Annotated in this window: 200 protein-coding genes, 3 tRNA genes, 1 other RNA gene and 10 pseudogenes (2 of these 214 only partly in view); 96 read left to right on the top strand and 118 right to left on the bottom strand. The window is 65.8% G+C overall.

The window, feature by feature from the left end; all coding sequences use genetic code 11:
* Window positions 1-623, top strand: the 3' portion of a protein-coding gene (gene cobT, locus MSP7336_RS15520; RefSeq protein WP_113964085.1) for a nicotinate-nucleotide--dimethylbenzimidazole phosphoribosyltransferase. It extends 424 nt beyond the left edge of the window; the window shows 623 of its 1,047 coding nt (coding positions 425-1,047); its start codon lies off the left edge, out of view; the stop codon is at window positions 621-623.
* Complete coding sequence (locus tag MSP7336_RS15515; protein ID WP_069396278.1) at window positions 620-1,351, top strand: adenosylcobinamide-GDP ribazoletransferase; 732 nt, start codon at window positions 620-622, stop codon at window positions 1,349-1,351. The genes cobT and MSP7336_RS15515 overlap by 4 nt, the downstream gene beginning before the upstream one ends.
* Here the strand turns inward: MSP7336_RS15515 and MSP7336_RS15510 are convergent.
* The 3 genes from MSP7336_RS15510 to gcvT all read right to left on the bottom strand — a co-directional run bounded on the left by MSP7336_RS15510 (window position 1,341) and on the right by gcvT (window position 5,449).
* On the bottom strand, window positions 1,341-3,110 hold the full coding sequence (locus tag MSP7336_RS15510; RefSeq protein ID WP_113964084.1) for a hypothetical protein: 1,770 nt from the start codon (window positions 3,108-3,110) through the stop codon (window positions 1,341-1,343). The two genes, MSP7336_RS15515 and MSP7336_RS15510, sit on opposite strands and share 11 nt — an antisense overlap.
* Window positions 3,111-3,225: 115 nt before the next feature.
* Entirely contained in the window at window positions 3,226-4,332 is a 1,107-nt protein-coding gene (locus MSP7336_RS15505) for a branched-chain amino acid aminotransferase (RefSeq protein WP_113964083.1), read from the bottom strand.
* Window positions 4,333-4,354: 22 nt separating this feature from the next.
* Window positions 4,355-5,449 (bottom strand): glycine cleavage system aminomethyltransferase GcvT, encoded by a 1,095-nt coding sequence (gene gcvT / locus MSP7336_RS15500; RefSeq protein WP_069396313.1) that lies wholly within the window; start codon window positions 5,447-5,449, stop codon window positions 4,355-4,357.
* A 72-nt stretch (window positions 5,450-5,521) separates the two neighbouring features.
* Between gcvT and MSP7336_RS15495 the strand changes: the two genes are divergently transcribed.
* The gene (locus MSP7336_RS15495; protein WP_415858489.1) at window positions 5,522-6,613 is read left to right on the top strand and encodes an adenylate/guanylate cyclase domain-containing protein; all 1,092 of its coding nucleotides are present in this window, start codon (window positions 5,522-5,524) and stop codon (window positions 6,611-6,613) included.
* A gap of 11 nt (window positions 6,614-6,624) precedes the next feature.
* Window positions 6,625-8,157, top strand: coding sequence for a leucyl aminopeptidase (locus MSP7336_RS15490; protein ID WP_113964082.1), 1,533 nt, complete (start codon window positions 6,625-6,627; stop codon window positions 8,155-8,157).
* 17 nt (window positions 8,158-8,174) lie between these two features.
* Here MSP7336_RS15490 and MSP7336_RS15485 read toward each other — a convergent pair whose 3' ends face one another.
* The 3 genes from MSP7336_RS15485 to MSP7336_RS15475 are packed head-to-tail and all read right to left on the bottom strand — an operon-like array spanning window position 8,175 to window position 11,894.
* Window positions 8,175-9,593, bottom strand: a complete 1,419-nt coding sequence (locus MSP7336_RS15485) for a phytoene desaturase family protein (protein ID WP_113964081.1) — start codon at window positions 9,591-9,593, stop codon at window positions 8,175-8,177.
* A gap of 18 nt (window positions 9,594-9,611) precedes the next feature.
* Window positions 9,612-10,088, bottom strand: a complete 477-nt coding sequence (locus tag MSP7336_RS15480) for an SRPBCC family protein (protein ID WP_113964080.1) — start codon at window positions 10,086-10,088, stop codon at window positions 9,612-9,614.
* Between the two features lie 42 nt (window positions 10,089-10,130).
* Entirely contained in the window at window positions 10,131-11,894 is a 1,764-nt protein-coding gene (locus MSP7336_RS15475; protein ID WP_113964079.1) for an SDR family oxidoreductase, read from the bottom strand.
* A gap of 210 nt (window positions 11,895-12,104) precedes the next feature.
* Between MSP7336_RS15475 and sucB the strand changes: the two are divergent.
* The 5 genes and pseudogenes from sucB to MSP7336_RS15450 all read left to right on the top strand — a co-directional run bounded on the left by sucB (window position 12,105) and on the right by MSP7336_RS15450 (window position 16,915).
* Window positions 12,105-13,584 (top strand): annotated as a pseudogene (gene sucB / locus MSP7336_RS15470) (2-oxoglutarate dehydrogenase, E2 component, dihydrolipoamide succinyltransferase).
* A 15-nt stretch (window positions 13,585-13,599) separates the two neighbouring features.
* Window positions 13,600-14,511: a TIGR01777 family oxidoreductase gene (locus MSP7336_RS15465; RefSeq protein ID WP_069396270.1), complete on the top strand. Its 912-nt coding sequence runs from the start codon at window positions 13,600-13,602 to the stop codon at window positions 14,509-14,511.
* Window positions 14,512-14,529: 18 nt separating this feature from the next.
* The gene (gene lipB, locus MSP7336_RS15460) at window positions 14,530-15,228 is read left to right on the top strand and encodes a lipoyl(octanoyl) transferase LipB (RefSeq protein WP_069396269.1); all 699 of its coding nucleotides are present in this window, start codon (window positions 14,530-14,532) and stop codon (window positions 15,226-15,228) included.
* Window positions 15,225-16,163 (top strand): lipoyl synthase, encoded by a 939-nt coding sequence (gene lipA, locus MSP7336_RS15455; RefSeq protein WP_069396268.1) that lies wholly within the window; start codon window positions 15,225-15,227, stop codon window positions 16,161-16,163. Before lipB ends, lipA begins: the two co-directional genes overlap by 4 nt.
* Window positions 16,163-16,915, top strand: a complete 753-nt coding sequence (locus MSP7336_RS15450) for a DUF4191 domain-containing protein (protein ID WP_069396267.1) — start codon at window positions 16,163-16,165, stop codon at window positions 16,913-16,915. The genes lipA and MSP7336_RS15450 overlap by 1 nt, the downstream gene beginning before the upstream one ends.
* A 3-nt stretch (window positions 16,916-16,918) precedes the next feature.
* On the opposite strand, the gene MSP7336_RS15445 is transcribed toward MSP7336_RS15450, so the two are convergent.
* Window positions 16,919-17,350, bottom strand: coding sequence for an RDD family protein (locus MSP7336_RS15445; RefSeq protein WP_069396266.1), 432 nt, complete (start codon window positions 17,348-17,350; stop codon window positions 16,919-16,921).
* A 205-nt stretch (window positions 17,351-17,555) separates the two neighbouring features.
* Between MSP7336_RS15445 and glnA (MSP7336_RS15440) the strand changes: the two genes are divergently transcribed.
* Window positions 17,556-18,992 (top strand): type I glutamate--ammonia ligase, encoded by a 1,437-nt coding sequence (gene glnA, locus MSP7336_RS15440; protein ID WP_069396265.1) that lies wholly within the window; start codon window positions 17,556-17,558, stop codon window positions 18,990-18,992.
* A 3-nt stretch (window positions 18,993-18,995) separates the two neighbouring features.
* Here the strand turns inward: glnA (MSP7336_RS15440) and MSP7336_RS15435 are convergent, their stop codons facing one another.
* Complete coding sequence (locus tag MSP7336_RS15435; protein WP_069396264.1) at window positions 18,996-19,304, bottom strand: hypothetical protein; 309 nt, start codon at window positions 19,302-19,304, stop codon at window positions 18,996-18,998.
* Window positions 19,305-19,388: 84 nt separating this feature from the next.
* Between MSP7336_RS15435 and MSP7336_RS15430 the strand changes: the two genes are divergently transcribed.
* On the top strand, window positions 19,389-19,838 hold the full coding sequence (locus MSP7336_RS15430; protein ID WP_069396263.1) for a DoxX family protein: 450 nt from the start codon (window positions 19,389-19,391) through the stop codon (window positions 19,836-19,838).
* Window positions 19,839-19,857: 19 nt separating this feature from the next.
* Here the strand turns inward: MSP7336_RS15430 and mddA are convergent, their stop codons facing one another.
* The 13 genes from mddA to MSP7336_RS15365 form a co-directional block, all read right to left on the bottom strand.
* Window positions 19,858-20,625: a methanethiol S-methyltransferase gene (gene mddA, locus MSP7336_RS15425; protein ID WP_113964947.1), complete on the bottom strand. Its 768-nt coding sequence runs from the start codon at window positions 20,623-20,625 to the stop codon at window positions 19,858-19,860.
* Between the two features lie 184 nt (window positions 20,626-20,809).
* Entirely contained in the window at window positions 20,810-21,934 is a 1,125-nt protein-coding gene (locus tag MSP7336_RS15420) for an epoxide hydrolase family protein (RefSeq protein WP_069396261.1), read from the bottom strand.
* Entirely contained in the window at window positions 21,931-22,164 is a 234-nt protein-coding gene (locus MSP7336_RS15415) for a hypothetical protein (protein WP_113964077.1), read from the bottom strand. The genes MSP7336_RS15420 and MSP7336_RS15415 overlap by 4 nt, the downstream gene beginning before the upstream one ends.
* A gap of 41 nt (window positions 22,165-22,205) precedes the next feature.
* Window positions 22,206-23,111 carry an NAD-dependent epimerase/dehydratase family protein gene (locus MSP7336_RS15410; protein WP_113964076.1) on the bottom strand — a complete coding sequence of 302 codons (906 nt, stop codon included), beginning with the start codon at window positions 23,109-23,111 and terminating at the stop codon, window positions 22,206-22,208.
* Window positions 23,112-23,132: 21 nt separating this feature from the next.
* On the bottom strand, window positions 23,133-24,509 hold the full coding sequence (locus MSP7336_RS15405) for an HNH endonuclease signature motif containing protein (RefSeq protein WP_069396311.1): 1,377 nt from the start codon (window positions 24,507-24,509) through the stop codon (window positions 23,133-23,135).
* Window positions 24,510-24,805: 296 nt separating this feature from the next.
* Window positions 24,806-25,045 carry a hypothetical protein gene (locus MSP7336_RS23850; RefSeq protein WP_113964075.1) on the bottom strand — a complete coding sequence of 80 codons (240 nt, stop codon included), beginning with the start codon at window positions 25,043-25,045 and terminating at the stop codon, window positions 24,806-24,808.
* 16 nt (window positions 25,046-25,061) lie between these two features.
* Window positions 25,062-25,925 carry a TIGR03619 family F420-dependent LLM class oxidoreductase gene (locus tag MSP7336_RS15395; RefSeq protein WP_113964074.1) on the bottom strand — a complete coding sequence of 288 codons (864 nt, stop codon included), beginning with the start codon at window positions 25,923-25,925 and terminating at the stop codon, window positions 25,062-25,064.
* Window positions 25,922-26,554 carry a PaaI family thioesterase gene (locus MSP7336_RS15390; protein WP_069396257.1) on the bottom strand — a complete coding sequence of 211 codons (633 nt, stop codon included), beginning with the start codon at window positions 26,552-26,554 and terminating at the stop codon, window positions 25,922-25,924. The genes MSP7336_RS15395 and MSP7336_RS15390 overlap by 4 nt, the downstream gene beginning before the upstream one ends.
* Before the next feature lie 48 nt (window positions 26,555-26,602).
* Complete coding sequence (locus tag MSP7336_RS15385; protein WP_425325749.1) at window positions 26,603-29,566, bottom strand: bifunctional [glutamine synthetase] adenylyltransferase/[glutamine synthetase]-adenylyl-L-tyrosine phosphorylase; 2,964 nt, start codon at window positions 29,564-29,566, stop codon at window positions 26,603-26,605.
* 2 nt (window positions 29,567-29,568) lie between these two features.
* Window positions 29,569-30,909 (bottom strand): type I glutamate--ammonia ligase, encoded by a 1,341-nt coding sequence (gene glnA, locus MSP7336_RS15380; RefSeq protein ID WP_069396255.1) that lies wholly within the window; start codon window positions 30,907-30,909, stop codon window positions 29,569-29,571.
* Between the two features lie 21 nt (window positions 30,910-30,930).
* Window positions 30,931-32,478 carry an alpha/beta hydrolase gene (locus tag MSP7336_RS15375; protein WP_069396254.1) on the bottom strand — a complete coding sequence of 516 codons (1,548 nt, stop codon included), beginning with the start codon at window positions 32,476-32,478 and terminating at the stop codon, window positions 30,931-30,933.
* A gap of 96 nt (window positions 32,479-32,574) precedes the next feature.
* Window positions 32,575-34,140, bottom strand: a complete 1,566-nt coding sequence (locus MSP7336_RS15370) for an alpha/beta hydrolase (RefSeq protein ID WP_113964072.1) — start codon at window positions 34,138-34,140, stop codon at window positions 32,575-32,577.
* Between the two features lie 52 nt (window positions 34,141-34,192).
* Window positions 34,193-35,584: a WS/DGAT/MGAT family O-acyltransferase gene (locus MSP7336_RS15365; protein ID WP_069396252.1), complete on the bottom strand. Its 1,392-nt coding sequence runs from the start codon at window positions 35,582-35,584 to the stop codon at window positions 34,193-34,195.
* A gap of 184 nt (window positions 35,585-35,768) precedes the next feature.
* On the opposite strand from MSP7336_RS15365, the gene panB reads away from it, so the two are divergent.
* Window positions 35,769-36,605: a 3-methyl-2-oxobutanoate hydroxymethyltransferase gene (gene panB, locus MSP7336_RS15360; RefSeq protein WP_069396251.1), complete on the top strand. Its 837-nt coding sequence runs from the start codon at window positions 35,769-35,771 to the stop codon at window positions 36,603-36,605.
* A 31-nt stretch (window positions 36,606-36,636) separates the two neighbouring features.
* On the top strand, window positions 36,637-38,133 hold the full coding sequence (locus MSP7336_RS15355; RefSeq protein ID WP_113964946.1) for a CYTH and CHAD domain-containing protein: 1,497 nt from the start codon (window positions 36,637-36,639) through the stop codon (window positions 38,131-38,133).
* An 11-nt stretch (window positions 38,134-38,144) separates the two neighbouring features.
* On the opposite strand, the gene rnpB is transcribed toward MSP7336_RS15355, so the two are convergent.
* An RNA gene (rnpB, locus tag MSP7336_RS15350) (RNase P RNA component class A) lies at window positions 38,145-38,540 on the bottom strand.
* Window positions 38,541-38,607: 67 nt separating this feature from the next.
* On the opposite strand from rnpB, the gene MSP7336_RS15345 reads away from it, so the two are divergent.
* Window positions 38,608-39,324: a 2OG-Fe(II) oxygenase gene (locus MSP7336_RS15345; RefSeq protein WP_181786774.1), complete on the top strand. Its 717-nt coding sequence runs from the start codon at window positions 38,608-38,610 to the stop codon at window positions 39,322-39,324.
* Between the two features lie 32 nt (window positions 39,325-39,356).
* Here MSP7336_RS15345 and MSP7336_RS15340 read toward each other — a convergent pair whose 3' ends face one another.
* The 4 genes from MSP7336_RS15340 to cobC are packed head-to-tail and all read right to left on the bottom strand — an operon-like array spanning window position 39,357 to window position 43,334.
* A complete protein-coding gene (locus MSP7336_RS15340; RefSeq protein WP_069396308.1) occupies window positions 39,357-40,442 on the bottom strand; it encodes a bifunctional RNase H/acid phosphatase in 1,086 nt (361 codons plus the stop codon).
* 5 nt (window positions 40,443-40,447) lie between these two features.
* Complete coding sequence (locus MSP7336_RS15335; RefSeq protein ID WP_069396250.1) at window positions 40,448-41,182, bottom strand: zinc ribbon domain-containing protein; 735 nt, start codon at window positions 41,180-41,182, stop codon at window positions 40,448-40,450.
* On the bottom strand, window positions 41,182-42,306 hold the full coding sequence (locus MSP7336_RS15330) for a Nif3-like dinuclear metal center hexameric protein (RefSeq protein ID WP_181786772.1): 1,125 nt from the start codon (window positions 42,304-42,306) through the stop codon (window positions 41,182-41,184). The genes MSP7336_RS15335 and MSP7336_RS15330 overlap by 1 nt, the downstream gene beginning before the upstream one ends.
* On the bottom strand, window positions 42,303-43,334 hold the full coding sequence (cobC, locus tag MSP7336_RS15325; RefSeq protein WP_244917471.1) for an Rv2231c family histidinol phosphate aminotransferase CobC: 1,032 nt from the start codon (window positions 43,332-43,334) through the stop codon (window positions 42,303-42,305). The genes MSP7336_RS15330 and cobC overlap by 4 nt, the downstream gene beginning before the upstream one ends.
* A gap of 56 nt (window positions 43,335-43,390) precedes the next feature.
* On the opposite strand from cobC, the gene MSP7336_RS15320 reads away from it, so the two are divergent.
* Genes MSP7336_RS15320 through MSP7336_RS15310 form a run of 3 tightly spaced genes read left to right on the top strand, consistent with a single transcriptional unit; the run spans window position 43,391 to window position 45,364 of the window.
* Complete coding sequence (locus tag MSP7336_RS15320) at window positions 43,391-44,059, top strand: HAD-IA family hydrolase (RefSeq protein WP_069396247.1); 669 nt, start codon at window positions 43,391-43,393, stop codon at window positions 44,057-44,059.
* A gap of 4 nt (window positions 44,060-44,063) precedes the next feature.
* Complete coding sequence (locus MSP7336_RS15315) at window positions 44,064-44,558, top strand: low molecular weight protein-tyrosine-phosphatase (RefSeq protein WP_113964945.1); 495 nt, start codon at window positions 44,064-44,066, stop codon at window positions 44,556-44,558.
* On the top strand, window positions 44,558-45,364 hold the full coding sequence (locus MSP7336_RS15310) for an SURF1 family cytochrome oxidase biogenesis protein (RefSeq protein WP_069396246.1): 807 nt from the start codon (window positions 44,558-44,560) through the stop codon (window positions 45,362-45,364). The genes MSP7336_RS15315 and MSP7336_RS15310 overlap by 1 nt, the downstream gene beginning before the upstream one ends.
* Here MSP7336_RS15310 and MSP7336_RS15305 read toward each other — a convergent pair.
* A complete protein-coding gene (locus tag MSP7336_RS15305) occupies window positions 45,336-46,286 on the bottom strand; it encodes a cobalamin biosynthesis protein (RefSeq protein ID WP_244917470.1) in 951 nt (316 codons plus the stop codon). The two genes, MSP7336_RS15310 and MSP7336_RS15305, sit on opposite strands and share 29 nt — an antisense overlap.
* 35 nt (window positions 46,287-46,321) lie before the next feature.
* Here MSP7336_RS15305 and MSP7336_RS15300 point away from each other — a divergent pair, with 35 nt between their 5' ends.
* Window positions 46,322-47,137, top strand: a complete 816-nt coding sequence (locus MSP7336_RS15300; protein WP_181786763.1) for an oxygenase MpaB family protein — start codon at window positions 46,322-46,324, stop codon at window positions 47,135-47,137.
* Between the two features lie 3 nt (window positions 47,138-47,140).
* On the opposite strand, the gene MSP7336_RS23845 is transcribed toward MSP7336_RS15300, so the two are convergent.
* A complete protein-coding gene (locus tag MSP7336_RS23845; RefSeq protein WP_157123581.1) occupies window positions 47,141-47,284 on the bottom strand; it encodes a hypothetical protein in 144 nt (47 codons plus the stop codon).
* A 146-nt stretch (window positions 47,285-47,430) separates the two neighbouring features.
* On the opposite strand from MSP7336_RS23845, the gene MSP7336_RS15295 reads away from it, so the two are divergent.
* Genes MSP7336_RS15295 through MSP7336_RS15285 form a run of 3 tightly spaced genes read left to right on the top strand, consistent with a single transcriptional unit; the run spans window position 47,431 to window position 49,227 of the window.
* Window positions 47,431-48,072 carry an adenosylcobinamide amidohydrolase gene (locus MSP7336_RS15295; RefSeq protein WP_113964070.1) on the top strand — a complete coding sequence of 214 codons (642 nt, stop codon included), beginning with the start codon at window positions 47,431-47,433 and terminating at the stop codon, window positions 48,070-48,072.
* A complete protein-coding gene (locus MSP7336_RS15290; RefSeq protein WP_113964069.1) occupies window positions 48,069-48,479 on the top strand; it encodes a VOC family protein in 411 nt (136 codons plus the stop codon). The genes MSP7336_RS15295 and MSP7336_RS15290 overlap by 4 nt, the downstream gene beginning before the upstream one ends.
* Before the next feature lie 55 nt (window positions 48,480-48,534).
* Window positions 48,535-49,227: a cutinase family protein gene (locus MSP7336_RS15285; protein WP_113964068.1), complete on the top strand. Its 693-nt coding sequence runs from the start codon at window positions 48,535-48,537 to the stop codon at window positions 49,225-49,227.
* A gap of 21 nt (window positions 49,228-49,248) precedes the next feature.
* Here the strand turns inward: MSP7336_RS15285 and MSP7336_RS15280 are convergent.
* The 4 genes from MSP7336_RS15280 to MSP7336_RS15265 all read right to left on the bottom strand — a co-directional run bounded on the left by MSP7336_RS15280 (window position 49,249) and on the right by MSP7336_RS15265 (window position 50,989).
* Window positions 49,249-49,320, bottom strand: a tRNA-Val gene (locus MSP7336_RS15280).
* A gap of 75 nt (window positions 49,321-49,395) precedes the next feature.
* Window positions 49,396-49,866, bottom strand: a complete 471-nt coding sequence (locus tag MSP7336_RS15275; protein WP_113964067.1) for a peroxiredoxin — start codon at window positions 49,864-49,866, stop codon at window positions 49,396-49,398.
* A complete protein-coding gene (locus tag MSP7336_RS15270; RefSeq protein ID WP_069396241.1) occupies window positions 49,866-50,288 on the bottom strand; it encodes a DUF3052 domain-containing protein in 423 nt (140 codons plus the stop codon). The genes MSP7336_RS15275 and MSP7336_RS15270 overlap by 1 nt, the downstream gene beginning before the upstream one ends.
* An 89-nt stretch (window positions 50,289-50,377) precedes the next feature.
* The gene (locus tag MSP7336_RS15265; RefSeq protein ID WP_425325748.1) at window positions 50,378-50,989 is read right to left on the bottom strand and encodes a hypothetical protein; all 612 of its coding nucleotides are present in this window, start codon (window positions 50,987-50,989) and stop codon (window positions 50,378-50,380) included.
* Between the two features lie 171 nt (window positions 50,990-51,160).
* Here MSP7336_RS15265 and aceE point away from each other — a divergent pair, with 171 nt between their 5' ends.
* The 7 genes from aceE (at window position 51,161) to MSP7336_RS15230 (ending at window position 60,846) form a co-directional block, all read left to right on the top strand.
* A complete protein-coding gene (gene aceE / locus MSP7336_RS15260) occupies window positions 51,161-53,965 on the top strand; it encodes a pyruvate dehydrogenase (acetyl-transferring), homodimeric type (protein ID WP_069396240.1) in 2,805 nt (934 codons plus the stop codon).
* Window positions 53,966-54,016: 51 nt separating this feature from the next.
* Window positions 54,017-55,339, top strand: a complete 1,323-nt coding sequence (locus MSP7336_RS15255) for a PucR family transcriptional regulator (protein WP_069396239.1) — start codon at window positions 54,017-54,019, stop codon at window positions 55,337-55,339.
* Between the two features lie 126 nt (window positions 55,340-55,465).
* Complete coding sequence (locus tag MSP7336_RS15250; protein WP_069396238.1) at window positions 55,466-56,374, top strand: ACP S-malonyltransferase; 909 nt, start codon at window positions 55,466-55,468, stop codon at window positions 56,372-56,374.
* A 72-nt stretch (window positions 56,375-56,446) separates the two neighbouring features.
* Window positions 56,447-56,794, top strand: a complete 348-nt coding sequence (acpM, locus tag MSP7336_RS15245) for a meromycolate extension acyl carrier protein AcpM (RefSeq protein ID WP_069396237.1) — start codon at window positions 56,447-56,449, stop codon at window positions 56,792-56,794.
* Entirely contained in the window at window positions 56,791-58,050 is a 1,260-nt protein-coding gene (kasA, locus tag MSP7336_RS15240) for a 3-oxoacyl-ACP synthase KasA (RefSeq protein ID WP_069396236.1), read from the top strand. Before acpM ends, kasA begins: the two co-directional genes overlap by 4 nt.
* Before the next feature lie 80 nt (window positions 58,051-58,130).
* Window positions 58,131-59,390, top strand: a complete 1,260-nt coding sequence (gene kasB / locus MSP7336_RS15235; RefSeq protein ID WP_113964065.1) for a 3-oxoacyl-ACP synthase KasB — start codon at window positions 58,131-58,133, stop codon at window positions 59,388-59,390.
* A gap of 34 nt (window positions 59,391-59,424) precedes the next feature.
* Window positions 59,425-60,846, top strand: a complete 1,422-nt coding sequence (locus MSP7336_RS15230; RefSeq protein ID WP_113964064.1) for an acyl-CoA carboxylase subunit beta — start codon at window positions 59,425-59,427, stop codon at window positions 60,844-60,846.
* A 20-nt stretch (window positions 60,847-60,866) separates the two neighbouring features.
* Here MSP7336_RS15230 and MSP7336_RS15225 read toward each other — a convergent pair whose 3' ends face one another.
* Together MSP7336_RS15225 and MSP7336_RS15220 are read right to left on the bottom strand one after the other, a co-directional pair.
* Window positions 60,867-62,390, bottom strand: coding sequence for a glycerol-3-phosphate dehydrogenase/oxidase (locus tag MSP7336_RS15225; RefSeq protein WP_425325770.1), 1,524 nt, complete (start codon window positions 62,388-62,390; stop codon window positions 60,867-60,869).
* A complete protein-coding gene (locus tag MSP7336_RS15220; protein ID WP_113964062.1) occupies window positions 62,390-62,959 on the bottom strand; it encodes a TetR/AcrR family transcriptional regulator in 570 nt (189 codons plus the stop codon). The genes MSP7336_RS15225 and MSP7336_RS15220 overlap by 1 nt, the downstream gene beginning before the upstream one ends.
* Window positions 62,960-63,006: 47 nt before the next feature.
* Here MSP7336_RS15220 and MSP7336_RS15215 point away from each other — a divergent pair, with 47 nt between their 5' ends.
* The 3 genes from MSP7336_RS15215 to MSP7336_RS15205 all read left to right on the top strand — a co-directional run bounded on the left by MSP7336_RS15215 (window position 63,007) and on the right by MSP7336_RS15205 (window position 66,092).
* Window positions 63,007-64,587 (top strand): FAD-binding oxidoreductase, encoded by a 1,581-nt coding sequence (locus tag MSP7336_RS15215; protein WP_342353158.1) that lies wholly within the window; start codon window positions 63,007-63,009, stop codon window positions 64,585-64,587.
* Window positions 64,588-64,631: 44 nt separating this feature from the next.
* Window positions 64,632-65,552, top strand: a complete 921-nt coding sequence (locus MSP7336_RS15210; protein WP_113964942.1) for a diacylglycerol kinase — start codon at window positions 64,632-64,634, stop codon at window positions 65,550-65,552.
* Window positions 65,553-65,648: 96 nt separating this feature from the next.
* Window positions 65,649-66,092 carry a DUF6632 domain-containing protein gene (locus MSP7336_RS15205; protein WP_113964060.1) on the top strand — a complete coding sequence of 148 codons (444 nt, stop codon included), beginning with the start codon at window positions 65,649-65,651 and terminating at the stop codon, window positions 66,090-66,092.
* Between the two features lie 73 nt (window positions 66,093-66,165).
* On the opposite strand, the gene MSP7336_RS15200 is transcribed toward MSP7336_RS15205, so the two are convergent.
* Window positions 66,166-66,678 (bottom strand): DUF3145 domain-containing protein, encoded by a 513-nt coding sequence (locus tag MSP7336_RS15200; protein WP_113964941.1) that lies wholly within the window; start codon window positions 66,676-66,678, stop codon window positions 66,166-66,168.
* A gap of 132 nt (window positions 66,679-66,810) precedes the next feature.
* Window positions 66,811-67,635 carry a serine hydrolase domain-containing protein gene (locus MSP7336_RS15195; RefSeq protein WP_113964059.1) on the bottom strand — a complete coding sequence of 275 codons (825 nt, stop codon included), beginning with the start codon at window positions 67,633-67,635 and terminating at the stop codon, window positions 66,811-66,813.
* 192 nt (window positions 67,636-67,827) lie between these two features.
* Here MSP7336_RS15195 and MSP7336_RS15185 point away from each other — a divergent pair, with 192 nt between their 5' ends.
* Together MSP7336_RS15185 and MSP7336_RS15180 are read left to right on the top strand one after the other, a co-directional pair.
* Entirely contained in the window at window positions 67,828-68,913 is a 1,086-nt protein-coding gene (locus MSP7336_RS15185; protein WP_069396229.1) for an S-(hydroxymethyl)mycothiol dehydrogenase, read from the top strand.
* Entirely contained in the window at window positions 68,910-69,527 is a 618-nt protein-coding gene (locus MSP7336_RS15180; protein WP_113964058.1) for an MBL fold metallo-hydrolase, read from the top strand. Before MSP7336_RS15185 ends, MSP7336_RS15180 begins: the two co-directional genes overlap by 4 nt.
* Window positions 69,528-69,542: 15 nt before the next feature.
* On the opposite strand, the gene MSP7336_RS15175 is transcribed toward MSP7336_RS15180, so the two are convergent.
* The gene (locus MSP7336_RS15175; protein WP_069396227.1) at window positions 69,543-70,271 is read right to left on the bottom strand and encodes an SHOCT domain-containing protein; all 729 of its coding nucleotides are present in this window, start codon (window positions 70,269-70,271) and stop codon (window positions 69,543-69,545) included.
* A 103-nt stretch (window positions 70,272-70,374) separates the two neighbouring features.
* Between MSP7336_RS15175 and MSP7336_RS15170 the strand changes: the two genes are divergently transcribed.
* Entirely contained in the window at window positions 70,375-71,328 is a 954-nt protein-coding gene (locus MSP7336_RS15170) for an SDR family oxidoreductase (protein ID WP_113964057.1), read from the top strand.
* A 103-nt stretch (window positions 71,329-71,431) separates the two neighbouring features.
* Window positions 71,432-71,701, top strand: a complete 270-nt coding sequence (locus MSP7336_RS15165) for a hypothetical protein (RefSeq protein WP_113964056.1) — start codon at window positions 71,432-71,434, stop codon at window positions 71,699-71,701.
* Here MSP7336_RS15165 and MSP7336_RS15160 read toward each other — a convergent pair whose 3' ends face one another.
* Together MSP7336_RS15160 and MSP7336_RS15155 are read right to left on the bottom strand one after the other, a co-directional pair.
* Window positions 71,702-73,501, bottom strand: a complete 1,800-nt coding sequence (locus MSP7336_RS15160) for an Hsp70 family protein (RefSeq protein ID WP_113964055.1) — start codon at window positions 73,499-73,501, stop codon at window positions 71,702-71,704. It lies immediately after the preceding gene.
* A 28-nt stretch (window positions 73,502-73,529) separates the two neighbouring features.
* A complete protein-coding gene (locus tag MSP7336_RS15155; RefSeq protein ID WP_069396224.1) occupies window positions 73,530-74,603 on the bottom strand; it encodes an NAD(P)H-dependent amine dehydrogenase family protein in 1,074 nt (357 codons plus the stop codon).
* A 254-nt stretch (window positions 74,604-74,857) separates the two neighbouring features.
* On the opposite strand from MSP7336_RS15155, the gene MSP7336_RS15150 reads away from it, so the two are divergent.
* Together MSP7336_RS15150 and MSP7336_RS15145 are read left to right on the top strand one after the other, a co-directional pair.
* Window positions 74,858-75,208: an MmpS family transport accessory protein gene (locus MSP7336_RS15150; protein ID WP_069396300.1), complete on the top strand. Its 351-nt coding sequence runs from the start codon at window positions 74,858-74,860 to the stop codon at window positions 75,206-75,208.
* Between the two features lie 69 nt (window positions 75,209-75,277).
* Window positions 75,278-76,561, top strand: coding sequence for a cytochrome P450 (locus MSP7336_RS15145; protein ID WP_113964054.1), 1,284 nt, complete (start codon window positions 75,278-75,280; stop codon window positions 76,559-76,561).
* On the opposite strand, the gene MSP7336_RS15140 is transcribed toward MSP7336_RS15145, so the two are convergent.
* On the bottom strand, window positions 76,524-76,862 hold the full coding sequence (locus MSP7336_RS15140; RefSeq protein WP_113964053.1) for a hypothetical protein: 339 nt from the start codon (window positions 76,860-76,862) through the stop codon (window positions 76,524-76,526). The genes MSP7336_RS15145 and MSP7336_RS15140 overlap by 38 nt on opposite strands.
* Before the next feature lie 176 nt (window positions 76,863-77,038).
* Between MSP7336_RS15140 and MSP7336_RS15135 the strand changes: the two are divergent.
* The 4 genes and pseudogenes from MSP7336_RS15135 (at window position 77,039) to MSP7336_RS15120 (ending at window position 81,597) form a co-directional block, all read left to right on the top strand.
* Window positions 77,039-77,801, top strand: a pseudogene (locus MSP7336_RS15135) (cutinase family protein).
* A 199-nt stretch (window positions 77,802-78,000) separates the two neighbouring features.
* Window positions 78,001-79,839 carry a serine/threonine-protein kinase PknD gene (locus MSP7336_RS15130; RefSeq protein WP_113964940.1) on the top strand — a complete coding sequence of 613 codons (1,839 nt, stop codon included), beginning with the start codon at window positions 78,001-78,003 and terminating at the stop codon, window positions 79,837-79,839.
* Between the two features lie 113 nt (window positions 79,840-79,952).
* On the top strand, window positions 79,953-81,209 hold the full coding sequence (locus MSP7336_RS15125; protein WP_113964052.1) for a cytochrome P450: 1,257 nt from the start codon (window positions 79,953-79,955) through the stop codon (window positions 81,207-81,209).
* On the top strand, window positions 81,202-81,597 hold the full coding sequence (locus MSP7336_RS15120) for a nuclear transport factor 2 family protein (protein WP_113964051.1): 396 nt from the start codon (window positions 81,202-81,204) through the stop codon (window positions 81,595-81,597). The genes MSP7336_RS15125 and MSP7336_RS15120 overlap by 8 nt, the downstream gene beginning before the upstream one ends.
* Here the strand turns inward: MSP7336_RS15120 and MSP7336_RS15115 are convergent, their stop codons facing one another.
* Both MSP7336_RS15115 and MSP7336_RS15110 read right to left on the bottom strand, forming a co-directional pair.
* The gene (locus MSP7336_RS15115) at window positions 81,598-82,356 is read right to left on the bottom strand and encodes a class II aldolase/adducin family protein (RefSeq protein ID WP_220178575.1); all 759 of its coding nucleotides are present in this window, start codon (window positions 82,354-82,356) and stop codon (window positions 81,598-81,600) included.
* 2 nt (window positions 82,357-82,358) lie between these two features.
* Window positions 82,359-83,465, bottom strand: a complete 1,107-nt coding sequence (locus MSP7336_RS15110; RefSeq protein ID WP_142706798.1) for an amidohydrolase family protein — start codon at window positions 83,463-83,465, stop codon at window positions 82,359-82,361.
* A 101-nt stretch (window positions 83,466-83,566) separates the two neighbouring features.
* On the opposite strand from MSP7336_RS15110, the gene MSP7336_RS15105 reads away from it, so the two are divergent.
* A complete protein-coding gene (locus MSP7336_RS15105) occupies window positions 83,567-85,159 on the top strand; it encodes a Na+/H+ antiporter (RefSeq protein WP_069396298.1) in 1,593 nt (530 codons plus the stop codon).
* Window positions 85,160-85,197: 38 nt separating this feature from the next.
* Window positions 85,198-85,806 carry a hypothetical protein gene (locus MSP7336_RS15100; RefSeq protein ID WP_069396217.1) on the top strand — a complete coding sequence of 203 codons (609 nt, stop codon included), beginning with the start codon at window positions 85,198-85,200 and terminating at the stop codon, window positions 85,804-85,806.
* Between the two features lie 4 nt (window positions 85,807-85,810).
* Here the strand turns inward: MSP7336_RS15100 and MSP7336_RS15095 are convergent, their stop codons facing one another.
* The 7 genes and pseudogenes from MSP7336_RS15095 to MSP7336_RS15065 all read right to left on the bottom strand — a co-directional run bounded on the left by MSP7336_RS15095 (window position 85,811) and on the right by MSP7336_RS15065 (window position 92,183).
* Window positions 85,811-86,455, bottom strand: coding sequence for a sensor domain-containing protein (locus MSP7336_RS15095; RefSeq protein WP_244917468.1), 645 nt, complete (start codon window positions 86,453-86,455; stop codon window positions 85,811-85,813).
* 52 nt (window positions 86,456-86,507) lie between these two features.
* Complete coding sequence (gene ngg, locus MSP7336_RS15090) at window positions 86,508-88,301, bottom strand: N-acetylglutaminylglutamine synthetase (protein WP_069396215.1); 1,794 nt, start codon at window positions 88,299-88,301, stop codon at window positions 86,508-86,510.
* An 89-nt stretch (window positions 88,302-88,390) separates the two neighbouring features.
* Window positions 88,391-89,574, bottom strand: a pseudogene (locus tag MSP7336_RS15085) (acyl-CoA dehydrogenase family protein).
* A gap of 6 nt (window positions 89,575-89,580) precedes the next feature.
* Complete coding sequence (locus MSP7336_RS15080; protein ID WP_069396213.1) at window positions 89,581-90,015, bottom strand: SRPBCC family protein; 435 nt, start codon at window positions 90,013-90,015, stop codon at window positions 89,581-89,583.
* 16 nt (window positions 90,016-90,031) lie between these two features.
* On the bottom strand, window positions 90,032-90,763 hold the full coding sequence (locus MSP7336_RS15075; RefSeq protein ID WP_113964047.1) for a DUF2652 domain-containing protein: 732 nt from the start codon (window positions 90,761-90,763) through the stop codon (window positions 90,032-90,034).
* A 21-nt stretch (window positions 90,764-90,784) separates the two neighbouring features.
* The gene (locus MSP7336_RS15070) at window positions 90,785-91,564 is read right to left on the bottom strand and encodes an SDR family oxidoreductase (RefSeq protein ID WP_069396212.1); all 780 of its coding nucleotides are present in this window, start codon (window positions 91,562-91,564) and stop codon (window positions 90,785-90,787) included.
* Between the two features lie 76 nt (window positions 91,565-91,640).
* Window positions 91,641-92,183, bottom strand: a complete 543-nt coding sequence (locus tag MSP7336_RS15065; protein WP_069396211.1) for an anti-apoptotic protein — start codon at window positions 92,181-92,183, stop codon at window positions 91,641-91,643.
* Between the two features lie 134 nt (window positions 92,184-92,317).
* Here MSP7336_RS15065 and MSP7336_RS15060 point away from each other — a divergent pair, with 134 nt between their 5' ends.
* On the top strand, window positions 92,318-93,160 hold the full coding sequence (locus MSP7336_RS15060) for a sulfurtransferase (RefSeq protein ID WP_113964046.1): 843 nt from the start codon (window positions 92,318-92,320) through the stop codon (window positions 93,158-93,160).
* A 26-nt stretch (window positions 93,161-93,186) separates the two neighbouring features.
* Here MSP7336_RS15060 and MSP7336_RS15055 read toward each other — a convergent pair whose 3' ends face one another.
* Complete coding sequence (locus MSP7336_RS15055) at window positions 93,187-94,401, bottom strand: cytochrome P450 (protein WP_113964045.1); 1,215 nt, start codon at window positions 94,399-94,401, stop codon at window positions 93,187-93,189.
* 206 nt (window positions 94,402-94,607) lie between these two features.
* On the opposite strand from MSP7336_RS15055, the gene MSP7336_RS15050 reads away from it, so the two are divergent.
* Window positions 94,608-95,153 carry a TetR/AcrR family transcriptional regulator gene (locus MSP7336_RS15050; RefSeq protein ID WP_113964938.1) on the top strand — a complete coding sequence of 182 codons (546 nt, stop codon included), beginning with the start codon at window positions 94,608-94,610 and terminating at the stop codon, window positions 95,151-95,153.
* Between the two features lie 9 nt (window positions 95,154-95,162).
* On the opposite strand, the gene MSP7336_RS15045 is transcribed toward MSP7336_RS15050, so the two are convergent.
* Window positions 95,163-95,732, bottom strand: coding sequence for a thioredoxin family protein (locus MSP7336_RS15045; protein WP_113964044.1), 570 nt, complete (start codon window positions 95,730-95,732; stop codon window positions 95,163-95,165).
* Between the two features lie 92 nt (window positions 95,733-95,824).
* Between MSP7336_RS15045 and htpG the strand changes: the two genes are divergently transcribed.
* Entirely contained in the window at window positions 95,825-97,747 is a 1,923-nt protein-coding gene (gene htpG, locus MSP7336_RS15040) for a molecular chaperone HtpG (RefSeq protein WP_113964043.1), read from the top strand.
* Window positions 97,748-98,234: 487 nt separating this feature from the next.
* Complete coding sequence (locus MSP7336_RS15035; protein WP_113964937.1) at window positions 98,235-105,749, top strand: BTAD domain-containing putative transcriptional regulator; 7,515 nt, start codon at window positions 98,235-98,237, stop codon at window positions 105,747-105,749.
* Here MSP7336_RS15035 and MSP7336_RS15030 read toward each other — a convergent pair.
* The 5 genes from MSP7336_RS15030 to MSP7336_RS15010 form a co-directional block, all read right to left on the bottom strand.
* Window positions 105,746-106,669: an NADP-dependent oxidoreductase gene (locus MSP7336_RS15030; protein ID WP_113964936.1), complete on the bottom strand. Its 924-nt coding sequence runs from the start codon at window positions 106,667-106,669 to the stop codon at window positions 105,746-105,748. The two genes, MSP7336_RS15035 and MSP7336_RS15030, sit on opposite strands and share 4 nt — an antisense overlap.
* A gap of 8 nt (window positions 106,670-106,677) precedes the next feature.
* Window positions 106,678-107,367: a nitroreductase family protein gene (locus MSP7336_RS15025; protein ID WP_113964042.1), complete on the bottom strand. Its 690-nt coding sequence runs from the start codon at window positions 107,365-107,367 to the stop codon at window positions 106,678-106,680.
* Window positions 107,331-108,296, bottom strand: coding sequence for an aldo/keto reductase (locus MSP7336_RS15020; RefSeq protein ID WP_232321027.1), 966 nt, complete (start codon window positions 108,294-108,296; stop codon window positions 107,331-107,333). The genes MSP7336_RS15025 and MSP7336_RS15020 overlap by 37 nt, the downstream gene beginning before the upstream one ends.
* Window positions 108,293-108,718, bottom strand: coding sequence for a nitroreductase family deazaflavin-dependent oxidoreductase (locus tag MSP7336_RS15015; RefSeq protein ID WP_198167744.1), 426 nt, complete (start codon window positions 108,716-108,718; stop codon window positions 108,293-108,295). Before MSP7336_RS15015 ends, MSP7336_RS15020 begins: the two co-directional genes overlap by 4 nt.
* 201 nt (window positions 108,719-108,919) lie before the next feature.
* The gene (locus MSP7336_RS15010; protein WP_084226450.1) at window positions 108,920-110,698 is read right to left on the bottom strand and encodes a phospholipase C; all 1,779 of its coding nucleotides are present in this window, start codon (window positions 110,696-110,698) and stop codon (window positions 108,920-108,922) included.
* A 283-nt stretch (window positions 110,699-110,981) separates the two neighbouring features.
* Here MSP7336_RS15010 and MSP7336_RS15005 point away from each other — a divergent pair, with 283 nt between their 5' ends.
* Together MSP7336_RS15005 and MSP7336_RS15000 are read left to right on the top strand one after the other, a co-directional pair.
* Window positions 110,982-111,593: a TetR/AcrR family transcriptional regulator gene (locus tag MSP7336_RS15005; RefSeq protein ID WP_113964040.1), complete on the top strand. Its 612-nt coding sequence runs from the start codon at window positions 110,982-110,984 to the stop codon at window positions 111,591-111,593.
* Window positions 111,590-112,414, top strand: a complete 825-nt coding sequence (locus tag MSP7336_RS15000) for a hypothetical protein (protein WP_113964039.1) — start codon at window positions 111,590-111,592, stop codon at window positions 112,412-112,414. Before MSP7336_RS15005 ends, MSP7336_RS15000 begins: the two co-directional genes overlap by 4 nt.
* A 13-nt stretch (window positions 112,415-112,427) precedes the next feature.
* Here MSP7336_RS15000 and MSP7336_RS14995 read toward each other — a convergent pair whose 3' ends face one another.
* Window positions 112,428-114,080: an ABC transporter ATP-binding protein/permease gene (locus MSP7336_RS14995; RefSeq protein WP_244917467.1), complete on the bottom strand. Its 1,653-nt coding sequence runs from the start codon at window positions 114,078-114,080 to the stop codon at window positions 112,428-112,430.
* 58 nt (window positions 114,081-114,138) lie between these two features.
* Window positions 114,139-115,641, bottom strand: coding sequence for an HD domain-containing phosphohydrolase (locus MSP7336_RS14990; RefSeq protein ID WP_244917466.1), 1,503 nt, complete (start codon window positions 115,639-115,641; stop codon window positions 114,139-114,141).
* 73 nt (window positions 115,642-115,714) lie between these two features.
* Between MSP7336_RS14990 and MSP7336_RS14985 the strand changes: the two genes are divergently transcribed.
* On the top strand, window positions 115,715-116,479 hold the full coding sequence (locus MSP7336_RS14985) for an adenylate/guanylate cyclase domain-containing protein (protein WP_113964036.1): 765 nt from the start codon (window positions 115,715-115,717) through the stop codon (window positions 116,477-116,479).
* A 205-nt stretch (window positions 116,480-116,684) separates the two neighbouring features.
* On the opposite strand, the gene MSP7336_RS14980 is transcribed toward MSP7336_RS14985, so the two are convergent.
* The 4 genes from MSP7336_RS14980 to MSP7336_RS14965 all read right to left on the bottom strand — a co-directional run bounded on the left by MSP7336_RS14980 (window position 116,685) and on the right by MSP7336_RS14965 (window position 121,975).
* A complete protein-coding gene (locus tag MSP7336_RS14980; RefSeq protein ID WP_113964035.1) occupies window positions 116,685-117,857 on the bottom strand; it encodes a CaiB/BaiF CoA transferase family protein in 1,173 nt (390 codons plus the stop codon).
* A gap of 68 nt (window positions 117,858-117,925) precedes the next feature.
* Window positions 117,926-119,449, bottom strand: a complete 1,524-nt coding sequence (locus MSP7336_RS14975) for an aldehyde dehydrogenase family protein (RefSeq protein WP_113964034.1) — start codon at window positions 119,447-119,449, stop codon at window positions 117,926-117,928.
* 23 nt (window positions 119,450-119,472) lie between these two features.
* Window positions 119,473-120,678 carry an amidohydrolase family protein gene (locus MSP7336_RS14970; protein ID WP_113964033.1) on the bottom strand — a complete coding sequence of 402 codons (1,206 nt, stop codon included), beginning with the start codon at window positions 120,676-120,678 and terminating at the stop codon, window positions 119,473-119,475.
* A gap of 70 nt (window positions 120,679-120,748) precedes the next feature.
* Window positions 120,749-121,975 (bottom strand): cytochrome P450, encoded by a 1,227-nt coding sequence (locus MSP7336_RS14965; RefSeq protein ID WP_181786761.1) that lies wholly within the window; start codon window positions 121,973-121,975, stop codon window positions 120,749-120,751.
* A 323-nt stretch (window positions 121,976-122,298) separates the two neighbouring features.
* Between MSP7336_RS14965 and MSP7336_RS14960 the strand changes: the two genes are divergently transcribed.
* The 6 genes from MSP7336_RS14960 (at window position 122,299) to MSP7336_RS14935 (ending at window position 127,787) form a co-directional block, all read left to right on the top strand.
* Entirely contained in the window at window positions 122,299-122,988 is a 690-nt protein-coding gene (locus tag MSP7336_RS14960) for a TetR/AcrR family transcriptional regulator (protein ID WP_113964032.1), read from the top strand.
* Window positions 122,989-123,193: 205 nt separating this feature from the next.
* Window positions 123,194-125,542, top strand: a complete 2,349-nt coding sequence (locus tag MSP7336_RS14955; RefSeq protein WP_113964031.1) for a CaiB/BaiF CoA transferase family protein — start codon at window positions 123,194-123,196, stop codon at window positions 125,540-125,542.
* 3 nt (window positions 125,543-125,545) lie between these two features.
* On the top strand, window positions 125,546-125,746 hold the full coding sequence (locus MSP7336_RS14950) for a ferredoxin (RefSeq protein WP_113964030.1): 201 nt from the start codon (window positions 125,546-125,548) through the stop codon (window positions 125,744-125,746).
* Complete coding sequence (locus MSP7336_RS14945; protein WP_113964029.1) at window positions 125,743-126,858, top strand: NDMA-dependent alcohol dehydrogenase; 1,116 nt, start codon at window positions 125,743-125,745, stop codon at window positions 126,856-126,858. The genes MSP7336_RS14950 and MSP7336_RS14945 overlap by 4 nt, the downstream gene beginning before the upstream one ends.
* Window positions 126,859-126,934: 76 nt before the next feature.
* A complete protein-coding gene (locus MSP7336_RS14940) occupies window positions 126,935-127,348 on the top strand; it encodes a limonene-1,2-epoxide hydrolase family protein (RefSeq protein WP_113964028.1) in 414 nt (137 codons plus the stop codon).
* 43 nt (window positions 127,349-127,391) lie between these two features.
* The gene (locus tag MSP7336_RS14935; protein WP_113964027.1) at window positions 127,392-127,787 is read left to right on the top strand and encodes a nitroreductase family deazaflavin-dependent oxidoreductase; all 396 of its coding nucleotides are present in this window, start codon (window positions 127,392-127,394) and stop codon (window positions 127,785-127,787) included.
* A gap of 194 nt (window positions 127,788-127,981) precedes the next feature.
* Here MSP7336_RS14935 and MSP7336_RS14930 read toward each other — a convergent pair.
* The 6 genes and pseudogenes from MSP7336_RS14930 to MSP7336_RS24695 form a co-directional block, all read right to left on the bottom strand.
* Window positions 127,982-128,055, bottom strand: a tRNA-Ile gene (locus tag MSP7336_RS14930).
* 5 nt (window positions 128,056-128,060) lie between these two features.
* On the bottom strand, window positions 128,061-129,287 hold the full coding sequence (locus MSP7336_RS14925; RefSeq protein WP_113964026.1) for a tyrosine-type recombinase/integrase: 1,227 nt from the start codon (window positions 129,285-129,287) through the stop codon (window positions 128,061-128,063).
* A gap of 40 nt (window positions 129,288-129,327) precedes the next feature.
* On the bottom strand, window positions 129,328-129,540 hold the full coding sequence (locus tag MSP7336_RS14920; protein WP_113964025.1) for a helix-turn-helix transcriptional regulator: 213 nt from the start codon (window positions 129,538-129,540) through the stop codon (window positions 129,328-129,330).
* Window positions 129,537-131,069 (bottom strand): annotated as a pseudogene (locus MSP7336_RS24590) (replication initiator). The gene MSP7336_RS14920 and the pseudogene MSP7336_RS24590 overlap by 4 nt, the downstream one beginning before the upstream one ends.
* A 2-nt stretch (window positions 131,070-131,071) precedes the next feature.
* Window positions 131,072-132,484 carry an FtsK/SpoIIIE domain-containing protein gene (locus tag MSP7336_RS14905; RefSeq protein WP_113964022.1) on the bottom strand — a complete coding sequence of 471 codons (1,413 nt, stop codon included), beginning with the start codon at window positions 132,482-132,484 and terminating at the stop codon, window positions 131,072-131,074.
* A 149-nt stretch (window positions 132,485-132,633) separates the two neighbouring features.
* Window positions 132,634-132,828, bottom strand: a complete 195-nt coding sequence (locus MSP7336_RS24695; RefSeq protein ID WP_425325747.1) for a hypothetical protein — start codon at window positions 132,826-132,828, stop codon at window positions 132,634-132,636.
* Between the two features lie 341 nt (window positions 132,829-133,169).
* Here MSP7336_RS24695 and MSP7336_RS14895 point away from each other — a divergent pair, with 341 nt between their 5' ends.
* Complete coding sequence (locus tag MSP7336_RS14895) at window positions 133,170-133,703, top strand: helix-turn-helix domain-containing protein (RefSeq protein WP_113964021.1); 534 nt, start codon at window positions 133,170-133,172, stop codon at window positions 133,701-133,703.
* A 264-nt stretch (window positions 133,704-133,967) separates the two neighbouring features.
* Window positions 133,968-134,438, top strand: a complete 471-nt coding sequence (locus tag MSP7336_RS14885) for an NUDIX hydrolase (RefSeq protein WP_113964019.1) — start codon at window positions 133,968-133,970, stop codon at window positions 134,436-134,438.
* Between the two features lie 4 nt (window positions 134,439-134,442).
* Here the strand turns inward: MSP7336_RS14885 and MSP7336_RS14880 are convergent.
* Window positions 134,443-134,987: pseudogene (locus MSP7336_RS14880) on the bottom strand (HD domain-containing protein).
* A 396-nt stretch (window positions 134,988-135,383) separates the two neighbouring features.
* Here MSP7336_RS14880 and MSP7336_RS14875 point away from each other — a divergent pair.
* The 5 genes from MSP7336_RS14875 to MSP7336_RS14855 all read left to right on the top strand — a co-directional run bounded on the left by MSP7336_RS14875 (window position 135,384) and on the right by MSP7336_RS14855 (window position 139,204).
* Window positions 135,384-135,683 carry a WXG100 family type VII secretion target gene (locus tag MSP7336_RS14875; RefSeq protein ID WP_142706794.1) on the top strand — a complete coding sequence of 100 codons (300 nt, stop codon included), beginning with the start codon at window positions 135,384-135,386 and terminating at the stop codon, window positions 135,681-135,683.
* A gap of 212 nt (window positions 135,684-135,895) precedes the next feature.
* Window positions 135,896-137,332: an alpha/beta hydrolase gene (locus tag MSP7336_RS14870; RefSeq protein ID WP_181786759.1), complete on the top strand. Its 1,437-nt coding sequence runs from the start codon at window positions 135,896-135,898 to the stop codon at window positions 137,330-137,332.
* A 149-nt stretch (window positions 137,333-137,481) separates the two neighbouring features.
* Window positions 137,482-137,976: a hypothetical protein gene (locus tag MSP7336_RS14865; RefSeq protein ID WP_181786757.1), complete on the top strand. Its 495-nt coding sequence runs from the start codon at window positions 137,482-137,484 to the stop codon at window positions 137,974-137,976.
* A gap of 159 nt (window positions 137,977-138,135) precedes the next feature.
* The gene (locus MSP7336_RS14860; protein ID WP_113964016.1) at window positions 138,136-138,858 is read left to right on the top strand and encodes a hypothetical protein; all 723 of its coding nucleotides are present in this window, start codon (window positions 138,136-138,138) and stop codon (window positions 138,856-138,858) included.
* Between the two features lie 163 nt (window positions 138,859-139,021).
* Window positions 139,022-139,204, top strand: a complete 183-nt coding sequence (locus MSP7336_RS14855; RefSeq protein WP_113964015.1) for a hypothetical protein — start codon at window positions 139,022-139,024, stop codon at window positions 139,202-139,204.
* 103 nt (window positions 139,205-139,307) lie between these two features.
* Here MSP7336_RS14855 and MSP7336_RS14850 read toward each other — a convergent pair whose 3' ends face one another.
* From MSP7336_RS14850 to MSP7336_RS14840, 3 genes are read right to left on the bottom strand one after another with little or no spacing between them, the layout of a single operon-like run.
* Window positions 139,308-140,144 (bottom strand): carboxymuconolactone decarboxylase family protein, encoded by an 837-nt coding sequence (locus tag MSP7336_RS14850; RefSeq protein WP_113964014.1) that lies wholly within the window; start codon window positions 140,142-140,144, stop codon window positions 139,308-139,310.
* 37 nt (window positions 140,145-140,181) lie between these two features.
* Window positions 140,182-141,543 carry a metallopeptidase TldD-related protein gene (locus tag MSP7336_RS14845; protein WP_113964013.1) on the bottom strand — a complete coding sequence of 454 codons (1,362 nt, stop codon included), beginning with the start codon at window positions 141,541-141,543 and terminating at the stop codon, window positions 140,182-140,184.
* Complete coding sequence (locus MSP7336_RS14840) at window positions 141,540-143,057, bottom strand: TldD/PmbA family protein (RefSeq protein WP_069397039.1); 1,518 nt, start codon at window positions 143,055-143,057, stop codon at window positions 141,540-141,542. The genes MSP7336_RS14845 and MSP7336_RS14840 overlap by 4 nt, the downstream gene beginning before the upstream one ends.
* Window positions 143,058-143,090: 33 nt before the next feature.
* On the opposite strand from MSP7336_RS14840, the gene MSP7336_RS14835 reads away from it, so the two are divergent.
* The 4 genes from MSP7336_RS14835 (at window position 143,091) to MSP7336_RS14820 (ending at window position 146,978) form a co-directional block, all read left to right on the top strand.
* On the top strand, window positions 143,091-143,957 hold the full coding sequence (locus MSP7336_RS14835) for a carbohydrate ABC transporter permease (RefSeq protein WP_069397040.1): 867 nt from the start codon (window positions 143,091-143,093) through the stop codon (window positions 143,955-143,957).
* Window positions 143,944-144,759: a carbohydrate ABC transporter permease gene (locus MSP7336_RS14830; RefSeq protein WP_069397041.1), complete on the top strand. Its 816-nt coding sequence runs from the start codon at window positions 143,944-143,946 to the stop codon at window positions 144,757-144,759. The genes MSP7336_RS14835 and MSP7336_RS14830 overlap by 14 nt, the downstream gene beginning before the upstream one ends.
* 70 nt (window positions 144,760-144,829) lie before the next feature.
* Window positions 144,830-146,149: an ABC transporter substrate-binding protein gene (locus MSP7336_RS14825; protein WP_069397042.1), complete on the top strand. Its 1,320-nt coding sequence runs from the start codon at window positions 144,830-144,832 to the stop codon at window positions 146,147-146,149.
* A gap of 64 nt (window positions 146,150-146,213) precedes the next feature.
* The gene (locus MSP7336_RS14820; RefSeq protein ID WP_181786753.1) at window positions 146,214-146,978 is read left to right on the top strand and encodes a PE-PPE domain-containing protein; all 765 of its coding nucleotides are present in this window, start codon (window positions 146,214-146,216) and stop codon (window positions 146,976-146,978) included.
* 12 nt (window positions 146,979-146,990) lie between these two features.
* Here MSP7336_RS14820 and MSP7336_RS14815 read toward each other — a convergent pair whose 3' ends face one another.
* Window positions 146,991-147,833 (bottom strand): CbiQ family ECF transporter T component, encoded by an 843-nt coding sequence (locus MSP7336_RS14815; protein WP_069397044.1) that lies wholly within the window; start codon window positions 147,831-147,833, stop codon window positions 146,991-146,993.
* Window positions 147,830-149,863, bottom strand: coding sequence for a DUF2232 domain-containing protein (locus MSP7336_RS14810; RefSeq protein WP_181786751.1), 2,034 nt, complete (start codon window positions 149,861-149,863; stop codon window positions 147,830-147,832). Before MSP7336_RS14810 ends, MSP7336_RS14815 begins: the two co-directional genes overlap by 4 nt.
* A gap of 115 nt (window positions 149,864-149,978) precedes the next feature.
* Between MSP7336_RS14810 and MSP7336_RS14805 the strand changes: the two genes are divergently transcribed.
* The 8 genes and pseudogenes from MSP7336_RS14805 to MSP7336_RS14780 all read left to right on the top strand — a co-directional run bounded on the left by MSP7336_RS14805 (window position 149,979) and on the right by MSP7336_RS14780 (window position 159,752).
* Window positions 149,979-150,470 carry a MarR family winged helix-turn-helix transcriptional regulator gene (locus MSP7336_RS14805; protein WP_069397045.1) on the top strand — a complete coding sequence of 164 codons (492 nt, stop codon included), beginning with the start codon at window positions 149,979-149,981 and terminating at the stop codon, window positions 150,468-150,470.
* A gap of 86 nt (window positions 150,471-150,556) precedes the next feature.
* Window positions 150,557-151,219, top strand: a complete 663-nt coding sequence (locus tag MSP7336_RS24690) for an FHA domain-containing protein (RefSeq protein WP_425325746.1) — start codon at window positions 150,557-150,559, stop codon at window positions 151,217-151,219.
* Window positions 151,117-153,030 carry an ABC transporter permease gene (locus tag MSP7336_RS14795; RefSeq protein WP_113964011.1) on the top strand — a complete coding sequence of 638 codons (1,914 nt, stop codon included), beginning with the start codon at window positions 151,117-151,119 and terminating at the stop codon, window positions 153,028-153,030. Before MSP7336_RS24690 ends, MSP7336_RS14795 begins: the two co-directional genes overlap by 103 nt.
* A complete protein-coding gene (locus MSP7336_RS14790) occupies window positions 153,027-154,940 on the top strand; it encodes an acyl-CoA dehydrogenase family protein (RefSeq protein ID WP_069397047.1) in 1,914 nt (637 codons plus the stop codon). The genes MSP7336_RS14795 and MSP7336_RS14790 overlap by 4 nt, the downstream gene beginning before the upstream one ends.
* Before the next feature lie 115 nt (window positions 154,941-155,055).
* Window positions 155,056-155,286: pseudogene (locus MSP7336_RS24505) on the top strand (hypothetical protein); the annotation flags it as partial.
* Between the two features lie 33 nt (window positions 155,287-155,319).
* Window positions 155,320-156,588, top strand: a pseudogene (locus tag MSP7336_RS24290) (molybdopterin-dependent oxidoreductase); the annotation flags it as partial.
* 18 nt (window positions 156,589-156,606) lie between these two features.
* Window positions 156,607-159,267, top strand: coding sequence for a bifunctional nitrate reductase/sulfite reductase flavoprotein subunit alpha (locus MSP7336_RS24285; RefSeq protein WP_308207462.1), 2,661 nt, complete (start codon window positions 156,607-156,609; stop codon window positions 159,265-159,267).
* A gap of 80 nt (window positions 159,268-159,347) precedes the next feature.
* Entirely contained in the window at window positions 159,348-159,752 is a 405-nt protein-coding gene (locus MSP7336_RS14780; RefSeq protein WP_069397049.1) for a hypothetical protein, read from the top strand.
* Window positions 159,753-159,760: 8 nt separating this feature from the next.
* Here the strand turns inward: MSP7336_RS14780 and MSP7336_RS14775 are convergent.
* A tRNA-Asn gene (locus tag MSP7336_RS14775) sits at window positions 159,761-159,836 on the bottom strand.
* Window positions 159,837-159,985: 149 nt separating this feature from the next.
* Between MSP7336_RS14775 and MSP7336_RS14770 the strand changes: the two genes are divergently transcribed.
* Window positions 159,986-160,234 carry a hypothetical protein gene (locus tag MSP7336_RS14770; protein ID WP_069397050.1) on the top strand — a complete coding sequence of 83 codons (249 nt, stop codon included), beginning with the start codon at window positions 159,986-159,988 and terminating at the stop codon, window positions 160,232-160,234.
* Window positions 160,235-160,239: 5 nt separating this feature from the next.
* On the opposite strand, the gene dnaG is transcribed toward MSP7336_RS14770, so the two are convergent.
* Both dnaG and MSP7336_RS14760 read right to left on the bottom strand, forming a co-directional pair.
* Complete coding sequence (dnaG, locus tag MSP7336_RS14765; protein ID WP_069397051.1) at window positions 160,240-162,135, bottom strand: DNA primase; 1,896 nt, start codon at window positions 162,133-162,135, stop codon at window positions 160,240-160,242.
* Window positions 162,136-162,243: 108 nt separating this feature from the next.
* Window positions 162,244-163,488: a deoxyguanosinetriphosphate triphosphohydrolase gene (locus tag MSP7336_RS14760; RefSeq protein WP_069397052.1), complete on the bottom strand. Its 1,245-nt coding sequence runs from the start codon at window positions 163,486-163,488 to the stop codon at window positions 162,244-162,246.
* A gap of 49 nt (window positions 163,489-163,537) precedes the next feature.
* On the opposite strand from MSP7336_RS14760, the gene MSP7336_RS14755 reads away from it, so the two are divergent.
* On the top strand, window positions 163,538-165,526 hold the full coding sequence (locus MSP7336_RS14755; protein ID WP_113964010.1) for a TPM domain-containing protein: 1,989 nt from the start codon (window positions 163,538-163,540) through the stop codon (window positions 165,524-165,526).
* Between the two features lie 7 nt (window positions 165,527-165,533).
* On the opposite strand, the gene MSP7336_RS14750 is transcribed toward MSP7336_RS14755, so the two are convergent.
* On the bottom strand, window positions 165,534-166,916 hold the full coding sequence (locus MSP7336_RS14750; protein ID WP_069397054.1) for a glycine--tRNA ligase: 1,383 nt from the start codon (window positions 166,914-166,916) through the stop codon (window positions 165,534-165,536).
* A gap of 120 nt (window positions 166,917-167,036) precedes the next feature.
* Here MSP7336_RS14750 and MSP7336_RS14745 point away from each other — a divergent pair, with 120 nt between their 5' ends.
* A complete protein-coding gene (locus tag MSP7336_RS14745; protein ID WP_069397055.1) occupies window positions 167,037-167,414 on the top strand; it encodes an ArsR/SmtB family transcription factor in 378 nt (125 codons plus the stop codon).
* A complete protein-coding gene (locus MSP7336_RS14740) occupies window positions 167,411-167,803 on the top strand; it encodes a Fur family transcriptional regulator (RefSeq protein ID WP_069397056.1) in 393 nt (130 codons plus the stop codon). Before MSP7336_RS14745 ends, MSP7336_RS14740 begins: the two co-directional genes overlap by 4 nt.
* Window positions 167,804-167,891: 88 nt before the next feature.
* On the opposite strand, the gene MSP7336_RS14735 is transcribed toward MSP7336_RS14740, so the two are convergent.
* The 3 genes from MSP7336_RS14735 to recO are packed head-to-tail and all read right to left on the bottom strand — an operon-like array spanning window position 167,892 to window position 169,991.
* Window positions 167,892-168,308, bottom strand: a complete 417-nt coding sequence (locus tag MSP7336_RS14735) for a hypothetical protein (RefSeq protein WP_069397057.1) — start codon at window positions 168,306-168,308, stop codon at window positions 167,892-167,894.
* Complete coding sequence (locus MSP7336_RS14730; protein WP_113964009.1) at window positions 168,308-169,189, bottom strand: decaprenyl diphosphate synthase; 882 nt, start codon at window positions 169,187-169,189, stop codon at window positions 168,308-168,310. The genes MSP7336_RS14735 and MSP7336_RS14730 overlap by 1 nt, the downstream gene beginning before the upstream one ends.
* Window positions 169,164-169,991: a DNA repair protein RecO gene (recO, locus tag MSP7336_RS14725; RefSeq protein WP_113964008.1), complete on the bottom strand. Its 828-nt coding sequence runs from the start codon at window positions 169,989-169,991 to the stop codon at window positions 169,164-169,166. The genes MSP7336_RS14730 and recO overlap by 26 nt, the downstream gene beginning before the upstream one ends.
* 52 nt (window positions 169,992-170,043) lie before the next feature.
* Between recO and MSP7336_RS14720 the strand changes: the two genes are divergently transcribed.
* On the top strand, window positions 170,044-171,513 hold the full coding sequence (locus tag MSP7336_RS14720; protein ID WP_113964007.1) for an amidase: 1,470 nt from the start codon (window positions 170,044-170,046) through the stop codon (window positions 171,511-171,513).
* A gap of 16 nt (window positions 171,514-171,529) precedes the next feature.
* Here MSP7336_RS14720 and era read toward each other — a convergent pair whose 3' ends face one another.
* The 10 genes and pseudogenes from era to hrcA form a co-directional block, all read right to left on the bottom strand.
* Entirely contained in the window at window positions 171,530-172,441 is a 912-nt protein-coding gene (gene era, locus MSP7336_RS14715) for a GTPase Era (RefSeq protein ID WP_113964006.1), read from the bottom strand.
* Window positions 172,438-172,761, bottom strand: a complete 324-nt coding sequence (locus MSP7336_RS14710) for a cytidine/deoxycytidylate deaminase family protein (RefSeq protein ID WP_113964005.1) — start codon at window positions 172,759-172,761, stop codon at window positions 172,438-172,440. Before MSP7336_RS14710 ends, era begins: the two co-directional genes overlap by 4 nt.
* A gap of 81 nt (window positions 172,762-172,842) precedes the next feature.
* Window positions 172,843-174,156: a hemolysin family protein gene (locus MSP7336_RS14705; protein WP_113964004.1), complete on the bottom strand. Its 1,314-nt coding sequence runs from the start codon at window positions 174,154-174,156 to the stop codon at window positions 172,843-172,845.
* Window positions 174,153-174,689 carry an rRNA maturation RNase YbeY gene (ybeY, locus tag MSP7336_RS14700; protein ID WP_069397064.1) on the bottom strand — a complete coding sequence of 179 codons (537 nt, stop codon included), beginning with the start codon at window positions 174,687-174,689 and terminating at the stop codon, window positions 174,153-174,155. The genes MSP7336_RS14705 and ybeY overlap by 4 nt, the downstream gene beginning before the upstream one ends.
* A pseudogene (locus MSP7336_RS24280) lies at window positions 174,686-174,760 on the bottom strand (16S rRNA (guanine(966)-N(2))-methyltransferase RsmD); the annotation flags it as partial. The pseudogene MSP7336_RS24280 and the gene ybeY, both read right to left, overlap by 4 nt.
* Window positions 174,761-174,770: 10 nt before the next feature.
* Window positions 174,771-175,826, bottom strand: a complete 1,056-nt coding sequence (locus tag MSP7336_RS14695; RefSeq protein ID WP_113964003.1) for a PhoH family protein — start codon at window positions 175,824-175,826, stop codon at window positions 174,771-174,773.
* A 48-nt stretch (window positions 175,827-175,874) separates the two neighbouring features.
* Window positions 175,875-176,426, bottom strand: a complete 552-nt coding sequence (locus MSP7336_RS14690; protein WP_069397066.1) for an ester cyclase — start codon at window positions 176,424-176,426, stop codon at window positions 175,875-175,877.
* A gap of 84 nt (window positions 176,427-176,510) precedes the next feature.
* The gene (locus tag MSP7336_RS14685; RefSeq protein WP_113964002.1) at window positions 176,511-177,254 is read right to left on the bottom strand and encodes a 16S rRNA (uracil(1498)-N(3))-methyltransferase; all 744 of its coding nucleotides are present in this window, start codon (window positions 177,252-177,254) and stop codon (window positions 176,511-176,513) included.
* 6 nt (window positions 177,255-177,260) lie between these two features.
* Window positions 177,261-178,412 (bottom strand): molecular chaperone DnaJ, encoded by a 1,152-nt coding sequence (gene dnaJ, locus MSP7336_RS14680; protein WP_113964001.1) that lies wholly within the window; start codon window positions 178,410-178,412, stop codon window positions 177,261-177,263.
* Between the two features lie 57 nt (window positions 178,413-178,469).
* Window positions 178,470-179,510, bottom strand: a complete 1,041-nt coding sequence (gene hrcA / locus MSP7336_RS14675; RefSeq protein ID WP_069397069.1) for a heat-inducible transcriptional repressor HrcA — start codon at window positions 179,508-179,510, stop codon at window positions 178,470-178,472.
* A 113-nt stretch (window positions 179,511-179,623) separates the two neighbouring features.
* Between hrcA and MSP7336_RS14670 the strand changes: the two genes are divergently transcribed.
* The 3 genes from MSP7336_RS14670 (at window position 179,624) to MSP7336_RS14660 (ending at window position 181,557) form a co-directional block, all read left to right on the top strand.
* On the top strand, window positions 179,624-179,935 hold the full coding sequence (locus tag MSP7336_RS14670; protein ID WP_069397070.1) for a type II toxin-antitoxin system VapB family antitoxin: 312 nt from the start codon (window positions 179,624-179,626) through the stop codon (window positions 179,933-179,935).
* 156 nt (window positions 179,936-180,091) lie between these two features.
* Window positions 180,092-180,685: a carboxymuconolactone decarboxylase family protein gene (locus MSP7336_RS14665; RefSeq protein ID WP_069397071.1), complete on the top strand. Its 594-nt coding sequence runs from the start codon at window positions 180,092-180,094 to the stop codon at window positions 180,683-180,685.
* Entirely contained in the window at window positions 180,682-181,557 is an 876-nt protein-coding gene (locus tag MSP7336_RS14660; RefSeq protein ID WP_113964932.1) for a sigma-70 family RNA polymerase sigma factor, read from the top strand. The genes MSP7336_RS14665 and MSP7336_RS14660 overlap by 4 nt, the downstream gene beginning before the upstream one ends.
* On the opposite strand, the gene MSP7336_RS14655 is transcribed toward MSP7336_RS14660, so the two are convergent.
* From MSP7336_RS14655 to MSP7336_RS14615, 9 genes are read right to left on the bottom strand one after another with little or no spacing between them, the layout of a single operon-like run.
* Window positions 181,554-182,072 (bottom strand): MTB12 family secreted protein, encoded by a 519-nt coding sequence (locus MSP7336_RS14655; RefSeq protein WP_069397072.1) that lies wholly within the window; start codon window positions 182,070-182,072, stop codon window positions 181,554-181,556. The genes MSP7336_RS14660 and MSP7336_RS14655 overlap by 4 nt on opposite strands.
* Before the next feature lie 56 nt (window positions 182,073-182,128).
* Entirely contained in the window at window positions 182,129-182,356 is a 228-nt protein-coding gene (locus MSP7336_RS14650) for an MbtH family protein (RefSeq protein WP_069397073.1), read from the bottom strand.
* The gene (gene mbtG / locus MSP7336_RS14645; protein ID WP_069397074.1) at window positions 182,334-183,617 is read right to left on the bottom strand and encodes an NADPH-dependent L-lysine N(6)-monooxygenase MbtG; all 1,284 of its coding nucleotides are present in this window, start codon (window positions 183,615-183,617) and stop codon (window positions 182,334-182,336) included. Before mbtG ends, MSP7336_RS14650 begins: the two co-directional genes overlap by 23 nt.
* A complete protein-coding gene (locus tag MSP7336_RS14640) occupies window positions 183,614-187,957 on the bottom strand; it encodes a non-ribosomal peptide synthetase (RefSeq protein ID WP_113964931.1) in 4,344 nt (1,447 codons plus the stop codon). Before MSP7336_RS14640 ends, mbtG begins: the two co-directional genes overlap by 4 nt.
* Window positions 187,958-188,004: 47 nt before the next feature.
* Window positions 188,005-194,499: a non-ribosomal peptide synthetase gene (locus MSP7336_RS14635; RefSeq protein ID WP_113964000.1), complete on the bottom strand. Its 6,495-nt coding sequence runs from the start codon at window positions 194,497-194,499 to the stop codon at window positions 188,005-188,007.
* On the bottom strand, window positions 194,496-197,501 hold the full coding sequence (gene mbtD, locus MSP7336_RS14630; RefSeq protein ID WP_113963999.1) for a mycobactin polyketide synthase MbtD: 3,006 nt from the start codon (window positions 197,499-197,501) through the stop codon (window positions 194,496-194,498). The genes MSP7336_RS14635 and mbtD overlap by 4 nt, the downstream gene beginning before the upstream one ends.
* Complete coding sequence (locus MSP7336_RS14625; RefSeq protein ID WP_113964930.1) at window positions 197,498-198,844, bottom strand: beta-ketoacyl [acyl carrier protein] synthase domain-containing protein; 1,347 nt, start codon at window positions 198,842-198,844, stop codon at window positions 197,498-197,500. The genes mbtD and MSP7336_RS14625 overlap by 4 nt, the downstream gene beginning before the upstream one ends.
* Entirely contained in the window at window positions 198,834-199,598 is a 765-nt protein-coding gene (locus MSP7336_RS14620) for a thioesterase II family protein (RefSeq protein WP_244917465.1), read from the bottom strand. The genes MSP7336_RS14625 and MSP7336_RS14620 overlap by 11 nt, the downstream gene beginning before the upstream one ends.
* Window positions 199,595-203,092, bottom strand: coding sequence for a non-ribosomal peptide synthetase (locus MSP7336_RS14615; RefSeq protein WP_113963998.1), 3,498 nt, complete (start codon window positions 203,090-203,092; stop codon window positions 199,595-199,597). The genes MSP7336_RS14620 and MSP7336_RS14615 overlap by 4 nt, the downstream gene beginning before the upstream one ends.
* Window positions 203,093-203,170: 78 nt before the next feature.
* Here MSP7336_RS14615 and MSP7336_RS14610 point away from each other — a divergent pair, with 78 nt between their 5' ends.
* The 5 genes from MSP7336_RS14610 to MSP7336_RS14590 all read left to right on the top strand — a co-directional run bounded on the left by MSP7336_RS14610 (window position 203,171) and on the right by MSP7336_RS14590 (window position 209,119).
* A complete protein-coding gene (locus MSP7336_RS14610) occupies window positions 203,171-204,811 on the top strand; it encodes a (2,3-dihydroxybenzoyl)adenylate synthase (RefSeq protein ID WP_113963997.1) in 1,641 nt (546 codons plus the stop codon).
* A gap of 91 nt (window positions 204,812-204,902) precedes the next feature.
* On the top strand, window positions 204,903-205,772 hold the full coding sequence (locus MSP7336_RS14605; RefSeq protein WP_113964928.1) for an SDR family NAD(P)-dependent oxidoreductase: 870 nt from the start codon (window positions 204,903-204,905) through the stop codon (window positions 205,770-205,772).
* Window positions 205,769-206,689 (top strand): reductase, encoded by a 921-nt coding sequence (locus tag MSP7336_RS14600; RefSeq protein ID WP_069397082.1) that lies wholly within the window; start codon window positions 205,769-205,771, stop codon window positions 206,687-206,689. Before MSP7336_RS14605 ends, MSP7336_RS14600 begins: the two co-directional genes overlap by 4 nt.
* A gap of 3 nt (window positions 206,690-206,692) precedes the next feature.
* Window positions 206,693-208,189: a flavin-containing monooxygenase gene (locus MSP7336_RS14595; RefSeq protein ID WP_113963996.1), complete on the top strand. Its 1,497-nt coding sequence runs from the start codon at window positions 206,693-206,695 to the stop codon at window positions 208,187-208,189.
* A gap of 3 nt (window positions 208,190-208,192) precedes the next feature.
* On the top strand, window positions 208,193-209,119 hold the full coding sequence (locus MSP7336_RS14590) for a MerR family transcriptional regulator (protein WP_113964927.1): 927 nt from the start codon (window positions 208,193-208,195) through the stop codon (window positions 209,117-209,119).
* Here MSP7336_RS14590 and MSP7336_RS14585 read toward each other — a convergent pair.
* A complete protein-coding gene (locus MSP7336_RS14585) occupies window positions 209,116-210,468 on the bottom strand; it encodes a salicylate synthase (protein WP_113963995.1) in 1,353 nt (450 codons plus the stop codon). The two genes, MSP7336_RS14590 and MSP7336_RS14585, sit on opposite strands and share 4 nt — an antisense overlap.
* 233 nt (window positions 210,469-210,701) lie before the next feature.
* Here MSP7336_RS14585 and MSP7336_RS14580 point away from each other — a divergent pair, with 233 nt between their 5' ends.
* A complete protein-coding gene (locus tag MSP7336_RS14580) occupies window positions 210,702-210,902 on the top strand; it encodes a hypothetical protein (RefSeq protein ID WP_069397085.1) in 201 nt (66 codons plus the stop codon).
* Between the two features lie 33 nt (window positions 210,903-210,935).
* The gene (locus MSP7336_RS14575) at window positions 210,936-211,175 is read left to right on the top strand and encodes a DUF167 domain-containing protein (RefSeq protein ID WP_069397086.1); all 240 of its coding nucleotides are present in this window, start codon (window positions 210,936-210,938) and stop codon (window positions 211,173-211,175) included.
* Window positions 211,176-211,184: 9 nt separating this feature from the next.
* Here the strand turns inward: MSP7336_RS14575 and MSP7336_RS14570 are convergent, their stop codons facing one another.
* The 4 genes from MSP7336_RS14570 to MSP7336_RS14555 all read right to left on the bottom strand — a co-directional run bounded on the left by MSP7336_RS14570 (window position 211,185) and on the right by MSP7336_RS14555 (window position 216,839).
* Window positions 211,185-212,390, bottom strand: coding sequence for a cytochrome P450 (locus MSP7336_RS14570; protein ID WP_113963994.1), 1,206 nt, complete (start codon window positions 212,388-212,390; stop codon window positions 211,185-211,187).
* A complete protein-coding gene (locus MSP7336_RS14565) occupies window positions 212,387-214,126 on the bottom strand; it encodes an N-acyl-D-amino-acid deacylase family protein (protein ID WP_244917464.1) in 1,740 nt (579 codons plus the stop codon). The genes MSP7336_RS14570 and MSP7336_RS14565 overlap by 4 nt, the downstream gene beginning before the upstream one ends.
* The gene (locus tag MSP7336_RS14560) at window positions 214,111-215,298 is read right to left on the bottom strand and encodes an amidohydrolase family protein (protein ID WP_069397088.1); all 1,188 of its coding nucleotides are present in this window, start codon (window positions 215,296-215,298) and stop codon (window positions 214,111-214,113) included. The genes MSP7336_RS14565 and MSP7336_RS14560 overlap by 16 nt, the downstream gene beginning before the upstream one ends.
* Before the next feature lie 68 nt (window positions 215,299-215,366).
* On the bottom strand, window positions 215,367-216,839 hold the full coding sequence (locus tag MSP7336_RS14555) for an aldehyde dehydrogenase family protein (protein ID WP_113963993.1): 1,473 nt from the start codon (window positions 216,837-216,839) through the stop codon (window positions 215,367-215,369).
* A gap of 48 nt (window positions 216,840-216,887) precedes the next feature.
* Here MSP7336_RS14555 and MSP7336_RS14550 point away from each other — a divergent pair, with 48 nt between their 5' ends.
* Genes MSP7336_RS14550 through MSP7336_RS14540 form a run of 3 tightly spaced genes read left to right on the top strand, consistent with a single transcriptional unit; the run spans window position 216,888 to window position 219,401 of the window.
* Window positions 216,888-217,973 (top strand): Zn-dependent alcohol dehydrogenase, encoded by a 1,086-nt coding sequence (locus tag MSP7336_RS14550; protein ID WP_069397090.1) that lies wholly within the window; start codon window positions 216,888-216,890, stop codon window positions 217,971-217,973.
* Between the two features lie 52 nt (window positions 217,974-218,025).
* On the top strand, window positions 218,026-219,204 hold the full coding sequence (locus tag MSP7336_RS14545; protein WP_069397091.1) for a cytochrome P450: 1,179 nt from the start codon (window positions 218,026-218,028) through the stop codon (window positions 219,202-219,204).
* Complete coding sequence (locus MSP7336_RS14540; RefSeq protein ID WP_069397092.1) at window positions 219,201-219,401, top strand: ferredoxin; 201 nt, start codon at window positions 219,201-219,203, stop codon at window positions 219,399-219,401. Before MSP7336_RS14545 ends, MSP7336_RS14540 begins: the two co-directional genes overlap by 4 nt.
* On the opposite strand, the gene MSP7336_RS14535 is transcribed toward MSP7336_RS14540, so the two are convergent.
* The 3 genes from MSP7336_RS14535 to MSP7336_RS14525 are packed head-to-tail and all read right to left on the bottom strand — an operon-like array spanning window position 219,398 to window position 221,014.
* Window positions 219,398-219,892 carry an SRPBCC family protein gene (locus tag MSP7336_RS14535; RefSeq protein WP_069397093.1) on the bottom strand — a complete coding sequence of 165 codons (495 nt, stop codon included), beginning with the start codon at window positions 219,890-219,892 and terminating at the stop codon, window positions 219,398-219,400. The two genes, MSP7336_RS14540 and MSP7336_RS14535, sit on opposite strands and share 4 nt — an antisense overlap.
* A complete protein-coding gene (locus tag MSP7336_RS14530) occupies window positions 219,892-220,524 on the bottom strand; it encodes a nitroreductase family protein (RefSeq protein ID WP_069397094.1) in 633 nt (210 codons plus the stop codon). Before MSP7336_RS14530 ends, MSP7336_RS14535 begins: the two co-directional genes overlap by 1 nt.
* Window positions 220,525-220,531: 7 nt before the next feature.
* Window positions 220,532-221,014 (bottom strand): carboxymuconolactone decarboxylase family protein, encoded by a 483-nt coding sequence (locus tag MSP7336_RS14525; RefSeq protein WP_069397095.1) that lies wholly within the window; start codon window positions 221,012-221,014, stop codon window positions 220,532-220,534.
* Window positions 221,015-221,331: 317 nt separating this feature from the next.
* On the opposite strand from MSP7336_RS14525, the gene MSP7336_RS14520 reads away from it, so the two are divergent.
* Window positions 221,332-221,763 carry a PPOX class F420-dependent oxidoreductase gene (locus MSP7336_RS14520; protein ID WP_113964925.1) on the top strand — a complete coding sequence of 144 codons (432 nt, stop codon included), beginning with the start codon at window positions 221,332-221,334 and terminating at the stop codon, window positions 221,761-221,763.
* A 185-nt stretch (window positions 221,764-221,948) separates the two neighbouring features.
* Here MSP7336_RS14520 and MSP7336_RS24275 read toward each other — a convergent pair.
* The 10 genes and pseudogenes from MSP7336_RS24275 to MSP7336_RS14470 all read right to left on the bottom strand — a co-directional run.
* Window positions 221,949-222,236: pseudogene (locus tag MSP7336_RS24275) on the bottom strand (HNH endonuclease signature motif containing protein); the annotation flags it as partial.
* A gap of 294 nt (window positions 222,237-222,530) precedes the next feature.
* On the bottom strand, window positions 222,531-223,334 hold the full coding sequence (locus MSP7336_RS14510; RefSeq protein WP_113963002.1) for an ATP-binding protein: 804 nt from the start codon (window positions 223,332-223,334) through the stop codon (window positions 222,531-222,533).
* Window positions 223,331-224,884, bottom strand: coding sequence for an IS21 family transposase (istA, locus tag MSP7336_RS14505; RefSeq protein ID WP_113963393.1), 1,554 nt, complete (start codon window positions 224,882-224,884; stop codon window positions 223,331-223,333). The genes MSP7336_RS14510 and istA overlap by 4 nt, the downstream gene beginning before the upstream one ends.
* Before the next feature lie 115 nt (window positions 224,885-224,999).
* Window positions 225,000-225,191 (bottom strand): GIY-YIG nuclease family protein, encoded by a 192-nt coding sequence (locus tag MSP7336_RS24585; protein WP_342353155.1) that lies wholly within the window; start codon window positions 225,189-225,191, stop codon window positions 225,000-225,002.
* A 78-nt stretch (window positions 225,192-225,269) separates the two neighbouring features.
* Window positions 225,270-225,791 (bottom strand): FRG domain-containing protein, encoded by a 522-nt coding sequence (locus MSP7336_RS14495; protein ID WP_181786708.1) that lies wholly within the window; start codon window positions 225,789-225,791, stop codon window positions 225,270-225,272.
* A complete protein-coding gene (locus MSP7336_RS14490; RefSeq protein ID WP_113963749.1) occupies window positions 225,788-226,096 on the bottom strand; it encodes a hypothetical protein in 309 nt (102 codons plus the stop codon). Before MSP7336_RS14490 ends, MSP7336_RS14495 begins: the two co-directional genes overlap by 4 nt.
* Window positions 226,097-226,224: 128 nt before the next feature.
* Window positions 226,225-226,419 (bottom strand): hypothetical protein, encoded by a 195-nt coding sequence (locus MSP7336_RS14485; RefSeq protein ID WP_113963750.1) that lies wholly within the window; start codon window positions 226,417-226,419, stop codon window positions 226,225-226,227.
* 412 nt (window positions 226,420-226,831) lie between these two features.
* Window positions 226,832-227,619 (bottom strand): annotated as a pseudogene (locus MSP7336_RS14480) (DUF222 domain-containing protein); the annotation flags it as partial.
* Window positions 227,620-227,657: 38 nt separating this feature from the next.
* Window positions 227,658-229,103 carry a flavin-containing monooxygenase gene (locus MSP7336_RS14475; protein WP_069394620.1) on the bottom strand — a complete coding sequence of 482 codons (1,446 nt, stop codon included), beginning with the start codon at window positions 229,101-229,103 and terminating at the stop codon, window positions 227,658-227,660.
* Window positions 229,094-229,591: a VOC family protein gene (locus tag MSP7336_RS14470; protein ID WP_232320932.1), complete on the bottom strand. Its 498-nt coding sequence runs from the start codon at window positions 229,589-229,591 to the stop codon at window positions 229,094-229,096. Before MSP7336_RS14470 ends, MSP7336_RS14475 begins: the two co-directional genes overlap by 10 nt.
* A 34-nt stretch (window positions 229,592-229,625) precedes the next feature.
* On the opposite strand from MSP7336_RS14470, the gene MSP7336_RS14465 reads away from it, so the two are divergent.
* Entirely contained in the window at window positions 229,626-230,324 is a 699-nt protein-coding gene (locus MSP7336_RS14465) for a hypothetical protein (protein ID WP_069394678.1), read from the top strand.
* Window positions 230,325-230,330: 6 nt separating this feature from the next.
* Window positions 230,331-230,686: the beginning of a class I adenylate-forming enzyme family protein gene (locus tag MSP7336_RS14460; RefSeq protein ID WP_113963992.1), read on the top strand. 1,096 nt of this gene lie beyond the right edge of the window; the window shows 356 of its 1,452 coding nt (coding positions 1-356); the start codon lies at window positions 230,331-230,333; its stop codon lies off the right edge, out of view.

Here is a 230,686-nt window from a genome sequence, read left to right as displayed (position 1 = left end):
AGGAGACCTCCGCCGCAATCGACGCCGGCCGGCGGATCGCCGATGAGGAGGTCGACGCTGGAGCCGATCTGCTGATCGCCGGAGATATGGGTATCGGAAATACCACTGCGGCAACGACTTTGGTCGCGGCGCTGACGGACACCGAACCGGCTGTGATCGTGGGGCACGGGACCGGCATCGACGATGCGGGCTGGATGCGTAAGACCGCGGCGGTGCGTGACGCGCTGTACCGTGCCCGGTCGGTGACCTCGGATCCGATCGGCTTGCTGCGTTGCTGCGGCGGCGCGGATCTGGCGGCGATGGCCGCGTTCTGCGCGCAGGCCGCTGTTCGGCGGACCCCGATGCTGCTCGATGGTGTGGCGGTGACGGCCGCGGCGCTGCTGGCCGAGCGGTTGGCGCCCGGGGCCCGGCAATGGTGGCAGGCCGGTCATCGCTCCCCCGAACCTGCGCACCAGCTGGCCTTGGCCGCATTGGAGCTCGACCCGATTCTGGACCTGCGGATGCGGCTCGGTGAGGGCACCGGGGCGGCCTTGGCGGTGCCGGTACTGCGGGCCGCGGTGGCCGCGCTGTCGTCGATGTCGACCTTCTCCGCGGCGGGCGTGTCCAATCGGGATGATCAGTGATCCGCTCGCTGGCAACAGCTTTCGGGTTCGGTACGGTACTGCCCTTGCACGGCGCGGCGAACCGCCCGCTCAGCGGCGGTGTAGTGACCGCGCTGCCGGTGGTCGGTGCGGCGCTGGGCGCCCTGGCCGCCGCGGTGGTGTGGGCCGCTGCGCTGGCATTCGGCGCAGGCAATCCGCTGACCGGACTGCTGGCCGTGGCCGCGCTGTTGCTGGCGACGCGTGGGCTGCACATCGACGGTGTGGCCGACACCGCCGACGGGCTGGGCTGCTACGGCCCGCCTGAACGCGCGCGGCAGGTGATGCGCGACGGTGCGACCGGACCGTTCGGCGTGGCCGCAATCGTGTTGGTGATCATGCTGCAGGGGTTGGCATTCGCGGCGCTGGGTGCGGTGGCGATCGTCGTCGCCGTCTGTGCGGGCCGGGTTGCGGCGGTCGTGGCGTGTCGCCGGTCGGTGCCCGCGGCCGAAGGCAGTGTCCTGGGCGCCCGGGTGGCCGGCACGCAGCCGGTGTCGGTGGTTGCGGCCTGGGTCATTGCGCTGGCCGCGGTGTCGCTGACGGCCACTTCGCGGCTATGGCAGGGTCCGGTCGCGGTCCTGGTGGGACTCAGCTGCGGCGCGGTGCTGGTCGGCCACTGCGTGCGCCGGTTCGGCGGCGTCAGCGGTGACGTGCTCGGCGCAGCAATCGAACTGACGACGACGGTGGTGGCGGTCGGGCTGGCTATCGGCTAGCCGATCCGGGCCGCATCTTTTCGACGATTTCCTGCACCGCGCGCCACTGCTCATCGAGTTGGGCGCGTCCGGCCGCGGCCCGCTCCTGCAGCCGCCGCTTGGCCGCGTCTGGGCTGTCGACGGCCGATGGCATGCCTTCCACTGCTCGCAACCTCTCCTCGAGCCGAGCACGCCCGGCCTCAGCCTGCTCCTGCAGCCATCGCCTGCCTTCCTCCAGCCGGCCGGACAGGTCCTTAACCTCCGCCGCGTCCGTGGCGTCCAGGTCGGAAACCAACCGCTCGGCGCGATCTCGGAGTTCCTCGGGCAGAACTTCCGCGAGGCGGGCCGTGGGGCCCGGATGGATTGCGACCGCTTTCTTGCCGAACAGCTCGGGGTGCAGGTAGCGGCCTCGCTCGCCGTCGGGCTTCTCTTGCTCCACCGCAATCCGGTTGGCTTCGGCCCAGGCGTCCTTGCGGACACCGGTGACTTGCCAGCACACCTTCACCTTGCCGGCGTCTGTTCGGATGGTGAATCCGTTGTTCTTGATTTCCTCGGAGACGACGGCGCGAGCGAAGTCTCCGATAACGGTGAGCTGATAGCGGAAGTCACGGTTGAGCGCTTCGAAATACGACGGCAACTCGACACGCGCCGTCCCGTCCTTATCGGTCGTGACGGTGCCGCTATAGACGTTGAGCATCTCCGGCGATTCGACGAACGAATGCGAAAGGTATTTGTTGTCCGGATCGGTCGGGTGATCGACGGTGAACCCGCCGCCACTCTTGCTCAGGTGACCGGCCACGCGCACTTGGCCCACAAACAATCCGGCGTACCCGTTGGCGCTTTGCCCGCGCACCGCCGCGACATCGCTGTTCTGCCGGATGCTGGCATAGGTAAACCCCTCGACACCGTTGCCGATGACACTCAGCCCCGAGACCCCGCCACCGGGTTGGGCCGAAAAATGTACGGCTGAAACGCCGTGACCGGAACCGAATGTGAGGGCTTCGCTGCCGTTTGTGGGCCCGCTGACCGCACGAACGCCGACGGCGACGTCGCTATGGCCATGCACACCGGGTCCAGCCCCGCCGCCACCACCGCCACCCAGGCTTTCGCCGATGACGCCGGTGCCCGTCGTGCTGATCCCCGTGACACCGCCTCCCGGATCGTCGGAGAAATGCGCGCCATAGACCCCGAAGCCCTCACCGATGGTGACGCCTCTGCTGCCATCGGTGGAGTTGCTGAACCCCAGCACACCGACCGATACCGGGCTGTTGCCCCACACGCCGGGGCCCGCCAGCCCGTCGTCACCGAAGCTTTCACCGATCACGCCGGTGCCGGTGCCGGTTATGCCGTGTACGCCGGTGCCGCGGATACTGTTGCCGATCACGCCGGTCGTGCCGCCCACGAAGCCAGTAACCCCGTTTCCACCGGTGGTGCTCGAGCCGAAGACGCCGTGCGCATCGTCGGTCGGGCTGAATGTCACCCCCAGCAGGCCGGAGGCGGAGCTGCGGGCCAGCACGCCCGGCGCGTCTTGACTTTCCCCCACCACCCCGCTTGCTGTGATGCTGCGACCGACCACGCCCGGCCGGTCCGCGCTGTGCCCTTCGACCCCGGCCGGCGGATCGATGGGAATGGATACGCCGCTCGGCAACGGTCCGCTGGTACCGAAGACTCCGCCGCCGGTGCTGGAATCCCCCCATACCCCGACGGGCACAGGGTTTTCGTTGACATCGACCGGCTGCTGTCCGCTGTTGGCCGGGTCGAATCCCGATACGAGTGCCACGTTGAAGCTCCTCTCGATCGCTTACACAGGGCACCCAATTCTGGCTCGCCAGACGACGGAGGCGCGGGAAAACCGCGAAACCACAAGGATTTACAAAACCCCAGCGCCCGCTGGCTCAGTCCAGCCGCGACATCCAGCCGTGGGTGTCGGCGAAGGTGCCGCGCTGGATTCCGGTCAAGGTGTCGCGCAGCGCCATCGTCACTTCACCGGGTTCGCCGTCGGCAACGGTGAATTCCGCATCGCCGTACTTCACGTGCGCGATCGGTGTGATGACGGCGGCGGTACCGCAGGCGAACACCTCGGTGATCTCGCCGGCAGCGGTCTTCTTCTGCCACTCGTCGATATCGATCTTGCGCTCCTCGACGGCGAATCCAGCGTCGGTCGCCAACTGCAGCAACGAGTCTCGGGTGATGCCGGGCAGCAGTGAGCCGGACAGCTCGGGGGTGACCAGCCGCGCCGACCCGCCGCTGCCGAAGACGAAGAAGATGTTCATTCCGCCCATCTCTTCGATGTAGCGCCGCTCGCTGGCATCCAGCCAAACCACCTGTTCGCAACCGTTTTGGGCGGCTTGAGCCTGGGCCACCAGCGACGCGGCGTAATTACCACCGAACTTGGCGGCACCGGTGCCGCCCGGACTGGCCCGCACGTACTCCGTCGACACCCACACCGTCACCGGCTTGATGCCGCGTGGGAAGTACGCGCCCGCCGGCGACGCCAGCACCAGATACCGATATTGGTTGGCCGGGCGCACCCCGAGCCCCGGCTCGGTGGCGAACACGAACGGCCGCAGATACAACGACTCCTCGCCTCCCGCCGGCGGCACCCATGCCTTGTCGACGGCGATCAGCTGTCGCAACGACTCGATGAACAGCTCCTCGGGCAGCTCGGGGATCGCGATTCGCCGTGCCGAGGACCGCATCCTGGCGGCGTTTGCCTCGGCCCGGAACGCCACGATCGACCCATCCGCCCAGCGGTACGCCTTGAGCCCTTCGAACACTCCCTGCGCGTAGTGCAGCACGATCGCCGAGGGGTCCAGTTCGATGGGGCCGTAGCCGATCACCCTGGCGTTATGCCACCCCTGGTCGGCGGTGTAGTCGATCGACACCATGTGGTCGGTGAAGTATCTGCCGAAGCCGGGGTCGGCCAGGATCGCTTCGCGCTCCTCGTCGCTCGCCGGCTTTGCGGCGCGCGAAACCCGGAACTCGAGGAGGCCGCTGGGCATGGGGCGATTGTATAACCGCACGCTAGCGAGTTTTCGGTTCGACGAATGGCGGTCGCACCACTTCACATTCCAGCGCCCGGCCCCGGACGTCCACGGTGACGTGCTGACCGTCCTCGACGTGGGCGTCGGTGTCGACCAGCGCCAACGCGATGCCGACCTGCAGTGTCGGCGAGAACGTTCCCGACGTGGTGACCCCGACCTTGGTGTCCCCGTCGAGCACAGTCAGCCCGGCCCGCAGAACACCACGGGCCAGCGCTCGCAATCCGCGCAGCGTTCGCCGCGGCCCCGCGGCCTTCTCGGCCAGCAGCGCGTCGCGGCCGAAAAACGCCTCTTTCTTCCAGCCGATCGCCCAGCCACAGCGGGCCTGCAGCGGAGAGATTTCAGCCGAGAGTTCATGGCCATGCAGGGGATAGCCCATTTCGGTGCGCAACGTGTCGCGGGCGCCAAGACCGGCCAGCTGCCCGCCGACCTGCTTCACCGCGGCCACCAGCGCGTCGAACACCACAGCCGACGAATCCCAGGGCGGCAACAGCTCGTACCCGTGCTCACCGGTGTATCCGCTGCGGCACACCCGCACCGGCACCCCGGAGAACGAGGCGTCGGCGTATTCCATATAGTCCATGCCGGTCGGCAGGCCCAGCTCCGCGAGCACCTCGACTGATCGAGGGCCCTGCACCGCGAGCACCGCGAACGACCGGTGTTGGTTGGTGATCGTGATGCCCGGCGGCGCCGCGGCCTGCAGCGCGGCAACCACGGCGGCGGTGTTGGCGGCGTTGGGCACCAGGAAGATCTCGTCGTCGGCGACGTAATAGGCGATCAGGTCGTCGATGACGCCGCCGGATTCGGTGCAGCACAACGTGTATTGCGCTTTGCCGGGGCCGATGCGGTTCAGGTCATTGGTCAGCGTGGAGTTGACGAACTCCGCGGCGCCCGGCCCGCGCACGATCGCCTTGCCCAGATGGCTGACATCGAACAGGCCGACGGTGTTGCGGGTCGCGGTGTGCTCGCTGACGGTTCCCGCATACGACACCGGCATCAGCCAGCCGCTGAATTCGGCGAAGGTGGCGCCCAGCTCGCGGTGGCGATCTTCGAGCGGTCCGTGTTGGGGCTGAGGCATCAAGCGCCGCTCCTCCTCATCGCTTCGCTCTGCATCGTCGACGGCTCGGTCACGATGCTCCACACTAATCAGGTGGTCGATTTCGAGGCCCTGCAAGGTGCGGGGATCGCCAACGCGCGCGAGCGGGCACCGCTGATCGAGTATCTGGACAGTCTCGGGTTCACCGCGGAGCAGATGGTCGACGCCGAGCGCCGCGGCCGCCTGTTCGGACTCGCCGGCGATGCCCTGCAGTGGTCGGGGCCGCCGATTCACACCTTGTCCAGCGCCGCCGAGGCACTGGGCGTGCCGGTCGAGGACGTCGCGCACTTCTGGGCCTTGCTCGGTCTGGCCGCGCCGGACGCCGATACCCCCACGTTGAGCCAGGCCGACGTCGACGCCTTGGCGACCTGCATGGCGCTGAATGAGCAGTTCAGCGAGGAGGCCGTGTCCGGCACGCTGCGGGTCCTGGGCGCCGCCATGGCCCGGCTTGCCGACGCCGAGTCGGCCATGATCCGATTCGGTCAACCGGAGGTGTGGATCGGACACACCAACGATGAACTCGCCACGGCTCAGGCCTTCCGCAAGGTCGCGGCGTTTGTTCCGAGGATCGGGGCGCTGATGGACGCCGTCCACCGCCACCACCTCACCAGCACCCGAACCTTCATCGAGGGCATCACGAGGGGCCCGTCGGCGGGCCTGATGTGCGGCGTAGGTTTCGTGGACCTGTCCGGCTTCACCGCGCTGACTCAGTTGCTCACGCCCGCGGAATTGTCGAACTTGCTCAAGGGTTTTTCCGCCACCGTCTCCGACGTGGTGCAAGCCGACCGTGGAAGGGTGGTCAAATTCATCGGCGACGCGGTGATGTGGGTGAGTCCGAGCGCCGAACAGCTGGCCAAGGCGGCGGTCGATCTCGTCGACCATCCACGTGCGCGGGAAGCCGGATTGCAGGTGCGCGCCGGTTTGGGTTACGGCGAGATGCTGGCCATCAACGGCGACTACTTCGGCAATCCGGTGAATCTGGCGGCCCGGCTCGTCGCCGCCGCGTCGCCGGGGCAGATCCTCGTTGCCGAGCAGGTGCACAATGAGTTGCCCGACTGGCCCGCAACTGTGCAGGATCCGTTGACACTCAAGGGTTTCGACGAACCAGTGACAGCGTACGCATTGAGCCTGACCGCTCATCGTTAGGGTGGTGCCCTGTGAGCACCGAACCCGGCTACCAGCCCCCCGCCGTCACCGTCGCCTCTGCGCTACCCCGTCGGGGCACCGCCAAGGCAGTCCTGATCGTGCCCGTCGTCTCAACCGATGACGAGAACGAGCCCGGCGCGGTCGCCGTCGCCGACCCATTTTTGGCCGCGGATGCGGTCGCCGAGATCGAGGCCGGGCTGCGGGCACTGAACGCGACCGGCGCCAAAGAACAGGTCCATCGGCTGGTGGTGTCCTCGCTGCCGGTAGCCAGCGTGCTGACCGTCGGTCTGGGCACACCGCGCGATCCCTGGCCCACCGATGTGATCCGTCGGGCCGCCGGCGCGGCGGCCCGCGCGGCGAACGGCGCCGAAGCCGTCATCACCACACTGAGCCACCTGGACACCGCCGCCACGGTCGAGGGGCTGGCGCTGGGCAGCTATCGGTTTACCGAGTTCCGCACCGATAAGACCGCACCCAAAGATCCCGGTCTGGCCAAGATCACAGCGCTTTCTACGGCCAGAGATGCCAAAGGCGACGCCGAACACGCCGCCGCGGTTGCAGCCGCGGTAGCCTGCGCGCGCGACCTGGTCAACACCCCGCCGAGTCACCTGTTTCCGGCGGAATTCGCCCAGCGGGCAAAGGCTTTGGGTGAAGCGGCCGGCCTCGAAGTGGAAGTGCTCGACGATAAGGCGCTGCAAAAGGCCGGCTTCGGCGGTGTGATCGGGGTGGGCAAGGGCTCGTCGCGGCCGCCGCGGCTGGTCCGGCTGACCCATCGCGGATCACGGCTGGCCAAAAAACCCGGGCAGGCCAAGAAGGTGGCCTTGGTCGGTAAGGGCATCACCTTCGACACCGGCGGTATTTCGATCAAACCGGCGGCGTCCATGCACCACATGACCTCGGATATGGGCGGGGCCGCGGCGGTCATCGCGACCGTGACACTGGCCGCGCGACAAAAGCTGCCAATCGACGTCGTCGCGACCGTGCCGATGGCCGAGAACATGCCCTCGGCGACCGCGCAACGCCCCGGTGACGTACTCACCCAGTACGGCGGCACGACGGTCGAGGTGCTCAACACCGACGCCGAGGGCCGACTCATCCTGGCCGACGCCATCGTGCGGGCCTGCGAAGACAACCCCGACTACCTGATCGAGACGTCGACGTTGACCGGCGCGCAGACAGTTGCGCTCGGTGCGCGCACGCCGGGAGTGATGGGCAGCGACGAGTTCCGGGATCGGGTGGCTGCCATCTCGCAGCGGGTGGGCGAAAACGCGTGGCCGATGCCGCTGCCCGACGAACTCAAGGACGATCTGAAGTCGACGGTGGCCGACCTGGCCAATGTCAGCGGACAGCGGTTCGCCGGGATGCTGGTCGCCGGGGTTTTCCTGCGCGAATTCGTCGGCGACGGAGTGGCCTGGGCGCACATCGACGTTGCCGGGCCGGCGTACAACACCGGGAGCCCCTGGGGCTACACCCCCAAGGGCGGCACCGGCGTGCCGACTCGCACCATGTTCGCCGTCTTGGAGGACATCGCCGAAAACGGCTAGACCCGCGCCGAGTCCGATCAGCGCAGCTCTTTACGCAGGGCGCTGCGGGCGGCCAGGTAGCCGGGCATGCCGTGAACCCCTGGGCCGGGCGGGGTGAACGACGAGCAGAGGTAGGCACCGCGGGCCGGCAGCTTGTACGGCCACAGTCCCGCGGCCAGATTCGCAACGTATCGAAGCGGGTCGTGGAATCCACCGTCGATCACTCCGCCGCACATATTCGGGTTGTGGGCTTCTGCTTCTTTTGCGGTCACCGTCGCTTTCTTGACGACGCGGTCGGTGAAGCCGGGAGCAAACCGCTCGATCTGCTTTTCGATCGCGTCCGACATGTCCACGCCGGAGCCGTTGGGAACATGGCAATACGTCCACACCGTTTCCCCGCCGTTCGGGCTGCGGGTTGGATCGAACCGGCTCTGCTGAGCGAGCAGCACAAACGGCTTCTCCGGATGATCGCCGTGGGTCACCGCCGCCTCGCCCCCGGCGACCTCGCCGAGGGTGCCGCCGAGGTGGACGGTGCCGGCGCGCCGGCACTCTTCGGCGCGCCACGGAATGGGGCCGTCAAGCAGGTAGTCGACTTTGCAAAGCCCCGGGCCGTATTTGTAGTTCGTGAATCGTCGGCGATGCCGCTTCGACAAGCAGTCACCGAGAATTCCTGGCACCTGGGTGGGCGACACGTCCAGCAGCAACGCGCGGCATGCCGGCACATCCGACGGCCTCCGCACCCAGTGGCCGAGCCGGATTTCGCCCCCAAGGTGCCCGAAGTAGGCCAGCAGCGCATCGGCGATCTGTTGCGAGCCGCCCCGCGCCATCGGCCAACCGGTGCGGTGCGCACTGACCGCAAACATCAGTGCGACCGCGCTGGTGCCCATACGTGTGAGCGGCATGAATGAGTGCGCGGCCATCCCGGCCAGCAAAGCGGGTGCCATGTCGCCTGTGAAGTGTCGCTTGGAAAAGCCTGCGATAGAAGGAATCCCGAGACGGACGAAGTTCGCGAGTGTCAGCGGATGCCTGGGTGGAAACGGATCGAGGATGCTGTCGAACAGGTTGATACCGCGTGATACCAACGGGTTCAGCAGATCCGCGTATGCCGCGCGGTCGCGCTCGAGTCCGGCGGCGGTTTCGTCGACATCACGATGGAGTGCGGCGGCACGGTCACCGTCGAGCGCGTGGGCAACCTCTATCGGCGCGAAGATCCATTCCAGCCCATAGTCGGCCAGCGGCCAACGCCGGAAGGCCGGCGAAGCCATCGCGAGTGGATGGATTGCCGAGCAGATGTCGTGAATCGAGTCGTCGCCGGTGACGTTTCCGGACCGCGCTCCCCCACCCGGGGTGTCTGCGCCTTCCAGGATGAGAACGCTTCGGCCCGCTTCGGCCAAGGTGACCGCGGCGGCGAGTCCGTTCGGACCGGAGCCCACCACCACAGCATCGAATTGGCTCACGCCCAGCGCACCTATCGGTCACTTCACCTGACTTGGCTCGAGCCGTTCGGCGAGAGCGGCCAGCCGCAGAATGCACTCGCGATTGCGCGGATGAATCGCAAGCAGTGTCAACCGGTCCGGGATAAGTCTGACCGGTCCCTCGGCAGGCACCTCGAACATCTCCACTCGGCAGCCCTCCGGGATCTCGGTCAGGCGCATGGTGATTCGTGCTGCGCCGAGTGGCCCTAGGCCCGCTCGCAGCACCAGCTCGTGCAAAGGCACACAGCTTTCGACGGAGGTCTGGTCGTTGATAACCAGCGGCCACACGCCGATCGAGTGCCGGATGGCGGCACCGGGCTCCGGCCAGTCCGGGTCGACCGCCCGGGTGCGGCTGTTGCCGACCACCCACTGACTGTAGGTCCACCCGTTGGCGAGTACCTCCCATACGCGCTGACAGGAGGCGTGGAGGTCGCGCGTCGCCGACAGTGTTCGTGTCGCAGTTCGTGTCGCAGCCATGCCTGCGAGTACCCGCGGCGGGTGCGAATTAAGCGTGGCCGCCTACACCAACCGCTGGCGGGCGATACTGCGCAGCGCCTGCGGCAGCACCCGGGCCAGCCCGTAGCCCAGGTAGGCTTCCGGTGCCACCGGCCGAATCGCCTTGTTCTTCTTCACCGAGGACACAATGGCCGCGGCGACCTTGTCCGGCCCGTAATGCCGTGCAGCGAACAGCTTTTCCAGCTGACCACGTCGCTTGTCAGCTCGCTCTTCGGCTCCCGGTGGCGCGTCGAACTCGGTGGTGTGCACGATGTTGGTGTCGATGATGCCGGGGCAGATCGTGGTCAACCCGACCCCGGCGGCGTCGAGTTCGGCCCGCAGGCAGTCGGAGAACATGTACACCGCAGCTTTGGACGTGCAGTACGCGTTCAGTGCCTGCGACGGCAGGTAGGCCGCCATCGAGGCGACATTGACGATATGGCCGCCGGTGCCGCGCTCGACGAGCCGGCGTCCGAATGCCCGGCAGCCGTTGACCACACCGCCGAAGTTGACGTCGATCACGTGGTCGAACCGCTCGGGCGGGGTGTCCAAGAACCGGCCCGCCTGCCCGATACCGGCGTTGTTGACGACCACGTCGGGGACGCCATGCGCAGCGCAGACCTGCGCAGCGAACGCCTCCACCGCCTCGGCGTCGGCGACGTCGAGAACATACGGGTGTGCGACGCCGCCGGCCGCCACGATCTGAGCGGCGGTTTCCTTGACGGTGGCTTCGTCGATGTCGCTGACCACCAGCTCGGCGCCTTCACGCGCGAATGCCAACGCGGTTGCGCGGCCAATCCCGCTGCCGGCGCCGCTCACCGACACCAAAGTGTCGGTGAAGTACGCGCGCCGACCACCCACCTGCGCACGCCGCATCGCCCGGCTGGGCTCCTTCCCTTCGGTAAGGTCGACGAACTCGTGCACGGCGTCCGCCAACGCCTGCGGGTGCGACATCGGCGACCAGTGACCGGCTTTGATGTCGCGGCGCCACAGCCGCGGCGCCCAGCGAACGGTGCCGTCGTAGCTTGATGGCCGCACGTATGGGTCCTCGGTATTGACGACAAGTTGCACCGGCACGTCCACGTAATGGTCACGCCGGGGACGCACCAGCGAACGAAAGTAGTTGGCGGAATACACCTTTATTGAGTTAGCCGCGTCGCTGGCGATGTGATCGGAGTGGTGAATGCGCGCGACGGGGACGCCGTCGACCATGCGGCGCCGACTTTTCGCGCTGGACAGTGCTGCCCGGATGACCAGCGGGGCCAGCACAGGTATCGAGAAGAACGCCATATAGCTGAGCCGGACCGCTTGGCTGAGCGCCCGGACGAATGTCGGCAGCCGGTAGGGACGCCGCAGTGCCGCCCGGATGTAGTTCGCCAGATGATGCTGGCTCGGCCCCGACACCGAGGTGAACGACGCGACCCGGTCACCGGCGCCGGCCCGGCCGAGGTACTCCCACACCGCTACCGAGCCCCAGTCGTGACCCAGCACATGCACCGGCCGGCCCGGACTGCACTCTTCGATGACCGCCGCGAAGTCATCGGCGAAACGCTCCATGGTGTACGCCGAAACCGGCTTGGGCACCGAGGAGCCGCCGACCCCGCGGTTGTCGTAGCGGATGATCCGGAACCGGTCGGCCAGCAGCGGAACAATGCCGTCCCACAACACGTGGGAATCCGGCCAACCGTGTACCAGCACCACGGTGGGACCGTCCGCGTTGCCCTCTTCGTACACCGCGAGGCGGACGTCGTCGGCGCTGTAGACGAACCGCGGAGCAACCGTCGCCATGAAACCCTCCCGACCCGCTGAGACTTACTGTGACGGCCAGTAGCCCATACCCTTGGTAGCAAGCGAAATTCGACACTGCCCCGGCCTTGCGTGGGTGTCAAGGGTCCGCTCTGCCCTGGGTGTATGCCGTTCGCGCAGCAATGGAAGGATGCTGTGGTAAGCCAGAGGTCGAACCCTCCTGACCGACCGACGATCGAGGAGTCAACAGAGATGGCCTTCTCCGTCCAGATGCCGGCACTCGGCGAAAGCGTCACCGAGGGGACGGTCACCCGCTGGCTCAAGCAAGAAGGCGACACAGTCGAGGTTGACGAGCCGCTGCTGGAGGTCTCCACCGACAAGGTCGACACCGAAATCCCCTCGCCGGCCGCCGGCGTGCTGACCAAGATCATCGCCAAAGAAGACGACACCGTCGAGGTCGGCGGTGAACTCGCCATCATCGGTGAAGCCGGCGAGCAACCCGCGGCCACGCCCACACCCGAACCCGAGCAGCAACCAGAGCCGCAAGCGCAACCGGAGCCGCAAGCCCAGGCCGAGCCGCAAGCCCCGCCCGAGCCGGCGCCGGCTCGGGCGGGGCTTGCGGCTCGGCCTGGGCTTGCGGCTCCGGTTGCGCTTGCGGCTCTGGTTGCTGCTNCTCCGTCGCCGCCGCCGGCTGTGTACAAGAGCCCGGCCTGCCCCCCCCCCGGCACCCACCCCCACCCCAGCGCCCGCCGCGCCGCCGCCCGCGGCAGCGCCCCCGGACGGTGCATCAGGCACGCCCTACGTCACCCCGCTGGTCCGAAAGCTGGCTGCTGAAAACAACATTGACCTCACCCAGGTGCGCGGCACCGGCGTGGGCGGGCGCATCCGCAAGCAAGATGTGCTGGCGGCGGCCGAGGCCAAGAAGGCTCCGCCACCGGCTGCGGCGCCGCAAGCCCCGGCCGCTGCCGCCAAACCAGCCGCTGCGACACCGGCACCCGCGCTGGCCCACCTGCGCGGCACCACCCAAAAGGCCAGCCGGATTCGCCAGATCACCGCCAACAAGACCCGCGAGTCTCTGCTGGCCACGGCGCAGCTGACTCAGACCCATGAAGTCGACATGACCAAGATCGTCGCGCTGCGGGCCCGGGCCAAGGCGGCGTTCGCCGAACGGGAAGGGGTGAACCTCACCTTCCTGCCGTTCATCGCCCGCGCCGTGATCGATGCGCTCAAGGTGCACCCCAACATCAACGCCAGCTACAACGAAGAGACCAAAGAGATCACCTACTACGACGCCGAGCATCTCGGGTTCGCCGTCGACACCGAGCAGGGGCTGCTCTCTCCGGTCATCCACAACGCCGGCGACCTGTCGCTGGCCGGTCTGGCACGCGCCATCGCCGACATCGCCGCGCGGGCACGCTCGGGCGACCTCAAGCCCGACGAGCTGTCCGGGGGCACCTTCACCATCACCAACATCGGCAGCCAAGGGGCGCTGCTGGACACCCCGATCCTGGTACCGCCTCAAGCCGCCATGCTGGGCACCGGGGCCATCGTCAAGCGACCACGGGTCGTGGTCGACGAGAACGGCAACGAGTCCATCGGAGTGCGGTCGGTGTGCTATCTGCCGCTGACCTATGACCATCGGCTGATCGACGGTGCCGATGCCGGACGTTTTCTGACTACCATCAGGCATCGACTCGAAGAAGGTGCTTTCGAGGCCGATTTGGGTTTGTAGGAAGGCTTTCCAGTCGTGGCCAAAGCCGTCATCGCGGTCGCCGGGTCCTCCGGGCTGATCGGCTCGGCTTTGGTGTCCGCGCTGCGCGCCGCCGACCATCGGGTGGTGCGAATCGTGCGCCGCACACCGGCAAACGGCAACGAGGTGCACTGGAACCCGGCAAGCGCCGAACTGGACGCGTCGGCGTTGAGCGGAGTCGACGCCGTGGTCAACCTCTGCGGGATCAATGTCGGGCAGCGACGCTGGTCGGGTGCGTTCAAACAGAACCTGCGGGACAGCCGTATCACCCCGACCGAAGTGCTGTCGGCAGCCGCTGCCGAAGCCGGAGTTTCAGTACTCGTCAACGCCAGCGCCGTCGGCTACTACGGCAACACCAAAGACCGGGTCGCGGACGAAAACGCTTCGGCAGGAACAGGTTTCCTGGCGCAGCTGTGTGAGGACTGGGAGGCGGCCACCGCACCCGCCCAAGAAGCGGGCGTTCGAGTGGTCCTGGCTCGCACCGGAGTGGTGCTGGCCCCGTCGGGCGGCGCGCTGAGCCGGATGCGTCCGTTGTTCTCGGTGTGCCTGGGCGCCCGGCTCGGCAACGGACGTCAATACCTGTCGTGGATCAGCCTCGAAGACGAGATACGGGCGCTGCAGTTCGCGCTCAGCCATCGTGGCCTGTCCGGTCCGGTGAACATGACCGGACCGGCACCGGTGACAAACGGCGAATTCACCGCAGCGCTCGGCCGCGCGCTGAACCGGCCCACCCCGCTGGTGATGCCCAGATTCGCGGTGCGCGCCGCAATCGGCGAGTTCGCCGATGAGGGTTTGCTGTGTGGCCAGCGCGCCATCCCGGCCGCGCTGGAGCGCGCCGGATTCCAGTTCCACCACAACACCATCGGCGAGGCGCTGGCCTACGCCACCGCCCGACCCGTCTTCGCGTAACGTGGCCGTTGTGAGGCCATTGTGAGCTCTATCCGCTCGAGCGCGAATCCCGTCGAAGTCCGTCAACTCGGCACGATCGACTACCAGGCCGCGTGGCGCCTGCAACGCGAACTGGCCGACACCCGGGTGGCCGGCGGCCCCGACACCCTGCTGCTTTTGGAGCACCCGTCGGTCTATACCGCCGGGCGGCGCACCATGCCGCACGAACGGCCGGTTGACGGCACGCCCGTCGTCGACACCGACCGCGGCGGCAAGATCACCTGGCACGGACCAGGCCAACTCGTCGGCTATCCGATCATCGGGCTGACGGAGCCGCTTGATGTGGTCAATTACGTTCGCCGCCTTGAGGAATCGCTGATCAAGGTTTGCACGGACCTGGGCCTGGACGTGGGCCGCGTCCAAGGCCGCTCCGGGGTGTGGGTGCCCACCGGTGCGGGTCGGCCCGCCCGCAAGGTCGCCGCTATCGGGGTTCGGGTGTCGCGGGCGACGACGCTGCACGGCTTTGCGCTCAACTGTGATTGCGACCTGGACGCGTTCGGACGGATCGTGCCGTGCGGCATCACCGATGCCGGAGTGACGTCGTTGACCGCCGAACTGGGTCACCGCGTCGGTGTCGACGATGTTCGCTGCGCCGTTGCCGACGCCGTGTGTGACGCGCTCGACGGGGCGCTCGCGGTGCTGGAGCAGGCATCCGCCCGCGTAGCATCGACTACGTGACTGTCGCTCCGGAGGGTCGGAAACTGCTGCGCCTGGAGGTGCGCAACGCGGCGACCCCCATCGAGCGCAAGCCGCCGTGGATCAAGACGCGGATGCGGATGGGTCCGCAGTACACCGAGCTGAAGAGTCTGGTCCGGCGCGAGGGGCTGCACACGGTCTGCGAGGAAGCCGGCTGCCCGAACATCTACGAGTGCTGGGAAGACCGCGAGGCCACCTTCTTGATCGGCGGCGATCAGTGCACCCGCCGTTGCGACTTCTGCCAGATCGACACCGGCAAGCCCGCCGCCCTGGACCGTGACGAGCCTCGCCGGGTCGCCGAGAGTGTGCAGGCGATGGGCCTGCGATACGCCACGGTGACCGGGGTGGCCCGCGACGACCTGCCCGACGGCGGGGCGTGGCTGTACGCCGAGACGGTGCGCGCCATCAAGGCGCTCAACCCATCGACCGGGGTCGAACTGCTGATCCCCGACTTCAACGGCGTTCCCGGCCGGCTTCGCGAGGTGTTCGAGTCTCGCCCGGAAGTGTTGGCGCACAACGTCGAAACGGTGCCGCGCATTTTCAAGCGGATCCGGCCCGCATTCACCTACCAGGGCAGCCTCGACGTGATCACCGCGGCGCGCGAGTTCGGGCTGGTCACCAAGAGCAACTTGATCCTCGGATTGGGCGAGACTCCCGACGAAGTGCGTGCCGCGCTGCGGGACTTGCATTCCGCCGGCTGCGACCTCGTCACGATCACCCAATACCTGCGACCGTCCGTGCGGCACCACCCGGTCGAGCGGTGGGTCCGCCCGGAAGAGTTCGTCGAGTACTCGCGCTACGCCGAGGAACTCGGGTTTGCCGGGGTGCTGGCGGGTCCGCTGGTGCGTTCCTCCTACCGGGCCGGGCGGCTCTACCAGCAGGCCGTGCAGGGCCGGCCCGACCGTATCCTGAACTAATGGCGAAAACCCGTAGTGCCGCGGCGAACAAGGCCGCCAGAGCTGAGGCGAAGGCAGCCCGAAAGGCCGCCGCCAAAGAACGGCGCATTCAGCTGTGGCAGGCCTTCAACATCCAACGCAAAGAAGACAAGCGGTTGCTGCCCTACATGATCGGCGCGTTTGTGCTGATCGTGGGGATATCGGTGGCCGTGGCGTTGCCCGCCGGCGGCCTCAGCGCTTTCATGATGATCCCGCTGGGTGTGGTGCTGGGCGCCTTGGTGGCGTTCATCATCTTCGGCCGGCGCGCGCAGCGTTCGGTGTACCGGAAGGCCGAAGGACAGACCGGCGCGGCGGCGTGGGTACTGGACAACCTGCGCGGCAAGTGGCGCGTCACCCCAGGTGTGGCGGCGACCGGCAACTTCGACGCGGTGCACCGGGTGCTGGGGCGGCCCGGCGTCATCCTGGTGGCGGAGGGGTCGCCGGCCCGGGTCAAGCCGCTGCTGGCCCAGGAGAAGAAGCGCACCGCACGGCTTGTCGGGGACGTGCCGATCTACGACATCGTCGTCGGCAACGGTGAGGGCGAGATTCCGCTGGCCAAGCTGGAGCGCCACCTGACTCGGCTGCCGGCCAACATCAACGTCAAGCAATTGGACTCGCTGGAGTCCCGGCTGGCCGCGCTGGGTTCGCGTGCCAGCGGGCCCGCCATGCCCAAGGGACCGCTGCCCGGCGCCGCAAAGATGCGCGGAGTGCAGCGCACCGTGCGTCGGCGCTAGCCGCTATCTCCGCACGACCGCGGTGCCGGTCACCCGGTCCTGCAGGCCGCGCCCGTCGGCGTCGACGAACAACGCCGGAATCACCAACGCGATCAGCACCCCGCGCAGCGCGGCGCGCCCGAGCCCCACGTGCAGGCGACCGTCGATCGAGGCCACCCGCAACCCGAGCGCGAACTGGCCCGGCGTGAACTCGAACAACCGAACCGCGACTATGCCGAGCACCAGCCACACGACCAGCACCGCCGTCGCCAGCGCGCTGCGCGGGACCAGCCCGAGCGTCGCGCCCAGCCCGGCCAGCCCGTATGCCACTAACCAGTCGACCAGCAGCGCGGTGAACCGGCGGCCGATCCCGGCTAGCGAACCCGGTCCGGACTCCGGCAACTCGAGCGTCTCGCCGGGCGGACCAGAAAGCCAGGATCCGATGCTGCGGGGCATGGCCCCAGGATAAAGTGCACACACCCGGCCTAACCCCGACCTAACCCTGGCCAACCGGGTCGCGTAACGTCAGCGCAACACGCGGTTGACTGCCGGGCAACATCACATCCCTACGGTCTGATCGGGTCACCGATACGGCCAGTAAAGGAGAGAGCGCCTCATGACCGCATTAGACTCGATGCCCTCAGTAAAGGAGAGCGCCTCGGTGTCCGAGAAGACGGCCGACGACATCTTCAAACTCATCAAAGACAACAAGGTCGAGTTCGTCGACGTTCGCTTCTGCGATCTGCCGGGTGTGATGCAACACTTCACGATTCCGGCGTCAGGGTTCGACGAGAGCGTCTTCGAAGACGGGCTGGCATTCGACGGATCGTCGATCCGCGGCTTCCAGTCGATCCACGAGTCGGACATGATCTTGCTGCCCGACCCGCAGACCGTTCAGATCGATCCCTTCCGCGAAGCTAAAACGCTGAACCTGAACTTCTTCGTGCACGACCCGTTCACCCGCGAGGCCTACTCACGCGACCCGCGCAATGTCGCCCGCAAGGCGGAGAACTACCTCAAGAGCACCGGAATCGCCGACACGGCCTACTTCGGCGCCGAGGCTGAGTTCTACATCTTCGACTCGGTTTCGTTCGATTCGACGACCAACAGCTCGTTCTACAAAGTGGATGCCATCTCCGGCTGGTGGAACACCGGCGCGGCGACCGAGGCCGACGGCCTCCCCAACCGCGGCTACAAGGTCCGCCCCAAGGGTGGCTACTTCCCCGTCGCACCCAACGACCAGTACGTCGACCTCCGCGACAAGATGCTGACCAACTTGATCAACGCCGGTTTCGTGCTCGAGAAGGGGCACCACGAGGTGGGCTCCGGCGGCCAGGCCGAAATCAACTACAAATTCAACACTTTGCTGCATGCCGCCGACGACTTGATGCTGTTCAAGTACATCGTCAAGAACACGGCCTGGCAGCACGGCAGGACGGTCACGTTCATGCCCAAGCCGCTGTTCGGCGACAACGGCTCGGGGATGCACACCCACCAGTCACTTTGGAAGGACGGCGGGCCGCTGTTCTACGACGAGGTCGGCTACGCCGGCCTGTCCGACATCGCGCGCCACTACATCGGCGGCATTTTGCACCACGCGCCGTCGCTGCTGGCATTCACCAACCCGACGGTCAACTCCTACAAGCGGCTGGTGCCCGGTTTCGAAGCGCCGATCAACCTGGTGTACAGCCAGCGCAACCGCTCGGCATGCGTGCGTATCCCGATCACCGGTAACAACCCGAAGGCCAAGCGGCTGGAGTTCCGCTGCCCGGACTCCTCGGGTAACCCCTACCTGGCGTTCTCAGCGATGATGATGGCCGGCATCGACGGGATCAAGAAAAAGATCGAGCCGCAGGCTCCGGTCGACAAGGACCTCTACGAGCTGCCGCCGGAAGAGGCCGCCAACATTCCGCAGGCCCCGACCTCGCTGGCCGCGGTGATCGACCGTCTCGAAGCGGACCACGAATACCTCACGGAGGGCGGCGTTTTCACGTCCGACCTGATCGAGACGTGGATCGCTTACAAGCGCGAAGTCGAGATCGGGCCGATCAACGTGCGGCCGCATCCGTACGAGTTCGCGCTGTACTTCGACGTTTAAGGATCAGATCCCGATCCAGACCCACTGCTGGTGGGCTTGATCCCACACCGGGTGGACCGGCCACGGCGACGGCGGCGGGTCTGTCGGGGGCGGCGGCACCGACTGCGGCGCATAGATCGGCGCGTACGGTGGCGGGGGTGTCCACCATTCCGGCGGTGGCGGTGGCGGTTTGCACTCGCCGGTCGCCACAATGTACGACCAGTTGGGATCACACTCAGCGTTGCTGACGCCCGGCGTCGCGACCGTCACCACCGCGATCGAAGCCAACGCCGCTAAAGCACCGACGGCCATCCGGAGCACGAACCTCGTCATCGCGGCCTCCCTGGGGACCTGTACCCGATGTTGGGTGGCTTTAGATTATGCCCAGTGGTGCGGGCAAGCGGCTATGGTCGGCGCATGACGCGCAATTTGGAGGCCCGGCTTGCGGCGCGCTCGTCGTCGGCCATTGCCGTGTTTCGAGTCGTGTTCGGATTTTTGTTTTTATCCCATGGCCTGTCCAAGCTGATCGGCTGGCCACAAGGACCCGTGGTCCCGGCCGGCCAATGGCCCGCGTACCACGCGGGCTGGATTGAGCTGATCACTGGCGCGCTCATCGCGATCGGGCTGTTCACCCGAGCGGCGGCCTTCGTGGCATCCGGCGAGATGGCAGTTGCCTATTTCTGGCAGCACTTCCCGCACGGATTTTGGCCGATGGTCAACCGCGGTGAGCTCGCGGTGTTGTACTGCTTCGGGTTCCTGCTGTTGGTCTTCGTCGGCGGCGGTGCGTTTGCGCTGGATTCGCGCCGCAGGCACCGCCGCTCGACACGTGGGCCGCTGTCGCCGAGTCGGTGGTCCGACCGTCGGTAAACGCTGATCCGCTACCTCGCTACGAAGACTCGGCCACCGTGGACGGCGGATGGTTGCGCTGTCGGCGCGGTAACGGCACCAGCATCCGCACCTCGCGGCGGTACTCGAGGTATTGCTCACCGAGCGTGGCCGCCAGATCACGCTCCTCCAGCTGTACGGCGACGAGAATGTATGCGGTGCTGGCTGCTGCAAACAGCAGACGCCCCACCGTCATCGTCGGCGCGGCCCAAAACGCGAGGATGAAGCCGAGCATCAACGGGTGACGGACCACCCGATAGAGCAGTGTTGTGCGAAAACCAAGGTCGCTCAACGGGTTTCCTCGCCAGAAGGCGTATACCTGCCGCAGCCCGAACAAGTCGAAGTGATTGATCATAAATGATCCAGCGAACACGGTGACCCAGCCAACCCAGAACAGCACCCACAACGCGACCCGGCCGACCTGGTAGCCGACATGCCACACCTCGTCCGGGAGCGTTCGCCACTGCCAATACAGCAGGAACAGCACCAAATCCGACAGCAACACGTAGGTGCTGCGTTCAATAGGTTCAGGTATGACGCGTGTCCACCATCGTTTGAACGCCGGACGCGCCATCACGCTGTGCTGGATGGCGAACAGTCCCAGCAGGATGATGTCCACCGCGAATGCCTTCCCGGTCGGTGCCGCTATCGCGTGATCGACGCTGCGCGGTACCCAGAGGTTGCCGACGAAGCCGATTGCGTACAGAAAAGCCACCACGAAAAGCAGGTAAGCGACCGCGCCGTAGCTGATCGCCAGGAAACGCTTGATCGTCGTCATGATGTGAGGTTCCTTTGGTGTGAGAGGTTTGTCTATGAGGCGATTGCCTCAATCACTGGCCGTGGGGGCGCTCGGACACGTGTCCGGCAGCGTGCAGCTCGGCGCGGTTGGGCGATTCCGGCGTCGGTACGCCGGAATGGCCGTTGGGGGCCATTCACTGATTGTGCGGCTTAACTCAGCGCAGCGTGGCGAAAAAAGCACGCACGTCGTCCACGAATAGCGACGGCTGCTCGAAAGCCGCGAAGTGCCCGCCTCGCGGCATGTCCGTCCAGTGGGTGATGTTGTAGACGGCCTCACACCACCTTCGCGGTGCGCGCAGGATTTCCTTGGGGAACGACGCGATGCCCGTCGGCAGTTCGACTCGGCTGGCGTCGCCGAGGGCATTGAAGCTCTCCCAGTACAGCCGCGCGGACGAGGCGCCGGTACCGGGCGCCCAGTACAGCATCACGTTGTCGAGGAGTTCGTCGCGGCTGAGCACATTTTCGGGATGCCCGTCGCAGTCCGTCCACGCCCAGAACTTCTCCACGATCCACGCCAGTTGTGCTGCCGGGGAATCAACCAGCCCATACCCCAACGTCTGCGGCCGGGTCGCCTGCTGCGTGGAATAGCCTGTGCCCCAACGGCGATGGTGCGCGGCTGCGGCAAAAGCGCGTTTTTCGTCCTCGGTGGGTTCGGCCTTCGCGTCGGCCGGCGGCCGGGCGATCGGCATGTTCAGGTGGATCCCGATGCACCGGCCCCGGTTGCGACCTATCTGTGTACTGATCGCAGCGCCCCAGTCGCCGCCCTGCGCGCCGTATCGGTCATACCCGAGGCGCCCCATCAAGGTCTCCCAGGCCTGTGCGATCTTCTCCACGCCCCAGCCAGTGCGGGAGGGCTTGCCGGAGAACCCATACCCGGGAAGCGACGGACATACGACGTGAAAAGCGTCTTCGGGACGTTCGGGGTTCACCAGCGGCTCGATCACTTTGTGGAACTCCACGATCGAGCCGGGCCAGCCGTGGGTGATCAACAGCGGCAGCGCATCCTTGTGCGGGGACCGTTGATGGATGAAGTGAATGTCGAGGCCGTCAATCTCGGTGACAAACTGATCGAACCGGTTCAGCGCGGCTTCGCGCGCCCGCCAGTCGTAGCCGTCGGCCCAGTAATCAGCCAGGTCACGGGTGTAGGCGAGCGGGATGCCTTGACTCCAGTCGTCGACACATTCGGCTTCGGGCCATCGGGTGCGCGCTAGCCGCGCGCGCAGATCATCCAGAACCTCATCCGCAACGTCGATGCGGTAGGGCTTGACTTCCGGGGTCACAGGATGCGCCGCGGGGACCTGCCCATGTGGTAGCCGGTGGGAAAGGACATCTCGATTACTCGAAGCCGGTCGTTTGCCTTCGACTCGAGTTCCAGGACGACGCAGCCGTCGCCGATCGACTTGGATTCGAGAACCGTGTAGTGCTGACCGCCACCTTGAACATCGGTGATCGGGTCACCAGAGCGCAACGCCTCGACAGGCACAAGTTCGGGGGTTCCGTGTGACTCCACCCTCGCAACGTTAAAACAAACGCAGGCGGGAGGGAATGCTTTCAGCGGCCGGTCAGCAGCTCGGGGTGGACGGTGGCGGCCATGCGGCGCATTCCGTCGCGCCAGTCGACCGTCGTGGCGCCGACAAGCTCGCGCATCCGGGTCGCATCGGTGGGATTGCCGCGTAACGCCTGGTCACTCTCTTGAAAGACCGGCTCCTTGTCGACCAGCGAGCCGAGGAAGCTGCACCACTCCTGCAGGCTGACGGTCTGATCGCCGCACCAATTGACGGTGGTCGCCGGGACCGACGCCACCTCGAGGAGCTTGGGGATGGTGGCGAGGATGTCATCCTCGTGGATCGGGTTATAGCGGGCCGGGCCGCCCGGCGGGACCGGAATCGGGATGCCGGCGAGGATCATCTCCATGTGGTAGTACGGCCACCCGCCGTTGTCGCCGTACGGGACGTTGAGGCGGGCGATGGTGGTGGGCACGCCGAGCACCCGCGCGATCGAGCGGGCGACGACTTCGCCGGCGATCTTGGAGATGGAGTAGGTGGGAAACAAGAACTTGTGGTTGTCGCCAAGGGCGGCACGCTCGGTGCGCGGCTCGTCGTCCGGCGGGTCGTAGACGGCCGCAGACGAGCAGTGCAGGAAAGCTTTTGCCCCGCGGCAGTGAGCCATCAGCAGACCAACCGACTCCGCGTTGGCGCCCAGATCCGTGTCCCACTTGCCACTCTTGGCCACCGCGAGGTTGAGGACGTAATCAAAATCGGACGGCAAGCCGGTGAAATCGCCTGCGGCCAGGTTGACCGTCTGGCACCGAACTCCGGCCTGCTCGAGACGTTCCCGGGCCGCGGCGTCGGCGAACCGAGCGATCCCCCAGATGTCGTTGTCGGCGGCCAGGGCTCGGGCGATCGGGAAGGCGACCTGGCCGGTCGGACCGGTGATCAGGATTTTGGCACCGCGCATGAGCTGATGGTAGGCATGCCGTCACGGATCCTCGTCGTCATCGTCTTCTTTGTCTTTGTCTTGCAGGAGTTTCTCGGGGTGGTGGAACCGGTTGACGCGCGGTTGGCCATAGTCCAGGTGCGGCGGCGGAATCCATTCCGTCTCACCGTCCGCGTTTTTGCGAGTGGTCCAGCCTTGTTCAGTCAGCGGATGGTCGCCGCCGCATGCAAGCGTCAGGTCGTTGACGTCGGTGGTGCGGCACTTGGCGTAGGGCGTGCAGTGGTGGACTTCGGTGAAGTAACCGGCCACGTCGCAGGCGGGGCGCGAACAACCGCGGTCCTTGGCGTAGAGCACTATTCGCTGTCCCGGCGAGGCTAAGCGTCTTGTGTGGTAAAGCGCGATCGCCCGCCCTTTGTCGAAGATGGCCAGGTAGTTGTGGGCGTGGCGGGCCAGTCTGATCACATCTTTCATGGGCAGCAGTGTGCCGCCTCCGGTAAGTGCTTTCCCACAACCGGATTCGAGTTCCTGCAACGTGGTGGACACGATGATGCTGGCCGGCAATCCGTTGTGCTGGCCCAACTCTCCGCTGGCGAGTAAGGCGCGCGACGCCGCATGGAGGGCATCGTGGTTTCGTTGCGCCGGGGTGCGTTTGTCGTTGTCAATCGCCCGCTCCGACGGCGTGCCATCGAGCACCGGGTTTTCGTCATAGGGGTTGGCCATGCCCGGCGCGGCCAGCTTGGCGAACACGGCCTCCACCGCGGCGCGCGCAGCCGGCGTCAGATACCCGCGGATCGCCGACATGCCGTCGCGCTCCTGCTTGCCCAACGTCAGGCCGCGCCGACGAGCCCGATCCTCGTCGCTGAAGTCGCCATCCGGGTTGAGGACGTCGGCGAGTTTGTCGGCCAGCTTGGCGAGCAACTCGGGGCGATACTGGGTGGCGAACTCGGCGAGCTGTGCTTCGGCGCGTTGGCGCGTGTCAGCGTCGATCCAACAGGGCAGGTCCCGCAGGAAGCCCCGGATCACCGACACGTGGGCACCACCGATGTCCCCCGCGCGCTGGCCGGCGGCAGTCGCCGATAGATGCGGCGGCAGCGGTTCACCGGCCAGTGACTGGCGCGTGCCCAGCTCTTGGGCTTCCTCGATGCGACGCTTGGCGTCGCCACGGGTGATGCGCAATCGGTCGGCGAGCACATGGGGCAATTTGCCGCCGATTTCGGCCGGGGTGGCCTGCTGGCGCAGCCCGTTGATCAATTCGTGGCGCGGAACCGGCAACCGACGAGTGTCGTCCTCGAAGCGCTCCAGCAACGCCAAACGATCGGGGGTAGTCAACGCATCGAAAGTCAGCTCACCCAGCCGAGTAACCGAGTCATGAAACGCATCGAACGCCTCGATGATCTCTTCCCGGCTACTCGAACGCATGTTCGAATCATATCTGCGCCCACTGACATTCATGGCCTCGCGTGCGGCACCCTGTGGACAAACAGCAGACTGTGGATAAGAACTGAAGACGCATAAGATTGTGTACAGCTTATATCGGCAGAACGGTTGGCTCCGAAGTCATTTCGACGACGATATGATCCTGGGTGCCGGTCTTGTCAAAACGCCCATACAAATAACGACCGGGGATGAGGTATACCTCTACGGATATTTCCGCCTCACCAGGAAATGAAGCCGCGCGCCCGACCAGTTGCCACGACTAAAGCACACCGCTCCCGTCACCGGATCTTGTGTAGCTCAATACCTCTTGAATAGACGAGGGGGACACTCCGACCGGTTATGGCGTAGATCAGCGGGGTCAATAGCGGCTGCTTCTCGTAGTAATAATGGATGTACCCATCATCGTCGGGGGCTGTGGCGCAGACTTTACCTTGGCCCCCGCACAACTCCTTGACCGGAAGAGCGAGCAGACCAAGAAACCCCAAGACCACGACCGCGACAACGACCTTTTTCGTCACCCTCAGTCCTCCGCCACTACTCCACGTCCAACACCAAATCCTCGCGGAACCGCCGCATGCCGTCGATCTTTTCCGACAATGTGGCATCGGCGCCGGCGTAGAACCTCCACGGCATCGTCAAGATGCCAGTGATCCCGGCGTCCGCAGCACGCTGATAGTCCGCGGCAGAGAACGCGTCAACCAATGGCGTGAGAATGGTGAAACCGTCCATGGACAAACCATTTTCGGCACGCAGCGCGCGCAGCCTGGTGACTGCCTCGATGGCCTGGTCGAGCCGGATCAGATCACCGATCCAGCCGTCGTGGCGAGCCGCGCGCCGCAATGCGGTCTCGCTGAGCCCGCCGACGTAGATCGGGATGCGGGGCGGCGTCGGCTCCATCTCCAGCCGCGGCGCTTGGTAGAACTGCCCTTCGAATTCTGTCCAGCCGGGACTCCATAGCGCGGCCAGCAGTTCGAGCATCTCGTCGGTGCGCTTGCCCCGGTTCTCGAATCGCTGCTCCATCAACGCGAACTCGCCGGCGCACCAGCCGACACCAACTCCGAGCTCGACGCGCCCCTCAGCCAAACACGCTGCGGTGCCAATGGCTTTGGCCGCCGAATAGGGATTGCGCATCGCCGGGATGTAGACGGTGGTGACAAAACGCAGCCGGGTGGTCACCTGCGCCAGCGCGCCCACCAGCACCCATGGGTCGGGCCAATCGGTGAACGGCGGCCAGCGCCGCTCCCCGTCTTTGGTATACGGATACGGCGTGCTCAGCGTCTCCAGATTGACAATGTGGTCCGGGATACCGATTCCGTCATAACCTAATTCGTCTGCAGCCCTGGCGATTTCGATGATCTCGCCGGTTTTCAAAAACCCGCTGCTGACGTAGAACTTCATCCGGCGTCCCGCGCCCACGCCGGCTCAATGAAGACGCCTTCGGCTTCGGCGGTGATGCCCTCCGCGTCGGCGATAAAGCCGCGGACGAAAGTCTTGACGCCTTCCACCCGTTCGATCCCGGCTTCGGCACGAAGCTCGCCCAACGGCGTGGCACGTAGATACTTCACGCTGATCGTGCCGGTGAACCGTGGTTTGGTGAGACCCTCGCTGGCCACTTCGCCGAGTAAATGGTCCAGCACCAGGGCGCACACGCCGCCGTGCACCCGACCCGGCGGTCCCTCATACGGCGCGCCCAGCGAAAACTCACTCCAGCACCGAGTGGCGTCAGCGTTGTGGTGGATGGTCAGCGGTGGCGCGATCGGGTTGCGGACACCGATCACCGCGTTGGCCCATGCCACCGGCCGCCCACTTTCGGCTACCCGTAGCGTGCGATAACCGTCGTGCCGGGTGCTTTCCAGCGTTTGCGTCACTGACTCGATGGCGCTCTGCGCATCGCGGATGGTCTGTTCGTCGACCCCGGTGTGGATGCTGGCGTCGATGAGGCCGCGCACTGCCCGGGCCAGTGGCTCGTAGAGCGCCACTAACTGGTCATGCTGGTCGGCGCTGATGACGTCGAACGCGAAGTCCATCCAAACTTACTAGCACTACTAGATATCGCGGTCCGCCCCGGGGCGCTTTTAGGCCCCGAAGACCTTGCGCACCACCGCTTTCGCACGCCGCGTCACCCGCAGATAGTTGTCCAAAAATTCGCCCCCGTCGCCGTTGGCCCAGCCGGCGGCGACCGCGACGGCGTTGAGTGCACGCCCGGGTCCGGGCAGCTGATCGGTGGGCTTGCCGCGCACCAGAACCAAGGCGTTGCGCGCCCGGGTGGCCGTGAGCCAGGCCTGCCGCAACAATTCCACCTCTTCGGCCGGTATCAGCTCGGCGGCGGCGATCGCGTCGAGGGTTTCCAACGTCGAGGTGTTGTGCAGCGCCGGAATCGCGTGTGCGTGCCGCAGCTGCAGCAACTGCACCGTCCATTCGATATCGGCCAGCCCGCCGCGCCCCAGCTTGGTGTGGGTGTTGGGGTCGGCGCCGCGCGGCAGCCGCTCGGCGTCGATGCGGGCCTTCATCCGTCGGATCTCCCGTACGGCGTCGGCCGATACTCCCCCATCGGGATAGCGCGTCTTGTCAGCCATCAATAGGAAGCGCTGCCCGAGGTCTTCGTCACCGGCTACCGCGTTCGCACGCAGCAGGGCCTGCACCTCCCACGGCTGCGCCCATTGTTCGTAGTAGCTGGCGTAGGAGGCCAGCGTCCGGACCAGCGGGCCACTGCGTCCTTCCGGGCGCAGGTCGGCGTCGACGTCCAGCGGCGGGTCGACGCTGGGCGTGCCCAGCAGGGTCCGGATCTGCTCGGCTACCGACACCGACCAGCGCACCGCCTGCGAATCCTCGACGCCGTTGGTCGGCTCGCAGACGAACATCACGTCGGCATCGGAACCGTAGCCCAGTTCGCGCCCACCCAGCCGCCCCATCCCGATCACCGCGATGCGCGCCGGCGCACGACCATTCTCGGGGAGATTCGCCCTGGTCACTGCCTCCAGCGCGGCCTTGAGCACCGCGACCCACACCGAGCTGAGCGCGTGGCACACCTCGGTGACCTCGAGCATGCCGAGCAGGTCCGCCGAGGCGACCCGGGCCAGCTCGCGTCGGCGCAGACTGCGAGCGGCGGCGATGGCACGGACTGGGTCCGCGTGCCGGCCCGCCGAGGCCACCAGAGCGCCCGCCACCGCGTCGGGGTCGGTTTCCACCAGTTTTGGGCCCGACGGCCCATCGCCGTACTGCTGAATGACCTCGGGCGCGCGCATCAGCAGATCCGGTACATACGCCGAGGTGCCCAGCACATGCATCAGGCGCTTGGCCACCGCGCTGCTGTCGCGCAGTGTGGACAGATACCACCGTTGCGCCGCCATCGCCTCGGAGATTCGGCGGTAAGCCAGCAATCCGGCGTCGGGGTCGGGGGTGTTCGACAACCAGTCCAGCAATCTGGGCAGCAGTACCGACTGCACCCGACCGCGGCGTCCGCTCTGGTTGATCAGTGCCGACAGATGGCTCAGTGCGTTCTGCGGGCTCTTGTAGCCCAGGGCGGCCAATTGGCGCTCGGCGGCTTCCGGCGTCATGCCCTGCGCGAACTCCAGTCCGGCCGGACTGACCGATTCCAGTAGCGGTTGGTAGAAGAGTTTGGCGTGCAGCCGTGACACCCGGACGTTTTGGCGCTTGAGTTCCTCGCGCAGTACGCCCAGCGCGTCGTTACGCCCGTCGGGCAGGATGTGTGCCGCGCGCGCCAGCCAGCGCAGCGCTTCCTCGTCGTCGGGCTCCGGCAGCAGGTGGGTGCGTTTGAGTCGCTGCAGCTGCAGCCGGTGCTCGAGCAGCCGCAGGAATTCGTAGGACGCAGTCAGGTTGGCGGCGTCGTCGCGCCCGATGTAGCCGCCGCGACCCAGCGCGGCCAGCGCATCCACTGTGGAGGCCACATGCAGCGACTCGTCGTTGCGGCCATGCACCAGCTGCAGCAGCTGCACCGCGAACTCCACATCACGCAGGCCGCCGGGACCTAATTTGATCTCGCGGTTGCGCACATCGGCGGGCACCAGCTGCTCCACCCGCCGTCGCATCGCCTGCACCTCGTCGACGAAATCCTCACGCTCGCAAGCCCTCCACACCATCGGCATCACCGCGGCGATGTATCGCTGGCCCAGTTCGGGGTCACCGGCGGCGGGGCGGGCCTTGAGCAGTGCCTGAAACTCCCAGGTCTTGGCCCAGCGCTGGTAGTAGGCGATGTGTGAGTCGAGGGTGCGGACCAGCTCGCCGTGCCGGCCCTCCGGCCGCAGCCCGGTGTCGATTTCGAAGAAGGCCTCCGACGCCACCCGCATCATCTCGCGGGCGACCCGGGTGCTGATCGGGTCGGCATGTTCGGAGACGAAGATCACGTCGACGTCGCTGACGTAATTCAGTTCGCGTGCACCGCATTTGCCCATCGCGATTACCGCTAAGCGAGGTCGCGTGCCATCACCGCAGACGGTCGATTCAGCCACGGCCAACGCCGCCGCCAACGCGGCGTCTGCGATGTCGGCCAAATGAGCGCCAACCGCGGTGAATGGCAGCACCGGCTCGTCCTCCACCGCCGGCGCCAGATCAATGGCGGCCAGCAACAGCAGCTGGTCGCGGTACAACGCACGCAGATGGTCGACGCCTGCGCCAGCCGGCATTTCAGCGACGGCCTGGGCGAATGCTTGGTGCAGCTGTTCGGATGACGGCAATATCGGCTCGCCGGCCAGCAGCCGCCACGACCGTGGATGGGCGACCAGGTGGTCTCCCAGTGCCAGCGAGGACCCGAGCACCGCGAACAGCCGACCGCGCAGCCCGCGGTCGGTCAGCAGCGCGGCACTCAATTCATCCCATGCGGCCTCGGGCTTCTCGGACAACCGGACCAGCGCGCTCAGGGCGGCATCGGCGTTGGGTGCCCGCGACAGCGACCACAACAAATCGACGTGGTCTTCGGTGTCCCAGCCCAGTCGCGCCAAGTAGTCACTTGCCCGCGGGTCGACTAGGCCGAGCCGACCGACGCTGGGTATTTTCGGTCGCTGCGTGGCGGGTTGGCTCACGGTTACAGCGAGAGATATGTCTTCAGTTCGTAGGGCGTGACGTGGCTACGGTAGTTGGCCCATTCCCTGCGCTTGTTCCGCAGGAAGAAGTCAAATACGTGCTCCCCCAACGTTTCCGCTACAAGCTCGGACTTTTCCATCTCCCGCAGAGCGTGATCCAGGCTGGCCGGCAGCTCGCGATAGCCCATCGCACGACGCTCCTCGGGCGTCAGATCCCACACGTTGTCTTCGGCCTGCGGGCCCAGCGCATAACCCTTCTCCACCCCGCGCAACCCGGCCGCCAACAGCACCGCGAACGTCAGGTACGGGTTGCATGCCGAGTCCGGGCTGCGTATTTCGATGCGGCGCGACGACGTCTTGTGCGGACTGTACATCGGAATCCGCACCAACGCGGAGCGGTTGGCCGCGCCCCACGACGCCGCCGTGGGTGCCTCGCCGCCGTGCACCAACCGCTTGTAGGAATTCACCCACTGATTGGTGACCGCGCTGATTTCGCTGGCGTGCTCCAGGATCCCGGCGATGAACGACTTGGCGACATCAGAAAGCTGCAGCGGATCGTCGGGGCTGTGGAACGCGTTGACCTCACCCTCGAACAAGCTCATATGCGTGTGCATGGCTGAGCCCGGGTATTGCCCAAAAGGCTTGGGCATGAAGCTAGCTCGCGCGCCTTCCTCCAGGGCAATTTCTTTGATGACGTAGCGGAAGGTCATGACGTTGTCGGCCATCGACAGCGCGTCGGCGAAGCGCAGATCGATCTCCTGCTGTCCCGGAGCGCCCTCGTGATGGCTGAATTCCACCGAAATGCCCATGAATTCCAGCGCTTCGATCGCCCGGCGGCGGAAATTGGACGCCGAGTCGTGCACCGCCTGATCGAAATAGCCGGCATCGTCGAGCGGAATCGGCGGGGATCCGTCATCCCCGCCCGGTTCCAGCAGGAAGAACTCGATTTCGGGGTGCACATAGCAGGAAAAGCCGAGATCGTTGGCTTTGCTCAGCTGACGGCGCAGCACATGGCGCGGGTCCGCCCAGGAGGGTGAACCGTCCGGCATCGTGATGTCGCAGAACATGCGCGCCGAATGGTGATGCCCCGTACTGGTGAGCCACGGCAGCACCTGGAAGGTCGACGGGTCGGGATTGGCGACGGTGTCGGCCTCCGAAACCCGGGCGAACCCCTCGATCGAGGAGCCGTCGAACCCGATGCCTTCCTCAAAGGCACCCTCGAGCTCAGCCGGCGCGATCGCGACCGACTTGAGGTAGCCCAGCACGTCGGTGAACCACAGCCGCACAAAACGGATGTCCCGTTCCTCCAGCGTGCGGAGCACGAATTCCTTCTGTCGGTCCATGATGGAAAAGCGTATCGCGTCTCAGCACTGCAAGTTGCCTGGAGCCACACCGGTGACGAAATAACGCACGACTGCGGTGTCGACGCAGCGGTCGCCGTTGAACACCGCGGTGTGTTGGGTCCCCTCATAGGTGATCAACGGGGCGCCGAGTTGGCGCGCCAGCGCCACGCCGGCCTGGTACGGGGTGGCGGGATCGTGCGTGGTGGAGACGACGACGACCTTGCCCGGCGCGACCGGCGCCGCCGGGTGCGGCGATGAGCTCGCGGGTACCGGCCACAACGCGCACACGTCGCGGGGCGCGAACCCGGTGAACTGGCCGTAGGACAAAAACGGTGCGACTTGGCGAATCTTGCGGTCGGCGGCGACCCAGGTCGCCGAATCCGTGGGCGACGGCGCGTCGACGCAGCGCACCGCCTCGAAGGCGTCCTGGGAATTGTCGTAGTGGCCATGCTCGTCGCGCCCGTTGTAATCGTCGGCCAGTTTCAGCAGGTCAACGGCATCAGTGCCGCGTTTGAGGCCCAGGAGTCCGCTGGTCAGGAATTTCCAGTACTGCGGGGTGTACAGCGCATTGACGGTGCCGGTGATCGCGTCGGCGTAGCTCAGTCCACGCGGGTCCGACACCTGCGCGGGTTTGTCGACCAAGGGGTCCACCAGCTCGTGGTAGCGGCTGACCCATTTGGTGGGGTCGGTTCCCAGCGGGCAGTCCGACGAGCGAGCGCAGTCGGCCGCGTAGTCGTTGAACACCGTCTGGAAGCCGGCTTGCTGCTGGATGCTTTCCTCGACCGGACCGACGCTGGGGTCGATCGCGCCGTCAAGCACCATCGCGCGTACGTGGTCACCGAACCGCTCGACATAGGCGGTGCCCAGCTCGGTGCCGTAGCTGAAGCCCAGATAGTTGATCTGCTCCTCACCAAGCGCTTGCCGGACCACATCCATATCCTGCGCGACCGACGCGGTGCCGACGTTCGCCAAGAACGTCGGGCCCATCTTGTCTGCACATTCGCGGGCAAACTGCCGGTAGATCTGCTCGATGTGGGCGACGCCGGCCTGGCTGTAGTCGACCATCGGTTCGCGCCGGTAGGCGTCGAATTCGGCGTCGGTGCGGCAGCGCAGTGCCGGGGTGGAATGACCGACGCCGCGAGGGTCGAACCCGACCAGGTCGAACTGACGGGTGATCTCACTGTCGGCCAGCGCTGCTGCCATCTGAGCGGCGGCCTCGACCGCTGACGCGCCCGGGCCGCCCGGGTTGACCAACAGGGACCCTAGCCGCGGGCCGGTGGCGGGGATCCGAATCACCGCGAGCTGAAGTGTGGCGCCCGCGGGGTCGTTGTAGTCGACCGGAACCGGGACGGTTGTGCACAGTGCGGTGGGGATGTCGCGGGTGTCCTCGACGAAGCTGTCGCAATGCCCCCAAGTCGGCGGCGCGACGCTGGCCGGCTTTGGCACGGCCGAACTCGGGCCGGCATCGGATTCCGGCGTGCCCCGGGCAGGTTCGGGGTAACTCAGCGCCACCGATATCGGCAAGGCGAATGATAGCAGCGCAGAGCTCAGCAGTCTCATGCGCCACATGGATGTCAATCGTGGCATGTCCCAGCTACGGAAGCTGCCCGCAGAAGGTCACACGTTGGTCTCGTTATCTGGAAGGTTCGTTACCTGCCGGCGGAGCTAACACTTGGCGCCCTTTGCCGGCACCTTCCCGCTGATCAGGTACTCCGTGGCGTAGTCGTCGACACAGCTGTTGCCCTGGAAGACCACGGTGTGCTGGGTTCCGTCGAAAGTGAGCAGGGCGCCCTGCAGTTGTTTGGCGAGATCCACCCCAGCCTGGTACGGGGTCGCGGGGTCGTGGGTGGTCGACACGACCAGGGTTGGGACCAGGCCGGGCGCGGAGATGGCGTGCGGCTTGCTGGTGGGCGGTACCGGCCAAAACGCGCAGGCTCCCAGCGGGGCGTGGCCGGTGAATTTGCCATAGCTCATGAACGGCGCGATCTCACGGGATCGTCGATCTTCCTCGACGACCTTGGCCCGATCCTTGACCGGAGGTTGGTCGACGCAATTGATTGCGACCCGGGCATCGCTGGCATTGCTGTAGTGGCCGTGTGCATCGCGGCGCATGTACATGTCGGCCAGCGCCAGCAGGGTGTCGCCGCGGTCGCTTTTCAGCTCGGTCAGTCCGGCGGTCAGGTGATGCCACAGCGTGGGCGAATACAACGCCATGATGGTGCCGACGATGGCGTCGCTATAACTCAGCCCGCGTGGATCTTTGGTGTGTGCGGGTCTGCCCTTCCTCGGGTTGTCGGGATCGACCAGTGGATTCACCAAGCTCTGGTAGACGTCAACCGCCTTGGCCGGGTCGGTGCCCAGCGGGCAGGTCGGAGCCTTGGCGCATTCAGCCGCATAGTCGTTGAACGCGTCCTGGAATCCCTTGGCCTGCCGCAGGTCTGCCTCTATCGGGTCGGCATTGGGGTCGACGGCCCCGTCGAGAATCATCGCCCGTACCTTGTGCGGAAACGCCTCGGCGTAGGCGGCGCCGATCCGGGTTCCGTACGAATAGCCGAGGTAGGTCAGCTTTTCGTCACCGACGGCTTCACGCACCGCGTCGAGATCGCGGGCGACGTTGACCGTTCCCACGTTGGCCAAGAATTTCTTGCCCATCTTGTCCACACAGCGGCCCACGAATTCCTTTGTCTCTTGCTCGATGTGCGCGACGCCTTCGGGGCTGTAGTCGACCTGCGGCTCGGCGCGCAACCGGTCATTGTCGGCGTCGGAGTTACACCAGATCGCCGGGCGCGAGGACGCCACCCCGCGCGGGTCGAAGCCGATCAGATCGAACCGTTCGCGGACTCGCGGCGGTAGTGACTGGACGACGCCGATCGCGGCCTCGATCCCGGACTCGCCCGGGCCGCCGGGATTGATGACCAGGGAGCCGATCTTGTCGCCGGTGGCCGGAAAACGAATCATGGCCAGGGTGGCGGCGTCGCCGTCGTGGCGGCGGTAGTCCACCGGCACCGCAATCCGCCCGCAAAGCGCACCGGCCGGCAGCTTGACGGCGGTCCCGCCGGACAGCCGGCACTGCCCCCACTCCAGCGCCTGGCCGATCTTCGGCCCGGCCAGGCGCGGGCGTCCGTCGACGACGCGTGTGCAGCTCGCCACGGTCAACACGGTCACGGCCAACACAGTCCAAACCAGCAGCGAGCGCGCGATCCCATCGCGGCGAGGCAGGCCCATGTCCACCTATGCTGCCATGCGCCGAGGGGTGGTCCGGGCCAGGTCGGACGGCGACCCGCTACCGGGTGGCCAGCAGCAGTTCTTCCATTCCGACCGCGAAGTCGTCGGCCAACTCCCACAACTCGGGCACCAGCTCCGGACAAGCGATCAGCCCGACGTCGAGTTTCCCGTTCAGCGACATCACGGTGATGTTCAGACCTGACCCATGGAAAATCGGGCCCAGCGGGTACATCGCTTTGACCTCGCAGCCCAGCAGGTACAGCGGCACCTGCGGGCCCGGGACGTTGGAGACCACCAGGTTGTGCACGGGCCGACTGCGGGTCAGCCGAGTCTTGGCGTAGGCGCGCATCGCCATGCCGAAGACGGCTGGGGCCGCGAATTGCGACCAGTCTTGCAGCAGCGTCGCGCTGATCGCTGAACTATGTTGCTTAGCAACCGAATTCGCCTCAGATATGGATTTGATGCGCTCGGCGGGGTCGGCGATGTGCGAATGCAGGCTGGCAAACATTCCGGAGACCTGGTTACGTCCTGGCCGGTCGGACTTCCCGTGTACCGACACCGGAACCATCGCCACCAACGACGCCTCCGGCAATTCGCCACGGTCCAACAGGAATTGGCGCAGCACGCCGGACACCAACGCCATCACGACATCGTTGACCTTGACGGCGAAGTGGTTCTTGACCTTCTTGACGTCCTCCAGGTCCAGTTGTGCGTAAGCGACGTTGCGGTGCCCGGTGATGCTGGCGTTGAACGTGGTTCGCGGCGCGGCAAATGGACGCGCCATCGCCGTCCCGCTGCGCGCGCGTGTCAGTGTCTCGACCATCGACGACACCGTGCTGGGCAATACGTTGACCAGACTCAGCGGGCGTGACGCAAATTTCGCCAGGCCGCTGACCGCGATCTCGAGCTGACTGGCGCCACCGACACCCTCCACCGGCTCTGGCGGCGGCGCGTCGGCCTCGGTGCTGCACAGTTGTGACATCAGGTTCGCGCCGGTCACCCCGTCCACGCAGGCGTGGTGCACTTTGGTCATCACCGCGATCCGGCCACCCTGTTGGGCGTCGGTGCCGGCCACACCCTCGATGACCCACATCTCCCACAGCGGCCGACTGCGGTCCAGCGGCAGTCCCGCGATGTGGCCGCAGATCTCGGACAGTTCGATCCGCCCACCCGGCGGCGGCAGCCCGATGCGGTGCAGGTGCCGACTGACGTCGAAGGTGTCGTCATCGACCCACACCGGATGGTCCAGGTTGAACGGGCTGCTCGCCAGCTTCTCCCGGAACTGCGGCATCGCCTTGATGCGAATAGCCAGCTCGTCGCGCAGCCGGTCGAAGTTGTATCCGCCCGGCATCGTCGAGGTGTCGAGCTCGAGAATCGAACAGACGTGCAAGGGCTGGGTAGACGTTTCCAGATACAAGAAACTGGCATCGAGGCCGCTGAGCCGCTGCATGCGCCGATGGTATGTCCGGCACCGCGCCGCGGCACCGGAATCGCGGTAGGCAACCCCGGTGTGAGCAAGTCCACGGGTCCAGGTATGCCGTTCTGACGCGACAGGTGGCAGACTGACGAGGTCAGACGAACCCGGGGACCCGGCAGGGCCACGAGGATCGACCCGACGATTACTAGGGACAACGATGTCTGAGCACACTGTGTACGGTGCTTCCGCATCCGCACCGCGGACCAAGATCCGCACTCATCACCTGCAGAAAATGAAGGCAGAGGGCCACAAGTGGGCCATGCTGACCGCCTATGACTACTCGACTGCCCGGATCTTCGACGACGCCGGGATACCTGTGCTGCTGGTCGGTGACTCGGCCGCCAACGTCGTCTACGGATACGACACCACGGTTCCCGTTTCCATCGATGAGCTGATCCCGCTGGTGCGTGGTGTGGTGCGCGGCGCTCCGCACGCGCTCGTGGTGGCTGACCTACCGTTCGGCAGTTACGAAGCCGGACCGGCCGCCGCGCTGGGCAGCGCCACTCGGTTCATGAAGGAAGCGGGAGCGCACGCCGTCAAGCTCGAGGGCGGCGAGCGGGTGGCCGAGCAGATCTCGGTCTTGACCGCCGCGGGCATTCCGGTGATGGCGCACATCGGCTTCACCCCCCAGAGCGTGAACACACTCGGCGGCTTCCGGGTGCAGGGCCGCGGCGACGGCGCCGAACAGACCATCGCCGACGCGATCGCGGTCGCCGAAGCCGGCGCGTTCGCGGTTGTCATGGAGATGGTGCCGGCCGAGCTGGCGGACCAGATCACCGGAAAGCTGACCATCCCGACGGTCGGCATCGGTGCGGGTCCCAACTGCGATGCCCAGGTGTTGGTTTGGCAGGACATGGCCGGGTTCACCGCCGGCAAGACCGCTCGCTTCGTCAAGAGGTTCGGCGACGTCGGGGGCGAATTGCGCCGCGCGGCAACCCAATATGCGGAAGAAGTCGCCAGCGGCGTATTCCCGGCCGACGAGCACTGCTTCTAGTTCCCACGCGGCGACGGAGGCGACGGTGGCGATGGTGGCCGAGGCCGATAGCACGTCGCGCCACGTGGAGGTCGAGCGCAAGTTCGACGTCGCCGAGTCGACGATGCTGCCGTCGTTTGCCGGCCTCGCCGCGGTCACGCGGATCGAAAAACAGCCGCCGCTGAGGCTGGAGGCGGTCTATTTCGATACGCGCACGCGTGACCTTGCGTCCAGACAAATCACTTTGCGCCGTCGCACCGGCGGCGCCGACGCGGGCTGGCATCTGAAGTTGCCGGCCGGCCCCGACGCCCGGACCGAAGTTCGCGCACCGCTGGATGCCGGGCAGAGCCCCAGTGGCGACGATGTGCCTGACGAATTGCGGGATGTGGTACTGGCCATTGTGCGCGACCGTCCGCTGCAACCGATCGCGAGGATCACCACCACACGAAACATCCACCTGCTGCAGGACGGCAGCGGCGCGGTGCTGGCCCAGTTTTGCGACGACGACGTCACCGCGGCCTTGGCTGACAACTCAGCCGAGCAGCAGTGGCGGGAGTGGGAGATCGAGCTCGTCGGGTCCGACGCCATCACCAACACCGAACTGCTGGACCAGCTGAGCAATCGGCTGCTGGGTGCGGGTGCTACCCCGGCGCGGCACGGCTCAAAGTTGGCGCGAGTTCTCGGTGAGTCTGTAGCTCAACAAGATTCGTCGGCCCGAGACACCGATCCGGTGCGCCGCGCGGTGGCCGAGCTGATCGACGAACTGCTGGTCTGGGACCGGGCGGTGCGCGCCGACGCCGACGATGCAGTTCATCAGATGCGAGTGACCACCCGCAAGATCCGCAGCCTGTTGCAGGCCTCGCCGGACGCGTTCGGCCTGACCGACAACACCTGGATTCTCGACGAGCTGCGCGAGCTGGGTCGGGTGTTGGGTGAAGCCCGCGACGCCGAGGTGCTGGCCGAGCGCTACCAGCAGGCGCTCGATCGGCTTGCGCCGGAACTAGTACGCGGGCAAGTCCGGGCACGTCTGGTCGACGAGAGGCGGCACCGTTATCAGACCGGGCTCAAACAATCACTGGTCGCGATGCGCTCGCAACGTTACTTTCGGCTACTCGACGCCTTGGACGGGTTGGTCAGCGGGCCGCCGCGTCCGGCCCAATCACCCCGGGAAATCATCAGCGCCGCCTACAAGCGGGTGCGCAAGGCCGTCAACGCGCTAGCGGAAGCTTCCGAGGAAGACCGCAACGCGGTGCTGCACCAAATCCGCAAGCGCGCCAAGCGACTCCGTTACGCCGCGGCGGCCACGGGCGCGACCAAGGTGTCCAAGCGGGCCAAGGCCGTGCAGACGTTGCTCGGCGAGCACCAAGACAGTGTGGTCAGCCGCGAGCACTTGTGCCGGCAGGCTGCCGTCGCCCATGCCGCCGGCGAAGACACCTTCACGTACGGCCTGCTCTACCAGCAGGAGACGGATTTGGCCCGCAGCCGCCGAGAACAACTCGGCAAGGCGTTGCGCAAACTCGGCAAAGCGATGCGCAAGGCGCAACGCTGATCGGGCTGGGGCGGACGAGTTGGCCTGTAAGCCGGATTCTGTTCCGCGCTACCGGAGTAACGCGGCGGCGACCATCCATCTGGACACACCGTCACCGGGTGCCTCAAGCGGCCTACCCGCAGGCTCGGGCGAGCAACCCTCGGACGCCTGCGCGGCCGCACCGCAGTGCGGCCTTCTTGGCCTTGCTTCGGGTGGGGTTTGCCGAGCCATTCCGGTCACCCGGAATGCTGGTGCGCTCTTACCGCACCGTTTCACCCTTACTACCTAGCTAGGTAGCGGTCTGTTTTCTGTGGCACTTTCCCGCGAGTCACCTCGGATTGCTGTTAGCAATCACCCTGCTCTGTGAAGTCCGGACTTTCCTCGACTCGTCTGGCGAACCAGCGAGCCGCGGCCGCCCAGCCAACTCGTCCGCATTACCACGGTACTCGATCGCGTATGCGCAGGCCAGCGCGTCAGCTCTGGCATACTGCACGAATGCCGGTGACCCGCTGGGCAAAGCGCGTCGACGCGGCCGACTGGGACGCGGTCACCACCGCCATCGACCACCACGGCGGTGCTCTGCTGCCCCGGCTGCTCACCCGCGCCGAGGCGATGAAGCTGCGCAAGCTCTACGGCCGCGACGAGCTGTTCCGGAAAACCATCGACATGCAGCGACACCGCTACGGGTCCGGCGAGTATCGGTACTTCCACGCGCCCTATCCCGAGCCGATCGAGCACCTCAAACAGGCGCTGTATCCGCGGCTGCTGCCGATCGCGCGGGACTGGTATGCGAGGCTCGGCCGCGACGCCCCGTGGCCCGACACCCTCGACGAATGGCTGCAGATGTGCCATGCCGCAGGACAGTGCCGGCCCACAGCGCTCATGCTGAAGTACGGCGTCGACGACTGGAACGCTCTGCATCGAGACCTCTATGGCGAGTTGGTGTTTCCCCTTCAAGTGGTGATCAACCTGAGTGACCCACAGACCGAGTACACCGGCGGCGAGTTCCTGCTTGTGGAGCAAAGACCGCGGGCGCAATCCCGCGGAATCGCCACTCAGCTGCCGCAGGGCCACGGCTATCTGTTCACCACCCGCGATCGACCGGTGCGCTCCAGCCGCGGCTGGTCGGTGTCACCAGTGCGCCATGGTCTTTCGGTGGTTCGCTCCGGGCAGCGCTATGCGCTCGGGTTGATCTTTCACGACGCCGCCTGACTATGCGCACACTGGCTGCATCTACCTGCCGATCAGAGGTAGGCGGTCTGATTCACCAGCCGCACCGAGGTCGCACCATCGGGGTAGAACTCGGCGATGCTCAGCGAGGCCAGGTCCAAATGCAAGCGGTACAAGATGCCCGGCCCGGCGTCGAGGGCAAGCCGCAACAGCATCTTGATCGGGGTCACGTGCGACACCACCAGCACCGTCGTACCGCCGTGTTCGGCGACGATTCGATCGAGGGCCCGCACAACGCGCTGGTGGACACTGTCGAAACTCTCTCCGCCCGGCGGGGCGATGCTGGTGTCACGCAGCCACCGTTGATGCAGGTCCGGGTCTCGTTCGGATGCCTCGGCGAACGTCAGCCCGTCCCAGCCACCGAAATCGGTTTCGATCAAGTCATCGTCGACGGTGACGTCCAACCCCAGGGCCTTGGCCGCCGTTGTCGCGGTATCGAAACAGCGCTGCAGCGGAGAACTGATCACCGCTGAGATCCCGCCGCGTTGCGCCAGATAGCGTGCTGCCGCGTCGGCCTGCCGCCAGCCCAGCTCGGTGAGTTCGGGATCACCGCGTCCCGAATAGCGCCGCCCTGCCGACAGTTGGGTCTGTCCGTGCCGCAACAGCAGCAGCCTGGTCGGGGCACCGCGGGCCCCGGTCCAGCCGGGGGCGGTCGCTGGTTCGGTTTCGGTTGTCGCTGTGACGGATTGGTCGATCTCGGCGGCGGCGTCCATCGCCTCATTGGCCAACCGGTCGGCGTAGGAGTTCTGTGCCCGCGGCACCCAGGAAAAGCTGATGCGGTCGAACCGCTCCGCCAGTGCGCTGGCCTGAGCGTGCAACCGGGCCAGGTCGGGATTTTTGACCTGCCAACGCCCCGACATCTGCTCGATCACCAGTTTGGAGTCCATCAAGACGTCGACCTCGGTGGCGCCCAGTTTCACCGCTTCGTCCAAGCCGGCGATCAGCCCCCGGTATTCGGCGACGTTGTTGGTTGCTCGACCGATCGCCTGCTTACTTTCGGCAAGCACCGTGGAATGGTCGGCCGTCCACACCACCGACCCGTAGCCCGCCGGCCCGGGGTTGCCGCGTGACCCGCCGTCGGCCTCGACGATGACTTTCAAGACTTTCATCGACCGAAATCCTTGATCCGCAGCAGGATTGCGCCACATTCCGGGCAGCGCAGCACATCGTCGTCGGCGGCCGTCGCGATCCGGGACAGCTCGCCGCGGTCGATTTCGATCCGACAGGCGCCACAGCGGCCGCCCTGCAGCGGCCCGGCGCCGGGACCACCGCGGGACCGCTGCCGTTCGTAGAGCTCGACCAGCTCGGGATCGAGCGCCGCGATCAGCTCGTCGCGCCGCGCAGATCGCTGCTGGCGGGTCTGGTCGATCTCGGCGAGAACTCCGTCGAGAGCCTGCCGGGCGGTACTCAATTCCTTTTGCAAGAGGTCAATCTCGCTCAATGCCGTATTCTGCTGGGCCTGCAACTCTTCACGGCGCTCCATCACTTCCAGCAGCGAATCCTCCAGGCTGGCCTGGCGGCGTTGCAGCGTGTCCAACTCATGCTGCAGTTCTGACAGTTGCCTGGCGTCGGCGACGGATTGCAACAGCGAGCGGTCCCGGTCTTCGCGCTGGCGAACAGCATCGATTTCGGCTTCGAACCGCGATACCTGGGTCTCTAAATCCTCCAGTGCGATTCGCAACGCGGCCAGCCGATCGTTGGCGGCGGCGTGGTCAGCCTGCTTTTGCTCGTAGTCCTTCTGTTCGGGCAGATGGGCGGCCCGATGAGTCAGGCGGGCCAGCTCAGCGTCCAGCTCGGCCAACTCGAGCAACGAACGCTGTTGTACTACAGCAGCTTTCATCAAAGATCTCTTCCGACATTCCAGGGATCGGTGCGGATGGTGGAAACCCGTACCGGCAAAGCACTGTTGAAGGCTGACCGCAACAGGTTGGCAGCTTGCTCGCACCACGGGTATTCGCTTGCCCAGTGGGCGACGTCGACCAGAGCCACCTCCGAGGCGCGGCGGTGCTCGTCCGCCGGATGGTGCCGCAGGTCGGCGGTGACGTAGGCCTGCACGTCGATACTCGCCACGACGTCCAGCAGCGAGTCGCCCGCGCCACCGCAGACCGCGACGCGCGATACCGTCATCTCGGGATCGCCGGCCGCGCGCACTCCCCACGATGTGTCAGGCAAGGCGGCACGGACTCGCGAAACGAAGGCGTGCAACGGTTCTGGCTGCGGCAGGCTGCCGATGCGGCCCAAACCCGCGTCGGTCGGGGGCGATGCCAGCGGGATGATGTCGAACGCTGGCTCCTCGTAGGGGTGGGCGGCACGCAGCGCGGATAGCACCTCGCGACGCGCCCGAGCCGGTGCGACGACCTCCACCCGGTCTTCGACGACCTTTTCCACGGCGCCAACGCTGCCGATGGTGGGCGCGGCGCCCTCGCGGGGCAGGAACTGCCCGGTGCCGGTGGTGCTCCAACTGCAGCAGGAGTAGTCGCCGATTTCACCAGCGCCGGCGCCGAACACCGCGGCACGCACCGCGTCCGCGTTCTCCGGCGGCACGAAGATGATCCACTTGTCCAGATCCGCCGTCGCCGCTGCCGGCTCCAACACGCCTTCAACGGCCAGCCCCAGCGCTTGGGCCAGTGCGTCGGAGACTCCGGGCGACGCCGAATCGGCGTTGGTGTGTGCAGTGAACAGCGCACGGCCGGACCGGATCAGCCGGTGCACCAGCGCGCCCTTGGCCGTGTTGGCCGCGACGGTGTGCACCCCCCGCAACAGCAGCGGATGGTGGGCCAGCAGTAGGCCTCCCTCGGGTACTTCGTCGACCACTGCCGCGGTAGCGTCGACCGCGATCGTCACCGAGTGCACCGCGTCGGCGGGGTCACCGCATACCAAGCCGACCGAATCCCACGACTGGGCAAGTGACGGCGGGTAGGCCCCCTCGAGCACGCCGATGACTTCGGCCAACCGCACGCTCACGCCAGCACCTCGCGCAGCGCCGAGACCAGCACCGGCCATTCCGGGCGCACCGCGGCCCTCAGGTACCGCCCATCCAGCCCCACAAACGTGTCGCAGCGGCGCACCGCGATCCCCTTGACGTGCAACCGCTTTCGTACCAATTCGGCGTCGTCGACGGTGAACAGCACAAACGGTGCGCGCCCGTCGATCACGTCGAGGCCCAACTGGCGGAGTCCGGCCACGAACTGGGTCCGCATATCCACCAACCGCCGGGCGCCGGCTTCGGCCTCGGCGACCGCGTCGGGCGCGCAGCACGCTGCGATCGCCGTCAACTGCAGGGTGCCCACCGGCCAGTGCGCCCGCCGGGAGGTCAACCGCGCCAACACCTCCGGTGCGCCCAGCGCGTAGCCCACCCGCAGCCCGGGCAGCGACCAGGACTTGGTCAAGCTGCGCAATACCAGCACGTCCGCCAACCGCAGCGAGGCCAGCGATTCCGGCTCGCCGGGAACCGAGTCGGCGAACGCCTCGTCGACCACCAGCAGCCGGCCGGGCCGGCGCAGCGCAAGGATCTGCTCGCGGGTATGCAGCACCGAGGTCGGGTTGGTCGGGTTGCCCACCACGACCAGGTCGGCTTCCTCGGGAACCGTGGCGCCGGCCAAGCCGAACGGCGGCGGGAGCACCACCTGCTGCACCGCGACACCGGCGCCGGCCAGCGTCAGTTGCGGTTCGGTGAACGACGGCGCGATGCCCGCCGCCAGCCTCGGTTGCAGGTTGGCCAGCAGCGCGACCCCTTCGGCCGCCCCGGCCAGTAGCCCCCCCTCGGCCTCGGCCCGGCTGTGGCGGGCGGCCACCGCCTGCACTGCGGCGCGCTCGTCGTCGGCGTCTGGGTAACGGGCCAGATCCGGCAAGCGGGCGGCCAGCCGCTCCACCAGCCAGGCGGGGGGCTGGGTGTCGCGGACATTGACCGCGAAGTCCAGCATCCCGGGTTCGGCGGCCTGATCGCCGTGGTAGCGCGCGAGCGCCAACGGGTTCGCTTCCAGACTCGCCACGCTTGAAACAGTAATGGCCTTGTCGGCGGCGTGGTGACGTCGGCGACAATGAGCAGGTGACCGACACGCTCTCCGCCGGGGCTGGGCTCAGACCCCAGCTGGTGATCTTCGACCTCGACGGCACCCTCACCGATTCCGCGGAGGGGATCGTGTCCAGCTTCCGGCATGCACTGCGACAGGTCGGCGGCGACGTGCCCGAGGGCGACCTGGCCAGCCGGATCGTGGGCCCACCGATGCACCAAACCCTGTCCGCGATGGGGCTCGGCGAGCGCACCGAGGCTGCGATCGCGGCGTACCGCGCCGACTACAGCAGCCGGGGCTGGGCGATGAACAGTCTTTTCGACGGGATGCAGCCGCTGCTGGCCGATCTGCGCGCCGCGGGTGTGCGGCTGGCGGTGGCCACCTCCAAAGCCGAGCCGACCGCACGCCGCATCTTGGCTCATTTCGGGGTGGACGGGCACTTCGAGGTCATCGCCGGCGCCAGCGTGGACGGCACACGCAGCAGCAAGACCGAGGTGCTGGCGCATGCGCTGGCCCAGCTGCAGCCGTTGCCCGAGCGCGTGCTGATGGTCGGTGACCGGGTGCATGACGTCGAGGGGGCGGCCGCATTCGGCATCGACGCGGTCGTGGTCGGCTGGGGCTACGGGCAGGCCGATTTCGCCGACGGCGCCGGTGCCAACCATGTCGCGACGGTCGCGGAATTGCGGAGGGCTCTCGGTGTCTGACAAGGTGTCTGATCCGCGGCTGCACATCACCTTCGTGTGCACCGGCAACATCTGCCGGTCGCCGATGGCCGAGAAGATGTTCGCCCACCAGATCAACCAGCGCGGTCTGGATGACGTGGTGCGGGTCACCAGCGCCGGCACCGCCGACTGGCATACCGGCAAACGCGCCGATAAACGGGCCAACCGGGTGCTGCGCAAACACGGCTACCCCACCGATCATTGCGCAATGCAAGTCGACATCGACCACCTGAACGCCGATCTGGTGGTGGCGCTGGCCCGCAACCACGTCTGGCTGTTGCAGCAGCTGGGCGTCGACCCGGACCGGATCCGAATGTTGCGGTCCTTCGACCCGCGATCGGGCGCCTATGCGCTCGACGTCGATGACCCTTACTACGGTGATCACGACGATTTCGAGGCGGTCTTCGCCGCTATCGAGGCCGCGTTGCCGGGTCTGCACGCCTGGGTCGACGAGCGGCTCGCCGAGAACGGACAGCGTTGATGCGTCGCTTGGCCTTCCTGCTGCGTCCGGGCTGGCTTGCCCTGGCCGTGGTGGTGATCGCGTTCGCCTACCTGTGTTTCACCGTGCTGGCGCCGTGGCAGCTGGGCAAAAACGCCAAGACCTCGCGGGAGAACCAGCAGATCGCGCAATCGCTCAATACCGACCCTGTCCCGTTGAATACTCTGCTACCCCAACAGGATTCGTCGGCACCAGAGGCGCAGTGGCGCCGAGTCACCGCGACCGGACACTACCTGCCGCAGACACAAGTGCTGGCCCGGTTGCGGGTGGTGGACGGGGACCCCGCGTTCGAGGTGTTGGCACCGTTCGCCGTCGACGGCGGTCCCACCGTGCTGGTCGACCGCGGGTATGTACGACCGGAGGAGGGGTCGCGGGTGCCGCCGATCCCTCCCCCGCCCGGCGAAACAGTGACCATCACGGCACGACTGCGTGATTCCGAGCCGACGGCGCCCGGCAAAGAACCGTTCACCAAAGACGGTGTGCCACAGGTCTATTCGATAAACACCGGCCAGGTAGCGAAGCTGGCCGGAGTACCGCTGGCCGGCTCCTACCTGCAGTTGGTCGACAACCAGCCCGGCGGGCTCGGCGTGATCGGGGTGCCGCATCTGGATGCCGGACCGTTCTTGTCCTACGGCATCCAATGGATCTCGTTCGGCATCATCGCGCCGATCCTGTTGGGCTACTTCGTGTATGCCGAAATCCGGGCCCGCCGCACCGAAAAGCCCCCAACAGTCGCGCCCGACACGGTCGGTGACAAGCTCAGCGACCGCTACGGGCGCCGGCGCTGAGCACCACACACGACAGCACGACCGCCGCCGCCTGCACCACCCGGGACAGCACCACCGCGCGACGCAGATCAGCCGGCGACGGGATCGGCCCCTCACCGAGGGTCGGCCGAATCTGCAGTTCGTAGTGATACTGCGTGGGTCCGCCCAACCGCACACCGAGGCCACCCGCGAACGCCGCCTCGACCACGCCGGCATTGGGACTGGGATGCGCGGCGGCATCACGCCGCCAGGCCCGCGCGGCCCGGGCCGGCGATCCGCTGACGACCGGTGCGCACAGCACCGCCAGAGCCGCGGTGAGCCGCGCTGCCGGATAATTGGCCAGGTCGTCTAAACGGGCTGCGGCCCAACCGAATCGCTGATAGCGCGGCGAACGGTGGCCGATCATCGAATCCAACGTGTTGACCGCGCGGTACGCCAACACCGCGGGCGCTCCGCCGAGCGTGACCCACAACAGCGGCGCCACCTGCGCGTCGGAGGTGTTCTCGGCGATCGATTCCACCGCCGCGCGAGCCAGCCCGTCGGTGTCGAGCACCGTTGGGTCGCGACCACACAGTGCGGGCAGCAGCCGTCGCGCGCCCTCGACGTCGCCGCGCTCCAACAACGCGACCATGGCCATGCCGGTGCGCGCCAGTGACGTCCCACCCAGCGAAACCCACACGGCCGCCGCCGTCGTCGCGACCGACCAGAGCACCGGGCGGCACCGGGTGAACCGGTGCAGGGCCGCACCGAGCACTCCGACCGCCCCGACCAGCACGCCCACATGCCCCGCACCGGCGATCCGGCTGTCCCGGTAGGAAATCCGCTCCAGGGCCGCCGCGGCGACGCCGAACCCGGCGACCGGATGACCAACCTGCGGATCGCCCACGAGCAGGTCGGCCAGGTAGCCGGCCAGCACGCCGGCAAGCCGTGTCAGCCCAACCACTCCGGCAGCGTCTCATACGTGATCTACTCGATGGCATGAAGCGCCCAGCCAAGCGGGTCGCCGACTTGCTGAACCCTGCTTCCGTGCTGCTGCCCGCCGCCAACGTGATCATGCAGCTGTCGTTGCCCGGTGTCGGCTACGGCGTGCTGGAAAGCCCAGTCGACAGCGGCAACGTCTACAAGCATCCGTTCAAGCGGGCGCGCACCACCGGCACGTATCTGGCCGTCGCCACGATCGGAACGGCCGAAGACCGCGAGCTGATCCGCGCCGTGGTCGACACCGCGCACCGCCAGGTGCGATCGACATCGTCGAGTCCGGTGTCGTACAACGCATTCGACCCGCAGCTGCAGCTCTGGGTGGCCGCCTGCCTGTATCGCTATTTCGTCGACCAGCACGAATTTCTGTACGGGCCGCTCGACGACGCGACCGCCGACGCGGTGTATCAGGACGCCAGGCGCCTGGGCACGACGCTGCAAGTACGCGAGGACATGTGGCCGCCAGATCGCGCTGCCTTCGACGAGTACTGGAAGCGGTCCCTCGACGAACTGCGCATCGATCCCCCGGTGCGCGAACACCTGCGCGGCGTGGCCTCGGTGGCGTTCCTGCCGTTGCCGCTGCGGGCGCTGCTCGGGCCGCTCAACCTGTTCGCGACGACCGGATTTCTCCCGGCGCAATTCCGGACGATGATGCAGCTGGACTGGTCGGATGCCCAGCAGCGCCGGTTCAACTTGCTGCTGTCCGCGCTACGACTGACCGACCGGCTGATACCGCATCAGATGTGGCTATTGGGTTATCGACTGTATCTGTGGGACATGCGATTCCGGGCCCGGCGCGGCTGGCGAATCGTGTAGCGGCTAGCCGAACGCGACCAGCAACACCATGGCGATCATGCACAGCACCGCCATCCAAAACCACGGCTGCAAGAAGATGCGCTCGTTGGTCTCCTCCGCCTTGTGCGCGGGCGACGTCTTACGTTCAGGCGTCAGTTGTGAAGTCATACTAACTATCGTTGCGGATTAGTACGCCTACGTAAATGTGTTGCTCGCCTCATCGAGACGGCGTTGCGATGCAGATCACACCAGGTGATCAACCGGCCGTCTCGGTACGCGAAGATAGCTCCGTGGATCCCCGATTGACCACGAGAGTGGAGAACGGTCGCACGAGCCCGGTGCTGGTCTGGCGGTTCACCGAACCCCGGTTATGCATCTCGTCTGCCCCGCTCGGCGGCGGCATCGGTCTACGGCGCTGGGTGATCAACGCCACGGTGCCGCTCGACTACGACCGGCACGACCCGGACCGGCACGCGATCGAGATCGGTGCTGCCCTCGGACTCGACGGTGCCGGCTGTGGTCTGCTCACCGCGGTTGACGTGACCCGGCATCACCTTGCCGCCGACGGCGGCGTGCACGCCGCGGCCACCGTCGGGCTGTCCAGTCCGGCCTGGGCGGCCGCGCCCGACGGGCATTTTCGGCGGGAGCGGCCCCCGCAACGGGTCGGGACGATCAACGTCGTGGTGGCGGTCCCAGTCCGGCTTTGTCAGGCGGCGCTCGTCAACGCGATTTCCACCGCGACGGAAGCGAAAGTGCAGGCGTTGCACGATGCCGGGGTGCGCGCCACCGGAACGGCCTCCGACGCGATTGTGGTGCACTGTCCTACGGACGGTGCCGCCGAAACCTACGGCGGCCCCCGATCGATGTTCGGCGCCCGTATCGCGCGCGCGGTGCATGCCGTCGTACTCGCCGGCAGCCGAGCCTGGATCTCTGTCCACCAAGGAGCAAGACCATGACTTTCCCGGCGCTCAACCACGTTGCGGTCACGGTGCGCGATCTCGACGTCAGCGGCCCCTGGTACCGGCGATTGTTCGGCACCGACCCGGTCCTCGACGAACATACCGATGCCGGGTTCCGGCATCTGGTCTGGATGCTGGAGGGCGGCACGGTGTTCGGCATCCACCAACACGGCCGCGGCGCACCCAACGAAACGTTCAGCGAGTTCCGGGTGGGCCTCGACCACGTCGGCTTCGGCTGCGCCGACCGCGCCGAACTGCAAGAGTGGGTACAACGCCTCGAGCGGCTCGGCATCGACCACGGCGGAATTGTCGACGCACGCTACGGCTCGGGGCTGAGCTTCCGCGATCCGGACGGCATCGCCCTCGAGTTCTTTGCGCCGCCGCAATCACCGAGTAAAGCCTGAGAGCGTTCTCGTCGGATGGCATCCGTTAGCCGTCGCGATCTGCCAGCATTGTTGCGTGAACCGACGGCAGATAGCACATTTCCTCGGTGTTGCGGCGGCGACCACGTGGGTTGCCCTGCCGTTCACGCCAATCGGCATTGCTCCCGCGACCGGGCAACCCTGTCCCGACGTCGACGTGACGTTCGCCCGCGCCACCGGCGAGCCACCTGGCGTCGGTGGGGTCGGCCAGGCATTCATCGATTCACTGCGTTCCCAAGTCGGGAGCCGGTCTGTCGCGGTGTATCCGGTCAACTACCCCGCCGCCGACGATTTCGGACCGTCGGCATCCGCCGGCGCCACCGATGCGTACGCCCATGTCACATCGATGGCGGCGAACTGCCCGGACACCAAGCTGGTGCTCGGTGGCTATTCCCAGGGCGCGGTTGTGATCGACCTGATCACCATCGCCCAGATGCCGGTTGCGGGTCTCATCCCCGCATCGCTGCCCAAAGACGTGGCCGATCGCGTTGCCGCACTTGCCACCTTCGGCAACCCGTCGGACAAATTCTTGGGTGCCCCCATCGAGGCGGTCAGCCCGTGGTACGGGGCCAAGGCGATCGACTTGTGCGCGCCCGGCGACCCGGTTTGCACGCCGGGCGGGCTTTTCACGTTGCCGACGCCCGAGGAGTTGGCTTCCCCGGCACACCGTTCCTACCAAGACTCCCCAATGCCCGGGCAGGCCGCGGCTTTCGTCGCAAGTCACCTGTAGCAGCGAGCCGCCCTTGGCCAGTGGGCGCGGACGGGATCGAACCGCCGACCGCTGGTGTGTAAAACCAGAGCTCTACCACTGAGCTACGCGCCCTGCCTGGGGCAGGCTACCCGGCTGGGTGTTAAGTGCCCAAAACGCCGACCCGTCACGCCGAGCGTGTCGGGGCGGTCATGCCTTCAGTGCGGTGAGCGCGTCGGTCCACACCTTGGGATCACGGGCTTCGCCGGGCTGTTTCATCTCGGCGAACCGGATGATCCCGGACCGGTCGATGACAAAGGTGCCCCGATTGGACACCCCGGTTTCCTCGTTGAACACCCCGTAGGCCTTGCTGACCGCGCCGTGTGGCCAGAAATCCGACAGCAGCGGAAACAGGAAGCCGCTTTCGGCGGCCCAGACCTTGTGGGTGGGCGACGGACCGACCGAAATGGCCAGCGCGGCGCTGTCGTCGTTCTCGTAATCGGGTAAATGATCGCGAATCTCGTCCAGCTCGCCCTGACAGATGCCGGTGAACGCCAACGGAAAGAACACCAGCAGCACGTTTTTGGCGTCGTCACCGGCCCGGTAGTCACTGAGGGTGACCGGCTGCCGGTTTTGGTCGAGCAAGGTGAAGTCCGGCGCAGCGGTCCCGACGGGCAGCATCAACGCCGTCCCGCACGCGACTTCGGCTGCACCAACCGGCTGGCGCTCCAGTCGCCCAGGCTCACCGACGACGTCGGCATCAGGCCGGCGGTCGGTGCCGCCTCGGCGATCTCCGCGGGAAGCACATGGCCCGGTCGACCCGTCTTGGGCGTCAGCACCCAGATCACGCCGTCTTCGGCCAGCGCGGCGATCGCGTCCATCAAGGTGTCCACCAGGTCGCCGTCGCCGTCACGCCACCACAGCAAGACGACGTCGATGACCTCGTCGGTGTCTTCGTCGAGGAGCTCTCCCCCGCACGCTTCCTCGACGTCGGCGCGGATGTCGTCATCGGTGTCCTCGTCCCAGCCCCACTCCTGGACAACCTGCCCGTGTTGGATGCCCAACTTGCGGGCGTAGTTCGGGGCGTCATCCGCCGCCACCACCGTGCGACCTCCTCTTAGCCGTTATGGTTCCCAGCGCCGTAGATGCGCACTATCGTCGCACAGCAACTCGCCTTCTACATCCCGCCACGTCACGAGTAGGCGAGGCACGCTTTCACCGTCTTGGATTTGGTGTCGTTGAGCTGATCGACCCGCCGATTGAACTCCGAGGTGGGCGCGTGGGCCCGGATGACGTTGGCGACCTCGCGGGAGGCGTCGACATAGGCGTTCAACGCGTCCCGCAGTTCCTGCGACAGCGGTTCACTGATGCTGCGCGCGACGACGTCGGCGCTGTTGTTGAGCGCGTCGATCGCCGGGCCTTCGGCCACAGCGGTATTGCCGCCTCGATTGAACGCCCCGACAAATGCATTGACCTTTTCGATGGCCTCTTTGCTGCTGTTGGCGAACGCCTCACACGCCTTGACCACCGCCCGCGTGGTCAGCTGCGCCTGCCGCTTGGACTCTAGGATCCGGGAGGTCGCCGACGACGCCGAGATCGACGCCGACACCGACGCCCGGTAGGCGGGGGCCATCGCGGTGTCGGCGGTTGGGGTGCCCTCGGTGATGGTGGTGCATCCGACGATCGTCATCAACACCGCTGCCACGCAACCGACCACCAGCGCGGCCAGGCGGACGGGAGACCGCCCATGGGCGGGAGGTTGGCGCAACGTCGGCTGCTTCGCGGCATGCGATCCCCTCAGCACGCTTCTCGACGTTACCGCCTGACTCCGAATCCACCTCGGTAGGCACTACGCAGGCGAGCCCAACGTGCGGCACGATAGAGGTGCCCAGCAGAAACGGGCGTGAAAATAAGCCAAACGGCAACGGCGGCAATCGGCCACAAGCACATGCCCCGCCAACCAAGGAGTAGTGAGTTGACTACTGAGTTCGTACGCCACGATCTGGCGAAAAACTCAAGCGGTGCAAGCGAACCCGACCGGGTGCGGGTCATCCGCGAGGGCGTGGCGTCGTATCTGCCCGACATCGACCCGGAGGAGACGTCGGAGTGGCTGGAGTCCTTCGACGCGCTGCTGGAACGGTCAGGACCGTCCCGGGCCCGCTACCTGCTGCTCCGACTGCTAGAGCGCGCCGGTGAGCAGCGGGTGTCGATTCCCGCGTTGACGTCGACCGACTACGTCAACACCATCCCGACCGAGCTGGAACCGTGGTTCCCCGGCGACGAGGACGTCGAGCGCCGCTACCGGGCCTGGATCCGCTGGAACGCGGCCATCATGGTGCACCGCGCGCAGCGACCGGGCGTCAGTGTGGGCGGGCATATTTCGACCTACGCGTCTTCGGCCGCACTCTACGAGGTGGGCTTCAACCACTTCTTCCGCGGCAAATCGCACCCTGGCGGCGGAGACCACATCTTCATCCAGGGCCACGCCTCCCCCGGTATCTACGCGCGTGCCTTCCTGGAAGGGCGGTTGACCGCCGAACAACTCGACGGATTCCGCCAGGAACACAGTCATCCCGGCGGCGGATTGCCGTCCTACCCACACCCGCGGCTGATGCCCGACTTCTGGGAATTCCCCACCGTCTCGATGGGCCTGGGCCCGATGAACGCGATCTACCAGGCCCGGTTCAACCACTACCTGCATGACCGGGGCATCAAGGACACCTCCGACCAGCACGTGTGGTGTTTCTTGGGCGACGGCGAGATGGACGAACCGGAGAGTCGGGGGCTACTGCACGTCGGTGCGCTCGAGGGTCTGGACAACCTGACCTTTGTGATCAACTGCAACCTGCAGCGCCTCGACGGTCCGGTGCGCGGCAACGGCAAGATCATCCAAGAGCTGGAGTCGTTTTTCCGCGGCGCCGGCTGGAACGTGATCAAGGTGATCTGGGGACGCGAGTGGGACGCACTGCTGCATGCCGACCGCGACGGCGCCCTGGTCAACTTGATGAATGTCACGCCCGACGGCGACTACCAGACTTACAAAGCCAACGACGGGGGCTACGTCCGTGAGCACTTCTTCGGCCGCGACCCGCGCACCAAAGAGTTGGTGAAACACCTTTCAGATCAAGAGATTTGGAACCTCAAGCGCGGCGGTCACGACTACCGCAAGGTCTACGCGGCCTACAAGGCGGCACTGGAGCACAAGGGCCAGCCGACGGTCATCCTGGCCAAGACCATCAAGGGCTACGCGCTGGGCAAGCATTTTGAGGGCCGCAACGCCACCCACCAGATGAAGAAGCTCACGCTGGACGACCTCAAGGAATTCCGCGACACACAACGGATTCCGATCTCCGACGCCCAGTTGGAGGAAGACCCCTACCTGCCGCCGTACTACCACCCCGGGCCGGAGGCGCCCGAAATCCGCTACATGCTCGACCGGCGGCGCGCCCTGGGCGGCTTCCTGCCGGAACGCCGGACAAAGTCGAAGGCACTGCCGCTGCCCGGACGCGACACCTATAAAGCGCTCAAGAAGGGCTCCGGCCACCAAGAAGTCGCCACCACCATGGCAACTGTGCGTACATTCCGGGAAGTGTTGCGGAACAAAGAGATTGGAGATCGCATAGTTCCGATCATCCCCGACGAGGCCCGCACCTTCGGGATGGACTCGTGGTTCCCGAGCCTCAAGATCTACAACCGCAACGGGCAGCTGTACACCTCCGTCGACGCCGATCTGATGCTGGCCTACAAGGAAAGCTCCGACGGGCACATGCTGCACGAGGGCATCAACGAAGCGGGGTCGGTAGCCTCCTTTACCGCCGTCGGCACGTCATACGCGACGCACAACGAGCCGATGATCCCGATCTACATCTTCTATTCGATGTTCGGTTTCCAGCGCACCGGCGACGGTTTGTGGGCTGCCGGTGATCAGATGGCGCGCGGTTTTCTGCTCGGCGCCACAGCTGGGCGCACCACGCTGACCGGCGAGGGGCTGCAGCACGCCGACGGCCACTCGTTGCTGCTGGCCAGCGCCTACCCGGCGGTCGTCGCTTATGATCCCGCGTTTGCCTACGAGATCGCCTACATCGTGGAAAGCGGGCTGGCTCGCATGTTCGGGGAAAACCCCGAAGACGTGATGTTCTACCTGACGATCTACAACGAGCCGTATGTGCAGCCGCCGGAGCCGGAGAATTTCGACCCAGACGGCCTGCTGCGGGGCATCTACCGGTACAAGGCGGCCACCGAGCGGCGGACCAACACCGCCCACCTCCTGGCCTCCGGGGTGGCGATGCCCTCGGCGCTCAAGGCGGCCGAAATGCTTGCCGCCGACTGGGATGTGGCCGCCGACGTGTGGTCGGTGACCAGCTGGAGTGAACTGAGCCGCGAGGGGATCGCCATCGACAAGGAGAGGCTGCGTCACCCGGACCGCCCCGCCGCGGAGCCCTACGTGGGCAAGGTCTTGTCCGAGGCCCGCACGGACAAACCCGGCCCTATCGTCGCGGTCTCGGACTGGATGCGCGCGGTGCCTGAGCAGATCCGGCCCTGGGTGCCGGGCACCTACGCCACGCTGGGCACCGACGGGTTCGGTTTTTCCGACACTCGGCCCGCCGCGCGGCGCTACTTCAACACCGACGCCGAATCGCAGGTCGTGGCGGTGCTGGCGGCGTTGGCACGCGACGGAGAGATCGATCCGTCGGTACCGATCGCGGCGGCCCGGCAGTACCGGATCGACGACGCGCAGGCTGCGCCGGCGCAGACGTCGGATCCGGGCCCGGGCGCATAACGGAGCGCGCCTTTGGCCGAATCTTCCAGAAAAGCGGCGTAGGTTTTAGGGATGGCCGACAAGCTCGCCGGGCAGTTCGCGCTACCAAGTTCGACACTGGAGCTGTTGGACAGCGTGCCGGAGTCGCTGCTGCGGCGGCTCAAGCAGTACTCCGGGCGGCTGGCCACCCAGGCCGTCTCCGCGATGCAGGACCGGTTGCCGTTCTTCGCCGATCTAGAAGCGTCCCAACGCGCCAGCGTGGCCCTGGTCGTGCAGACCGCGGTGGTGAACTTCGCCGAATGGATGAGCGACCCGCGCAGCAACGTCAGCTACACCGCGCAGGCCTTCGAGCTGGTGCCCCAGGAGCTGACGCGCCGGATCGCGCTGCGGCACACCGTCGACATGGTGCGGGTCACGATGGAGTTCTTCGAAGAGGTCGTGCCGATGCTGGCCCGCTCCGAAGAGCAAGTCACCGCACTGACAGTCGGCATCCTCAAATACAGCCGCGACCTGGCATTCACCGCCGCCACGGCATATGCCGACGCGGCCGAGGCCCGCGGCACCTGGGACAGCCGGATGGAGGCCAGCGTCGTCGACGCCGTGGTGCGCGGTGACACCGGGCCCGAGCTGCTTTCCCGGGCCGCCGCGCTGAACTGGGATACCACCGCGCCGGCGACGGTGGTGGTGGGCACTCCGGCCGCCGATCAGGAGGGGCCGCTCGGCACCACGGCCAGCCAGCGCGTCCGCGATATCGCCACCCGCCACGGCCGAGCCGCGCTCACCGACGTGCACGGGACCTGGCTGGTGGCCATCGTGTCCGGCCAGCTCACGCCCACCGACAAATTCCTGGGTGACCTGCTGAGCGCGTTCTCCGATGACCCGGTGGTGATCGGCCCGACCGCGCCGTCCCTGACCGCGGCCTACCACAGCGCCAGCGAAGCCATCGCCGGAATGAACGCGGTGGCGGGCTGGAAAGGAGCACCGCGACCGGTGCTGGCGCGAGAACTGCTGCCCGAACGCGCCCTGATGGGTGATCCATCGGCGGTGGCGGCTCTGCACACCGACGTGATGCGGCCGCTGGCCGACGCCGGGCCCACGCTGACGGAGACGCTGGATGCCTTTCTGGATTGCGGCGGCGCGATCGAGGCGTGTGCGCGCAAGTTGTTCGTTCATCCAAATACGGTCCGCTACCGCCTCCGCCGAATCGCCGACTTCACCGGCCGGGATCCCACCCAACCCCGCGACGCCTATGTCCTCCGGATCGCCGCTACCGTGGGTCATCTCGCGTATCAGGCCCAACACACCAGCATCAGCAGCAACACTGTGACACCCGCCACCACCCCGGTGGTAAAAGACCTGGTTGAGCCATCGGCGGGGCATCGGGTCGAGGGCTGAGGTTGCGGCGCGATATCAAACGCATCGCATCCAAGGCGGTTTTGTAGGGTCACTACAAAAACATAAGATCAGGTTCATAATCTGATACACCCCGCAAAACCGCCTTCACAGTGTTCTCTTAAACAGATGATTGCCTTACTTGCGCCCGGACAGGGATCGCAGGCTCCAGGAATGTTGTCGCCGTGGCTTGAGCTGCCCGGCGCGGCGGATCAGCTTGCGTCCTGGTCGACGGCGAGCGGTCTGGACCTGGTTCAGTTGGGCACGACCGCCACGGCCGAGGAGATCACCGACACCGCCGTCACCCAGCCGCTGGTCGTAGCGGCCACGCTGCTGGCCTATCAGGAGCTGACCGCGCGGGGGCTGCTCGCGGACCGGGAAACGATCGTGGCCGGCCATTCGGTCGGCGAGATCGCGGCTTACGCGATCGCCGGCGTGCTTTCGGCCGATGAAGCCGTTTCGCTGGCCGCCACCCGCGGCGCCGAAATGGCCAAGGCCTGCGCCAACGAGGCGACCGGGATGTCGGCGGTGCTGGGCGGTGACGAATCCGAGGTGCTGACGCGTCTCGAGCAGCTCGACCTGGTCCCCGCCAACCGCAACGCGGCCGGCCAGATCGTCGCCGCAGGACGACTGAGCGCTCTGGACAAGCTCGCCGAAGACCCGCCGGCCAAGGCCCGGGTGCGTGCGCTTGGCGTCGCCGGCGCGTTCCACACCGAATTCATGCGCTCGGCGCTGGACGGCTACGCCGCAGCCGCGGCGAACGTGACGCCGGGCGAGCCCACGACCACGCTGTTGTCCAACCGGGACGGAAAGCCGGTATCGTCGGCAGCTGACGCGATGGAAAAGCTGGTCGCGCAGCTGGTTCGTCCGGTGCGTTGGGATCTTTGCACCGAAACGATGCGACAGCACAACATCACGGCGATCGTCGAGTTCCCGCCAGCAGGAACGCTTTCGGGTATCGCCAAACGTGAACTTCGCGGAGTCCCGACGCATGCCGTCAAGTCGCCCGCGGATCTCGACGGGTTAACAGAGTTGTAAACCCTGTCGGTACAACCGCATACCGCATTTCCAAACGGAAGTAGCACAACACATCACGAAGGGAAGGCCACCGTGCCCGTCACTCAGCAGGAAATCATCGCCGGTCTCGCCGAAATCATCGAAGAGGTCACCGGTATCGAGCCGTCGGAGATCACCCCGGAGAAGTCGTTCGTCGACGACCTGGACATCGACTCGCTGTCGATGGTCGAGATCGCCGTGCAGACCGAGGACAAGTACGGCGTCAAGATTCCCGACGAGGACCTCGCAGGTCTGCGCACCGTCGGTGACGTCGTCGAGTACATCCAGAAGCTCGAGGAAGAGAACCCGGAAGCGGCCCAGGCCATCCGCGCCAAGATCGAGGCGGAGAACCCCGAGGCTGTTGCCAACGTCAAGGCAAGGCTGGAAGCGGAGAGCAAGTGACGGGTTCTTCCACGCCCTCGACGCTCAACGGCGGTTTCCCCAATGTTGTGGTAACCGCCGTCACGGCGACGACGTCGATCGCGCCGGACATCGAGAGCACGTGGAAGGGCTTGTTGGCCGGCGAGAGCGGCATCCACGTCCTCGAAGACGAGTTCGTCACCAAGTGGGACCTACCTGTCAAGATCGGCGGTCACCTCAAGGAGCCCGTCGACATCCACATGGGCAGGCTGGACATGCGGCGGATGTCGTATGTCCAGCGGATGGCCAAGCTGCTGTCCGGTCAGCTGTGGGAAAGCGCCGGCAGTCCGGAGGTCGATCCTGATCGGTTCACGGTGGTGGTCGGCACCGGCTTGGGCGGCGCCGAGCGGATCGTAGAAAGCTACGACCTGATGAACGAGGGCGGCCCGCGCAAGGTGTCGCCGCTCGCCGTTCAAATGATCATGCCCAACGGCGCCGCAGCCGTGGTGGGCCTCCAGCTGGGCGCCCGCGCGGGAGTGATGACACCGGTGTCGGCGTGCTCGTCGGGATCGGAGGCCGTTGCCCACGCCTGGCGGCAGATCGTCATGGGTGATGCCGACATCGCCGTTTGCGGTGGTGTGGAAGGTGGCATCGAGGCCCTGCCGATCGCGGCGTTCTCCATGATGCGAGCCATGTCGACGCGCAACGACGACCCGGAGGGGGCGTCCCGCCCGTTCGACAAAGACCGGGACGGATTCGTGTTCGGCGAGGCCGGTGCGCTGATGCTCATCGAGACCGAGGAGCACGCGAAGGCCCGCGGCGCCAAGCCGCTGGCCCGGTTGATGGGCGCTGGTATCACTTCCGACGCGTTCCACATGGTGGCTCCGGCGGCCGACGGAGTACGTGCCGGTAAGGCGATGACCCGGTCGCTGGAACTGGCCGGCCTGTCCCCCAAGGACATTGACCACATCAACGCGCACGCGACTGCAACCCCGATCGGTGACACGGCCGAAGCCAACGCCATCCGCGTCGCCGGGTGCGAGCACGCAGCGGTGTATGCACCCAAGTCGGCACTCGGTCACTCCATCGGCGCGGTGGGCGCACTGGAATCGGTGCTGACCGTCCTGACGCTGCGGGACGGCGTCATCCCACCGACGCTGAACTACCAGACGCCGGACCCGGAGATCGACCTCGACATCGTCGCGGGCGAACCCCGGCATGGCGACTACAAGTTCGCAATCAACAACTCATTCGGGTTCGGCGGGCACAACGTCGCGCTGGTCTTCGGACGGTACTAAGAACTGCGTCCGGTGACGATGCGGGCCGCCAACGGCCCAAAGATGAACCGGACAATACGGAAGGAACGTTCACTACAACAATGGTTTCGTTGGCTACGGGGAGAGGTTTCCCCAATGTCGTCGTCACTGGCATCGCCATGACGACAGCCGTGGCGACCGACGCGGAGACCACGTGGAAGGCGCTGCTGGACGGGCAGAGCGGGATCCGTACGCTCGAGGACCCGTTCGTCGAGGAGTACGACTTGCCGGTGCGAATCGGCGGACACCTGTTGGAGGAATTCGACAGTCAGCTGACTCGCGTCGAGAACCGACGGATGGGCTACCTGCAGAAGATGGCCACCGTGCTGAACCGGCGGGTGTGGGAAAACGCCGGTTCGCCCGAGGTGGACACCAACCGGCTGACGGTGTCCATCGGCACCGGCCTGGGATCCTCCGAGGAGCTCATCTTCGGCTATGACGGCATGCGGGAGCGCGGCTACAGGGCGGTGTCACCGCTGGCCGTGCAGATGTACATGCCCAACGGCGCGGCCGCGGCGGTCGGACTGCAACAGCATGCCAAGGCCGGGGTTTTGACGCCGGTATCGGCGTGCGCATCCGGCTCGGAAGGCATCGCACGTGCCTGGCAGCAGATCGTGCTCGGAGAGGCCGACATCGCAATCTGCGGTGGCGTCGAGACCAGGATCGAGGCGGTGCCGATCGCCGGGTTCGCCCAGATGCGCATCGTGATGTCCACCAACAACGACGACCCGGCCGGTGCCTGCCGGCCGTTCGACAAGGACCGGGACGGATTCGTGTTCGGCGAGGCCGGCGCCCTGATGGTGATCGAAACCGAGGAGCACGCCAAAGCCCGCGGCGCCAACATCCTGTCGCGGCTGATGGGCGCCAGCATCACGTCCGACGGTTTCCACATGGTCGCCCCGGACCCCAACGGCGAGCGTGCCGGGCATGCGATGACGCGGGCGATCCAGCTCGCCGACCTCACCCCGGCCGACATCACCCACGTCAACGCCCACGCCACCGGCACCTCGGTCGGTGACCTTGCCGAGGGCAAGGCCATCAACAACGCGCTCGGCCCTGGTGGCGGCAACGCGGCGGTGTATGCGCCGAAGTCGGCTCTCGGACACTCGGTGGGCGCGGTCGGCGCGGTGGAGTCGATCCTCACGGTGCTGGCGCTGCGCGACCAGATCATCCCGCCGACGCTGAACCTGGTGAATCTCGACCCCGAGATCGACCTGGACGTCGTCGCCGGCGAGCCGCGGCCGGGCAACTACGAGTACGCGATCAACAATTCGTTCGGCTTCGGCGGGCACAACGTGGCGCTCGCCTTCGGCCGGTACTGACGCTTCAGCGTCCAATCGAGGAGGACACCCCGCGATGACGACCATGGCCCCCGAAGCGGTTGGTGAATCGCTCGATCCACGTGACCCACTGCTGCGGTTGAGCACGTTCTTCGACGACGACAGCGTCGAGCTGCTGCACGAGCGGGACCGCTCCGGGGTGCTGGCCGCCGCCGGGACCGTCAACGGCGTGCGCACCATCGCCTTCTGCACCGACGGCACCGTGATGGGCGGCGCCATGGGTATCGAGGGCTGTCGGCACATCGTCAACGCCTACGACACCGCCATCGAGGAGCAGAGCCCGATCGTGGGCATCTGGCATTCCGGTGGCGCTCGATTGGCCGAAGGTGTGCGGGCGCTGCACGCGGTCGGCACGGTGTTCGAGGCCATGATCCGGGCGTCGGGTTACATCCCGCAGATCTCGGTGGTGGTCGGATTCGCCGCCGGCGGTGCGGCTTACGGGCCGGCGCTCACCGACGTGATCGTGATGGCACCGGACAGCCGGGTGTTCGTCACCGGTCCCGACGTGGTGCGCAGCGTCACCGGCGAGGACGTCGACATGGAGTCGCTGGGCGGCCCGGATACTCACCACAAGAAGTCCGGGGTGTGCCACATCGTCGCCGACGACGAACTCGACGCTTACCAGCGTGGTCGCCGGTTGGTCGGATTGTTCTGCCAACAGGGTCATTTCGACCGCGGCAAGGCCGAGGCGCAGGACACCGACCTGCATGCGCTGCTTCCCGATTCGCCCCGCCGCGCCTACGACGTGCACCCGATCGTCAATGCGCTGCTCGACGACGACGCGCCGTTCGATGAGTTCCAGGCCAAGTGGGCCCCCTCGATGGTGGTCGGCCTGGGCCGGCTCTCCGGTCGGACCGTCGGCGTGCTGGCCAACAACCCGCTGCGCCTCGGCGGCTGCCTGAACTCCGAAAGTGCAGAGAAGGCTGCGCGTTTCGTGCGGCTGTGCGACGCGTTCGGCATTCCGCTGGTGGTGATCGTCGACGTGCCGGGCTACCTGCCCGGTGTCGACCAGGAGTGGGGCGGAGTGGTTCGCCGCGGCGCCAAACTGCTGCACGCATTCGGTGAGGCGACCGTTCCCCGGGTCACCCTGGTGACCCGAAAGATTTACGGCGGGGCCTACATTGCGATGAACTCGCGCTCGCTGAACGCCACCAAGGTGTTCGCCTGGCCGGACGCCGAGGTCGCGGTCATGGGCGCCAAGGCGGCGGTGGGGATCTTGCACAAGAAGAAGCTGGCCGCCGCACCCGACCACGAGCGTGAAGCCTTGCACGACAAGCTCGCCGAGGAGCACGAGCGCATCGCAGGCGGCGTGGACAGCGCCATCGAAATCGGCGTGGTCGACGAGAAGATCGATCCGGCGCACACCCGCAGCAAGATCACCGAGGCGCTGGCGCAGGCGCCGGCGCGCCGCGGCCGGCACAAGAACATCCCGCTGTAGGTATCTCCCCGCGCAAGGCGCTAGCGCACAAACTCCTCTGCGGCGGCTACCGCTCGTTCGCGGTCGGCGGGTACCAGGCCGATCCGGGTACGGCGGTCGAGAATGTCGTCGACGCTCAGCGCGCCCTCGTGGGTGATGGCGTACTCGAATTCCGCACGCACGACGTCGATCCCGTCGGCCACCGGGTCAGCGGGCCGCTCGCAGGTGGCAGCGGCGATGACATTGGGCGCCTCGGCCCCGTAACGCAAGACCAACGATTCGGGCAAGCCGGCCATCGGCGGAATCGTCGATCCCGGATTCGCCGGCGCCCCCACCAGCGGCAGGTTGCGGGTTTGGCACGCGGCGGCGGTCAGCCCCCGCAGCTGAACCGCGCGATCGAGCACGTCTTGGGCCATGTGCCGGTATTCGGTCAGCTTGCCGCCGATCACGCTGATCACGCCGGATTCGGACTCGACGACGGCGTGGTCGCGCGAGACGTCAGCGGTGTGGCCGCCGCCGGTGTCGATGAGCGGCCGCAAACCCGCGTAGGCGCCGATCACATCGGAGGGCTCCAGCGTGATGGCAAGCGCGGTGTTGACCGTGTCGAGCAGGAATGTGATCTCCTCCGAAGTCGGTTGCGGCACATCGGGAATGGGGCCAGGCGCTTCCTCGTCGGTCAGCCCGAGGTAGATCCGGCCCAGCTGCTCGGGCATTGCGAACACGAAGCGATTCAGCTCGCCGGGTATCGGAACCGTCAGCGCCGCAGTCGGATTGCCCAGCGCCTGGGCATCGAAAACCAGATGCGTGCCGCGGCTGGGCCGCAGCTTCAGCGACGGATCGATCTCGCCGGCCCACACGCCGCCGGCGTTGATGACGGCGCGGGCAGAGACGGTGAACGATTCGCCGCTGCGCTGGTCGGTCAAGCGTGCCGACGTGCCGGTGGCCTCGGATGCCGCGACGTAGGTGAGAATCCGAGCGCCGTGTTGCGCGGCGGTCCGCGCGACCGCGGTGACCAGGCGGGCGTCGTCGATTAGCTGCCCGTCGTAAGCCAGCAGCCCGCCGTCGAGGCCCTGCCGGCTCACCGCCGGCGCCAACTCGACGACGTGGTGGGCGGAAATACGGCGCGAACCGGGCAGCACCGACGACGGCGTGCCCGCTGTCTTGCGCAGCACATCGCCGGCGAGGAACCCGGCGCGCACCAATGCCCGCTCGACGCGGCCCATCGACGGCAGCAACGGAACCAACTGCGGCATCGCCCGCACCAGATGAGGGGCGTTGCGGGTCATCAAGATTCCGCGCTCGACTGCGCTGCGCCGGGCGATGCCGACGTTACCGGTCGCCAAGTAGCGCAGGCCGCCGTGCACCAGTTTCGAGCTCCACCGGCTGGTGCCGAACGCAAGGTCATGCTTTTCAACCAGCGCCACCTGAAGACCCCGCGAAGCGGCATCCAAGGCAACGCCGGCGCCGGTGATGCCGCCGCCGATTACCAGCACGTCCAGTGGCGCTCCGTCGGCCAGCGCCGTCAACTCGGTTGTGCGACGCGCCGCGTTGAGCGCAGCCGACATCACGACAGATATCCGTTCAACGCGTAGCGCAATTCCACCGCCAGCGCATCGGCATCCAGGATCGGCCCCACGAGCCGGGCGGATTGGATCGTCGACTGGGTGATCAACAGCACCATCGCGGCCAGCCGGCGCGGGTCGCCGGGCCGCACGCTGCCGTCGCGCTGGGCGGCGCGCAGGTCGTCGGCCAGCGCGTCGATCAGGATCTGCTGGCTAGTGCCGAGCCGTTCGGTGATGTAGACCATCGCGAGCTCGGACCGCAGCAGCGTCATGACGATGTCGTCCTCGCGAAGCCGGTCACCGACCCTGACGACCCGCTCCACCAGCGCTTGGCGACCCTCGCCTGTTAGCGGAATCTCCCGGAGCGCGGCGGTGATGCGACTGGTTAATACCGCCGCGAGGATCGAGCGGGTGTCTGGCCAGCGCCGGTATACCGTCGGTCGGCTCACGCCGGCCCGTCGCGCGATCTCTGCCAGGGTCACGCGTTCCGGCCCGAAGTGGCGGACACAGGTCTCGGCCGCCTCGAGGATCCGGTCTGCGGTATCCACAGGTGCATTACTGATTGACAGCATGTGTAATACTGTAATGCATGACGCAGCCCGACGCTCTGATGCCACCCATGAAGTGGAATGCCTGGGGCGACCCCAACGCCGCCAAGCCCCTTTCGGAGGGCATCCGGTCGCTGCTGAAACAGGCGCTCGGGGTAGCCGAGGAGCCGGCGCCAGAACTCGACGCCGAGCAGGTGCGGCTACGCCCGTCGGCGTTGTCCGAGAACGACCGCCAGGCACTGTCCGGCATCGTCGGAGCTGACCACTTGCGCATCGGCGACCATGACCGGCTGTTGCACGCCGGCGGTAAGTCGACGCTGGATTTGTTGCGGCGCAAGGATTCCGGTGAGCAGGACGCGCCCGACGCGGTGCTGTTGCCCGGCTCCGAGGACGAGGTGGCGGCCATCCTGCAGCACTGCTCGCAGCGCGGTATCGCTGTCGTCCCGTTCGGCGGCGGCACCAGCGTGGTCGGTGGCCTCGATCCCATCCGTGGTGTATTCGATGCTGTCGTCTCGCTGGATCTGCGCCGCTTCGACCAACTGCTGGATTTCGACGAAGTCTCCGGCGAGGCCGAGTTCGGCGCCGGGGTCACCGGTCCGGTTGCGGAGCGGTTGCTCGGCGAGCGCGGCTTCTCGCTGGGGCACTTCCCGCAGAGCTTCGAATTCGCCAGCATCGGCGGCTTCGCCGCAACGCGGTCGTCGGGCCAGAACTCGGCCGGATATGGCCGTTTCGACGACATGATTGGCGGCTTGCGGGTGATCACCCCGGCTGGGGTGCTGGACCTGGGCCGGGCCCCGGCGTCGGCAGCGGGCCCGGACCTGCGCCAGCTGCTGATCGGGTCCGAAGGCGTCTTCGGTGTGATCACGCGGGTTCGGGTGCGGGTACACCCGACGCCGGAAGCGATCCGGTACGAGGCGTGGTCGTTTCCCGACTTCGCGACCGGGACCGCGGCCTTGCGCGCGGTCGCCCAGACGGGCACCGGCCCCACCGTGATCCGGCTTTCCGACGAGGCCGAAACCGGCGTGAATCTGGCCACCACCGAGACCATCGGCGAAAGCCAGGTCACCGGAGGCTGTTTGGCGATCACCGTGTTCGAAGGAACCGCCGAGCATGCCGAGAGCCGGCATGCCGAAACCCACGCGCTGCTGGCCGCACGTGGCGGCACGTCGTTGGGTGAAGGTCCGGCGCACGCCTGGGAGCGTGGCCGGTTCGGTGCGCCGTATTTGCGTGATTCGCTACTGGCCGCCGGAGCGCTGTGCGAAACCCTCGAGACGGCGACGACGTGGTCGAACATCCCGGCGCTGAAGACCGCCGTCACCGAGGCGCTGACGGGAGCGTTGGGCGAATCCGGCACACCGGCATTGGTGCTGTGCCACATTTCGCATGTGTATGCCAGCGGGGCTTCGTTGTACTTCACCGTCGTCGCCGGTCAACGCGGTAATCCGATCGACCAATGGCGCAAGGCCAAAGCCGCCGCCTCGGATGCGATCGTGGCAGCCGGCGGGACGATCACGCACCACCACGCGATCGGCGCCGATCATCGACCGTGGATGCATGACGAGGTGGGCGACTTGGGCGTTCGGATCCTGCAGGCGGTCAAGTCGACGCTGGATCCCGCCGGAATCCTCAACCCCGGCAAGCTGATCCCGTGACGTGCCGCGACAATGCGGGACGCAGCGATGAGGAGCGGCACCACATGACCCGTCGCGAGCTCGCGCAGGTGACGGTGCTGACCAATCCCGCGTCCGGGCACGGGAACGCGCCGCATGCCGCGGAAAAGGCGATTGCCCGCTTGCAGGAACGCGGGCTCGACGTCGTCGGAATCGTCGGCACGGACGCCGACCACGCGCGCCGACTGCTCCGCGACGCGCTCGACCGCGGCACCGACGCGCTGGTGGTCGTCGGTGGTGACGGGGTGATTGCCGACGCGCTGCAAGTCTTGGCGCGCAGTGATATTCCGCTGGGCATCATTCCTGCCGGTACCGGCAACGACCATGCGCGTGAATACCGACTGCCCACCAAGGATCCCGTCGCGGCCGCGGATGTCGTCGCCGACGGTTGGACGCAAACCGTTGACCTGGGCCTGATTCGCGACCAGGCCGGAGTCACCAAGTGGTTCGGCACCGTCGCGGCCGCCGGATTCGATTCGCTGGTCACCGATCGAGCCAACCGGATGCGTTGGCCGCGTGGACGAATGCGGTACAACCTCGCGATGGTCGCCGAGCTCTCAGCGCTGCGGCTACTGCCGTTCCGCCTGGTGCTCGACGGGCGTGATGAGATCGTCACCAAGCTCACCCTCGCCGCGTTCGGCAATACCCGCAGCTATGGCGGCGGAATGCGGATCTGCCCCAACGCCGATCACGCCGACGGCCAACTCGACATCACGATGGTGCATTCCGCGTCACGCATGCGGTTGATCCGCCTGTTCCCTACCGTGTACAAGGGCACTCATGTCGATCTCGACGAAGTGAGCACGGCCCGGGCGAAGTCCGTTGAGGTCGAGTCACCGGGCATCAACGTGTACGCCGACGGCGATTTCGCCTGCGCGCTGCCCGCCGAAATCTCGGCGGTGCCCGGCGCGCTAAAGATCTTGCGACCGAATATTGGGCTCCGGTGAATCTCGCCCGAGCCGGGGTCGCCGCGCGTACCGTGGGGTTCCTTCGGACCGCCTCGGAGGTTCGGGGAATCGGCAACCAAGTTGGTGGAGCGCGCAATGGCCTCATACCGCTACAGACTTCTTCAGATAGCGCTCGTCGTTTTTGGGGCGGTGATGCTTCTTCTCTATCCGCTGGCCCTGGTATGGCCCTCGGGGTGGGCATGGCATCACGGCGCTCCGCACCAGTCCGACTATTTCTTGATGATCGTTGGCGTGTACGCAACGCTGGGCGTCTTCTTGATTAACGCCGCGCGGAACCCTGCGGCCAATCTCAGCTTGATCTGGTTCGCTGTGTGGTCCAGTGCCGTACACGCCGCAATCATGGCGGCGCAATCCTTCGGCAGCAGACAGCATGTGGGACACCTGTTTGGCGATGTCCCGGCCCTGCTTCTGGTGGCCATCGTCTTGTCAGTACTCGTGTCGTCATCCGGTCTCAGGCAACCTCACGCTGCGCCACAGCCTGTTCAACCGCCGGGTGCCGACACGCCTGCCACTCCATAGTGAATGCGCGCTAGGACCCGACGACCACCAAACACCGGCCGGCTCAAGCCGAACTGCGGCGAGCTGCGTGTTCTTACCCCACGCCCCGGCTGAGCCAGGACACCTCGGCACCGTCGCCGCCGTCGCGATACAGCTCGAGCGCCTCATCCCAGGCGGTGCCCAACGCTGAATCCAGCTCGGCGGCCAGCGCATCGGCGCCGGCGGCCATCATCGCGCGCAAGCGCATCTCACCGATCATGACGTCGCCGTTGGCGCTCATCGTGCCGCTCCACAGTCCCAACTGCGGGGTGTGGCTGAACCGCTGACCATCCACGCCCGGGCTCGGGTCCTCGGTGACTTCGAAGCGCAGCACCGACCAGGAACGCAGCGCGTTCGCCAATCGGGCGCCCGTCCCCACCGGACCGACCCAGTTGGTCACCGCGCGCAGCTGCCCGGGCATGGCCGGTTGCGGGGTCCACTTGAGGTTCGCCTTGGCCGACAGGGTCGACGACAACGCCCACTCGACATGCGGACATACCGCGGCGGGCGAGGCGTGGATGTACACCACGCCGGTCGTCGCGTCGGCGAACTGGTTCGACGCACGCATCTGCTGCTCCTTCGGCTCCACGAGGGACGTCTTCCCCAACGGCCTGGTGAAGCCCTGACGAGCTGCAATGCAGATGGCGGCGATGAAATTGTTGCTTGCGAGTCTATTGTGCCTCGTGAGACCCCTGTTGCGCTAGTCTGACCGGTATTCAGATATCACCGCGTCGGAAATCGCCGGCCAGAGCGATAGCGCCCACTCCCCGAAATCGCGATCGGTGAGCACGACCAGCGCTAACCGCGCCTGCGGATCTGCCCAGATGAATGTGCCCGATTGGCCGAAATGGCCGTATGTTCGCGGCGAGTTGTCGGCGCCTGTCCAATGCGGCGATTTGGCGTCTTTGATCTCGAAGCCCAGGCCCCAATCGTTGGGCCGCTGCACGCCGTAACCAGGCAATACGCCGTCCAGACCGGGAAACTGTACGGAAATCGCCTCGGTGTGCATTGCCTCGGAGACCGTTCGGGGCTCCAGCAGATCGACCGCGAACGCCGCCATATCGCCCAACGTCGAGGTCACCCCGAAGCCGGCAGCCCTCGCGCCGCCGTCGAGGCGGGTGGCAGCCATCCCCAGCGGCTCGAAGACGGCTTCGGCGAGGTAGGTGCTGAACTGGATGCCCGACGCCTGCTGCAGGGTCTCGGCTAGCACCGTGAATCCGTAGTTGGAATACACCCGGCGGGCTCCCGGCTTGGCCAGCGAGTGGTTGGAATGCATCGCCAGCCCGGAAGCGTGCGCCAGCAGATGGCGGACGGTGGACCCGGGCGGGCCGGCCGGGGTGTCGAGGTCGACGACACCCTCCTCGATCGCGATCTGCACCGCCCGGGCCACCAGTGGCTTGGTCACCGACGCCAGCGCGAACTCGCGTCCGCCGTCACCGCGGCTGGCCAGTGTGCCGGAGGGCCCGACGACCGCGGCGGCAGCATTGGCTACCGGCCAGTTGTCAAGCGCATCGAGAGCAGGCATCGCGCAGGAGCCTATCGACCCGCGGTGACCCGCCGCGCCCGGCTACGCCGCGCTTGCGATCACCGCTCGGCTCTAGCGCGGTGACCCGCCGCGCCCGGCTACGCCGCGCTTGCGATCACCGCTCGGCTCTAGCGCGGTGACCCGCCGCGCCCGGCTACGCCGCGCTTGCGATCACCGCCTAAGTTGGTTCGCATGAGTCAGACAGTCCGCGGTGTGGTGTCACGAAAAAAGGGCGAACCGGTGGAGTTGGTCGACATCGTCGTACCCGATCCCGGGCCGGGTGAAGTGCTGGTCGACGTCACCGCGTGCGGGGTGTGCCACACCGACCTGACCTATCGCGAGGGCGGCATCAACGACGAGTTTCCGTTTCTGCTCGGCCACGAGGCCGCGGGCACAGTCGAATCCGTCGGGCCGGGTGTCACCGCGGTGCAACCGGGCGATTTCGTGATCCTTAACTGGCGCGCGATATGCGGGCAGTGCCGCGCCTGCAAGCGGGGCAGGCCGCACTTGTGCTTCGACACGTTCAATGCCGAACAGAAAATGACGTTGACCGACGGCACCGAGCTCACGCCGGCGCTGGGCATCGGCGCGTTCGCCGACAAAACGCTGGTGCACCAAGGCCAGGCCACCTTGGTCGATCCCGCCGCCGACCCGGCGGTGGCCGGGCTGCTGGGCTGCGGCGTGATGGCCGGGCTGGGTGCGGCCATCAACACCGGCGCAGTCACCCGTGACGACACCGTCGCAGTGATCGGTTGCGGCGGTGTGGGCGACGCGGCAATCGCCGGCGCCGCGCTGGTCGGCGCGCGCCGCATCATCGCGGTCGACACCGACAACACCAAACTCGACTGGGCGCGGCAGTTCGGCGCCACCCATACCGTCAACGCGCGCGAAGCCGACGTCGTCAAGGCCATACAGGACCTCACCGACGGCTTCGGCGCCAACGTGGTCATCGACGCGGTCGGCCGACCGGAAACCTGGAAGCAGGCTTTCTACGCCCGTGATCTCGCGGGAACCGTTGTGCTGGTGGGCGTTCCGACGCCGGAGATGCGCCTCGACATGCCGCTGCTGGACTTCTTTTCGCACGGCGGTGCTTTGAAGTCGTCGTGGTACGGCGACTGTCTGCCTGAGCGCGACTTCCCCACCCTGATCGATCTGCACCTGCAGGGCAGGTTGCCGTTGGACAAGTTCGTATCCGAACGAATCGGCTTGGGCGACATCGAGGAGGCCTTCCACAAGATGCACGCAGGTGAGGTGCTGCGGTCGGTGGTGATGTTGTGATTCAGCGGGTAGTCACTCACGGCACCTTCGAACTCGACGGCGGCAGTTGGGAAGTCGACAACAACATCTGGATCGTAGGCGACGACTCCGAGGTCGTGGTGTTCGACGCCGCCCACACCGCAGCGCCGATCATCGAAGCCGTCGGAGGCCGCAACGTTGTGGCTGTGGTGTGCACACACGGACACAACGACCACGTGACCGTGGCGCCTCAGCTTGGCGAAACGCTCGACGCCCCAGTGTTGCTGCACCCCGCCGATGAAGTGCTGTGGCGAATGACCCACCCGGACAAACATTTTCGCACAGTATCCGACGGGCAAACGCTGTCCGTCGCGGGCACAGAGTTGCGTGCATTGCACACTCCGGGTCACTCCCCCGGCTCAGTGTGCTGGCATGCCCCCGATCTGGGTGCGGTGTTCAGCGGTGACACCCTGTTTCAGGGCGGCCCGGGAGCCACCGGGCGCTCGTTCTCGGACTTCCCGACGATATTGCAGTCGATCTCGGACCGGCTCGGCACGCTGCCCACCGACACCGTCGTGTACACCGGACACGGCGACAACACCACCGTCGGCGACGAGATCGTGCACTACGACGAATGGGTGGCCCGGGGCTACTAGAAGGCGACGTCGGAGTCAGCGGCCGTCAAGGATTCGGCGCTTTTCATCGTCGAATTCTTTCTCGGTCAACGCTCCCGAATCTCGTAGCGCGGTGAGCGTTTTGAGTTGCTCGAGCCTGATGGCTTGCTCATCGGGTGCGGCCGCCGACCAGTCCGGCACCTCTGAGATGGATTGCTCGGCGGTCGATACCGGTCGTGGTGCCCGCCGGCTGCGTAGTGTCGACATCACCGACAAGGTCAGACCTGCCAGACCGATGACGAACCAGCCGACGAACATCCACGGCAGCCAGCCGTACGGGCTACCGTGACCGAAAGCCAGTCGAGGACTGATGAATCCGCCGACCTGACCATCGGTCCTGATCTGGTATGTGCCATCGGCGGGGACTCGAACGGTCCATACCCGCACGTGCGAATCGTTGTTGACTGTGGTTGTGCTGCCGACGTTTTCAGTGACGACCGGCTCGGGTACACCTGCGGGCGGGTCGATTCCCATCTTCAATCCGGGAATCGGCAGCCCACCGCCGCTGGGACTTCCGACCACCTGGGTGTGGAAACTCACGGTGACTTCACCCTCCGGTAGGTGCAGGCTGCCGGAGCCGGGGATTGGTACTTCGCCGTAGGCGTTGTACTTGCCGAATACAAACGCGTTGAGGATCAGCGAGGTGATGAACCCGCCGACCGCCACGATGAGCGTCAGGACCGATACCACCAGCCCGATTCGCGAGCCAACGCGCACAGCGTTCATCTGCGCAGTTTGGCACGATTTGCCAGGATCGCAGCGACATCCGCCCAAATCGGTGTCGACGTGAGGCATATGATGCGCAGACAATCACCGAGGAGTGAAAGTTATGGCTACTGATCTAGTTGCCAGCGTCCCTGACCTGTCCGGAAAGTTGGTCGTCATCACCGGAGCCAACAGCGGCCTTGGTTTCGGTCTGACCCGCCGGCTCTCGGCCGCCGGCGCGGATGTCGTCATGGCGATCCGTAACCGCGCCAAGGGCGAGGCCGCCATCGAGCAGATTCGCGCCACCGTTCCCGATGGGAAGCTGACGATCAAACCACTCGACCTGTCGTCGCTGGCGAGCGTCGCCGCGCTGGGTGAGCAACTGAACTCCGAAGGCCGCCCGGTCGACATCCTGATCAACAACGCCGGCGTGATGACACCCCCACAGCGCGACACCACCGCCGACGGATTCGAATTACAGTTCGGCAGCAACCATCTCGGCCATTTCGCGCTCACCGCGCACCTGTTGCCGCTCCTGCGCGCTGCCGAGCATTCACGGGTGGTGTCGCTGAGCAGCCTGGCCGCGCGCCAAGGCCGTATTCACTTCGACGACCCGCAGTTCGAAAGGTCGTACACGCCTATGCAGGCCTACGCGCAATCCAAACTGGCCGTGCTGATGTTCGCCCGAGAGCTCGACCGACGCAGCCGCGCGGCCGGCTGGGGCATCACCTCCAACGCCGCGCACCCCGGCCTGACCAAGACCAATCTGCAGATCAGCGGCCCCTCGCATGGCCGGACCAAACCGTCGCTGATGGAGCGGCTGTACAAAATATCGTGGCGGCTGACCCCATTCCTGTGGCAGGAAATCGACGAAGGGATCCTGCCGGCACTGTATGCGGCGGCCGCGCCGCAAGCCGAAGGCGGTGCGTTCTACGGACCGCACGGCATCTCTGAGGCCGCCGGCGGTGGCGTGACCCATGCCAAGGTGCCCGCAGCTGCCCAGAACGACACCGACTGCCGGCGGCTGTGGGAGCTGTCCGAGCAGCTGACGGGTGTCAGCTTCCCCAAACCGGAATGACTTTGGGTCGACGGCCGTCTGTTTTGGTGACGCGCCCCAACGGGTAGTCGACAGGGCACATGTGAACGCACATGTCACCGCCCAGACTTGAAGGACGACCACGATGAGCCACCACGAACACCAACCCGACGAGCGTCAAGAAGAGGGCGGTCCGCGTCGGACCGAAGCGCCCGAGGTCACCGACGACCACAAAAAGCAAGCAGCTGAGATGCGGAAGGCCTACGACGACCAGCGCCCGACGGCAGTGATGCCTGGCACCGATCGGACCATCACCGGCACCGCGGTCAACGACTGGCTCGACGACGAGGGCAACCCGAAGTTCGGTAAGGACAAGCAAGGCGACCAGGCAACGGACACCGCGGAAAACCGCTGATCAACGCCCGCCGACACCAGGTTCGGGAAAGATCCGCGGCCTGTTCGGGTTGCGCGGGAAAATCGGGAATAGCGGCTGTTCCGACGCTCCGGTTGAGGTTTGAGCCGACGAGGTCGGGGTTTGCGTTGTTTGCGACGTCGTCGTCGGTGCCTCCGTTGTCGTCGTTGTCGTTGGTGTTTCGGTGGTGGTCGGCGGCTGGGTCGTTGTCGATGGTGGCGGTTGGGTGTTCGACTCGGTTGACGACGGCGCCGGAGCCGAACTGCTTTCCGGCGCTTGGGTGTCGGTGATGTCCGATGGGGTTGGAGCGCCCGGTGCGGGCGGGTTGCTCACGCTCGGTGCGGGCGTGCTCGGCGCGGTGCCCGAATTGTGTCGCAGCGTCAGCATGATCACGCTGCCGATGGCCAGCATCACCAGCACGGTGCCGAGTATCAGCACCAGTGGCCGCCGGTACCAGGCTTCCGCCGCCGGGCGCGTGTGAGCGGTCTCCTCGAAGACCTCTGCCGGTCGAGCGTCCGCCGCCGGGTATTCACCGGTGAGCAGCGGCATGATGCCTGAGTCTTCGTCGTTGGCCTCCGACCAGGCCAGCGGCGGTTCAGCAGTCGGCACCTGCGCGGCGTCGGTCATCTCGGTGGCATCGGCTGTCGGAGCAAGCTCGGTGGCGGCGGGCGCCAATGCCGTTGCAGCCGGCGACAACGCTGTTGCGCCGTCGTCCGCCACCCTGCCCGTGGCCGCCAGCGCCGCACCGGTGGCGGCGCTCAACATGGGTCGCGGCGTCGTGATCACCGGAACCTGCAGATGTTGCGACAACGTCGCGGTGACCAACGGGATAGCCGCACCGCCTCCGACGGAAGCGACCGCGGCCAGCTCACTGACGCGAATTCCATTGTGCCGCAAAGCTTCCTGAATCACATCAACGAATCCGGTCAAAGGCGCACGGATCACTTCGTCGAGTTCGGCTCGGGTGAGACTGACGTCGCCGCTATACCCGGGAAGCGGGGCGCTCAACGTCGTCGTCGCCGCCGTCGAGAGTTCCTCTTTGGCACGTCGACAGGCATCCCGTAGCCGGGTCAGTGAAGCGGTCGAGGAAGTACCCGCCGTGTCGAAAGAACCCCCCGAGGACAACTCAGCCACAACATGGTCGGCCAGCGCTTCGTCGATGCGGTCTCCGGCGAACTCACGGTGGCGCACGGTTGGCGCAATCGGCTGGTAACCGTTGGCGGCGTCGACCAGCGTGAGGCTGCTGCCCGTACCGCCGAAGTCGCACACCGCGATGACTCCGCGGGTGGGCAAGCCGGGATTGCTTCGCAGGGCGGCCGTCGCGGCAGCCGAGTCCGGCAGTAGCGTCACGCGCCCGTCCGACCATTCGGGTACCTGGTTCAACGCGTTCCGTACTGCGTCCAGCGATCCGTATCTCCAATGCGCCGGGTAACTGATCGCGACCGCCTGCGGCAAGCTGCGGCCCTCGGTCGCGGTGTAAGCCAGCGACCGCAACGCATCGGCCAGCAGTGTTTCGGCGCGATGTGTCGAGCCGTCGGCAGCCACCAGGCCCGCCGGGTCGCCCACCCGGTCGACGAACTCGGTGATCACCAGACCACGTTCGGTCAGGTTGGGGTTCTCCGACGGCACCCCGACCTCCGGCATGCGCCCTGGATACAGGGTCAGCACCGACCGCCGGCGCACTGCCCGGTCAGCGCTCACGGCCGCGAGATTGGTAGCACCCACCGACAGACCCAGCGCCGACTGCGAGTGCGGCGGTGCGTCGGCACGCGAAAACCCGAGCGGCCGTCCTCCGTCTACCATCTCGCCCAATCTAGTAGCCGGCCAGCGGTTAACGAATCGTGCCGGCCCCGGCGATCAGCGGTAGGTCGAGCGCGGTGACCCAGCCCGCCGGCAGCTCGTTGACGGCGGGGACGGCATTGAGCGCACGCATGCCGGTGGCCAAGCAGCCGGCGGTCGCCGCATCGCGCCCGGAACCGTCGGTAAACCGAAACGCGGTCTCCTGGAAGATGCTTGGGGTTCCCTCGATGTCCACCCGGTAGACGTCGTCCTGGGTTCCGGACGGCCAATCCGGCGCGGCATCACGGCCGATCCGGTTGACGTGTTCGAGCTGGATGCGGGTCTGACCCCGATAGATCCCGTTGATGGTGAACCGGACCGCGGCGACGTGTCCGGGCGGGATGACGCCCTTGGCGGTCTTGCGCTCCGTGGGGGTGATCCACTTGTCCCAGGTGGTGGTGATCTCGTCGAGCGTGATGCCGGCGGCGTGCGCGATCATCGGGACGGTGGCGCCCCACGCCAAGACCAGCACATCGCGGCTCTGCAGTATCGGGCGGAATTCCGGCGCGCGGCCGATGCCCATCTCGTTTTCGTAGTCGCCGGTGTAGTTGGTGTAGTCCAGCAGTTCGGAAGCCCGCACCGTCCGTACCTCCGAGCAGACGCCCATCAGCGTCATCGGAAACAAGTCGTTGGCGAACCCCGGGTCGATGCCGGTGGTGAAGCACGACGACCCGCCCAGCTCGCACGCCTCGGTGATCGGTTGAATCCAGTTGGGCGGATTCAGATGCATCGTCGGCCAGACCCATGGCGTCATCGCGGTGGAGCACACGTCGATGCCCGCCTGCAAAAACCGGGTCATCAGCGCGATATTGGCCTCGGCGTGCGCGGCGGTGGGCCCGTAATGCACCAAGGCGTCGGGCTTCAGCGCGATCAGCGCGTCGACGTTGTCGGTGGCGGTGATGCCGACCGGTTCGGGGAGTTCGCAGATGTCGCCGACGTCGCGGCCGACCTTCGCGGGATTACTGACGCCGACTCCGACCAGGTCGAAGTGCGGATGTTTGATGATCTCGGGGATCACCATCTTGCCGACGAAGCCGGTACCCCAGACCACAACTCGCTTCGACATCCGCCACCTTCCGCTCGCCGTTTTCCGGTTCACCCTAAGGCTCGCGACGACCCAGCGAGCCGCCGAAGGCGTGGCGTTATCACAGACGCACTGTGAATTTCACACGTGTCGAATACCAGTAAATAATCGCGAACTCATAACGGTGAGATTGCGTTTTGATAACGATACCTCGCTTACGGCCGTCGGTTCAGAACGTTCCGTGTCTGCTGCGGTGAGTGGAATCAGCCGTTTACCCCAGCAAAGGCACATGGCACATGAAGGGTTTCGCAGGCAGGCTGCTGCTGGTCGCCGCCGTCGTGGTCGCACTCACAGTGGGAATCAGCGGCACGGCGACCGCGGGCAGTGACAAGCGCACGGTTCGCTACCAAGTGACCGGCAACTTTCCGGTCGCCGATTACATCTCCTACCAAACCGATACCGGCCAGTGGCACGAGGCCAATGTGAAACTGCCGTGGTCGACGGAGTTTTTCGATTTCGGTACCGCGGTGTTCGTGATCAGTGCCCAGGGCCCCGGCTCGATTACCTGCACCATCTCTATCAACGGCAACGTCGTGAGTAATACGACGGCTACCGGGCAACCCGCCCGGGCCGCCTGCGAGCATTAACGCTTCACGACGGTCCCTCACCGGCTTAGGCTGGCGACCGTAACCCGTTCAACGACAGGGACGGTCGATATGGGAATTGCAACGCGCACGAACGGCACCGCACCACCAGAGGTTTCGCGCGACGACATCGATTTGAGCTCCTTGGACTTCTGGTCGCTCGACGATGACGTGCGCGACGGGGCGTTCGCCACGCTGCGCCGTGAGGCGCCGATCTCGTTTTTCGCCGAACCGGTCCAACCTGGGTTCGAGGAAGGCCCCGGCCATTGGGCGCTGACCAAATTCGATGACGTCTTCTACGCCAGCCGCCATCCCGAGATCTTCAGTTCCAGTCCCAATATCACCATCAACGACCAGCCGCCCGAGGTGGCCGAGTTCTTCGGCTCGATGATCGTGCTCGACGACCCGCGCCATCAACGGTTGCGGTCGATCGTCAGCCGTGCGTTCACGCCGAAGGTGGTAGCCCGCACGGAAGCGTCGGTGCGTGAGCGGGCACGACGGCTCGTTTCCTCGCTGATCGCCAACCACCCCAACGGTGAAGGCGAAGCGGTCAGCGAGCTGGCCGGCCCACTGCCGTTGCAGGTGATCTGCGACATGATGGGCATCCCCGAGGAAGACCATCAGCGAATATTCCACTGGACCAACGTGATCCTCGGGTTCGGCGACCCGGATCTGGCCACCGATTTCGAAGAGTTCGCAACGGTGTCGATGGAGATCGGCAGCTACGCGACCGCACTGGCCGAGGACCGCCGGCACAGTCCCCGCGAGGATCTGACCACCAGCCTGGTGCAGGCGGAGGTCGACGGGGAACGGCTGACATCGGACGAAATTGCCTCGTTCTTCATCCTGCTGACGGTGGCCGGCAATGAGACGACCCGGAATGCGATCAGCCACGGACTGCTGGCGCTGACCCGCTACCCCGAACAGCGGGAAAAGTGGTGGGCCGACTTCGACGGTTTGTCGCATGCGGCGGTCGAAGAGATCGTGCGGTGGGCCTCCCCGGTGATCTACATGCGCCGCACGCTCACCGAGGACATCGTTATGCGCGACGTCAAGATGTCCGCCGGTGACAAGGTCACGCTGTGGTACTGCTCGGCCAATCGCGACGAGGACAAGTTCGCCCAGCCCTGGATGTTCGATGTCGCCCGAGACCCGAACCCGCACGTCGGGTTCGGGGGCGGGGGTGCGCATTTCTGTTTGGGCGCGAATTTGGCGCGCCGGGAGATCAGCGTGATGTTCGAGGAGTTGCATCGCGAAATTCCCGACATCGTCGCGACCGAGGAGCCGGCGCGATTGCTGTCCCCGTTCATCCACGGCATCAAGACGCTGCCGATCGCCTGGACACCGCCGGCCTGAGTGGTTGGTTGCAAACCCACAGCGTCGGGTTGTATTCGCCCAGGTCGGGCACCGGATACTCGCCGTAGACCCCGGCCGGGTCGCCGCGCAGGAGCTGTGCGTGCTGACGATCGGCGCGCCTGCGCACTGCGTCCTGCACCGCGTCTCGGGCAGCGAGGGTTTTCCGGTGTTGTTCGGCGAGGTATGCGACGCCTCTGATCGCCAGGTATGCCACGACGCCGATCACCAGGAAGGGCCAGATCACTCGTAGCACCTCGATGACCATCGCAATGACGATCAGCCATCCGAATAGCTTTCCCACGGCCGAGCCTCCTCTCAGCCGAAGAGTAGGCGCAGGCACCGACAAGTTTTCGTCCGATCAAACTACGGCGTTGACCTGTGGCTCAAAGACATTCGAATGCGCCGACGGGTCGGCGCGTCGTCCGGCGCCAATTCGCGTCCCGCCATTGCGGCCCAAGATGTGGCACCATATGGGCCATGTGCGCACGCCTCATCGCTCGATCCCTTTGTGGTGCAATCGTATCGACATGGGCGCTGGTAGGTGCCGTCGCTCCAGCCGCGTCAGCCCAGCCGTGCCCCGACGTCGAGGTGGTATTCGCCCGTGGTACCGGAGAGCCACCCGGTGTCGGTCCGACCGGAGACGCGTTCGTCAATGCCCTGCGCAGCCGGGTCGGAGGCAGGTCGCTAGGGGTATATCCGGTCAACTACCCCGCCAGCGAGAGTGGGCCACGGGGTTGACGGCATACGAGATGCGGGCGACCACATCGTTTCCACGGCAGGCAGCTGCCCCAATACCAAGATGGTGCTGGGCGGCTACTCCCAGGGCGCTGCCGTGATGGGCTTCGTCACCTCGCCGGCGATCCCCGACGGAGTCGACCCGGCGAGCGTGCCCAAACCGCTGGATCCCGAAGTGGCCGACCACGTCGCCGCGGTCGTGCTGTTCGGCACGCCCAATGCACGGGCAATGAACTTCCTCAACGAACCACCGATCACCATCGGCCCGGCCTACCAGGCCAAGACCATCCAGCTGTGCGTGCCTGAGGACCCGGTCTGCTCCGACGGGATCAACTTCGCCGCGCACAACGCCTACGTGGACGAGGGCAGCCTGATCAACCGGGGCGCCGACTTCGCCGCGCGCCGGCTCGGGCCGGCCCCGGCCGGCGGCGCCACGCCACAGCCGGTAGCGCCACCAGCGCCCGCGCCGCCGCCTCCGGCCCCTGAAGATGCACCCGCGCCCTGATTGGGTCATGCCGGCCGCTCTTTGACACCACAGCACAAGCGGGCCGAACACCGCTATCTGTTTGCTGGAAAGCGGGAACGCCCGAGCGCGGACCGAATCCGCACTCGGGCGATGCAATGCGGAGTAAACGGCTGCGACCGCTGTTCGCGGCAAGCTATGGTGCTGCAAATATCGCCGACAGGTCGCTGTGGAGGGCTGGTTGCAAGGGACTTCGTTCGGAAAATACCGGCTGCTCGAGTTGTTGGGTCGCGGCGGCATGGGCGAGGTGTGGCGCGCGTACGACACCGTCATCGACCGGGTCGTCGCGATCAAAATCTTGCCTCCGGAAATATCTCAGGATCCGGTGTTCCAGCAACGGTTCCGGCGGGAGGCCCATGCAGCCGCAGGGCTGAACAGCCCCCACGTCATACCGATCCACACCCACGGCGAAATCAACGGTCGCCTGTTTGTGGACATGCGGCTGATCGAGGGCCGTGACCTCCAATCGATACTGGCCCACGGGCCAATACCGGCCCACCGGGCCGTGCGCATTATCGAGCAGATCGCGAGGGCCTTGCAGGCCGCGCACAAAGCGGGATTACTGCACCGAGATGTCAAGCCGTCCAACATTTTGCTCGACGACGACGATTTCGCGTATCTGATCGATTTCGGAATTGCCCGTGCAGCAGGTGAACTGGGGTTGACAGCGGCCGGCGATGTGATCGGAACCTTCCATTACATGGCCCCTGAACGCTTTGGCAACGCGCAGGTGGACGCCCGCTCGGATATCTACTCGCTGGCCTGCGTACTGTACGAATGCTTGACCGCACAGCACCCATTTCCCGGTGACAGCCTCGAACAACAGGTCCACAACCACATCGCGGCTCCGCCACCGCGGCCGTCGGACATCAATCCCGGGGTGTCACGCAGCTTCGACCTGATCATCGCCAAGGGCATGGCCAAAAACCCCGCCGAGCGGTACACCTCGGCGGTGGAGTTGGCGCGCGCGGCTCAAGACGCCGTCACCGGCCCGATCAGCATCCCGGCGCCGTCGGTTCCACGGCAAACCGATTGGGGGCAACGGCCGCCGCAGGACGGTTCACCCGCGACCGTCCAGACTCAGGCACCACGCTCGGTTGCCACCGCCGACCCGAAGTGGTCGGGCCCGCATTCCCAACCGGGACCCGCGAAACCGCTGTGGCGCCGGCGCCCGGTGGTGCTCTCTATCACCGCCGCACTTGCCGCGGTCGTGATCCTCACCGGTGTGGCGGTCGCTGTCGGACATCACCACGAAGAGCGCGGCAATCCCCGCCAATCGACACTGCCGTTCACCGACCTTCGCGAACCGCAGGGCGTGTCGGTGGATTACGGCGGCACCGTGTACGTCGCCGACACGCTGCACAACCGGGTGCTGGCATTGCCGGCCGGCTCGACCAGCCCGGCCCAGCTGCCGTTCACCGGCCTGAACTATCCGACCGGGGTGACAGCGGACAACAGCGGCACCGTCTACGTCACCGACGCCGGCAACGAGCGCGTACTGGTACTTCCGGCGGGCTCGAACACCCAGACGGAACTGCCGTTCACCGACCTTGGCAACCCGACCGGGGTGACCGTGGACGGCAGCCGCACCGTCTACGTCACCGACACGGAGAAGAACCGGGTGGTGTCGCTGCCCGCCGGATCGAACCGGCAGACCGAACTGCCGTTCAGCGGCCTCAACGGCCCGACCGGGGTGGTGGTCGACAATCGCGGGACCGTCTACGTCGCGGACAGCGGCAACAACCGGATATTGGCTTTGACCGCGGGCTCGACCACGCCAGCCGAACTCCCGTTCACCGGTCTCAAGGACCCCGGCGGTGTGACGGTGGACCGTGAGGGTGCCGTCTACGTCACCGATAGCCAGAACAACCGAACGCTGAAACTGCCCGCCGGGTCGAGCACCCAGGAGGTATTGCCCTTCACCGGTCTCGATTACCCCTGGGGTCTGGCGGTCGACGGCAATGGCACGGTGTACGTGTCGGGCCACGGGAACCAGGTCGTAACACTGCGGCAGGAATAGTGCGCTACTGGCACCCGCATTTCATAGCGCCTAGAATCACAAAAATAGCGCAATAAGCTGGAGCGCGGTGACGGGTCAGATTTGTGGGTTTTTCTGCGCCGGAGGGCTTTTCGATGATCGGGCGGGCGAACATCAACACTGATGTCGTCGTTGACTTCGATCATCACTCCGATGAGTTCAACCTCAACGAACTGCAGATCAACGCGGCTCTGCGACGCCGATGTCCGGTGGCGTGGAATCAGAATTACAGCGGATTCTGGTTCGTCACCAGTTACCAGGCGGTCTCACAAATCGCCCGGGACGGCGACACTTTCGCGCACAAATATGAGCCGAACGCGCCGGACGGCGTCGACTATCAGGGCGAAATGGGCGTGCCGCGTCCCGAAGGCCAGCCGGCTCTGGGCATCGGGGAAGTCGACGGTCCCTACCACCAGGCGCTGCGACGGGCGCTTGCCCCGTTCTTCTCCCCCGGCGCCGTCGAGAAGATGCGGCCGTTCATGGTCCAGTCAGCGCACCGGTTTCTCGATCAGCGGATCGCCGATGGGCGGATGGACCTCGTGCTCGACTACGCCAGTCCGGTCCCGGCAATCCTCACCATGAGATTGATGGGCCTGCCCCACGACAGTTGGCAGCGTTACGCCAACCTATTTCACTCGGTCATGGCCGTTCCTCAGGACAGCGACGAGTACGCAACGGCCATAGCTGAAGTCCCCGCAATGATGGACGAGCTGCTGCAGTTCGCGGCGACCAGGCGGGCGGATCCGGGGGACGACCTGACCAGCTTCCTCGTCCGGTTCGAATTCGATGGCAAGCGCCTCGACGATCGGCAGGTTCTCGACATTCTCTGGAACCTGATCGGTGGTGGCGTGGACACCACGACATCGCAGACCGCACTGAGTCTGCTCCACCTCGCGACGCACCCGGATCTTCGGCAACAACTCATCGACCGCCCAGACCTCTACCGCACCGCGGTCGATGAGTTTCTGCGGTACTTTTCGGTCAATCAGCAACTGAGCCGGACCGTCACTTGCGACACCGTTCTCGGGGGGCAACACCTTCAGCGCAACGACCGGGTCATCATCAGTTGGCTCGCCGCCAACCACGACGAGCACGAGTTCGACCGGCCCGACGAAATCGTTCTGGACCGGGCACCCAACCGGCATCTTGCTTTCGGTCTCGGGCCGCATCGATGCATCGGGTCGCATCTGGCGCGGGCCATGTTCGAGGTGATGCTCAAGGCAGTGCTCGACCGCATCCCCGACTATCAGGTCGACCTCGCCGGGGTCGATGAGTATCTCGGCAACCCGAGCATGACCGGGCTGGGGAAACTGCCGGTCACCTTCACCCCTGGAGAACGACGCCATGACTGAACACACCGGCGACGCAGTCGGGCGCTACCTGACGTGCATGGCTGCCCATGATTGGGATGGCCTGGCCGACACCATTACCGATTCCGGCCTGACCCGGGAGGGTCCGTTCTGTGATCGCGTGGAGGGTAAGCAGAACTACGTCACGTTCCTGCGCAAGATCATTACTTCGCTCAAGGGCTACGAGCTGAAGGTGCAGCGGGTGTCGCACGTCTCGGATCGGGTGTCGTACGTCGAGCTGACCGAGAGCTTCGAGATCGACGGCGCGCGCACAAAATATCCGGAGTGCATTCTGTTCGAACGCGGCGACGACGGCCTGATCACTCACGTCAGTGTGTTCATCAAGCGGCCCGGCGCCGACGCCCCGGTGCCCGGCGGCAAGGCGACCTGATCAGTTCAAGACACTGGCATCGCGACGCAGCTCGCGACGAGCCATCGCCGCGAACAGCCCGGTGAATGGATGGGTATTGAAAAAGTCGCCGTAGGTGCGCGCCGCGTCGCGATTCATCGGTACGCCGCCTCCGGCTGCGGCGATACGCCAGGCCTGGCGGCAGCGCCATTCGAAGGACATTGCCCGCAGGTAGGCCTGTTCGATGTCTTCGCCGAGTACGACCACGCCGTGATTGGCCAGTAGGCCGACATTGGCCTCGCCGATGGCCTTGGCCACCGCTCGAGCGTTACCGGCATCGTCGACCGTGCCCCAATACTCGTCGTACACCGCCACGCCGCCGTGGTAGAGAGCCCCGGTCTGGTCGTAGATCTCCGGTGCGCGGCCGATATCGGCCCACACCGTTCCCCACCGCGAATGGTTGTGGATCGCCACCGCGATATCGGTACGGGCGCGGTGCAATTCAACGTGCAGCGTGATCGCGGGCGTGATCGTCCACCGGCCGCCGATCTCGTTACCGTCGGCATCCATGGACATGATGTCGCTGGCTGTGACCTCGTCCCAGGTCAGTCCGAAGGGGTTCACCAGGAACGTGCCATCGGGCTGTTTGTAGGTGATGTGGCCGGCGAGATGATCGTCGTAGCCCTCGGCGAACAGGCAGCGGCACAGCAGCGCCAGCTCCTGCGCGGGGGTCAGCTCGGGCAGCGGCGGTGCGATGGGCTTGGTGACGACCATCGCTCGCATCGGGGTCGGGCTTGTCACGTTCACCTACCGAGGATCTGCCGGAGGCGATCGCCGTAGAACGCTAACGCGTTGTCGGCCAATATCTTTCGCTCCAGTTGTTCGCCGAGCCCGCGCTCCTTGACGCTTTTGACCGCGCCCGGGTACACGGCATCGTGGTGCGGGTAGTCGGATGCGAACATCACGTTGTTGGCCCAGCCCTGCTCAAGAGTCGACGCCAGGCCGGGCTCCTCGATCTCGAAGGTAAGCCACGAGCGGGTGTTGATGACGCCATCCGGATTTCCCCCTCGATAGTCGTCGCGGGCGAGTTCGTAATGCTCTTCGATGCGGTCCACCCAAGTCGGCGCCCACCCGCAGCCGGCTTCCAAAAATCCGACCCGTAGTGCCGGGAAGCGTTGGTAAATGCCGGCCAAGGTGACGTTGACCATGGCGGTCATCTGCTCGAATACGTGGCTGACGATGTGGCAGCCGGCGTAGCTGAACATGCGGTCAACGCCCACGGTATCGATGCCGGACAGGTAGGCCTCGTGCAAGGCCACCGGGACGTCGAGTTGCTGAGCCGTCTGCCAGAGCACATCGAAGTCGGGATGGTCCGCAGTACGCCCGCCGATCCGGTTGGGCCGCATGACGCCGCCGACGAAGCCGTGGGTGCTGACGGCGCGATCCAGTTCGGCCGCCGCAAGGTGCGGATCTTGTTGGGGCAGCAGCGCAATCCCGATCAGGCGCTTCGGGTCGGTGGCGCAGTAGCGGGCCAGCCAGTCGTTGTACGCCACGCACAGCGCCGCCGCGATGTCGGGATGCTCCACCAAGCCGAACATCAGCCCGACGCTCGGATAGAGCACGGCGGCGTCGATGCCCTCGTCGTCGAGAACCTGCAGGCGGAGCTTCGGGTCGCGGCCGCCTTCGCGTCGTACACCTCCGGCGGACACGTGATTCTGCAGGCCGCCGGGGAACGGATACTTCGACCGCCAGAGCTTGCCTTCGATGCGATAGGTGACGAAGCCACCGGCCTCGGCGACGAACTGCATGGCGCTGTCCCGCATCACCGACGGGATCGCTTCGACCAATTCGGAAAGCGTCTCTTCGACATGCCCGTCGGCGTCGATCACCAATGACATCGGACCCCTCACCAGGCGGTCGTTACATAGATCACAAAAATAGTAATGTTTGCCGGGAGCGTCAACCAAAGGGCGCCGATCACGTCACATCGCCCATACAGGAAGATGTGGGCGTGTTCGGGCTAGTCGTCATCGTTGCGCTTGTTGCCACCGTGGTTCTGGGAACCCTTCTCGGCCAGCGCTACCGGGTGGGCCCCCCGGTTTTGCTCATCGTGCTCGGCGCCCTACTGGGTTTGATCCCCCGGTTCGGCGAAACCCGGCTGGACGGCGAAATCGTGCTGCTGCTGTTCCTGCCGGCGATTCTGTACTGGGAGAGCATTAACACCAGCTTCCGGGAGATCCGCGCGAATCTGCGGGTCATCGTGCTGTTCAGCGTGGGCCTGGTGATCGCGACCGCGGTGGCGGTGTCGTGGACGGCGCGAGCGCTCGGCATGGAACCACACGCAGCGACGGTGCTTGGCGCGGTGCTCTCCCCCACCGACGCCGCCGCGGTGGCCGGTCTGGCGAAGCACTTACCGCGCCGGCCCCTGACCGTTTTGCGCGCCGAGAGCATCATCAACGACGGCACCGCGCTGGTGCTGTTCGGCGTGACCGTCGCCGTCGCGACCGGCAGCCCGGCAATCGGCCCGGCCGACCTGGTCGGCCGCTTCGTCGGGTCCTACCTCGGCGGTATCGCCGCAGGGTTAGTGGTCGGCACACTGGTGACGGTGCTGCGCCGCCGAATCGACGCGCCGCTCGAAGAAGGTGCCCTGTCCCTGCTGACACCGTTCGCGGCGTTCCTGCTTGCCGAAACTATCCACTGCAGCGGTGTCGTCGCAGTGCTGGTGTCCGCGCTGGTGTTGACTTACGTTGGGCCACGCGTAATTCGGGCTCGCTCCCGCCTCGAGGCGTACGCGTTCTGGGACATTGCGACATTTGTGATCAACGGCTCGCTGTGGGTGTTCGTAGGGGTCCAGATCCCGCGTGCGGTGCACGGCATTTCCCGTGTCGGTGACGGACTGCACCACGCTGTGCTGCTGGCTCTCGCCGTGACCGGAGTCGTCATCGCGACTCGGATTGCCTGGGTCCACATCACCACCACGCTGATCCGTGCCGTGGACCGCCGCGAGGTGCAGCGTGAGCGACGCGTCGATTGGCGCCAGCGCGCGGTCTCCAGCTGGGCGGGATTCCGCGGAGCGGTGTCACTGGCCGCCGCACTGGCCGTCCCCCTGACGACTCACAGCGGTGCGGCTTTCCCGGATCGCAACCTGATCATTTTCGTCGTGACCGTCGTGATCCTGGTGACGGTCCTAGTGCAAGGAAGCACGTTGCCCGCGGTCGTCCGCTGGGCTCGAATGCCCGAAGATGTCGCGCACGCGGACGAATTGCAGCTGGCCCGTACCCGCAGCGTCGAAGCCGCGCTGGAAGCATTGCCGAAGGTGGCCGGTCAGCTCAACGTCGATCCGGAGCTGTTGAGCCGATTGCAGAAGGAGTACGAAGAGCAGGCCGCGCTCGTCGCGTCGAGCGCCGTCGACTCCGGGCCGGACGACGTGGCCGAGCGCAACGAGTTGGTTCGCCGGGTGCGCCTTGGGGTGCTCGAGCACAAGCGCCGAGCCGTCACCGAGCTTCGCGACCAAAATCGGATAGACGACATAGTGTTGCGTGAGTTGCAGACAGCGATGGATCTCGAGGAACTGCTGCTCCTCGATGACGCCGATGCCGATTGACGCCGCCGGTCCCTTTGGACCTTTGGAAAGGAAGCCAGATGAAGACATTTCCACTGACCGCGATCGCTGGAGTCGCTGCAGCGTCCGCGCTGATGGGATCGACGGCTGGCTGCCACAACGATGCGAAAGCACCGGCCCCGTCATCGGAGGCGGGTAACGCGACGAGCACCGGCCACACCACGGCGCCGCCGCAGCCGACCATGGACTACACCAAGTTGCTGATCCGCGCCGAGGACATCGATGCACCCGAGCAGTTCACCGCAAGCCCAGCCGTTGCGAATCCCAACGGCCAGCAGGGCGCGGCCACCACGTTCAGCGACGACGACGGTAGTCATATCATCCGCGACACCATCGTGATCCTGCCGGATCCCGCCGCCGCGGCGAATGCACTCGATGCGGCCAAGAGCGCGCCGCCCGGCTCGATCAGCGGGACGCCCAAGCCCGCCAACGTCGGAGCGGGCGGTACGACGATTTCGGGGGACCTACCGGACAAGTCCAAGGGCGTGACCGTCCTGTTGTTCACCGAGGGCAAAGCGTTTGTCACGCTCGAATTCGACGGGCCCACCGGTATGGAGGCGCCGCCTGAGTTCGTGACTGCCGTCGGTCAAAAACAGGACACCGCAATCAAAAACGGGCTGCACCCCTGACGCCCTACTTGGCCGGAATTCTGGCAGCGATCTGATTGGCGAGATCGACAGCAGAGTTCTTCGGGTCGGGACTGCAGGTATTGACATCGACGATGACGTTGTTCTTGAGCTGCAGCGCCCGCCCACAGGCCCATCCCGGGGCCTTCGCGTCCTGTTGCGTTGCAACCACGCTCAGCACGCCATTGCTATTCGAGACCGGACCGGGCTTCCATTTGGTCCCCGACTGGACATGGGTGTATTCATGACAGGCCGGCCACTGTTTGGCTGATGCGGCGAAAAACGCGCCGGCTTGCTTGGCCGTGGGGAACAACACCACCGCCTGCTCCGCGAAATGGGTGAAGTTATCCCCGTCGTTGAGCGCCTGGTCGCGCACGGCGGTGAACCCGCTGTCGGCATAAACCTGGGCCTGGGCCGAACCGTCAATCGCCAGGCATTCCCTGGGCTGCATCGTGGCGGCGTCGTCGGACATCGTGTCGTGTTTTTTGGTGATCGCCAATTTGTCCGTCCCCATCACGGGGTTGATCTGCTCGGGGCTGAGCAAAAACGTGTCGATCTCGCGCTCCACCACCGGACGCGGGATGAAGGTTGTGGTGGTTGTGGTCGACGACTTGGCGGTGTCCTGGTCGCTGCCGTTGCTACAGGCGGTCATGACAATGCAGACGCTGGCGGCGGCTGCAGCGCCTATTAGTCGGCTCATCCGATCATCCAGATTCAGCCTGCGACTCTTGCGGAGTCCACGCTTTCGGCGGGGCGGGCAGATCGGGGAAAAGGAAATTGATGAAAGCTGCGGCCGTGGGTTGCGGCTCATGGTTGGCCAGTCCTGGTCGTTCATTTGCTTCAATGAAGACATAATCGTCGCGAGTAACGTCTGGCACAACTAAATCAATTCCGGTCACCGGAATACCAATCGCCTTTGCCGCCGCCACCGCTACCCGGCAAAGTTCCGGGTGCACCCGTGCCGTGACGTCGTGGATCGTGCCGCCCTGATGCACATTGGCGGTGTGACGCACGCGAAGCCGAGTTCCTTCGGACAGCACATCGTCCAACGCCCAACCGGCGTTGGCGACCGTTGACTCGGTGACTGCGTCGAGCGGAATCTTGGACTCGCCGCCGCTGGCCTTCGATCGTCGCCTGCTCTCGGATTGGATCAAATCCCGCACGCTGCGATCGCCGGTGCCGATGACCTCAGGCGGCTTCCGCAGCGCTGCCGCCACCACCCTGCCGTCGATCACCACCAACCGAAGGTCGTCGCCGGTGGCCCGCTGCTCGATCAAGACCTCCGGGTGGTGTTCGCGCGCTCGGGTCAACGCTGCGGCCAGCGCGTCAGGACCGTCGTCGATGGTGATACCCACGGTGATGCCCTTGCCCTGCTCCCCGCGGGTCGGTTTGACGACGACCTCGCCGACCTCTTTGACGAAGTCGAAGTCGCCTTCGTCGAACGTGGCCAGCCGCGCGCGAGGGACGGTGATGCCGGCCTCCTTGACGAGCCGGCGGGTCAAGCGCTTGTCGTCGCACCGGGCCATCGCGATCGCGGAGGTGTATTCGGACAGCGATTCACGGGTGATCACGCTGCGGCCGCCGTGCGACAGGCGCATCTCGCCGGTGTCGGCATCGAGAACCTCGACGTGGATTCCGCGGCGCAGCGCCTCGTCGGCAATGATGCGGGCGTAGGGATTGAGGTCGTCGACCGTCTCCGGCGGCGGGCTGAACAGCGGCTCGTTGATGGCGTTCTTGCGCTTGATCGCCATCACCGGCACCCGGCGGAATCCCAACTTCTCGTAGAGGGCGATGGCCGCGGCGTTGTCATGCGCGACCGACAGATCCATGTAGGCGCGGCCCTTGCTGCGGAAGTGCCCGGCGATAGCGCGGGTGAGCGCTTCGCCGACCCCGGGCAGCGTGGCGTCAGGATCGACCGCCAGGGTCCAGATGCTCGACCCGCGCTCCGGATCGTTGAAGAGAAGCTCATGGTCGACACCGGTCACCGTGCCCACGACAGCGCCGTCTTCGTCGCGCACCGCGACCAGATACGTCACCGCGGGCACATGCAAATGGTTATTCCAGATCACCTCGATGGGCGCTGGGACCATGTCGCAGCGCACGGTCACGCGGTTCATGGCATCGGCGTCGGATGCCTGCTCGAGGGGGCGCACCGTCACGCCGGGGGGCGGCGGTGTCAGACCTTTCGCCGCTGCGGAATCGAACCGCAGCCGGTACGTGTGGCTGGGATCGATGAACAGCTCATTAGGTGAATGGGCCACCACAACGTGGGGTTCGCGCGGGTAGAAGCAGATGTCACGCCGCCCCGGGGCCTCTCGGCGCAGAGCCTCGGACAACTTCGCGGGATCGGCGAAGGTCTGACCGAAGATAAGCCGTCCCCAGCCCAATTCGAGCTCCACATTGGGGGCCATCGCCCCCATCAGGTCAATCGGCGCGACATCGTGCAGGCCGAGCGTGATTGCCTCTCGGTGATCGCCCGAAGAACCGATATCAGTCATGCCAGCGGCCCCCTTCCTCACCGTGGCGTTGCCTGGTCACAGTGTTTACCCACTCCGGCGGGTCGTCTACCGGGGCACAGATGACGTGCTCAGAGCCCAAACTGGTCGTCGATGATGCCCAGCCAGATCTGCGCCGCGTCGATAGCGACCTTTTCGCTGATAAAGGCGTGCTGGGTGCCGGTATACATGTCGCGAAACGCGCGTTCGAAGCGGCTGCCCTCCCGGATCGCGCTGGTCCCGGCCACCAAATGGGACCATTCCGCACAGCCTCGGGCCGTATCGGTGGCATAAACTGCCGCCACCCGCATGTCGGCCCGCAAAGCCGGGGTCAGGTCTTCGCCGGAGGCCACCGCCGCCTCGGCGGTGGTGAACGCGTCCAGCACCAGCAGCCGTGCCGCGCGCCACGCCGCGACATGGTGCGCCAACCCCTTCTGAAAGGTCGGGCGACTGGCCAGGGACGCCATGTCGCTCATCCGATGCTTGGTGGCCGCCAACTCGGCGACGTCGTCGAGCATGCTCTTGGCGACCCCGAGTGCCCACGACGCATGACCGGCCGCCGTCACCGGCATCAGCCCCATGCGGGTGGCCGGCGACGTGCCCCGGTATGGCTCGCGACGAAACAGTGCAAAGGTCCGGCGCTGCGGCACGAACACGTCCTCGAAGCCGTAGTCGTAGGACCCGGTTCCCTTCAGCCCCTGGACAACCAGCCGTCGTTGAAGCTGACCTCTTCGCGCGGAACGACGGCCACCTGCATGTCCGGAACACCCTCGCTGACCCAGCGCATCTCGCCGTCGTCCATCGGTAAGAACCCTGCCGCGATGTACTGCGAATGGCCGATGCCCGAGCCGAAACTCCACGATCCGCTCACCCGATAACCACCGTCTACGGCCACGCCCTGGCCGTTCGGGAAGAACTGGCCGCCCATCGTGACGTGGTTATCGTGCGCGGTGAACACTTCGGCGAAGCCGTCGTCGGGCAGGTAGCACGCGGCCGCGAACGACGACGGCAGGTTGGCGATGCCGATCCAGCCGAACGAGCCGTCCTGCCAAGCCATTTCGATCCACGTTTCGATCATCTCGGCGAACGCGGGTTCGACACCGCCGGCCGGGACAGGATTGAACGCCGACATCAGGCCGCTTGCCCACATTTCGTCGACGATCGCAGCGGTGAGCGTGCGGATCCGTTCGGATTCGGCGGCCTCGGAGCGCACCAGCTCGCGCATCCCCCGGGCTCGGGCGACGAGCAGGCCGCTGTCCTCCGCAGTCGCCGTCATGGGGCGTCAGCGCTCCAGCGCCTTGGCGCAACCGGCCAGAATCGCCGAGAAGCTTGAGCTGAGCAACCGCGGGGTGATTGCCTCCAGCAACTTTCCGCCCGCATAAGCCGGGTGGGTGAAGCGGGTTACCCAGTCGACGTGCGTGCCCTCGCCGCGCGGCGTGAAAGTCAGTGTGCCGCCCTCATGCTTGAACGGCGGGAACGACCGGAGGATGTAATAGGAGTAATGGTGCGGCCGATCGTAGGCCGTGATCTCCTCCCGAAACCATATGCCGAGCCCGATCACTTGACGCACCGCACCCACACCGGGTCCGGCCGCGTCGTTGGTCCAACGTGCCTGGAATACCGGCGGAGCGGCGGTCAAACCGGCCGGGTCGGCCAGCCAGTCGAAGACTTGTTCTTGCGGTGCGGCGATCGTCCGCTCGACGCGCAACTCGACCATGAAAACTCCTACCTGTTCACGCTGGGGGCACGTGCATGCTGTCACGGCCCAGATTACGGAAACCTGCACAGGCTTCCTTGATCCCGAGCGTGAAGGGCAATGCGCTCAATTCCGACCTGAGCCTTGCTCGTAGCCGACCGGAGCCGCTGCGAGCTGAGACCGGCACTGGCGAACCAGATGCGGCAAGGTCGATGTAATGCGTGGACGTCTGTCCGATGCCCTCGAAATCATGGACCAGCGGCAGGCAGAGCTTGCGAAACGACTCGTCGAGCCGCTGTGCCACAGCATCGGTCATCAGCACGTACTCCGCAACTGGCACTTGGTTTTTCAGCATGCGATGGACCAGGATGACGTCCACCCCGGCAAGCTCGGCGTGGCGCTTCACTTTCTGCTCCGCCACCTCGCCCTCGTGCGCGACAAACTTCAGGGAGAGGTTGTCGAGTTGCTGGCAGCTTGCGCAGTCGCAGGAATGGTCCGCCTTGAGTTTGTTCCGCCGCGCGTAAAACGACTCCCGCATCCGCGACAACCGCTCGCCCACCAGGACTTTGGCGTCACCGTTCGGCGCCCAGAAGAACGCGGCGTCGCCCTCCAGCTTCGCCAGTTTCATTCCTTTGGCGGCGTCGATCACCGATTCCAGCAGCGTCGCCACCGTCAGCTGCGCATGGATGAGGTGCAGCTTGTTCCAGTTCATGTAGTTGGTGTAGCCGCCGATATCAGCGATGAGCAGCACGGCGCGGCGGATGGCCATGGAACCGAAAGTGTAGTCGCCTTACGGCTGGCCGGAATCGGGAAAAGCGACTGGGCTGGCGGACGCGCCGCGTGCCACCACCAGCGGCATCGACGTCGCCGCGTCGGTATTCAGAATGGTGTTCACCACCTCGATGAGGTCCTCGACCGGCATCAACTTGCCGGGCATGCAGCCACGCGATGACCACAGCGGGACGGCCTTCATGGCGAGGTCCATGTCCCAGCCCACGTTCATTCCGGTTTGGCTGTCGCCTTCCCCGCCCGCGCATTCCCCCACGATCAGGCAGGTGAAGCCGATATCGGGGTGTTCGGCGCGCCACGCCTCCACCAGCCTTTCCAGTGCCGCCTTGCTGACCCCGTAGGCACCCAGCCCCGGCCATGGGGGCCCGAATGTGCCGGCATCCGAGGAGAGGTAGACCGCCTTACCCGCAGACGCCGTCAGGTGAGGTAGTGCCGCCGCGGTGGCCAGCGACGCGCCGATGACGTTGGTATCGAAGACGCGCCGCCAGGTGGCGGCATCGGTATCGACCATCCGGACCAGCGGACCGATCGCCGGGGTGTAGATCAGGTTGTCAAGTCCACCGAGCGCATCGACGGCGGCGTCGATGGCACAGCGGCACGACGCCTCGTCGGTGACATCGCATTCGATGCCGATCGCGCCCGGGCCCGCTTCGGATGCCGCCGCCTCGATGCGGTCACGGCGCCGGGCGAGCAGCGCGACTTGACCGCCGCGCTGGGCAAGTCCGATACCAATGCAGCGCCCCAGCCCGCTGGAGGCCCCGACCACGACTGTCCTTGACATCTTCGCCCTCTCCTGTAACGAGCGTGCTGCACGGACAGCGTATCGGTCGCCGCAAGCCTGACGGCGGGCGCGGACACTAGTGGGGTTGGTTGTCGACTTTGTAGTTGAAGTGGACGTCGCCGGCCTCGATGGCTGTGACGGTCACCAGGATGCCGAACTTCTCGTTGCCGTCGGTGAGTTCACAGCGCAACGTCGCGCCGGTTTCGCCTTTGAGATTGTCGGGGCAGGTGACCGCATCGGGTGCGCGTCCCACCTGCTCGGTCAGATTTCGTTTGAGGATGCTGGCCACCTGGTTCTTGTTGATGGTCTCCACCATGTCGAAGTTCACCTTCGAGCCCTCGACGCTCGTCACGGTCACATTGACGTCGTAGTCGCGATCCTTGATTTTCATCGTGCAGTTCAACTGCGCGCCCACCTTGGCGTCCAGGTCGTCGGGACAGGTCACCGAATCTGGCTTGTTGCCGTTGGCGTCGGTCAACCTCTGGGTGATCTGGTCGGCGACTTGGCGTTTGCTCACGGTGTGCGAGGTTCCGACGGAACACGAACATGCTGCGGCGCTCGCCAGCAGCGTCCCGGCGGCAGCAGAAATCGCCAAAGTCCGAACAATCGAGCGGGTCATATCGCCTCCTGGGCGTGCAGAACTGCAAATTGGCTGGATAATTGCACGCCGGTCGCTGTGGCAGAGCGATTCGGACAAAAGAGTGGGCCCCGGTTACGGTGGGCGACGTGGCATCTGGACGTGAACCTGATTTGGTGAATGTCCGTGCGCGCGTGCTGATCACCGCCGGCGAGCTGGCCGGCCTGCTCACGGCTCATCAACCGGTGACCATCCTCGACGTGCGGTGGCGCCTCGACGAGCCGGACGGCTACGCCGCCTACCTGCAGGGGCACATTCCCGGCGCCGTCTATGTGTCACTGGAGGACGAACTCAGCGACCACACGATCAGCGGCCGGGGCCGTCACCCGCTGCCGTCCGGACGCGCGGTAGAGGCGGCCGCGCGCCAATGGGGCATCCGGCAGGGCCAGCCGGTAGTGGTGTATGACGACTGGAACCGCGCCGGTTCGGCGCGGGCATGGTGGGTGTTGACCGCCGCCGGGCTTGCGGATGTGCGCATCCTGGATGGCGGCTTGGCCGCATGGCGATCAGCCGGGGGTGACCTCGAAACCGGCCCGGTCACCGCGCAGCCTGGGAATGTGACTGTGTTGCACGAGAATTTGTATGCCGGGAGCCGGCTTACGCTGACGGCCAAGCAATCCGGCGCCCCAGAGGTAACGCTGCTCGATGCGCGCGCACCCGAGCGCTTCCGCGGCGACGTCGAGCCTCTGGACCCGGTCGCGGGTCACATTCCCGGCGCCATAAACGTTCCCAGCACCACGGCATTGAGCAGTGATGGAACGTTTGTCGACGACGCGGCGCTCAAGCGGCTGATACCCGACAACGCTGACCGCATCGGCGCCTACTGCGGCTCAGGTGTCACCGCGACGGTACTGATCGCCGCGCTCGCCGCGGCAGGACACGAGGCAGCGCTGTATCCCGGGTCATGGTCGGAGTGGTGTTCCGACCCGAACCGCCCGGTTGCCCGCGGTCCCGAGTAGCCACGGTGACGCTGGGTTCGGCCCGCTCACCGGACGGTGAGCTGCAGCCGCTCTCGGCGCCGGACCAGAATGCTCGGAAGCCACTCCCCTACGTCCGTGGCCTCGATCCAGCTCGTGCGGTCAAGCAACATGCCAAGTACGACGCGGGCCTCAAGCCGGGCAAGTGCGGCTCCCACGCAGAAGTGGACCCCCTTGCCGAAGGCCAGGTGATTCTTGGGGCTGCTGCGGTCGAGGCGGAATTCATTCGGCTCCTCGAAGTACTGCGGATCTCGGTTTGCCGCACCCCAGAGCAACAACAGATGAGAATCGGCGGGCACCCTGACCCCGGCCAGCGTGGTGTCGCGCCACACGTGCCGATAATGGCCACGAAACGGCGGCTCGTAGCGCAACGTCTCTTCGATGAAAGTGCCTAGCAGGTCAGGGTTTTCACGAATCTGCTGTTGGGTTTCGGGCCGGTCGGTCAGAATCCACGCCGCGCTGCCCAGCAGGGACGCCGTAGATTCGCCGGCGGCGCTGAACAATGTGAGCATCATCCCCAACGCCGGCAATTGCTCCAACTCGCCCGAAGCGCACCGTGCCGCCAGATCTGCGATCAGACCGGATTCAGTTCCGGCGTCGGCTTTTTCGAAATGTTCCAGGACGTAGCCACCGAGCTCCATGGCCGCTACTGCAGCGGCTTGCAATTGCTCGGGCGTGACGACCCCGTCCAACATCGTGGTGGTCGCGTAGCCGAGCCGGATGAGCCGATCGACGTCATCGTCGGGCAGTCCCAGCAGCCTGGCCACCACCATCATGGGCAGGCGGTTGGCCACTGCACTCATCCACTCGATCTGACCGTCGTGCAGATGCTCATCCCATAACCGGTGGGCGGTATCGAGGGCGAACTGCTCGATGATCCGCACCCGCTTGGCCGACAGGTGCGGCAGCAGGATTTTGCGATGCAGCGCGTGCGCGGGATCGTCGGCGGTGGCCAATGCGTGCATTTCGGCTCCCGCCGGTCCCATGTCGAACGGCGCGACCGTGCCGTCGTCCTGATAGACCATCGTGGCGGTGAGGTTCGACGAGAAATCGTCGACCCGCTCGACGGCCTCGAGCACCCCGTCCCAACTACACACCGCGTAGAACACCGAATCACCGATCTGGTGCACCGGCGCTTCGGCGCGCATCCGGTCATACAGCGGGTAGGGATCCTGCAGCGCCTGCGCGCTGAAGAACTCGATCGGCGCATCGATGACCGTCATGGGTTCAGGTTGAATGCGCCTACCGGCAGCGTCAACGATGCGGCGCAAAGTTGATAGGCGGCGGTTCTGAGCCGGCCCGCGGCCCAAAATCGTCGACCCCACACCACCAGCGCAGTAGTGTGAGAAAAACACGCTAGGAATTCTCATTGTGCGAGAAATTTCTCAAGAGTATTTCGAGCCGACGCGGCGCGAGGGAGCATGACGTGGTGTCACGGCAAGATTGGCTGGTAGGCCGGGATCGGCGCAGCGAAGCCGCCGAGCGGATCTACGCTGCCGCCGCTGACCTCATTTCCCGGCGCGGATACGAGGCCTTCACCATTGAGGCATTGGCGGCCAAAGTCCACTGCTCGCCGGCGACAATTTATCGGCACGCCGGTGGCAAAGCCGCCATCCGAGACGCCGTGGTTGCCATCCATGCGGCGCGCATCGTCGATACGGCCCGCCAAGCCATCGAGGGCCTCACCGGCCCCGACCGGGTTGTCACGGCGACCATCGTCGCGCTGGATTGTCTGCAATCCGATCCGCTCGCCCAGTTGATGCGCACGATGCATACGACGCCCGTCAGCGATTGGATCACCAGCTCGCCCGCCGTCACCCGCTTCGCGGCCGAGATGCTCGGCCCTGACAACGACGACCTGCTCGCCACCCAGTGGCTGATCCGGGTCTTCCTGGCACTGTGGTGCTGGCCGCTCAACGACCCCGCGGCGCAGCGCACCATGCTGCAGCGCTTCCTCGGGCCGCCCTTCGGCTAAGCGGTGCGGTTACTCGGGCTCGTTGCCCGGCTTCCATTTGATGTTGCAGCCGATGCTGGGGATCTGGTCGCGCGGGACCGGCCGGCCCGCCAGCACAGCCTGCACCGCCCGGTCGAGGTCGTCGCCGGTCACGGGCTGGTCGTTGCCGGGCCGGCTCGCGTCGAACTGGCCGCGGTAGGCGAGCTTGCGCTCGCGGTCGAAGAGGAACAGATCCGGCGTGCAGGCGGCCCGGAAGCTGTGCGCGACCTCCTGCGTCTCGTCCAGCAGGTACGGAAAATTCCAGCCGTTCTGCTGCGCGAACGCGGGCATATGCTCGGGGCCATCTTGGGGGTAGGCGGCGATGTCGTTGGAATTGATCGCCAGCACGGCCAGGCCGTGGTCCATCCATTGGCGGCTGCGCCGCCCCAGGGTCGGCGCAATGTGGACGACGTACGGGCAGTGGTTGCAGACAAAAGCCACCAGCAGGCCCGCGGCATCCGCCACATCGGCCGGGCCGTACAGCTTCCCGTCGGGATCCGGCAGCCGAAAGTCGGGCACGGGGGTGCCCAGCGGAAGCATCGTGGATTCAACAGCAACCATGGCCCCAGGATGCCATCGCCAGGGCCGAACCGGTTGGCCGCGGGTGCTGTGTGCTCGCTAAATTTCGATATGAGGGCTTGGAAGGGGGTCTGATGAACGCGCAAGTGGAGCAGTTGGAGTTTCAGGCAGAGGCTCGGCAACTGCTGGATCTGATGGTGCATTCGGTCTACTCCAACAAGGACTCGTTCCTGCGGGAGTTGATCTCGAACGCCTCCGACGCACTGGACAAGCTTCGGCTGGAAGCCTTCCGCAACAAGGACTTAGACGTCGACACCTCCGATCTGCACATCGACATCGAGGTGGACAAGGAAGCCCGCACCCTGACCGTCCGCGACAACGGCATCGGGATGGCGCGCGCCGAGGTCGTCGACCTGATCGGCACCCTGGCCAAGTCGGGGACGGCCGAGCTGCGCCGGCAATTGCAGGAGGCCAAGAATGAGGCTGCCTCCGAGGAACTGATCGGCCAGTTCGGCATCGGGTTCTATTCGGTGTTCATGGTGGCCGACAAGGTCGAGCTGCTGACCCGCAAGGCCGGCGAGAGCGAGGCCACCAGATGGGAGTCCACCGGCGACGGCACGTACACCATCGAATCCGTCGATGACGCTCCGCAGGGCACCGCGGTGACTCTGCACTTGAAGCCCGAAGACGCCGAGAACGAACTGTATGACTACACCGCGGAATGGAAGATCCGCAACCTGATCAAGAAGTACTCCGACTTCATCGCCTGGCCCATCCGGATGGAGGTCGAGCGGCACACCCCTGCCGAAGACGGCGGCGAAGACACCGTCGTCAAGGAAACCGAGACCCTCAACTCGATGAAGGCGCTGTGGGCCCGGCCCAAAGACGAAGTCTCCGAGGAGGAATACAAGGAGTTCTACAAGCACATCGCGCACGCCTGGGACGAGCCGCTCGAGGTCATCACGATGAAGGCCGAGGGCACCTTCGAGTACCAGGCGCTGTTGTTCATTCCGTCGCGCGCGCCGTTCGACCTGTTCGACCGCGACGCCCACACCGGCATCCAGCTCTACGTCAAGCGGGTGTTCGTCATGGGCGACTGCGATGACCTGTTGCCCAGGTACCTACGTTTCATCAAGGGCGTCGTCGATGCAGCGGACATGTCGCTCAACGTGTCTCGGGAAATCCTGCAGCAGGACCGGCAGATCAAGGCGATTCGCCGCCGGCTGACCAAGCGGGTGCTCTCCACCATCAAAGACATGCAGTCAGAGCGGCCCGACGACTACCGAACGCTGTGGACGCAGTTCGGCCGGGTGATCAAAGAGGGCCTGCTGTCGGACTTCGACAACCAGGAAACCCTGCTGCAGATCGCCTCGTTCGCCTCGACGCACAGCGAGGAAGAAGCCACCACGCTCGCCGAGTACGTCGAGCGGATGAAGGACGGCCAAAAGCAGATCTTCTTCGCCACCGGCGAAACACGAGAGCAAATCCTCAAATCACCGCACCTGGAGGCGTTCAAGGCCAAGGGCTACGAGGTGCTGCTCTTCACCGACCCCGTCGACGAGGTCTGGGTGAACACTGTCACGGAGTTCGACGGCAAGCCGCTGCAGTCGGTGGCCATGGGCGAAGTCGACCTCGACTCCGAGGATGACAAGAGCGAGGCCGAGCGCGAAGAGCAGCAAAAGGAGTTCGCCGACCTGCTGTCGTGGCTGAAAGAGACGCTCAGCGACCACATCAAAGAAGTACGGCTGTCCAACCGCCTGACCGACTCGCCGGCCTGCCTGATCACCGAAGCGTTCGGCATCACCCCGGCGATGGCGCGGCTCTACCGGGCTTCCGGGCAAGATGTGCCGATGCCCAAGCGGATCCTCGAACTCAATCCAGGTCATCCGCTCGTGAATGCACTGCGGGAAGCACACAAGGACCGCGCCGATGACAAGTCGGTCGCGGAGACCGCGGAGTTGCTCTACGGGACAGCGCTTCTCGCCGAGGGCGGTGCGCCCGAGGATCCGGCCCGGTTCGCCGAGTTGTTGGCCGATCGGTTGGCGCGGACGTTGTAACGTCCGAAACTTCAGGTCGGTCTCGCGCGGCGACGGTAAACTAGCGCAATGACCTCGGCACCCATGCCGAGTACGGAGGGAAAAATGAAGCGTCGTGTGTTCACCGCCTTGCCCGTGGGCGGCTTCGCCATCGTTGCGGCGGCGATAATCTCGGCACCGCTTGTCCACGCGCAGACGGATGTTGAGAACTCCTGTAAGAGTTCCGGCGGCGAATATACGTCGCAGGAGGTGCAACCTCACTGGGGCGCCACTCCCGTTCTTATCGAGACGTGCTGCACCGGGTCGCAGTGCACCACATACCGCGATGGCGTACCCGGGCCCACATATGGCGGAGCACATTAAGCACACGCGACGGGCGAGGACGGCAGCGGCGCGAGGGCTTCACTACTACAAGCTGTAGCAGAACGCGCGGCGAAATGCTTTACCCGGTCTTGACCGGGTGTTGAATCGGCTCCCCGACGATGTCGATGTGACTACGCTTCATGCGGTGGAGCTGGGGGTTTTGGGACCTCTCCAGGTGCAGCGAAACGGCGTCCCGGTGATTATCCCGGGCGCAAAACCGCGCGCCATCCTCACCATGCTCGGGCTGCGCGACGGTTCGGTCGTGCCGGCCGAAACACTGATCGAGCTGCTCTGGGGCGACGATCCGCCGCGCACCGCCGCCAAAGCCCTCCAGACCCACATTTCAGCGCTGCGTCGCACACTCGGCGACGGCTTCGTCTTGACTGAAGGAACCGGCTGGATCCTCAGCATCAGCCAGACCGACGCTTCGCGTTACAAGCTCGCCACCAAAATGGCCCGCGACGCCGCGGCCGCCGGCGACACCAGCCAAGCGGTGACCCGCTTCGAGGAGGCGCTGACGCTCTGGCGTGGAGTCCCCGAACTGCCCGACTCGCGCCGGGGAATGTCGGAGAAGACACGCTGGACCGAGAGCCATGCGTCGTTGGTCGAGGATCGAGCCGATGCGCTGCTCGCCACCGGCCGCGCCGCCGAGATCATCGGCGAACTCGAGGCCGCGGTGGCGGACGCACCGCTGCGCGAAAGGCGTTGGGGCCAGCTGATGCTCGCGCTCTACCGCGCCGGCAGGCAAGGCGAAGCGCTGGGCGCGTACAAGCGGGCACGGTCGCTGCTGGCCGACGAGCTGGGGGTCGACCCGGGACCGGAACTCCGGCGACTCGAGGCAGCGATCGTCGCACAGGATACAGCGCTGGAAACTCCTGTGGCACAACAGTCTCCGACGGTGATGCGGGCGGTCACCTTTCTGCTCACCGACATCGAGGGGTCGACAGCCGCGTGGGAGGCCGATGCTGACGCCATGGCCGTCGCACTCGCGCGCCACGACGAGCTCGTCGAACAGATCGTCACGTCGCGCGGCGGGCGAGTAATCAAGACGCGCGGCGAAGGCGATGCCACGTTCTCGGTGTTCGAGCGGCCGTCGGCGGCTGCCGCGGCCGCGATCGAGCTGCAAGACGCAATCAGCCACGAGCCGTGGGCACTGCACGAGCCGATGCGGATTCGGATTTCGTTGCACACCGGCGAGGCCGAGCTTCGGGACGGCGACTACTTCGGCCGGGCGGTCAACCGGGCTGCCCGTTTGCGTTCGCTGGCGGTCGGCGGGCAGATCCTGTGCTCTGGTGCCACCGCCGAGCTCGTCATCGATTCCCTGCCCGACGACGTCCTGCTCGCCGACTTGGGGATGCGCCAGCTCCGCAATCTGGCGCGCCCAGAGCACGTTTTCGAGCTCCGGCTGCAAACTGCCGACGACGCTCCCGCGGAGCAGACAACCGATGCGCCGATGCAGCGCCCCGACCTGCCCGCAGTGCTGGGCGGTCCAGGACCGTTCGTCGGACGCCACCGTGAGCTCGAGAAGTTATTGGCCGCCTGGCAGACCGCGCTTTCCGATGGCATGCACGCGGTGCTGATCGCCGGCGAGCCCGGTGTAGGCAAGACCCGCTTGGCCGGCGAATGGTCCGGTCAGGCATACCAACTCGGGGCGGTCGTGCTGTACGGCCGCTGCGACGAGGATCTTGGTGCGCCGTATCAGCCCTTCGCCGAGGCATTCCGCTCGTTGGTCCCGTGCATCGGCGCCAAGCGGCTGCGCGGACTGCGCGGTGTTGAAGCGCTGCTTGCGCTGGTTCCGGGGCTGGTCGATGTGCTGCCCGATGTGGCCGCGCCGACCCGCGCTGACCCGGACACCGAACGCTACGCGCTATTCGACGCCGTCGTCGCGGTGTTAGAACTCGCCTCCGCCAGCGCACCCATTGTCCTGGTGCTCGACGACCTGCACTGGGCGGCCAAACCCACGCTGCTGCTGCTGCGCCATCTTCTGCGCTTCGGCGACCACGCCCGCGTGCAGGTGGTCGGGACGTACCGAAGCACCGACCTGGACCGTTCCCACCCGCTGGCGGCAATGCTGGCCGACCTGCACCGTGACGGCACCGCCAACCGCCTTACGCTCGGCGGCCTCGATGAACAAGACGTGACCGCATACGTCGCCGAGGCCGGCTACGACGACGAAGAGCTCGCCCGGGCGTTGGCGGCGGTTACCGGCGGCAACCCGTTCTTCCTGATCGAGGCGCTGCGTCACGTGGACGAAAGTGGCGGCGTCTGGGATCCGAGCACCTTGCCGCAGGGCGTGCGAGAAGCGGTGAGCCGCCGGCTTTCTCGGCTTCCCAGCGAGACCAACAAAGCTCTTGCCGCAGCCGCGGTCGTCGGCAGCCGCTTCGCCCTCGACCTCGTAGAGCAGGTGACCGAGCAGGACCTTGTAGACGCCTTCGACGAGGCGTGCAAGGCCGGCATCGTCATCGAAGAGCCCGGCGGCCGTTACCGGTTCAACCACGCCATCGTCCGCCAGTCGCTGCTGGCCGAGCTGCCATCGGTCCGCCGCATGCGGCTGCACCAACGCATCGCCACAACCCTCGAGGCTCAGTCCGGCGCCGACGACGAGCTGCTGGCCGAACTCGCCTACCACTACTTCGAATGCGCGTGGGCGGGAAACGCAGCCAAGGCTGTCGAGTACTGCCGGCGTGCGGCGGACCAGGCGATGGCACGACTCGCCTACGAGGGCGCTGCCGACCTCTACGACCGGGCCGTGCACGCACTCGAGGAGATCGACGACGAGCTGCCCGACCGCGACGAGCAGGCCGCCGACCTGCTGGTGGCGCGCTGCGAGGCGCTACTGGCCGCGGGTGATGTTGTTTCGGCGGCGGGTGCAGTTTCGCAATTGCAAGAGTCGACAGCGGTTTCGACCCGAATCGCGGCATGGGCGACGTGCCTCGACGGACTGCTGTCGATGCTGATCCATCCCGAACGATTGGACGAGGTGGAAGCCGCGTTAGGCGCAGCCGCCGAAAAGCTCGCCCGGTTAGGCGATGCCGCGGGGGAAGCCAAGGCCCACACCGTCCATGCCGCGTGCCTAGCCCGCCTCGGGCGAATCGGCGACTGCGAAGTCGCCCTGGACAATGCTCTCACCGCGGCGCGACGCGCGCGTGACCACCGCCGCGTGAACCCGGTGCTGGCCGGCGCGCCACTCGCGGCGCTGTGGGGCCCCAACCCGGTTCCGCGTGCGGGCGGCCGGTGCCTTGATGTGGTGCGGCTGCTACGCATCACGACCGACTCCCCCGCGGTCGAGGCGACGTCGACGCGATGCCAGGCGGTGCTCGAGGCCTTCCGGGGCCGCGCTGCCGCGGCCCGACGGATGATCGACTCGGCGCGGCGCACAGTCACCGAACTCGGCCTGCGCCACGCGCTGCTCGAGGTTGAGCAGTTCGCCGGTATCGTCGAGCTGGTCGTCGACGACCCGGCTTCCGCCGAGCCGCATCTACGCCAGGCGTACAAGGGTTTTCGCCGGATGGGTCTGGATGCCGATACCGCCGAGACCGCGGCGTTGTTGGGCCGCACCTGTCTTGCGCTCGGCCGAGACGCCGAGGCCGACGAACTGTGCGCCGAAAGTGAACGGCTGGCCGGCAATGCGCTGAAGGCCTCGATCGCATGGCGCACCCTTCGGGCGCACCTATTGTCTTGCCGGGGTGAGCACGACGAGGCCACCCGCGTGGCCGAGGCCGCTGTCGATTTGGCCGAACGCACGGACTTGCTGGTCGATCACGGTGAGGCCTGTCTCGCCCTGGCAACGGTGTTAAGCGCCGCAGGGGATCACGTCAAGGCGCGCAGCGCCGCCGAGCGAGCAGCGGATCTGTACGAGCGGAAAGGTGCTGCGGCACTTGTGGAAAGGGCGCGTCGCGTTCTCGGCAAACGCGTCGTCGCGGCTGCGCCGGCTGCACCCGAAGCGCCGAGCGCCGAGCCGGACAACGCATGCGTGCGTGCGGTTCGCCGGCTGGACGCCGCCTATGATCGCGGAGGCTGGGAGGAGGTCGAGCAGCTGGTCGCAGCGGTCGTCTCCACTGAAAGCCGCCGGAGGTTAGTCGGCCGCAGTCTTGGCGATCTTCCATACAGGGAATGGGTACGCGAGGCCAGACTTTTTCGCGAAACGGTGGGCCCAGTGCGCTACCGCCACGCCATTGTCGCCGTGCGCGGCGAGCGTCTGGCGCTCACCCGGCTAGAAGTAGGTCCCGCTGACCTGAGCCCCGGCGCGCCGCGCGACGAATTCCTCCAGCTATACGGCGTCGACGAGGAGGGGCACATCTGCCTGCACTTGCGGTTCGACGTCGAGGACCTCGACGACGCGATCGCCGAACTCGACGCCAGATACGCGCGGTTTGAGGGCAAGATACGTCGAGTCCGGCTCGAGAACGCCGCAAGTCGCGCCGATCGTCGGTCCAACGAGCTCTTTGCAGAGAGGCGCTGGGACGAGATCAGCGCACTGCTCGCCGAGGACATCCGAATTGAAGACCGACGTCGGGGATTCCGTCGAGAAAGCAACGACCGCGCCACCGAGATCGCCAACATCCAAGCCATCGCCGCCGTGGGCGGAGAAACGGTCACGGCTACACCGCTCGCGCTGCGGGGTGATCGCCTGTACCTGAGCCACGTTCGGTGCGAGGGACGCGATGCGCGGCCCCCTTCGGTCGATGCAGACCGCCTAATGGTTGACGCATTGGCAATCACCGAGGTCGACGCGAATGGACTGATTGTCGCAAGGACATATTTCGACCTTGACGATATGGACGCCGCCATCGCCGAACTCGACGCTCGCTACCTCGCGGGTGAAGCGGCCCCGTTCGCCCAGGCATGGTCGCTTGTCGCGGAAGGGTATGCCGGGTTCAACCGGCGTGAGTTCCTCGCGACGACACCGGACGCCGTAAGCATTGACCACCGTCGCGGAGCAGCTTTCGCACCTGGCGACTTCATCGACTACATCCAAGCCGCGTGGAACGACTCGCCTGACACCAAGATCTACATCGAGGCCGTACATCGACTCAGCAGCATCGGAGCCGTTGTCACCCATGTGGCGCGTGGCATCTCAGACGAAGGCTTCGACGCCGAGTGGCGGGATGTCTTTCTCCTCATCGGCGAAGGCAACCTAGTTAGCCGCTGCGAGCTGTTCAACGAGGCAGACCTGGACGCCGCGATCGCCAGGTTCGAAGAGCTGAACCGGCCGACACCGCAACTGGAAAATGCGGCAAGCCGGCTGTATGAGCGACTCAAAGTGTGCTACGCAGCTCGCGACTTCGAAGCGATAACAGAAATGCTGGCCGACAACGTCTGGAGTGAGGACCGACGCCGCGTGGTCAATTCCGGCTTTCGCCAGGGTCCGGACGCGATGATCGCCGAACTCGCGGGTCTGGCAGAGGCGGAGATTGACTTGGCGTCTGAGGTCGTTGCGACCCGTGGCGCGTCCCTCGTGCTCAACCGCCTCCGAGCAGGGAGCCATCCACTAAGTTCTGATGGGTTTTACTCACTCGTTTTCGATGTCATCGAGATCGACGCCAATGGACGGTTTGTAGCGCGCATCGTGTTCGATGCCAATGACATCGAAGGCGCCATCGCCGAGCTGGATGCGCGCTATCTCGCGGGGGAAGCGGCACCGTACGCACGCGTTTGGCAGAGTGCGATGGACACCCTCGGCGAGCTCAACCGGCACGCGCCGGGGCCGATGATCAGGGGACTTTCCTACACGGATCGTCGCCGAGTCCCGTTCGGCCCGAGGGATTTCGGGCGGGCGGTCGAGGAGCTGTGGGCTCTCGCATCCGATACCCGCTACCGGTTTACCGCTGTGCATGCCCTCGATGCCCATGGGGTCGTCGCCAGCCTCATCATCGAAGGTAGCGCCGAGTACGGCAACGAGTTGCAGTGGGCTCGTGCGTTTTTACTTGTTCCCGAGGAGCCACGCTTAGAAATCTACGAAGAATCCGATGTCGATGTTGCGATCGCGAGATTCGAAGAGCTCAAGCGGCCGGCGCCGCGATTGGAGAACGCGGCAAGCCGTCTAAACGAGCGCTTACTTTCGCACTTCGCCGCCTGCCAGTTTGACGCGATCGCCGAGATGCTGGCGGATCGCAGTTTCGTCGACGACCGCCGACGCGTCGTAAATGCGGGGCTTTGGCAGGGTCGCGATGCCGTGACCTCAAACCTGAGAGTGCTTGCGGGCGATGCAAACACAACGTCTTCGGTCATTGCACTCCGCGGGGAACGGCTCGTGCTCTCTCGTATCTGGTTTGCGAATAATGACCTGCAGCACGGGAATTTCAGCTTCGAGTTGCTGGGTGTCATTGAGGTAGACGCCGACAACCGAATAGCCGCAATCGTTGTGTTCGACCCCGATGACCTCAACACTGCTTTCGAGGAACTCGAAAGGCGATACGTCGCGGGAGAAGCAGGTGCCCACTCACGCACCTGGTCGGTAATGACACGCGCTTACGAGATTTTAAATGCGCGGGGACTTCCGCCGACGACGCCGGACTGGGTGAACGTCGACCACCGCCACGGGGCCACGTTTGCGCCCGGCGACTTGACTGCGTACATCTCTGCCGCGTGGAAAGACCTCGAACAGTACCTCCATATCCACATTGAGGCTGTACACCGGCTGAGCGACTCCGCCGCGGTCGTGACTCAGGTACTGCAGGGGACCACGCGGGACGGCTTCGATGCCGAGTGGCGGACGATCAACCTTTACACGGTCGACGGCGATTTGATCAGTCGCTGCGAGCTTTTCGACGAGGCGGATCTCGACGCCGCATTCGCTCGCTTCGACGAACTCACTCGGCCAGTCCGACAACTGGAAAACGCGACGAGTCACGTGTTCGAGCGACTGCTGGCCTACATCTCGGCTGGCAAATGGGACACGGTAGCTGAAATCACTGCGGAAGACTTTTCCATCGACGATCGCCGGCGGGTAGTGAACGCGGGCATCAGACATGGTCGAGATGACGCCATCAAAGATTCGCGAGCGGCCGCCGCGGTGGGCTTCACGGTAACAATGCTGAGCGTCACGGCAATCCGCGGTGAGCGCCTCGCTTTGATCCGTGTCCGCGCCTCAGGCCCTGACCCCGAAGCGGTTCAGAACGACGCGCTCAACCTCGTCGAGGTCAACCCCGACGGGCGCTACACGGCGATAGTCGTTTTCGACCTCGAAGACATCGATGCAGCCTTCGAAGAACTCGACAGCCGTTACCTCGCCGGCGAAGCAGCCGCCTACGCGCGGACATGGTCTGCCATGACGCGGATCCAAGCCGCATACAACAGACACCAAATCACCTCGACGACGACGGAAGACTGCGTAAGCATCGATCACCGGCAAGGCAGAGGGTTCGAGTCCGGCGACCTTATCCCTTTCCTCTGCGCCACATGGAATGTCGCCCCAGATGTCAAGGGTCACATCGAGACCGTGCATCGGCTGAGCAGTCTTGGCGTGGTCGTCACCGAGGTGATGACGGGAACCTCACTGGAGGGCTTCGATGCGGAGTGGCGCGAGATCAGCCTTTTCGCATTCGAGGGTGACCTCGTCTGCCGGTTCGAGTTGTTCGACGAGACGGATCTCGACGCGGCGCTCGCTCGCTTCGACGAGCTCGATCACCGGCAGCCGGCGGACGACAGCAGCGGCTAGTCGGCCTCGGCGACCGCGATGATCGTCTTGCCGGGCTTGCGACGCGCAGGGTCGAATGCCGAGGGCGCCTCGGCCAGTGAACATACCGCTGTCGGAAGCGGTCGCAGTCGACCGTCGCGAAGTCTGCGCTCGAGCGCGACGAGACCTGCCCGGTCGGGTTCGACGACGAAGAAGATTGCGCGTCCGTGCTCTGGTTGGACGTGCGGTGGTTCAGCGACGCTGATCAAGGCACCACCGGAACGGACCAACTTCGCTGAAGTTTCGAGAATTTCACCACCGAGTACGTCGAATACCACGTCAGCCTCGCCGACCTCATCCAGCCGATCCCGTCCCAGATCCAGGAATACCTCGGCACCAAGACCAAGCACGGTGTCCTTGTGCTCGGTACGGCCGGTGCCGATCACGCGGGCTCCCGCCTCGCGAGCAAGCTGCACCGCCATGGAACCAACGGCGCCGGCCGCGCCGTGAATCAGGACGGTCTGGCCCGTGACAAGATGTGCGTGCGTGAATAGGCCCTGCCATGCGGTCAGCCCGGAGATCGGCACCGCGGCCGCCACCGCGTGATCAATACCTGCCGGTAACGGCGCGAGATTACGAGCCTCCACAGCGACGTATTCCGCGAGAGAGCCGTTGCGGGCCCAGTCGGTGAGCCCGAACACCCGCTGACCCACGGTCAATCCCGTTGTTCCGTAGCCTAGTTCGGCGACGACTCCGGAAACGTCGTGCCCCGGGATACTGGGGGCCCGATCGCGGCCCGCGCGGTCAGTCCAGGTTGCCGGCCAGTCGAGCTCCCCCGGAGTGAAGCCTGCGGCATGGACCCGGACGATGACGTCGTTTTCCGCGGCGTGCGGATAGGGCATCTCGGCTAGCGCGAGCCCACCAAACCCCGCAGCGCGATCACGGGCAACAACCGCTTGCATCAGCGGGATCAGCCGGCAGCCGGCAGTGCCGGTGCGGGCCACAGCGGCTGTGGTACCTCGACGCCGAATGGTGAGTCCCAGTGATTGCGGGACGAAACTTCATGCACGGGACGCCTAGTGGCGGCGACACCCCACTTGCCGCGCGGGTAACCCAAAGTCAGCATCGCCGACATCGTCCAACCTTCCTCAACGGGCACGCCCAGTAGCTTATTCACCTCATCGGCGAAATTGCGAAGCACCATTGTCATGACCCCGCCGACGCCCTCGGCGCGGGCAGCGAGCAATGCACTCCAGATAGCCGGGTATATGTTGGCGCCGCCGAGGTCGTCGATGGCAAAAACGAAGAGCAACAAAGGAATTTCTTCGAAATGATCAGCCAGGTAATCCCCCGAGCCCTTGATGCGGCGCATCGTTTCAGTGTGAGCGGCCAGGTCCGCACCGGGCGCCGGTGCTGCCATGGGTCCCGTCCCGGTCTTGAACTTCTCGTATTCCAGGGCGCGGGCCTGGCGGAACAGGTGGGCGAACTTACGTATCAGCTCGGGATCGTCAACGGCCAAAAAGTGCCAGCGCTGCGTGTTACCCCCGTTGGGAGCACGAACGGCCGCGTCGAGGATGCGGGCCTGGGTGTCCAGCGGGATCGGATCAGGCCGCAACCGCCGCATCATCCTGGTGGTGTACAGCGCCTCGTGGATGTCCATTGCTGCCCCTTTCCACTACGGGATTGGCCCAGTTTGCGCTGCTGCACGGCTGTTCCACCAGCGAATTGCCGCCGTTTCCCCCACGGAATCTGACATACGCGGATTCGGCCGTCGACGACTCCCCAATCGACGGGACCGACTCGTCGGTCAGGCGGCGGAGCGTTGCGCGGCGGGTCGGCGACGCAGGCTTGGCTCCGTGATCGCCGGTGGCGTGTAGGCCACATTGTTGGGTCCGGCGTCGGTATCGGGCGGAGCGATCTCATCGATCTGGTCGAGGATTTCGTCGTCGAGGGTGACGTCACCGCCGGCCAGCAGGTCGTCGAGCTGTTCGCTGTGCGCGGCCCGATGATCGCCGAGGTGACACCCGGGTGAGCGATCGCGAACGCCATCGCGAGGTGGGTCATGCGCAGGCCGGCCTTATCCGCGAGCGGGATGAGCTGTTCGACGACCTCGAGCTTGCGCTCATCGTCGAAGTGCTGCGGCATACCACCGGACCGGTGAGTGTCGGCCTGCTTGCCCTTGCGGTATCGGCCGGTGAGCAGACCCTGACCCAACGGGCTCCACACCAACGTGCCCATCCCGTAGCGCTGACAGATCGGCAGCACCTCGCGTTCGATGCTGCGATTGATGATCGAGTACGGCGGCTGCTCGGTTCGGAAGCGCTCGAGTCCGCGCCGCTGCGCGACGCACTGCGCTTCGACGATCTCCGAGGCCGGAAAGGTCGACGACCCGATCGCGCGCACCTTGCCGCTGTGGATCAGGTCGGAAAGCGCCGACAGTGTCTCTTCGACGTCGACCGTCGGGTCGGGGCAGTGGACCTGATAGAGATCGAGGTGATCGGTGTGCAGCCGGCGCAGGGAGTGCTCGACCGCGGCGATGATCCATGGGCTGACCTGAATTTCGGTCCGGCCCAGCGCGCGGTACTTCATCCTTCTCCCCTGTTGTCGAACACGACTTCGACGAGAGGGCTGCGTGCGAGCCACTCGTCGAGGTCCTGGTGTCCGCCGACCCGAGCGGCGATCTCGGGCTGGTTCTGCAGGTCAAGTACCGCGGTGATCACGCGCCGCCGGGTCGGCTCGTCGACCGGCCTCGCGGTGGCGGGCAAATCGGCCGTCACCCCGTGTTTGAGGTGCACGACAAATCGCGGATTGGCTTGCAAGTTCGCATACCAGTCGCGATGCACCGGCATGCCGGTCAGATACCAACGACCGTCGACGCGATGTAACCAAACCTCAATGCGGCGCGGGATACCGCTGCGCCTGCCCAGCGTGGTGATGTCGATGGTGCGCTCAACCGGAGAGGACTCCGGCCCGATGTCCAGGGCGCGCGCGACGGCGTCGTCCACGCTCACGGTGCGCTGCCCCCTTGATAGTTCGGCGTCCTTGCCCGGCCCAGAGATGCTTGATGCCAGTGTGCGGCTTCCGTCCCGTCGCCCGGCCATCGCCGATGTGCCATGTATCCCACAAGAAGCGACATGACAGTCCGTCGACGTTCAGACGGATCAGATCTGCATCCGGTTCAGCGATCGCGTAGACCATCGCTGCTCGGTTAACTAGAGCGCCGGGACGTTTGCCCGCCCCGGTGGAGGATTCGGCCGCGCCGGCGGGCGGGTCGGCTGCGCAGGTGGAACCGGCGGCTGCGCGGGCGGGCTGAGTTCCTGCAGCGGTGGCGTGGTGGGCTGCACCGGCGCGGCGGGCTGCACCGGCGCGGCGGGCTGCATCGGCGACGTGGGTGCTTGCACCGGCGGGCTGGTTGCCTCCGCGGGCGGGCTGGCTGTCGGTGCGGGCGGCCCAGCCTCCTGCACCGGCATCGACTGGGGGAACGGCACCGGGTAGGGGTTGCCGGCGTTAAACAACGTGCCGGTCACCACATTTGGTATGCACTGCGGGAGTCTGGGCAGCGCATCCAGGAACGGGGTGCCGAAATTGGGGCGACTCGGGTCGAAGGTATTGAAGTCGAACGCGTTGGTCATATCGCCGGTAATCCCCCGCCGCCACGGAGTGAGGTTCGGCACCTCGGCCCCGAACCGGGTTTCGATCAGCCGCAGCTGCGAGGTGTGGTCGTAGACCGTGGAGTCCACTCGCCCGCCGCGGCTGTACGGCGAGACCACAATGCACGGGACGCGGTAGCCCAGGCCGATCGGTCCGCTGATGCCGCCGGAACCCTCGACGTTGTTGACGATGGACTGCGGGATGAATTCGCCGGGGGTGCCGGGCGGGGCGGTCGGAGGCGTGACATGGTCGAAGAAGCCACCGTTTTCGTCGTAGCTGATGATGACCGCCGTCTTCTCCCACACCTTCGGATTCGACAACAGAATGCGCAGTAGGTTGACGATGCCGACCGCGCCGAGCGACACCGGCAGCGCCGGGTGTTCGCACTCGATCACCGGAGCCACCACCCACGACACCTGGGGCAGTTGATCGGTTGCGACATCGAGAGCGAAGTTCAGCGGATACCGCGGAGTGATGCCCTTGATCCACAGGTTGGTTTTTGGGTCCAGAGCTTGCTTGAACGCGCTGACCAACCCGTTGAGGATGACTCGGTTGATCGGGCCCAGATCGTGGCTGTTGTAGACCTTCCAACTGACCCCGGCTCGTTCCAGGGACTGCGGCATGATTTCCCAGGAGTAGGTGAATTTCGGCCATATCGTCGGGGTTGTCAGCTCTGGGCCGCCGAATTGACCCTCCGGATCGAGCGTCGCGCTGAGCCAGTACAACCGGTTGGGAACCGTAGGGCCGATCACTGAGCAGAAGTAGTTGTCACACACGGTGAATTTGTCTGCCAGCAGGTAATGGATCGGTATGTCCTCACGCGTGTAGTAGCCCATCACCGCAGGCGCATTGGCGTCGCCGACGGCCTGGATGGAATTCGGCAGCCACTTGTCATTGGCGCCGCCGTTGAAGGCGGTGTGCAGACCGGTCCAACTGTGGTCGGGGTCGTTGACGCATTCACCCGAGATGCTCGGTCCGCGCTCGGTGTCCAGCCGGAACGGCAAGGTGAACTTCGTCGGATCGTTGAAGTCAGTGGGTCCGCCGCCGGATGCGGACGGGGCCCACCCGCGCTGTTTGAACACCTCCGGGGGATTGTTCGGGGTGTTGCCGAATCCGTTGACGCCGTAACGCGTTCCGAAGTAGTTGTCAAAGGAATGGTTTTCCTGCATGAACAGCACAATGTGTTCAATGTTTTGCAGTGAGCCCGATGGGGCCGGCATCGCGTAGGCTTTTTCGATGATCGGGCTGGCCCAATCGGCGAGCATTGCGGCACCGCCCGCTGCGCTGACTTTAGCGAGAAACTCTCTACGAGACATTCCGTGGAACGGGCTACTGTTCATCGCGTATACCTCTCCAGCTGTGGCCGGGCTTAAGGTAAACGCAGACGAGTGGTTATCCGTTATTCGATTCGCAATTGTTACCCGGGTAGGCTCAATTGTTACCCGTCGTTTCAGCGCGGAATTGATCGCCAGCCCAGCGAGAACGCCGCAATTTCCGGTCCTTTCCGGTTCATGCTCGCTGAATAGAAATCGTCGACATCAGCACCACCGAGCCGCAGGTTGCGTCCTCAGCTTGTTGACGACCGTCATTGACGATCGTCAACATCCCCCGTAGTCTCGCTTCATGCCGACCTCTCAAAGAGTCCGCCCAGCGCGTCGGAGACCACCGAGCGAGTCACGACAAACGCAGCGGCTCAAGACGAGGGCGCGCTTGTTCGACGCTGCTTTGAACGAAATCGCGCAGCATGGGCTGGCCACGGCGGATGTCACGGCCATCGCCACCGCGGCGGGCGTGGTGCGGGGAACGTTCTACTTCCATTTCCCCACAAAGGAACACGTCCTCGTCGAACTGGAGCGGACCGAAGAGACCCGAATCGTCGCTGATCTCGAACAACGCGACGAAGACCTGACGAAGACGCTCACTCGACTCGTTGAACACGCTCTCGAAGCCGAACGCCGCCTGGGCGCGGTGGTCTTTCGCGACATGCTCGGACTGCACTTCATGTCATCACGTCCAGTCGACGACGAACTCGCCGAGCACCCGCTGGCGGGTTTCCTCATGAGGTTGATCGCGGACGCTCAGCGCCGAGGACACGTTCAGCCGGATGCCGACCCAGCTGAGCTCGCAACGTTCTTCCTCACTGGATTTTTCGCGCTACTCGCCACCGGCGCAAATGATCCTCGGCTGCTGAAGCACTACGTCATCACCATCGTCAAGGGAATGGAGAAACGATGACTCACAACGGAGTCGAAGGCTACCGCGAGTACTTGGCGCGACGCGACGGCGAGCCCGACCTACTCAACCGACGGTTGGCCAACCGTGAGCAGTTCTTCGGCGACATTGAAGCCAACCCAGTGCGTTCGGCCTATCCCGCCGACCGCGCGACGTTTCTGCGCAATCTGCGGCGCCGGCTACCAGAAGCGGGCCTCGATGACAGGATGCTGTTCTTGCTGGCCACCGCAAAACTCAATCAGGCCGAGCGATTCGGGGTCGGGCTCGGCGAAACCTACGGCGTGAACAGCGATGCGAACCGGCCGGTGGAAAACGTGTATCTCGAACTCGAGGAGCACTATCACACCCGGCTACTCGCCTACGTGCTCGAGGTTTTTGATCTGACGTTTCAGGTCGTTCCCCCACCGTTCATCCTGCGTCAGTTCGTCAAAGCCGGAGTCTTCCTGCCCGAACGTCTCGGCTTTCCGTTCGTCGGCGCGGCCGAGATGGCCGGCTGCATTCTGTTCGACGAGCTCCGCCGAGCCGGAGTACGGCTGTTCGCGGACGAACCTGAGGTCTGCGCACGAATCGAACTGCTCTACAAGGAGATACTCACCGACGAGATCGGTCATGTCGGTTACTGCGCGTCTCGCTGCACAAAGCCCGAGCGAGCGCTGATGCGCCGGCTCTATCCGCTCATCGGACGCCTTTTCGCCCGCCAGACTGCCGAGATTCGCCTGCTACTGGATCCGGTCGAACTGAACGCCCGCTTCGACCGGCCCTTCGACGTCGACGAGTTGACCAAGGGCCTCGACAACGAAACGTACCTGGTCGCTCACCCGTGAATGAGCCGCCGCGTCATCGCCGGGTTGCACCCGGCGCCGACCGCCGGTCCAGCACCCACACCGTGGCCAACGTCAGCACCACCGCGAACGACGCCAGCGCGATCAAGCTGGCCGCGGTGCCGCCGTGGAACGTCTCACGGTACGCCGACATCGCAGGCAGCGTCACCGTGTACCGGTCCAGATCCAGATCGCGACCCAGCGCCTCGAACGCGTGCCGGTTTGACAGCACCGTGCTCATCCAGCGCCCCGGTGCAGAAATCTCATTGACGGGCACAATCGCGCCACCAAACAACACCTGCGGGAAGCAGAGCATCGGCAATGCGAGAGCCGCCTGCGCCGCGTTCGTCACCGCCGCCGAGGCCAACAAACCCAACGCCAACGCCGACGCCGCCTCGACCATCACCGTGCCGAACAGCAACCCGTACACGTCCCAGCCGACCGACGGCAGCCGCCCCATCGCCCGCAACACCCCGAGCAGCACCGCGCTCACCAATGCCAACACCGGCAGCAGCGCCGCGGCCTTTGCCGCAACGTACGCCCCGACGCTCAAACCCGCCAGTCTCTCCCGGCGGAACACGGCCATCTCGCCGACGATCTGCAAAAGCCCATAGGTGAGTCCAAAGAAGAAGCCCGCGAACGCAATCCAGAACACCACCTGCGCCGGTCCGACATCGGCCGCGCTGGAGGTGTCGAACGCGCCCCGTCTGAACAGCGTCGCCATCATCGCCGTGACGAGCACCGGCGAACCCAGCAGCACCGCCAGCGTCAGCCGATTTCGCAACAGCACATCGACATTGCGGCGCGTCAGCAACCACCATTGGCGAAAGGCGTTGGTGCGCTGGGTGTCTAGAGCTGCGGCAGGCACGACAGTCGCAGGCGCGGGCGGGGCGCCGGATTCGAAACGCTGCGCCCAGATCTGCGGCGTGTTCTCGCCGGCCAGCCGGGTGTATACCTCGGCGAGGTTGCGCGCGCTGAAGTAGCGCCGCGCCTCGTTCGGGCTGCCGGTGAACGCCAGATACCCGTCGCGCGCGAGGAACACCACCCGGTCGCACCGGTCGATGTCGGTCGGCTCATGGGTCGTCAGCACGACCGTTACCCCGCGCTGGCTGAGCCGGCGCAGCAGCGCCATCACGTCGGCCGCGGTCGACGGGTCCAGCCCCGACGTCGGCTCGTCGAGGAAGAACAGATGCGGGCGGGTCAGCAGCTCCACCGCGATGCTCGCCCGCTTGCGCTGCCCGCCCGACAGCGACCGCACCGGCACGTCGGCGCGGTCCGCGAGGTCGAGGTAGCCCATCGTCTCATCGACCACCCGGTCCGCCTCGGCCGCCGATGTGCCCGCCGGCAGCCGCAACCGCGCCGCGTACCGCAGCGTACGTCGCAGTGGCATCTCCATGTGGATGATGTCGTCCTGCGGCACGAAGCCGACGCGCGACTCGGAGCGCCGAACCTCGCCCATCGTCGGAGGCTGAAGTCCCGCAAGGATTTCCAGCAGCGTGCTCTTGCCCGCACCGCTGCCCCCGGCGATCGCGACGAGTTCACCGGGTTCCACGCTCAGCGACAGCTTCTGCAGGATCTGCTTGGCGCCGACACGTCGAGTCACGTTGACGGCATCGACGCGCGTGCCGCGATTTGCAGTGGTGGTGTTGCGTTCGATTATTTCGGTCATGCGGGGATCATCGGTGCGGCGAGTCTGTGGCCGCATGGGGCGATTGCCTCAAATCGCGCTACGCCGTCAGCCCGCGGTCAATCGCCGCCAACGTGGCCTGGGTGCGGTTGTTGACACCCAACTTCGCGTACAGATGCTCGACGTGATTGCGCGCGGTCTTTTCAGCGATGAACAGCTTGGTCGCGATCTCCCGGTTCGAATGCCCCTGCGCGACGAGCCGCAACACCTCTGTCTCGCGGGCGGTCAGCCCGCCAGACGTCTTCGCCCGCCCGACCCGGTGGCCGGCGGCCGCCAACACCGCCGCCACCGAGTCCGCGTCGAGCCCGGGGCGCTGCTGTAGCTGCTTGGCGGCGTCGGTGTCCGGATGGGTTTCCAGCAATTGGTGATACGCCACGGCAGCAGCGAGCAACCGGTCCTGGGCCGTCAACTCGCCACCGGCAAGTCCTCTTGGATAGCCTGACCCGTCAAGCCGCTCCTCGTGTTTGGTCGCGACGGACACCACCGACTCCAACCCGCCGACCCGGCTGAGGATCCGCCCGGTCAGATACGGGTACATCCGCACCCGCTCCTCTTCGGCCGTGCTCAGCGGAGCCTTCTTCTCCCAGATCTGGTTGGACACACCCAACTTGCCCAGACCGTGCACGAGACCCGCCCGGTACAGCCGTGTGACATCCTCGCCCGGCATCTGCACGTGCTTCGCCGCCGCAGCGGCCAGATCCGCGACGGCGCGCGAATAACCCGGGGTGCTTGGGCATTTCAGGTCGACGAAATCTGCTATGGCCCTGAGTAACTCGTCGATCTCGTCGCCGTCTATCGTGCGTACGCGGTCCGGGGCATGCGCCAACGCCGCCGTCCAGACGTCCATCTCCAGCAGCCGGTCGACGATCGAGGCGGCGTTTTCTTCGAACACCTCGGCAACCGCAGGACTGAACTGGGTGCCGCGCCGTGCCTTGACGATGTCTAGCGCGCGGTCCAGACCGCTGGTGCGAAGATGCACTTCGACGACATCCGCCAGATGAACGATGTGGATTTCCAACGGAATCTGTTCTTCGCGAGCACCGTTGGGCAGGCCCTTGCCGTCCCAGCGTTCGAACATGTACGTCAGCGCCTGGCCGACTTGTGGGTCCAAGCCCATCCGGTCGCAGAGCACGCTGGCCGACGTGCAGTGCGAGCTGATGAGGTTGGCGACCCGGTTACGCGCGGTGAACAGAAACGCCGTTGAGCGTATGCCGCGCTCCCAACCGGTCAGGTCCCGTCCGACGTGATTCAGCATCAGACGCAGGAACGGCAGCCCGGTCATGTCCACGCTGTAGGTGTCGGCACGGAACGCGATGTCATCTCCGAAGAGCGCCGAGAACTCGTGCGAATCAGCGTGACAGCCAACCCACCCGACCAGGTTCGCGTAGTACACCGTCCCGCGCTGCTGGGCGTCGAGGCCCATCCGCTCGGCGATGCGGGTCGCGATCAGCGACGACCGCAGCATGTGCTCCATCGGCTGGCCGAGACCGAGGTCGATCGCCAGCGAAATCGCCGCCAGCAACTCGGCTCTGCGCAGGCCCATGACCTCATTGTGCACGGGATTTTGAGGCAGATGCCCCATGTGCGGATACGGCGCTCGGATCGACCATTTGCGCATGGTTCCAATCAACGTTCCGCAAGACCCGTGGCCGACGATCCTCACGGAAGGCCATGCACCGTTCGTGAAGGCCCGACGGGTGTTCCGCTATTTGCCGTCGGCGCCGCGATGCAAGGTCTGCAACAACCCGTTCGGCGGCGCGGTGGGCCGGGTGTTCGCCGCGGCCGGGTTCATACCGTCGCGCAAGAACCCGAACCTGTGCAGCCGGTGTTGCGACGCGCTGCCGGCGGGCGGTTCCGAAGTGGATGTCGCGGTGTTGTTCGCCGACGTCCGCGGGTCGACCGCGCTGGGTCAGCGCGGCGTCGCCAGTGACTTCGCTGCGTTGCTCAACCGGTTCTACACCGTGGCGATGCGCACGCTGTTACGTCATGATGCCGTGATAGACAAACTGATTGGCGACGAAGTGATGGCGTTCTTTGTACGCGGCATCAGCGGCCCACAGTACCGGGAGCACGCGGTCGAGGCCGGAGTCGACCTTCTGAAGGCCGTCGGTTATGGCAGTGACGACGGGCCGTGGCTGCAGTTGGGCGTGGCCGTCAACGCGGGCGTCGCTTACGTCGGCAACGTCGGCGACGCCGTCGTCGACTTCACCGCGATCGGCCACACGGTCAACATCTCAGCGCGGCTGCAGCAGCGTGCCGCCGGTGGGGAATTGCTCGTCGCATCGGGAGTCGTCGACGAACTCGTGGCGGGCCGCCCGCAGCGTCACCTGACCCTGCGCGGCCTCGAGCAGCCGGTCACGGCTCACGTGCTGGGGGCGTAGTCGCCGACACCGTCACAACACACCGGCCGACCTCCCAAATTTCGGCGACGCCTAGCCGACCTAACGATCATAAATGCTATTTGAACAGGCAATATACAGTGAGGGGACGGGACTTGAACCTGCGAGCAACGGATTCTGAGTCGTGTTAGCCAAGCCGCTATACGCGAACCCCTGCAGTTTCAACTTTCGATGGGCACGAAGATGTTCAGATCGTGCCCGTCGAACGTAGCTGCTCAATTCCGGCCGCGTCGTAGCCTGCCAAGCGGGTGAGCACCTCTTCCGTATGCTGCCCGACGTGCGGCGCTCCTCGCGGTGCGAATCCGTCGTCGGGGTTGGTCTTTATGCACGTACCCACCATCCTCTTTGAGGTCCCGTCAGGCTGTGCCTGCTCATAGACGAGTCGGCGGGCCTTCGTGTGGTCGTCGTCGAACAGATCGGCGCCCAAAAACGCTGGCGCACCAGCGATATCGGTCGCGATAAAGAAGTCGGTCCATTCGCTGCGAGTGCGGGCCTTGAAGATCGCCGTCAACTCATTGCGCAGCCAAGCCTCTGCCTCGACATCCTCTCCCGGCTTCTGGCGCCCCGGTTCGTATAGATCCATCCGGTCGAGTGACTCGCAGAACCTCAGCCAGAACTTGTCCTCGAGGGCATTGAACACCACGTAGTTGCCATCGCGCGTTTCGTAGTACTGGTATCTAAGCGAAGCGCGGATTCCCTCGCCGTAGGCCGGTTGACCGTTGGCCAGCGCCGAGAGGTGTTGAAAGTTCCAGTTGATCGCGGCATCGACTTGCGCTACCTCGATGTACTGCGCCCTGCCGTCTCGCCCCGCAGCGTGCAACCCGGCGAGCACACCCATCGCTGCGTACAGCGGTCCCGCCAGAACACCTGTCATCCCTGTCGCCGCTCCCGAAAGACGTGGGGTTCCGTCCGCCTCGATGATCGGCGGACTCAAGCCGGCGAAACAGTCGAAGGACAGTCCGTGTGTGGGTAATTGGGTGTACGGCCCGTAGCTGCCCATTCCATTGAGCACGCAATAGACAACTGTTGGGTTAACTGCGACGATGTCGTCGTAGCTGAAGCCCAGCCGGTGCGCGGTTCCGTAACGAAGTCCGTCGATCACCACGGCCGATCTCGCGGCCAGGCGACGAAACGCATCTTGACCGTCAGTCGTTTTCAGGTTTATTGCCACACTCTTCTTGCCGCGGTTCCAGTGCGAGTCTTGCAGCTCGCCGCCGGAAACCGCCGAACCGCGGAAACCGCCGCCGCCAGGCGGCTCCACCTTGATCACCTCTGCGCCGAGGTCAGCCAGATGACCGCCCAGCGCATCCGCCGAGAAGAGTGACACTTCGAGGACCCGGACATCCTTGAGAAGTTCCATCACGCGACCTTTCCAGCCCGGAGTCCCTACGCGGACCCACGCCGCGTCGTCGAAGGCGCAGTGCGCCGCTACATCATCGTGATTGATTTCAGCTCGGTGTATTCCTCAAAGCCCCAGCGCCCCTGCTCTCGGCCAAGTCCACTTTGCTTGAAGCCGCCGAACGGCCCCCCGCCGTTGAACATGCCGCGCGCCGGCAAAGACCAGCCGGGGCCCTGCCCGCCGCCCGGATTGGCTCCTAGATCGACACCGGGTGCGACAATCTGCACCATCACGGTGCCGGTTCGGATCTGCCTGGCGACGTTGAAGCCCCTTGCGGAATTGCGGGTCATCACCAGACCCGCCAGACCGTAGATGGAGTCGTTCGCGATGCGGATGGCTTCGTCTTCGGAGCTGTAGGTCATCACCGCCAGTACAGGCCCGAACACCTCCTCCTGGCATAAGCGCATGTCGCTGCGGCAGTCGACGAATGCCGTCGGTTCGTAATAGAAGCCGCGTTGAAGGTGTTCGGGACGTTTGCCGCCGACCACCAGCCGCGCGCCTTCCTGCAGGCCCGACTCCACGAAGGATTCAACTCTTTTACGCTGCTGATCCCTGATCAGCGGACCGACGACAGTGGCGGGATCACGCGGATCCCCGACCGTGATCATCGGGGCCATGGCTTTGAGGCCCTCGACATACGCTTCGAGCAGGTGCTCGGGCAACAGAAGTCGCGACGTGACAGTGCATGCCTGTCCGGCATGCATCAGCACCTGCCCGAATCCTATTCCCGCAACCTCACTTTCGTTGACATCGTCGAGAACAATATGCGCGCTCTTGCCGCCGAGTTCCAGCTGTGCGCGTTTCATCGTTGCCGACGAAAGCTCGCGGATGCGTCGACCGGTCGCCGTCGAACCGGTGAACCCGATCATGTCGACGCCTCGGTGCGTACACAGCTCCTCTCCCACGTCGGCACCGCCCACGACCACGTTGAACACCCCCGGCGGGAGGCCCGCTTCCTCGCCAACCTTGGCAAGCTCCAGGGCGTTCATCGGAGTCCATGGGTGGGGCTTCAGTACCACAGTGCAGCCGACGGCCAACGCGGCCAAGCACTTCTGAATGTTGATCGAGAAAGGAAAGTTGAATGGAGTGATGACGCCGATCACCCCGACCGGTTCACGAACCACCGTCACGCCGCCCAGGCCAGTCGGCGAAACTATGGGCCCGCCCGGTGTCTCTACCCACGTCACATCGTGTTCGACGAACTCGCCGTAGTAGTGGGCCGCCTCGATGGCGCCGCCAACCTGAATCAGGTCCGTGATGAAGCCGGTCGAGCCGATCTCGGCAACGACTAGGTCCCGAAGCTCCGCTTTGCGCTCATCGAGGATCTCAGCGAATCGCTTGATGATCTTCGCCCGCTCCCGGACCGACATCCACGGCCACGAACCTTCGTCGAAAGCCCGCCGGGCAGCCTCGATCGCCATTGCCGCCTGCTTTGGTCCACCGTCGACGACTCGGCCGATCAACTCTTCGTTGGACGGATCGATAACGTCGATGGTGCCGAGGGCGTTGTCGCTCAACCACTTACCGTCGATGAAGCTCTGATACTCACGCATCAAACGAATCCATCAGCCGCAGACTAAGCGAGGGTCGGATACGCGGCGGGCTCAAAGTCGAACACCCGGCGAGCATTACCCTGCAGCACTTTGTACTTGTCGAGGTCGGACCGGCCGTCGAGTGCCTTATGAGCGGCCTGAAGCGAGTTGGGCCACAGGCTGTCGGTGTGCGGATAATCCGTTTCAATCATCACATTGTCGACGCCGATGGAATCGAGGTTAGCCGCCCCGAAGTCATCCTCAATGAAGCAGCCGTACATGTGGTCGCGGAAGAGCTGGCGCGGTGACTCCGGAAAGATCTCGGGGTCGGTGGGCACGGGGGTCAAGCGCATCGTGGCCGGATCAACCGCCCAGTTGTTGGCGCGCAGGTACTGGTAGTCGGTGGCGACATGTTCTGCACGCTCGATGAGGTAGGGGATCCAGCCGATGCCGCCCTCGGCCAGCACGATCTTCAGATCGGGGTACTTTTGCAGCTTCCCCGAGAACAGCCAGTCGGTGGTTGAGTTCGCCAGATTGAGGTTGATGTTGACCGCCTGAACGCCGAAAGGCGCGTCGGGCGACGTAGTTGGGCTGACCGACGACGATCCGATGTGTGTGCACAGCGGCATCTTCGTTTCGTTCACCACCGCGAAGAAATCATCCCATGCTCCCGAGTGGATGGAGGGAAATCCCAGCGGGTGCATGTTCTCGGAGAACGCAATAGCTTTGGCGCCCTTGCCGGCGCACCGTAGCGTCTCTTCGACGGCCAGTCGCGTATCCCACAGCGGAACGATGACCATCGGGATGTAGCGACCGGGCGCCGACGCGCACCACTCATCGATGACGAAGTCGTTGTAGGCCTGCACGCACTTGAGACCTAGGTCGCGGTCACCGAGGTGGGCGAACATCTGACCACAGAACCGGGGGAAGAACGGAAAGTTCAACCCCGCGATCACATGATCCTCGTCCATGTCAGGGATGCGGGCCACCGGGTCGAAGTAGGCACGGGGCATCTCGTCGTAATTCACTGGCAGCGGGGAATACTCAGCCGGCCTTTGGTGAGCCGCAACCAGGATGCCCAACACCGAAGCGCGCGCTTGGTCGTAGACCCACGTATCGACGCCGTCGATGCGCTCCACGTGTGGCACCCGGTCGCGGTCGGCGGCCGATGCGCGGTCGACCCATAGGTTCGGGGGCTCGATGATGTGATCATCGACGGAGATCATCCACTGAAGATCTTGCTTGTCCACGGGTTCCTCCTTACTTGAAAATTCCTATCGCGTTGGCTGCGAGATGATATGGGCGGTTGTTCACCGCCCCTTACTGGCCGACGCGGGGACCCGGCGTGAAGACGACGGGCAGGGCGCGGTAGCCCCGAGTGACCGAATTCCCGTGGAAATCAACCTTTGCCCCAGGAGGGATGGAGTAGTCGGGTATGCGATTCAGGGTCTGTTCGACGCCCACCCGAAACTCAAGTCGGGCGAGATTGGAGCCCAGACACCGATGGACGCCGGCCCCGAACCCGAGGTGGCGGTTTGTCTGCCGGTCGAGAATGCATTTGTTCGGCTCGTCGAACTCGCGCGCGTCGCGGTTGGCGGCCGCATAGTTCACGACGACCGTCTCACCGGGACAGAACTTGTGGCCGCTTAGTTCAACCTCTTCCGCGACTGAGCGATGAAGTCCGTGGACCGAACCGGCGAACCGGATGAATTCCTCTATCGCCGCGGGCATCAACCCGGCTTCGCGTACGAGTCGGTCGCGGTCCGCGGGATGGGTGCCCAGATAGAAGAAGGCGAACGACATTGCACTAGAGGTCGTTTCGAGTCCCGCTTGCACCAGCAGCATCACATTCGCGACAACGTCGTCGAAGCTCAGTTTCTCGCCGTCGATCTCGGCGGCGAGTAGGACGTCGATCAGGTCGTCGCGCGGCGGTTCACCACAACGCTTGTCGATCTCCGCGCGTACGCGGAGGTATAGGTTCGTCATCGAACCGTTTCGGGTCTCTTCGCTCTCACCATTGATCGCGAGGTCGGCTGTCTCGATGTAGAGCGGCACGTCCTCAACGGGCATGCCGAGTACGTACCGGAAGAACACGATCCCAGGTTGCTGCCATGCAACGTCTGCGAGATCGCCGCTGCCCACTTCGATGAAATTGTCGATCAACCCATCAGTGACGGCGCGCACCTGGGGTTCCAGCTCCTTCATCCGGCCCGGAGAGAAATACGGATTGAGAACCTTGCGAAGCTGTTGCTGCCGTGGGGGATCCAAGGTGATCACGATGTCACCGAACGACATCGGGTTGCCCTCGAGTCCCAGGGGCTTGCTGGAGAAGCTGCGCCAGTTCCGCAAGATCTCGTAGCAGTCGTCGTAGCGGGTGGCGATCCACGCGCCCCCCGGCGTGGGGCCCAGGAATGGAACGTCCTGGTGACTGAACGGTCCGTTCTCCCGCATCACCGAGTAGACCTCGTAGAGGAATTCTTGATCGTTGAAATCCTCGTGACGAAGGTCGAGGTTCCGGGCGTGTTCCTCCGGTGATTTGCTCACCATCGGCAGTCCTTTTCGCCCCCGCCGACCTCGAGACACCGCCGGCGGTCAGCCCGGCCAGACCGCCACCACCGAGGGGCCGACCACATTCCAGGCACGCCGTAGTCGTGCCGCCGTCCACGTGCCATCTGCGCCGGCCCTCGGATTTCTCGCACACGCCGAAATTTGCTTTGGCAGCACAGTAAATCGTCGACTGCGAGGAGTCAAGTCGCACTCGATAACTACCTGAAAGCACTTAGGATCGACGCGCCCGCGCAGTGCGCGCGAACGGGCGGCACGCGTGCAGGCTTCTCCCCAGCCGACGGGTGCTCGCTAAAGTATGTGTGATGACCACAGGCGCGCGGCGGCGAGTTCGCGACAAGGACGGCAAACAACGAGCCCTCCTTGAAGCGGCCGCTGAGGTGTTTGCCGAAGCGGGATACGCGGCCGCGGCGACAAAAGAGATCGCTCGTCGCGCGGACTGCTCGGAGGCAATGCTGTTCCACTACTTCGGGGACAAGCGAGGCATCTTCGAGCAAGTGGTTTCTCGGCAAATCGCGGACCTGGTCAGCGAGGCCGAAGAGCAAGTCGTGGCGGACCTGCCTCCGCGCTTGGAGGACTATATCGAGCGGCTTTTCTTTGCGAGATTAAGGGTCGACGACCGGGAAAGCGACGTTCCCGGCTGGGACATCTCCAGTCGGGCGTTGTCAGATCCCGACTTCTCGCTGCGGGTGCTGCAACCCAATCACGCACGCCGTACGGCCGTGATTGCCGAAGGCGTTCGCCACTACCAGGCCGCGGGGCAGATCCGGGCCGACGTCGACGCTGACCTGTTCGCCGAGCTGCTGGCCAATTTCATCATCTTCACAACGAGCCTCGGACCACGCTGGTTTGGTACGGCCGAGTCAGACATCCGCGCGCAGATCGAACTGGGTTCGCAAATCCTCGCCAAAGGGGTAAGCACGTCGACTACGAAGCGGCCCGCCAAACGCAGCGGGCGGGTCCAACGGTCCCCCAAGGTGCGTGCGGCCGACTGAAAGCCCCAACGACTCGACTGCGGCCAGGGTTATCGAGTCGCACTTGACACGTCAGCTTTCCCGTCGCTAGCGTCGTTGCCAACCAAGCATGCGGATGCAGAACACCCTGCTCGATCGGCACGAGCGTGAGGACAGGAAGTGGCGTGTGTGCACTCAGCGGGGTGGGTAACTCACTTCAGCAGACATTGACACGGAAAGCCGCACGATGAACGCTCTGCGTGGGGTTCGTGTCGTCGAGTGGGCGACGGAAATTTCGGGCCCGTACTGCACCAGGTTGTTCGCCGACCTCGGAGCTGAGGTCATCAAGATAGAGGATCCGGATGGGGATCCGTTCCGCCGCAGGACGTTTGGCGATCGACACGACGCCGGCGCGCTGTTCAAATTCTTGAACGCCGGCAAGCGTTCGGTCGTTGGCACTTCGCTGGCCGACCTGGAGGCGCTGATCGTTTCCGCCGATGTGTTCGTCGATTCTCTGGGCCCCGGAGCACTCGACCGCGAGGCCCTCCTACGGCGCGCGCCACACCTGGTGATCGTGGCATTGACTCCGTATGGATTGACCGGACCGTACCGGGACCGACCCTCGACGGAGTTCACGATCCAGGCCGAGAGCGGAACCCTGGCGTTGCGAGGCCGTCCGGACCAACCGCCCATTCAAGCCGGTGGCCGAGTCTTCGAGTGGGTCATGGCCAGCTATGCCGCCGTCGGGGCGCTTGGCGCATTGCGGCGGGTTCAACTCGGCGGTGCTGGTGAAATCATCGACTGCTCATTGCTGGAGACGTGCCACCTCAGTGCCAGCGGATTCGCCGACCTCTACCACGAGTTGGCCGGTCGTCCCCCTTTGACCGTGCCGGCCCGACAGGTTGAAATCCCTTCCATCGAACCGACCGCGGACGGATGGGTGGGCTTCAACACCAATACCCGCCAACAATTCGAGTCGTTCCTGGCGATGATCGGCCGACTGGATCTGCTCGACGATGACCCGGCGTGGGCCCTCGCCACGACACGGTGGGAACGGCGGGAGGAGTGGAATCAGATTGTGCGGGAATGGACGACGCAACGTTCCACAGACGAGATCGTCGCGTTGGCCTCCGATCTGCGAATCCCCGTCTCACCGGTCAACAATGGCCAGACCGTGTTGGACCACCCTCAGTTCGCGGCGCGCGGTGTGTGGGGCACGTACGCCGACGGCAGCTTCACCCACCCGTTGGCGCCCTACCAGATCAATGGCCGACGACCCGCTCCAACAGCCGGTGCTCCTTTGCTCGGCGAAATGACAGAAGTACCCGCCCACAGCAGGATTACGATCGCTGCCGACCGCGTACCGCGACTTCCCCTGGAGGGCATACGAATTCTCGACGCGACGGCGTGGTGGGCGGGTCCCTCCTCCACCCACATTCTCGCCGCGCTCGGCGCTGAGGTCATTCACCTGGAGTCGACAAAACACCCTGACGGCGCGCGGATGGCCGTGGCAGCGTTCGCCGATCAGACTCAGTGGTGGGAACGGTCGGGGATGTACCTGGCGACTAACTCCAATAAGCGAGGGCTCACCCTCGACCTGTCCTCTCCCGAAGGCCGGGAGCTGTTTTTCGGACTCGTCACGCGCTCGGACATTCTGGTCGAGAACTTCTCGCCCCGGGTCTTCGACAATTTCGCCATCACGTGGGAGGCCGTCAGTGAGCGAAACCCCCGAATAGTGATGGTCCGCATGCCTGCGTTCGGGCTCGACGGGCCGTGGCGCAACAATGTCGGTTTCGCGCAAACAATGGAACAGATGACCGGAATGGCATGGGTGACCGGCCACGAGTACGACCAGCCGCGAATCCCCCGTGGCCCCTGCGACCCACTTGCAGGAATGCACTCCGCATTCGCCATGCTGGCAGGACTGCGGCGACGCGACGAAACCGGCCAAGGGTCGCTAATCGAAGTATCGATGGTTGAGTCCGCGCTCAACGCCGCCGCCGAGCAGGTTGTCGAATTCACCGCCTACGGGAACCTGATATCGCGATTGGGAAACCGCAGCCGTGACGCCGCCCCACAAGGGCTCTATCCATGCGCGGGAACCGAACGATGGCTGGCGATCTCGGTCGCCACGGACGAGCAGTGGCGCCTACTCAAGTCGGCTCTGCGCGAACCGGATTGGGCAAACGACCCCGCGTTGGACACTCATGACGGGCGCGTGCGGGCACATGATGTGATCGATAAGCACCTCGAGCAATGGGCTGCCCAATACGATTCCGCGGCCGCCGCACAGTTGCTCGTTGAACGTGGTGTTCCGGCTGCGGATTTGGCAGACGCCAGGGTCAGTTCGATGCACCCTCAGCTGGCAGCACGGGGCTTCTTCGAAAGCCTCGACCATCCCATCGTGGGACGGCATCACGTGCCGGCGATTCCCTTCAGGTACCGCAGCGTTGAGACGTGGTATCGGTCGGCAGCGCCGACCTTAGGGCAGCACAACGCGAGCATCCTCGGCGACCTACTTGGCCTGGATGCCGCATCGATTGCAGCGCTCACAGAGCAAGGAGTCATCGGGACCAGCCCAGGCGGATTGGACTGAGCGGTGAAACTTCGTGTCGACTCAGAAATGTGCCAAGGCCATAGCCGTTGTTACGCGGCGTATCCCGAATTGTTCGACATCGACGACGAAGGGACCGCCTTCGTGACCATGGAAGATATCCCGTCCGGGTGGGAAGACCGGGCGCGCAACGCAATCGCGAACTGCCCGGAGCGTGCCATACATATCCTCGAGGAGTCGCCATGAAGACCAAGGGAGCAGTTCTGTGGGGGCTGAACGAGAGGTGGTCGGTGGAAGAGATCGAACTCGATCCGCCACAGGAAGGCGAGCTGCTCGTCAAGTTCGAAGCTACCGGTCTATGCCACTCCGACCACCACATCCGCACCGGCGACGTGCTCGGGGTGAGTTTCCCCTTGATAGGTGGGCACGAAGGGGCGGGCGTCGTTCAGGAGGTTGGTCCGGGAGTCCGCGATATGGCGGCGGGAGACCATGTGGTCACGTCGTTCCTGCCGGCGTGCGGCCGCTGCCGCTGGTGCGCCACGGGCCGTCAGAACCTCTGTGATTACGGGGCGATCATCCTGGCGGGGGTCCAGGCCGACGGTACCTTCCGGCGCCGAGCCAGAGGACGGGGCATCGGGGCGCTCTCCGGCGTCGGCAGTTTCGCGCAGTGGGGTGTGTTGTCAGAGGCTTCCGTCGTCAAGATCGACGACGACGTGCCGCTGTCGCGCGTATGTCTTCTCGGTTGCGGCATCACCACCGGCTGGGGTTCGGCCGTGAATACCGCCAACGTCAGTCCCGGCGACGTGGTTCTCGTGCTCGGCTGCGGAGGGATCGGCAGCGGTGCCATTCAGGGTGCGCGGCTGGCAGGAGCGGAGCATATCGTCGTGGTGGATATCGAACCGAGCAAGCGCGACAAAGCGTTTCAGTTCGGGGCCACGCACTTCGCCACCTCGATGGAGGAAGCAACCCAGTTAGTTGGTGAAATCACGCGCGGGGTCATGGCCGACTCGGCCATCCTCACGCCAGGTGTGCTCGAAGGCGCGATGATCAACGACGGGCTCAACGCGGTGCGCAAAGGCGGTGCCGTGGTAGCCACCGCCCTGGCATCGATGTCCGACGTGACGCCGACGCTACCGCTGACGTTGTTCACGCTGTTCCAGAAACGCCTGCTGGGCAGCCTGTACGGCGAAGCCAACCCGCGGGCCGACATTCCTCGACTGATCAGCCTCTATCGAAGCGGCAAGCTATTGCTCGACGAAGCCGTCACCACCGAGTACAAGCTCGACGACATCAATGAGGCCTACGACGACATGCTCGCCGGCCGCAACATTCGCGGGGTGATCATCCACGAGCACTGATGTGTCGAGAGGCAGATCCGCATCATCTTCCAGCCCGCGCAGTTGATTCACTACTCGCAGTGAAAGGATTTGTTTCATGTCTTCGCCAGCCGATATCGTCCGCCACTTCTGCGCTTTGATGGCGAATCGGGACGCCGAAGCGTTACGTCCCCTCCTCGCCGAAGGGGCCGTTTATCAGAACGTGGGAATGCCTGCCTTCACCGGACCGGACGCCATCGTGGAGAACCTGGCCGCCCAGTTCGCTATGTTCCCCGACGCCTACGCTTTCGAGATCGTGAACCTTGCCAGCGACGGTTCCGTGGTGCTCACCGAACGCCTGGACTACATCCAGACTCCCGACGGACGCAAGCCGGCCATCCCCGTAATGGGCACCTTCCTCGTCGATGGCGACGGGAGGATCACACGCTGGACCGACTACTTCGACCTGAATCTGACGGTGCGGCTTCTTCAAGGCGCGGACATCAGTGCCCTGGTGCCCGCGACCGCATGAGTTGGCACATCGATCTTTCGAACTTAGCTGAGGGTGAGGAGCCGTGCGGGTGCCAAGGGCCGTCGCAAAATTCAATCGTCGAGTCACCAATCCAGCGGCTCGGTCGATCACGCCGTGGCTTCCAGGCCTATGCACACTCGAACATGTCGGACGTAAATCAGGCAGGCGTTATCGAACGCCGCTGTTGGTCTTTCCCACCCCCGACGGCTTCATCTTTCTCATCGGGTACGGGCCGAAATCGGACTGGGTGAAGAATGTTTTGGCCGGCGGACACGCGGCATTGCACAGGCGCGGCAGTAGTATCGCGCTGGTCAATCCTCGTGTTGTGAGTAAGGCCGAGGGCGCAGCGATCGTTTCCGGGCCGTCAGGGATGTTCTACCGCCTGTTTCCGTATAACGAAGCGGCGATGGTGTTGACCAAGGTCGATTCCACGCAGTGACTTCGGGATGACACTACCCAGTCCAGACACCAGCCGCCGCGGTGCCCAATACCGACGCGAACGCCGCAGCTCCCAGGGGCTCGCAGGGAGTGTCAAGGATCAGCCGAAGTAACTGTCAACAATCAGCCGAAACACTGTCAGGCATCAGCCGAAGACGCAAGTCAAGTATCACCCGAGGTAACACACCTCTACGGTGGGGCGGGCGGGGCTCGAACCCGCGACCAACGGATTATGAGTCCGCGGCTCTAACCAACTGAGCTACCGCCCCTTATGCTAACTAGCAGCGCGTTTGTGACGATTAGTCACCTCGCTCGATGCTGGGTACCGCAGTGATACCGCAGTCCTCTTAATTGCCTTGCTTAACGCCGCGGCAACGCCCGCCAGGTCGTCGTCGAACAAGTGGCCATAAAGGTCCAGCGTCATCCCGGCCGAAGCGTGCCCAAGTAACCTTTGCACGACCTTGACATTAGCGCCCGCCGATATGGCTAGGGATGCCGTGGTATGGCGTAGACCGTGCGGTACTAGCCCCTCTATGCCCACGGCCGCGCAACCCTTGTCGAACGCCCGGCGGTACTCCTCGATGGGCAAGTGCCCGCCGCGATAGCTTGGGAACACCAGCGCGTCTGGCTTGTCCGACAGTTCCCTCTTGAGCCGCTGCCATACTGGCTCGGGGACCGGGACATGCCGCGTCCGGTTCGTCTTGGTCGTAGTTTCCACGATGCCGCTGCCCGTCACATAAGTTGCCGACGCTCGCACGGTGAGCTGCCGGTCCCCCACGTGCTTGCGGCGCAGCGCCGCCGCTTCCCCGAACCGCAGACCGCAGTACCCGAGGACAAGCGTCAGGGTCTCGAAACGTTCTGTCGCCCTGGCGAGTCGCAACAGCTCGGCGTGCGTCAGGTATCGGCGCTCACGCTCGGTCGGCTCGGGCAGGTCCTCGTCGCGCTTAATCTCGAGGGCGACGTTCTTTCCGATCTTGCCGCTACGTTGGGCGTACTTCAGGACAGCGCCGACTAGCTGATGCGCTTGAGTGATCCGGCTCGCGGACAAGCCGGTGCCGCGCTGTGAGCCGTCTACCGCCAGACCACCTAGCCACGTCAAATACTTCTGATAATCAATGTCTTTCAGCGGCACAGCTTCCCAGCGTGGCAAAACGACGGTGTCCAGTAGCGAGCAGTAGCCGGCGACCGTCTTAGGCTTGCGGTGCCCCTTTGTCTTGATCCATTGTTCCGCTACCGCCCCGAACGTCTCGCAGCCCTTGCGGGGATCCACGTAATCGCCGCGCTGGACGTCTGCAGTCAGCTTATTTAGGTACGCCTGCGCATCGGGCTTGCGGTCGAACACCTTCGTGTGCTCGCGGCCACTGTCGTCTACCCACCTGACCCGCCAGCGCGTGGCCTTGCCGTAGAGCGGTGACCGCTCAGTACGCATCTTGCCGTCGGGACCCTTGACCTTCTTATGCCACCGGTCGTCAATGCCGGCTCGCTGGTGCCTAGTAGTCATAGGATGACGGTACCGCAAAAAAAACCGTGGTACGAATCCGTCACTCGACCAAGCCACCGCGTTCGGTCTTAGCTGCTTCCGACTCTACCCACGCGTCCAGATCGGCAATGTCGTAAAACGTATGTCGGCCAAGGCGATAGCTGCGCGGACCCGTACCCAGATAACGCCAGTACCGCAACGTCGACTCAGGTAGCCCACCCAGGTATTCGGCTGCTGCCTTGGTGCCCAGTCGAATCACTGATGTCGTCGTCATCGCTCTACTTCCTGTCGTCGCTCAAAGCACTTGTAGCCCGATTCAGGGTTTGACAGGCGTGGACGCAGATCCGCTCGAATCGCTGGACTTGCTTCGGTGTTCTCGGCCGAGGCCAAACAAGCCAAATAGCGGCACTCTCGGGAACGCAACGCAGCGGTATAAACCAGCAGGCGTTCGCCGTCGTTGCGGAGTCCGGTACCGTTAATGCGCCAGTCGCTCAATTCCTCCGCAATGCTTGGATGTGCTTGCCCAGCAAGGGAATCACACTGATAGCGAGAATGTTCAAGGTTATCACCTCGGCATTGCCGCCAGCGGTGGCGAGCTGCACGCAGCGCGGCCATGGTGACTGAATACCTTCGCGATTTGGTAGTGATGTGCCCGCGATAACCCAACGTGTGTAGCCAGTCCAGCATCGCGGCGTAGCCAGGTAGTGCCGCCAGCTTGACCACGGTGCACAGAATGCGGCGGGTGTGCGCCGGGATATCTAACTCGCCGATGGCCCCTGGACTGATCCGCCGGGCGGCGATTCCGAATTCGGCGACTGATTTGGTGGTGTATTTAGCTAGGTAGGCCGCCACGCGCCGAGCCACGCCGGGCTTGGTGCTGTCGCCGGTCGCGATGATGGGTTGGGTGTCGATTTGGGTTCCGAACCGCAGCACGCGCGTACCGCCGTGCGGTGAGATAGTGACCGTGGTGTCGGCGGGGTTATCGGTGGTCACGATCAGCCGAACCTGGTCGGCGGCTTGGCGCACCAACGAGGCCAGGTCGATGGCCGACACGGGCGGTGCGGACTTAACGTCGGTGGGGTCGAGTCGGATCAGGGTGTGGTAGTGCACGACGCCGCGGCGCTGGTATTCGGCGACCTTGACAAACGACACCCGCACCGCGCCGACATCGACAGCGGCCCGCCGTAGGTGGGCCGTCAGGGCGCGACGCAGCGCGATGGTGAAACGCCGCCACAGTTCAGGAGCGTGTTAGTTGAACAACACATGCCCGATGTAGTCATAGCAGTCCGCGCACAGCGTCTGTCCAACCTCGGGGCCGTCGCCACGGTGAACTACGTTGCACCACAGCGATTTTCCGTGTGGACATTGTGATCTGCGGTTGGCGGGTAGGTGGCAGGCGGTGTGAGCCGATCCTGGCCGGCTGCCCGTGTGCACCGCGCCGAAGCTGGGGGCGGTCAAGGTGGCGAACACCTGCGACAGCTCGGCGGTGGATTCGGGCATGCCGTGGTGCCCGCCCGCGGTGCCGGCGTGGATCAGCTGCCAGGCATCGGCGGCATACAGATCCGAGCACGACGGACAGATCGTGGCGCGGCGGTTGCCGCAGCGGATCAGCATCGGCACCCGCCGGCCATGTTTGGGGTCATAGGCGCTGGCCTGAATCGGGTTGGCGCAAAAACCAACCGAGATACAGCGCTGCCACCACGACTCGTAGCCCGGTGAAGCGGCGCGGCGGATCGCCTGCTCGATCGCCGGGGAGCCGGGTGCGAGCCAGTCCGGCAATGAGGTCGCGGCGGGTGTCAGCATGGCTATCGGCTCCTGCCGCTGCGGCGGGCGGGCGGGGTGAAATTTGCTGCGAGCCAGGCGATGTCGGTGTCGGTAACATGAAACGCACGCACCCGCTCGATGGCGGCGTTGCCTTCAGTGAGCACATAGCCCACGCCGGGTGTGGTATCGGGGATTTCCTCGCAGCGCGCGCCTTGCTGGTGGGCGGCCGTAGACAGGATCATTGCGGTTTGGGTGACCTCAGTCACCCGCAGCCCGACGCGGACGGGGAACAGTTGGCGCAGTGCCACCACATCTTTGGAGGGGTCTTGCACGGCGGCGATCACCGACACTCCGACCGCGCGGCCGTGGGCCAGCCACAGCCCCAATAGTTGTTCGACTTCGGCACGTTGTTTGCGCTCGGCGTAGGCGGTCAGGGTGGCCAGCTCGTCGACCAGCAACACGATGTGGGGTTCGGCGCGGGTGGGCTGATGACAGCGGGTGGCTCCGCGTAGGCGTTGGGCGCGGGCCAGCATGGTGGCGGTGGTGTCACGCAGCACAGCCAGGATGGTGTCGGGGTCGTAGGCGAAGCGGTCGAACAACGCTTGGCCGGCGGCGAATTCCATGCCGCCCTTGGGATCTAGGCAGCGCACCGCGATCAGCCCCGCTTTGATGCCGGGAGCGAGTCCGGCGATCAGCGACCACAACACGCTGCCTTTGCCGGCGCCGGTGGCCCCGCCGACCAGGATGTGGTTGCTCGCCACCGGCAGCGCCCATGGGCTGCCCTGCTCGGTGAGCCCGACCGGCACCTGCGCCAGGCGCACCACCGGAACCTCGGGCCGCGGGCGCGCCAGCGGGATCGGGTCGGCGAGGGCGTCGTGGTGGCCCACCCGCAGCACGATGTCGCGGCCCCGCCCCGCCTCCACCCGGCCCGGTCGCACGCTGACGCTGTGCGCGCCGAACGCCGCCGCCGGCCCGGCCACATGGGCCTGCCAGGTCTTCACCGACTGGCCGACCAAAAGCCGCACCACCAGCGTGTCGACCGCCGCGCCGATGCGCACCGAGGACAATTCGGGCACCAAGGGTTCGGCGTCAGGCTTGCCGCGCAAGGTGATGGTCAGGCCGTGGTGCTCGCAAATGGCGCGCCAACGGCGCCGATACACCAGATAAGCGCGCCGGTAATCGGCGACCGGTTTGCCGATCACCCGCTGATAAGACTCCGGCCAGCCCAGCCGCCAGCCCCACACCCCGGTCGCACACACCACGGTCAACAGGCACGACCAGCGCAGGCCGAGCAGCATGGCGGTTACCGCCAAAACGGTCAGCACGGCAGCGGTGTCGGGCCAGCGCAGCGCGAACCGCCACAAGGCCTTGCCGGTCAGCGTGACAAGCCCGACGAGCAGGTCGCCGAACCAGTCATCTTCAGTTGTCTTCTTGGTGTTGTTGTTTGTGGTCATGGTCGTTGGTGTCCTTTCCGCGCCAGCACCTGATTGCGTCACCGAGCACACAGGCGCTGTTACGAATAGCGTTGGGATGGAAGGTCTTTGATGACATCGGGGCGTCGGGACCGGTAGTAGTGGATCGCCGGTCCCGACGCCCGCCGAGGTCACCCGGCGTTGGCTGGCTTTGTTGAGCCCGCAGGCCGGATTGCGCGTGCCCGGTAGGCGATACCGGATCGGTCACCCTGTGCCCAGGGCAACCCCACCAAGCCCTCGACGGTCACGGGCTGGCCTACGCTGACCCCCGGTTCACCGGGCACCGTGATCGCCAGGATGTCCGCGCCAGCGGGGGTCAAGGCCATGACTTGGACCTGCCACAGTTTCCCGGCCGGTTTCGCGGTCGATGCGCGGCTGACCCGTTTCACGCATGGTGCGCCGCTCCGGGGCGCGCGTACATGTGAATCGGATATTCGACGTGTCGATTGGGAGATGCATCGCAACTGCCTTTCGGTTGTTGGGTGTGAGCGCCCCGTCTAGGCGCTCGATCACCACTTCAACCGGGCACTTCGGGCAGTTCCAGGCCACTTCGCGGGCAGTTACGGACAGTTTGCGGGAGATCGGTGCCAGTTCGGGTGTCACCACTGTCCGCGGCCGGTAGCGTTGTCACCCGTGGATCTCGCTACACGACACATTGCGGACTGTAATGTCAGCTGACGACGCCAATGACGTTGTGGCGCAAGGCAATTCTCGGCTGAAAGCTCGCATGACCCAGCTCGGCATGAGCATCGAGAAGCTCTCCGAGGTCAGCGGGGTCAGCGTGCGATCTATCAAGAGGTACCTGCGCGGTGAGAATCCGCGGCTCGGTGAGGCCAAGCAAGTGGCCGACGCGCTGGGCTGCGAAATCCACGACTTGTGGCCCGACAAGTTCCCGGTGTTGTCTCCGCCTAGCCCGGGAACGGTCGCGGTCAGCTTGTACGGATCGCGTACCAGGGTGCCAACGCAGATGTGGGAGGAGCATTTCCGCAGCGCCGCCGAAGTCATCGACATCTTGGTCTTGGCCGGGACGTTCCTGTTCGACCAGGTTGCACGGATTCGCCGGCATCCTCGAAGGTGTCAGCAGCCGGGGCGTTGCCACCCGGTTTCTGACGGGCGATCCGTCCTCGGCCGCAGTGGCGTTGCGCGGCCAAGAAGAAGGTATCGGTTCAGCCGTGCATGCCCGGTGCAGCCTGGCACTTGACCTGCTGCGACCCTTGCTTGGTCTTCCGGGGTTTCAGGTACGGACCCACGACACCGCGTTGTATACCTCGATTTTCCGGGTCGATGATCGCATCATCGCCAACTCTCACGTTTGGGGCTCGCCCGGAGCGGCCAACCCGGTACTGGTCCTGGACCGAGGCACCGATGATCACCTCTGGGACGTCTATTGCCGTTCCTTCGACCGTATATGGGAACGCGGTAAGCCGCTGACTTAAACGGTAACTAGGCGAAGGAGGTCCAATCGATGGCCCGAATCGACTACTTCAACGACCCAGACGCGCCCCAACCCAACAGCGTTGTGCCCTCCGCATCGGCGATCGTCACCAACGACAACGGCGAGATCCTGTTGCTTAAGCGGCGGGACAATAGCCTGTGGACCATCCCCGGTGGGGGCCATGAAGCCGGGGAGACGATCGAAGATACCGCGGTGCGCGAGGTCCGCGAAGAAACCGGTCTGGAAGTCTCCATTACCGGTCTCGTCGGGGTCTATACCAATCCCGCTCATGTCGTCGCATACAGCGACGGCGAAGTGCGCCAACAGTTTTCACTGTGCTACACCACCCGAATCACCGGCGGTCAGCTGGCAATCGATCACGAAAGCACCGATTTGGCCTGGGTACATCCCAGTAGGCTGGACACTGTGAAGATGCATCCGTCAATTCGGCTGCGCATCGACCATTTCCTAGAACGCCGGGAAAACCCCTACCTCGGATAGACGTCTATTCCAGCCGGGCTCGCGCCCGCGCCGCCGCCGCCAACAACCCCGGCCGCGACTGAAGCACCGCGCGATGTACCGGATCGTCGTGCCCGTACCGATCCAACACCTCGGCAAGCCGCTCCTCGGCGGTGATCGGCTGTCCATCAGGCCCCGTCGTCAAATCCACGAACGTCAGCAGATCAAGCAAGCCCGCCGGCGGTTGCTCGAACTCATCCAATGCGCCGTCTAAGCCCCTACGGTTGCTTCGGTTTCAGCACCGGTATGAAATGCCACCAGAGACACCACTACTTCAGGAAATCCCTGCGAGCGCACGAACCGGGCACCATCAACCGGGTGGAATCCCGATACCGCCAAGCGCGGCGCATAACCGATATCGTGCAGCCAAGCCGCGGCAGTCAGCTCAGCGGCTCGCTTGGGGTCTGCCCGCGCCGCGACGCGCGCCGTCGCGTCGGCAACCCCGCGCACATGGGCCAGCCGCTTTGGCAGGTCGGCAAGCCAGTGCGTCGCCAGCTCGCCGGCCCGATTTACCAGGGGCGTGTCGTCCATATTCACTAGCCTAGACATCGCGGAACTGGCAGACGCCGTGGCGGCTCCCGTCCGCTTGGCGCTCCCGTCCGCCGCCACGGACCAAGGCCAGCCCTACCGCGCGGCTGAGAACGAGCACCCGACTGATCGTGCCCGGAGCCCGACGTTGCAACCGCCGTCCTTCAAATCAACACCGCCGCGCGCCGCAGTGCCTTCGCACGGCCCGTGACTTTCCGCGAACACAGCACCGGTCTCGGCCGACCAGTGCAAGCGATTCACCCATCGGCGGGGAGGGTTGTGAGAACTTTCTTTACTGGTATCAAGAGGTCCCGCTCAACCTGTCGAGGCGGTCAATTTGTGCATCGTGACCGCTTGAGCGGCGGTTATGCTGTCCTCGAACAATAGAGGAGGTGGGTGGTGCCTCAGCCGTTGAAATTTGACCTGGCCGATCTGCACATCTCGGCCAATCACATGAGCGTGCATCACGCCGATTTGAAGGCCGCTCACGCCGAGGCCGACACCGATATCCAAAACGCGCAGGCTGGGTGGGTCGGGGCCTCGGCCGCGGCGCTGCAGGGCAAACTGGCGGAATGGCAGGCCACCACCGAGCAGTTATGCGGCAACATCGCCGATCACGAGCAGGCCTTCCGCGCGGCCCGCAACGCGTATCAGAGGACCGATGACCAAAGTGCGGACAACATCGACGACCAACTCTGATGACGGTCAGCATCGCCGATGTCGATCGTTGGGACGCGGGGTGCCTGCGCCAGGTATCGGCGGCCTTGGGCAAACGCGGCGCCAGCGCCGATGAGGTCAAAGCAGGCCTGAGCCGGCTGCCCCTGATTGCCAGCTGGCAGGGCAGCGCCGGGGATGCCGCCCGGGCATCGCTGGACAAACTGAGCACACACCTGGCGGCACACACCGACGAAATGCAGGCCGTCGGCACGGCGATCGGCAAATCGGCCGACGAAGTTCAAAACGTCAAAGACGCCCTGAGCGGTATCGACCGTGACGCCGACTCGTGGGGCTTCAAGATCGACCGCGCCACCGGGACAGTCACCCCCAGCGACTCGCTGGACATGGACCACCCAACCAATCAGCAGCGTCAGGCCGAACTGGAAGCGCGGATCAAAAAAGTCCTCGCCGACGCCAACGCAGCCGACGCGGATCTGGCCCGAGCGATCACCACGGGTGGGCGCGACGCGACCGGGCCGGCCGAAACCCGCCCCGACGTGCGGGCGGCATTATCGGGGCCACTTCCCGAGGACCCGCAACAATTCCACGATCTGTGGGACAAACTCAGCAAGGAAGAAAAGGACTGGCTTTATAGCCACGACCACAACATCGGCAACCATCCCGGAATGCCGTGGGACCCCCCGGACCATCTGGGTAGGGATCATTACAACAAGTTGCATCTACCGGACCTTCAACAGAACGCTCAAGCAAACGTTGACCGGCTGCAGGCGCAGTTCGACGCCCTAGCGAAACAGGCGTACATGGGTGATCATGACGCCGCCGCGCAAGCCAGTGCCTTGGCCCCACAGCTGGCGGCGGCCAAACATAGTTTGGACGGTTACAAAGCGGTTCAAGCCGACTTGAATAAAAACGATGGAGTTAAGCGCTACCTAGGATTCATCGACGACAAAGGCCACGCCGCTGTCTCCATCAACAACCCTGACACCGCCACACGCAACGCCATTTTCGTGCCCGGCACTGGGCAGGACCTCGCCGCCTTCAACGGCGCCGACACGAAGTCCCGGGACATGTATGAAGCCGCGCTCCGCGCTGATCCCAGCCTGAAGGCGGGAGATGTTGCGGTGACGACGTGGATGGGCTATGACCGCCCGATGGATGTCTTCGCCGCGCGGCATCCTGACCCGGCCCTCGGGGGCGCAGGTGCTTTGGACTCTTTTGAAAGCGGGATGCGCGCCTCGCACGTCGGGCCGCCGTCGATTGACACCGTCATCGGGCATAGCTACGGGTCTACCCTGGTGGGCGCAGCCGCTTCGGGCGGCCATCAACTCGACGCGAATAACGTTATCGCGGTGGGCAGCCCGGGCATGCTGGTCAATGACGTGTCAGGCATGAACCTCGATCCCGGTGCCAAGGTCTACGCCACGTTGGCGAACAACGACATCATCGGCCCGACGGGCTTGGTCACCCAATTCACGCTGGGACCCGAACCTGTATCTCCAGGCTTCGGGGCCACCATATTGGCCGCGGCGCCCGGACCGACCACCAACTGGGGAGTAGATGCACACAGCAGCTACTGGGCACCTGGAAACATTGCGCTAGCCAATATGGGTTCAGTCATCGCAGGCGTCGAGCCCCCACAGATCTCGAATATCAAGATGAGCGGGCAATGAGCAACCCGAAAGGAATCCGAAAGAGAGCGCGCACGCCCATCGTCGCTGTCCTTCTGGTCGGAACGCTCGTCACTGCGTGTAGTCATCACGATGCCAACCCGCTTGGACCGCCGACGCCGTCAGGAGCCACAATCCTTGGAGGACAACCTATGACATCCGCACCACCGCCACCGCCGGGCTGGAAACTGCGAGAGGTCATCCCGCAAAGCCAACAGCAAGCACAAGACACCGTTCTTGGATATCTAAAGAAAACCTTGCAGGCCCTGCCCGCAGGTATCGTGCTCGACGCGACCCGCTACGGAAGCGCCGGACACGACAGTTATTGCGACGACAACGCCACCACTCCCAGCTCGCCTCAACGGTTCCACACCATCGGTGACCTCGGATACCCCGGCGATATCGACTGGACCGCAATAGTTTCAAAGACAGGTGCCATTTGGAAAAGCTGGGGATGGTACGTCTTTGAACGCGACGGGTTCTATAAGCCCAACCGCTTTGGTTATGCCCCAGACGGGTACAGCCTGCAGATTGTCGCGACAGCCCGACCCGGCTATCCGCCCAGCCTTGAAGGTATGTCTCCCTGCTTCCCAGGCGACCACGCACGTGACGACATTCCTATCCCGTTGGTCCTCAAGGCTGACTAAGCTAAACGTCATCACCGGACGCCGCCAACAAGAAAAACGCTGCCACCACCGAACGCTCGTCCGGGACGAGGCGCTCCCGGCTGGTTACGGCAAGAGCTGGCCAGATGGACGGGTAGATAAGGACTTCGGGGCGACGGATGCCACGGCTACTATCTGTGGATGATGCCCAAGCCCGATGAGCAGTTGCGGCAAGCCGCTGTGCACGCCGACAAGGTTCGCAACGCAGTCCTGAATCTGCTCGATGAGGATGCCGCCGCAGCCGCCCAGATACGTAAGGCCTCCGACAGGATCCTGACCGTAGCCGACCAAATACACAAGCAGTCCCTGCCTACACGTTCGCAAGTCGAGAAATGGTCGACATCACACGTCGAGGAAACCAGGCAATACATGTTCGACGCGGTAAAAGCTTGGCGCACAGCCGCTGTCGCCCATGAACATGCGATCGAGATGTACGAGGTCGCCGCTGACAGCGACCGGAAAGGCTCGGCGGTCGACACTACCGGGCTGCGCGACACCGCCGAAAGCCTATGGGCCCAGGCCTCCCAGATGACTCTGATCGACCGGCACTACCACAGCAACGCCATCCAGCCGAGCATCTACGCCTGCAATGAGGCCATCGCACGAATCAACGAAAAAACACGGCCATCGCCACTCGCCTCAACGACACCGCCAACAAGCTCGCGCAGGCAGCCGACGACTACGACACGCCAGCCGCCAACAGGCCACGGGCCATTCGCCAACCCCCCAACTGAACGTCCTTGGGCCGGCACCCAGGGACAACGTGCCAGGACCAAGGACCAGGACATCCCATTCCACGCACCAGTGATCACGCAGCCGTTTGCCACCTATTCCTCGTTGCCGGATTCTGGCCGTCACTCGTAAGGCGTCAAGGTCGGTTCTCTTCGCTCCGCTGCGGGGACTCCACCTTGACTCCCTCCTCGATGACGACGTGCAGCGGCAAGGAGCGAGGAATGGCGATCGAGTTTTACGGAAGGTACGAGATTGTCAGCCACCGGATGTCGGTAGCCGCCGCTACCGTTGATCCGTGATCTGCCCTCCACCGTTGTTTCCGCCCCCGCTGGCCCAGCCCGCTGACGTCGTGGCACAACTGCGCGATGGCCGTACGGTGCTTATCGAGGTGAAACCGATTTATGAGGTCGGTTACGCGGTCAACCAGGACAAGTTCGACGCCGGCCGCGTTTATGAGTCCGCGGCTCTAACCAACTGAGCTACCGCCCCTGCACGACCCGACTTTAGTACCTGTCCGGATAGCGAGCGGAGCCGCCGGTACCTGCCAGGAGATGCAGCTACCGCACCCCGCAGAGGGATCGTCAGCTGAACACCGTTTGACCCTCCGCGTCCAGCAGATACCGCTCGGTGCCGTGCTCGACGCGTGGGGCGTCGCCACCCAATGCGACGGCAATCTTGTTGCTGGCGTTGCGCATGACGTCAAACGTCAGCTCGATGGCTTCAGCGTCGGAGAAGCACTCACGGACGCGAAGGGCGGTACCGCGGTCGATGTGCGCGGGCGACCAAATCAACGCATCCACATAACGCAGCGCCGCTTTCTGCTTGTCGGTCAGCAGCGATGACGTCTCGAAGCGCTCGATATCGCTGTAAAGAGATTCCGATCCACCGGCATCGAGCGCCGTCGTCTCCCGCAGCGACTTGCACAATCGGCAGTTGTGTTGCGCCGCCCCCCGCAACCGCACAACCTCAGCGGTCAGCGGGTCGAGCGCTCGCATGCGGGCTACGGCCGGCAGGAAGCCGTCGAACACCGCCCCGGATGGATCGCTGTCGTGATCCCACGAAATCGGCGCCGAAACCCACTCGAGGTAATCCTGCCCGACACCGAGCGATTCCAGGCCCGCGCGGACCCGCGGGACGAAGTCAGCGATGTACATCTGCACTACCACGCCGAAAGTCTTGTCGCCCAACGCCGACCACAACTTTGATCGTTGCTCGTCACCGATCATCGACACGTCAATGCTGAACTGCTCGGCGAATTCCGTCACCGCAGCTTCGACATCCGACCCAAAATCCTCCGCCGCACTTACGGCGGGCAACGCCGGCAGCCCGAGCGTCTGTGCGCACACCCGGCGAACAAGTGTTCCGATCGGGCCGCCGGATAGTGCCACTAATCGCGCCAGCTCGTCACGAACGTCCACCGAAGGATTATTGCGCCTGGTTGCCAAGATTGCGAGGTCACTGCGCCGGACTCACCGATGACATGTGAAAGTCCGGTATCCGCAGCGACGGCATCGCGGCGCGGGTGGCCCAATCTCCCCACTCCCGTGGCAGCGTCTGCTCGCTGACACCGGCTTGGGTGGCCCGCCGCAGCAGATCCAGCGGACTCTCGTTGAACCGGAAGTTGTTGACGGCTCCCCTCACTTCGCCGTCTTCGACCAGATACACGCCGTCGCGGGTGAGCCCGGTCAGCAGCATCGTGGTGGGATCCACCTCCCGGATGTACCACAGCGTGTTCACCAGTAGGCCATGCTCGGTGCCGGCGATCATGTCGTCCAGCGACGCCTCACCGCCGGTGACCAGCAGGTTGTCGGCGGCGATCGCGACGGGTGCGTCGAATTCGGCGGCCGCCGCCCGCGGATAGGCCAGCGCGTTAATGACGCCGTCGCGAATCCACTCGACCCGCTCGATTTCCATCCCGTTGTCGAACACCGACACGGTTTCCGACGAGCTGTCGGCCGCGACGAAGGGCAGGCACCGCAGGCCCGCGGCATGAGGGTCGGAATACATGGTGAGTGGCAACTCGGTGAGCCGCTCCCCCAACCGCGTTCCCCCTCCCGGCCTCGACAGCGCGGTGCGGCCTTCGTGCGCACCGCGCCCGGCCATCGACCACCCCAGAAAGATCATCATGTCCGCCACCGTCGACGGCGACATGATCGTCTCGTAACGTCCGGCGGGTAATTCGACTCTCCGTGCGGCCCAGTCCAACCGAGTGGACAGCTGCTCGAGCATCGAGTCTGTGGACACGTCAACGAAATCAAGCGTTCCGACACCCATCCACGCGCTGGCCTCACCGTGTCTGGCGTTGATCTCCACGGTGCCGGTGGGCTGGGTGAAACGCCTGCGTACGCCGGTCGAGGTCGCCAGAAACGTCGTCTCCAACTCGTGGCGGGCAAAGCCGGCCAGCAGCTCAACGCCCCGGAACGACTGGCTCAACGACGCGGCTACGTCGGCGAACACCTCGACCCCTGTCCCGGGCACAGGTGCATCCCAATCGTCGGGCACGCCCGAGCCACTCAGCAGGGGGGCCGCATCGCTCGCCTCCGGCGCGGCGGCCGCGGCTTCGGCTGACGCCTGGACCAGGCGGGGAATCAATTCCGGGTCCACCTCGGCGGTCCGCAGTGATCCCACTCGTGCTGTCTTACCCTGTCGCGCAATGGAAATCACCGTGGTACTGCGGCTGGTGGATACCCCGTTGGTGGTCATCGTGTTGTTGGCCCAGCGCAGCGACGCCGCGACACGGTCGGTCACGATCACGATGGTTTCGTCGGCGCTCGCCGCGGCTAGCGCACTGTCGACGACTTGCTGCGCGCCGATCATCGGCCGGCCTCGGTGCGAGTGTTGAGCACATTGATGCCTCGGAACAACGCCGACGGGCAACCGTGGCTGACCGCGGCGGTCTGGTTCGGCTGGGCCTTCCCGCAGTTGAACGCGCCGCCCAGCAGCCACGTCGACGGCCCGCCGACCGCCTCCATCGCATTCCAGAAATCCGTCGTGGTGGCCTGATACGCCACGTCACGCAGCTGACCGTCAAGCCGCCCGCCCCGAATCCGGTAAAAGCGCTGACCGGTGAATTGAAAGTTGTAGCGCTGCATGTCAATCGACCATGACTTGTCGCCGACGATGTAGATGCCGTCGTCGATCCCGCTGATCAGATCCGCGGTAGACAGGTCGTCGCGACCCGGCTGCAGCGACACGTTGGGCATCCGCTGGATCGGCACATGGTGCGGCGAGTCGGCGTACGAGCATCCGTTGGAGCGGGACAGGCCGAGCCGCGGGGCGAACACCCGGTCGAGCTGGTAGCCGACGAAGATCCCGTCACGGATCAGGTCCCAGCGCTGCGCGGCCACCCCCTCGTCGTCGTAACCCACACTTGCCAAACCGAATTCGTCGGTGCGGTCGGCGGTCACGTTCATCACCGGCGACCCGTAACGCAGACTGCCGAGCCGGTCCGGTGTAGCGAATGACGTGCCGGCATAGGCGGCTTCGTAACCGATGGCGCGGTCGTACTCGGTGGCATGCCCGATGGATTCGTGGATGGTCAACCAGAGGTTGGTCGGGTCGATCACCACGTCGGTGGGACCAGGCTTGACGCTGGGCGCCTTGAGCTTCTCGGCCAACAGCGAAGGCATTTCGGCCAGCTCGTCGCTCCAATTCCAGATCTCGTCGTCGGTCATCACCTCCCAGCCGCGGCCGGTCGCCGGCACCAGCGTCCGCATGCTGTCGAATCCGCCCGCAGCGGCATCGACGGCGATGGCCTCCAAAGCGGAGCCCGTCCGCACCCGTTGCTGAGTGATCGCCGAGCCGAACGTGTCGGCGTAGAAGGTTTGCTCCTTGGCGGTGGTCACGGCGGCTGAGACGTGATCTACTCCGTCGGCGCCCAGCAGCCGGCCGGAGTAATCCTGCAGCAACGCGATCTTGTCGGCGGTCGGCACGGCGAACGGGTCGATGCGATAACTCGACACCCAGGCGGCGTCGGGGTAGACCGGCTCGGCGGCCAGCTCGATGCGCTCGTCGTTGAGCTCGGCCAGCACAGTCGCCACCCGCACCGCCCGCCTGGCCGTCTGGGCGGCGACCGACGCCGACAACTCGGCGTGCGAGGCGAACCCCCAGGTGCCATCCACGATCACCCGGACCGCCAAGCCCACCTCGCGGTCGATGACCGAGCTCTCCAGCTGGCCGTCCCGCAGCCTGATCACCTCGGTGGTGATGCGGTGAATCCGCAGGTCGGCGTGGGTGGCGCCGAGCGCGGTGGCGGCTGACAGCGCGGCGTCGGCCAGCTCGTGGCGGGGCAGACTGAGGAACTCGGCGTCAATCCCCCGGTTCGGCGTCACCGTTCCACCGTAACGAGCGGTTTTAATACATTTATGGCCCACCGCCGGTCCGCCGCGCTCGGTTATGCGTTGCTGGCACCAAGCCTGTTCGGGGTCACCGCCTTCTTGTTGTTGCCGATACTGGTGGTGGTGTGGCTGAGCCTGCATCGCTGGGACCTGCTCGGCCCGATCGAGTATGTGGGGCTGGACAATTGGCGTTCGGTGCTGAGCGATGCGACGTTCGGCAACTCGCTGCTGGTGACGCTTTTGTTCGTGGCGATCGTGGTGCCCGCCCAGACGGTGCTGGGCCTGCTGGCCGCGGCGCTGCTGGCCCGCGGGCTGCCCGGCACCGCACTGTTTCGCACGCTCTATGTGCTGCCGTGGATCTGCGCGCCGCTGGCGATCGCCGTGTTATGGCGCTGGATCCTCTCGCCTAGCGACGGCGCGGTCAGCACGGTGCTGGGGCATCGCATCGAATGGCTCAGCGATCCCGGTTTGGCGCTGCCGGTGGTGTCCGCGGTCATCGTGTGGACCAACGTCGGCTACGTCGCGCTGTTCTTCCTCGCGGGGATCTTGGCGATTCCGGCCGAGATCCACGCCGCGGCGCTCACCGACGGCGCGACCAGCTGGCAGCGGTTTTGGCGCATCACGTTGCCAATGCTGCGGCCCACCACGTTCTTTGTGCTGGTCACCGGAATCGTCAGCGCAGCTCAGGTTTTCGACACGGTGTACGCGCTGACCGGCGGCGGGCCCGCCGGACGCACCGATCTTGTCGCGCATCGGATCTATGTCGAGGCGTTCGGGTCGGCGGCGATCGGCCGGGCGGCGGTGATGGCCATGGTGCTATTCGTGATCCTGGTCGGGGTCACCGTCGTTCAGCATCTGTTCTTCAGGCGTCGGATCAGCTATGACCTCACCTAAGGCAGCACTTGCCTACACCGGCCTGGCGGTAGGCGCGGTGATCACGCTGGCGCCGTTCGCCCTTGGGCTGCTCACGTCGTTCACTTCGCCGCGTCAATTCGCCACCGGTACGCCGCTGTCCTGGCCGCACCCGCCGACGCTGACCAACTACGCCGACCTGGGCGGTGCCGGCTTCGGCCGTGCCTTAGCCGTCACCGCGTTGATGACCGCGGTGATTCTGCTTGGCCAGCTGAGCTTTTCGGTGCTGGCCGCCTATGCCTTCGCGCGGCTGCAGTTTCCCGGGCGCGATCTACTGTTCTGGATCTACATCGCCACGCTGATGGTGCCGGGCACCGTGACAGTGGTGCCGCTGTATTTGATGATGGCCCAGCTGGGCCTGCGGAACACGTTCTGGGCGTTGGTGTTGCCGTTTGTGTTCGGCTCCCCCTACGCCATCTTTTTGCTGCGGGAGTACTTCCGGGCGATCCCGAACGACCTGGTCAATGCGGCCCGATTGGACGGCGCCAACACCTTGGATGTGATCGTGCACGTAATTGTGCCCGCGAGCCGTCCGGTGCTGGTCACACTGATGCTGATCACCGTCGTCTCGCAGTGGAACAACTTCATGTGGCCGTTGGTGATCACCAGCGGTCCCAAGTGGCGGGTGCTGACCGTGGCGACGGCGGCGTTGCAGTCCCGCTTCAATGCCCAGTGGACGTTGGTGATGGCCGCGACGACGGTGGCGATCGTGCCGCTGATCGTGTTGTTCGTGGTCTTCCAGCGCCACATCGTGCGGTCGATCGTGGTCACGGGGCTCAAATGAGTTGTCGCCGCGTTGAGATTGCGTGTAGGGCTGTTGCTTTCGCCGATTCACGACACTGGACGCAATCTCAATGACCCGCCCACGTGTTTCCACGGTGGCCGCCTTATCGGTGGTGCTGGTGGCGGCGCTGCTGGTCGCGACGGCGGTGCTGTTGGACATCTCGGCCAGCCCGCACGGCGGCAAGATCGTGGTGACCGTGCGGCTGTGGGATGAGCAGGTGGCCGCGGCCTACCGTGAGTCGTTTGCGGCGTTCAGCCGTACCCACCCGCAAATCGAGGTGCGCACCAACGTGGTCGCGTATTCCAGCTATTTCGACACATTGCGCACCGATGTCGCCGGCGGTGGCGCCGACGACATTTTCTGGCTGTCCAACGCCTACCTTGCCGACTACGCCGACAACGGGCGGCTGATGAAAATCGAAGCCGACGCCTCGGACTGGGAGCCGTCGGTGGTTGAGCAGTTCAGCCGCGACGGCACATTGTGGGGTGTCCCGCAGCTGACCGATGCCGGCATAGCGGTCTATTACAACGCCGATCTTCTGAAGGCCGCGGGCGTCGACCCGGCCGAGTTAGCGGCATTGCGGTGGGGCCCGGACAACGACACCCTGCGACCACTGTTGGCCCGGCTCACCGTGGACGCCGATGGACACACCGCGACGACGCCGGGTTTTGATGCCCGACGGGTCAGACAGTGGGGATATAACGCCGCCAACGACCCCCAGGGCATCTACCTGAACTACGTCGGGTCGGCCGGCGGGGTGTTTCAGAACGGCGACCGGTTCGCCTTCGACAACCCCGGTGCTCGCAGCGCATTCAGTTACCTGGTCAAACTCATCAACCACGAGCACGTCGCTCCTCCGGCATCAGATACCAACGACAACAACGACTTTTCCCGCAACCAATTTCTGGCCGGCAAAATGGCGCTGTTTCAGTCCGGCACGTACAACCTGGCGGCCGTGGCTGAACAGGCCGGCTTTCACTGGGGAGTAGCGATGCTGCCCGCCGGTCCCGCGGGCCGGGTCAGCGTCACCAATGGCATTGCCGCCGCCGGGAACTCGGCATCCACACACCCGGATGCGGTGCGAGCGGTGTTGACCTGGATGGGCAGCAAGGCGGGCAATGAGTACCTGGGCCGTCGCGGCAGCGCCATTCCGGCGGTGCGGTCCGCGCAGCGGGTCTACTTCGACTACTGGGCGAGCAGGGGCGTCGACGTCACACCGTTCTTTGCGGTGCTGCGCGGCCCGCGCATCCCCGCACCCGGCGGCGCCGGCTTTCCCGCAGGTTTTCAGGCCCTCAAGCCGTACTTCGACGAAATGTTTCTCGGGCGCCGCGATGTGGCGACCACCCTCCGGGAAGCACAGGCCGCGGCGAATGCCGCGGCGCGCCGCTAACCCGATTGGGTTGCCGTCGGGTAATTTCCACCGGGTGAGCCGCGGACGGCTTAGACAATGGCTGGTGCTTACAGCGATCATCGTCGTCGCAGTGCCGATGAATCCCGGCGCCGCTCGTGCCAGTGCCGTCACCTACACAGTCGAACCATTCGACTATGACGGCGTCAACGGGATCTCCATGTCGATGACCAAACTTCAGCTCGGCGGCACGTTATGTCCATGCGTCAAGGTGCCTTACCCGGCCGACGGCCTGCACAATGACGCGGGTGTAGCCGCGCTGGCCAATACTCCGCTGCACGCCGGTGACACGGTGCTCGGGTTCAGCCTCGGCTCGCAAGTGATCTCGCTTTACCTCGCTCGGCACACACCGCCGCCCGGGGTCCGGTTCGTGCTGTTAGGGGACACGTTCGCACGCAACGACCAGCTGGTCGCTGTTCGGCAGGGTGTTCCACCCGACATCGCCAACGAAGTGATACTGATGGCCCGGGAATATGACGGATGGAGTGACTTTCCCACTGCCATGATGTCGCCCAACTACCCGCTGGCGCTGCAGAACGCCCAGTATGGCGCGGGCATCATCCACAACTACGCCAATGCTCGCCTCGATCATCCGGCCAACGTGGTGACACGGCGGGGCAACATCACGGCACTGTTGATTCCGACCCAACACCTGCCGCTCAACACGTGGCGGCGATGGTGGGGCCAAAGTGCGCAAGCCGATCAGCTTGACGCTCTACAGCGTCCGCTCATTGACAGCGCCTACGATCGGCCGGTGCCGACACCACAACAGCGGGCAGCCGCAACCAGCGAGCAGGTTGCGAACACGTGAGACGAAACGGCGCTAGCCGCCGAACATCAGCTCCACGGCGATAGCAGCCACGCAGACGGCCAGCGAGATCGACAACGCCAGCCAGTCAGCCAGTTTGGGCCGTGACGGCGCCGCCGAGATCTGACCGGCTCCGCCGCGGACAGTGATCGCGTCGCCCATCTCGTCGGCGCGCCGCAGGGTCACGGTGATTGCCGTTGCGAACAGATCGATCAGCTCCAAGGCCCACCGCCGGCGACGCGCTCTACGAGTGCGCGGAATCTGTCTGGGCCGCAACCGGCGCGCGGCGTAAAGCACCTGGAATTCGTCGACCAGCATCGGGAAGGCGCGCAATGCAAGCGCCAGGACGACCGCCCATTCGTCGACCGGGATGCGGAGCCAGCGCAATGGTCGGCCCAAGGTGGCTACGGCCGGGGCGATTTCCGCGACGTTGGTGGTCCACGACACCATCGCGCCGAGCCCGAGCAACACGATCGACAGTGCGGTGATGCGCAGGAAGTACAGTAGCCCGCCGAGCCCGATCCCGCTCGCCCCCAGATGGATGACCGGATCACCTCCGGCCAGCGCCGCGGTGATCGCGCCGAAGGCCAGCAGTATCCACAGCCAGCGCGGCACCGACGGCAACGCGCCCCACGGAATGTGTGCGATCCGTGCCGCCGCCAGCACCAGCGCGGCCACCAGTCCGATCGACACCCAGCCCGGATAGAAGGTCAGCAGCACCGAAATGCCGAAGACCACAATCAGTTTGGTTCCAGCCCACAGATCGTGGACCGCCGAGCCGCCCGGCACCGGGCGCAACAGCACGACTGGGCGCCCGGGCCGGCGAGCCGGACGGCGTGTCATCGTACTGGCGGTCATGCCACGTCCTCTGCCGCTGCCGGGGCCGGTTGGAGCACGCCGCCACGCAGATGCAGGGCGCGCGGGCACAGCTCCTCGAGACCGCTGAAATCGTGTGAAATCACAATGACGGTCAAACCCCGCTCGCGGCGCAGGTCGACCAGCAGGCGCAGCAGCCCGCGCTGGCTGACGGCGTCGAGTCCGGCCAGCGGCTCGTCGAGGATCAAAGCCTGCGGCGATCGCGCCAGCAGTCCGGCGAGCACGACCCGGCGCATTTGGCCGCCGCTGAGTTGGTCGATGGGTCGTCGGGCCAGCGCGGCATCCAGTCCCACCGCGGCCAGTGCGCTCGCGACCCGGTCCTGGTCGTGGCGCGAAAAGCCCGCTGCTGAGGCCACTTCCAGGTCCACCCGGCTGCGCATCAACTGCAGCCGGGCCGCCTGGAACGACAGCGCCACAGCACCGACCTGCTCGTGGGTGGGCCGGCCGTGGAGCAGGCAGCAGCCTGTGGTGGGTGTCGTCAACCCGGCCATGATCCAGGCCAGCGTCGACTTGCCCGAGCCGTTGCCGCCATGGATCAACAGTCCGTCGCCCTGACCCACCGTGAAGCTGACGTCGCGCAACGCAGTCTTCTGCCACGGTGTGCCGCAGTCGTATTCGTGACCCACGTCGATGAGTTCGAGCACTGGTTTGTCGCCGCGACGAGCGCCCACCGCATTGGCCACCGGCGGGGCCGTCGTCTCGACCATCTCGGCGTTATCCGGAGAATCGCTGAGATTGATTGTGCGATTGGCAGATTGGGCCTCGTCGTTGTAGTGCGTAATGTGGAGCAGAGCGGTGCGATGCCGCTTGGTGAGGCCGGACATGATGCCCAGCAACGCCTCCCGGCCCTGCTGGTCGACCATACTGGTGACCTCGTCGGCGATCAGCAGCGCCGGTTCGCGCGCCAGGGCCGCCGCCATGGCCAGCCGCTGCAACTCACCGCCGGACAGGTTTCCGGTGTCGCGCTCGGCAAGCCCGTCAAGCCCGACTTCGCTGAGTAGCCGGTCGACGTCGATGGTGGTGCCCGCGGGCAGCCCCCACACCACGTCGTCGGCGACGCGGGTGCCCAGCACCTGACTTTCCGGGTGTTGCATGATGACGGCGGTGCCGCCGACTCGGCCCAGGCCGATCGCGCCGGGGCGTTCGACGCTGCCCGACGTCGGTTCCCGGCCGGCCAGTATCAGCATCAGCGTGGTCTTGCCCGAGCCGTTGGCACCGGTGATCGCCACATGCTCGCCGACGTCGATATCAAGGCTGACCGGGCGCAGGGCGTCCTGGTTGCTGCGCGGATAGCGGAAGCGGACTTGGTTGAGCCGCACCGGAACCGGACCGACCGGGCCGCTCTCGGCTAATTCGTCGAGCTTGTGGACGTCGGGGATGCCGCGCATGCGGTCCAGGACCCGCGAGAGCGCCCACCAGCCGATCAGCGACACGATCATCACCGAGACCACGCCGTTGCCCAGCACCAGCCACGGCCAGTAATGCAGCGCAGTGGCGAAAAACCCCTTGAACTGCCCGGCGGCTTGCTCCAGACCGACCCGCGTCATCGCCACCGCAACACCGTCGACGTTGGCGGTGATGGCGTCGAAGATCAACTGCCGCAGCCGGGTCAGCACGGCCAACGCGCCGACGACGGCGGCACCGAACACCACACCGGCCACGAACGACGCGACGACCACGGTCGGTGTGCCGCGACGCCTGCGCTTGACGATGCCGGTCAGCCCGCCGATATAGGCGGCGTTGGCGACGTTGATGAATCCGCCCATGCCCGCGATCAGGAAAGCGATGATGCCGGCAGCGACCGCCGCGGCGATCAGCACCCGCAGCCGGTAACGGTAGGTCAACAGCCCCATCGGCACGGTGCCCAGCAGTGCCAGCACGCCGGCGAACGGAACGACAATCGAGATGATCGCCGTCGCCGCGCACAACGCGGCCATCACCGAGGCCTGTGCGAGTTCGCCCGGACGCAGCGATCGCGCCCGGTGGGGCGCGGTCGCTGAGCCGGTCGTCATTGCACCGATTCTGCCAGCCGTCGACGCCTGTTCCGTGCGCGCACGCCGTGCCGGTTCGTGGACGAACATGCCTCAATACGTGGTGTAGATAGTCAGGCTATGCAACTATGGGGGTATGACGCCATCCGCAACGGCGCGGCCTGCTCCCGCCCACGACGACACCACTGAGGCCGTCCCCGGCCTGGGGGCGGATCTACTGGCGGTAGTCGCCCGACTCAACCGCTACGCCACCCAGCGCATCCAAATGCCGCTACCTGCCGCGCAGGCCCGCCTGCTGTCGACGATCGACGCCCAGGGTGAAGCGCGGATCTGTGACCTGGCTGCGGTGGACCACTGTTCGCAGCCGACCATGACCACCCAGGTGCGACGGCTGGAAGACGCCGGCCTGGTCACCCGCACGGTCGACCCGGGCGACGCCCGAGCGGTACGCATCCGCATCACGCCGGAGGGACTGCGCACCCTCAACCGCGTCCGCGCCGACAGGGCCGCCGCGATCGAGCCGCAACTCGGACGGCTGCAGCCCAAAGACCGCGAAATCCTGGTCGACGCGGTCGCCGTGTTGCGTCGGCTGCTCGACGACACCTCGCGGCCCAGCGCATCGCGGTAGCCGGCGGATTATCGGCGCATCATCGGGGGTAAACCCTTCTGATCACCCAAGATGCGCGATGCCGAAGCTGGGGGAAGATAGAAGCCATGCGGACGGAGGCGCACCCTTCCCCGTTGACTGTTTGGGTTGGATCGAAGCGGTACACGTTTCCCGCCGGCCGCGACATCACCGTGGGCCACGACAACCGATCAGACATCCGCATCGACGGCACGGACGGCACCGCCTCACCCACGTACCTGGTGCTGCACCACGACGGCCGGCAGTGGGTCGCCTTCGACCGGAGCCGATACGGCATCTACCTCGACGGGGTGCGGATGTCCACCGTCGTCATCCACGACGGGCAGGCCCTCACCGTCGGTGATCCGCGTTATGGACCGCGGCTGGTGTTCCAGCTCGGCGCCGCGGCAGCCCCGATGCCACCGCCCCCGCCGGGTCCACCGCCGCCCGCTCGACCGCACGTTCCGCCGGTCGGACAGGCGCCCGCCAGTCAACCTCCGCCTCGGCCGCTACCGCCGCCCTCCGAGGCAACGACTGGGCCACTCCAACCCTCGAAGCGCCAACCTAGACCGCCGTCCGAGTCACCTACCGGGCGTTTTCACTCGCCGCCACCGCAGCCGCTCCCCCCGCAGTCGCCACCTCCACCACNATGCCGCCGCCCCCTCCTCCGAAACTGCCGGGACCCCAACAACCGCTGCCGGTCTCGCCGCAGATCCCGCAGCTCAAGCGGCGAGATCTTGTCGCGCGAATAACCGACGCCATCCAGCGGCTGATCCCGCATCGGGCCAAGCCTCGCCCGCCCGGAAAGATGCCGACCGGCAAAGCACCGGGCGCCGAAGTAGCTTCCGCACCGCATTCTGAAACCGACCTCAGCGCGTTATACGTACGCGACGTGAGGCTGACTGCCCAAGGGCAGCAAGTACTGGCTGATGTGTCGTTGACCGCGCAACGGGGCACGCTGACCGCGATCGTCGCACCGTCAGCCCCGGCCCGGTCCGGCTTGCTCACGTTGCTCGGTGGCGCCGCCCGGCCGAGTTCCGGCGACGTCACCCTCGGCGGCCACCATCTACACACCGAACCGCTGGGCCCGCACGTGTCGATGGTGCCGCGCAACGACCCCCTGCACCCTCAGCTCACCATCGAGCAAGCCCTGGGTCACATCGCTGAGTTGCGGCTCCCACCAAGCATTTCCAAGGATGAACGCCGTCGGATCGTGGACCAGGCCATCGGTGAAGTGGCGCTCGATCGGTCACGCACCACCCAGATCGGTGCGCTGTCTCACGAACAGCGCAAGCTAGCCGCGCTAGCCGCCGAGCTGATCACCGCGCCGTCGCTACTTGTCCTCGAGGACCCGACCGCCGGCCTCGACCCGCAACAGCAACGGCAGATGATGACGCTGCTGTGGCGACTGGCGAAAGACGGCCGCATCGTGGTGCTCTCGACGACGGCCGTTGATCACGTCGAGGTGTGCGATCAGGTGGTATTGCTCACCTCCGCCGGGTCTCCCGCCTACATCGGGCCGCCCGACGAAATCCAAACGGTGCTGGGCGGCTCCAGTTGGCCCGACATCATGACGCAGGTGGCCACCGATCCTGAGGGCGCCCACCGCGCGTTCCTCGCCCGGGAATCCCAGCCCAAGGCGCCACCACCGGGCACCGTTGCGCCGCTTGATATCCCGCGCCGTCCCGGCTTGTGGCGGCAGATCGGCGTCGCGGCCCGCCGACAAGCCTGGCTGATCGCTGGCGACCAGCGCTATTTCATCTTCCTGACGATCCTGCCGTTGCTGTTCGGAGGATGGGCATTGGTGGTGCCCGGCCATGCTGGGCTCGGTGCGGCTGACCCGTACGGGAACAGTCCCGACGAGGCTCTCGAGATCCTGGTCGTGCTGAATCTCGCTGCCGTCGCTATGGGGACGGCACTGGGCATCCGTGATGTCTTCCGGGAGCGCCACATCTTCCGTCGTGAACAAGCCGAAGGGTTATCGACGCCGGCTTATCTGACGGCAAAAGTCCTCGTCTACGCCGGGGTGCTGCTGGTGCAGACCGGCGTCATCACCTTGGCCACGGCGGCCGGCAAAGGCGCGCCGGCGCGCGGCGCTGTCCTGCTGGGTAGCCCGGTGTTGGAGCTCTATCTCAGTTTGGCGTTGACCGCGATCGTCTCGGCGATCGTCGCGCTGGCCCTCTCCTCGCTGGCTCGGTACCGCGAACAGGTTCTGCTGATGGCGGTCGTGGTGATCCTGGTGTCGCTACTGTTCTGCGGTGGGGTTTTCCCGCTCGCCGGCCGATTCGCCCTGGAACAGGTCTCCTGGTTGCTCCCGGCCCAATGGGGTTTCGCGGCGTCAGCCTCCACGATCGATGTGCATGCGGTCAACGTGCTCGCCGACAACGCGGCCACCTGGAACCATTCGGCCGGCCAGTGGCTCTTCGACCTGGCGATGCTGATCGCCCTCGGCGCGGCGGCCAGCGCTTTTCTGTGGCGACGGTTGCGGCGCACTCCCGAAAGTCATTCGGTCAGCGACACCGGACCCAAAGACGCGGAGATCACGTTAGCGTCAACGCCATGACCACCACTGCCGAACACCTGCGGAACGCGCTGGACGGTCGCTGGCGCGACGTCAAAAACCAGATGCGCGAGCGGTTGACACACGAAGTCTTCCGCCCGCACCACACTCCCAACACGGTGATCGCCCGCACCAAGGTGGCCGAGCAGATGAAGATCATGGCGGACGCGGGCGCCGCCGACGACGGCTTCCGCAAGGAACACGGCGGCAACGGGAACGTCGGGGCGGCGATCACCATGATCGAGATGCTCGCGATGTCGGATCTGTCGCTGATGGTCAAAGCCGGTGTGCAATGGGGCCTGTTCGGCGGCGCGGTGGAGAACCTGGGCACCGAACGCCATCACAAGCAGTACGTGCCGAAGATCATCAACCTCGAGTTGCGCGGCTGTTTCGCGATGACCGAGTGGGGCCACGGCAGTGATGTGCAGTCACTCGAAACCACGGCTAACTACGACCCGGCCACCCAAGAGTTCGTCATCGATTCCCCGACCCCGTCCGCACGGAAGGAGTACATCGGCGGTGCAGCCGAAACCGCAACGATCGCAGCTGTTTTCGCGCAACTGATCACCGCTGGCGAGAACCACGGCGTGCACTGCTTTCTGGTCCCGATCCGCGACGCCGACGGCAACGACCTGCCGGGCGTGACAACGTCGGACAACCACTACAAAGGCGGACTGCCCGGCGTAGACAACGGCCGCATCGTGTTCGATCAGGTGCGCATCCCGCGGGAAAACCTGTTGAACAAATACGGTGACGTCGCACCCGATGGCACCTACACGTCGCCGATCGACAATCCCAATCGCCGGTTCTTCACGATGATCGGCACCCTGATCCGTGGACGGGTCTGTGTCGGGGGCAGCGCCGGCAACGCCGCTCGCCTGGCATTGGACATCGCCACCCGGTATGCGTTGCAGCGCAGGCAATTCAAAGCGCCCGATGACGAAAACGAAGTGCTGATCATGGATTACCTGGTGCACCAGCGCCGGCTGTTCCCGCTGATCGCCAAGTCCTACGCGCTGCAGTTCGCGCAAAACGAGCTGGTGTCTAAATGCCATGATCTGCAGACCGCCGATGCGCCCGACGCCGAAGAACAGCGGGAGCTGGAGTCACGGGCCGCCGGCCTGAAGGCCGCCAACACCTGGCACGCCTCCAAGGCGATCCAGGAGGCCCGCGAGGCGTGCGGCGGCGCGGGTTACATGGCCGAGAACAGGCTCATCGCCCTGCGTGCCGACACCGATGTGTTCACCACGTTCGAGGGTGACAACCACGTACTGACCCAATTGGTGGCCAAGGAGCTGCTGACCGCTTACGCCGACGACATCAGCAGCATGAGCCCGGTGGAATGGGTTCGCTTCGCCGCCAACGCCGTCGGTGATCGGGTGATGAAACGTACTGCGGCCGAAGCGATCATGCAGCGGATCATCGATGCGCGCCAGGACAGCGAAGAAGAGGGCAGCCTGTTCAACCGCGGGACCCAGGTAAAGATGTTCGAAGACCGCGAGGAATACATGCTGTCCTCGGTAGCGCGCCGGTTGCAGTCCAAATCCGACGAGATGTCGGCGTTCGACGCGTTCAACGCTGTGCAGGACCACGTGCTGCATGCGGCAACCGCCCACATCGACCGGGTGGTGCTGGAGGCGTTCGTTGCCGGCATCGACTCGTGCGACGAGCAGGCCCGCGAGATCCTCGAGTGGGTATGCGACCTGTACGCGTTATCGGTGATCGAAGAGGACAAGGCCTGGTACATCGAGCACCGGTATCTGTCCACCGAGCGCGCCAAGGCGGTCACCCGCGGCATCAACGACCGCTGCCGGCGCCTGCGGCCGTACGCCGAGACGCTGGTCGACGCTTTCGGCATTCCTGAGCAACTGCGCTACGCCGAGATGCTGCACCCAGAAAATCTTCCGGACTGACATCTCGTCAACCGTGACCGCGCTCACGCTGTGATCAACGCCACGGTCGGTCACCTCGCGAGGGAACTGCGACCGCTGCGAGAAACTAGTAAAGACACCGAGATCTCCTGTAACAGTGCCGAAACAGCCTTCCTGCACCATTGCAAACGACTCTGCGCATCGAGGAGGAGTACGCGTGGTTGCAGAGCCCAACGGCGTCGGGACCGTATGCGCCTACTGTGGCGTCGGGTGCGGCATGGTCCTGCAGCTCGAAACGGACGCGGAGACCGGCCGTCGTCGAGTAGCGAAATCGACTGGCGGCAAGGCACATCCGACCAACTTCGGTCGGCTGTGCACCAAGGGTGCTACCACCGCTGAGCTACTCGCTGCGCCGGGCCGGATGGAATCGGCCTTCCTGCGGACCGATCGCGGTGAACCCGTCGAAGCAACCGATATGGACGCCGCGATCATCCATTGCGCACAGCGACTTCGGGCGATCATCGACGAACACTGCCCCGATGCCGTCGCGCTCTATGTGTCGGGGCAGATGTCGCTGGAAGCACAATATCTGGCGAACAAATTGACCAAGGGATTCATCGGCACCAACCAGATCGAGTCGAACTCGCGGCTGTGCATGGCAAGCGCGGGCACCGGCTACAAGCTGTCTTTGGGCGCCGACGGGCCACCTGGTTCCTATCACGACTTCGATTCGGCCGACGTCTTCTTTGTCATCGGCGCCAATATGGCTGACTGCCATCCGATCCTGTTCATGCGGATGATGGACCGGGTAAAGGCCGGCGCCAAACTGATCGTCGTCGACCCGCGCCGCACCGCAACCGCGGAGAAGGCTGACCTGTTTTTGCAGATCGCGCCCGGCACCGACCTGGCGCTCCTCAACGGGCTACTGCACCTGATTGTCGAAAACGACCAGATTGACCCGGATTTTATCGCCGAGTTCACCGAGGGCTGGGAGGTGATGCCGAGCTTCTTGAAGCGATTTCAGCCGGACATCGTGAGCGAGATCACCGGCATCGCGGAAGCTGATATCCGCACCGCCGCACAATGGATCGGCGAAGCGGAAAATTGGGTGAGCTGCTGGACTATGGGCCTCAACCAGAGCACCCACGGCACGTGGAACACCAATGCGATCTGCAACTTGCATCTGGCCACCGGTGCCATCTGTAAGCCGGGGAGCGGCCCGTTCTCGTTGACGGGTCAGCCCAATGCGATGGGTGGCCGCGAAATGGGTTACCTGGGACCGGGTTTGCCTGGCCAGCGCACGGTGTTCGACGACGATGATCGCGCATTCGTCGAGGAGCTGTGGGGCATTCCACGCGGGTCATTGCGCACCGAGGTTGGTGGCGGCGCCATCGACATGTTTTCCCGAATGGCCGATGGTGACATCAAGGCCTGCTGGATCATCTGCACGAATCCGGTTGCGAGCGTGGCGAATCGCAAAACGGTGCTGGCCGGTCTGGAGGCAGCCCAACTGGTGATCGCCCAGGACGCATTTTTCGAAACCGAAACCAACGCCTATGCAGACGTGTTGCTGCCCGCGGCGCTGTGGACGGAATGTGACGGGGTGATGATCAACTCGGAGCGCAACCTCACCCTGTTCCAGAAGGCGGTCGACCCGCCCGGGCAGGCGCTGCCGGATTGGCGGATCATCGCCCGCGTCGCCGCTGAGATGGGTTACGCCGACGCGTTCGACTACCGCTGCGCCGAGGATGTATTCGAGGAGATCAAACGGTTCGCCAATCCCAGGACCGGTTACGACCTACGCGGGATCAGCTACGAGTGGCTGCGCAAGACACCGGTGCAGTGGCCGTGCCCGCCCGGTAGCACCAACGACCGCAACCCGATTCGCTACCTCAACGATGGCACCTGCCAGACCCGGCTGGTCCGCGAGGACGGCGGCGTCCCGCGGCTGGTATTCCCGACATCGAGCGGACGGGCGGTGTTCTTCGCCCGCCCGCACCTGCTGCCCGACGAGATGCCCGACGACGACTACCCGTTCCTGCTCAATACCGGGCGTCTGGCGCATCAGTGGCACACGATGACCAAGACCGGAAAGATCGCCAAGCTGAACAAGCTGAACCCCGGCCCGTTCGTCGAAATCCATCCCGACGACGCCGCCCGGCTGGAGATCGCCGACGGCGACTCCGTCGAGATCGCATCGCGGCGGGGACGCGCGGTGATGCCCGCCGTCGTCACCGACCGGGTCCGGCCCGGCAACTGCTTCGCCCCGTTTCACTGGAACGACGTCTTCGGTGAATACCTGTCGATCAACGCGGTCACCAGCGACGCCGTCGACCCGACATCGCAACAACCGGAGTACAAGACCTGTGCGGTCACCCTGAAAAAGGTCGCAGCACGGCCCGCACAGTCAGCCCCCGAACCAGCCACCGACGCCCCGGCGATTGGCGCGGTCGAAGTCGGCGCACTGGCCGAATTGCTCGGCGTCGCAGACCAGCCCGTGCCGGATTTCGACCCCGTCGGCCGCAGCTATCTTGCCGGGATGCTGACCGCGCTACGAACCGAGGCCGGTCGCAGCTCGCCCGGTGTGCCGACCCTGCCGTTGAGCGCGCCCTTCGAACCGGGCGCCCGGATGTGGGTGAACGGGTTGATGGCCGGGCTGTTCTCCCGCAGCACCATCCCAGAGGCGCGCCCACTGGGACCCCCGCCGGCGAGCGCGCCTAACGATCGACCGGAGCCGTCCCCGATCGTCGTGCTGTGGGCGTCGCAGACCGGCAACGCCGAGGAATTTGCCGCCGAGTGCGCCACCGGACTCGGTATGGCCGGTCTGAAGGTCGCACTGCGGGCAATGGACGACTTCGCGCTCGCAGACCTGCCGACCGTCCGGCAGCTGCTCGTCATCACCAGTACCACCGGGGACGGCGAGCCACCGGACAACGGTGCCGCGCTGTGGGACGAGTTGTCGTCCGATGAGGCGCCACGGCTGACCGACACGCGCTATGCGGTGCTGGCGTTCGGCGACTCCAGCTACGCCGATTTCTGCGGTCATGGCCGCAACCTGGACGCCCGGCTGTCGGAGCTCGGTGCGGTGCGCATGCTCGACCGTGTCGACTGCGAACCGGACTACGACCATGCCGCCGGTGCATGGCTGTCAGCGGTCCGCCAAATGCTCACCAAAACTTTGGCGGTCGTCGGCGACGACGCTGCCGCCCCACCCGCAGTGGTCGTCGCGCCGGCGAGATCACAACCGGAGGCATATAGCCGCAAGAGGCCACTTATCACCTCACTGGTGCGCAACACCCTGCTGAGCGGCCCCGGTTCGACCAAAGAGGTGCGACAGATCGTGTTCAGCGTGCCCGAAGGTACGTTGAGCTACGACGCCGGTGACGCCCTGGGCATTTGGCCGCGCAACAACCCCGCTCTGGTCGACGAGTGGCTGGAAGTCACCGGACTGGACGGAACCGCCGCCGTGCAGGTTCCCGACCACGGGTCGATGCGGTTGCGCACCGCACTCACCGAACGGTTCGAGATCGCCCGCATCACAGGCGATCTGCTGCGGTTCGTCGCCGCGCGCAGCGGTGACCCGGAGTTGGTCAAGCTGGTCGAACCGGTGAACAAGGCGGCGCTTGCCGAGTGGATGTGGGGTCGTCAGACGGTCGACGTGCTGGCGCATTCACCCGTGAGGGCATCGGTCGATGACTGGCTTAGAGTACTCAAACCCCTTGCACCGCGCCTTTATTCAATTTCGTCGGCGTCGATCGACAACCCCGAGGAAGTGCACCTCACGGTCAGTGCGGTGCGATTCGACTGCCAAGGCGTCGCGCGGGGCGGCGTGTGCTCGACCTATCTGGCCGACCACGCGGACGGTGACGACGTCGGGGTGTTCGTGCAAAAGGCCAACCACTTCCGCCCGCCGGTCGACCCCGATGCGCCGATGATCATGATCGGTCCTGGCACCGGAGTGGCCCCGTTCCGCAGCTTCTTGCATCGACGCCGCGTGCTCGGTCACACCGGTCCTAACTGGCTGTTTTTCGGAGAACGCAACGCAGCCACCGACTTCTATTACCGCGACGAGATCGAGGCTATGCACGACCGCGGCTTCCTCACCCACCTTGACCTCGCCTTTTCGCGGGACCAGCCCGAGAAGATCTACGTGCAGGACCTGATGCGACGCCGCGGCGCGGAAATCTGGCAGTGGCTGTGCGACCGCGCGCACGTTTACGTCTGCGGCGATGCGCACCTGATGGCGAAGGAAGTCGACCGCGCCATTCATGACATCATCGAAGATCACGGTGGACTTGATCACGACGCGGCGAAGACCTACGTGCGGAATCTATCCTCCGAGCGGCGTTACCAACGCGACGTCTACTGACCAGCTTGCCCGGTTTCGCCCAGCGCGCTGCGGTCATCTCCTAGGCTGTCGTGGTTGACAAACGAGCGAAGGAGTAGCAGATGGCGTGGTTCCTCGCGCTGCAAGGACCGCCCCACCGGATCGGCCAGTCGCTGACCTACGAACTGCATGAGTCAGCCAACATCGAGCAGATCGCGCAAGAGATGGCGGCCTCGGCGACCATCGATCGCGCCGTCCCCATCCCGACGGTGTTCCGCAACCGCCCCGAGCCGGTGATGCTGTACGTGCGGCCGTCGGCCTGGGGCTTATGGGGCTTTTACGAGATGACCGAGGAAGAGCGCCGGGAAATGGCTGCCGCCAGCCCGCAACTGGTCAATGCGCTCGCACAGGTCGCCAAGCAGCAGCAACAACAGCAGGCTAAAAAGCCCAAGGGCCCGCAAGGTCCGTCCGAGTTGCCCCGACTGCACGGGGGCCAACCACCGTTTTTGGTGAACCAGCAGGACTGACCACCGTCTGGCTCCCCCGCCTGGACTCGAACCAGGAACCCTTCGGTTAACAGCCGAATGCTCTGCCAATTGAGCTACGGAGGACTGCCCGCTGCCACGCGGCCCCAACCACGCGACGAGGGATGACTCTAGCTTACGGGCCCGTCGCTGCGCCAAGAGTCACAGCCTGCCCACACCTGGTCGCCCAATTGAGGCAGGATGGAGCCACGTACCGACATCAGGAGGGGGCCGCTTTGATCCGGTATTTGGTAGTGCTGGGACTGGGTTACGTGCTGGGCGCGAAGGCCGGCCGCCGCCGCTACGAACAAATCGTCGGCACCTATCGTGCTCTGACCAGCAGCCCCACCGCCAGATCGGTGATCGAGGCGGGACGGCGCAAGATCGCCAACCGGGTCTCCCCCGACTCGCGGATGGTCACGTTGACCGAGATCGACGACCAAACTTCCGTCGTCGAACCGCGCAAGCGTGACGTCGCGCGCTAACCCGCTCAGGCGGTGAGGTCGTCGCCGCTGGCCTGCTCGAGCAGGCTGCGTCGATAGGCCTCCATCGCGACCAGATCGCCGAACAAAGCGTGGTACTCGTCGCCCTGCTCGACCGGCGACATCCGCTGCAGCTTGGATTTGACCTCAGCGATCTGTCGGCCCACCCAGACTTCCTGCAGGCGGGCCAGCACGCCGGCAATGTAACGCGAGAGCTTGTCGTCGTCATCGACTCGGATGGCTTCCACGCTCAGCTCGCTGATCAGCCCGGCGGCCGCCGGCGACGGCGCGTGTTGGCGCACCGCGTCGAGCCACTGCGCCCCGGTGATCCCGGCGCCGGTACCGCCGGCCCCTTCGATCGCGGTGCGAACGGCGGCGTAGCCGGGATGAGTGAAACTGTCCACGGTGAGCGCGTCGAACACCGGCCCGGCCAGCGCCGGATACTGCAACGCGGACTTGAGCGCCTCGCGCTGCGGCCACAGCGTCGGGTCCCGCGGGTCGGGCCGTATCGCCGCGGGTTCGGCGGCAGTCGTCGCGGTGTTACGCGGGCGGCCGCGGCGCTGCTGTTTGGGGGCCTTGGCCTGCTCGCGCACCCGGCCCACCACCTGGCTGACATCCGACCAGCCCACCCAGCCGGCGAGTTGGCGCGCGTACTCGTCGCGCAGTGTGGGGTCCTTGATCTGGGCGACCATCGGCACGCAGCGCCGCAGCGCAGACACCCGACCCTCGGCGCTGTCCAGGTCGACTTCGGCCAGGGTGCTGCGGATCGCGAACTCGAACAACGGGGTTCGGCGCGCCACCAGATCGCGCAACGCGGTGTCCCCGGCCTTTAGCCGCAGATCGCAGGGATCCAGGCCGTCGGCGACCACCGCCACGAACGACTGGCCCGCCAGCTGCTGTTCACCGCCGAACGCCTTGAGCGCGGCGGCCCGCCCCGCCTCGTCGCCGTCGAACACGTAGATCAGTTCGCCGCGAAAGAAGTTGTCGTCCATCATCAATCGGCGCAGCATCGCCAGATGCTCGTCACCGAACGCGGTACCGCAGGACGCGACCGCCGTTGTCACACCGGCCAGATGCATCGCCATCACGTCGGTGTAGCCCTCGACGACCACGGCCTGATGGCCCTTGGCGATGTCGCGTTTGGCCAGGTCGATCCCGAACAGCGCGGAGGACTTCTTGTACAGCAACGTCTCGGGGGTGTTGACGTACTTGGCTTCCATCGGATCGTCGTCGAAAATCCGCCGGGCGCCGAACCCGATCACCTCGCCGGCCGAGGTGCGGATCGGCCACAGCAGCCGCCGGTGAAACCGGTCGATCGGACCGCGCCGGCCCTCCCGTGACAGCCCCGCCGCCTCCAGTTCCTTGAATTCGAAGCCCTTGCGCAGCAAGTGCTTCGTGAGTGAATCCCACCCCGACGGCGCGAACCCGCAACCGAAATGACGGGCGGCGTCGGCGTCGAAATTGCGCTCCTTGAGATATTGGCGGGCCGCGGCGGCCTCAGCGGATTCCAACGCCTCGGCGTAGAACTGCTGGGCGGCCGCGTTGGCGGCCAGCAGCCGGCTGCGGCTGCCGCGGTCACGCTGCACGCTGGTGGCCGCACCGCTGTAGGTGATCGTGTAGCCGATCCGGTCGGCCAGCAGTTCGACGGCCTCGACGAAGTTGACGTGCTCGATCTTCTGGACGAACGCGTACACGTCGCCGCCCTCGCCGCACCCGAAGCAGTGGAAGTGGCCATGATTGGGCCGAACGTGAAACGACGGCGACTTCTCGTCGTGGAACGGGCACAGGCCTTTGAGCGAGTCGGCGCCCGCGCGCCTCAGCTGCACGTAGTCGCCGACGACGTCGTCGATGCGGACTCGTTCACGGATGGCGGCGATATCGCGATCAGGGATACGGCCAGCCATCGGGTTAGTGTAAGCGCCGGCGCCCACCTCCTCCCGGCGAGAGTGCACAGTTGTACGTGTTTTTCGGCGGGCCGGCGTACAACTACGCACCCTCGCGCAGTCGTGGGCTCAGAAGGTGATGCGTTCCAGCCGTCCCTCGGTGTATGACGCGATCTGGTCGACGATGACCCGCAGCCGCGCGCCATCGTCGTCGGCGGCGTTGAACGCCGGAACGAAGATCGGGTCGAGGGTCCGCGGGGCGCCGGCCAGCAGCCACTGCGCCACTCGGTGGATGCGTTCGCGCTGGGCGGCCTGCATTTGCCGGTGCCGCGGGTCAGACATGATGTACTGCAGCGCCAGGATTTTCAGCACGGCGACCTCCGCGCGCACCAGCGCGGGGACCTGCAGGTCGGCGGCATACCGGGCCAACGGTGCGGGCCCGGCCGCCGCCCGGGTGGCCGCGATCGCCGCGGAGGCGAACCGCCCCACCAGCTCGCTGGTCAGCCGCTTGAGCGCAACCGATGCCGCCAGCGTCGCGTCATATTTGCCGACCGCCGCGACCACCGGCAGCCCGGAGAGCCGCTTGGCGGCGGCGACCAGATCATCGGCAGCCACACCGGAGAAATGACGTTCGCCCAACTCAGCGAGCGCGGCGGCGTCGTCGTCATCGGCGAGGACCCGCAGGTCGATGCGGCCGGAAATGACACCGTCTTCGACGTCGTGCACCGAATACGCGACGTCGTCGGCCCAGTCCATCACCTGCGCCTCCAGGCAGGACCGTCCCGGTGGTGCGCCCGCGCGGGCCCAGGCGGCGGCGTCGGCCTCGGTGTCGTAGAAGCCGAACTTGCCTCGGGCGCTGGTCCGTGTCCACGGATACTTGGTGACCGCGTCCAGCGCAGCGCGCGTCAGGTTCAGACCAGCGCTATGACCTTGTGGGTCAAGGACTTTGGGCTCCAATTTGGTCAGGATCCGAAAATTCTGAGCGTTGCCCTCAAAGCCGCCGCAGGCGGCGGCCACCTCGTCGAGCGCTTGCTCGCCGTTGTGCCCGTAAGGCGGATGGCCGATATCGTGCGCCAGGCCGGCCATGTCGACCAGGTCCGGATCGCAGCCCAACCCGATCGCCATTCCCCGTCCGATCTGCGCGACCTCCAGTGAGTGGGTCAGCCGAGTGCGGGGTGTCTCGCTTTCTCTGGGCCCGACGACCTGCGTCTTGTCGGCCAGCCGGCGCAGCGCGGCGCTGTGCAGGACGCGGGCGCGGTCGCGGGCGAAGTCGGTGCGATGCTGGCCCTCGCTGCCCGGCAAGCCCGCGGTCTTCGGCGGCTCGGGTACCAAGCGCTCGCGGTCGGCGTCGCGGTAGGGATCCTGCGGGGTCATCGACGCTCAGTCTGCCAGGGCCTTCGCCAGGCGCATTACATTGGCGAGCATGCGCGTTGTCCGCCTACTCGGCGTTCTCCTGGCTTTGGTGGGGGCCGCCCTGCTGGCGGCCCCTGGTGCCGGCGCGGAGCCGCCGTTGCGGCTCAGCGGCTACGTCACCGACAACGCCGGCGCGTTGAGCGCCTCGGATCGGGGCGCGGTCGAGTCGGCCGTCGACAAGCTCTACGCCGACCGTCACATCCGGTTATGGGTGGTGTACGTCGACAACTTCGCCGGGCAAGCCGCCGTCAACTGGGCACAGGCCACCTGGCGCACCAGTGACCTGGGCTCGGCCGACGCGCTGCTTGCCGTCGCCACCGGTGACCGGGCGTACGCCTTCCTGGTGCCGTCGACGGTCAAGGGCATCACCTCGCGTCAGGTAGATGACCTGCGACACAACCAAATCGAGCCGGCGCTGCACCGCTCGGACTTCGGCGGCGCGGCTGTGGCGGCGGCCAACGGCTTGGCACGGCCACAGGCTTCGCCCGGGTGGGCGCCGCTGCTGGTTGCCTTGGGGGTCATCGCGGCGGCGCTGCTGGGCTTGTGGCTGGTGATGCGCTACCGGCGCCGGCGACGCCGGGCCGCCGAGCTGGCCGCAGCCCGACGCGTCGACCCCACCGACCCGGACGCGCTGGCCGCGCTGTCGCTCGAGGCCCTGGACAGCTTGTCGCGCTCGAAGGTGGTCGACGTCGACAACGCCGTGCGCACCAGCACCAACGAGCTGACGCTGGCGGTCGAGGAGTTCGGCGAGCAGCGGACCGAGCCCTTCACGCGAGCGGTACAGAATGCGAAAGCTGCTCTTGCGCAAGCCTTTAACGTACGTCAGCGACTTGACGACGCCGTCCCGGAGACTCCGCAGCAACAGCGCGAGCTGCTCATCAGTGTGATCGTGTCGGCGGCGCGGGCCGATCGTGAACTCGAGGCCCAGCGTGCGGCGTTCGACCAGCTGCGGGACTTGGTGATCAATGCACCGTCGCGGGTGGACAAATTGACTCAGCAGTTCGTCGAACTCACCGCGCGGATTTCGCCGTCCGAGGAGCGGTTGGCCGCGCTGCGCAACGAATTCGACGACGCGGCGCTGACGTCGGTGTCCGGCAACGTGACAACGGCCAAGGAGCGGCTGGCTTTTGCCGATCGCAATATCGGCCGTGCCCGCGACCTGGCCGCCCGCCCGGTCAGCGGGGAACTCAGCCGTCTGGTGGACGCGGTACGCGCCGCCGAGTCGGCGCTGGGGCAGGCCCGTGCGCTGCTGGACGCCGTGGACAGTGCGTCCAGCGACATCCATCACGCTGTCGCCACCCTGCCGGCACTGATCGCCGACGTTCGCGCGGGCATCGAGCAGGCCAACACGCTGCTGGGCAAGGGGCGCAGCGATCACAGCCGGGAACTGGCCGCCGCGCGCGATGCGGCGGCCAAGGCCGTCGACGCCGCCCAGGGCCGCGGTTCTGCCGACCCGCTCGGCGCGTTCACCCGTCTGACCGAGGCGGACGCCGACCTCGACCGCCTGCTGGCCGTGCTGGCCGAGGAGCAGGCCACCGCCGAGCGCCTCAACCGCACGCTGGAGCAGGCGTTGTTCACCGCCCAGTCGCGGATCCGCGCGGTGTCCGACTACATCGACACCCGCCGCGGCAGCATCGGCCCGGAAGCCCGCACGCGCCTGGCCGAGGCCAACCGGCAATTGCAAACCGCCCTCGACACGCGGTCAACCGACGTCGGTGAAGCGATCGGCCATGCCAACAGCGCGGCGATGCTTGCCGCCCAGGCGCAGTCGCTGGCCCAGGCGGATGTCAAGTCCATGCAGCGCGCCTTCAGCGGGCGCTACGGCGGCGGCAACGACATGGGGGCGATGCTGGGCGGCATCATCATCGGCAACGTGCTCAGCGGCGGGATGCGCGGCGGTTTCGGTGGCGGCTGGGGCGGTGGTTGGGGCCCCACGTCGTACGGCGGCTCGCCAGGTGCCGGCGACGGCGGCTTCATGGGCGGCGGCGGCCGCTTCTGACCCGCCGCTACTTGCAGTGCTTGAGGCGCTTGGCCAAATAGTCGGCGACCCCGTCGATGGGAATGCGCTCCTGCGTCATGGCGTCTCGTTCGCGGACCGTGACGGCATTGTCGTCAAGGGTCTCGAAATCGATCGTCACGCAATACGGAGTGCCGATCTCGTCCTGGCGGCGGTAGCGCCGGCCGATGGCGCCGGCGTCGTCGAACTCAACGTTCCAGCATTGGCGTAACTCAGCGGCCAGGTCGCGTGCTTTAGGGCTCAGGTCGGCATGCCGGGACAGCGGCAGCACGGCGACCTTCACCGGCGCCAGCCGCGGATCCAGGCGTAACACCGTACGTTTGTCCATCCCGCCCTTGGCGTTTGGCGCTTCGTCCTCGGCGTAGGCGTCGATCAAAAACGCCATGAATGAGCGGGTCAGCCCGGCCGCCGGCTCGATGACATACGGCACGTAACGGGTGTCCGTGGTCTGGTCATAGAAGGACAGGTCGACTCCGGAATGCTTTGAGTGCGTTGACAGATCGAAATCGGTGCGGTTGGCCACACCTTCCAGTTCGCCCCACGGGTTGCCTTGGAAGCCGAACTTGTACTCGATGTCGACTGTGCGGTCCGAATAGTGCGACAGCTTCTCTTTGGGGTGCTCGAACAGTCGCAGGTTTTCGCGCTCGATGCCGAGGTCGACGTACCACTGCAGCCGGGTATCGATCCAATACTGGTGCCATTCGGGCGCTGTCGACGGCTCGACGAAGTACTCCATTTCCATCTGCTCGAATTCGCGAGTGCGGAAGATGAAGTTGCCCGGCGTGATTTCATTGCGAAAGCTCTTGCCGGTCTGGGCGATACCGAACGGCGGTTTGCGGCGCGCGGTCGTGACGACGTTGGCGAAGTTCACGAAGATGCCCTGCGCGGTCTCCGGCCGCAGGTAATGCAGGCCTTCCTCGGACTCGATCGGCCCGAGGTAAGTCTTGAGCATCATGTTGAATTCACGCGGCTCGGTCCATTGACCCGGCTCGCCGGTGTCGGGGTCACGGATATCGGCCAACCCGTTGGGCGGTGGATGCCCGTGCTTTTCCTCGTAGGCCTCGATGAGGTGATCGGCGCGGTAACGCTTGTGTGTGATCAGCGACTCGACGAGCGGGTCGTGGAATACCTCGACATGGCCCGAGGCGACCCACACTTCCCGCGGCAGGATGATCGACGAATCCAGGCCGACGACGTCGTCGCGGGAGGTGACCACCGAGCGCCACCACTGCCGCTTGATGTTCTCCTTGAGTTCGACCCCCAACGGCCCGTAGTCCCACGCCGACTTGGTGCCGCCGTAGATCTCTCCGGACGGATAGACCAACCCGCGCCGCTTGGCCAGGTTGACGACGGTGTCGATGACGGACGCCACGAGGTGTTGCTCTCCTGTCTCGGATGGGGAGTCGGATGGGGATCACGAGCAACCGTCATCGTAGCGACCGGGAGTACGGTCTTTGACATGCGTCATTACGCATGTGACAGTGGAATCGAAATGTCCCACCCGACCTCCACGGCAGCCGACGGCGACGAGCTCGTTGAAAGCCATCAGCACGGCGATTCCGGGGAACTCCCGCCACCACCGCCGCGGGAGATTCTCGACGCCGCGGGCGAGCTGCTCCGCGCGCTGGCCGCGCCGGTGCGGATCGCGATCGTGCTGCAGCTGCGCGAGTCGCAGCGTTGCGTGCACGAGCTGGTAGACGCCTTAGGGGTGCCGCAACCACTGGTCAGCCAGCATTTGAAGATCCTCAAGGCGGCGGGGGTCGTCTCGGGCGAACGGTCCGGCCGCGAGGTGCTCTACCGGCTGGCCGATCATCACCTGGCCCACATCGTGATCGACGCGGTGGCCCACGCCGGTGAGGGCCACCGATGACGGGCGCCAGTGTGCGCGCCACCCGGCAGCGCGCAGCGATCTCGACGCTGCTGGACAGCCTCGACGACTTCCGGTCGGCGCAGGAGTTGCACGAGGAGTTACGCCGGCGCGGCGAGAACATCGGCCTGACCACCGTGTACCGGACGCTGCAGTCGATGGCGACAGCCGGTCTGCTCGACACACTGCGCACCGACACCGGCGAATCGGTCTACCGGCGCTGTTCGGAGCACCATCACCACCATTTGGTGTGCCGCAGCTGCGGGTCGACCATCGAGGTCGGCGACCACGAGGTCGAGGCGTGGGCCGCGGAGGTGGCCACCGAGCACGGATTTTCCGACGTCAGCCACACCATCGAAATCTTCGGGACCTGTTCGGAGTGCCGGGCTTGACGCGCCGAGATCGACGCTGGCGTGATTCGTTCTCGCACTTTCGCGCGCTAGCGTCGATCTCGACGAAACCTCGACGAAACCTCGACAACTAAGCCGTTAGGGCACGCCGGATTTCGGCGCCCTTGGCAAGCACCATCAGCACCAGGGTGCGCAGCGCGTCGTCGGTCAGGCCGCTACCGGGGAAGTTGTAGCGCAACATCACATCGACCGTTTTGCCGGAGTTGCGCTTGGCCGCCGGCTCGCTGCTCTTCTCCACGAGTACCACCCAACCCAACAACGTGTTCTGCGATTGATCGGCTACCTGGTCGCGCAGCTTCTTGCTCAACGGCAAATCCCACGCCAGGACCTGGGTCAGTGAGATGAGGTCGAGGTCCTCAACGATGGTCACCACCCGCAGGGACGCGAACGTGCCGTCGTGGCGCACCGTCAAAGCGCCGTCGGGTTCTTCCTCGATGGGCAGGATCTCGCCAAGCACCGAGGCCAACCGTTGCTGCAACGACGGCATCACGCAGTCCCGAATCGTCGATGGCGAGAAGCATATTCCTCGCACGCCGCCCACAGGTCGCGGCGGTCATAGTCCGGCCATAGCTTGTCGGTGAAGACGTACTCGGCGTAGGCCGCCTGCCACAGCATGAAATTGCTGGAGCGCTTCTCACCGGAAGTGCGCAACAGCAGGTCCACATCCGGAATGTCCGGGCGCTGCAGGCGACTGGCAACCGTGGCCTCGGTGACCCGCTCCGGATTCAGCCTGCCTGCCGCTGCTTCACGCGCGATTCGCCGTGCCGCTTCGGCGATTTCGGTTCGCCCGCCATAGTTGACGCAGTAGTTCACGGTGATGACGTTGTTGTGACGGGTCATCTCCTCGGCGACTTCCAACTCTTTGATGACGCTGCGCCACAACCGCGGCCGCGATCCGACCCAGCGGATCCGCACGCCGATGTCTCTGAGGTTTTCCCTGCGGCGTCGCACCACGTCACGGTTGAATCCCATCAAGAACCGGACCTCTTCGGCGGAGCGTTTCCAGTTCTCGGTGGAGAACGCGTAAAGACTGAGCCATTTGATGCCGAGTTCGATTGCGCCACAGGCGATATCGATTACCACCGACTCGCCCATCTTGTGCCCCTCGGTTCGGGGAAGTCCACGCGCGGTGGCCCAACGGCCGTTGCCGTCCATCACGATCGCCACGTGAACAGGCAACTGGTCGGCTGGAATTCGCGGCGCCGCCGCTTTTGAGACGTGCTGCGGCGGCCGCCGCGGGCCCCCGTCGGGCGAGGGCGGCAGTTCTGGGAAGACGACGGGCCAGGTGGAGGTGTCCGGGAAGGTCGGGTAGTCATCGGGGGCCGGAGGCAGTTGCGGGAAGTCAGCCGGCTTCTGGTTCCGCACCATGGGCCGTATTCTTCCTGAGCTCCGGCCCGACCAGAGAGATCCTGCGGTCGGCGAGGCTTTGATCAACCCGATAGACCCGCTCGACCAGCGGCAACGTGCGTAGCTGCCGCTCTAAATGCCACTGCAGGTGTGCGGCGACCAAACCGCTGACATGGCTGCGATACGACGCCGGTGCGGCCTCCGCGGCCTCCCAGTCGCCGTCGTGCAGCGCGGACATCAACTCCAGCACACCGGGCGGCGGTGTGGTGGAACCGGCCGGGCGGCAGTATGCGCAGACACTGCCGCCGGCGGCGATGTGAAACGCGCGATGCGGACCGGGGGTGGCGCAGCGGGCACATTCGGTCAACGCCGGCGCCCACCCGGCGATACTCATGGCGCGCAGCAGGTAGGCGTCCAGCAGCAGCTCACGGGGCCGTTGGCCATCGGCCACGGCTCGCAGCGCGCCGACGGTCAACCGGTGCAGGGCCGGGGCCGGGGCCCGCTCCTCACCGGCGAGGCGTTCGGCGGTTTCCAGCATCGCGCATGCGCAGGTGTATCGGCCGTAGTCGCTGACGATGTCGGTGGCGAACGCATCCAGGGCAACGACCTGGGTGACGACGTCCAGGTTGCGCCCGGGATGCAGCTGCACGTCGATATGCGCAAACGGCTCCAGCCGCGCACCGAACCTGCTGCGGGTGCGGCGCACCCCCTTGGCCACCGCGCGCACCAGTCCGTGGTCGCGGGTGAGCAGGGTGACAATCCGGTCGGCTTCGCCGAGCTTGTGCTGGCGCAGCACCACCGCTCGGTCCCGGTACAGCCGCATAGATATCAGTTTGTCACCGGGCTGCGACGGCGCCCTCGCGCACGCGCCGATAATGTTCGTACTGATGAGTAACTCTTCCGCCACCCGCTTCCCGACCCTGACCGAGCAGCTCTACCAGCTGGCCAACGGTGAGGTGACCTCCGACGAGCTGGTCCGCCGCTCATTGCACGCCATCGATGCCAGCCAGTCGACGTTGAACGCGTTCCGGGTGGTGCTCACCGAGTCGGCGCTGGCCGACGCCGCCGAGGCCGACCGGCGCCGTGCCGCCGGCGACGACGCCCCGCTGCTGGGCGTCCCGATCGCGGTCAAGGACGACGTCGACATCGCCGGTGTCCCGACGGCGTTCGGCACGTCGGGCCACGTCCGGCCGGCCAGCGCCGATTCCGAGGTCGTGCGCCGGCTCAAAGCCGCAGGCGCGGTGATCGTCGGCAAGACCAACACCTGTGAGCTGGGCCAATGGCCGTTCACAAGCGGGCCCGGGTTCGGCCACACCCGCAACCCGTGGTCGCGCAAGCACACCCCGGGCGGATCCTCGGGCGGTAGCGCAGCCGCCGTGGCCGCCGGCCTGGTCGCCGGGGCGATCGGCTCCGACGGCGCCGGCAGTGTCCGCATTCCGGCGGCATGGACTCATCTGGTGGGCATCAAACCGCAGCGCGGTCGGATTTCGACCTGGCCGCTGCCGGAAGCGTTCAACGGGATCACCGTCAACGGGGTGCTGGCCCGCACTGTCGAAGACGCGGCGCTGCTGTTGGACGCCGTGTCCGGCAGCGCCGACGGCGATCTGCACACACCGCCGCCGGTGACCGTGTCCGACTGCGTCGGAACCGCGCCGGGCCCGCTGCGGATCGCGATGTCAACCCGGTTCCCCTTCACCGGCTTCCCGGCCCGGCTGCACCCGGAGATCCGGGCAGCGGTGGAATCGGTGGCCGACCAGCTGCGGCTGCTCGGCCACAACGTGGTGGCCGGTAACCCCGACTACGGGCTGCGGTTGTCGTGGAACTTCCTGTCGCGATCCACCTCGGGTCTACTCGACTGGGCCGAGCGGCTGGGCGACGGCGTCGATTTCGACCCGCGCACGCTGTCCAACCTGCGAATCGGACGGGCGCTTTCACAGTCGGTGCTGCGCGCCGCCCGCGCGCACGAAGCCGCCGACCAGCGGCGGGTGGGCTCGATCTTCCGCATCGTCGACGTTGTGCTGGCACCGACCACCGCTCAGCCGCCCCCGCCGGTCCATGCGTTCGACCGCCTGAGTGGTTTGGGTACCGACCGGCTCATGATCGCGGCGTGCCCGGTCACCTGGCCGTGGAATCTGTTGGGCTGGCCGTCGATCAACATCCCCGCGGGATTCACCTCGGACGGTCTGCCCATCGGTGTGCAGCTGATGGGTCCGGCCAATAGTGAGCCGCTCCTGGTTTCGCTGGCCGCCGAATTGGAGGCGGTCGGCGGCTGGGCCGCCAAGCAACCGGAGGTGTGGTGGAACGCCGGCACCGATACGCCCCCGGTATCGAGCGGGCGAACCTAAACCCTCACTATCACGCTCAAAAGCCCAGTCGGCCGAGCTGTTTGGGGTCGCGCTGCCAGTTCTTGGCGACTTTGACCCGCAAGTCCAGGTAGACCTTTGTGCCGAGCAGCTTTTCGATCTGGGCGCGCGCGGCGGTGCCCACTTCGCGTAATCGGGCACCGCCCTTTCCGATCACGATGCCTTTCTGGCTGTCGCGCTCCACGTAGAGCACCGCGTGCACGTCTATCAGGTCGTCGCGGCCTTCGCGCGGCACTACCTCTTCGATCACCACCGCCAGCGAATGCGGCAACTCGTCGCGCACCCCTTCCAGCGCTGCCTCGCGGATGAACTCCGCCATCAGAACCTCTTCGGGTTCGTCGGTCAGCTCACCGTCGGGGTAATACGCCGGGCCGGGCGGCAACGCGGCGGCCAGCACGTCGATCAGCACGTCGATCTGCTCACCGGTCACCGCTGAGACCGGCACGATCTCGGCTTGCCGGCCTTCGGGGATTCCGACCAGCTCCCCGACCGCGGCCAATTGCGCGGCCAGCTTCTCCTTGGACACCTTGTCGATTTTGGTGACGACGACGACCAGCGTGGTCTTGGGCGCGATGGACCGGATCTGCTGCACAATCCACCGGTCCCCGGGGCCGATCGACTCGTCGGCGGGAATGCACAACCCGATGGCGTCGACCTGCGAGTAAGTATCGCGGACAAGATCGTTGAGCCGCTTGCCGAGCAGTGTGCGAGGGCGGTGCAACCCTGGTGTGTCGACGAGGATGATCTGGAAATCCTCTCGATGCACGATGCCACGAATGGTGTGTCGCGTGGTCTGCGGCCGATTCGAGGTGATCGCCACTTTCGACCCGACCAGCGCATTGGTCAGCGTCGACTTGCCGGTGTTCGGACGCCCGACGAAACAGACGAAACCCGAGCGGAATTCGGTCACGTCGGAGTGCCGTTGCGGTCAGTGATGATGACCACCGCGGTCGGGGACAGCTCGCGCACGGCGGGGATGCCTGCATCGTCCGCAGAGCCACCCACCAGAACGGCAGCCTCCAAACCGGCAGCGCCACTGGCCACCGCGGTGGCCACCGCGGTCTGCAGCGCCGTGAGCTGCAAGGTCGAAAGTTTCACCGCCGCACCCGCATAGGTGCGCCCGTCGTCATCGCGTACCGCCGCGCCGCTGTCGGCCTCGGCCCTCGCCATCGCCGCGCGCGCCAGCACCACCAGCTTGCTGTCTTCGGCGTCCAGATGCTCAGTTGTCATGGTTGGCCTCCTTCGCCGACGGCGGTGCTCATGTGCGCTGCTCCTCCGCATCGCTTCGCTCTGCATCGTCGTCAGCGGTGCTCATGCGCGCTGCTCCTCCGCATCGCTTCGCTCTGCATCGTCGTCAGCGCTTACACGGCTCAGCAAGACAGTGCCGATCCGGACGCGCCCGCGTCCGTCGCGCCCGCCTTCGGCTTGCAACCGCAGTCCATGTGTTACCACCTCGGCGCCGGGCAGCGGGACCCGGCCCAGCTCGAGGGCCAGCAGACCACCGACCGTGTCGACATCGAGATCGTCGTCGAATTCGATCCCGTACAGCTCGCCAACGTCCTGGATGGGCAGGCGGGCGGACACCCGGAACCGGTTGTCGCCCAGGTCTTCCACCGGAGCGATCTCGGCTTCATCGTACTCGTCGGCGATTTCTCCGACGATCTCCTCCAGCACGTCCTCGATGGTCACCAAACCCGCGATCGCCCCGTATTCGTCGACCAACAACGCCATGTGGTTGCGATCTCGCTGCATTTCCCGCAACAACGCGTCCAGCGGTTTGGAATCCGGCACGAACACCGCGGGGCGCATCAGCTGCGCCACCGTGGTTTCCCGGCCACCGTTTACCGAGTAATACGTTTGCTGTACAAGGTCTTTCAGGTACACGACGCCGACGACGTCGTCTACGTTCTCTCCGATCACCGGGATACGGGAATGCCCGCTGCGCACCGCCAGCGCTGTCGCCTGGCCGGCCGTTTTGTCGCTCTCGATCCACACCATCTCGGTACGCGGCACCATCACTTCCCGGGCCGGCGTGTCGCCGAGCTCGAACACAGACTGAATCATTCGGCGCTCGTCGGCGGCGACCACACCGCGCTGCTGGGCAAGGTCGACAACCTCGCGCAGCTCGACCTCGGATGCGAACGGCCCATTGCGGAAGCCCCGGCCGGGAGTCAGGGCGTTCCCCAGGATCACCAGCAGCGAGCTGATCGGTATCAGCAAGAACGAAATCGCCTGCAGCGGCAGGGCCGCCGCCAACGCGATGGAGTATGCGTTCTGCCGACCGAGCGTGCGTGGCCCGACACCGATCACCACGAAGCTGGTCACCACCATGATGGCGACGGTCAGGTACCGGCCCCAGGCCAGATGGAGGCCGGCGCGCAGGAACGCCACCAGCAACACGGTCGCCGTGATTTCACAGGTGATCCGCAGCAGCACAACCAGGTTGATGTAGCGCGCTCGATCGGACATCAATTTGGCCAGCCGTCGCGCACCGGGCCGTTCGTCACGCACCATTTCCTGGACCCGCGCTACGGAAACGGTGCTGATCGCGGCGTCGATCGCGGCGAACAACCCGCCCAGGCCTATCAGCGCAACCGTGCCGACCAGCAGACGCAATTCGTTCACGGCTCGTCGAAATACCTTGATTTGTCCAGCAGTCGGCGGTCTTTTTCGATCTGGCGCTCCAGCTGGTAGGCCTCGACCTGGTCGGCGACCCACTCCTCGAGCAACCGCTGCTGGAGCGCGAGCATTTCCTTTTCCTCGTCCGGCTCGCTGTGGTCATAACCCAGAAGATGAAGCACGCCGTGGACGGTCAACAGCGCCAACTCGTGTCCCAGCGAATGACCGGCGGCGGCAGCCTGTTCGGCAGCGAACTCCGGGCACAGCACGATGTCGCCGAGCATGGCCGGTCCTGGCTCGGGAGCATCGGGACGTCCGCCTGGCTCGAGCTCATCCATCGGGAAGCTCATCACATCGGTCGGTCCGGGCAGATCCATCCAGCGCATGTGCAGATCGGCCATCGCCGCGGTATCGAGCAGCAGCATCGACAGTTCAGCTGCCGGGTTGACGTCCATCTTGGCGAGCACAAACCGTGCGACACTAACCAGTTCGGCTTCGGACACGTCGATGCCGGACTCGTTGGCCACCTCGATGGTCATTCGCGCCGCTCCTCTTCGTCGCTGCGTCCCCCGCAAGCGGGCGGTGCCCCCGCTGCATCGTCGCGGGCGCGGGTCACGGTGTCACTGTCGGCTGCGGCTGGCCCCGCGGGCGTTGGCGGCCCGCCGCGCCGCCCGGTTCATGCCCAACCTCGGCTCTTCATATTTCGCGTAGGCGTCCACGATTTCGGACACAAGCCGATGCCGGACCACGTCGGCGCTGGTCAGTTCGGCGAAGTGGATATCGTCGATACCCTCAAGGATGTCGACTGCGGCACGCAGCCCGGACTGGGCGCCGCCGGCCAGGTCGATCTGCGTAACATCGCCGGTAACAACAACTTTCGAGCCGAAACCCAGGCGGGTGAGGAACATCTTCATCTGCTCGGCGGTGGTGTTCTGGGCCTCGTCGAGAATGATGAACGCGTCGTTGAGGGTGCGGCCACGCATAAACGCCAATGGCACAACCTCGATCACCCCGGAAGCTATCAGCTTGGGGATCAGCTCGGAATCCATCATGTCGTAGAGCGCGTCGTAGAGCGGACGAAGATAAGGGTCAATCTTCTCGCTCAGCGTTCCCGGCAAAAACCCAAGGCGTTCACCGGCTTCCACGGCCGGACGGGTCAGGATGATCCGGTTGACCTGCTTGGTCTGCAGCGCATTGACGGCTTTGGCCATCGCCAGGTACGTCTTGCCGGTGCCGGCCGGGCCGATCCCGAAGACCACCGTGTTGGCGTCGATGGCGTCGACGTAGCGCTTCTGGTTGAGGGTCTTGGGCCGAATGGTCTTGCCGCGGCGCGACAAGATATCGAGGGTGAGAACCTCGGCCGGGGACTCGTTCCCGGTACCGACCAGCATGGCGACACTGTGCCGCACCGCTTCCGGTGTCAATGTGTGGCCGCCGGCGACGATCGCGATCAGTTCAGAGATCACCCGCTCGGCGAGCGCGACGTCGGCGGGCTCGCCGGCCAGGGTGACCGCGTTACCCCGCACATGCAAATCGGCGGCCAGGATCCGTTCGAGTGCACGCAGATTGTCGTCGGCCGAACCAAGCAGGCCCACAACGAGGTCGGGCGGAACGTCGATGCTGCTGCGAACCTGAGAGGGCGCGGGATCAGCAGCGTTGGTCTCGCGGGGCGTCACGTGGTTTCTGATGCCTGCTTTCTGTGCTTTGTCCAGCGGATTGGTTTCTCAGTCTACCGCCGGGGATCCGGATTGGTCATTGCGTAGCAGAGTGTTCGCTGGTAGATCCTGGTCGAGCACCTTGTGGGCCTGGACCGCTCCGGTGATCGGCAGCCCTGTCTCGTCGAGCAGTCCGATTTGGGCCAGCAGCGACGCCTGGTCCCAGTAGATGCGCTCGTAGGCGACTTTGCCCTTCTCGATGCCCATCACCACCACGACCGGAAGCATGACCGGCCGCCCGGTGGGCGCCACGTTGGGCAGAAACGCCGGTATCGGGATGTCGTGGGTGAAGGACATGATCATCTCGTCGACGACACGGTCCACCCCGACCGTGCGACAGACCGGGATGATCGTGGTGTCGTCGGGCCAGTGCCCGATGAAATGGTGGGTGTAGAAGTGTTTGAGGGCTTTACCGCCGACGCCGCCCATCATTGTCGGGACGTGGTTGACATTCGGTTCGGCGACCATCGTTGCCATCGTCGCGGCCACGTCTTTGGCCACGAATTCGTCGGCGACGTGCTCGTCGAAGATCGCGCTGAGATCGTAGGTAGCTTTGTTCATGCCGCCCACTCAACCCCGAGTTCGACGTCAGCGTGCAAAAGTGCGAGAAGATGTCGCGCTAATGCAGATCTCGGCGCCCACGAGCTACTCCCAGCGCGGGGTCAGCACGCCCAGTGCACCAAGTGCGACCGCGGCCGCCGTCGACGTGCGCAACACCGTGGGGCCCAGGCGGACCGCCACCGCACCTGCATCGGTCAGCGCATTGAGCTCGTCGGGAGCGATACCGCCCTCCGGGCCGACTATCAGCATCAACGATTTAGCTTGCGCCACAGCGACACTCGACAATTGATCAGAAGCCGACTCGTGCAACACCAGCACCACGGCGCCGGTTTCCACGGCGTCACGGACCCGCTGGGTCAACGCCGCGGTGGACAGCACGCCTTCGACCGGCGGGATGTGCGCGCGGCGGGATTGCCGGGCCGCGGAGCGGACCACCGCCCGCCACCGGCGGAGGCCCTTGTCGACGCGGTTGCCGTCCCAGCGCGCCACGCAGCGCTCAGCCTGCCACGCCACGAAGGCATCGGCGCCGGCTTCGGTCGCCAACTCGATCGCCAACTCGGAGCGTTCGGCCTTGGGCAGCGCCTGCACGACTGTCACCGGCGGTTGGCCGGCCGCGACGTCCCAGCGCCGCACCACTCGCGCGGACAGCTCGTTGCGCCGGGCTTCTTCGACGACACACTGCGCCAGGCCGCCGGCGCCGTCACCGAGCATCAACTGCTCCCCCGGCCGGATCCGGCGCACGGTGGCCGCGTGGAAACCTTCGTCACCGGCGACGTTGGCCAGCGCACCGGTTTGCGGCAGCGTCTCGACGTAGAACAGGCCGAGCACGGGCGATCAGCGGCCGGTGAAGGTCTCGCGCAGCCGGCTGAACAGCCCGCTGGCGGTGCCGCCGTCAGTGGATCGGACTTCGGCGACGTCGCGGCTGCGACGGCTCTTGAATTCGCGCAGTAATTCGATGTCCCGGTGGTCCAGCCGGCTGGGCACCACGACTTCGACGTGTACGTGCAGGTCGCCGCGCGCACCGGACCGCAGGTGCGGCATGCCGTGGCCGCGCAGCGTCAGCACGGAACCGGGCTGGGTACCGGGCGGGATGGTGATCTCGGTCAGGCCGTCGAGGATCGCGTCGATGGTGATGGTGGTGCCCAAGGCGGCGTCGACCATCGGCACCGAGATCGTGCAGTGCAGGTCGTCGCCGTCGCGGACGAAAACGTCGTGCGGCTGTTCGTGGACCTCGACGTACAGGTCTCCGGCCGGCCCGCCCCCGGGCCCGCCCTCGCCCTGCGAGGCCAGCCGCACCCGCATGCCGTCGCCGACACCGGCGGGGATCTTGACGCTGATGTCGCGGCGTGCGCGCACCCGGCCGTCGCCGCCGCACTTGTAGCACGGGTCGGGGATGACCTCACCGACACCGCGACAGGTGGGGCATGGCCGCGAAGTCATCACCTGGCCGAGCAGCGAGCGCTGCACGGTCTGCACCTCGCCGCGACCACCGCAGGTGTCGCAGGTCGCCGGCGTGGAGCTGCCGTTGGTACCGCGGCCCTGGCAGCGGTCGCAGAGCACGGCAGTGTCGACGGTGACCTGCTTGGTGACGCCCGTCGCGCATTCTTCGAGATCCAGCCGCATCCGCAGCAGCGAATCCGACCCGGGCCGGACCCGGCCGACCGGCCCACGCGATGCCGAGCCCCCACCGAAGGGGCCCCCACCGAAGAAGGCCTCGAACACGTCGCCGAGGCCACCGAAGCCGGGGAAGCCGTTGGCCGTCGCACCGTTTTCCAGCGGGTCGCCGCCCATGTCGACGATGCGCCGCTTGTCCGGGTCGGACAGCACCTCGTAGGCGACGCTGATCTCCTTGAACTTGGCTTGGGCGGCTTCGTCGGGGTTGACATCGGGGTGCAGCTCACGCGCCAGCTTGCGATAGGCGCGTTTGATCTCCGCATCGCTGGCGTTCGGACTGACGCCGAGCAGACCGTAGTAATCGCGTGCCACGCCTGACCTTTCCCCTGACCTTTCTAGGCCGTCAACAACTTGTTAGCGGATGCACAGTCATCGGGCACCCAGCACTTCGCCGATGTACATAGCAACCGCAGCGACACTAGCGATAGTTCCCGGATAGTCCATTCGGGTGGGTCCCAGAACACCCATACCCCCATAGACGGTGTCCACGGTGCCGTAGGCCGTCGACACCACCGAAGTGCCCGCCATCTGCTCGGCTTCGGTTTCGTGGCCGATTCGCACGGTCACCTTGCCGGCCTCCTGCTGGGCCGCCAGCAACCGCAACACCACGACCTGCTCCTCGAGCGCCTCGAGGATCGAGCGCAGCGAGCCGCCGAAATCGGCGGTGTTGCGGGTCAGGTTGGCGGTGCCGCCGAGCAGCAGCCGCTCCTCGCTGTGCTCGACCAGCGACTCCAGCAACACCGTCGCCGAGCGACCAACCGCGTCAGACAGGGTCTTGGATGGCCCGCCGCCGTCGAATTGTCCGACCAGGTCGGAGACCGCGACGGAAGCAGCTGAGACCTTCTTGCCGATCAGCGCCTTGCCCAGCATCTCCCGCAGCTGGGACAACTCGTGGTCGTCGATGACATCGCCGAGCTCGACGATGCGCTGGTCGACCCGGCCGGTGTCGGTGATGACGACCATGAGCAACCGTGCCGGGGTCAGTGCGATCACCTCGAGGTGCCGCACCGTCGACGTCGACAAGGTCGGGTATTGCACGATGGCAACCTGGCGGGTCAACTGCGCCAGCAGCCGCACCGCCCGGCGCAGCACGTCGTCGAGGTCGACGCCGGACTCCAGGAACTTCTGGATGGCGCGCCGCTCGGCCGACGACAGCGGCTTGACGTCATCGAGCCGGTCGACGAACTCCCGGTAGCCCTTCTCGGTGGGCACCCGCCCGGAACTGGTGTGCGGCTGAGTGATGTAGCCCTCGGCCTCCAGCACCGCCATGTCGTTGCGGACCGTGGCCGACGAAACGCCCAGGTTGTGGCGCTCCACCAGTGATTTGGAGCCGATCGGCTCTTTGGTGGACACGAAGTCGGCGACGATGGCGCGTAGCACCTCGAAACGACGTTCCTCGGCGCTTCCCATCCCAATTCACCTCCTTGACCGCGTCCATTTTACGGTGAGCGGCACGTGTTTACGTTCAGCAGCAAACAAGCGGGACTTTTCGCTCGTATTGCCGGAGGGCTAGCCTTATCCGGGTGATTTTCAAGGGTGTGCGAGAAGGTAAGCCGTACCCCGAGCATGGCCTGTCGTATCGGGACTGGTCGCAGATACCGCCCTGCCAGATTCGGCTCGATGAACTGGTCACCACCACCACGGTGCTGGCGCTGGACCGGCTGCTGTCTGAGGACTCCACTTTCTACGGTGATCTGTTTCCGCACGCGGTGAAGTGGCGGGGCATCGTCTACCTCGAAGACGGCCTGCACCGTGCGGTGCGGGCGGCGCTGCGTAATCGCACGGTGCTGCATGCGCGGCTGCTGGACATGGACGCCGTGGCCCAGCAGGCCTAACCCCGCGGTGATCGCAATCGCGGCGAGGCGCTGGGGCACCTCCCAGCCGCGCAGCGGCGAGGGGGACGGGTCACGGCGAATGGAGCAGGCGGTCACATTTCGGCGGGCGGGGGTGTCGAAGTAGCTAAGACCCCCAATCGAGTAGTGAGGACCGCCATGCCACGACTTGCCGGAGTTTCCGACCGCGACGCGCCGCTGGGCGCCCGGATCGCCTTCTTTTTCACCAAGCGACGGTTCAAGCAGATGACCGGCCTGCAAACCGCGACGATGCTGGAACCGCTGCGCATGTATGCCCACATTCCCCCGCTGCTCAACGCCATCGGGCGACTGGAGATGACCGAGTCGAAACTGGACATCCTCAGTGCCCGCCACCGCGCGCTGGCCGAACTCAAGGCGGCCACCACGGTGCGCTGCGAATTTTGCATCGACCTGGGTTCCCAGATCGCGCGCGGCTGGGGGATCACCGATGAGGAATTGCTGGCACTGCCCGACTACCGGAATGCGCCCTGCTTCTCCGACGTGGACAAGCTGATCCTCGAGTACGCCACCGCGGTCAGCCGCACACCGGTCGAGGTGAGCGACGAGTTGTTCGATGCGCTGCGTGCGCATTTCGACACCGCCCAACTCGTCGCCCTCACCCACATCATCGGGTTGGGCAATCTTCGCGCCCGCTTCAACGTCCCGCTGGGCATCGGATCGTCCGGCTTTTCCGAGGGCCGGGTGTGCGCCTTGCCCGACACCGCACCGTGACCGGCCCGACGGCGCTGGCGGAGCGGTTCGAGGCCGCCCGCCCGCGGCTGGGCGCGCTGGCCTACCGCATGCTCGGCTCGGTCGACGACGCCGAGGACGCGGTGCAGGAAGCGTGGCTGCGGCTCAGCCGCGAAAAAGCTGACGAGGTCGCGAATTTGGACGCCTGGCTGACCACCGTGGTCGCGCGGATCTGCCTGAACACCTTGCGCGGCCGCCGTGTCCGCCGCGCCGAGGCCCTCGTCGCGCACGTGCCCGATCCGGTGGTGGACGCGGTGGGGGAATTCGAACCCGAACACCAGGCACTGCTGGCCGATGCGGTGGGACTGGCCATGTTCGTGGTCCTCGACACGCTGTCGCCGCCGGAGCGCTTGGCGTTCGTGTTGCACGACGTGTTCGCGGTCCCGTTCGACGAGATCGCGCCCATTGTGGACCGCTCGCCGGAGGCCACCCGCAAGTTGGCCAGCCGGGCGCGGCAACGCGTCCAGCAGGCTGCACCTGACCCGGATAGCGACCTGACAGCCCAGCGCGCCGTGGTCGACGCGTTCTTCGCGGCCGGACGCGCCAGCGACCTCGACCGGCTCGTCGCGGTGCTGGACCCGGACGTGACGCTGCGCGGCGACTTCGGCCCCGACCAATCCCGTTCGGTGCGCGGCGCAACCGCGGTGGCCGGCTTGGCCCGCAGCTACGCGGACCCGAACCGGGAAGCGCGCCCCGCCACCGTCAACGGCGCCGCCGGCGCGGTGATCTTCGTCGCCGACCGGCCGACCGCGGTCATGGGCTTCGTGGTGCGCGCCGGGCTCATCACCGCGATCGACGTGCTAGCCGACCCGGCCCGGTTGAAGCGGATCGACCTCAGCGCGGTGGGCGGCTAATTGCGGGCCGTGGCGGCTTGCAGCAACGCGATCGCGGCGTCGTGCTGCAAGATCCAGTTGCCGCCCTCGTTGACGAACGCGAGGTTCTTGGTGACCGGCCCGGCGAACTTCGGACCTGTGATGGCGACGTCGGCGCTGGCCGCGTTCGGACCGGCGGGCTGGATGTTCGTCACGGTGAACTGTTCGGGGAAGTTCCCGTTCCGGTAGGCCTTGCGCAGGTCGTGGTCGGCGACAGTGCCTTCCTCCGGGCTGAAGCCGCCTTGGACCAGGTTGTTCTTTTCCGCGTACCCGACACCGGGATCGGTGACTTGGTTGCACAGGGTGGACAACTGCTCGGCGGTGGGCAGTTGCTGACCCGGCGCCGGGGGCGGGTCTTGGGGTAACGGCGCGCCCAGCGCGACGGGCTGCACCGGGAACGTGGACGTCGGGCCGGAGACCACCGACGTCGCTCCGGCGGCTGCCGCTGCGACGGCGGCGACGGTCGCCGCACCGGCGGCGAGGGCTTTCACTGTCATGGCTGTCCTTCCGTTCGGGCGATGATCAAGATCTTTGTGCACCAGCACGGCAAAAGCTAGTGGCCCGATTTCCCCGAATTCATGGCGTCCCGCAGGCTTTTAGGTCGCATGTCGGTCCAATGCTCTTCGACGTACTCCAGGCATTCCGCGCGGCTGGCTTCGCCGAAGACCTGACGCCAGCCGGCCGGGATGTCGGCGAAGGTGGGCCACAGGCTGTGCTGTTCTTCGTCGTTGACCAGTACGACGAAAGTGCCGGTCTCGTCATCGAAGGGGTTGGTGCTCATCATTTCTCCTAGTAGACGGGTCGACCGGGGACAGCTCGGCGCCAAGCACCCGGTCGGACAGCAGGCCCAGGCAGCTGAGGTTGGGAAAGCCAGGACCCTGGTTCAGCCCGGCGAGGTTGGGCAGGAACAACTTCGGCGTGACGTCGGTGACGGCGAGGTCATGGCCGATGGCCTCTTCGAGTCGATCACCGCTCAACGGACCTCCCAGCCCCAGCTCGATCAGGTCCAACGCCTCTTGGCTGAACAGCTCGGTGAACCACAGCGGATCGGCACCTGATCCGTCGATGACCAAGTCAAAACCATGCACTGTTTCGACGTTTTCGCTGCCCCGGTTGGTGGCGAGCGTCAGCCGGATCTGATCGTCGCGACCCACCGCGTGGGCCACTCGACCGCGCAGATGCCGAATGCGGTCGTCGGCCAGCAACGCATCCTGCACGGCCACCGAGAACACTCCGCGGTCGGTGCGGGCAATCGCGTCGCGGCGTTCATCGAGGGTCAGCGCGGCCCAGTTGGTGGGGTCGGAGAACAACGTGTTCTCGAAGAAGCCTTCCCCGCGGGTGAACAACGTCACCTGCGGAGAGATCACCGTAATAGTCGAAACCCGGTGGCGGAACAGCTCGGCAAGCATTGCCGCAGCGGTTTCCCCGCCGCCGATGACGGCCACCCGTTCGGCGCTGATGCGATCGTGTTGGACGCGGTGCCAGAACTGGGCGATGGAAAGCACTCGTGGATTGCCGGGCAGCAAAGACTTTTCGGCCTGCCCGGGTCCGGTGATCATCAATCCATCTGCGTACACGGTCTTTTCGTGGGTGTGCAGCGCCCAGCGTCTACCGTCGACAGCGAGGCGATCGACCTCGCCGTGGACCACCGTCATGTCTATTTGCTCGGCCACCCACCGCAGGTACCGGCCCCACGTCCGGTGGGCGGGTGCCGGGCGGCCGCGGTCGATCCATTGCGCGAACTGGCCGGTGCCTATCAGATACGACTGCCAGCTGTACCGGGTCATCCGCTCGTCCAGCTCGGCGTTGCGCCGCGGCACCAGCGCTGAGCGGTACGGGAACCCGACGTCCTTTTCCGGGCTGGTGCCCAGCCGCTGCGCCCCGTCAGTCCATCCTCCGCTGGCCTGCCAGTTGGCACCTACCGCGATGCGTTCCACGGCGACCACTTGCGGCGCATCGATACCCATTTCGTGCAGGACTGCCGCCTTGGCCGCGACGGCCACGGCTTTGACGCCGGCGCCCAGCACGGCAAGCGTCGTCATTGCACCATCTCCTCGAGCGCCTTGTTCCAAAGTTCTTGCAGCGCAGTAATATCCGTGTCGCTAAAGACGTCCCGCAGCGCCCGCCATTGCGTCACCAGAACTTGGTGATCAGCGGTGCCGACCACGGTGGCCAATATGCTCAGCTCGTAGCGCACCGCCTGCTCGGGCTCGGGAAGCGGCGACACCCCGGACAGCACCCCACGATCCAGTTCGAGTCCCCCGGCGCCGACGACGTCGGCGCGGCCGAGGTAATTGAGCAGCAGCTGCGGTTCGGGTAAGCCGGCGAGCTGATCCGCTGAATCGGCACGCAGGTATCGCAACAGGCCGTAGTCGATTCCGTCGCCCGGAATCGCCGACAGCCGCTGCCCCACCGCGCGCGGATCCTCGGTGTCGACCCGTAGCGGGTAGATGGCGCTCAGCAGACCAACGGTTTCGGTGGTGTCGATAACGTCGGTGGTGTCGTCGAACAGCACATCGGAACGGCCATGGGTCTCCAGCGCCAGCAACGGCGGCGGCGTCGGCTGGCCGCGGCTCCGCCGCCACCGCGTCACCACCCGCGATGCCGCGGCGATCAGCAGATCGAACATCGGCAGACCGGAATTCAGCAGGCGGGCGGTGATATCCAAGTCACACATCACGGTTGTCACCAGCAGGTCGCGCGCGCGATCGCGGCCCGGCTGCACCCGTCGCGTCCCCAGATCAGGGTCTTCACCGGCGAGTTGCGACATCCAAAACGGCGTGCTGTCGAGGGTTTCGGCGCGTTGTATCAATGCCTCGGCCCACCGCCGATAGCTGGTGTGCTCACGAATCGGTGTCGGCTTGTGGCCGGTCATGACCGAACGCAAGGCCGCGTCGAGCTCGCCGAGAACGACATGCCAGGACACCGGGTCCATGGCCAAGACATGGCCGACCAGCACCAGCACACTGCGTCCGGCTGGCGGTCGCAACCACACTGCGCTGAGCAGCCTTCCGCTTTCGGGGTCGAGGCTTTCCAACGCTTGTCGGGTGTGGGCGTGAACGGCTGCTTGCAGGTCGCCCGGCACCGGCACCTCGATGAGGACATCGGACGCCTTGATCGGCAGCAGGCACATGGCGGCCCGGTCCAATCGGGCGCGCAGCACCTCGTGACCGTCGACGACCGTCGCCAGCGCGGTACGCAGCTGATCACCCGTGACACCCTCGGGCAACCGTACGGCTTCGGCCTGCGCCAACCTCCGCGGCTCGCCGTATTCGTAAAGCCAATGAGCGTTCGCCAACAGCGGTATCGGTCCGCCCTCGACGTTGACGTCGGATGCCGTTGCGGCTGTTGCGGCTTCAACGTCTATGGCAGTGGCCAGTTCCCGGATGCTGCCGCACTCCAGCACCAGGCGCGGCCGCAGTCTGATGCCGCGGCGGCGCGCGGCCTGCACCACTGACAGCGCCACGATGCTGTCCAGCCCCAGCTCCAGGAAATCAGCGGTCACGTCGACGCTCGGCAGGTGAAGGAGCTCCGAAAGCACCTCGGCAAGCGCGGTTTCCGTCGCAGTCTCGGGCTCCGCTCCTGTCGACGCATGCTGGTCCGCCGCGGCCAGTGCAACCTCGTCCAGTTTGTCGTTGACGGTCAGCGGGATCTCGTCGACGACGACGATGCGCTGTGGAACCATGTAGCGCGGCAATCGCTCGGCGAGCATGACGCGTAGCTCAGCCGTTGCGGAGCCGCCATGGTCGACCGTGGTCACGTAGGCGGTCAGCTGGGAACTGCCGTGACGCTCGCGCACCAGTACACGCGCCTGCCGTACCGCGGGGTGAGACTCCAGCACCGCGGCGATTTCGCTCGGCTCGACACGGTAGCCGCGTATCTTGACCTGGCTGTCGGCTCGGCCGAGATACTGCAGTGACCCGTCGGGGTGGCGCCGCACCACATCGCCGGTGCGATACATCCGCTCACCGGTGACGAATGGGTCTGCGACGAACCGGGTCGACGTTTCGCCGGCACGGCCCAGATAGCCGCGGGCGAGTTGGGGACCGGCCAAATACAGCTCCCCCACGGCGCCGCAGGGCACCGGGTTGAGCGCGGAGTCCAAGACATAACCGCGGGTTTGCCCGGTGGGGAAGCCGATGGACGGCTGGTCGTGGTCGGCGATCGCCGCCACGACCGCCTCCACCGTGGCTTCGGTGGGGCCGTAGCAGTTGTAGGCGGCCAGCCCGCTGCGCTCGCACTCCTCGCCGATGGCGTTCCACATCGCGGTCCCGATCGCTTCGCCGCCCAGCGCCAGCACCGCCAACGGTGCGGTCGTCAGCAAGCCAAACGCCTTCAGCTGGGCGAACATTGACGGTGTGGTGTCGATCATGTCGATGTCATGCTCGATGATCGTGTGCACCAGCGCCTCGGCATCGGTGCGGGTGCCCTGCTCGACGATGTGTACGGCGTGACCGTCGAGCAATGCGACCAGCGGCTGCCACGCGGCATCGAAGGCGAACGACCAGGCATGCGCGATCCGCAGCCGGCGGCCCAGCCGGTTCGCCGCCGGGCGCAGGACGCTGTCGATGTGGTCGTCGGCGTAGGCGCTCAGCGCCGCGTGAGTTCCGACGACTCCTTTGGGTTCTCCGGTCGTCCCGGAGGTGAACACCACGTAGGCGGCGTGGGACGGGTCCACACCGGTGGCGGGCCGAAAGTCGCTGCGGTGCTGGGCGGCGGCCTCGAGGAATTCCTCGTCGACGACGATCGTCGCTCCGGTTTGCCGCAGAATTGATTCGACCCGGCCAGACGGCATCTCGGGTTCCAGTGGCACAACCATCGCACCGGCTTTGAGGACCGCGAATATTGCTATCGCGTACTGCGGACCGCGGGGAAGCCGAAGTGCGACTGGCGTTTCCGGTCCGGCACCCGCAGCGTGCAAACGTGCCGCCACCCGGTCTGTCTCGGTCTCCAGCTGCGCATACGTCAGCTGTCCGTCGGCCCAACTCAACGCGGGCGCGTGGGGTGTCGCCGTCGCGACGGCGCGCAGTCGCTCGTGAATCGACTGCGGTACCGCCGGTGTCGCGCCGCCCGGCCGGCGGATTGGCGATTCTTCGGTTTCGAGGAGCACGCTGACCTCACGAAGCGGGCGGTCCCAGGCCGCGAGTAATCGCTCGGCGGTAGCCAACACCCGGTGGCCCAACCCGTCCGGTGTCATCGCGCCCAGTGCGCCGTCGAGTACTTCCATCAGCAGCACCAGTCCGCCGTCGGCCAGATGGGCGGCCAGCGTGACGGGAAAGTGCGAGAGGCTTTCCAAGGCGGCGGGACGAAACGTCACACCGTTCGTCGTCAGTTCGCGCGCGCCGACCAAACCGCCGGCCGGAAAGTTCTCATACACCAACAGGGTGTCGAACATTTCGCCGACGCCGCCCAGCGCCCGTAGTTGCGCGTGGCTCAAATAGCTGTGATCGCGCAGTGTCGCGCCAACACGTTGCAGTGCAAGGCATTGCTCTCCGGTGCCGGCGCCTGGATCCAGCGGCACCCGCAACGGCACGGTGTTGATGAACAGGCCGACCATCGTTTCCACACCGCTCAATTCGGCGGGCCGACCCGACACGGTGACACCGAACACCACATCCGAGCGGTCGGTCATCCGCGACAGGATCAACGCCCAGGACATCTGCATCAGCGTGTTGACGGTGATGCCGCGGGTGCGGGCGCCGTCCACGAGGCGTGCGGTGTCTTCTTGATCCAGCCGCAGCTCCGTGCGCCGCGGCAAGCCCGCGGCGGGGGCGGTAGCCGGCAGCGCCGCCGACAGCAACGCGGGACCCGCCAGTCCAGCGAGATGCTCGCGCCAGATCCGTTGGCTGGCAGCGGTGTCACGAGCCGCCAGCCAGCCGATGTAGTCACGGTACGGCCGGGGCGCCGGCGGCAGCGCGTCCAAATCGCCGTTGGCTCCGTATAAGGTCACCAGCTCGGTGACAAACAGCGGCAGCGACCAGCCGTCGATGACAATGTGATGAGCTGTGATCACTAACCGCCAATGCGCAGAGGGTAATTCGATGAGCAAAAAGCGGATGGCGGGTGTGCGTCCGAATTCGAAGGGCCGACGCCGTTCTTCGGCCTCGAGGTGGTGCAGGTCCTCGGGCGACGCAGTGACTTGTCGCCAGGGCAGCTCGACCTGCGTGGGCACGATCTGCACCGGGCGCGATATGCCGCGACTGACAAAGCTTGCCCGCAAATTCGGGTGACGCTCCAGCATTTTCGCGAGGCAATCGGTCAACAGCGCGACATCGAGCGAACCGGAAATGTCGGCGGCCATCGCGATCACGTACGGGTCGTCTGCCTGATCGGACAGCATCGTGCGCGAATACAGCCCCTCTTGCAGCGGGCTGAGCGCCATCACGTCGTCGATGCCCGGCGGCGCGCTGGGCTGGGCCCGGGTTGCGGTCACGGCGCGCCATCTTCCGTATCGGACAACCACGACGATGTCAGTGCGGCCAGCTCGTCGGCCGACAATCCTGAGGTGCTCATCGGTTCGTAGCAGGTATCGACCTGCTCGTCGCCCTCGCCGGCCTCAATCGCCGCAGCCAACTGCGCAACGGTGGGGTTTTCGAACACCATGCGCGGGCTCACCGGCAGGCCGGCCGCGCGGGCCCGTGCCGACAATTGCACCGACAGGATGCTGTCGCCGCCGAGGGCAAAGAAGTCATCGAAGCGCCCCACCTGCTCCGCGGACAGTAACTCGCCGAACACCGCCGCCAGCGCGCGTTCGGTGTCGGTGCGCGGCGGTTCGACGACTCCCGTGGTGCTCACCGCCGGGCGTGGCAATGCGGGCCGGTTCAGCTTGCCCGACTCGGTTTTGGGCATGGCGTCGAGCACGGTGATCGACGACGGCATCATGTAGCCGGGCAACGTCGCGGCCAGGGCGGCGCGCACCTTAAAGGCGAACGCCGATTTCGCGCTGTCGTCGAGTGGCTGATGCGCCACCACATACCCGGCCAGCGTGGTGCTGCCCTGGATTTCCCAGGTCCGGGCTGCCGCCGCGGCGACCCCGTCGACACCTATCAGCGCGGCCTCTACCTCGCCCAGCTCGACACGGAACCCGCGCACCTTCACCTGGTGATCGGTGCGGCCGACGAACTCCAGCCTGCCGTCTTCGGTCCACCGAGCCCGGTCGCCGCTGCGGTAGAACCGCGCACCGGGCACCTCTGCGTACGGGTTGGCCACAAACCGGGACGCCGTCAGACCCGGCCGCTTCCAATAGCCACGGACCAATTGGTCACCGGCGTAATACAATTCGCCGATCACCCCGACGGGGACCGGACGCAAATTGTCGTCGAGCAAATAGACCTGTGAGTCCGGCGTGGGCTTGCCCAGGATCGGTACCGGCGGGGACAGCGGCCCGCGGACCAGCCCGCCGGACGTTTCGGTGGCGCCGAAGTTGTTCAGCAGCTCCGGACCGCTCTCGCCACCGCAAGCAGCCACCAACCGCTCCAGCAGCGAGACGCTCACCGGCTCCCCGCTGCACACCAGGCGGGTCAGCGAACGCACCACGTCGGGCCAGCCGTCGACCAGCGTGGACACCAGGCTGGCCACCGCGGTCACCTGCGCCACCGAATTGCTTTGCACCAGTGACGCCAACGCTTCGGCGTCACGGTATTCGGCATCGTCGGCCAGGATCAACGTGGCGCCGGCGGCCAGGCCAGCCAAGGTCTCCATGCTTCCTTCGAGGAAGGTCATCGACGCCTGGGCCAGCCGGACGTCGTTGCCCGGCACCGGGTAGTGCCGCAGTTGCCAGTCCAACCGGGTCGACATCGCCCGATGGGTGCCCAGCACGCCCTTGGGTTGACCGGTCGAGCCCGAAGTGAAGACCAGATACATCGGGTCGTCGGGATGCGGCAACGGCAGCGGCTCCACGGGGCCTTCGGCGTCCAGTGCGTCGCGCACGGCGGGGTCGTCGAGTGAAACGAACGTGGTGCCAGGTGCTTCCGGCATGCTGTCCAGCGCCTCGTCGGTGACTACCACGACGTTCGGTTCGACATCGCCGAGCATGAACTGCTTGCGCGCCGGCGGGTAGCCCGGATCGATCGGAAAATAGCCGGCGCCGGCCTTCATGATGCCCACCAGCGCGACGACCAATTCGATGTCCCGGCGCGTCGACAGCCCGACCAGGGAGCCGGGTCCTACGCCGTGGTCAGCTAGCAGCCGCGCGAAGTTGTCCGAAAGACGATGCAGCGCAGGGTAATCGATCTCCCTCCCGGCGCAGCGCACAGCGACCCGGCCAGAACCGTATTGGCGGCTGGGTTCCAGCAATTCGGGGATGGTGCGCGGCCGTCCCGGTTCCGACGCCGGGCCGCGGCTCCAGTCCGCCAGGATCCGCTGCTGTTCTACTGCATCGATCAACCGCACATCCTGTAGCCGCTGATCGACGTCGGTGACGAACGCCTCGATGACCTGACCCAGCCAGGCGACCACGCGTTCGATGGTGGCTCGCCGGTATAGCTCGGTGCGGTAAACGATGCTGCCGGTATATCCGGCGTCGGTGGCGAAGAAGTTGACGCTCAAGTCCGCGTGGGCCATGTCGAAAACCGGCTCAACGGCGGTGAACCGGGTTTCGCCGGCGGGCCCGGAGTCGATCACCCGACCGGCGGGCAGGTACTCGTGGACATGCACGACGACTTGAAACAGCGGGTTACGCGACAGTGATCGGGTCGGGTTGACCGCGTCCACCACCCGGTCGAACGGCAGGTCCTGATGAGCATATGCGGCTAACGCGGTGTCGCGGGCCCGCGACAGCACCTCACGCAATGTCGGATTGCCGGTCAGATCGTTGCGCAGCACCAGCAGGTTGACGAAAAACCCGATCAGTTGGTCGAGTTCGGCCTCGGTTCGTCCGGCGACCGGGGCACCCAGCGGAATGTCCGTGCCGCCGCCGGCCTTGTGCAGCACCACGGCGACCGCGGCCTGCAACAGCATGAACTCGGTGACGCCAAGCTGACGGCACACCTCGATGAGTTTGCCGCGGGTGTGCGTGTCGATGTTGAATTCGACCGCGTCGCCCTCGCCGCTGGGCGCCGGCTGCCGAGCGAAATCCGGCCGCAGCCCGGTGTCTTCGGGCACCCCGGCAAGCTGGTGCTTCCAGTAGTCGCGTTCTACCGCCGCGATGCTGCTCTCGTCCCCTACCGGCTCGGAAAGCAATTCGGCCTGCCAGGCCGCGTAGTCGGCGTACTGCAGCCGCAGTGGTGCCCATGTCGGCGCTTCCCCGGCGCAGCGTGCCCGGTAGGCGGCCAGCAGGTCGGCGAACAGCACCCCGCCCGACCAGTGGTCGGCGGCGATATGGTGCACCACTAGCGAGACAATGTGCTCGTCGCCGCAATGCAGCAGCGCGACGCGGATCGGCCATTCGCGATCCAACTCGAAGCAGTGCCGGCGTTCAGCGTCCAATTGTGCTCGCACCCAGGCTTCCCCGTCACCGGACGCCTGCCGCACCGCGACGTCTGAGGCGGGGTTGACCACTTGGTATGGGACGCCTTCGATCTCGGTGTAGGTGGTGCGCAGGATTTCGTGGCGGCGCACCACGTCGTTGATCGCTTCGATCAGCGCGCTGACATCGCACGGCCCGGTGAGCCGGGCGGCGAAAGGAATGTTGTTGACCCGGCTGGGCCCCTCGATGCGGTACGCGAACCAGGTGCGCAGTTGCGACGCCGACAGCGGTGCGGGCCCGTCGTGCGCGGTCGCGGTCAACTTCGGGCGGCGCTGCGCGACACCGCCGGACCGCGCCTGCTCGACCCGCTGCGCCAGTGCGCCGACCGTCGCCAACTCGAAAACTTCCCGGACGCCGATCTCCACACCACAGTCCGCCCGGATCGCAGCGACGAGCCTGGTGGCCAGCAGCGAGTGCCCGCCAAGGTCGAAGAACGAGTCGTCCACACCCACCTGCTCGCGGGCGAGTAATTGTGCGAACAGGGCGGCGATCTGCCGCTCGGTCGCCGTCGCGGGCTCGCGGTATTCGGTTGCCGCGCTGATTTGCGGTTGCGGCAATGCGTCACGGTCGATCTTGCCGTGCGCGGTGATTGGGATCTCGTCGAGAACAACGTAGGCGGCCGGCGTCATGTAGTCGGGCAGTGCAGCGGCTACCCGGCTGCGGATCCGTTCCACCTCAACAGAATCCGGCCCGGCTCCGGTGACCGGCGTGATGTAGCCGACCAGACATTTGCCGAGCTGAGGTAGGTCCGCGGCCACAACGACGGCCTGCCCCACGCTCGGGTCGACTGAAATAGCAGCGGCCACTTCCCCTAACTCGATCCGGAAGCCGCGGATCTTCACCTGCTCGTCGGCCCGGCCGACGAACTCGATGTCCCCGTCGGCGTTACGGCGCGCCAGATCACCGGACCGGTACAACCGCGCGCCCGGCGTGAACGGATCGGCGACGAAGCGCTCCGCGGTCAACGCGGGTCTGCGATGATAGCCGTGCGCGAGGTGGCTCCCGCCGATGTAGATCTCGCCGATCACACCTACCGGCACCGGCTGTAATGCATCGTCGAGCAGGTGCACCTGGGTATTGATCTTGGGACGGCCGATCGGCACGATCCGGGTGCCTTGAATTCCTTCCACCGGGTAGCTCGTGGCGTTGATGACGGTTTCGGTCGGCCCGTAGAAGTTGTACAGCGACGCGTCGAACGTGGCGTGGAATTTGTCGGCGATCTCCCCGGGCAGCGCCTCGCCGCCGATCGGCACTCGACGCAGGGTGCGCCACTGGTTGACACCCGGCAGGGACAGGAAGAGGCCCAGCAGCGACGGTACGAAATGCATCGATGTGATGCCTTCGCGCTGCAGTAGCTCGGTCAGGTAGCCGATATCGCGTAAGCCATCTGGCCGCGGAATAACCAGCCGCGCACCGCAAATCAACGTTCCGAAGATTTCGCCGATCGATACGTCGAAGCTCGGGGAGGCTACTTGCAGCAGCCGGTCGGTCTCGTCAACCTGGTATTCGTCGCCGAACCATTCGAAGTACTCGGCGACCGGCGCGTGTGGTACCGGGACACCCTTGGGCAGTCCGGTCGATCCCGAGGTGTAGATCAAATACGCGGTGTTCTGCGGCCGCAGCGGCCGCACCAGCTCGTCGATGCGCGGATCGGAGGCGGGGTAACGGGCCAGGTCCGAATCCGGCACCGGCTCGCGCAGCACCAGCGACGCCACTGCGTCGTCGAGGATGAATGAGATCCGGTCCGCCGGGTAGCTGGGGTCGACGGGCAGGTACACCGCGCCGGCTTTGAGGACGCCCAGCGCAGTGATGACCAGTTCCGGCGACTTGTCGAGCAGCACAGCCACCCGATCCTCGGTGCCGATCCCGCGCTCGATCAGCCAGTGCGCGACCCGATTAGCCTGCTCGTTGATCTCCCGGTAACTGTATTGGCGGCCTTCGAAGACCACTGCGACGGCGTCGGGCGCGGCCGTGGCACGTTTGGTAACCAAGTCGACCAGGGTGCTCGCCGGCGTGGAAAACTTCGTTCCGGTCGAAACACGACGCAGCCATTCGGCGTCGGCATCGCTCATCACGGCCAGTCGGGCGAGCTCGGTGTCCGGATCGGCCAGTGCGCTGTCCAGCAACACGGCGTAGTGCTCGAGGAGCTGTTGCACCAGCGCCGCGTCCAGCACCTCGACCAAATACTCCGCCTCGATCACCACGCCGTCGTCGATTTCGAGCATGAAACCCAGTGGCAGCTGGCTCAATTGCGACCGCAATTCGGCACGGTCGCATCGCACTCCGGGAGGGCAGAACCCGCCGCCGTCGGGTTCGCGAAGAGCGAAGCTGACCCTGGTCATGCGCTCGGCGCCGAACTGACGGTCGGGGTTGGTTTCGCGGACCAACCAGTCGAGGTTGATTCGCTGGTGGGCGAACGCCCCGGCCGCGGTGTCCCGCGACTGCATCAGCAGTTCGCGGAACGTGAGCCGGGGAGCGGGCCGCGCACGCAACACGACGGTGTTGCCGAAGTAGCCGATGGCTTCCTCTGTTCCGGCTCTGCGGTTCATCACCGGTACAGCGATCAGGAAGTCGGTGCTATGGGTGTAGCGATGCATCAGCGCCGAAAACGCCGCCAGCAACACCATGTATGGGGTGGCGCCGTTCTCCCGCGCCAATGCCGTGATCCGGTCGAGCGTGGCCGCGGGCAGGCGCAGCGACGCGCGTTGTGAGCGCCAGCTGGTCGGCACCACCGAACCATTGGGACCCGGAAGTTCCAGCGGCTCGGGCAGATCCGTCATCTGAGAGCGCCAATAGGCAAGATCTTCCTCGAGTGCGCCGGTTGTCGGGGCGGCGGCCGCCCCGGGCGGCAGGGGTTGCAGCGTGTCCGGATCGCGATAGGCCTTGGTCAGATCGGCGAAGAACGGGGCCCACGATCCGTCGTCCCACGCGATGTGATGGGCGGTGAACAGCAGCATGAGATCGTCGGCACCCAGCCGCACCGCGGCGATCCGCAGCGGCGAGTCGGTTGACAAGTCGAAGGCGCGGCGGAACTCCCGCTGTGCGAGCACTTCCAGGCGCAGCTGGCGTGCCTGCTCGGTCAGCCCGGACAGATCGTGTTCGCTCCAGCCCGGTCGCAGGTCGTCATGAGTGACCGGGTATGGGTCACCGTTGTCGGCTGCGTGATAGGTCGTGCGCAGCACCGGGTGGCGGACCGCTACGGCATCGACGGCTTGGTGTAGGCGCGTGATGTCGACGGCTCCGGTCAGGCGGTAGGAGACGCAGACGTTGAGTAACGCACCGGTGGGATCGAACGACTGCACGAACCACATCCGGCGCTGCCCGTCGGACAGCGTCTGGGCCGGCGCGTGCGTCTCGTCCGCCGGGCCCGCTGATCGTGACAGGCCTCGCTCGGCCAGTCTGCGACGGAACAGCTCCAGGCGCTGCGTGTCGAGCCGGGTGTCGGTGGCGTCAGTCACGGCGAAGATTCCAATCTTTCGAGCGTGCGTGGCGGATCCGGTTCGGGGGGCGACTGCAGTTCTTCGATCAGCTCGACGCCGGTGATGCCGCCGAGCAGTCTCGCCAGTGGGACCGAACGGCCCGTCGCGCGGCGCAACCGGTTGCGCAAATCGAGCGCCAGCAGTGAATCCACACCGAGATCGACCAGCGCCGTGCTCATATCGACCGTCGCCGGGCCGTCGATATCCAGCACCGTTGCCAGCTCGGCACGTACTACCGCGGCGACCGGCTTTTGCTCACCTGCGTGTCCGTCGGTGTCCACGTCCAGGTTCGAAGCAGCCGCAGGAAATTGGAATGGCATTGGAATTCCCTGGCTTTCGAAGAACAGCTGAAGCCGGTCGAAGTCCGCTGCGAGAATCAGCGGATTGTCGTCATGGTGGCCCAGGCCGGCGCGAATCGCCGCGTCAGGATCCATCGCGATCAATCCGGCGCGTTCGACGCGGGCGATCTCGGCACCGGCGAGGATACCGGGGTCCGGCCATAGTCCCCAGCGCACCGCCGTACATTGCAGCCCGCCGGCGCGCAGCTGGTCGGCGAGCACGTCGAGCATCCGGTTGGCGGCCGCGTAGGCGGCGTGCCCATAACCGCCCCACACGCCGGACACCGACGAGCACAGCAGGATCCGGCTTTCCGGCTGCCGCGGCCAGATGTCGGTGATGTGCACCAATCCGGCTACTTTTGCGCCGAACACGTCTGCCAGATCGGGCTCGCCGAGCCGATTGTGGGGTGCGAGCGAAGCGATTCCGGCGGCATGGATCAGCAGTGATGCACCGTTGCCGGCATAGTCGGCGGCAACGTCTGACAGCTCCCGCCGGTCGGTGACGTCGCAGGGCGGCGCATAAATCTCGACGCTGTGGCCTTCGATAAGTCGGTCGAGGTCGGCCGCGTCGACGCCGTTGCGGCTCAGCAAGACCAGCCGGCGCGCGCCGTGTTCGACGCAGTACCGCGCGAAACGCAGCCCGATGCCGCCGCTGCCACCGGTGATCACGACGTTGTCGAGTACGGCGGCGCCGGGCTCGCGTTGCGGTGCTGTGCGTTCGCGAAGCCTGCGAACATAGCGACGCAGTTCGCCTGTGCCACCTGGATTGTCACGCAGTGCTACCTCGGTGTCGTTGTCGAACAGCATATCGACGATACTCACGTCGGCCCCGATGTCCGGCCGCGGCAAGTCCAGGTGTGCGAACGTGCAGTCGGGGAATTCCAAGCCGATGCTGCGATGCATCGCCGCCAGCACCGCCTGCGCGAAGGCTGCGACCGGCTCGCCGGGTTGCACTCGCTCTCCGCGCGTGGTGACCAACCAGACGCGGCGGCAGCGCGGGCCGACAAAAGTGTGGTAGTCGAGTTTGACAGCGCGGGTGCAGATCTCGTTGATCGCTGCTGCCGCACCATCCTGCGTGCAGGGCGGTGCGACGAGGACAGCCACATCCGCGTCGGTGGGACCGGTCAGTTGCGCCGCCGGATGCGCGGCGACGGCTTCGGCCAATTGTTGGGTGAGCGCATCGTCGGCGTCCTCTGACGAGATGATCGCGACACTGAACGGTGCTCGCGCGGGGGGTGGCGGATGATCGGCTGGTTGCCACGTCTCGGCGATGATCTTGAGACCCTCATCGGGAGCCGGTGGTAGTGGTTCCGGCTTCGCCCACAGGTGTAGGGCGCGCATCGGCGCGTTCGGAAAACCCCACAGCGGCGGCCCCGGGTAGCCGGTGGTGGCGTCGGCCCATCGGTAACCGGGATTGGCGACGGCGGCGGCGGCGATGTTGCTGGACAGTTCGTCCACGGCCGGCTCGTCGCGGTGTCCGGATCCCACGATCAGTGCCCCGTCGGCCAATTCAGCCAGCGAATACAGCAGCGACGGGTGTGCCGACATTTCGGCAAACGCCCCCGCATCACGTTGCAGGGCCGCGTTCACCGCCCAGTCGAATCGAACGGTGTTGCGCAGGTTTTCGTACCAGTATGCGGCGAAGTCGGTGTCGGGTCGGACCACACGGCCATGAGCCGAGGAGATGAACTCCACCGGTGCGTCGAGAAACACCGATGCGGGCAACAAGTCGGCCAATGTGGTTCGCAATGATTCCAGCGCGCTGGTGTGTGCGGGGAACTCGACAGGCAGCTCGCGAACGAAGATGCTGCGCTCTTTCGCGAGTGCGACGATCGCTGCGACGGCGTCGCGGTCGCCGGACACCACGCTCGACGAAGGGCCGTTGACCACCGAGAGTTCCAGCCAGCCGGGTGTTTCGGCGATGAGTTGCTGCGCGTCTTCGGGGGCCACGCCGAGCATCGCCATGCCGTAGCGGCCGGGTAGCCGGTCGACGACGGTGGCGCGTGCCGCCACCACAGCGACCGCGTCGTGCAGCGTGATGGTGCCGGCAGCGTGGGCGGCCGCGACCTCACCAAGGCTGTGACCCACCGTGAGATCGGGCAGCACACCGCATGATCGCCAGACCTCGGCCAGACTGACGGCGTGGGTGAACTGCGCACCTTGGATTTGGATCTGCGACCATTCCCGGTCGGCGTCGCCGAGCAGATATTCCAGCGGCGAGGGCAGCCCGGCGGCGGTGAATGTCGCTGCGCAGCGATCCGCTTCCGTGCGGTAGGCGGGGAGCCGATGATAAACCTCGGCGCTCATTGACGGCCATTGGTTGCCCTGTCCGGGGAAAACGAAAGCTGTTCGGGGCGCCGAGGTTTCCGATGAGCTCGCTACCAGCGGGTGCTGATCGCCGACCGCGAGCGCCTCCAGTCCCGCTATCAGCTCGCCACGATTCGCGGCGCGCACTACCGCCCGGTACCGACGCACCCGCCGGGTGCGCAGGAGCGTCGATGACACCGCGGCGGGCAGATCCGGCGTATCGGCAATACCGTCCAGATAGGCAGCGATCGCGGCAGCATCTTGCCGGATCAGGTCCTCGTCGTGTGCGCTGAGCAGCACGGGGACGCGGCCGTCGGGCAGTGGATGCGCCGTCACGTGGCAGCACTCCCCTGCGCGGGCGCGACCTTTGGAACCGACACGATCAGATGCGCATTGGTTCCGCTCATGCCGAAAGCCGATACCGCGGCGATCCGTCGTCCGTCCACCGCAGGCCACGGCGTCAGCTCCCGCGCCAATCGTAAACCTTGTTCTTCCCAATCGATTTCACGGCTGGGTTCGGTGGCGTGCAGCGTGGGCGGAACAGCGCCGCGTTCGGCGGACACCAACACTTTGGCCAGGCCGAGCGCGCCGGCAGCCGCCTGGGCGTGACCGACGTTCGACTTCACCGATCCCAGCAGCCCACCGCAGCCGGGGGCGGTGTCGCCGTATGTCGCAGACAGCGACTGCAATTCGGTGCGGTCTCCGAGTCGGGTGCCGGTGCCGTGGCCCTCGACCATGCCGACCTGTTCGGGACGAATTCCGGCTTGGTCGATCGCGCGGCGAAACAGTCGGACTTGCGCCGCACCGCTGGGCGCGGTCAATCCCGCGCTGCGACCGTCCTGATTGACGGCGGTGGCGTCGACTTCGGCCATGATCCGGCGGCCGTTGCGCAGCGCCGCCGACTTGCGTTGCAGCACGAACATCGCCGCACCTTCCGCCCACACCGTTCCGCTGGCGTCCGCGCTGTAGGGGCGGCAATGGCCGTCGTCGGAAAGGGCGTGCTGCTTGGAGAACTCGATGAAAAAACCGGGAGACCCCATGACGCACACCCCGCCGGTCAACGCCATGTCGCAGTCGCCTGCACGTACCGATTGCACGGCGACGTGGAAGGCCGCCAATGCCGATGCGCAGGACGCGTCGACCGTCAGCGCCGGTCCGGACAAGCCGAGGGTGTAGGCGATCCGACCCGAGATCACGCCAAGGGCCGTCCCGGTGATCAGATGGCCGCTGTGCCGCGAGAACTCGTCCATCTGCGGGCCGTACCCGGTGACCGACGCACCGATGTAGCACCCCACGTCGTGTCCGGCGACATCATCGGGATTGATGCCGCTGTTTTCCAGCGCCCGCCAGGCGACGCGCAGCGCGACGCGCTGCTGCGGGTCCATCGCGACGGCCTCACGGGCGGATATCCCGAAAAACCCAGGATCGAATGTTGCCGCGTCACTGAGGAAACCGCCGCTGTCGTGAATCTTCTTGAAGCCCTCCCGGCGTGAACCCGCGAGCAATTCGCCGATGGGCCAGCCTCGGTCAGTGGGGAATGGGCACAGTCCCTCCTGCCGCTGCGACAACAGCCGCCAGTAGCTGTCGGCGGAGTCGACGCCGCCGGGGGCCTCGACAGCCATGCCGACGATCACGACCGGGTCACGGTCGCCGCCCTCACTGGCGTGGTTAGCAGCCATCGGCATTCACCTGAGCGGCAACGGCTTGTATGTGTTCGGTGATGTAAAAGTGGCCGCCGTCATAGAGCGACAGGCTGAACGCGGCCTTTGTGTGGACCTTCCACTGCTGCAGCGACGCGAGGTCGACACGGTGGTCCTGCCGGCCGCCGAGCGCTTGGATATCGGCGCGGATGCGGATGTCCGGACCGCAGGCATAGCGGTTGAGAGCCTGATAGTCACCACGCGCCGGCGGCATGAGCAACCCGACGAACTCCTCGTCTTCGAGCAGCCGCGGGTCGGTTGCACCGAGGTCCGCCAGGTCGGCCAGCAGTTCGGAGTCGGTGGTGGGCAGTTGGGGCAGGGTCGCGACGATGCTCGGCGCCGGAGCCGCCGAAACCCACAGCGTGGGTAGCTCAACACCGTGCTGTTCGGCGATCCGCGCGAATTCGAAGGCGACGATCGCGCCCATGCTGTGTCCGAACAGCCGCAGCGGCGCGACGTCGTGCCACGGCCCGGCGTTGAACAGCCCCCGGGCAAGGTCGTGGACGGTTTGGGCGGCGGGTTCGTCCAGCCGCTCGGCTCGCTGCGGGTATTGCACCACGAACGTGTCCGCCGCGAGCGACAGCGCCGACGCCAGCGCACGGTATCCGACTGCGGCGCCACCGGCGTGTGGGAAGACCACCGTCGCGCCGGCGCGTGCACTGCCCCGGGCCGCGAAGTGTTTGATCCACGGCGGGAATTGTGTTGCCACAGAAGTCAACTCATCGAGTGTCATTGGGTCCTAACCGGTGCGGTTGTCTCGGCGAGCACTTTCTCCGGCGCCATGCCGGCCACGTCCAGGTAGAGCTCAGCGACCTGCTGGAGACGCCCCCGATCGGGGTCGCGGCGCTCGAGCAGGTCCGCGAGAGCCGACACGGTGCGCGCGGCGAACATGTCGGCGACCATCACATCGGGCGTGTCCAGCCACACCCGGATCGCGGCGACGGCCTGAGTGGCCAGCACCGAGTCACCGCCCAACGCAAAGAAGTCGTCGTCGACACCGACGGCGTCGACACCGAGCACGTCACCGATGATCGTCACCAGCGCCGCTTGCACCGGTGTCGACGCCGGCCGGTGACCAGGTTTGCCGGCACCGGCCACATCGGCGCTCAACTGGTCCGCGACGGCACGCCGGTCGATTTTGCCGCCGACGGTGAACGGGATGCGCTCCACCAACGACACGTGCCGCGGAACCATATGCGCGGGTGCAAGTTCGCTCATGGCTTCGCGCACCCGCTCGCCGCTCAGCGCCGGGTCATCGACACAGACCACCGCGGCCAACACCTCGGCACCGCCGGACGTCGGCACCATGCCCGCGACAGCTGCCGTCACACCGGCGATTCGACGCAGGACGGCTTCCACCTCGCCGAGTTCGACGCGGTAGCCGCTGATTTTGACACGGTGGTCGGCGCGCCCGACGAACTCCAGGGTGCCGTCCGGCCAGTACCTGGCCAGATCGCCGGTGCGATACCACGTCCGGCCGTCATGGGCGACGAAACGCTGGCCCGTCAGATCGGGACGGCCGCGGTAACCGCGTGCGATGCCGCGTCCTGATACCCACAGCTCGCCGACCACCCAGTCCGGGCAGTCGCCTCCCATCTCGTTGACCACCCGGCAGGCGATATTGGGAAGCGGCTTGCCATACGGCACGGCGGTCCACTGTTCTGGCAGTTCGCCGATCTGGTCAACCTCGAAAATTGTGGCGTGCACCGCTGTTTCGGTGGCGCCGCCCAACCCGGCGAACCGCATCGTGGGCGACTCGGCGCGCAGCCGGCGCGCCAGCTGCGGGCGCACCCAGTCACCGCCGGTCGGCACCACTCGCACCGAGGACAACCGTCCCGCCCCGACCTCGACGAGCATCTCCAGCCAGCCCGGCAGGAAGTTCAGCACCGTCACCTGGTGGGTGTCGATCAGCCGGGCCCAGGCGTCGGGGTCGCGGCGCCGCTCCTCGTCGACAACGACGATCGCGCCGCCGGCACGCAGGGTGGCGAAGATGTCGAGCACTGACATGTCGCATTCCAGGGTGGACAGCGCCAGACAGCGGTCGTCGGGGCCGATCTCGAAGTGGCGGGTGATGAATTCAACCGTGTTCATCGCGGCGTCGTGGGTCACCTCGACGCCTTTGGGTTCACCGGTGGAGCCGGAGGTGAACAGCACGTAGGCCACATCGCCGGGGTCCGTTGCGGCACAGATGTTTTCCAGCGACTCAGCACGGTACTTCTGCAGCACTTCGGCGATGGTGAGGACCGGTACCGGTGCCTGCACCGGATGCGAGCCACATACCAGCACTGCGCCGACGTCGGCGGTGGACAGGATGCGGGCGGCACGTTCGGTTGGTTGGTCGACACCAATCGGTAAGTAGACCCCGCCGGCGGCCAGGATGCCGAGCAGCGCGGGCACCTGTTCTGCGTTCTTGGGGCCCATGACCGCGACCGCATCGCCGAGGTGAATGCCGATGTCGCGCAAGGCCGCCGCCACCGCCAGCACCTGGCGTCGCAGCTCGGCATAACTGAGCGCTCCGGAGCTGGCGTAGATCGCCGGCGCGTCGGGCTGCGCCTCGGCGTTACGGAAGAAGCCGTCGTGCAATGCTTCCCCGCTGGGCGCGACGGTGTTGGTGTTGACGGCCGCACGCACCGCCTGCTGCGACGGCGGAAGAGCGGCGGAGCTCGCCGTGTCCCACGCGCCGGGATCCTCGGCGAGCCGCCTCAGTTCGTCGATGTGGTGGGCGAACATGGCGTCGATAACACCCGTCTCGAACACATCGTCGCGGACATCCCAGTTCACCAGCACGCCGCCGTCGAACTCGGTGACCTGTGCGTCGAGTGCGACCTGCGGACCCTGCGAGATGATCCAGGCCGGTGTACCGAATTGTGCGGTCACCTCGGCCGAGAACAGCTCACCGAGCCCGAGGGCGCTGGTGAACACCACCGGCGCCAGTACCTGCGTGCCGCGGTGCCGGCTCAGGTCGCGCAGCACCGACAGGCCCGGGTAGCCGGAATGCGCAGCGGCGATGCGCATTTCGTCTTGAACGACATGTGCTCGGGCAGCTGCGGTCGCGGTACATGTCAAGTCGAGGTCAAGCAGCAGCGACGACGTGAAGTCGCCGACCAGGTGGTCGACGTCGGGGTGCAGGCTTTCGCGGGCGAACAGCGGGACATTCAGCAAAAACCGCGGGCTTTTCGACCAGTACGCCAGCGTGTGGGCGAACACCGAGGCAAACGCCATCGCCGGCGTGACACTGTGCGCCCGGGCGTTGGCGAACAACGCGTCGCGGGTTTGCGGATCCAGCCAGTGCCAGTGTCGGCTGCTGGTGCGTGAAATGCGGTCGCCGCCAGTGCGGTACGGCAGCCTCGGCGGGTCGGGCAATTCGGGGAGGCGCCGGGCCCACCAGTCACGGTCGGCGTCGTGCTTGGGGTCGGGCACGGCCTCGCGACGCAGCATCTCCTGGCGGTATTCGCGGTAGGTGTATTTCAATTCGGGCAGTTCTCGGCGCTGATAAAGCGCTGCCAGGTCGGCCATCAGGGTGCGGTAGCTCATCGCGTCGGCGGCCTGCATGTCCAGGTCGACGTGCAGCCGGCTGCGCAGCCCGGGCAACAGGGTCAGGGTCAGCTCGAGCACCTGCCCGTCGAGCTGCTGATAAGACTTGACGGTTCGCAAGTCGGCGAGCCGCTGCTCGACGGCGTCGGCGGCAAGGTCGCGAAGGTCGTGCACCGTAACCGGGAAGTCCGCGTGGCGTGGATCGACCCGCTGGGTTCCGTCGGGCAGAAACCGGACCCGCAGCATCGGATGGCGCAGCGCCAGGTCGGCGGCAGCCGCGCGGAGTCGATCCGGGTCGATGTGGTCGCCGTCGAACTCGACATAGAGGTGACCCGCCACCCCGCCGAGCGGCTGGTTGTCCTGACGGCCCACCCACATGGCGTGCTGCATCGGTGCCAGCGGAAACGGCTCGCCCGTGGCGTCCGGCTCGGCGGCTGCCGGGGTGTCCGGCTCGGCCTGAGCAGCGGTCGAGAGCAGCGCGGACCAGGCCGTTATGGTCGGCGCGGCGGCCAGCGCGGCGAAGTCCACCGCATGGCCCGAGCGGCGCCAGCGACCGGCCAGTGCCATCATCCGGATCGAGTCGAGACCCTGGCTGACGAGGTCGCTGAGAGGATCGATGGCTTCCACGTCAACGCCCAACAGTTCGGCGACCTCGGCGCGGATGGCGTGTACACCCGCGGCTGGAGAACTCACGAACTCCTCCCGATAATTAGCAAAGGCTGCCCTAATTTGTGGTTACCTTACCCGGGGCAGGCTGGCGAGGAGATACCTATGTCCGAGATGGCCGCGAGCGGCGTCGATGGTTTCGTCCCCTTCCCCGCCGAGCGGGCGGCGCGCTACCGCTCGGCCGGCTACTGGACAGGCCGAACGGTCGATTCGCTGCTGTCCGAGGCCGCACAGAAGTGGCCGCACCGCCTGGCCATGGTCGACTCCGATCCGGCCGGACAGCGGCTGACCTATGCAGAACTCGAGCAGCGCGCCGCGCGCGCGGCCGCCGGCCTGACCGCGCTGGGCATCGCGCCCGGTGACCGGGTGTTGTTGCAACTGCCCAATCGTTGTGAGTTCGGGGTCGCGCTGTTCGCGTTATTGCGGGCGGGTGCGATACCGGTGATGTGCCTGCCCGGCCACCGCGCCGCCGAACTGGGGCACTTCGCCGCGGTCAGCGAAGCACGCATGCTGCTCATCTGCGACGTAGACAAAGGCTTCGATTATCGGGCAATGGCGCACGAGCTGATCCGCGAGCACGGCACGCTGCGCCATGTCGTGGTCGACGGCGATCCCGGCCCGTTCATATCATGGGCCGCGGTGTCCGCGGGCGACACCCATCGGCGGGCGCAGGCTACTGCGGCTCCGGAATCGCCTGCCTTGCTCCTGGTTTCGGGTGGTACCACCGGCATACCCAAGCTCATCCCCCGCACTCACGAGGATTACGTCTACAACGCCACGGCCAGCGCCGAGGTCTGCGGGTTGACTATCGACGACGTCTACCTGGCGACATTGCCTGTCGCACACAACTTTCCGCTGGCCTGCCCGGGCCTGCTCGGCGCGATCAGCGTCGGTGCCACCACGGTATTCAGCTCCGACCCCAGTCCGGAGGCGGCTTTTGCCACGATCGCACGCCACGGCGTCACCGCCACCGCGCTGGTTCCGGCGTTGGCCAATCTGTGGGCACAGGCCACCGACTGGGAGCCGGTGACACCAACAACCTTGCGGCTGTTGCAGGTTGGCGGAGCCAAGCTCGACGCCACGGATGCCGCCCGCATTCGCGAGAAGCTGACCCCGGGACTGCAGCAGGTATTCGGCATGGCCGAAGGCCTGGTGTGCTACACCCGGCCCGGCGATCCGCCGGAGCTTGTCGATCACACACAAGGACTGCCGCTGTGCCCCGACGACGAGCTGCGCATCGTCGACGATGCCGGCGTGGCGGTGGCCGCCGGCGCCGAAGGCGAATTGCTGGTGCGCGGACCCTATACCCTCAACGGCTACTTTCGAGCCGAGCGTGACAATGCGCGCAGCTTCGATCCCGACGGCTTCTACCGCACCGGTGATTTGGTGCGCCGGTTCGACAATGGCTATCTGGAAGTTACCGGCCGGGTCAAAGACGTCATCCACCGCGGCGGCGAAACCGTTGCCGCCGCCGACATCGAAGAGCATCTCATCGCGCATCCGGCGATCTCGTCGGCGGTGGCGGTCGCACTGCCCGATGAGTATCTAGGCGAAAAGATCTGCGCGGCAGTCATTTTCGACGGCGCTGCTTTGACACTGGCCGAACTGAACGAATACCTCGATCAACGCGGGGTAGCCCGACACGCCCGACCGGATATGTTGGCCGCGATGACCTCGCTGCCTGTCACCGCGATCGGCAAGGTTGACAAAAAGGCCATCGCGCGGGGACTACAGTCCACGACATAGCGCTCTGCCGCCGACGTTGCCATTGACTAATGTCACCATTTGCGGTTGACTCAGTCGCATGACGGCGCTGGTTGGCGCGGCGACGAGGTTCATGCGCACCTCCGAAAAGACCAGCCACAACGCGTCGGCGGTGGTCACCGGCGCCGGCAGCGGAATCGGGGCGGCGTTCGCGCTGGAGCTCGCCCGTCGGGGCGGCTCGGTGCTGTGCAGCGACATCGACGAAGCCGCTGCCGCCGACACCGCCAAGACAATCACCGACCACGGCGGCAACGCCACCGCGATCCGCTGCGACGTGTCGCAATACGACGAGGTGTGCGAGCTGGCGACCCAGTCGCAATCCTGGTTCGGCAAAGCCCCCACCCTGGTGATCAACAACGCCGGAGTCGGCGCCGGCGGGGCAGCCATCGGCGAAGCTTCCATTGAGGATTGGCGCTGGCTGCTGGGCATCAACTTGTGGGGGCCGATTCACGGTTGTCACGTGTTCGCGCCGATCCTGCGGGCAGCCGGGCCTTCCAAACCGCCTCGCGGCATCATCAACGTGGCCTCAGCCGCCGCGTTCGGCGCGGCCCCGGGGATGGCCGCCTACAACGTCAGCAAGGCCGGAGTGCTGTCGCTGTCGGAGACTCTGGCCGCCGAATTGTCCGGCTCGGGGGTCAGGGTCACCGCGCTGTGTCCGACTTTCGTCAAGACCAACATCATCGAATCCGGCCGGATCACGACGGAGAGCAGCGAGCTGGCGACGAAACTGACGCGCTGGATCGGGTTTTCGCCGGCCAAGGTCGCGCGCACCTGCCTGGACGCCCACGATCGCGGCGACCTGTATTGCATGCCGCAGCTGGACGCCAAAGTCGGCTGGAATATCAAACGCTTGGCCCCGAGCGCATACACCCGCGCGATGGGCCTGCTGTCCCGGACTGCCCTGTCTCACTCTGACGCCGTGCACGAGGGAGAAACTCGATGAGTATCGACATGGAAGCAATGCTGGCCAAGATCAAGGACCGGCAATGGGCGCTCGCCGACATCGATTGGGACGCACCCGGTGCCGAGACGATCAGCGACGAATTCCGGCCCCAGCTGAAGGCCTTCATGGCCGACTTGTGCTGGATCGAGAACATCGGCGCCCGGGGATTCGCGGCGCTGGCGAAAAAAGCGCCCACCCCCACCATCGCCGAGATCTACCGCTACTTCCACGCCGAAGAGCAACGCCACGCCAACGCCGAGCTGGCGCTGATGAAGCGCTGGGGCATGCTCGAGGACAATGAAGTTCCCGAGCCGAACGTGAACATACGGCTGGCCATCGACTGGCTGGACCGCTGGGCCGACGACATGCCGCTGTCTCTGCTCGGCACCGTCATTCCGATGCTCGAAGTCGCCCTGGACGGCGCCCTCTTGAAGTTCCTCCTCGAGGAGGTGCATGACCCGGTTTGCCACCAAGTGTTCGAGAAGATCAACAACGACGAATCACGCCATCTAGTGGTCGATTTCGAAGTTCTCGACATGATCGGGCACGCGAAGATTCGACGGTTGTTGATCGATTTCGTCGGTCACCATGCCACTCCGGGTCTCATCATCGGCGCGGTCACGGGTGTGCCGTTGATCAACAGAATCCGCAATGAGATCGTCGCCATGGGTTTGGAGCCCGAGCGACTCTACAAGGCTGTGAAACGATTCAAAGAGCTTGGTGACCGCGGTGCACACACCGAGCGGGTACCGACTTACCGATTCCTGAGGCGCTACGCCGGAGTAGTCACAAAACCGCAGCATCCCTATCATCTGCTGGCCAACTCGATGGTGTGGCTTTCCGACCGCTATCCGCGGCCTCTGCTGCCGAAGGTGCCTAGCTGGGTTCGCGAAGTGACCCACGAGCCAGCGGCATAACCCATGGCGCGCAACCAAGTTCATCCGACGCTGATTGTCGGCGCCGGCTTCACCGGCCTGGGCGCCGCGATCAAGCTCGCCGAAGTCGGCGTCGAGGACTTCGTCATCCTGGAGCGCAGTAACCGGGTGGGCGGAACCTGGCGCGACACCACCTACCCCGGCGCGAGCTGTGACATCCCGTCGCTGCTGTATTCATTCTCGTTCGCCCAGAACCCGAGCTGGTCGCGCACCTACTCGCCCGCCGGCGAGATTCACCGCCACCTCGAGGACCTGGCCACCCGATACGACATCCGTCGCCGAATCCGGTTCGGCCAGGAGGTCAATGGGTTGTCGTTCGACGAGAAGGCCGGTGTGTGGACCGCAACGACGGCCGGACGCAAGCGTTTTCACGCCCGCACCGTCATCCTGGCTTCGGGACCGTTATCGGATGTCAGCTTTCCCGACATCCGCGGCATCGACTCCTACCGCGGGCACAAGATCCACAGCGGACGCTGGGACCACGACTACGATTTCGCCGGCAAGCGTGTCGCGGTCATCGGGACCGGGGCCAGCGCCGTCCAGATCGTCCCAGAACTGGTCAAGCAAGCCGATTTCGTCAAGGTGTTCCAGCGCACGCCCGGCTGGGTGCTGCCCCGCCTCGACATCACCACACCGCCCGCTGTGCAGGCCGTGTTCACCAAATTCCCTGCCGCGCAGGAACTTGCCCGGCAGGCACTGTTCTGGGGACATGAAGCCAGCGCCGCCGCTCTGGTATGGAACACTCCGCTGACCTCATTGGTCGCGCGGCTGGGCAAGGCGCATCTGCGGCTGGCGGTCAAAGACCCGTGGCTGCGCCGTCAGCTGACGCCCGACTTCACCCCGGGCTGCAAGCGGATGCTGGTCTCCAGCGGTTACTACCCCGCGCTGCAGCGCCACAACTGCAAGCTCATCGACTGGCCGATCGCGACACTGAGCCCCGCCGGTATCCGCACCAGCGACGGCATCGAGCACCACGTGGACTGCATTGTGTTCGCCACGGGTTACGACGTGCATCTGACCGGTCCCCCGTTCCCGGTGCACGGTCTGGGCGCTCGCTCGCTCAACGCCGAATGGGCCGATGGCGCCCAGGCCTACAAGAGCACAAGCGCGCACGGCTACCCCAACCTGTTTTTCATGACCGGTCCCAATTCCGGGTCCGGGCACAATTCGCTGCTGGTGTACATCGAAGGCCAACTCGAGTACGCGGTGCGCGCCATCACCACCATCCTGGACAAGGATCTGCGTTACCTCGACGTGCGCGCCGACGTTCAGCGCCGCTACAACGAACGCATCCAGAAGCGCCTGGCGAACACCACATGGATGTCTGGTTGCCGCAGCTGGTATCTGACCAGGGACGGCTGCAACGCCGCGATGTATCCGGGCACCGCGACCCAGTACCTTCGACAGATGCGAGATTTCCGGATCGCGGACTACCACGCGGTCGCGCGTAACGCCGATGTCCGCGTCAGCTCCTCGGGCTGAGTGATGGCGCCGCAGCGACCGCCACGGCCGGAAGCCGGCACCATCGCCGGCGTGCTGGCCAACTTGCGCGGCGCGCCCCGCCGCGTGCGCCGGCAGTCGCGGGAGTTCATCGAAACCGCGGTGTCCCAACTGTTCGATGCCGCGGTACGCCATCCGCACGGCGTGGCCTCATCGGGGGAATACCGCATCGACGACCTGGCCCGACTCGCCGGAACCACAACCCGCAATATTCGGGTGTACCGCGACCGGGGATTGTTGCCGCCGCCGTTGCGGGTGGGACGGATCGCGCTGTTCAACGACACTCATCTGACCCGGCTGCGGCTGATCACCTCGATGCTCGACCGTGGATACAACATTGCCCATGTCCGAGAGATGCTCAGCGCCTGGGAGGAGGGCAAGAATCTCGGCGACGTGCTGGGGCTGGAAACCGCGATCGTGGGCACCTGGACCACCGAGAAGCCGGAAACGGTGTCGTTGTCCGAGGCGCGACGACGTATCGGCGATGCTCGTGCCTTCGACCGGCTGGTGGCTCTGCAGGTGATCCGGGTCGACGGCGCGCAGGCGACGATCACCCGGCCGAAACTCATCGAGGCGTTCAACGAGATCCACGGCTACGGTGTGAGTTTCGACAAGCTGATCGACCTGCACGAGCAGATCGTCCCGCTGGTCGACCAGATCAGCGAATTGCTGGTGCAAGCCGGCGCCGAACACGTCGCCGATCGGGTCAAGCCGGGTCAGGCCCTGCCCGCCGAGACCGAGATCGCCGAGCTGATCACGATGTTGGTGCGGTTCCGCACGCAAGCCGTCGCATCGGTCACCGCCACGCTCGCGTCCTCGATCGAATCGACGATCGAGTCGCTGGCCAGCCGGATCCTCGCCGACTATTTGGAGCGCGCGCCGGAGGCCGAAGCCAACGCCGAAGCCAATTAGGAAAACGCGACCAGGTGCGGAGCCAGCGTGGTCAGCTTCTCGCAGGTCTCCTCGAACTCACGCTCGGGCTGCGATGCGCCGATGACCCCGGCCCCCGCCCGCAGCCAGGTTCGCCCGTTGTGCTCGTAGGCTGCGCGCAACGTCAACGCCGCATCCATGCCGCCGTCGGCCGTAAACATCGCCACCGCACCGGAATACAGTGCACGCGGGCCTTCGTCGAGGCGCAGGATGGCGTCGAAGCTCGGGCCCTTGGGAATGCCGGACGCGGTAACCGCGGGAAACAGGGTCTCGAATGCGTCCATGCGGGTCTTGGTGGTATGCAGCCGCCCACTGACCGTCGAGCCGAGGTGCTGCACGCTGCCGCGCTCTCGCACCGTCATGAAATCGGTGACGGCGGCGCTGCCTGATTCCGCGATCTCGGTGATCTCCGCAAGCGAACTACGCACCGACATGGCATGCTCGACGATCTCCTTGGAGTTCGATTCCAGCTCGTCACGAGCCTGCTGATCGCATGCCGCCCCGCGGCCCAGCGCCCGGGTACCTGCCAGCGGTTCGGTGATGACGGTGCGGTCGTTGGTTACCGCGGCCACTAGTTCCGGGCTGTAACCAACTGCGCGAAACCCGCTGAGCCGCAACAGGAAAGACCGTGCCGGCGTATTGTGTCGCCGACCGAGCCGATAGGTCGACGGGAAATCCAACCGAAACGGTACGTCGACGCTGCGGGACAAGATCACCTTGTGGTATTGACCGGCGCCGATCTCGTCGATCGCCGTCGCGACCCGCGCTCGGTAGCCGGTGGTGTCAGCGCTCACGTCGACTGTCGACGCGGTGGGTGCGGGCGGAAGGCCGTCGCTGAGCAACCGGTCCACCGTGTCGCGGTCACGTTCGTCGGCATCGACGAGCCGGACCGCCTCGTCGCAGACCACGATGCGGGTGCGGGGGCGGAACAGCCGCGCCAACGGGGTGCGCGCCGCCAGCTGGTCCTGCAGCCCGAAGCGGTAGGCGCCAAATTCGAAGGCGATCCACCCGAAGACTTGGTCGCTTTCCAGCAGCAACCGGTCGACCGCCTCGCCGAGGACGTGTCCGGGCCGGCCCGACCAAGTCTGTCGCTGGGTAACGCCGTCACGGGAGATGCGCAGCTCGTCACTGTCCAGCTCGACCATCTCCGACACACCCGCGGCCAGCACCCATTGACCGTCGTGCTCATAGAGCAGGTAATCGTCGCCGTCACGCTCGGGTAGCGCCGCGGCCAGCTCGGCGGCCAGATCGGCCGGGGCGATGTCAGCAGGCAACCGGAACGACAGTGACGCCACGTCTGCGGGACTGGTCTCGACACTGGCTTCGGCCACGGTTAGTAAATGTAGCCTAACCTATGAAACCGCGGGTGTGCCCCTCCCGATTGGCTGCCGTCCCGGTGGGTCCGCGACCTGTGATTGGTCGGTCACCGAACGTTTCCAAAACGTTCAGTCGCTGTATCGCGACGTATCTTCTTCACGTTCAGTCACATCCATATCGTGGTTGCTACCAACGGAACTGACCAGATCCCAGCCGACGCCAACGTTTCAGAGGGAGGGCACACAGCATGTTCACCATCCGGCTTCTCGACGGCGAAGAGGTGCATGCCAACGAAGGCGACAAGCTGTCGATCAACCATGACACCGGCGTCGTCACCATTTCTCGCCTCGACGGGTTCGAGGAAGTCACGACGCACTTCTCACCCTCGGCCTGGGGCTCGGTGACGCACCGTGTCAAGGACGTCGGCATGAAGAGGATGCCGGCCTAGAGTGCCTAGACCCTGCGATTCGGTCGGGGCCGGGTGACGACTGCCAGCGATATCGTCACGGTCCGGGTCAAGCCCGGCAGCCGCAAGGGTCCGCTTGTCGAGGTCGGCCCCGACGGCAGCCTGACAATCTACGTGGCCGAGCGCGCGGTGGACGGCAAGGCCAACGCGGCGGTAACCAGGCTGCTCGCCGAGCATCTCGGTGTACCCAAGAGCCGGGTGGAGCTGGTGGCCGGCGCCAAAGCGAGGCTCAAGCGGTTTCGTGTGCTGCGCTGAGTGCGCGCGTCAGCACGGCGTGAATTCGACCGGAAGGGCAGCCGGTGAGCGAAACGCCATACCCACCACCTGCGGCGGCGGTGCGCCGGGGTCCAACCGGAGATCGGGCAGCCGGTCCAAAAGCGCGTTGATCGCGACGGTGCTCTCCATCCGCGCCAGATGCATACCCAGGCAAAGGTGCGGGCCACCACCAAACGTCAAGTGCGCGATGTTCTTCCGAGTTGGATCGAACCGGTCGGGATCCGGGTAACGGGCCGGGTCCCGGTTGGCGGCGGCCACGCTGACGCTGACATTGGTGCCTGCCGGGATTGCCACGCCGGCAAGCTCGCAATCGCGGGCGGCCACCCGCATCACCGTGGTGATCGGCGGCTCCCATCGCAGGGCCTCTTCGATGGCCCCGCGCACCAAGCCACGATCCGCGCGCACCGCGTCGCACAGGGCGGGCTCGGTGAGCAACGCCACCAACAGATTGCCCGACGCGCGATAGGTGGTTTCCACGCCGGCCGGCAAGATCAGCAGCAGAAAAGCGAAGATCTCGTTGTCAGTCAACCGGGCCGAGTCGATCTCGGATTCGGCCAACGTGCTGATCAGGTCGTCCTGCGGGTGACGCTGCCGCTCGGCAAGGATCTCGGTGAAGTAGGCCTTGAGTTCGGCCGACGCGGCGATCCCGCAATCCCAGTCGTAGACCACGTTGAGCAGCTCGATCGACAGCCGCTGGAAGCGCGGGTAGTCCTGGCGCGGCAAGCCCATCATGCGGGCGATGACCTGGACCGGGAACGCGAACGTGAACTCGCGGGCCAGCTCGGCGCGGCCACGCGGCGCGAACCGGTCGATCAGCTCGTGGACGACCACTTCCACCAACTCGCTGCGCCAGCGCTCCAGCAGCGCCGACCGGAACGATGGGGACACCAGCGCACGGCTGGCCCGATGCTCTGCCCCCTCCAGTTCCAGCAGGGTGCGGCCCATCACCGGGCCCATGATCTGTTCGTAGATCGACGACGAGAACGTCTCCGGATGAGTGAGCACCGTTTGGCACTCGTCGTAGCCCAGCACCGTCACGCCATCGGCCAATGTCTGTGTTGAGGTTTCGGTGAACGGGTTGCCGACCATCACCGGGTGCTTGGCGCGGGCCTCGCGCAGCCGCTCATGCACGTTCTGCACCTGCATGAGCAGTCCGCCCTGCAGCTCGGCGGGGTCGAACTCGCTGACGGTCATGCTGCCGGGACCGTCTCGGTGTCCCGGCCCGACCGCAGCACCGTCCCGGGCAGCGCGCCGGTGGCCTTACCGTCGCGGCACGCCTCGACCCCGCCGACCAGCACGGTGCTGATGCCGTGGGCGTCCGCGACCAGCCGCGGCGCCCCGGCGGGCAGGTCGTAGCGGGTGCGCTCGGGCCCATGGTCGACGGTCGCCGGGTCGAACAGCACCAGGTCGGCATGCCAGCCGGGCGCGATCCGGCCGCGGTCGGTCAGCCCATACAGGCGCGCGGGCACGTCGGTGATCAGCCGCACCGCCTCCTCGAGCGTCACTACCTGATGTTCGCGAACGCCGTGCCCGAGCAGCGAGGTGGTATAGATGGCCCCGCACATCATGTCCAGGTGCGCACCGGCGTCCGACCCACCGATGACTGCGTCGCGGTGGCGCCACACCTGCGCCCGCGCCCGCCAGTCGGCGGCTTCGTCGCCGGTCGACGGCGGCGTGAGTCCGGTGCGCAGCTCGTCGGCGACGACGATGTCGCACAGCGTGTCGAACGGTTCGCTGTTGCGGGACGCGGCGACTTCGCCCACCGAACGCCCAGTGGCGTCAGCGTTTTCGGGCGCGAACGTTTCGACGATGATCAGCCGCTCCCAATGCGACAGACCGCGCAGGACGCCCGCCTCCTCCGACTGGGCGCCGTCGTTGAGGCGGCGACGCACCTGCGGGTCGGACAACGCTTTGCACCGCTCGCGCACCGGTAGGTGCATGGTGTCGCGCCATCCGGGCAGCCCGTCGAGCACAAACCCGGTCAGAAACGACAACCGGATCTTCATGGCGTGCGGCAAGGTGAGCGCGACGATCCGCCCGCCGTTATCGGCCGCGACGTCAGAGGCCCGTAGCTGGCCCTGATGACCGGCCGGATTGGCCGCCGACACGCCCAGCACGTTCCAGTTCAGCGGCCGATCCGCGGACCGCGACATCTCGGTGAGCAGCGCAATGTCGTCGTCGGTGAACCCGGACAGGCAACCCGGGATGATCGCCTCCAAGGTGGTGCCGGGATGCGACCGCAGCGCGGCGGCCAGCGTTAGAAGTTCCTGGCGCGACGCGCTGCGCGACGGCACCGGCTGCCCGGCCCCATCGTTGTGGGTGTGCGACTGCGACGTCGAAAGCCCCATCGCGCCGGCGGCCAGCGCCTCCTCCAACAGCGCGACCATCCGCTCGATCTGTTGCGGGGTGGCGTCCCCGCCGACCGCCTCGTCACCCATCGCCGCCAACCGCAGCGCCGAATGTCCCACCAGGAAGCCGGCATTCACGGCGATCTGGCCGTCCAGCCGGTTCAGCCAGTCACCGAAAGACGCCCACTGCCAATCCAGTCCGGCCCGCAGCGCCTCCAACGGCATGCCTTCGACCCGGGCCAGCATGCGGGTGAGGTAGTCGTGCTGGTCGGCGGCGGCCGGTGCCAGGGTGAACCCGCAGTTGCCGCCGAACACGGTCGTTACGCCGTGCTGCAGCGACGGACTGGCGGTCGGGTCCCAGAACAGTTGGGCGTCGTAGTGGGTGTGCAGGTCGACAAACCCCGGTGCCAGTACCTGCCCTTGTGCGTCAATGGTTTTCGCTGCGATGTCGTCGACGTGACCTTTCGGGCCGACCGCTGCGATACGTCCGTCTTTGACTCCGACGTCGCCGCGGCGGGGCGGTGCGCCTGTGCCGTCGACGATCTCGGCGTCCCGAATCAGTAGATCTAGCACGTGAGCCATCCATTGTCGGGTAGTGGGTGACGAAACAGTTCTGCGGCGTTGCCGTGGGTGATCCGCGCGGCATCGTCGGCCGAGAGGCCCGCGACGTTGCGCGCGATCACCTCCTGGGTGTCCGGCCACGTCGAATCGGCGTGTGGATAGTCACTTTCGACGAGGATGCGCCCGGCGCCGATCGCGTCCAGCGCGCCGAACGCGTGTGGGTCATCGATTGAGCAGAACCAGAAGTTGCGGCGCAGCACCTCGCTGGGGAGCAGGTCGCTTTGCCATGCTCCGCCCTCACGACCCGATGCAGAATGGGCCAGCACGTAATCCGCGCGGTCGCCGAGCATCGCGGCCCAGCCGAGCCCGCCTTCGGCCAGCGTGATGTTGAGCTTGGGGAATCGCACCGGTATGCCCGACCACAGCATGTCCGCACAGGCCACCAGGCCGTTGACTGGGAACAACGTGGTGATGGTCTCAAATGGCGTGTCGGGTGCGGGAATTGGCGCCCACTGCGCCGATCCGGTGTGCAAACACACCACGGTGTCGGTCTCTTCGCAGGCGGCGAAGAACGGGTCCCACACCCCGGAGTGCAAACTGGGCAACCCGCACTGGGCGGGTAGTTCGGGGAAGCTGACTGCCTTGAAGCCGCGGGCGGCGTTGCGGCGTAACTCCTCGGCCGCCAACGCCGGGTCGGCCAGCCACGGCAGCTGCAGCGGGATGATCCGATCCGGGTAGCTGCCGGCCCACACGTCCAAATGCCAGTCGTTCCAGGCCCGCAACACAGCCAGTCCGAGTTCGGGGTCCTTGCTCTTCCAGAACACCGTGCCCGAGAAACCCGCAATCAGCGACGGAAAATTCAACGACGCCCAGATGCCGGCCAGGTCCATATCGGCGATTCGCGCGTCGATATCCCAACAGCCGCGCCGCATTTCGTCGAACCGAGCCGGCTCCATGCTCCATTCCTCCGGCGGTCGCCCGACCACCGCGTTGAGCCCGATGTTGGGGTATTCGCAGTCCTCATAGCGCCACACCTGGCGTCCGTCGTCGGTTTCGACGATGCGCGGTGCCCGGTCCGCCAAAGCGGCGGGCAGCCGCCCGTCGAACATGTCGGGTGGCTCGATGACGTGGTCGTCAACCGAGATCACCACGTGCCGTCGGTCACGGGGAGCAGGATCCGGCAGCAGCGCCATAGCTGAAGCTAACGACGGGTTTCGACGCCTGTCAATGCTATCTATGCAATAACAGCGAAGTTAGCCGGTCACTGCGGCGTCGGCTGGCGGACGAAGGCCCGTGGCTGGGTGAAGGCTCGGATTCCCTCTACCCCGAGTTCGCGCCCCAGCCCCGACCGGCCGACGCCACCGAACGGCAGCCGCGGGTCCTGGGCGGCCATGCCATGGCAGTTGACACTCACCGTCCCGGCTACCAGCCGGGCGGCGACGCTGGCGGCCAGCTCGTCGTCACCGGTCCAGATCGATGCGGTAAGCCCGAAGTCGGTGGCATTGGCGGCAGACACCGCGTCGTCGATAGCGCGGTATCCGAAGATCGGCAGCACCGGGCCGAACTGCTCTTCGGTCGCCAACGCCGAATCGCCGGCGGCGCCGGTGACCACGGTCGGCAGCGCGAAGTAGCCGCCGGCGTCCGCGTCTTCCGCCCGGATCCGCCCGCCGGTGCGCACCGTCGCGCCCTGCGCCTCGGCGTCGGCGACCAGCTTGCGAACCCGGTCGCGGCCGGCGGCCGTGTGCAGGGGGCCGAGGGTGGTTTCGTCGGCCAATCCGTCGCCGATCACCTCGCGTTCGCAGCGAGCCAGCACCGCGTCGGCCAGCTCCTCGACGCGCTCGGCCGGGGCATACAACCGCTTGATCGCCATGCACACCTGACCAGCGGTGGTGTAGGTCGCAGTAACCAGACGCTCGACCAACTCGTCGCTGATCGCCAGGTCCGGTGCGATGATCGCCGCGTCGTTGCCGCCGAGCTCCAGCAGGACCGGCGTCAGCCGCGCGGCCGCGGCGGCCATCACCGCGCGCCCGGTGGCCACCCCGCCGGTCAGCGAAATCACGTCGATGCCCGGGTGCGTGACCAATGCCTGCGCCAATTCGCTGCCCGGTCCGGCAAGCACGTTGACCACACCGGGCGGCAGCGCGGCGGCGAACGCCGCACCGAGCTGCAGCGCGGCCAGCGGACAGGTCGGCGGCACCTTGACCACCGCGGTGTTGCCGGCGGCCAGCGCCGAGGACAGCTTGGTCATCGTCAGCGACAGCGGCCAGTTGAACGGAAGAACAAGCGCCGCAACACCATAAGGCTCGCGGTGCAGACGCGGATAGTCCTGGCCCGGGTCGATGTGTTCGGGCGTCAGCGCCGCCTCGGCCATCGAGCCGAGCAGCGCCGCGATTGCCGGCGCGGTGTCGAGTTCGAACTGCGCCTCGGTGAGCACCTTGCCGTGCTCGCGGGTATACAGCCGCGCGCCATCTTGGCCGGCGAGTTGCTCGGCGGCCGTTGCCGCCGCGGTGGCGATGGCAGCGGTTCGATCGGCGACGTCGAGTGCGCGCCACTCGGGTGCGGCTCGCCGTGCGGCGTGCACCGCGGCATCGAGCTGAGTGCGGTCGGCGGCCGGCGCATGCCCGACAATCTCTGCCGGTCGCGCCGGGTTGTGCACCGGATAGCTCTCCGTCGCCTGCTGCGGCTGGCCACCGATGGTGAGCACTGGTTGCGCTGTCGACGCGGATGCCGTCATTGGTGCCTCCCTTGACCCGACGCGGTCGCCTGGTCATCGTAAGTCGATATGAAGGCGGTTGTACTGCACGAGGCCGGACAGCCCAGCGCGGTCGAGGACGTCGCGTTGCGGCCGGTGCGCGGCCACGAAGTGCGGGTGCAGCTGGCCGCGAGCGGCGTGTGCCACAGCGACCTGTCGCTGCGCGACGGGTCCATACCGACGCTGCTGCCCTGCACACTCGGGCATGAGGGCGCCGGAATCGTCACCGAGGTGGGCGACGCCGTCACGACGGTGAGCCCGGGTACACACGTCGTGCTGACCTGGAACGTGGCGTGCCGGTCGTGTCCGCATTGCCTGCGCGGCGACGCCCAGCTGTGCGACCACGCTTACGACCATGCCTACGGAGACCCTTACGCCGAGGGCGCCGCCGGGCCGGTGTGGCCGGGTATGGGAGTGGGGTCGCTGGCCGAACAGACGCTCTTGCCCGCCGCGGCGGTGGTACCGGTCGACGAGGCGCTGCGGCTCGATCACGCCGCGCTCCTGGGCTGTGGGGTCACCACCGGCGTCGGGGCGGTGTTGCGCACCGCGGCGGTCCGGCCGGGTGAGAGCGTGCTGGTCATCGGGTGCGGCGGTGTTGGTCTGGCTGCGATCCAGGGCGCCAGGCTGGCCGGCGCCGCACCGATCATCGCCGCCGACCGAGTCGCGGCACAGCTTCCGGCCGCGGTAGCCAATGGCGCCACCGACACAATCGATGCGAGTGAGGTCGACGTTGCCGAAGCGGTGCGCGACATCACCGGCGGGCAGGGCGTGGACCACGGGATCGAGGTCGTCGGCAAGCCCGCCACCATCCGTGCGGCCTACGACGCCACCCGCCGCGGCGGCCAGGTCACCCTCGTCGGCGCCGCCGGGATCGAGGAGTCAGTGACGTTGCCCGCGCTGTCGCTGATGGCCGACAGCAAGACGATCCGGGGCAGCGTGTACGGCGCCAGCGACCCCGCCCGCGACATCCCGGCGCTCGCCGAACTCGCCCGCCGCGGCAAGCTCGACTTGGAGGCCCTAGTGACGCGCCGCATCGGTATCGACGACGTCGAGACGGCGTTTACCGACATGCTCGCCGGCGCCGGGGCACGCAGCGTGGTCTGCTTCGACGGCTGATTTTGCGCGAAGTCGCTTTACGAATACTGCTCGAAGTGTCACGCTATCACCCATGACAGAAGCCCAAGACTACGTCGACCAGGCCATGGCGGGTATGGCCGAACCGCAGCCCATGTACAAGGCGTTACGCGAGTCCGCGCCGGTGTTCCGGTCACCGCAGGCCGTGGTGCTGAGCCGCCTCGCCGACATCGAGATGGCACTCAAGCGCACCGACCTGTTCTCTTCGAACATGGACGCGGTCGATCTGGGTAACATCCGCCCACTCATCCCGCTGCAAATCGACCCGCCCGAACATGCGAAGTACCGCCGCATTCTCGATCCGCTGTTCACTCCGCGGGAAATGGCTCGACGAGAACCGGCCGTCACGGCGTTGGTCAACGAGATGATCGATCGCTTCGCCGACAAGGGCGAATGCGACTTCCACACCGAGTTCGCGGTTCCCCTGCCCTGCACGGTCTTCCTGCAACTGCTGGGCCTGCCCCTCGAAGACCTGGACAAGTTCCTGATGTGGAAGGACGGCGTCATCCGCCCGGAGGGAGTGCACGGTTATGAGGAGCACGGGGAAGCCGCGGCGCCGATGGCCCACCAGATCTACGACTACTTCGAGCACGCCATCGACGAGCACATCGCCAGCCCGCGTGATGACGTCTTGTCGGCGTTGTTGACGGCCAAGATTGACGACAAGCCGCTGTCGCGTGAGGAAGTGCTCGACATCTGCTTCCTGTTCCTCATCGCCGGGTTGGACACCGTCACCGACTCGCTTGATTGCTTCTTCGTCTACCTGGCCCGCCATCCTGAGCAACGCCGGCGGCTGGTTGAGGAGCCGGACATCCTGCCCAGCGCCATCGAAGAGCTGTTGCGCTGGGAGACACCAGTTCCCGGAATCGCCCGCGTCGCAGTCCAAGATGTCGAAGTCTCCGGTTGCCCGATCAGCAAGGGAGAACGAGTCAGCCCGCTGCTCGGCGCGGCCAACACCGATCCGGCCGAGTTTCCCGATCCCGAGCTCGTCGACTTCACCCGCAACCCCAACCGGCACCGCGCGTTCGGCGGCGGCCCGCACCGCTGCCTCGGCTCGCACTTGGCCCGGCTGGAATTGCGGGTCGCACTGCGCGAATTCCATTCACGCATACCGGATTACGAAATCCCGGAGGGCACCGAACTCGCCTACACGCGCGGATTGCGCTCGGTGGAGTCGCTGCCGCTGACCTTTCCGGTGGTAGCCGCATCGTGACCACGAGAGTTGTGGTCGACGCGGACCGGTGCGTCGGACACGGGCGCTGCTACACGTTGGCGCCCGACGTCTTCGACGCTGACGAGGTGGGGCACTGCGTTGTGCTCGTCGAAGAACCGGCCGGCGCGCTGCTCGAGCAGGCCTCCGAGGCCGAGCAAAACTGCCCCGAGCAGGCGATCAGCCTGGTCGATCGCTAGCTCAACCGCGTGACCCGGCCGGCATACCCGAGGGCGTGCTGATACGTCTCGAGGTTGTCCCGGGATATCGCGGCGTGCACGGGACGCTCCAAAAAGAAGCGCAGCACCGGGTTGTAGGCGTGATAGTCCTCGTGGAAGGTGAGCACCGTGGTGCCGTCAGGCTGTTCCTCGAGTTCGTGATAGCCCTCCGCGCGCGACCACAGCGGCTTTCCGACCGCCACGTAGCGCGACAGTTTGTTGAGCTTTGCCTCGGTCACCGTCTCGAACGATCGTCCCTTGCCCCCGGACAGCAAGTACTTCGGCACAGCGAAAACGCATGTGCGGACCAAGCCTTCACCGGCCTCGTCGCCTTCGTTCAAAATCTCCATGCTGCCGGTCGGCCACTTGAGGACTCTCGGTTTGGGAGAGTTCGGCGGCACCGGCGGATGCAACACCCGCCACACGCGGTGCGGCGGCGCATCGACGTGGAATCGCACAGTGTAGGACTGCATCAGTGTTCTCCCCAGCTATTCCAGAAGGTGATCGTCTCCGCGGGAGGACGCGAAGCGGGCCGGAAATCGGTACCGATCGTGTATGCAACGGGGAACAACGCGGCCTGAGTCACGTCAGGCGGGATGCCAAGCAGCTCGGCCACCTGCTGTTCCTTCGCCAAATGCATTGTGGTCCACACCGATCCCAGACCGCGGGATCGCAGGGCAAGCAAGAAGCTCCAGCCGGCGGGAATGATCGAAGCCCAGGCCGACGCGGCGTCCAGCAAGTCGTTGCCGTTGATGCGGCGCTGCAGACACGGAATCACGTGGACAGGAACCTCGCCCAGTGTCTCGGTGAGGGCGAGCGCGCTGCGGTACACGCGCCGCGTCTGCGCGTCGGATGCGTTGGCAGCGGCGGCGGCGGCGAGGTATTCGGCGCCGATGCTGCGGTAGATTTCGGCGATCCCGGCACGCTTGTCGGCATCGGTGATCACCAGCCAGCGCCAGTCCTGGGCGTTACTGGCCGTTGGCGCCTGCATTGCGAGCCGCACGCACTCCAGGATCACTTCACGCTCCACTGGTCGGGTCAGATCAAGGCGCTTTCGCACCGCCCTTGTGGTGGTGAGCAATTCGTCGACCGACCCGATGTCCATTCGTCGCCTACACGTCGATCGCGCAGGACTGGTCGACACCGAGCACGGTAAGCGAACGCCCCAGGCCGAGGAAAACCGCGACGCACAAGGTGAGATCCAGAATTTCGGCATCGGTGAACGCCTCGCGCAACCGCCCGAAGAATGCGTCGTCGAGCGACGCGTGGTCGGTGGCGAACCGTTCGGCGTATTCGATCGAAAGCCGCTGCCGTGCGGTGTAATTGGGGTAAGTGGCGTAGTCCGCGACGTTTTCGTAGAGCTCCGGCGCGATACCGGCCTCTAACACAGACGGCGCGCGGAAATCCGAGCACGCCACGCAGTCGTTGAGCTGTGCGATGCGCATCCTGGCCAGCTCGCGCTCCTCGGCGGGAAGGATGCTCTGCCGATATGCACCGCGGATCATCCGCTCAACCATGTCGCCGAGCTCAGGCCGCAGCGTCCAAATCATGGCCGCCTCACCGCCCGGGCCGTCGGGGACATCAAGTCTCGCCATGCGCGTCAGCAAATCAGATTGTCGCCGCCGCTGTCCAGGTACCAACGGGTCCCAGTTACGGGTCGTTGTCGTCTTCGTTGTGGTCTTCGTGTTTGCGGAGGAGTTTTTGGGGGTGGTGGTAGGTGTTGGTGCGGGGTTGGCCGTGAACCGCTGAAATACGTTCCAAAACGGTCACACATGCGTTGTCCTCCCTGCTTCGGAAGTTCCTCGCCGGTCGCCAGCAGCGCGGCGGTCGGGCTGTCGGATTACGCACGGCTTCTTCGTCGTATGGATAGACAGCCGAGATGCCCGGAAACACGACGAATCAGGAGAACGCAATGAACATCACGAAACTCAACGACAGCGCACGCCAACTCATCGGTTCCGACCCGGCCACGCTCGTCACGATCAACCGCGACGGCAGCCCGCAAGTCAGCCTGGTCTGGGTGACGGTGCAGAGTACAGCCGATGGCGGTGATGAGCTAGTCACCGCTCATCTGCAGGAGCATCAGAAGATCCGCAACATCCGGCGTGATCCCCGCGTGGCGGTGACCATCGCGTCCACCGACCGCAGCGGGCCACAGACACCCTATCTGTCGATCAGGGGCACGGCCCGCGTCGAGGAGGGCGGTGCTCCCGAACTACTCGACGAGATCGCCACGACTAACTTCGGCCCCGGCACGGGGTTCCCGCCGCCTGACGCACCCCCCGGATACCTGACTCACATCACGATCGAGAAAGTCGGCGGCGTGGGCCCTTGGGCGGCCTGACGTCAAGTTCACATAGGTTCGCCACCCGGCCCCCACTTCGCTGAGAACGCCTCATTGCGCGGCGTCGCCGCCTAGCCTCGACGTTTGTGGAGATCGCGATACTTGCTGCTCGTCCCATGGCGATTTTCCCCTAGGACCGCGCTATTCGTGCAACCTTTCAGATTCCGGAAATGGGAGCGTGTGAGCTACGCCTCCTCGTCGTCTCCATCGCATAGCAGTTTTTCGGGGTGGTGGTAGGTGTTGATGCGGGGTTGGCCGTGGTCGAGATGTGGGGGTGGGATCCATTCGGTGTCGCCGTGGGTGTTTTTGCGGGTGGTCCAGCCTTGTTCGGTGAGCCGGTGATCGGGGCCGCAGGCCAGGGTCAGGTTGTTGACGTCGGTGCTGCGGCATGTGGCATAGGGGGTGCAGTGGTGGGCTTCGGTGAGATAGCCGGGTACCGGGCAGCCGGGGCGGGTGCAGCCGCGGTCTTTGGATGAATGCTCCAGTTGTGCACCCTAGATGGACGCCAATCAGGTTCGAACCCCAGTGGTTAATCGATCTGCGTCCCGCCGACACCGGGGTTTGGCAGGACGGGTAGTGCGCGTGCGCACTCTGCCGCCGCACGTCGGTAGTCCCTCAAGGTCCGATGAAACGGGTGTCGCTTGTTTTGGTCCAAGTTCAGCTGTCGCCTGCCAGGGTGATGGGACCACTGGTTTGCCATGAGGATGGGACCAGTTCGTCTTCCGGTCACGGGCCGTGTTGATGGTGACTGACGGAGCCGTTGCCGGTCAATCCGACGCAGTCGGAGGGACCGGCTTTGGCTTTTGGCGTTGCCGGTAGGACTGGCCTTCGACGACGAGTTCGTAGGCCGCTGATTGCAGCCGGTCCATCGCTGATTGGGCCAGTAGCGGGTCGGCCATCATGGTCAGGATCTCGGGTGGTTCCCGGTTGCTGGTGATGATCGTGGAGGCCTTGCGGTGGCGCTCGACGATCAGCTCGTAGAAGTCCGTCGTTTCGGTGGCCTCCAGCCGGTGCAGCGCCAGATCATCGACGATGAGCAGTTCGACGCGATGCAGCTTGCGCATCTCGTCTTCGTAGCTGCCGTCCAGGCGTGCCCCGCGCAGGCGTTTGAACAATTTGTCGGCCCGCTCGGTGTGCACGCTGCGCCCGCGGCGGACGGCGATATGTCCTAATGCGTTGGCCAGGAACGTCTTTCCCACTCCGACCGGCCCCATGATGAGCACGTTGTAGGCATCGGCCAAAAACCGCAGCGAGGTCAGCTCGGCCCACAGCTGCTGATCGAAGGCCACCGCGGCGGAGTCGTCCCAGGCCTGCAACTGCATCGCCGGATCGAGGTGGGCGGCCTTGGCGCGTCGGGCTGCGGATTCGCGGTCGCGGCGGGTGACCTCGTCGGCGAACAGCAGCTCCAGAAAATCGTGATGCGGCAGCCGGTTGGTGCGGGCCAACGCCAACCGTTCGGGCAGGGTGTCGAGCAGCTGACCCAGCTTGAGGCGACGCATCAACGCTTTGAGGTCGGCGGAGACCTCGATCGGTTTGACCGCCGGCGCGGCGTCGGGGCGGGTGGGGCTCACGAGGGCCTCCGCACCGCGAAATCCGAACTGTGGCGCACGAACCGCGACGCCTGTGCCGGCGGTTTGGGTATCAGCGGGAGTTGTTCCCCGCCATTGCGGGTCAGGATCCGTTCGATGAGCCCGACGTCGATGACCTCGGCGTCCAGAGCGCGCCGGCAGGCATCGTCGACCGCGGCGCCGCCGTGGCGGCGCACCAACCCCAGCAACCGGTAGACCTGGCGCATCTTGGTCCACGGCAACGGATGCTCGAGCACCGCGGACGCATACGTGCCCACATAAGCGCCGTGCGCGGCGGCCTTGCGCTGCAGCGTGGTGATGTCACGCATGGCATAGACCGACACCTCCGAGGGCAGATCAGCCGGATCGGTGTGACGGCGGCCGGGCGCCACCCGCGGGTGGACCTTGATCAGCTCACCACGCCAGTACAGCTTCACCGAGTGCGCATCGGCGCGGGCAGCGATGCGCTTGCCGATCAACTCACCGGGCACGCTGTAGAGCGCCTTGGCGACCTGCACATGCCGATCCGGGGCCACCTTCGGGTGCGTCCAGACCGGAACGTCGAACACGGTGTCGGGCACCGGCTTCAGCGCCGGGAGTTCGTCAGCGGTGAACACCTCGGCCGGACGAAGCCGGGTGGTGCCATGGATGCGCATCCCCGCGGTATCGCGACACCACTGCTCGGCGCGGCTACGACAGTCATCGAGATCCCGGAAGTCTTCTCCGGCATAGAAATTCGACCGCACATAGGACACCATGCGCTCCACCCGCGGCTTATCTTTCGGGCTGCGGACCCGCGCCGGATCGATCGCGAACCCACGCGACTGGGCGTACTCACGGAAGGAATCATTGAGCCGGGGCTCGGTGGCATCAGCGGCGATGACGATGGCCTTCATGTTGTCCGGTATCACCACCGAAAACACCCCACCGAAGAACTTCCACGCCGCCTCAAACCCGGCGACCACATCGGCTAGGGTCTGGCGGTAGGTGGGCCAGACGAACATGTGCCGTGAGTACACCGCGGTAAAGATCAACCCGTGCACCACCCGACGGCGACCATCGCTAGCGTCGGTGAGCATGCCGAGCCGCCCGAAGTCAACCTGCACCTCCGCGCCGGGTTCACAATCGGCCACCGGCACCGTGGCCTGGCGCCGACCGAAGTCCAATTCAGTTGTGGCATAACGATTCAGAGTCCGATACGACACCACCACACCCCGACGTCCCAACAAGGTGTGGACCTTGGTCAACGTCAGCCCGTCTTTGAGCCAGGCCTTGATCCGTTCATGCTCGGCGGCGATAGCTTCCCATGCCAGGCTCTTGCCGGCCGGCCGATGCGGGCGAACCTCGGCGATCACCGCCGCGATCAACTCATCAGACAGCTGACACTCACCGCCGTCACGGTCGAGCCCACACGCCCGCGCCCGATCGACATACCGGCGCACCGTCTTACGGTCGGTTCCCGATAGCCGGGCCACCTCCCGCAATCCCCGCCCCTGCAACCACAGCCGCAGCATCTCCACAACCTCGATCACCGACACCTCCCGGTAGCTCATTTGGCCAATACAGCGGCTCAACAACCGGAAGACCCGAAGCCACGCCGGGGTGGTCCCATAACTGGCAAAACGCCAGCCAGGTGGTCCCATCAATGGCAAACAGGTGGTCCCATGCTCATGGCAAAACCAGCACTGAAGTGGTCCCATTCACCTGGCAGCCGACATTCAGCGGGAGATCCAACGTTTCCAGGAGATGAGTCTCTAAAAGCCAAGGATCGGGAATGGGCAGCCAAGATACGTAGGCGTTTTCGTCCATCCAGCGCGACAGGTCGCGTTCGCTTGCTATGCGGTGATGGTTTTCGGCCATCGGCGCGGCCATCGACCTGGGGGCTTCCCCGGTCCCAGGGTCGAGTTGACAGGTGGTGACGTGCGCAGGTCGGGTGTGCTAGGTCGTCTCGTCGGACTCGTCCGCAAGTAGGGTGTGGAACCAGTTCAGATGCGTACAAAGACCGACGAGGTCCGGGAAGAGCGTCACCTCGTTGATCGCTAACCGGTCCAGATCGGATCGTATCCACGGGAAGCGATCCGGGGGAATATGTATCCGCTTGATCCTGTCCTTGTAGAGCGGAAGTTGATCGAGTGCGGTGAACTCGTTAGCGGCTTCGCTCCAAGCAGTGACGGAGTGCCAACCAGACTGCGCCACTATTCGTGCGGTCATGTGGCTTGGCTGAAAAAAGCGTGTTCGAGTGACTTGATACGGAGAACCTTTTCGCTCGTGGTCGGCTGCAAAGTCATCGCTCTTGGGCTCAAACATGAACACCGCTCCCGGTTCATCCTCGGCCGGTGCACGAACGGCGAACCAGAGCGCAACCAACGGATTCGTTGACCAATCGAGCAGCCTGGTGAGTAGGCCATGATGCCGGGCCACTGCCAGTACGTCCCATTCGTCTTTCAGCTCTCGGGTCACATGAGGCAAGTATTGCCGATGAAACCCCCCATCAGCGCCTGCTCGACCGACTCCGGAGTATCTGCTGGATTACGTATCTTTATCCGCGCCAACGACGGTTTAAGATCCCAGCTGGTCTGCCTTTGGCCCCGAAAAAGGACGTTATCTTCCTCCGAGAATTTGAACGTCTCCTCGATGAAATCGGTGACGTCGGTAACCTCGGTGACGTCGTCCTTCTTCTTTTTAGCCATGCCACAGTGATACCGCTTCGAGAGGGCTTTCTGGGCGGTTTCTTCAAAAGCGCGGGCAACGGCTGATTGCTGCATCTATTGCGGCGGTGGTGGTGCGCCGATGCTTTGCAGACGGCCATGGCGGTGGGCGGCTCTGACCTGCTCGGGACTGAGGTCGCGCAATTGCTCCCGGCTGATCTGGCCTACGCGATAGGCCGTAGCGGCTAGCGCCGGCTGCGGTTGCGGTGCTTCGGCCCGCCACGCCAATGCTTATCTGCGATCGCTCGCGCCTCGTCTTCGGTGGTGGCCTCAGACAGCATCGAAGCCGGAACGCCAGTGTCGAGGCTCACGCGCAGCTGCGCCACCTCGGCTTGGAGCCTGTCGCGTTCCGCGATCAGGTCGGAGTGGTCATCAATCACTATTATCTGCCCGAATACGGCTCACCCGTGACATCGGCTGGATCAAGCAGCGGCGGCGCGGCGGTGTCGGCTTCCATTGCATGCGTGAGCTTTTGATGGCTCGCAAGCAGAATGTCACGCTGTCACTCCTTGACATCCTGTCTGCCTGCGAATCAGCTAGCCCTGGCAACTTCGCCGCGAGCGCATCCGGCAACCAGTCGGTCGGCATGCTCCGGCTCGCCAGGTAGTCGCCCAGCTCCTCGGCCAGGACAGGCACCTGGGTATCGTCCGCCGTCGAAATCAAATCCCTAACTGCTTGGATTGTCTTGGGTGTGTCTTTGATGCTATCGAGTGCCCGCTCTTTGCGATGCCAATATGATTGCGCTGCAAGCTTAGCCGCGACATCGTCAACGACACGGGCGTCATGAATCGGGCGCTGGGCCGTGCTGCGGGTGTCGGCCGCCACGGCTGTTTGCGGTGGGGCCGCGTCCACGCACGGGGTCTGGTCGTCGGGGTTGCACATGCCCGGGGCGGCCAGCTTGGCGAACACCGCCTCCACGGTGGCGCGCGCCTGCGGGGTCAGATACCCGCTGATCTTCGACATCCCCTCGCCGTCTTGGCGGCCCAGCACCAGGCCGCGCCGCCGCGCCCGATCGGTGTCGGTGAAATCCCCGTCCGGGTTCAAACAATCGGTGAGCCGATCGGCCAACATGGCCAGCTCATCGGGGCGAAACTCCTCGCCGTGCGCGGCCAGCTGGGCCTCGGCGTGCCCGGCGGTATCAATGTCGACCGCCTCGGGCACCGGTGATAAAACCGGCGGATCACCGCCACATGCCCGCCCCCGATCGCACCGGCGCGCTGCGCAGCCGCACTCGCCGCCAACACCGGCTCCAGCGGTTCACCGGTCATGGCGCGCCGCGGCCCCAGGTCGGCGGCCTCCCCGATGCGCCGGTTGGCCTCCGCGCGGGTGATGCGCAACCGCTCGGCCAACACCGCACCCAACCGCCCACCCAACTCGGCCTCATCGGCGTGCTCGCCGAGCTGGTTGATCAACGGATGCTCCACCGCCGGCAACTGACGGCGCAGCTTCTCGCAGCGCGCCAGCATCGCCAACGACTCCGGGACGGTCAACACCTCGAACGTCAGGTCCAGGGCGCGTTTGAGGGCGGCATCCAGCGCGTCGAAGACCCCCACGATCTCCTCACGACTACTCGAACACATGTTCGAATCATAAACAACCGGTCCGACAACACCGCCAACTAATGCCGCAGCAGGTAATCGTCGAGCGCCAACTCACGGGTGCGCTCGGCGAAGGTGTTGCCGCTGAACGGCAACTGGGTGACGATTTTGCCGCTGGGATGGCGGTAGTAGTTATTGCAGTTCGCCAGCCATACCGTGCCGGTCATCGCCTCCTGGATCTCGGCGTTGTACCGGTTCTGCGCCTCGGCTGTCACCTCTATCGTCCGCGCCTTGCGCTCAGCCATGAAGTCCAATAACCGGCGGACGAAGGCCGTCTGCACCTCGTGGATGAACAGTATCGAGTTGACGCCGTTGGTGTTTGGCCCGTACAGGATGAAGAGGTTCGGGTATCCGGCTACCAGCGTTCCGAGATAGGCCTCGGCGCCGTCGCGCCATTCGTCATGCAGGCGACGGCCGGCTGATCCGTACACATCGAGACTGGCCAGGTAATCGGCGGCCTTGAAACCGGTGCCATAGATCACCGTGTCGACCTCATGCTCGACACCGTCGGCAGTGCGCAATCCGCGCTCGGTGAACTCGACGATGGGCGACGTTTCCAGATGCACATGGGGCAGCGCGAAGGTGGGAAACCAGTCGCGCGACATCAGTGGGCGCTTGCAGCCGACCGGGTAATCCGGCAGCAGCTTGGCGCGCAACTCGGGATCGGCCACCTTGCGCATCAGATAGCTGCGAGCAAGCTCGGTCGCCTCGCGGGTCTGTGCCGCATCGACCGCGAAACTCGACGACTCGTAGGCGTCGAAGGCCTCGTCGCGCAACTTCTTTGCCGCACTCGGGTCACGCTCGAACAGCTCGTGTTGTTCTGCGGTGAAAGAGAAATCGAATCGCGGCGATATCCAGATCGGGGTTCGCTGAAAGACGATGAGCCGGGCCGTCTCGGCGGCGATCGCCGGAACGTACTGGACGGCGCTGGCGCCGGTGCCGATCGAGGCGACCCGCTCGCCGGCCGTGGACTTGCTGTGATCCCATCGCGAGGAGTGAAACCGGCGGCCGCGAAACAGCTCCGCCCTCGGAATCGCGGGAACATTTGGCACATCGAGCATCCCGACCGCGCTCACCACGGCATCGAATTCGTACTCCGCTCCGCTATCGGTGATCAGCGTCCAGCGTCGGGCGGTGTCTGACCACCGCAGTGTGTCGACGCGGGTGTTGGCGCACAGATGCCGGTCCAGCTGATAGTCGAGCGCAACTTTTTCGAGGTATTCGAGGATCTCGGGCTGGTTGGCATATGTCTTGCTCCACCGCGGATTAAGGGCGAAGGAAAACGAGTAGAGGTGTGATGGCACGTCACAGGCAGCGCCGGGAAACGTATTGTGCCGCCAAGTTCCACCGAATCCGTCGGCGCGGTCGAAGATGGTGAAGTCATAGCCCCCGTCGGCGAGCTGAATCCCCATCGCGATGCCGCCCGCGCCGGCACCGATGATCGCAACAGCCGGTTTCAGCCCCACTGCGCGAAATACGGACGCTCTGGCCGACTCTTCTCGACCAAGATGAACACCACCCCCCACGGGTCAACGAACCATGTCGTTCGCACCCGCGCCACCTCAGCGATGCCGTCGGCTAGAAAGCGCACACCCCGGCTTTCCAGCTCGGCCCGGGTGGCGTCGATGTCGTCACAGATGAGTCCGACATGCGACAGCCCGTGGTCGGTCAAGTTGGTGCGCTGCTGGCTCCCGTCCACAGCCAGGTATTCGATCACCTCGAGCACCCGGTCTCCGTCGCCGTCGAATCCGACGATTGCGGCCTTCATTCGTGGATCAGACACCAACTCGCCCATGTCTTTTCGGATTCCGTCATCGTCCATCACATAGGGAGGGGACAACACGCGCAGGCCCAGTACATCGCGGTAGAAGGCGACCGCTGCCTCGCAATCCGGAACGCACACGCCGGTGTGAGCCACGCCGGTTATCACGTCGAAGAATCCTGCCACAGTCATGGACACAGTGCGGCGTCAGGATTACGGTCTGCCCATGCTGTTCATGCATGAGGTGCACAAGGTGCGCGGGCGCTGCGAGAACAAGTTCGAGGCCGCATTTCGCGACGGCTGGATGCCGATGCTCGGCGCCGGCGATGAGGCGCGGCTGCTCTGGTACACCAACCACGCCCACGGCAGCGGTCCGTCCTACACGGTCGTCACCGTCACGGCGGTCCGTGACGGACCGGCATGGGAACGCCTGGCTCTGCGGGTGCAAAAGGGCGATCTGCGACAGTGGATGCGCGACCTGGACCGGCTCCGCTACGACGTCGAGGCCAAACTGCTTGTGCCACTTGCGTGGTCACCGCTTCAGGACATTCCGCTCGACCAGGTGCCCATCGATGGGCGAGAGCACGAGCTGACGCTCTATATGGAAGACACCATGTGGCCGTATGCGGATAAGTTCGCCGAATACATCGACCGCTGCGGTGAGGTGTACGCCAAGAGTTTGGACCGACCGGCAGCCATGCTGACCATTCAGGGTGCCTTTCAACCCGCGTTGGGCAGTCAGCTGCGCCGTGAAGTCACCTTGATGCAGCGCATCAATCAACCAGAGGCACTGCTGAATCTGCTTCGTACCGAGACCGCTCCCGAGCACCGCGCGCCGGGCAGCTGGATGCATGACGCCCTTGATCTTCGCGATCAGTGGACGAGTCGGCTGCTGCGCACCTCCGCCTGGTCGCCGCTGTACTGACACCACATGAATATCGGCACGATTCACGAGGCCGCCGCAGCCGGCGATCCCGCCCGCGCCGCGCTGATCATCGACGGGCGCGCCATCAGCTACGGCGAACTTGCCACGGCAGTCGAACGCTGCGCCGCCGGTCTGGCCGCAAACGGGATGGCCGGGCGGCGGATAGCGGTCGTTGACGGCGGAAGCCAGCTGTCGATCGCAACGATGCTCGCGGCGGCCCGGATCGGTGCGGCCGCGGCGCTGATGAATCCCGCGCTCACGCCCTCAGAGCTACGAGTGCTGTCGACCGACACCAACTGCGCCGAGGCGGGAGTTGCCGGTCAAAGGTATGCCCAGCGGCTCAGTGACGCGAGTGCGGCCAA

The sequence above is a fragment of the Mycobacterium shimoidei genome (assembly GCF_900417275.1).
GTDB lineage: Bacteria > Actinomycetota > Actinomycetes > Mycobacteriales > Mycobacteriaceae > Mycobacterium > Mycobacterium shimoidei.
The sequence above is the reverse complement of the archived record's forward strand: the minus strand, read 5'-3'. Positions and strand labels throughout refer to the sequence as shown.

Bases quoted from the DNA above. Each gene is read 5' to 3' on its own strand.
- MSP7336_RS15505 (WP_113964083.1), bottom strand. From the start codon at position 4,332: ATGCCCAGCGGCCTCCTCGAGTTCCGGGTTTCGCGCGCCGCAAAGCCG.
- gcvT (WP_069396313.1), bottom strand. From the start codon at position 5,449: ATGCCTCAGCCCCAACACGGACCGCTCGAAGATCGCCACCGCGAGCTG.
- MSP7336_RS15480 (WP_113964080.1), bottom strand. From the start codon at position 10,088: ATGGCTGCGACACGAACTGCGACACGAACACTGTCGGCGACGCGCGAC.
- MSP7336_RS15475 (WP_113964079.1), bottom strand. From the start codon at position 11,894: ATGGCGACGGTTGCTCCGCGGTTCGTCTACAGCGCCGACGACGTCCGC.
- MSP7336_RS15450 (WP_069396267.1), top strand. From the start codon at position 16,163: ATGGCGAAAACCCGTAGTGCCGCGGCGAACAAGGCCGCCAGAGCTGAG.
- MSP7336_RS15445 (WP_069396266.1), bottom strand. From the start codon at position 17,350: ATGCCCCGCAGCATCGGATCCTGGCTTTCTGGTCCGCCCGGCGAGACG.
- MSP7336_RS15435 (WP_069396264.1), bottom strand. From the start codon at position 19,304: ATGACGAGGTTCGTGCTCCGGATGGCCGTCGGTGCTTTAGCGGCGTTG.
- MSP7336_RS15430 (WP_069396263.1), top strand. From the start codon at position 19,389: ATGACGCGCAATTTGGAGGCCCGGCTTGCGGCGCGCTCGTCGTCGGCC.
- MSP7336_RS15410 (WP_113964076.1), bottom strand. From the start codon at position 23,111: ATGCGCGGTGCCAAAATCCTGATCACCGGTCCGACCGGCCAGGTCGCC.
- MSP7336_RS15405 (WP_069396311.1), bottom strand. From the start codon at position 24,509: ATGCGTTCGAGTAGCCGGGAAGAGATCATCGAGGCGTTCGATGCGTTT.
- MSP7336_RS15395 (WP_113964074.1), bottom strand. From the start codon at position 25,925: ATGAAGTTCTACGTCAGCAGCGGGTTTTTGAAAACCGGCGAGATCATC.
- MSP7336_RS15390 (WP_069396257.1), bottom strand. From the start codon at position 26,554: ATGGACTTCGCGTTCGACGTCATCAGCGCCGACCAGCATGACCAGTTA.
- glnA (WP_069396255.1), bottom strand. From the start codon at position 30,909: ATGGACCGACAGAAGGAATTCGTGCTCCGCACGCTGGAGGAACGGGAC.
- MSP7336_RS15375 (WP_069396254.1), bottom strand. From the start codon at position 32,478: ATGTGGCGCATGAGACTGCTGAGCTCTGCGCTGCTATCATTCGCCTTG.
- MSP7336_RS15365 (WP_069396252.1), bottom strand. From the start codon at position 35,584: ATGCAGCGGCTCAGCGGCCTCGATGCCAGTTTCTTGTATCTGGAAACG.
- panB (WP_069396251.1), top strand. From the start codon at position 35,769: ATGTCTGAGCACACTGTGTACGGTGCTTCCGCATCCGCACCGCGGACC.
- MSP7336_RS15355 (WP_113964946.1), top strand. From the start codon at position 36,637: ATGGTGGCCGAGGCCGATAGCACGTCGCGCCACGTGGAGGTCGAGCGC.
- MSP7336_RS15345 (WP_181786774.1), top strand. From the start codon at position 38,608: ATGCCGGTGACCCGCTGGGCAAAGCGCGTCGACGCGGCCGACTGGGAC.
- MSP7336_RS15335 (WP_069396250.1), bottom strand. From the start codon at position 41,182: ATGAAAGCTGCTGTAGTACAACAGCGTTCGTTGCTCGAGTTGGCCGAG.
- MSP7336_RS15310 (WP_069396246.1), top strand. From the start codon at position 44,558: ATGCGTCGCTTGGCCTTCCTGCTGCGTCCGGGCTGGCTTGCCCTGGCC.
- MSP7336_RS15300 (WP_181786763.1), top strand. From the start codon at position 46,322: ATGAAGCGCCCAGCCAAGCGGGTCGCCGACTTGCTGAACCCTGCTTCC.
- MSP7336_RS23845 (WP_157123581.1), bottom strand. From the start codon at position 47,284: ATGACTTCACAACTGACGCCTGAACGTAAGACGTCGCCCGCGCACAAG.
- MSP7336_RS15290 (WP_113964069.1), top strand. From the start codon at position 48,069: ATGACTTTCCCGGCGCTCAACCACGTTGCGGTCACGGTGCGCGATCTC.
- MSP7336_RS15275 (WP_113964067.1), bottom strand. From the start codon at position 49,866: ATGCTGCCCGTCGGGACCGCTGCGCCGGACTTCACCTTGCTCGACCAA.
- MSP7336_RS15255 (WP_069396239.1), top strand. From the start codon at position 54,017: ATGGCCGACAAGCTCGCCGGGCAGTTCGCGCTACCAAGTTCGACACTG.
- MSP7336_RS15250 (WP_069396238.1), top strand. From the start codon at position 55,466: ATGATTGCCTTACTTGCGCCCGGACAGGGATCGCAGGCTCCAGGAATG.
- kasB (WP_113964065.1), top strand. From the start codon at position 58,131: ATGGTTTCGTTGGCTACGGGGAGAGGTTTCCCCAATGTCGTCGTCACT.
- MSP7336_RS15230 (WP_113964064.1), top strand. From the start codon at position 59,425: ATGACGACCATGGCCCCCGAAGCGGTTGGTGAATCGCTCGATCCACGT.
- MSP7336_RS15225 (WP_425325770.1), bottom strand. From the start codon at position 62,390: ATGTCGGCTGCGCTCAACGCGGCGCGTCGCACAACCGAGTTGACGGCG.
- MSP7336_RS15220 (WP_113964062.1), bottom strand. From the start codon at position 62,959: ATGCTGTCAATCAGTAATGCACCTGTGGATACCGCAGACCGGATCCTC.
- MSP7336_RS15215 (WP_342353158.1), top strand. From the start codon at position 63,007: ATGAAGTGGAATGCCTGGGGCGACCCCAACGCCGCCAAGCCCCTTTCG.
- MSP7336_RS15210 (WP_113964942.1), top strand. From the start codon at position 64,632: ATGACCCGTCGCGAGCTCGCGCAGGTGACGGTGCTGACCAATCCCGCG.
- MSP7336_RS15205 (WP_113964060.1), top strand. From the start codon at position 65,649: ATGGCCTCATACCGCTACAGACTTCTTCAGATAGCGCTCGTCGTTTTT.
- MSP7336_RS15200 (WP_113964941.1), bottom strand. From the start codon at position 66,678: ATGCGTGCGTCGAACCAGTTCGCCGACGCGACGACCGGCGTGGTGTAC.
- MSP7336_RS15195 (WP_113964059.1), bottom strand. From the start codon at position 67,635: ATGCCTGCTCTCGATGCGCTTGACAACTGGCCGGTAGCCAATGCTGCC.
- MSP7336_RS15185 (WP_069396229.1), top strand. From the start codon at position 67,828: ATGAGTCAGACAGTCCGCGGTGTGGTGTCACGAAAAAAGGGCGAACCG.
- MSP7336_RS15175 (WP_069396227.1), bottom strand. From the start codon at position 70,271: ATGAACGCTGTGCGCGTTGGCTCGCGAATCGGGCTGGTGGTATCGGTC.
- MSP7336_RS15170 (WP_113964057.1), top strand. From the start codon at position 70,375: ATGGCTACTGATCTAGTTGCCAGCGTCCCTGACCTGTCCGGAAAGTTG.
- MSP7336_RS15165 (WP_113964056.1), top strand. From the start codon at position 71,432: ATGAGCCACCACGAACACCAACCCGACGAGCGTCAAGAAGAGGGCGGT.
- MSP7336_RS15160 (WP_113964055.1), bottom strand. From the start codon at position 73,501: ATGGTAGACGGAGGACGGCCGCTCGGGTTTTCGCGTGCCGACGCACCG.
- MSP7336_RS15155 (WP_069396224.1), bottom strand. From the start codon at position 74,603: ATGTCGAAGCGAGTTGTGGTCTGGGGTACCGGCTTCGTCGGCAAGATG.
- MSP7336_RS15150 (WP_069396300.1), top strand. From the start codon at position 74,858: ATGAAGGGTTTCGCAGGCAGGCTGCTGCTGGTCGCCGCCGTCGTGGTC.
- MSP7336_RS15145 (WP_113964054.1), top strand. From the start codon at position 75,278: ATGGGAATTGCAACGCGCACGAACGGCACCGCACCACCAGAGGTTTCG.
- MSP7336_RS15125 (WP_113964052.1), top strand. From the start codon at position 79,953: ATGATCGGGCGGGCGAACATCAACACTGATGTCGTCGTTGACTTCGAT.
- MSP7336_RS15120 (WP_113964051.1), top strand. From the start codon at position 81,202: ATGACTGAACACACCGGCGACGCAGTCGGGCGCTACCTGACGTGCATG.
- MSP7336_RS15100 (WP_069396217.1), top strand. From the start codon at position 85,198: ATGAAGACATTTCCACTGACCGCGATCGCTGGAGTCGCTGCAGCGTCC.
- MSP7336_RS15095 (WP_244917468.1), bottom strand. From the start codon at position 86,455: ATGACCGCCTGTAGCAACGGCAGCGACCAGGACACCGCCAAGTCGTCG.
- ngg (WP_069396215.1), bottom strand. From the start codon at position 88,301: ATGACTGATATCGGTTCTTCGGGCGATCACCGAGAGGCAATCACGCTC.
- MSP7336_RS15080 (WP_069396213.1), bottom strand. From the start codon at position 90,015: ATGGTCGAGTTGCGCGTCGAGCGGACGATCGCCGCACCGCAAGAACAA.
- MSP7336_RS15075 (WP_113964047.1), bottom strand. From the start codon at position 90,763: ATGGCCATCCGCCGCGCCGTGCTGCTCATCGCTGATATCGGCGGCTAC.
- MSP7336_RS15070 (WP_069396212.1), bottom strand. From the start codon at position 91,564: ATGTCAAGGACAGTCGTGGTCGGGGCCTCCAGCGGGCTGGGGCGCTGC.
- MSP7336_RS15065 (WP_069396211.1), bottom strand. From the start codon at position 92,183: ATGACCCGCTCGATTGTTCGGACTTTGGCGATTTCTGCTGCCGCCGGG.
- MSP7336_RS15055 (WP_113964045.1), bottom strand. From the start codon at position 94,401: ATGACGGTCATCGATGCGCCGATCGAGTTCTTCAGCGCGCAGGCGCTG.
- MSP7336_RS15045 (WP_113964044.1), bottom strand. From the start codon at position 95,732: ATGGTTGCTGTTGAATCCACGATGCTTCCGCTGGGCACCCCCGTGCCC.
- htpG (WP_113964043.1), top strand. From the start codon at position 95,825: ATGAACGCGCAAGTGGAGCAGTTGGAGTTTCAGGCAGAGGCTCGGCAA.
- MSP7336_RS15030 (WP_113964936.1), bottom strand. From the start codon at position 106,669: ATGCAAGCGGTTGTTGCCCGTGATCGCGCTGCGGGGTTTGGTGGGCTC.
- MSP7336_RS15025 (WP_113964042.1), bottom strand. From the start codon at position 107,367: ATGGACATCCACGAGGCGCTGTACACCACCAGGATGATGCGGCGGTTG.
- MSP7336_RS15020 (WP_232321027.1), bottom strand. From the start codon at position 108,296: ATGAAGTACCGCGCGCTGGGCCGGACCGAAATTCAGGTCAGCCCATGG.
- MSP7336_RS15010 (WP_084226450.1), bottom strand. From the start codon at position 110,698: ATGAACAGTAGCCCGTTCCACGGAATGTCTCGTAGAGAGTTTCTCGCT.
- MSP7336_RS15005 (WP_113964040.1), top strand. From the start codon at position 110,982: ATGCCGACCTCTCAAAGAGTCCGCCCAGCGCGTCGGAGACCACCGAGC.
- MSP7336_RS15000 (WP_113964039.1), top strand. From the start codon at position 111,590: ATGACTCACAACGGAGTCGAAGGCTACCGCGAGTACTTGGCGCGACGC.
- MSP7336_RS14995 (WP_244917467.1), bottom strand. From the start codon at position 114,080: ATGACCGAAATAATCGAACGCAACACCACCACTGCAAATCGCGGCACG.
- MSP7336_RS14990 (WP_244917466.1), bottom strand. From the start codon at position 115,641: ATGGGCCTGCGCAGAGCCGAGTTGCTGGCGGCGATTTCGCTGGCGATC.
- MSP7336_RS14985 (WP_113964036.1), top strand. From the start codon at position 115,715: ATGGTTCCAATCAACGTTCCGCAAGACCCGTGGCCGACGATCCTCACG.
- MSP7336_RS14980 (WP_113964035.1), bottom strand. From the start codon at position 117,857: ATGGAACTTCTCAAGGATGTCCGGGTCCTCGAAGTGTCACTCTTCTCG.
- MSP7336_RS14975 (WP_113964034.1), bottom strand. From the start codon at position 119,449: ATGCGTGAGTATCAGAGCTTCATCGACGGTAAGTGGTTGAGCGACAAC.
- MSP7336_RS14965 (WP_181786761.1), bottom strand. From the start codon at position 121,975: ATGGTGAGCAAATCACCGGAGGAACACGCCCGGAACCTCGACCTTCGT.
- MSP7336_RS14960 (WP_113964032.1), top strand. From the start codon at position 122,299: ATGACCACAGGCGCGCGGCGGCGAGTTCGCGACAAGGACGGCAAACAA.
- MSP7336_RS14955 (WP_113964031.1), top strand. From the start codon at position 123,194: ATGAACGCTCTGCGTGGGGTTCGTGTCGTCGAGTGGGCGACGGAAATT.
- MSP7336_RS14945 (WP_113964029.1), top strand. From the start codon at position 125,743: ATGAAGACCAAGGGAGCAGTTCTGTGGGGGCTGAACGAGAGGTGGTCG.
- MSP7336_RS14940 (WP_113964028.1), top strand. From the start codon at position 126,935: ATGTCTTCGCCAGCCGATATCGTCCGCCACTTCTGCGCTTTGATGGCG.
- MSP7336_RS14925 (WP_113964026.1), bottom strand. From the start codon at position 129,287: ATGACTACTAGGCACCAGCGAGCCGGCATTGACGACCGGTGGCATAAG.
- MSP7336_RS14920 (WP_113964025.1), bottom strand. From the start codon at position 129,540: ATGACGACGACATCAGTGATTCGACTGGGCACCAAGGCAGCAGCCGAA.
- MSP7336_RS14905 (WP_113964022.1), bottom strand. From the start codon at position 132,484: ATGACCACAAACAACAACACCAAGAAGACAACTGAAGATGACTGGTTC.
- MSP7336_RS24695 (WP_425325747.1), bottom strand. From the start codon at position 132,828: ATGGCCTTGACCCCCGCTGGCGCGGACATCCTGGCGATCACGGTGCCC.
- MSP7336_RS14895 (WP_113964021.1), top strand. From the start codon at position 133,170: ATGTCAGCTGACGACGCCAATGACGTTGTGGCGCAAGGCAATTCTCGG.
- MSP7336_RS14885 (WP_113964019.1), top strand. From the start codon at position 133,968: ATGGCCCGAATCGACTACTTCAACGACCCAGACGCGCCCCAACCCAAC.
- MSP7336_RS14870 (WP_181786759.1), top strand. From the start codon at position 135,896: ATGCAGGCCGTCGGCACGGCGATCGGCAAATCGGCCGACGAAGTTCAA.
- MSP7336_RS14865 (WP_181786757.1), top strand. From the start codon at position 137,482: ATGACATCCGCACCACCGCCACCGCCGGGCTGGAAACTGCGAGAGGTC.
- MSP7336_RS14860 (WP_113964016.1), top strand. From the start codon at position 138,136: ATGATGCCCAAGCCCGATGAGCAGTTGCGGCAAGCCGCTGTGCACGCC.
- MSP7336_RS14845 (WP_113964013.1), bottom strand. From the start codon at position 141,543: ATGATCGGCGCGCAGCAAGTCGTCGACAGTGCGCTAGCCGCGGCGAGC.
- MSP7336_RS14835 (WP_069397040.1), top strand. From the start codon at position 143,091: ATGGCCCACCGCCGGTCCGCCGCGCTCGGTTATGCGTTGCTGGCACCA.
- MSP7336_RS14830 (WP_069397041.1), top strand. From the start codon at position 143,944: ATGACCTCACCTAAGGCAGCACTTGCCTACACCGGCCTGGCGGTAGGC.
- MSP7336_RS14825 (WP_069397042.1), top strand. From the start codon at position 144,830: ATGACCCGCCCACGTGTTTCCACGGTGGCCGCCTTATCGGTGGTGCTG.
- MSP7336_RS14815 (WP_069397044.1), bottom strand. From the start codon at position 147,833: ATGACCGCCAGTACGATGACACGCCGTCCGGCTCGCCGGCCCGGGCGC.
- MSP7336_RS14810 (WP_181786751.1), bottom strand. From the start codon at position 149,863: ATGACGACCGGCTCAGCGACCGCGCCCCACCGGGCGCGATCGCTGCGT.
- MSP7336_RS14805 (WP_069397045.1), top strand. From the start codon at position 149,979: ATGACGCCATCCGCAACGGCGCGGCCTGCTCCCGCCCACGACGACACC.
- MSP7336_RS14795 (WP_113964011.1), top strand. From the start codon at position 151,117: ATGCCGCCGCCCCCTCCTCCGAAACTGCCGGGACCCCAACAACCGCTG.
- MSP7336_RS14790 (WP_069397047.1), top strand. From the start codon at position 153,027: ATGACCACCACTGCCGAACACCTGCGGAACGCGCTGGACGGTCGCTGG.
- MSP7336_RS24285 (WP_308207462.1), top strand. From the start codon at position 156,607: ATGGGTTACGCCGACGCGTTCGACTACCGCTGCGCCGAGGATGTATTC.
- MSP7336_RS14780 (WP_069397049.1), top strand. From the start codon at position 159,348: ATGGCGTGGTTCCTCGCGCTGCAAGGACCGCCCCACCGGATCGGCCAG.
- dnaG (WP_069397051.1), bottom strand. From the start codon at position 162,135: ATGGCTGGCCGTATCCCTGATCGCGATATCGCCGCCATCCGTGAACGA.
- MSP7336_RS14760 (WP_069397052.1), bottom strand. From the start codon at position 163,488: ATGACCCCGCAGGATCCCTACCGCGACGCCGACCGCGAGCGCTTGGTA.
- MSP7336_RS14755 (WP_113964010.1), top strand. From the start codon at position 163,538: ATGCGCGTTGTCCGCCTACTCGGCGTTCTCCTGGCTTTGGTGGGGGCC.
- MSP7336_RS14745 (WP_069397055.1), top strand. From the start codon at position 167,037: ATGTCCCACCCGACCTCCACGGCAGCCGACGGCGACGAGCTCGTTGAA.
- MSP7336_RS14740 (WP_069397056.1), top strand. From the start codon at position 167,411: ATGACGGGCGCCAGTGTGCGCGCCACCCGGCAGCGCGCAGCGATCTCG.
- MSP7336_RS14735 (WP_069397057.1), bottom strand. From the start codon at position 168,308: ATGCCGTCGTTGCAGCAACGGTTGGCCTCGGTGCTTGGCGAGATCCTG.
- MSP7336_RS14730 (WP_113964009.1), bottom strand. From the start codon at position 169,189: ATGGTGCGGAACCAGAAGCCGGCTGACTTCCCGCAACTGCCTCCGGCC.
- recO (WP_113964008.1), bottom strand. From the start codon at position 169,991: ATGCGGCTGTACCGGGACCGAGCGGTGGTGCTGCGCCAGCACAAGCTC.
- MSP7336_RS14720 (WP_113964007.1), top strand. From the start codon at position 170,044: ATGTTCGTACTGATGAGTAACTCTTCCGCCACCCGCTTCCCGACCCTG.
- MSP7336_RS14710 (WP_113964005.1), bottom strand. From the start codon at position 172,761: ATGACAACTGAGCATCTGGACGCCGAAGACAGCAAGCTGGTGGTGCTG.
- ybeY (WP_069397064.1), bottom strand. From the start codon at position 174,689: ATGACCATCGAGGTGGCCAACGAGTCCGGCATCGACGTGTCCGAAGCC.
- MSP7336_RS14690 (WP_069397066.1), bottom strand. From the start codon at position 176,426: ATGAACAAAGCTACCTACGATCTCAGCGCGATCTTCGACGAGCACGTC.
- hrcA (WP_069397069.1), bottom strand. From the start codon at position 179,510: ATGGGAAGCGCCGAGGAACGTCGTTTCGAGGTGCTACGCGCCATCGTC.
- MSP7336_RS14665 (WP_069397071.1), top strand. From the start codon at position 180,092: ATGCCACGACTTGCCGGAGTTTCCGACCGCGACGCGCCGCTGGGCGCC.
- MSP7336_RS14655 (WP_069397072.1), bottom strand. From the start codon at position 182,072: ATGACAGTGAAAGCCCTCGCCGCCGGTGCGGCGACCGTCGCCGCCGTC.
- MSP7336_RS14650 (WP_069397073.1), bottom strand. From the start codon at position 182,356: ATGAGCACCAACCCCTTCGATGACGAGACCGGCACTTTCGTCGTACTG.
- mbtG (WP_069397074.1), bottom strand. From the start codon at position 183,617: ATGACGACGCTTGCCGTGCTGGGCGCCGGCGTCAAAGCCGTGGCCGTC.
- MSP7336_RS14640 (WP_113964931.1), bottom strand. From the start codon at position 187,957: ATGGCGCTCAGCCCGCTGCAAGAGGGGCTGTATTCGCGCACGATGCTG.
- MSP7336_RS14625 (WP_113964930.1), bottom strand. From the start codon at position 198,844: ATGGCTGCTAACCACGCCAGTGAGGGCGGCGACCGTGACCCGGTCGTG.
- MSP7336_RS14620 (WP_244917465.1), bottom strand. From the start codon at position 199,598: ATGACACTCGATGAGTTGACTTCTGTGGCAACACAATTCCCGCCGTGG.
- MSP7336_RS14610 (WP_113963997.1), top strand. From the start codon at position 203,171: ATGTCCGAGATGGCCGCGAGCGGCGTCGATGGTTTCGTCCCCTTCCCC.
- MSP7336_RS14605 (WP_113964928.1), top strand. From the start codon at position 204,903: ATGCGCACCTCCGAAAAGACCAGCCACAACGCGTCGGCGGTGGTCACC.
- MSP7336_RS14600 (WP_069397082.1), top strand. From the start codon at position 205,769: ATGAGTATCGACATGGAAGCAATGCTGGCCAAGATCAAGGACCGGCAA.
- MSP7336_RS14595 (WP_113963996.1), top strand. From the start codon at position 206,693: ATGGCGCGCAACCAAGTTCATCCGACGCTGATTGTCGGCGCCGGCTTC.
- MSP7336_RS14590 (WP_113964927.1), top strand. From the start codon at position 208,193: ATGGCGCCGCAGCGACCGCCACGGCCGGAAGCCGGCACCATCGCCGGC.
- MSP7336_RS14580 (WP_069397085.1), top strand. From the start codon at position 210,702: ATGTTCACCATCCGGCTTCTCGACGGCGAAGAGGTGCATGCCAACGAA.
- MSP7336_RS14570 (WP_113963994.1), bottom strand. From the start codon at position 212,390: ATGACCGTCAGCGAGTTCGACCCCGCCGAGCTGCAGGGCGGACTGCTC.
- MSP7336_RS14565 (WP_244917464.1), bottom strand. From the start codon at position 214,126: ATGGCTCACGTGCTAGATCTACTGATTCGGGACGCCGAGATCGTCGAC.
- MSP7336_RS14560 (WP_069397088.1), bottom strand. From the start codon at position 215,298: ATGGCGCTGCTGCCGGATCCTGCTCCCCGTGACCGACGGCACGTGGTG.
- MSP7336_RS14555 (WP_113963993.1), bottom strand. From the start codon at position 216,839: ATGACGGCATCCGCGTCGACAGCGCAACCAGTGCTCACCATCGGTGGC.
- MSP7336_RS14550 (WP_069397090.1), top strand. From the start codon at position 216,888: ATGAAGGCGGTTGTACTGCACGAGGCCGGACAGCCCAGCGCGGTCGAG.
- MSP7336_RS14545 (WP_069397091.1), top strand. From the start codon at position 218,026: ATGACAGAAGCCCAAGACTACGTCGACCAGGCCATGGCGGGTATGGCC.
- MSP7336_RS14535 (WP_069397093.1), bottom strand. From the start codon at position 219,892: ATGCAGTCCTACACTGTGCGATTCCACGTCGATGCGCCGCCGCACCGC.
- MSP7336_RS14530 (WP_069397094.1), bottom strand. From the start codon at position 220,524: ATGGACATCGGGTCGGTCGACGAATTGCTCACCACCACAAGGGCGGTG.
- MSP7336_RS14525 (WP_069397095.1), bottom strand. From the start codon at position 221,014: ATGGCGAGACTTGATGTCCCCGACGGCCCGGGCGGTGAGGCGGCCATG.
- MSP7336_RS14520 (WP_113964925.1), top strand. From the start codon at position 221,332: ATGAACATCACGAAACTCAACGACAGCGCACGCCAACTCATCGGTTCC.
- istA (WP_113963393.1), bottom strand. From the start codon at position 224,884: ATGAGCTACCGGGAGGTGTCGGTGATCGAGGTTGTGGAGATGCTGCGG.
- MSP7336_RS24585 (WP_342353155.1), bottom strand. From the start codon at position 225,191: ATGGCCGAAAACCATCACCGCATAGCAAGCGAACGCGACCTGTCGCGC.
- MSP7336_RS14490 (WP_113963749.1), bottom strand. From the start codon at position 226,096: ATGCAGCAATCAGCCGTTGCCCGCGCTTTTGAAGAAACCGCCCAGAAA.
- MSP7336_RS14470 (WP_232320932.1), bottom strand. From the start codon at position 229,591: ATGACTGTGGCAGGATTCTTCGACGTGATAACCGGCGTGGCTCACACC.
- MSP7336_RS14465 (WP_069394678.1), top strand. From the start codon at position 229,626: ATGCTGTTCATGCATGAGGTGCACAAGGTGCGCGGGCGCTGCGAGAAC.